We start from the raw sequence: 230,686 nt of genomic DNA, 5'->3' as shown, positions 1-230,686 counted from the left end.
TGATGCCGCGAGGGCCGAGGTCGCGGGCCAGGCCTTTGGTCAGGCCGACCAGCGCCGATTTGCTCATTGCATACACTCCGCCGCCGGCAAAGGGCATGCGGTCGGCGTTGGTGCTGCCGATGTTGATGATGCGTGCGCCTTCGCCCATGTGTTTAGCGGCTTCCTGGGAGGCGATGAATACGCTGCGAATGTTGATCGCCACGGTCTGGTCGAAGTCTTCGAGTTTGAAGTCTTCCAGTGGGGCAACGGCCAGTACACCAGCGTTGTTGACCAGAATGTCGACGCGGCCAAAAGCTTCGACGGTAGCGTTGACGGCGTGGCGGATAGCAGCGGCATCGGCGCTGTCGGCCTTGATCGCCAGGGCTTGGCCGCCGTTGGCGGTGATGCTGTTCTGCAACTCTTCAGCCTTGGCGGTGGAGCTGACGTAAGTGAAGGCTACGGCAGCGCCTTCAGCGGCCAGGCGTTTGACGATGGCAGCGCCGATACCGCGGGAACCGCCTTGGATCAGAGCGACTTTACCGCTGAGGTGTTGAGTGGTCATGTTCGATCTCCAGAGTGTTCAAGGCGGGAATGCCTTGGTATTGGTGGCGAGTATCGGCGTGGTATCGACAACTGTGTAGACCATGATTGCTATAGTCTGTGTAAACCAGAAGTTTATAGTGGCGATCATGGAAACTTTCAGCAGCATCGAATGCTTCGTGCGCAGTGCCGAAGTCGGCAGCTTTGCCGAGGCCGCGCGACGTTTGAGTCTGACCCCGGCGGCCGTCGGCAAGAGTGTGGCGAAACTTGAGGTGCGGCTCGGCGTACGGCTGTTCCAGCGTAGTACACGCAGCTTGACGCTGACCGAGGCCGGGCAGCTTTTCCTCGATCAGGTCAGTGGCAGTCTGACGACGATTCAAAATGCCGTGGCCAATCTGTCCAGTGTCGAAGGGCTGCCGGCCGGGACGCTGAAAGTCAGCATGGGCGCCGCGTTTGGTTGCCTGCACATCGTGCCGATGCTCGGTGAGTTTCTGCGGCGATACCCTGCAATCAACCCGGACTGGCATTTCGATAATCGCCAGGTCGATCTGATCGGGCAGGGCTTCGACGCGGCCATCGGTGGCGGCTTCGAACTGCCGCAAGGGGTGATTGCACGCAAGCTGAGCCCGGCGCATCGGATATTGGTGGCGTCTGCGGATTACTTGCAGGCCAACCCTCGGATCCTCGAACCGGACGACCTCAGCCATCACGACGGAATTTTGATCCGCTCGCCGCAAACCGGGCGTGTGCGTTCCTGGCAGTTGACCGGGCGCAATCCGCAGAATTGCCGGCCATTGGTGCTCAAGACGCGAATGACCATGAGCGATTCCGAAGCCGCTTGCAGGACGGCGGCGCAAGGCTTGGGGATTGCGCTGGTGAGCATGCCGTTTGCGGTGGGGTACCTGGAGGCGGGGACGTTGCAGCGGGTGTTGCCGGATTGGTTCGTCGATGATGGCAATATTTCGATTTACTACGCCGAGCATAAATTGTTGCCGGGCAAGACGCGGGCGTTTGTGGATTTTCTGATTGAGCAGTTTGCGGAGCAGGGGTCGGCGCGGCGGTTCAGTGCGATTTGAGCAAGGCATCAGACCGAGGTGTGGCCATCGCGAGCAGGCTCACTCCTACATTGGAATGCGTCCCCTTTGTAGGAGTGAGCCTGCTCGCGATCAACGATAACGCGGTCTACCGGGCAAACCGCCCCGGCCAGCCAATAATGTTCTTCGGCCGCGGCGTCGCATAAGTCCGCACCTTGGACGTCGACAAGCGCAAGCGCACCAGCGATTCGGCAATCGTCACCGCCGCCGTCACGCCATCCACCACTGGCACACCCGTGCGTCGACGAATTTGCTCATCCAGCCCGGCCATGCCGCCGCAACCCAGGCAAATCACCTCGGCTTTATCCTGCGTCACCGCCAACTCTGCCTGATGCACGATTGCTTCCAGCGCACGCTGCGGCTCGTGTTCCAATTCCAGCACCGCCAAGCCACTGGCCCGCACCGATGCGCAACGATCCCACAGGCCAGACAATTTCAACCGATCCTCAATCAGCGGCACGGTGCGATCCAGCGTGGTCACCACCGAATACGCGTGGCCCAGAAACATCGCGGTACTCGCCGCCGCATCAGTGATGTCCACCACCGGCACGTTGAGCAATTCCTGCAAGCCTTCCCGGCCATGCTCGCCATAGCCGGCCTGAATCACTGCGTCGAACGGCTGATCGTAGGACATCACCCGATCCATCACGGCGATGGCGGCCAAATAGCTTTCGAAATTACCTTCAATCGAGTCGGCGCCAAAAAACGGCGTCAAACCGACGATTTCAGTACCAGGTGAAGCGACATCCTGCGCCGAGCGGGCGATGGCTTGGGTGATGGACTCGGTGGTGTTGACGTTGACCACGAGAATACGCATGGGGAAATCCTTATAGCGGGCAGTTCTGCGGCCCGACATCCGGGCCGCGAGGGAGTTAATGGCAGACGTTGTCGACCGCAATCGATTCGCCACTGATGTCGGCGTAGTGCGGCTGACGCTTGGCGATGATCAGGTAGAGCATTCCGGCGATCCCGGCGCCGATCAGCCAGGAGAACGGCGAAACGCTGTGGAAACCGGGAACGAGCGCGAGGACGATGGCGATCAACGCCGCAGGAATAAACGCCGCGACAGCGCGGAAATTGACCCCGTGGCTGTAGTAATAAGCGCCGTTGGGATCTTCGCTGTAGAGCTGCGGGACGTTGACCCGGCCTTTGCGGATCAGCCAGTAGTCGACCATGATCACCCCGTACAACGGGCCGAGCAGGGCGCCGAGGCCGGACAGGAAATAGACGATCACCAGCGGGCTGTTGTAGAGATTCCACGGCAGGATCAGCACGGCGATGGTGGCGCTGATCAATCCGGCGCGGCGGAAGGTCAGGTACTTCGGCGCGAGGTTGCTGAGGACGAAGGCCGGGGCGACGAAGTTGGCCATGATGTTCACCGCAACGGTGACGATCAGGAATGCCAGGCAACCAAGGACCAGGAAGAAGGTGTTGGGAATCGATGCAATGATCTCGGTCGGGCTTTCGATGATCCGGCCATTGATCTGAAATTGCGCACCGCAGAGCAGCACGGTAATCGCGGCGAACACCAGAATATTCACCGGCAAACCCCAGAAGTTTCCTACCTTGATGGTCTTGCGGCATGGCGAAGAGCGGGCGAAGTCGCAGAAGTTGAGGATCAATGTGCCGTAGATCGCCAGCCACAACGCACCGCCGGCAAAGATGTTGCGCCACATCTCGCCGCCGGTCAGCGGCTCGCGGATCGACCAGGCGATGGTCGCGTTGGCCTGGAAGTACATCCATGCGGCGAGGGCGGCGACAGTCAGCAGGATCACCGGCCCGGCGAACGCCTCGTAGCGGCGCACCATTTCCATGCCGTAGGCGAGAATCGCCAGTTGCACGAACCAGATCGCCACGAACGATGCCCAGCCCAGCGTCGACAGCCCGAGAATCGAGTTGTGGTCGTATTCGGCGAAACCGGGGTGCACCGCCGTGAGCAGCACTCGCAAAACCACAGACGCCAGATACGTCTGAATGCCGAACCAGGCGATGGCGATAACCGCCCTGATCAGTGCAGGAATTTGCGCGCCGTGGATGCCGAAACTGATCCGGCTGATGACAGGAAACGGCACACCGGTTTTCTGCCCCATGTAACCGGACAGGTTCATGAAAAAGTACACCAACGCCGCGCCGATCCCCAGCGACAGCAGAATCTGCCAGCCACCCAGGCCCAAGGCGTAGAGGCCGATGGCGAAGGAGTAGTTGGCGATGTTGTGCACATCGTTGGTCCACAGGGCGAAGATGCTGTATTTGCCCCAGCGTCGACCTTCAGCCTTGGTGGGCGCCAGGTCGCTGTTGTGCAAACGGGGGCTGAGTTGTAACGGCTCGCTCAGACCGTCGTAGGGCAACGGTTGATCAAGGGCAGAGGCGGGCAGATTCAGCGCGATGTTATTCGAGAGACTTGTACGCATTCCGGCAGGCTCCTGATGTTCAGGGCCGCGATGACTGTGCATAAGCCGTCAGGCTCGACAAATCTTCGTCGCGGCAGTGAAAGCATCACTGGTTACGGGGCATCTGCAGCCTGTACGGGATAGGGCGCTTCAGGCTTGCGGATCGAAAGTGTTTATGTTTTGCAGTTTTGTATACAAAACATGTATGCACTTAAGCCAGTTTTGTGCCAGTTGGCGATCTATGCACAGCCGTGCTCATTTCGAAAAGTTATCGAAGCACGCTAAGTATCTGAAAATAAGTGGTTATAAATTGACCGATTGAACAGGTATTTATTTTTTGTGGGGGATTTTTACGGCGGGCGGAAGCGGGGGTTTTTCAGGCGGGATGTAACTTTTCAGGGCGCGGAAACAAAAAAGTGCACACATAAATGGCACCGATGGTGACAGTCGTGTGTACAAATTTTCTGATGGCTCCGCATAACATTGTAGGATTGAGCCTGCTCGCGATAGCGGTCTATCAGCCGATGAATTTTTTGGCTGATACATCGCTATCGCGAGCAGGCTCACTCCTACAGGGGGAAATCAGCGCGGCAGGGAGTTACGCCTTACTGATGATGTTACCGGCATGCAGCCCACACTCTTTCTGCGTTGCTTCTTCCCACCACCAACGGCCTTCGCGCTCGTGCTGGTTCGGCAGGACAGGGCGGGTGCACGGTTCGCAGCCGATGCTGATGAAACCGCGCTCATGCAGGCTGTTGTACGGCAGTTCGAGCATGCGGATGTAACCCCAGATCTCTTCACTGGTCATCTGCGCCAACGGATTGAACTTGTACAACGTGCGCTCCGGGGTGGAGAACGCTGTATCGATTTCCATCACTGCCACGGCACTGCGAGTGCCCGGGCTCTGGTCGCGGCGCTGGCCGGTGGCCCAGGCTTTGACGTCGGACAATTTGCGCCGCAGCGGCTCGATCTTGCGAATGCCGCAGCATTCGCCGTGACCGTCCTTGTAGAAACTGAACAGGCCTTTTTCCTTCACGAAGGGTTCCAGTTTCGTGTAGTCCGGCGACACCAGTTCGATGTCGATCTTGTAGTGCTCGCGCACCTGATCGATGAAGCGATAGGTTTCCGGGTGCAGGCGGCCGGTGTCGAGGCTGAACACCTTGACGTTCTTGTTGAGCTTCCAGGCCATGTCCACCAGCACCACATCCTCGGCGCCGCTGAAAGATATCCACAAGTCATCGCCGAACTCGGCAAAGGCGAGTTTGAGAATGTCTTGCGCGGATTTGTTGGCATAGGTCGTGGCGAGTTCCACGACGTCGAACGTTGCACTCATCAGGGCGGCTTCCTACAGGTCGGTGGCGCTGGGCGCTCTATATGAGGCCGATGGTAACAAAAAGCTGCGTGGCTCGGGGCGTGCTGTGCGTTGCGCGAGTGGATTTGAGCCGCTAGAGTTCGGCCTCGCTCGACTCAAATAATCAATACAAACGGGAGTGTCTTGTGGAAATTGCTTGCCTGGATCTTGAAGGGGTGTTGGTGCCGGAAATCTGGATCGCCTTCGCCGAAAAAACCGGAATCGACTCCCTCAAGGCCACCACCCGGGACATTCCCGATTACGACGTGCTGATGAAGCAGCGTCTGCGCATCCTTGATGAACATGGCTTGAAGCTCTCGGACATTCAGGAAGTGATCGCCACGCTGAAGCCGCTGGACGGCGCGGTGGAGTTCGTCAACTGGCTGCGCGAGCGCTTTCAGGTGGTGATTCTGTCGGATACGTTCTACGAGTTCTCGCAGCCGCTGATGCGTCAGTTGGGCTTCCCGACGTTGCTGTGCCATCGTCTGATTACTGACGACACCGGGCGGGTGACCAGCTATCAGTTGCGCCAGAAAGATCCGAAGCGCCAGTCGGTGCTGGCGTTCAAAAGCCTGTATTACCGGGTGATTGCGGCGGGGGATTCGTATAACGATACGACGATGCTGGGCGAGGCCGATGCGGGGATTCTGTTCCATGCGCCGGAGAATGTGATTCGCGAGTTTCCGCAGTTTCCGGCGGTGCACACCTTCGCCGACCTTAAGCAGGAATTCCTCAAAGCCTCCAACCGCGACCTCAGCCTGTAAGCCTGGCTAAATGATCGTTCCCACGCTCTGCGTGGGAATGCCTCAACGGACGCTCCGCGTTCGGCTTTGGATGGGACGCCGAGCGTCCCGGGATGCATTCCCACGCGGAGCGTGGGAACGATCATTACTCAGAGGTTTTGCAGGGTTTCGAGGAGGATTCTGACTTTGGTGATCGACTCCTGATACTCGGCCTGCCAGTCCGAATCCGCAACAATCCCGCCACCACCCCAGCAGCACACCTGCCCATCCTTGACCAACAGACTGCGAATCGCGATGGAGCTGTCCATCTCGCCGCGCACGTCCAGGTACAGCAACGAGCCGCAATACAATCCGCGCCGGGTCGGCTCCAGTTCATCAATAATCTGCATCGCACGAATCTTCGGGGCGCCGGTGATCGAGCCGCCGGGGAAGCTGCCGGCAATCAAATCCAGTGCATCGCGGTCGTCCGCCAATTCGCCGGTCACGCTGCTGACCAGGTGATGCACGTTCGGATAGCTCTCCAGGCTAAACAACTCCGGCACCCGCACCGAACCAATGCGGCAGGTGCGGCCGAGGTCGTTGCGCAGCAGATCAACGATCATCAGGTTTTCCGCGCGATCCTTGGGGCTGGCCAGCAGTTCGGCGGCGTTGGCAGCGTCTTCGGCCGGCGTGAGACCTCGCGGGCGAGTGCCTTTGATGGGGCGGGTTTCGACCTGACGCTGGCTGACTTTGACAAAGCGCTCCGGCGACAGGCTCAACACCGCGCCGCCGTCGGGCAAGCTCTGGAAACCGGAGAACGGGGTCGGGCAGGCTTCGCGCAATTTGCAGTAGGCCAGCCACGGATCGCCCTGGCACGACGCGCGAAAGCGCTGGGCGAAGTTGACCTGATAACAATCGCCGGCCTGAATGTAATGCTGAATGCGTTCGAAGGCCTGACGGTAATCGTCGGCCGCGAGGTCGGCGGCCATCGGGTTGTTGAGCTTGAACGGGGTTAAAGCACTAACGACTGGCTGCGTGAACAACAAAATCAGCCGCTGTTTCTCGCTGTCGATCACGGACGGGTGAAAGACCAATTGACTGGTCGCCGTCTGGTGATCGCTGATCAGCGCCCAGTCGTACAACCCGAAACGCGCGTCCGGCAATTGCAGGTCATCGCCGGCGTGACTCGGCAGGTGTTCCAGATGCCGACCGAAGTCGTAGCTCAGGTAGCCAATCAAACCGCCAGCAAACGGCAGCTCGAAACCCGCAGGCAAATCTGCCTCACCGAGGCGACTTAAGTTGTCGCGCAATCGTTGCAGGAAACGGCTGCCGCTCTCGTCCGGCAGCACCGACAGTTGTTCCAGCGGCCAGGCGCTGAGCAAGTCATAACGGCCACGGTCGGCACTTGGCCGGCCGCTGTCGAGCAGCACGGCGCCGGGGGCGTTGCGGATGGCCGCGAAGTAGTCGGCGGGATTGGCGCGGTAGGGCAGCGGGTGTACGGAACAGGTCAGCATGGGCGGGGCAGATCGGCCGTTGAGGCGGGGTGGGGATTGTAGTCCTCCGGGCGATTTGCTCCTAGAGGGGATGTCGGGGATTGGCAGATTGGCGGCAGGGTTGAATTATGTGGTGACTATGAATGAGCCATCGCGAGCAGGCTCACTCCTACATTTGGAATCCATTCCCCTGTAGGAGTGAGCCTGCTCGCGATGGCCTCGACTCGGTTTCGGATCAGCCCTCGACCGCAGGAATATGCCCAAACATTTCCTGGGTAAACGCCACGCGCTCTTCAGCCGTCTCCGTCACTCCACGCGCCTTCAACTCTTCCAGTCGCGCTTCAACCGCATGCGTACGCAACGTCAGCCCACAATCATTGGCAATCTGAATATTCAACCCAGGCCGCGCATTCAACTCGAGAATCAGCGGGCCTTTCTCCTGATCGAGCACCATGTCCACACCGATGTAACCCAGTCCGCACAGCTCATAACAGCCGGCCGCGAGTTTCATGAAACCGTCCCAGTAGGGCAGTTGCACGCCATCCACCGCGTTGGTGGTGTCGGGGTGTTTGGTGATGATGTTGTTCAGCCAGGTGCCGCGCAAGGTCAGACCGGTGGCCAGATCGACACCAACGCCGATGGCGCCCTGGTGCAGGTTGGCCTTGCCGCCGGACTGCCGGGTCGGCAGGCGCAGCATCGCCATCACCGGATAGCCCATCAAGACGATGATGCGGATGTCCGGCACGCCTTCGTAGCTGATGCTTTTGAAGATCTGATCCGGGGTCACCCGGTATTCGATCAGCGCCCGGTCGCGGTGGCCGCCCAGTGAATACAGGCCAGTGAGGATGCTCGAGATGTGATGCTCCAGCTCTTCGTGGGCAATGATCTTGCCCGACACCGTGCGATAGCGGCCTTCGAAACGGTCGGCGACGACGATAATGCCGTCACCGCCAGCACCCTGCGCAGGCTTGATCACGAAGTCGCTGCGCCCGCCGATGATCTCGCCGAGCTTGTCGATTTCCTTCTCGGTGGAGATCACGCCATACAGTTCCGGCACGTGAATGCCGGCCTCGATTGCGCGTTCCTTGGTGATGATCTTGTCATCGACGATCGGGTACAGGCTGCGCTTGTTGTACTTGAGCACGTAGTCGGCGTTTCGCCGATTGATGCCCATGATGCCGCGCGCTTCCAGCGCCTTCCAGGTCTTCCAGAAACCGAACATCAGGCGTCAGCCTTCTTCAGGAAAGCTTTGAAGCGCACCAGTTCGGTCAGGCGGTAGCCGCGATAACGACCCATCGCCAGCATGAAGCCGACCAGAATCAGCAGGATCGCCGGGAAGGTGAACACGAAGTACACCAGCTCAGGCACGGTCATGATCAGGTGCGCCAGGGACGCCGCGAACAGCGTGCCAATCGCCACTTTCATCGCATGGCTGGCGCCGCGTTCTTCCCAGGTGATCGACAGGCGTTCGATGGTCATGGTCAGAATCACCATCGGGAACAGCGCCACGGACAAGCCGCGCTCCAGACCGAGTTTATGGCTGAACAGACTGATCGCCGCGATCAACACCACGACGAAGGTCAGCACCACCGACAATCGCGGCAGCATTTGCAGCTTCAGGTGTTCCAGATACGAACGTAATGACAGCCCCAGCGCCGTGATCACCGTAAACAACAGAATGCCGAAGCCCAGTTGCGTTTCGCGGAAGGCGAGGGCGATCAGCACCGGGGTGAACGTACCAAGAGTTTGCAGGCCGATCAGGTTGCGCAGGATCAGAATCACCAGCACGCCGATCGGGATCATCACCATGATCATGAAAGTCTGCTGGGTCTGCAGCGGCAAGCCGTACAGCGAGTATTCAAGGAAGTTGGCGTCGGTGTTTTCGTCCGTGAGCTTGGCCAGACGAATCGCGTTCATCTCGCTGTTGTTCAGGCTGAAGGTCACGTTGGCTTTCTTGCCGCCGTCGACGGTGATCAGGTTTTCATCGCCAGTCCACCACAGCAGGCGATCGGTCGGCAGGCCTTGCTCGCCGGTTTCCGGGTTGAAGTACAGCCAGTCGTTGCCGTTGAAGCTGCGTAGCCACAGTTCGGGCATTTGCGGCTGGTCGGCGACGAGGCGGATGGTGTGGACTTTTTCCACCGGGACGTGGGCGATCGACAGCAGCAGTTCGACGATTTTGGCTTTGTGCGCGGTCGACGGATCGCCGGCCAGCAGCAGTTTCACGTTGTCATCGTTGAGGTTGTTGACGCGTTTGATCGCTTCGCCGATGAAAGTTTCAACGTCGGCGGAGTGTTGGCGGATCGGCGCGAGCAGGGCTTCAGCGGCGATTTTTTCCGGGCCTTCGATGGCGATGCTGTCGCGGAAGGTCGGGCCTTTGATCTTGGTTTTTTCCGCGGTATATCGCTTGGTCAGCACCAGACGGTAATAAAGGGTCTGGTTGCCCTTGGCCCGGCGCGCCGACCAGGTCACCTTGCGGTTGCCGTCGACACGGTTCACGGCGACACCGTAGTTATTGGAGATAAAACTCTCGTTGAGGCTGACGTAGTCGCGGCTCAACGGCGGCACAAACATCTGGATCTTTACCGGGTCTTTGGTGCTGGCGACGAACTCGACCTTGGCGTCGATGTTCCACAAGTCGTCGGTCGCGTCTTCGGTCACCGGGATGCCGAGCACGAAAATCTGATAGGCCGTAACCGAAACGCCCAGCAGCACCAGAATGGTGATCAGGATTTTCAGGTGGAAGGTTAGAGAACGCATGGAAATTACTCGGCGGTATGAGCGGCGATGGTGCAGGCGGGTTTGCCGGCAGCGTATTTAAGACTGGGGTCGACCAGCGCGTCGAAGCGTTTCAGCGCCTCGGAGCCAATCAAAAGCGGATATTGGAACGCACTTCGGTCGGTCAGGTTCACTTCGATGCTGCGCAGCGCCGTGCCCATGCAGATATCCAGCTCGATCACCGGACGGGCGGTGTACTTCTTGCCTTCTTCCGGGTCGTAGTCGCCGGCGCGGCGCTTGATCTTGCTGACCCGGGCCAGCGGCCGTTCGATCGGGTGCGAATGCGCAGCGTCGATGGCCAGGTAGAAGCGCACCCAGGATTCACCGTTGCGTTTGAAGCGTTTGATATCGCGGGCACTCAGCGAGGCGGTTTTCGCGCCGGTGTCGAGTTTGGCCGCGACTTCGAGATTGATGCCGTCAAGCGAAGCGTATTCGTTGAGGCCGTACACGGTTTTTTCCCCCGCGGCGGCAAGGCCGGGCAGGCAAAACAGGGCAAAGAATGTGGGGAAGGGCTTGAGTCTCATAAATCCTGGTGCGCAGCGTTCCGTTGTCGGTTCAGGTCCCTGGCAAAACTTGCGCAAGGCCCTTCGTGTGCCTATCAGCTTTTTATGACAAGCCGTACAAATGGCCAGCAAATGCGGGCGGCATTCTAGCACGGTGGTTTTATGGCGCCAGCGCTGGGGGCGGTCTATGGAAGATCAAAAGATCGCAGCCTTCGGCAGCTCCTACACTGATCCCTGTAGGAGCTGCCGCAGGCTGCGTTCTTTTAAGGTTATTAGACGATTGTCGACAATACCTATTTATCCTTTGACTGATACGGCTGAATTAGCTAGTTTTTGCCGCATTGGATTTAAAGGTGTCGACAATCATGTTGGATCAACTCGATCCCCCGGTCATCAGCGGCGACGATTCCGAGACGCTCTCGGAAAACGTCTTCCGGCGTATTCAGGCGGCCATCGTCAAAGGCGAGATCGCCCCGGGCAGCAAGATCTCCGAGCCGGAGCTGGCGCGCACCTACGGCATCAGCCGTGGGCCGTTGCGTGAGGCGATCCACCGGCTGGAAGGCCAGCGTCTGCTGGTGCGTGTACCGCACGTCGGCGCACGGGTTGTCTCACTCAGCCACGCCGAATTGCTCGAACTCTATGAAATCCGCGAATCCCTCGAAGGCATGGCCTGCCGCCTGGCGGCCGAACGCATGAGCGTCGAAGAAATCGACGAACTGCGTCGCGTACTGGAAACCCACGAACGCGACGCGGCGTTTCAGGCCGGCGTTGGCTACTACCAGCAGGAAGGCGATTTCGACTTTCACTACCGGATCATCCAGGGCAGCGGCAACCGCACGCTGACGCAGATGCTCTGCGGCGAGCTGTATCAACTGGTGCGCATGTACCGCATCCAGTTTTCTACAACGCCGAACCGTCCGCGCCAGGCCTTTGCCGAACACCACCGGATTCTCGATGCCATCGCCGACCGTGACGGCGAACTCGCGGAATTGTTGATGCGCCGTCACATCGGCGCCTCGAAACGTAACATCGCCCGTCACTACCAGGACGGCGCCCACAATAAGACAGCCACTGAACGAGGTGAGTCATGAGTTCCAAGCACAGCACTCCAGGCCAGCGTTTCCGCGATGCGGTCGCCAGCGAGCATCCATTGCAGGTGGTCGGCGCGATCAACGCCAATCACGCGTTGCTGGCCAAGCGCGCCGGTTTCAAGGCGATCTACCTGTCCGGTGGCGGGGTGGCTGCAGGCTCGCTCGGCGTGCCGGATCTGGGCATTACCGGTCTGGATGATGTGCTCACCGATGTGCGCCGCATCACCGATGTTTGCGATCTGCCACTGCTGGTCGACGTCGACACCGGGTTCGGCTCGTCGGCGTTCAACGTGGCGCGCACGGTCAAGTCGATGATCAAGTTCGGCGCGGCGGCGATTCACATTGAGGATCAGGTGGGCGCCAAGCGCTGTGGCCACCGTCCTAATAAAGAGATCGTCAGCCAGCAGGAAATGGTCGACCGCATCAAAGCCGCCGTGGATGCGCGCACCGATGACAGCTTCGTGATCATGGCGCGTACCGATGCGCTGGCGGTGGAAGGTCTGGAATCGGCACTCGATCGCGCAGCAGCGTGCATCGAGGCTGGCGCCGACATGATTTTCCCGGAAGCCATCACTGAGCTGGACATGTACAAGCTGTTCGCCAACCGTGTGAAAGCGCCGATTCTGGCCAACATCACCGAGTTCGGCTCGACGCCGCTGTACACCACCGAGCAACTGGCGGGTGCCGACGTGTCGCTGGTGCTGTATCCGCTGTCGGCGTTCCGTGCGATGAACAAGGCTGCGGAAAACGTTTACACGGCGATCCGTCGCGACGGTACGCAGCAGAATGTCATCGACACCATGCAGACTCGCATGGAGCTTTACGATCGTATCGATTACCACACGTTCGAGCAGAAGCTCGATGCGTTGTTTGCTGCGAAGAAATAAAGATCAAAAGATCGCAGCCTGCGGCAGCTCCTACAGTGCAAGGGGCTGCGATCTTTTCGCCACACTCCCTAACAAATTCAAGATTGGAGATAGAAATGGCCGAAGCAAAAGTACTCAGTGGCGCCGGGCTCCGTGGCCAGGTTGCCGGGCAAACCGCACTGTCCACCGTGGGCCAGGCCGGTGCCGGGCTGACCTATCGCGGCTACGACGTGCGCGAACTGGCAGCCGACGCGCAATTTGAAGAAGTCGCGTACCTGCTGCTTTACGGCGAACTGCCGACCAAGACGCAACTCGACGAATACCAAGGCAAGCTGAGCAAGCTGCGCGACCTGCCGCAAGCGCTGAAGGAAGTCCTCGAGCGCATCCCCGCCGACGCCCACCCGATGGACGTGATGCGCACCGGTTGCTCGTTCCTTGGCAACCTCGAACCGGAGAAAGACTTCTCCGAACAGCGCGACAAGACCGACCGTTTGCTCGCCGCATTCCCGGCGATCATGTGCTACTGGTATCGCTTCAGCCACGACGGCAAGCGCATCAACTGCGTCAGCGACGAGCCAACCATCGGCGGCCACTTCCTGCACCTGCTGCACGACAAGAAGCCGAGCGAACTGCACGTCAAAGTGATGAACGTCTCGCTGATCCTTTACGCCGAGCACGAATTCAACGCCTCGACCTTCACCGCCCGCGTTTGCGCCTCGACGCTGTCCGATCTGTATTCCTGCGTCACCGCCGCCATCGGTTCGCTGCGTGGCCCGCTGCACGGCGGCGCCAACGAAGCGGCGATGGAGATGATCGAACGCTTCTCGTCGCCGGAAGACGCGATCAAAGGCACCCTCGGCATGCTTGAGCGCAAGGACAAGATCATGGGCTTCGGCCACGCGATCTATAAGGACAGCGACCCGCGCAACGAAGTGATCAAGGGCTGGGCGAAACAGCTGGCTGACGAAGTCGGCGATAAGGTGCTGTTTCCGGTCTCGGAAGCGATCGACAAGACCATGTGGGAACAGAAAAAACTCTTTCCCAACGCCGATTTCTACCATGCCTCGGCGTATCACTTCATGGGCATTCCGACCAAGCTGTTCACGCCGATATTCGTCTGCTCGCGCCTGACCGGCTGGGCCGCGCACGTGTTCGAACAACGCGCCAACAATCGCATCATCCGCCCAAGCGCCGAATACGTCGGCGTCGAACAGCGCAAGTTCGTGCCAATCGAACGTCGCTGAATGGTGAGTGCCAACCGCTGATCGCAATCCCTGTAGGAGCTGCCGAAGGCTGCGATCTTTTGATCTTTGTTTTCAAGATCAAGATCAACAGATCGCAGCCTTCGGCAGCTCCTACAAGGGGGATCGGCGAGAAGGCATCACCCTTTGCAACCACCGTGACCCGAGTCCTGACCCGATGAACACAGCATTCCGCAAAACCCTGCCCGGCAGCCCTCTGGATTATTTCGACGCCCGCGCGGCGGTCGAGGCGATTCAGCCCGGCAGTTACGACACCCTGCCGTACACCTCCCGCGTGCTGGCGGAAAACCTCGTGCGTCGCTGCGACCCGGCCACGCTCACCGATTCGCTCAAGCAACTGATCGAGCGCAAACGCGACCTCGACTTCCCATGGTTCCCGGCGCGAGTGGTGTGCCACGACATTCTCGGCCAGACCGCTCTGGTCGACCTCGCTGGCCTGCGCGACGCGATCGCCTTGCAGGGCGGCGACCCGGCGCAAGTCAACCCGGTAGTGCCGACGCAACTGATCGTCGACCACTCGCTGGCGGTCGAGGCCGGTGGTTTCGATGCCCAGGCGTTCGAGAAAAACCGCGCCATCGAAGACCGTCGCAACGAAGACCGTTTCCACTTCATCAACTGGACCAAAAAGGCTTTCAAGAACGTTGATGTGATCCCGCCTGGCAACGGCATCATGCACCAGATCAACCTGGAGAAAATGTCTCCGGTGATTCAGGTACGTGAAGGCGTCGCGTTCCCTGACACCTGCGTCGGCACCGACAGCCACACCCCGCACGTCGATGCCTTGGGCGTGATCGCCATCGGTGTTGGCGGCCTCGAAGCCGAGAGCGTGATGCTCGGTCGCGCGTCGTGGATGCGTCTGCCAGAAAGCGTCGGCGTCGAACTGACCGGCAAGCTGCAACCGGGCATCACTGCCACCGACATGGTGCTGGCGCTGACCGAATACCTGCGCAAACAGAAGGTCGTCGGCGCCTGGCTCGAGTTCTTCGGCGAAGGCGCCGCTGCGCTGACCCTCGGCGACCGCGCGACCATCTCCAACATGGCCCCGGAATACGGCGCCACGGCGGCGATGTTCTACATCGACCAGCAGACCATCGATTACCTGAAACTCACCGGTCGTGAGGATCAGCAAGTGCAGCTCGTCGAGCAGTACGCCAAGCTCACCGGTCTGTGGGTAGACAGCCTGAAAGGCGCGCAATACGAGCGCGGTCTGACTTTCGATTTGTCTTCGGTGGTGCGCAACATGGCCGGCCCGAGCAACCCGCACGCTCGCGTCGCGACCTCGGATCTGGCGGCCAAAGGCATCTCCGGTCAGTGGGAGGAAGTCCCAGGGCAAATGCCTGACGGCGCGGTGATTATCGCCGCCATCACCAGTTGCACCAACACCAGCAACCCGCGCAATGTCATCGCCGCTGGCCTGCTCGCGCGCAACGCCAACAAGCTCGGCCTGACCCGCAAACCGTGGGTGAAATCCTCGCTGGCGCCGGGCTCGAAAACCGTCGCGCTGTACCTTGACGAAGCGGGGCTGACCACTGAGCTGGAGCAGCTCGGTTTCGGCGTCGTAGCATTTGCCTGCACCACCTGCAACGGCATGTCCGGCGCCCTCGATCCGCTGATCCAGCAAGAGATCATCGACCGCGATCTGTACGCGACTGCGGTGCTCTCGGGCAACCGCAACTTCGACGGCCGCATCCACCCGTACGCCAAACAAGCGTTCCTCGCTTCGCCGCCGCTGGTGGTCGCTTACGCCATCGCCGGGACCATCCGTTTCGATATCGAGAAGGATGTCTTGGGCGTGGTCGACGGCAAGGAAATCCGCCTGAAAGACATCTGGCCGAGCGACGAAGAAATCGATGCGGTGGTGAAATCTTCGGTCAAGCCTGAGCAGTTCCGCCAGGTCTACATTCCGATGTTCGCCATCCACGAAGACACCGGCCCGAAAGTCACGCCGCTGTACGACTGGCGCGAGATGAGCACCTACATCCGCCGTCCGCCGTACTGGGAAGGCGCTCTGGCCGGCGCACGTCCGCTCAAAGGCATGCGCCCGCTGGCGGTGCTGCCCGACAACATCACCACCGATCACCTGTCGCCGTCCAACGCGATCATGCTCGACAGCGCCGCTGGCGAATACCTGGCGAAAATGGGCTTGCCGGAAGAGGACTTCAACTCCTACGCCACCCACCGTGGCGACCACTTGACTGCACAGCGCGCCACCTTCGCCAACCCGAAACTGTTCAACGAAATGGTCGTGGAAAACGGCAAGGTCAAACAGGGTTCGCTGGCGCGTGTCGAGCCGGAAGGCAAAGTCATGCGCATGTGGGAAGCCATCGAAACTTACATGGAGCGCAAACAGCCACTGATCATCATCGCCGGCGCCGATTACGGTCAGGGTTCGTCCCGTGACTGGGCGGCGAAAGGCGTGCGTCTGGCCGGCGTTGAGGCGATTGCCGCAGAAGGTTTCGAGCGCATTCACCGCACCAACCTGGTGGGCATGGGCGTGCTGCCGCTGGAGTTCAAAGCAGGCACCGACCGTCACACCTTGGCCATCGACGGCAGCGAAACCTACGACGTGATCGGCGAGCGCAAACCGCGCGCGGACCTGACGCTGGTGATCCATCGCAAGAACGGCGAGCGCGTTGATGTGCCGGTGACTTGCCGTCTGGATACCGCTGAAGAAGTGTCGATCTACGAGGCCGGCGGCGTATTGCAACGCTTCGCTCAGGACTTCCTTGAAGAGTCGGCGGTTGCCGTTTAAATCAACTGATGTGGGCATGGGGTTTCAGGCCCCATACCTTCGGTAAGGAGCAATATGGCTCACGCACCACAGATCAAAATCCCCGCTACCTACATGCGCGGTGGCACCAGCAAAGGCGTGTTTTTCAGCCTCAAGGATCTGCCCGAAGCAGCGCAGATTCCCGGCCCGGTTCGCGACGCTCTGTTGCTGCGCGTGATCGGCAGCCCCGACCCGTACGACAAGCAAATCGACGGCATGGGCGGCGCCACGTCGAGCACTAGCAAAACCGTGATCCTGTCGAAAAGCCTCAAGGCTGATCACGACGTCGATTACCTGTTCGGTCAGGTCTCCATCGACAAGCCCTTCGTCGACTGGAGCGGCAACTGTGGCAACCTTTCGGCAGCGGTCGGTTCGTTCGCCATCAGCAACAACCTGGTCGATGCCAGCCGCATTCCGCACAACGGTGTTGCGGTGGTGCGCGTGTGGCAGGCCAACATCGGCAAGACGATCATCGCCCACGTGCCGATCACCAACGGCGAAGTGCAGGAAACCGGTGATTTCGAACTCGACGGCGTGACCTTTCCGGCCGCTGAAGTGCAAGTCGAATTCATGGACCCGGCGGCGGAAGAAGAGGGCGGCGGTGGCTCGATGTTCCCTACCGGCAACCTGATCGATGAGCTGGAAGTGCCGGGTGTCGGCACGTTCAAAGCGACCATGATCAACGCCGGCATCCCGACGATTTTCGTCAACGCCGAAGACATTGGCTACACCGGCACCGAGTTGCAAGGCGCGATCAACAGCGATCCGCAAGCATTGCAAATGTTCGAAACGATTCGTGCGTATGGCGCGCTGCGCATGGGCCTGATTGCCAATCTCGACGAAGCGGCGAAACGGCAACACACGCCGAAAGTCGCGTTCGTTGCCAAGCCTGCGGATTATGTGGCTTCCAGTGGTAAGGCGATTGGCGCTGGTGATGTCGATTTGCTGGTGCGCGCGTTGTCGATGGGCAAATTGCACCACGCGATGATGGGCACGGCGGCGGTGGCGATTGGTACGGCGGCGGCTATTTCTGGCACCTTGGTGAACCTTGCTGCAGGTGGCGTTGAACGCAATGCCGTGCGCTTCGGACATCCGTCCGGGACGTTGCGGGTTGGCGCTGAAGCCAGCCTGGAAAACGGCGAGTGGGTCGTCAAAAAAGCCATCATGAGCCGCAGTGCGCGGGTGCTGATGGAAGGTTACGTACGCGTCCCGGGCGATTCTTTCTGACCCAACACCTGACGCCACCCTGGATTGCTTCAACCTGTAGGAGCTGCCGAAGGCTGCGATCTTTTGATCTTTGTTTTTAAGGTCAAGATCAAAAGATCGTCCGATCGCGGCCCGAGCCTTCGGCAGCTCCTACAGGGTTTGCATTTCGATAATAAAAATCCAACACAGCCTGAACCGAGGTCCCATCAACGAACCACTTCAAGAGTGAATCGAACATGAGCGCCAACGTCGACCTGAACAACCGCCCCGACTACGACCGTGTCCTGCAGGACATCGCCGACTACGTCCTCACCTCTAAAGTCACCTCTGCCGAAGCCCTCGACACCGCCCGCAACTGCCTGATGGACACGCTCGGCTGCGGCCTGCTGGCCCTGCGCTTTCCCGAATGCACCAAGCATCTTGGCCCGATCGTTGAAGGGACGGTGGTTCCTCACGGCGCGCGCGTCCCCGGCACTTCTTATCGCCTCGACCCGGTCAAGGCCGCGTGGGACATCGGCTGCATCGTCCGCTGGCTCGACTACAACGACACCTGGCTCGCCGCCGAATGGGGGCATCCGTCGGACAACCTCGGCGCGATTCTCGCGGTGGCCGATCATCTCTCGCAAAAACGCGTGGCCAACGCTGAAGCGCCGCTGACGATCCGCGATGTGCTGGAAGCGATGATCATGGCTCACGAGATTCAAGGCGTGATCGCCCTGGAAAACTCCTTCAACCGTGTAGGACTCGATCACGTCATCCTGGTGAAAGTCGCCTCCACTGCCGTCACCGCAAAATTGATGGGCGCCAGTCGCGAGCAACTGTTGTCGGCGTTGTCCCATGCCTTCGCCGATGGCCAGGCGTTGCGCACTTATCGTCATGCCCCCAACGCCGGTTCGCGAAAATCCTGGGCGGCGGGGGATGCGTCGAGTCGTGGCGTGCGCCTGGCTGACATCGCCATGCGCGGCGAGATGGGCATTCCCGGGGTGCTGACGGCGAAACAGTGGGGCTTTTATGACGTGCTGTTCAGCCACAGCAACAACGATCTGGTGCTGAAACCCGAAGATAAACGCGCTTTCAGTTTCTCGCGCGCGTTCGGCAGTTATGTGATGGAAAACGTCCTGTTCAAGATCAGTTTCCCCGCTGAATTCCATGCGCAGACGGCCTGCGAAGCGGCGGTGACCTTGCACCCGCAAGTGCGCAATCGTCTGCATGAAATCGACCGCATCGTCATCACCACCCACGAATCGGCGATTCGCATCATTTCCAAAGTCGGGCCGCTGGCCAATGCCGCCGACCGTGACCACTGCATCCAGTACATGACCGCCGTGCCGCTGGCGTTCGGCAATCTGGTTGCCGAGCAATACGAAGACGATTTCCACAAGGCGCACCCGATCATCGATGTGCTGCGCGAGAAAATGGTCATCGTCGAAGAACCGCGTTTCACCCGCGAATACCTGGAGCCCGACAAGCGCTCGATTGCCAACGCCGTGCAGGTGTTTTTCAAGGACGGCAGCAGCACCGAAAACGTCGTGGTGGAATACCCGATTGGTCACCGCCGTCGCCGTGCCGAGGGCATTCCATTGCTGGAGGACAAGTTCAAAGCCAATCTGGCCACGCGTTTCACCGGCCAGCGCAGCGGCGAGATTTTCGCGTTGTGCAAAGATCAAACCCGGCTGGAGTCCACCCCGGTCAACCGCTTCGTCGACCTGTTCGTCCTCTGAAGTTACAACCACGCTCCCTGTTGGAGCTGCCGCAGGCTGCGATCTTTTGATCTTGTTTTTTACAATCCAGATCAAAAGATCGCAGCCTTCGGCAGCTCCTACAGGGAAGGTTTGCGCCATTTTTCGATGGGCAATTTGGTGATGGCAAACCCGCTCAACAGGATCGCCGAATAGATCATCAGCTCCCGGGACAAGGTTTGCCCCTCGTACCAGGCGCCGATGATCACGGCGAACACCGGGAAAATGATAAACACGAACGACAGGATGATCGGGCTCAGGCGTTTGAGCAGCAAAAAGTAAACGATAAAGCCGCCCACCGAGGCCACCAGCCCGAGGTAAAACAGCGCGCCCCACGAGCGTGCGGTGATGTCCTGGAACACCGGTGTTTCGAAGCTCAGTCCGACAATAAATAACATCGCACCGGCGATACCGATCGGCAGTGTGTTGTAGGTGATCACGCTGATCGCACTCCCGTGTTTTTTCGTCACCACGTAACACAGCGCATGCATCACTGCGGCGCAGAGAATCGCCAGCACCCCCAGCCACTCCGCCTGATCCAGGTGCAGACCCTGACTGCGAATAATCATGAACAGACTGCCAAAACCAATGGCAATGCCGAGCATTTGCGACGGGTAGATTTTCTCGCGCAGAAATAGAGCAGAAAACAGCAGGATAAACACCGGCATGCAACTGAACAGCAGTGCCGTCAGACCAGACGAGACGTGCATCTCGCCGTAGTTGAGCAGGTAATACGGCAGGCTGAAATACGACAGCGTGACGAACACAAAAAACCAGCGGCTTTGCCGAGGGAACAGCAACGGTTCTTTGCGCAACAACGCGAAACTCAAAAACAGTGGAAATGCGATAAGAAAGCGCAGCCCGGCGGCCGTCAGCGGCGGCACGCTTTCCACGGCGATCTTGATCCCAAGCCAAGTGGTGCCCCAACTCAGGCAGACGATCAGAAACAGGGTGCTGGTGATTAATCCGGCGAGCCAGGGTTTGCTGATGTTCATCGGTGTGCTGACGGCGGTCGACATATTGGGTGCTCCGAGCGTTGGAATTGACCTGATCGATGAAACGGTCTATTTCTGATTGAACCTGTTTTAAGCACGCTATTCGGGGCGAGAATGACTGTCAAAGTAAGTATTGCCATGGTGTCAATCCTCCGCGACGGCCTCAGCAATGGCATCGGCGTGAAGTACAAACGCCTTGCCGATGGCGTGGCGCAGGCCATCGAGGAGGGTGTGATAGAGGCTGGCGGCAAGTTACCGCCGCATCGACTGTTGGCCGACAGCTTGGGCGTGACCATCGGCACGATCAGCCGTGCCTACGGTGAGCTGGAACGTGTGGGATTGGTCGTCGCCCGTGTAGGCGACGGCACTTACGTGCGTAAGAGGGGGATGGAGCGGCCGCAGGACAAAGGCTTTCGCAATGTCAGCGAAGAGCCGTCCACGTGCCTGGACATGAGTCGGAATCAGCCGATGCCCGGGCAGGAAACCGAATTCATGCGGCAAAGCCTGCTGGATCTGGCCAATGAGCCGGGCGTCTTGCGGCAACTCAGCGGGTATACCGCCGAAGCCGGTATGGCGCGGCATCGCGTGGCGGGGGCCGTTTGGCTCAGCCACGGCGAATTCGTACCCCGCGCCGATCAGGTGCTGTGCGTCAACGGCGGCCAGCATGGTCTGTTGAGCGCGTTGATGGGTTTGCTCAAGGCCGGCGACACGGTTGTCACCGAGCATTTGTCCTACCCCGGATTGATCGGTGTTGCCCGTCAACTCGGGATAAAACTCATCGGCGCCGCGATGGATGACGAAGGGCTTTTACCTGCAGCGCTGGAGGAAATCTGCCGTCAACATCGCGTTTCGGCGCTGTATTGCACGCCGACGATCCAGAATCCTACGGCGGCGGTGATGTCCGTCCCACGGCGCGAGGCGATTGCCGAAGTCTGTCGCCAACACAATCTGCTGATCATCGAGGATGAAGCCCATGCGGTGCTGGATCGCCAGCGCCCGTTGCCGCTCAGTTATTTTGCGCCGGAGCGATCAATACTGATCGGCAGTTTGAGCAAGGCTGTTTCAGCGGGGTTGCGCGTCGGTTATCTGCACGCGCCGCAAGCGTTGATCGGCCGTATCAGTTCAGCCATTCGCAGCACGTGTTGGATGGCGAATCCTTTATCGATGGAAGTGGCGAGCCTGTGGATCGAAAACGGCATGGCTAAGCACTTGCTGGATGAGCAGATCATTGAGATTGGTCGGCGCAAAGCGCTGGTCGCGCCGGTGCTGGAGGGCTTGAACTACAACACTCACGCCTTTAGTCCGCACTTCTGGGTGGAAGTCCCCGAGTTGTGGCGCGCCTCGCAGATTGCGGCGGAGTTGAAGGAGAACAATTATCTGGTGGCGACCGCTGAGGCGTTTGCGGTCGGGCATGCGGCGGTGCCGCAGTTCATTCGGGTGAGTGTGTGTAATGCGGTGGGGGATGATCGGTTGTTGCTTAGCGGGTTTGAGGCTCTGGCAAATGCCCTGACACAACACAATCCCCTGTAGGAGCTGCCGCAGGCTGCGATCTTTTGATTCTGTTTTTAAAAGACAAGATCAAAAGATCGCAGCCTGCGGCAGCTCCTACAGGAGGTTTGCAGGGATTATTTGAATCGCCGCTCCACGCCTTTTTCCACCAGAATTTTCGCCGAAATCTCTTCCACGGAAAAATGCGTGGAATTGATATTGGGGATGTTCTCGCGGCGGAACAGGTTCTCCACCTCGCGCACTTCAAATTCGCACTGGGCGTAGCTCGAATAGCGGCTGTTGGGCTTGCGCTCATTGCGGATCGCGGTAAGGCGGTCCGGGTCGATGGTCAGGCCGAACAGTTTGTGCTGGTGCGCGCGCAGAGCGGCCGGCAGGGTCAGGCGCTCCATGTCGTCTTCAGTCAGCGGATAGTTGGCTGCGCGGATGCCGAACTGCATGGCCATGTACAGACACGTCGGTGTCTTACCGCAGCGCGACACGCCCACTAGTATCAGGTCGGCTTTGTCGTAATAGTGCGTGCGCGCACCGTCGTCGTTGTCGAGGGCGAAGTTCACCGCCTCGATGCGCTCCATGTAATTGGAGTTGTGCCCGATCGAATGGGACTTGCCGACGGTGTAGGACGAATGCTCGGTCAATTCCTGCTCCAGCGGGGCGAGGAAGGTCGAGAAAATGTCGATCATGAAACCATTGGACGTTGCGAGAATCTCACGGATGTCCTGATTGACGATGGTGTCAAAGATGATCGGGCGAAAGCCGTCGGTTTCGGCGGCTTTGTTGATTTGTTGTACCATGGCCCGCGCTTTTTCAACGCTGTCGATGTACGGTCGCGTGAATTTGCTGAAGGTAATGTTTTCGAACTGCGCCAGAAGGCTTTGACCCAGGGTTTCGGCTGTGATGCCGGTGCCATCGGAGATGAAGAAAGCAGATCGTTTCATTTGCACCTTGGGCCTTAAGCTAGTGACGATTCTTGGATATGATAGGCGCGATTTGTTGGCCGCCAATGGCCAGCATTCTCACTTATTTTCCAGGTCCAGGCCATACAACCGGCCGAGGCTCCCCCGGGCCGCCGGTTTCTGAGCTTTTCCAACACAGTTAGTGGAGAGATCACCTTGGTAGAGTACGTAGTTTCCCTCGATAAGCTCGGCAAACACGATGTTGAGCATGTGGGGGGCAAGAACGCATCCCTGGGCGAGATGATCAGCAACCTGGCAGGCGCCGGTGTGTCGGTCCCTGGCGGCTTTGCCACCACCGCCCAGGCCTATCGCGACTTCCTCGAACTGAGCGGCTTGAACGACCAGATCCACCAGGCCCTCGACGCGCTCGACGTCGACGACGTCAACGCCCTGGCCAAGACCGGCGCACAGATCCGTCAATGGATCATGGACGCCGAATTCCCGGAAAAACTCAATGCCGAGATCCGCACCGCGTTCGCCGCGCTGTCGGCCGGCAACCCTGATGTGGCCGTGGCTGTGCGTTCTTCCGCCACCGCCGAAGACTTGCCGGACGCCTCGTTCGCCGGTCAGCAGGAAACCTTCCTGAACATCCGTGGTGTGGAAAACGTTATCCGCGCCGCCAAAGAGGTGTTCGCGTCGCTGTTCAACGATCGTGCGATCTCCTACCGCGTGCATCAGGGCTTCGACCACAAACTGGTCGCCCTGTCGGCTGGCGTGCAGCGCATGGTGCGTTCGGAAACCGGCACTGCCGGCGTGATGTTCACCCTCGACACCGAATCCGGTTTCCGTGACGTGGTGTTCATCACCGGCGCCTACGGCCTGGGCGAAACCGTCGTACAAGGCGCGGTCAACCCGGACGAATTCTACGTACACAAGGGCACGCTGGAGGCCGGTCGTCCGGCGATCCTGCGTCGCAACCTGGGCAGCAAAGCGATCAAGATGATCTACGGCGACGAGGCCAAGGCCGGTCGTTCGGTCAAGACCATTGACGTCGACAAGGCGGATCGCGCGCGTTTCTGTCTGTCCGACGCTGAAGTCAGCGAGCTGGCCAAGCAAGCGATGATCATCGAGAAGCATTATGGCTGCCCGATGGACATCGAGTGGGCCAAGGACGGTGACGACGGCAAGCTGTACATCGTGCAGGCGCGTCCGGAAACCGTGAAAAGCCGCACCCAGGCCAACGTCATGGAACGTTACCTGCTGAAAGAAACCGGCACCGTGCTGGTTGAAGGTCGCGCGATTGGCCAGCGCATTGGCGCCGGCAAAGTGCGCATCATCAAAGACGTTTCCGAAATGGACAAAGTCCAGCCGGGCGACGTGCTGGTTTCCGACATGACCGACCCGGACTGGGAACCGGTGATGAAGCGTGCCAGCGCCATCGTCACCAACCGTGGCGGCCGTACCTGCCACGCGGCGATCATCGCGCGTGAGCTGGGCATTCCGGCAGTGGTCGGTTGCGGCAACGCCACCCAACTGCTGAAGGATGGCCAGGGTGTGACCGTTTCGTGCGCCGAGGGCGACACCGGTTACATCTTTGAAGGCGAACTGGGCTTCGACATCAAGAAGAACTCCGTCGACGCCATGCCGGAGCTGCCGTTCAAGATCATGATGAACGTCGGCAACCCGGACCGCGCCTTCGACTTCGCGCAACTGCCGAACGCCGGTGTGGGCCTGGCCCGTCTGGAATTCATCATCAACCGCATGATCGGCGTCCACCCGAAAGCGCTGTTGAACTACGACGGCCTGCCGCAGGAAATCAAGGACAGCGTCGACAAGCGTATCGCCGGTTACAACGACCCGGTCGACTTCTACGTCGACAAACTGGTGGAAGGCATCAGCACCCTCGCTGCAGCGTTCACGCCGAAAAAAGTCATCGTGCGTCTGTCGGACTTCAAGTCCAACGAATACGCCAACCTGATCGGCGGCAAGCTTTACGAGCCGGAAGAAGAAAACCCGATGCTGGGTTTCCGTGGCGCTTCGCGTTACATCAGCGAATCGTTCCGTGACTGCTTCGAACTCGAATGCCGCGCGCTGAAACGTGTGCGCAACGAGATGGGCCTGACCAACGTCGAAATCATGGTGCCGTTCGTCCGTACCCTCGGCGAAGCGAGCCAGGTGATCGATCTGCTGGCCGCAAACGGTCTGGCTCGTGGCGAGAATGGTCTGCGCATCATCATGATGTGCGAACTGCCGTCCAACGCGATCCTCGCTGAAGAATTCCTCGAATTCTTCGACGGTTTCTCGATCGGTTCCAACGACCTGACTCAGCTGACCCTGGGCCTGGACCGTGACTCCGGTATCATCGCGCACCTGTTCGATGAGCGTAATCCGGCGGTCAAGAAGCTGTTGGCCAACGCGATTGCCGCGTGCAACAAGGCCGGCAAGTACATCGGCATCTGCGGTCAGGGGCCTTCGGATCACCCGGATCTGGCCAAGTGGCTGATGGAGCAGGGCATCGAAAGCGTGTCGCTGAACCCGGATTCCGTGCTGGAAACCTGGTTCTTCCTCGCCGAAGGCCAGGCGCAGGCTTGATCCATACGTGAACGGCCCGTTCCCCTGTAGGAGCGAGCCTGCTCGCGAAGACGGCATAACATCCGCCATAAATGTCGGCTGATACACCGCAATCGCGAGCAGGCTCACTCCTACAAGGGGCGGGCTTTGAGATTGAAGTAGGGCGGGCTCCTGTGGATGCCGCCCTTTTTTGTGCAAGAGCATTATGCAAAGCAGCAGCAACCTATTTCCTGTCGCTCTGATCAGCGCCGAGCGGCGCGGCGATCTGAGCGAAGACGTTTACCGTTTGAAACCCGGCAACAGTCCCGACTGGTCGGTGGAAATCGCCGTCACCCGTTTGGGCATGGCCGACGACTCGGCGCCTCGCGGCGTGCCGGTGATTTTGCTGCACGGCAGTTTTTCCAATCGGCGTTTCTGGTTTTCACCCAAAGGCCTGGGGCTGGGCGCGTACCTGACACGTCTGGGCTTTGATGTATGGATTCCGGAGATGCGCGGCCATGGTTTGTCGCAGCGCAACGAGGAATACCGACGCAATCGTGTCGCCGACTACGCCCGTTACGACTTGCCGGCGATTGCCGCGTTCGTGCGTGAGCAGAGCGGGCAGATCCCGCACTGGATCGGCCATTCGCTGGGCGGCATCACTTTGGCGGCGGCGCTCGGTGGCGAATACCTTGGCGAGCCGGCCGTGGCCTCGGCGGCGTTTTTCGGCACGCAGGTCAGTCGCACCTACTGGCCGTTGAAAATCCCGCCGGTGGAGTGGAGCAGTCGCTTTATCCTCAAGCGTTTTGCCCAGTTGTCCGGTTCACGCCTCAAGCGCGGCCCTGAGGACGAGCCAATCGGTCTGGCCATCGAAAGCATGCGCTGGTACGGCTTGTTCGGCCGGTTTGGCGACAAGGACAAGGATTGGTGGGCGGGTCTGGCCGATGTTCAGGTGCCGGTATTGGCCGTGAGCGCGGCGGGTGATCATCAGGATCCGACTTGGGCCTGTCGCAAGTTGTTCGAACAGATTGGCGCCGAACACAAGCAGTTCATCAATCTGGGGCGTGATCAGGGCTTCAACGACAATTTCGGCCATGTTGAAATGCTGGTGAGCAAAGCGGCGCAGGTTGAAGTGTGGCCGTTGGTGGCGCGCTGGTTGAGCGATCAGCAGACACCGTTGCTGGGTGAGAAGCCGGATCTGGCCGCAGCAGTCTGAAGTCGCGCCGCTGAAAAGGGCGTTTCGTTCGGATTGGCTTGCGGCTAAGATATGACGCATTGTGCGGTTCTGGTCATTTTTGGTGGCTGTTTAGCGATTACGTTTCAGCGTTTGTTCAGGTTCGTTCAGCGACCATGGGATGGACTAAGGTAAACAGCGACCGCCGGATCTCGTCTCAACAGAATGCGTCATCCTTGATCGTCTTCCTTGTTACTGGAGTTTTTCGATGAACCATTACCTCACGCCTGACCTGTGCGACGCCTATCCGGAGCTGGTTCAGGTGCTGGAACCGATGTTCAGCAATTTCGGCGGCCGTGATTCGTTCGGCGGCGAAATCGTGACCATCAAATGTTTCGAAGACAACTCGCTGGTCAAGGAGCAGGCCGACCTCAAGGGCAACGGCAAGGTACTGGTAGTTGATGGCGGCGGTTCGCTGCGCCGGGCCTTGTTGGGCGACATGATTGCCGAGAAGGCCGCCAAAAACGGTTGGGAAGGGCTGGTGATCTACGGCTGCATCCGTGACGTCGACGTCATTGCGCAAACCGATCTGGGCGTGCAGGCACTGGCCAGCCACCCGATGAAAACTGAAAAACGCGGCCTCGGCGACCTCAACGTCCCGGTGACTTTCGCCGGTGTGACGTTCCACCCGGGCCACTACATTTATGCGGACAACAACGGCGTGATCATCTCGCCGAGCCCGCTGCAAATGCCTGAATAAGCTTTCGACAAAGGGATGCGGATGTTCGAGGAAGAAAACGCGCAATGGGGGCTGGTGCATGCCCTGGTGCTGGACGGTAGAGGCGGTGCGCGTTCGATAGCCCGGACTGAGCTCGACGATTTGCAACTGCAGGCGCATGAAAGCCTGTGGCTGCATTGGGATCGCAGCCATCCGCAAACCCAGACCTGGCTGCGCAAATCCAGCGGTCTCAACGAATTCACCTGCGACTTGCTGCTGGAAGAGAACACTCGACCGCGCCTGTTGCCGCTGCCCGATTCCGAGCTGCTGCTGTTCCTGCGCGGGGTCAATCTCAATCCCGGCGCCGAGCCGGAGGACATGGTCTCGGTGCGGATTTTTGCTTCCGCCCAGCGCGTGATTTCCCTGCGTTTGCGTCCGTTGCGCGCCACCGATGAATTGCTGGTGCAATTGGCGGACGGCAATGGCCCGAAAACCGCCTCCGAACTCATCCTTTATCTGGCGCAGTTCCTCACCAACAAGGTGCAGGATCTGGTCACTTGCCTCTCGGAAATCGCCGATGAGGAAGAAGAAAAGATGGATGCCGACGAACGGTATACCCCCGAGCATGGCGCCATTTTGCACATCCGTCGCCGGGCCGCCGGACTGAAGCGTTTTCTTGCGCCGCAGCGGGATATTTTCGGACAGCTGACGCGGATAAAACTGCCGTGGTTCGTCGACGACGATGCTGATTACTGGAACGAATTGAACAACAGCCTGACCCGCTATCTGGAAGAGCTCGAATTGACCCGAGAGCGCGTGGGGCTTGTGCTGGAGGCCGAAGACCGGCGTTTGAGCGAGCGCATGAACCGCACGATGTACCGCTTCGGGATCATCACCTGCATCTTTTTGCCGATGAGTTTCATCACCGGTCTGTTGGGTATCAACGTTGGCGGAATTCCGTTCTCCAGCAGCCCTTACGGCTTCCTGATCGCCTGCTTGACGGTGCTCGCTCTGGCCTTCGGCCAGTGGTGGTTATTCCGTCGTTTGCGCTGGGTGTGAACATGGCGCATGTGACCCGACCAAATCTGCCCGCGTCTTTCACAGACATCACGAGAGGTGCGTATGCACGATCCGTTTGAACAGTCTTTGCGCGACATGCTCAACGCTTCGCCGTCCAGCCGCGACGACGATGCGTGCCTGGGCCGCGTGCTCAAAACCGCCAACCGCCAGGTTGGCGCCGGCGATCTGTTCAGCCTGCTGGGCCGCTGGCTGCCCGCGCTGATGATCGCCTTGAATAACGGATCGGCCCATGTCTCGCCGGTTTCCCGTCTACGTAAACCTACTGCTCGCACTGCTGATAAGGCTGATTGAATATGGAACTTGATCTCTGGACTCAGAGCCTCGTCACTGCAATGACTGCGTTGTGGACCAAAGTCGCCAACTTCATCCCGAACCTGTTCGGCGCACTGGTCGTGCTGCTGTTGGGTTTCGTCGTGGCCAAGCTGCTCGATACCTTGCTGTCCAAACTGCTCGCCAAACTGGGCCTCGATCGCCTGATGGGCGGCACCGGGCTGACCAAGCTGATGTCGCGCGCAGGCCTGCAAGTACCGATCTCGACCCTCATCGGCAAGATCGTCTACTGGTTCGTTCTTCTGATTTTCCTGGTTTCTGCAGCAGAATCCCTTGGACTTGAGCGAGTTTCAGCTACGCTGGATATGTTGGCGCTCTATTTGCCGAAAGTATTCGGTGCGGCGCTGGTCTTGCTGGTGGGGGTGTTGCTCGCACAATTGGCCAACGGGCTGGTGCGCGGAGCGGCAGAAGGCGTAGGCCTGGACTACGCTTCGGGGCTGGGACGCATTGCCCAGGGGCTGGTGATCATCATCAGCATCTCGGTCGCGATCAGTCAGCTTGAAGTCAAGACCGACCTGCTGAACCATGTGATTGTCATTGTTTTGATTACCGTTGGTCTGGCCGTTGCGCTGGCCATGGGTTTGGGAAGCCGGGAAATTGCCGGTCAGATTCTTGCGGGAATCTATGTGCGTGAGTTGTATCAGGTTGGGCAACAAGTGCGTGTTGGCGAGGTCGAAGGCCAGATCGAAGAGATCGGCACGGTTAAAACCACATTGCTGACCGATGAGGGTGAGCTAGTCTCTCTTTCCAATCGGATCCTGCTGGAACAGCATGTGAGTAGCCGCTAATCCGGCAAACCCTGCTAATGTATGCCGCCGCAAAATGCCAGCTGATGCTGGTTGTGGCGGACATTGACCTGACTGTCGGCACGACTTGTTTTGAATAAAGCCCAAACGCTATCCACGCGCTACGACCCCCGCGAGCTCTCTGATGAGGAGTTGGTCGCGCGCTCGCATACCGAGCTGTTTCACGTGACGCGCGCCTATGAAGAACTGATGCGGCGTTACCAGCGAACATTATTTAACGTCTGTGCGAGATATCTTGGGAACGATCGCGACGCAGACGATGTCTGTCAGGAAGTCATGTTGAAGGTGCTGTATGGCCTGAAGAACTTCGAGGGGAAATCGAAGTTCAAGACATGGCTATACAGCATCACGTACAACGAATGTATTACGCAGTATCGGAAGGAACGGCGAAAGCGTCGCTTGATGGACGCATTGAGTCTTGACCCCCTTGAGGAAGCGTCTGAAGAAAAGACGCCCAACCCTGAGGAGAAGGGCGGACTTGATCGCTGGCTGGTGTATGTGAACCCGATCGACCGTGAAATTCTGGTGCTACGATTTGTCGCAGAGCTGGAATTTCAGGAGATCGCAGACATCATGCACATGGGTTTGAGTGCGACAAAAATGCGTTACAAACGTGCTCTAGATAAATTGCGTGAGAAATTTGCAGGCATTGCTGAAACTTAGTTCAGCGCAAATATCTCTTACGTGTAGGCAAGTTCTGATAGACTTGCCGCCGAGTTGTCCCCCGGTTTGCGGGACTGCTTCACAATCACCAGATGGGGATTTAACGGATGAAACTGAAAAACACCTTGGGCTTGGCCATTGGTTCTCTGATTGCCGCCACTTCGTTCGGCGCTCTGGCACAAGGCCAAGGCGCAGTTGAAATCGAAGGCTTCGCAAAGAAAGAACAATTCGACAGCGCTCGTAACTTCAAGAACAACGGCAACCTGTTCGGTGGTTCGGTTGGTTACTTCCTGACCGACGACGTTGAACTGCGTCTGGGCTACGACGAAGTGCACAACGTACGTGCCGACAACGGCCGTAACATCAAGGGCGCTAACACCGCTCTGGACGCTCTGTACCACTTCAACAACCCAGGCGACATGCTCCGTCCATACGTTTCGGCTGGTTTCTCCGATCAAAGCATCGGTCAGAACGAGTCGGGTCGTAACCGCTCCACCTTCGCTAACCTGGGCGCTGGTGCCAAGCTGTACTTCACCGAGAACTTCTACGCCCGTGCTGGCGTTGAAGCTCAATACAACATCGACCAGGGCGACACCGAGTGGGCTCCTAGCGTCGGTATCGGTGTGAACTTCGGTGGCGGCTCCAAGCCTGCTGCTGCTCCAGTTCCAGCACCAGCTGAAGTCTGCTCCGACAGCGACAACGATGGCGTTTGCGACAACGTTGACAAGTGCCCGGACACCCCAGCCAACGTAACTGTTGACGCTGACGGCTGCCCAGCAGTTGCTGAAGTTGTTCGTGTTGAGCTGGACGTTAAGTTCGATTTCGACAAATCTGTTGTTAAAACCAACAGCTACGGCGACATCAAGAACCTGGCTGATTTCATGAAGCAGTACCCATCCACCACCACTACTGTTGAAGGTCACACTGACTCCGTCGGTCCTGACGCTTACAACCAGAAACTGTCTGAGCGTCGTGCAAACGCCGTTAAGCAAGTTCTGACCAACCAGTACGGTGTTGAATCGTCCCGCGTTCAGTCTGTTGGCTACGGCGAATCCCGCCCAGTTGCTGACAACAAAACTGAAGCTGGCCGTGCTGTTAACCGTCGCGTAGAAGCGCAGGTTGAAGCTCAAGCTAAGTAATTAGCTGCCGCTCTGAGGAAAGCCCGGCTTAGGCCGGGCTTTTCTTTGTCTGCGATTTGGCTTTGCAGCTTTAAAAGATCGCAGCCTTCGGCAGCTCCTACATGAAATCTGCATACATCCCGCAGGCTGCGATCTTTTGCTCTTCAACAACAGCCGCCACCGCACCAATCACCAGAATCGCCGGGCTTTTCAGTCCAAACGCACACGCATCCTCTCCCATGCCCCGCAGATCACTCCGACATTCCCGCTGCTCCGGCAACGATGCATTCTCGATCATCGCCACCGGTGTATCCGCCGCCATCCCGCCCGCCAACAATTGATCGCGAATCTCGCCCAGTTTGGCCACGCCCATGTAGATCACCAGCGTCGTGCCGCCTTGCGCCAGGGCCTGCCAGTTCAGTTGACTGTCGTCCTGGGTGTGCGCCGTCACCAGCGTCACCCCGCGCGCGACACCGCGCAGCGTCAGCGGAATATCACACTGCGTCGCTCCGGCCAGCCCGGCGGTGATGCCGTTGACCAGTTCCACCGCAACCCCGCGTTCACGCAACCACTGCGCCTCTTCACCGCCACGGCCGAAAATGCACGGATCGCCGCCCTTGAGCCGCACAACGCACTTACCTTGGCGGGCATAACGCAGCATCAAGCGATGAATGAACGCCTGCGGCGTAGAGCGGCAACCACCGCGCTTACCCACGGCAATGATGCGCGCGGCAGGGCAGTGTTCCAGAACCGCATCGTTGACCAGGTCATCGATCAGCACCACATCGGCCTCACGCAGGGCGCGCACTGCTTTGAGGGTCAACAGTTCCGGATCGCCGGGGCCAGCGCCCACCAGCCAGACTTTTGCACTCATGTTGTTTTCCTCATCAGATGACGGCGACCGGCTGCAGCTCGGCAGCCAGCAAGCGCTTTATTTCCGGGACGCACGAGCCGCATTGCGTGCCGCAGCCCAGATTGTTTTTCAAACCCTGCAAATCCAGACCTTGGCGAATGCCGGCGCAGACCGCGTTGAGGCTGACGTTGTTGCAATTGCACAGGGTCTTGTCGGCAGCGACCTGGCCGCCGACGCTGCCCGGTGGCGCACTCATTGGCGCCAGCAGCCAGCGCCGCAGTTGCTCGTCCGCACGGCCCTCCAGCCAAAGGCTTTGCAGCCAATGCTGCGCGAGGGTTTCGCCGGCCAGTCGAATCGCCGTGATCCGGCCATTTTCAATACGCACGCGTTTACCGATGGCCCGACGCGGGTCGTCGTAGGCTAATACCGGGCCGTCGATCAGTGACAGGCATCGGTCGATTTCAGCCAGTAACTGTGGATCCGGTGCCTCTGCGTTAGCTGCGCGTATCAGCAATGCCGATCGTTCACGTCCGACAAGGCTGAGACTTACGTAGGAAAATGCCTCGCAGAGCGGTCGTAGCGCCTCGAAATGCCGTTGAACATCACCCTCGATCAGTGCGAACAGTTGCCAAGGCAATTTCACCGGCTCCAGACGCACGCCGCTGTGTTTGAGTTCCGGCTGTTTCGACAGCGGATCGCAGGCCGGCAGGGTCAGGCTGTTTACCCCGCCTTTGAGAAATCGATCCCCCCAGTGCATTGGTAGAAAGGCCTGGCCCGGCCGTACACCATCATCGCTGCCGACCGCGACAATTACCGCGCCGCGCCGACTTTTCAGGTTGACCAGATCGCCCGGCTGCAAGCGCTGCCGGCGCAATTCATCCGGGTGCAGGCTCAGCACCGCTTCACTGACATGCCCGAATAACTGCGCCGCCGTGCCGGTGCGGCTCATACCGTGCCACTGATCGCGCAAACGCCCGGTGATCAACGTCAACGGAAAGCGCGCATCGCGCTGCTCCTTGGCGGCGCGATACGGGTCGGTGATGAACTGCGCGCGACCGCTGGCTGTAGGAAAAATACCGTCTTCATAGAGTCGCGTGGTTCCTTGCCGGGCACCGACGGGGAAGGGCCATTGCTGCGGCCCGATCTCGTCGATCAAGGCATGGCTGATCCCGGACAAATCCAGATCCCGCCCGCGTGTCAGCCCTTTGAATTCATCGAACAACTGCGAAGGTTGATCGAACCCGAACAGGCTCGACTCGGAGGGGCGCAGACGTTTCTCCAGCCGCTGTGCGAAATCCACCGTGATTGCCCAGTCCGGGCGCGCTTCACCCGGTGGGACAATGGCTTTGCGCACGTGGGAAATGCGCCGCTCGGAGTTGGTTACAGAGCCTTCTTTCTCGCCCCAACTGGCGGCAGGCAGCAGCAGATCGGCAAACGCAGCCGTTTCGGTGGTGCGAAAGGCTTCTTGCAGAACCACAAACGGGCAAGCCTCCAGCGCTGCTCGCACCGAATGTTGATCCGGGATCGATTGCGCAGGGTTGGTGCAGGCTATCCACAGCGCCTTGATCTTGCCGCCGCGCACCTGCTCGAACAGTTCGATGGCGCTGAGGCCGGTGTTTTCCGGCAGCCGATCAACCCCCCAATAAGCCGCCACTTGCGCGCGGTGTTCTGGGTTGGCCGCGTCACGATGGCCGGGCAACAGATTCGACAAACTGCCGGTTTCTCGCCCGCCCATGGCATTCGGCTGACCGGTGAGGGAGAAAGGTCCTGCACCCGGACGGCCAATTTGCCCGGTGGCCAGGTGAAGGTTGATCAACGCACTGTTCTTCGCGCTGCCGGCGGTGGACTGGTTCAAACCCATGCACCACAGTGAGAGGAAGCTCGGCGCCGTGCCAACCCATTCAGCGCACTGCTGCAATTGCTCGACGCTGATCCCGCACAGTTGCGAAACCATTTGCGGGGTGTAGTCGCGCACCAGGTTCTTCAGTTCGGCGAGGCCTTCGGTGTGCGCCTTGATAAAGTCGCGGTCGATCCAGTCTTCCCACAGCAACAGATGCAAAATCCCATGGAACAAAGCGACATCGGTGCCGGGCAGAATCGCCAGGTGCAGATCGGCGAGGTCGCAAGTGTCGGTGCGCCGTGGATCAATGACGATGACTTTCATCTGCGGGCGGTGGGACTTTGCCTCTTCCAGTCGACGGAAAAGTACCGGGTGGGCGTAGGCCATGTTGCTGCCGACGATCATCACGCAATCGCTGAGCTCCAGATCCTCATAGCTGCACGGCGGGGCGTCGGCACCGAGACTGCGCTTGTAGCCGACCACGGCTGACGACATGCACAGGCGTGAATTGCTGTCGATGTTGTTGGTGCCGACCAGCGCCCGCGCGAGTTTGTTGAAGGCGTAGTAGTCCTCGGTCAACAGTTGCCCGGAAATGTAGAACGCCACGCTGTCCGGGCCGTGCTCGCTGATGGTCTCGGCGAACACGTTAACGGCGTGCTCCAGCGCCGTGTCCCAATCGGTGCGGCTACGTGCCAGTCCTTTGCCCAGACGCAGTTCCGGGTACAGCGCCCGGGCCGCGAGGTCGCCGGTCAGGTGCAGGGTCGAGCCTTTGCTGCACAGTTTGCCGAAGTTGGCCGGATGCGCCGGATCGCCGCTGACGCCGAGGATGCGCTCGCCGTCATGCTCGATCAGCACGCCGCAGCCGACCCCGCAATAACAGCAGGTCGAGGCGGTCGTCTGGCGGTTCATCAGATGGCGTCCCGCAGAGCCAACTGCACCCGACCGTTTTCGACCCGCGCCGGGTGATGGTGCGCGCAACCGATGTCCGGCGCCTGGGCTTCACCGGACTGCAGGTCGATCTGCCAGTTGTGCAGCGGGCAAGCGACGCGTTTGCCGTAGATCAGGCCTTGCGATAACGGCCCGCCCTTGTGCGGGCAGCGGTCGTCGAGGGCGAAAACCTCATCGTCGCTTGTACGAAAAATCGCGATGTCACCTTTCGGCCCGGCAATGATCCGCGAGCCGAGGGCGTTGATCTCTTCGAGGGCACAGATATCGAGCCAGTTCATGCCGGCACCTCCAGATTTTTCACCGAGATCACGTCAAATTCTTTCTTCAGTTGCGGCTGGGCCAGGCGTTCTTTCCACGGATCCTGTTCGAATGACAGGGAGAATTGCAGGCGCTCGTTCAGGGCCTTGCGACGCTCCGGGTCTTCCAGCACGGCTTTCTTGATGTGCTCCATGCCGACCCGTTGCAGGTAGTGCACGGTGCGTTCGAGGTAGAAGGCTTCTTCGCGATACAGCTGCAGGAAGGCGCCGTTGTATTCGCGGACTTCCTCGGCGGTTTTCAGCTTGACGAAGAATTCGGCAACTTCGGTTTTGATCCCGCCGTTGCCGCCGATGTACATCTCCCAGCCGGAATCGACGCCGATGATTCCTACGTCTTTGATGCCCGCTTCCGAGCAGTTGCGGGGGCATCCGGAGACGGCGAGTTTCACTTTGTGCGGCGACCACATGTTGAACAGGTCGTGTTCCAGCTCGATGCCCAGTTGCGTCGAGTTTTGCGTGCCGAAGCGGCAGAACTCGCTGCCGACGCAGGTTTTCACCGTGCGGATGGATTTGCCGTAAGCGTGGCCGGACGGCATGTCGAGGTCTTTCCAGACGCCGGGCAAATCCTGCTTCTTGATGCCGAGCAAATCGATACGCTGGCCGCCGGTGACCTTGACCATGGGCACGTTGTACTTGTCGGCCACGTCGGCAATCCGCCGCAGTTCCGAAGGGTTGGTCACGCCGCCCCACATCCGTGGTACCACCGAATAGGTGCCGTCCTTCTGGATATTGGCGTGGGCGCGTTCGTTGATCAGGCGCGATTGCGGGTCGTCCTTGGCTTCGCCGGGCCAGGTGGAAATCAGGTAATAGTTGAGGGCCGGGCGGCACGTTGCGCAGCCGTTCGGCGTGCGCCAATTGAGGTAACTCAGGGTGCCAGCGATGGTCAGCAGGTGTTGCTCGCGAATCGCCTGGCGGATCTGTCCGTGGTTGAGGTCGCTGCACCCGCAGATGGCTTTTTCGCTTTTCGGTTTGACGTCGGCTGCGCCACCCACGGTGTTGATCAGGATCTGCTCGACCAGCCCGGCACAGGAGCCGCAGGAGCTGGCCGCTTTGGTGTGTTTCTTCACCTCATCGACGCTGAACAGGCCGTGTTCCTGAATCGCTTTGACGATGGTGCCCTTGCACACGCCGTTGCAGCCGCAGACTTCGGCAGTGTCGGCCATGACCATGGCTTTGTCCTGGCCCTGATGTCCTACGTCGCCCAAAGCATTTTCGCCAAACATAAGGTGGTCGCGGATCTCGCCGATGGCGTGATTCTCACGAATCTGTCGGAAATACCAACCGCCATCTGCCGTATCGCCGTACAGACAGGCGCCGACCAGTACGTCATCCTTGATCACCAGTTTTTTGTACACGCCGCCAATCGGATCGGAGAGGGTGATGGTCTCGGTGCCTTCGCCGCCCATGAAGTCGCCGGCGGAAAACAGGTCGATGCCAGTGACTTTGAGTTTGGTCGACGTCACCGAACCCTGATAACGAGCGAAGCCCAGTTGTGCGAGATGGTTGGCGCAGACCTTGGCCTGTTCGAACAGTGGCGCGACCAGACCGTAGGCAATGCCGCGATGGCTGGCGCACTCGCCGATGGCGTAGATGCGCGGATCGTAGGTTTGCAGGGTGTCATTGACCAGAATTCCGCGATTGCACGGGATGCCGGCCTTTTCCGCCAGTTCGGTGTTGGGGCGAATGCCGGCGGCCATCACCACCAGATCGGCAGGGATGATGTCGCCATTTTTGAATTGCACCGAGCCGACCCGGCCATTGCCGGCGTCGTGCAGCGCCTGGGTTTGTTCGCACAGGCGGAAGTGCAGGCCCCGGGATTCGAGGGCGCTTTGCAGCAGTTGACCGCTGGTTTTATCCAGTTGCCGCTCCAGCAACCACTCGCCGATGTGCACGACGGTGACGTGCATGCCGCGCAGCATCAGACCGTTGGCGGCTTCGAGACCGAGCAGGCCGCCGCCGATGACCACCGCGTGCTTGTGGGTCTTGGCGGTGTCGATCATCGCCTGGGTGTCGGCGATGTCGCGGTAACCGATCACGCCGTGCAGGGTGTTGCCGGGGATCGGCAGAATAAACGGCGTCGAACCGGTGGCGATCAGCAGGCGATCGTATTCGGCTTCGGTACCGTCCTCGGCGATCACTCGACGTTTGACCCGGTCGATCTCCACCACTTTGCGGTTAAGCAGCAACTTGATGTGGTTTTCCAGGTACCAGTCGAGGTCGTTGAGGACGATCTCTTCGAAGGTCTGCTCGCCGGCCAGCACCGGCGAGAGCAGGATGCGGTTGTAGTTGGTGTGCGGTTCGGCGCCGAAGACGGTGATGTCGTACAGCTCGTTGCTCAGCTTGAGCAGTTCTTCGAGGGTGCGGACCCCGGCCATGCCATTGCCGATCATCACCAGTTTGAGTTTTTTCATCAGGTTCTCCGGGGAGCGACGGCTGGCCTCTTGTGGGCATTCAGGCCTTGCTCGAGAAATTTTGCGCAAACAAAAAAAGGCGTCCCGCTAGTTGCCTAGCGAGGACGCCTTTGTCCTGGTCCCGTTCTCTCGGGAAGCGCAGCCTTCGTCGTTGAAGGTTGGGCTTTATGTGTGTGTTGAGTGGGGTAATGCAGTGGTTGTGCCAACTAGCTATGTCGCTGTAATTGCTGGGCTGGTGGCTCGATTGGAGATGTCTCGCTGCACTCTCTGGAGGCGTGTTGCGCTTTTTTGGAGCGCGGGATCAAAAGATCGCAGCCTTCGGCAGCTCCTACAGGTGTACGCAATCAACTGTAGGAGCTGCCGAAGGCTGCGATCTTTTCAGCGCTGATGAAACAACAACACCAGCAGCAGCAGATTCCCGAGCAAGGCCAGCAACGCCATCGTCCGCCACACCTTCAACGGTTCACGCTCCAATAATGGTCTGGGTCGGATGCTCAAACTCCGCCGCTCACCCTGTTCCAGCACCAGCAACCATTCTTCAGCCGTTTCAAAGCGATGCTCGGGATCAGCCGCCACCCCACGCTCCAGACTCTGCGCCAGCCATTCCGGCAGATCAGGCCGATAGCGACTGGCGCTCACCGGCAGACCAAAGCGCGGCCGCTGAAACGCTTCGATCTCGCCATAGGGGAAATGCCCGGTAAGCAGGAAATACAGGGTCACACCGACCGCATACAAATCCTGCTGCGCACTCGGCGGATCACCGCGAAACGCTTCCGGGGCGATATAGCTCGGGGTTCCGGGTAGCGTCGACGGCGCGTCTTCGGACAATCCCGGGCAATACGCCAGGCCAAAATCGAGCAAACGCAGTTCACCGTCGTCGCCTACGTGCAGATTCTCCGGTTTGATGTCCCGGTGCAGAATCTGCCGCCGATGTAACAGGCCGACCGCACGCAGCAGGCGTTCGGCGATGTCTTGCCAATGCGCCAAGGGCAAAAGCTCGAGCTGTGCCAGAGTCCGTCCGGAATATTCCCGCATCACGTAGTACAAATGCTGACGCTGACTGCACGGGTGGACTTCAGGGAAATGCCGCCCGGCCACACGTTTGAGAAACCATTCCTCGGACAGCAACGCTTGCCCGGCGCAGGCATCATCGCCGGAACGCGTGGGCAGGGTTTTCAGAAGCCACGTCTGACCTTGTTCATCAAACACCCGATAGAGCAGCGATTGCTGGCTTTGGGCGACAATTCCCTGCACCTGCCAGCCTTCGAATGATTGACCGGGTTTCAGCGCTGGCGGCAGAGGCCATTGCTGCAAATGCATCAGCGCATCGCCGATGTTCGCCTCGCCGACCGCATCAACCCGCACCAGCAAAGCGCTGGCGTTGTCCTGGCTGCCGGCCAAATGTGCGGCGTTGACCAATGTTTTCGCCGCACTGTGCAGATCCGGCTGATCACGCAAAATCGCGGCAATCGCGGTATCACCCAGCATCGACCAGACGCCGTCACTGAGCAGCACAAAGCTTTCGCCATCACGCAGTTCACCGTCGAGAAAATCCAGCACCAGATGCTGATCCAGCCCCAGTGCACGCTTGAGCACATGCTGCATGCCCGGCTGATCCCAGACGTGGTCTTCGCTGATCCGTTGCAAGCGCTCGGCGTGCCAGCGATACACCCGGCAATCTCCTACGTGGGCGAGGGTAAAACGCCGACCACGCATGACCAAAGCGCTGACCGTGGTGAGCAGCGGTTGCCCACCGCCATTGGCCTGCAGCCAGCGATTTTGCGCCAGCAGCAGGCGATCCAGCGCCTGCGCCACGCTCCAGGTTTCCGGGGTGGCGTAATAGTCGAGCGCCAACGCCTGCAAGGTCGAACGCGCGGCGAGCCCGCCATCGGCGCACTGGCTGACGCCGTCGGCGATGGCGAACAGATAACCTTTGCTCGCCGCCAGCGCTGGCGCCGGTGTCACCGAACGCAGGGCGTCCTGATTCTCCGAGCGCGGACCGGTGGCGCTGGCTTCGGCAAAGCTCAGTTGCAGGGCCATCGACGCCTCAGACCCGCGCCGCTGTCACTGCCGCCGAGCCCCAGGTGGTTCTCCAGCGACGCTTGACGCCGTGCAGGCCAAACCATGCCAGCACGCCTAGGCTGGCGAACAACCACAGGGCCAGTTGATAACTGCCGGTACTCTGTTTGATTGCGCCCATGCCCGCCGCCAAGGCAAAACCGCCGATGCCGCCGGCCATGCCGATCAGTCCGGTCATCACACCGATTTCCAGACGAAAACGCTGCGGCACCAGTTGGAACACCGCGCCGTTGCCCGCGCCCAGACCGAGCATGGTGCAGACGAAAAGTGCCAGCGCGGCGTAGGAACTTGGCAGGTTGAAACCCACAGCAGCGATGCAAGTGGCGGCCACCGTGTACATCGCCAGCAAGGTGCGGATGCCGCCGAAACGATCCGCCAGCGCGCCGCCCAACGGCCGCATCAAACTGCCACCGAACACGCAGGCAGCGGTGTAGTAACCGGCGGTCACCGGGCTCAAACCGTATTGATCGTTGAAGTAGCCGGGCAGGGCGCTGGCCAGGCCGATGAAACCGCCGAAGGTCACACTGTAGAAAAACATGAACCACCAACTGTCACGGTCGCCCAAAGCTTTGAAGTAGTCGGCCATGGCTTTGGCTTTCGGCCGCTCAGGCGCGTTTTTCGCTAACCAGGCGAACAACACCAGCGTCAGGATCAACGGGATCAGAGCGAAGCCGAAGACATTGCTCCAGCCGAACGCAGCGGCCAGTACCGGTGCGAGCAGCGCGGCGAACACAGTGCCGGAGTTGCCCGCACCGGCAATGCCCATGGCTTTGCCCTGATGCTGCGGCGGATACCATTGCGAGGCCAGCGGCAGGGCCACAGCGAAAGACGCGCCGGCCATGCCGAGGAACAGACCGAGGATCAGCGCCTGTTCATAGCTGTGGATGCCGATTTTCCAGGCACCGAACAAAGCGCAAATCACGATGACCTGGCCGATCAGACCGGCGGTTTTTGGCGACAGTCGATCGGCGAGCATGCCCATGATGAAGCGCAGTACCGCACCGGCGAGGATCGGCGTAGCGACGACGAGGCCACGCTGTTGCGTGGTCAGGTGCAGGTCGGCGGCGATCTGCACCGCCAGCGGGCCGAGCAGGTACCAGACCATGAAGCTCAGGTCGAAGTAGAGGAAGGCCGCGAACAGTGTCGGGGTGTGGCCGGATTTCCAGAAGCTTGAATTCATCGCGCACCTCAGCTGAAAAGAGTCTCGAAAGGAGTCATGCAACAGCAAGTGGGGCGCCGCCACGGCCGCACCACCGGCCCCGGGCTGTGGGGCCAAAACGCAAAAACGCCGCTACCTGATGCGCCGGTTGGGCGAACGGGTGAGCGACGTCTTTGTCGTGGGTGGGGCAACCGCCGTTGGTTACCTGTGGGGTTTACATAGCGAGATTTGTGCCAAGGATCAAAAGATCGCAGCCTTCGGCAGCTCCTACAGGGATATGCGTGCCTCTGTAGGAGCTGCCGAAGGCTGCGATCCTTTGATCTTGATTCAGCCGAGCAACTCACTCATCGCAATAATCTGCTCCGCCACTTGAATCAGCTTCTGCTGCCTGCTCATCGCCTGGCGCCGCATCAGGGTGTACGCCTCTTCCTCATTGCAGTCCTTCATCTTCATCAGCAACCCCTTGGCCAGCTCGATGCGCTTGCGCTCAGCCAGTTGCTGATCCCGTGCCTGCAACTGCGCACGCAGCGCCTGATCACTCTCGAAGCGCGCCATCGCCACATCCAGAATCGGCTGCAAACGCTGGGCGTGAATGCCTTCGACGATGTAGGCACTCACCCCGGACTTGATCGCCTGACGCATCACCCCCGGATCATGTTCGTCGGTAAACATCACGATCGGCCGGGGCTGGTCGCGGCTGACCAGCACCACTTGCTCCATGACATCGCGACTCGGTGACTCGGTATCGATCAGGATGACGTCCGGGCGCACCGTTTCGACGCGCGCGGGCAGGTCGATGGTCAGGCCGGATTCGTCGATGACCTCAAAACCGGCTTCGGTCAGCGCCGCTTTCAGGCGTCCGACTTTTTTTGCCGTGTCGTTGATCAGCAGAATGCGCAACATGTTCGCGATCTCCTGTCAGCGGCGGGCGAGAAGGGCGACGTCGTCGCTCATCGCGTGCAGCTTGAAACTGCGCGCATAAGCGGCCGGGTCGCTGCCGTCCCAGATTTTGCCGTCGAGCAACTGGCTGCTGCGCATGTCCGTGCCCCACGCCGCCACGCCGACGGCGGTGGCCGCTTCGCGATAGAGCTCGAGTTGCTGAACCTGGCGGGCGACGGCGAGATAATCCGGGTCTTCGCGCAGCAAACCCCAGCGGCGGAACTGGGTCATGAACCACATGCCGTCGGACAAGTACGGCAAATTGACTTCACCTTTGCCGTGAAAGCGCAGGGCGTGCGGGTCTTGCCAGCGATTGCCGAGGCCATCGGCATAGTCGCCGAGAAAGCGCGGTTCGATGCAGGCCACCGGCGCGTCGAGGTATTCCGGTGCGCTGAGCAGGTGCGCGGTGCTGCGACGATTTTCCGGGCTCTCTTCAATAAAGCGGCTGGCTTCAAGGATCGCCATCACCAGCGCCCGTGCGGTGTTGGGGTACTGCTCGACAAATTCGCGGGTGCAGCCTAGGACTTTTTCCGGGTGATCGGGCCAGATGGTCTGGCTGGTGGCGAGGGTAAAACCCAGATCCTGCTGCACGGCGCTGGCTGCCCATGGTTCGCCGACACAAAAGCCGTCAATGCGCCCGGCTTGCAGGTGCGCGACCATTTGCGGCGGTGGCACGACCACGCTGTCGACATCCTGCAATGGATGAATGCCCTGACTCGCCAGCCAGTAATACAGCCACATCGCATGGGTGCCGGTGGGAAACGTCTGGGCGAAGGTGAGTTTTGCGCGGCTTTGGTGCACGTGGCGATCCAGCGCTTCAGGACTGCTCACGCCCAGACGTTGCAGGCCGTGTGACAGGTTGAGGCTTTGCCCGTTCTGGTTCAGGCCCATCAGCACTGCCATGTCGGTCGGGGCGACGCCGCCGATGCCCAAGTGCACCGCGTAAATCAGCCCGTAAAGGCTGTGGGCGGCGTCGAGTTCGCCGCTGACCAGTTTGTCGCGCAGATTGGCCCAGGAAGTCTGACGTTTGAGGTTCAGCGTCAGTCCGTACGGTTGGGCGAAGCCTTGCGTGGCAGCCACCACCACCGAGGCGCAATCACTCAGGGCCATGAAACCGAGGTTGATTGCGCTTTTTTCCGGGGCATCGCTGCCATTGACCCAGGCCAGCGGCCCTGCCGAAGGTTCGTTCATATAAAGCCACCTCGAAAAAAAACGCCGTCGCGGTCTTCGCAAAGGCAAAAACCGCGGACGACGCCATTGTCCTTACCCACTTGCCGCCATTGGTTTGCGAGCTGATAGCTGGGAAGGGTGCAAGGCATATGCCAGTGACAGTGATTTGCGCGTGCGCCTCGCGCCGCAGGCCGATGCCCGGCTATAATCGCCGCCTCTTTTCGCCGCCCGAGTCATCGCCGCCCATGTACACCCTGGCCCGTCAGCTGTTGTTCAAACTTTCCCCGGAAACCTCCCACGATCTGTCGCTGGATCTGATCGGCGCGGGTGGGCGTTTGGGCCTCAACGGTTTGCTGTGCAAGGCGCCGGCGAACGTGCCGGTGACGGTCATGGGCCTCGAGTTTCCGAACCCGGTGGGTCTGGCGGCGGGGCTGGACAAGAATGGCGCGGCCATCGACGGCTTCGCGCAGTTGGGGTTCGGTTTTGTCGAAATCGGCACCGTGACCCCGCGTCCGCAACCGGGCAACCCGAAACCACGGATCTTTCGTCTGCCGGAAGCCGAGGCGATCATCAACCGCATGGGTTTCAACAACCTCGGTGTCGATAACCTGCTGGCGCGGGTCGCTGCGGCGAAATACACAGGCGTGCTGGGCATCAACATCGGCAAGAACTTCGACACGCCGGTCGAGCGTGCGGTCGACGACTACCTGATCTGCCTGGACAAGGTGTATGCCCACGCCAGCTACGTGACGGTCAACGTCAGCTCGCCGAACACCCCGGGCCTGCGCAGCCTGCAGTTCGGTGATTCGCTCAAGCAATTGTTGGCCGATCTGGCCACGCGCCGCGCCGAACTGGCGTTGCGTCATGGCAAACATGTGCCGCTGGCGATCAAGATCGCCCCGGACATGACCGATGAAGAAACCGCGCAGGTCGCGCAGGCGCTGATCGAAACCGGCATGGACGCGGTGATCGCGACCAACACCACCCTGAGCCGTGTCGGCGTTGAAGGCATGGAGCATGGCGACGAGGCGGGCGGCTTGTCCGGCGCGCCGGTGCGTGAGAAGAGCACGAATACCGTGAAGGTGCTGGCGGGTGAACTGGCCGGGCGTTTGCCAATCATTGCTGCGGGTGGCATCACTGAAGGCAAGCATGCGGCCGAGAAGATTCTCGCTGGTGCGAGCCTGGTGCAGATCTACTCCGGCTTCATCTACAAAGGCCCGGCGCTGATCCGCGAATCGGTAGACGCCATCGCCGCCCTGCGCAAATAACCCGGTCAATGTAGGAGCTGCCGAAGGCTGCGATCTTTTGATCTTGATTTTGATTTTAAAAAACAGGATCAAAAGATCGCAGCCTGCGGCAGCTCCTACATGAGATGTGCATCAGTTCTCGGGCATAAAAAAGGGCTCCTCGAAGGAGCCCCTGGGCCGTAGCCCGCCGTCCGGGAAGGACGTGCATGGTAAGTCGTTACAAATTCAGATTGTCGTGTCGGAATTAATGCCCTGTGTCAGCCGACGGCGTGAAGTTCGTTGAGTCTGTGGATTCCCGCAGTGCCGGTCATACCGTCCCAGTTGTCGCCGCGTCCTTCTCGCCAGCCGTTAATCCAGGCTTGACGTACCGACGGTAGAGTAAATGGGCAAAGCTCACGGGATTTGCCACCAACGCCATATTGATATCCGCGCAAAAATGCTCTTTCCAACGGATCACGCTTAAGTCTTCTCATAGGGTGTTTCCCTCACTTGTTGACTGTTTGTGTCGCGTTGACCTCAATCGAGGTCTGGCAGAAAAAACCTGCCGTGGTGCGGCTCGCTGCCGGCGTGGCGAGCCAAGGTGTTGACGCCGTTGCGACGTCAACCTGTGGTCAGTTCTAACCAATGAGTCACAGCGATGGAATGACCGTTTTGTCATAAGCACGTAACAAAAAGGGTGCTATAGCGATAAGTAACCGCGTATTTATTCAATGTTTATTAGCCAAACCCCGGTATGATCGGCCCCGCGCTGGATGATGGGCTTAATTCTTTAGTGAGAATGACCCACGTTTGCGCTGGGGTACTATTCGACGAAGGGTCGCTTTAAGACTTTTTGTTACTCCAACTTTTTTATCTGTCCCGGCATCTAAGCTCTTTTAACCCGAGCAGCGGGGATGGAACGGCACACCTTCGTGCCACGCGGGCGTTCTTTTAGAAAAGCGCCTGATTGAAAACCGGATCGGCAATGCGTTGCCGATTCACTAGCCAAAGGCTCTGGAAATACCATGTCCGACCGTTTCGAACTCTTCCTCACTTGCCCTAAAGGCCTTGAAGGCCTGCTCATCGAGGAAGCCGTCGGGCTTGGCCTTGAAGAAGCGCGCGAGCACACTTCCGCCGTGCGTGGCATGGCGACCATGGAAACCGCTTATCGCCTGTGCCTCTGGTCGCGTCTGGCCAACCGGGTGCTGCTGGTGCTCAAGCGTTTCCCGATGAAAGACGCTGAAGACCTCTACCACGGTGTCCTCGACATCGAATGGCAGGATCACATGCTCAACGACGGCACGCTCGCCGTTGAATTCAGCGGCCATGGCTCGGGCATCGACAACACCCACTTCGGCGCCTTGAAAGTCAAAGACGCCATCGTCGACAAACTGCGCACCCCGCAGGGCGACCGTCCGTCGATCGACAAGCTCAACCCGGACCTGCGCATTCACCTGCGCCTGGATCGCGGCGAAGCGATTCTCTCCCTCGACCTCTCCGGGCACAGCCTGCACCAGCGTGGCTATCGCTTGCAGCAGGGCGCGGCGCCGCTGAAGGAAAACCTTGCGGCCGCTATCCTGATCCGTTCCGGCTGGCCGCGCATTGCTGCCGAAGGCGGCGCGCTGGCTGACCCGATGTGCGGTGTCGGTACGTTCCTCGTCGAAGCTGCGATGATCGCCGCCGATATTGCTCCGAACCTGCGTCGTGAACAGTGGGGCTTCACCGCGTGGCTGGGTCACGTGCCGGCGCTGTGGAAAAAACTCCACGAAGAAGCCGTTGAACGCGCCGCTGCCGGCCTGGCCAAGCCACCGCTGTGGATTCGCGGTTACGAAGCTGATCCACGCCTGATTCAACCGGGCCGCAACAACGTTGAGCGCGCCGGTCTGAGCGAGTGGATCAAGATCTACCAGGGCGAAGTCGCGACCTTTGAGCCGCGTCCGGACCAGAACCAGAAAGGCCTGGTCATCTGCAACCCACCGTACGGCGAGCGTCTCGGTGATGAAGCCAGCTTGCTCTATCTCTACCAGAACCTCGGCGAGCGTCTGCGTCAGGCCTGCCTGAACTGGGAAGCGGCGGTGTTCACCGGCGCGCCGGATCTGGGCAAGCGCATGGGCATCCGTAGCCACAAACAGTATTCGTTCTGGAACGGCGCGTTGCCGTGCAAACTGCTGTTGATCAAAGTGCTGCCGGATCAGTTCGTCACTGGCGAGCGCCGTACCCCGGAACAGCGTCAGGCCGAGCGCGAGCAAGCGGCTTACGACCAGACCCCGGACGAGCCGCAAGAGCGCAAATTCAACAAGAACGGCAACCCGATCAAGCCGACGCCAGCCCCGGCGCCGGTGATCGAGCAGCCGCGCTTGAGCGAAGGCGGGCAGATGTTTGCCAACCGTCTGCAAAAGAATCTCAAGGCGATGGGCAAGTGGGTCAAGCGCGAAGGCATCGATTGCTACCGCGTCTACGATGCCGACATGCCTGAGTACGCGATGGCCATCGATCTGTACCACGATTGGGTGCACGTTCAGGAATACGCCGCGCCGAAGTCGATTGACCCGGAAAAAGCCTCGGCCCGCATGTTCGACGCGCTGGCAGCCATTCCGCAGGCGCTGAATGTCGACAAGAGCCGCGTGGTGGTCAAACGCCGCGAGCGCCAGAGCGGTACCAAGCAGTACGAGCGTCAGAGCGCGCAGGGCAAGTTCAACGAAGTCAGCGAGGGCGGCGTGAAGTTGCTGGTCAACCTCACCGACTACCTCGACACGGGCCTGTTCCTCGATCACCGGCCGATGCGCATGCGCATTCAGAAAGAGGCCGAGGGCAAGCGTTTCCTCAATCTGTATTGCTACACCGCGACCGCCAGCGTGCACGCGGCCAAGGGCGGCGCGCGCAGCACCACAAGCGTCGATTTGTCGAAAACCTACCTCGACTGGGCGCGCCGCAACTTGTCGCTGAATGGCTTTTCGGACAAGAACCGTCTGGAGCAGGGCGACGTGATGGTGTGGCTGGAAGGCTGCCGTGAAGAGTACGACCTGATCTTCATCGATCCGCCGACCTTCTCCAATTCCAAGCGCATGGAAGGCATTTTCGACGTGCAGCGTGATCAGGTGCAGTTGATCGACCTGGCCATGGCCCGTCTGGCGCCGGGCGGCGTGCTGTACTTCTCCAACAACTTCCGCAAGTTCCAGTTGGAGGACAACCTCGCCGAGCGTTACGCGGTCGAGGAAATCAGTGCGCAGACCATTGATCCGGATTTTGCCCGCAATACCAAGATCCACCGCGCCTGGAAAATCACGGCTCGTTGACACTCTGCTGCACTGGATCCACAGAGCCTTGATTTTTAACGGCTCTTGGATCCGTTCAGCGCTAGCCAAATTAATGGCTAATAGCTATAACTCACTCATGGCCAATGGGACTTCCCCGGAACACTGGCGTAGTGAGTTGTCCTTATGTCGTTGCACCCCGTGCGCCCGAAGATCCTGGGTTTTATCAGCGAAGACGTCTCGGCCTGGCTGGTCGCGCTGCTGGTATTGCTCGCCGGCGGGATTCTCACGGGGCTGCTCGCCTGGGGCGCGCTCAGTCAGTATCAGCAACAATTGCGTCAGCGCTTTCAATTGCTGGCCAACGAACGTTACAGCCGCATCGAAGAACGTTTTCAGGATCAGGAGCAACGCCTCGACGGCCTGCGCCGCTTCTTCGCCAACTCCGAATCGGTGTCCCGCGCCGAATTCGACGGTTACACCCATCCTTTATTGCTGCGTACCCAGGCTTATTCGTTTGCCTTGCGGGTCAGTGCTGCCGAACGCGCGGCGTTTGAGCAGCGTGTACGGGATGAGGGCCTGAGCACCTTCACCATTCGCGAGCTCAATGCACAGGGCGAACTGCAGTTGGCTGCGACCCGCGACGAATATGTGCCGGTGTTGTACAGCCAGACTCAGAGCCGTCTCGGTTCGCCGCTGGGTTATGACTTGCTGGCGCAACCGTTGCGCCGCGACACCCTGCAACGCGCCGACAAGCTCCGCAGCCTGGCGGTGTCGCAACCGATGCACCTGGTCAGCATTGAGCCATCGTACGCGCGCGGTGTGCTGCTGGTCGCGCCGGTCAATCGCGACGCGCAGGCACAACCGTTCGGCTATGTGATGGCGGTAATCAGCATGCGCCAGTTGCTCGCTGATGGTTTGCCGGACGCGTTCCACGATTATCTGTCGGTGCGCATTCTCGATATGTCGACCAATGATCAGCACGAGGTGTTGTTCGAGTCGACCAATGAGCCCGCCGCCAGTGAGCTGGCGGCTACCCGCTTGCTGCGCATGGCCGATCACGATTATCAGGTCGATATCCTGCCGAGTGAGGCGTTCATTCAGGCCAACCATTCCTCAATCGGCAGCGTGGTGATTCTCGGCGGCTTGCTCAGCCTGCTGCTCAGCGCGTTGCTGTACGTGCTGGTCAGCCAGCGCCAGCGCGCGCTGCGCCTGGTCGAGCAGCGCACGCAGGAATTGCATGAGCGCGAACAGGAACTGCGCGGCACCCACGGTCAATTGCGCGGCGTGTTGAACGCGGCGACTCAAGTGGCAATCATCGCCACTGATTTACGCGGGGTGATCAACACGTTCAATCCCGGCGCCGAACAGATGCTCGGTTATAGCAGTGCCGATGTGGTCGGGCACATGACTCTGGAAAACCTCCATCTGCCCCGCGAGCTGAGCGCACGCGCTGCCGAACTGAGTGCGCGTTATGGCAAAAGCATCCCGACGTGCCACGCGATGCTGGTCGAGGGCGGTGAAGTGGGTGGTCACGAGGCGCGGGAATGGACGCTGGTGCGCAGCGATGGCAGCCATATTCCGGTGAACATGCTGGCCACCCCGGTGCTCGATGAGCAGGGCTTGTGGGTCGGGCATCTGGCGATCTGCATCGATATCACCGAGCGCAAGCGTGTGCACGAAGTGCTGGCCGCGCGCGACGTCTTGCTGAAAAAGCTCAGCGCCCATGTGCCCGGCGGTATCTATCAATTCAAAATGGAGTTCGATGGGCGCTTCAGTGTGATCTACGCCAGTGACGGCATCCGTGAGATCTACGAACTGGAACCGGACGTATTGCTGCTCAACGCCGAGGCGATCTTCACGCGCATTCATCCGCAGGACGTCATCCGCGTGCGCTCCTCGGTCCGTGAGTCGGCGGACAACCTCAGCCCGTGGCGCGAGGAATACCGAGTGCAACTGCCCGAGCGCGGCCTGCGCTGGGTGCGTGGCGAGGCAACGCCTGAAGAGCTGCCGGGCGGCGGGGTGCTGTGGCACGGCTACATCTCGGACATTTCCGACCTTAAACGCGTCGAGGAAGAGTTGCGTGCGCTGTCGGTGACCGACTCGCTGACGGGCATTCATAACCGCCGCTATTTCCAGGAGCGCCTGACCACGGAAATGGCCCGGGTCGAGCGCGGCGGTGGCGAGTTGTCGGTGATCATGCTCGACATCGATCACTTCAAACGCATCAACGACCAATACGGCCATGCCGTCGGCGATCGGGTGCTGCAAGCGGTGTGCGAGCGTATCGGCCATCGTTTGCGCCGCACCGATGTGTTCTGCCGCTTGGGCGGCGAGGAATTCATGGTGTTGTGCCCGGACATCGATGGCGAGCACGCATACATGCTGGCGGTCGAACTCTGGCAGGGTTTGCGCAGTTCACCGGTGGATGTGGTCGGGGTGGTCACGGCGAGTTTCGGTATCGCCAGCTGGCGACCGGGGGAAGGCGCGGATGCGCTGTTGTTGCGCGCGGACTCGGGCGTCTACGCGGCGAAGCAGGGCGGCCGCGATCGCGTCGAACAGATGAGCTGATCCCGCCGCTGAACCCTTGTAGGAGTGAGCCTGCTCGCGATTGCGGTATATCAGTCACCATGATGTATCTGGACTGACGCTATCGCGAGCGGGCTCACTCCTACAGAAGATCAAAAGATCGCAGCCTGCGGCAGCTCCTACAAGGTTATATGTACACCTGTAGGAGCTGCCGAAGGCTGCGATCTTTTGCTTTTAAAGGACCGAAGCAGTCTGCGGCAATCTCGGCTGTTTGTAGAGGTCCAGCAGCACTTGGTCCAGCACCGACGACGCGCCAAACGGTGCCTTGTCATTCAGGATCGCCACCACCGCCCAGGTGTTGCCATTCACATCACGGCTGAAGCCGGCAATCGCCCGCACAGTGTTCAGGGTGCCGGTCTTGACGTGTGCCTCACCGCGCATCGCCGTGGTTTTCAGGCGCTTGCGCATGGTGCCGTCGGTGCCGGCGATTGGCAGCGAGCTGATGTATTCAGCGGCATACGGGCTGTGCCACGCCGCTTGCAGCATGCCGGCCATTTCCCGGGCGCTGACGCGTTCGGCGCGGGACAGGCCGGAGCCGTTTTCCATCACCAGGTGCGGCGCAGTGATGCCTTTCTTCGCCAGCCATTGACGCACGACGCGCTGCGCAGCTTTGGCATCATCACCATCGGCGTCGTTGCGGAAGCGCTGGCCAAGGCTGAGGAACAACTGCTGGGCCATGGTGTTGTTACTGTATTTGTTGATGTCGCGGATGATTTCCGCCAGATCCGGCGAGTAGGCCCGTGCGAGCAGTTTGGCGTTGCTCGGGGTCGAGGCCAGACGGTCCTTGCCCTGGATGCTGCCACCCAGTTCTTTCCAGATCGCCCGTACGGCGCCGGCGGTGTAGGTCGCGTGGTCGAGCAGCGACAGGTAGGTCTGCGAGCTGCAACCTTCGCCCAACTGGCCGGCCACGGTCACGGTCACGCTGCCATCAGCCTCTGGCACCGGGTTGTAGCGCACGCCGCCGGTGCATTGCTTGGACGGCAGGGCTTTGACGGTATTTTCGATGCGCACGCTGGCGATCGGCGGCTCAACCGAGATCAGCACCCGGCCGTTGTCGTTACGGGCGACAAAGCGCAGGGCCTTGAGGTTGACCAGCAGCGAGTCGGGTTTGACCAGGAACGGCTTGTTCTCGTCGTTGCCGTCATCGTTGAATTCCGGCAGCACCGGCTGCACGAAGAAGTTGCGGTCGAGGATCAGGTCACCGGTGATCTGGGTCACGCCGTTGGCGCGCAGGTCGCGCATCAGCAGCCAGAGTTTTTCCATGTTCAGCTTCGGATCGCCGCCACCCTTGAGGTAGAGGTTACCGTTGAGGATGCCGCCGTTCAGGTCGCCATCGGTGTAGAACTCGGTCTTCCACTGATGATTGGGGCCGAGCATTTCCAGCGCCGCGTAAGTGGTCACCAGTTTCATGGTAGAAGCCGGGTTGACCGACACGTCGGCGTTGAACACGGTCGGCGTCCCCGGGCCGTCCAGCGGAACCATCACCAGCGACAGGGCGCTAGGCTGCAATTTGCTCGCCTTGAGGGCTTTTTCGACGTTCGGGGTGAGGGAAGTATTGATGGTGGCAGCAGAAACAGGCAGGGCCAGAGGCAGAAGAAGGCCGGCGAGAAACAGTGGACGCAACGATTTGATCATATGAAATAAAACCCTACAGCCGAGGGGAAAAAGACGAGGACATGGATGAAAAGGTCCTCAGTGGTCACGAAAGTGTCGGCATTATGCCCCAAGGTGTAACCGATTGTGGCTTCCTCGGGGTGGCGATTCGTTGATTTTTTTACAGGCGGTCGGCCTCTGTGTCCAGAGAGGCGGGCAATCGATTGCTTAAACTGGTAAAGTGCCCGCCGTATTTACTTAAGAGGATTGTTCCAATGGCGACTAACCGTTCCCAGCGTCTGCGCAAAAAACTGTGCGTTGATGAATTTCAAGAGCTGGGTTTCGAACTGAACCTGGACTTCAAAGAAGACTTGTCCGAAGAAGCCATTGACGCTTTCCTCGAAGCATTCATCAAAGAAGCCATGGAAGCCAACGGTCTGGGTTATGTTGGCGGCGACGACTTCGGTCTGGTTTGCCTGCAGAAGCGTGGCTCGGTCAACGAAGAGCAGCGTGCTGCCGTTGAAGCCTGGCTGAAAACCCGCTCCGAGCTGACCAAGTATGAAGTCAGCCCGTTGCTGGACGTTTGGTATCCGGAAAAGCCGATCAACGCGGCTAAGTGATACTGAAAAAAACGGCGACCTGAGGGTCGCCGTTTTTTTTCGTCGATCAAAAGATCGCAGCCTCGTTTCACTCGACAGCTCCTACAGGGGAGCGCGATCTCCTGTAGGAGCTGCCGAAGGCTGCGATCTTTTCAGGCTTTGCGCCAGTTCAGGATCACCAACGTCAACACCCCCGCAACAATCCCCCAAAACGCCGACCCAATGGAAAACAGCGTCAACCCCGACGCCGTGACCATAAAGGTAATCAGCGCCGCCTCACGTTCCTTCACCTCGGTCATGGCAATGCTCAAACCATTGATAATCGAACCGAACAGCGCCAACGCCGCGATCGACAGCACCAACTCCTTCGGCAACGCCGCAAACAACGCCGCCAGTGTCGCGCCAAACACCCCGGCAATGCCGTAGAAAATCCCGCACCAGACTGCCGCCGTGTAGCGCTTGTTGCGATCTTCATGGGCGTGCGGCCCGGTACAGATCGCCGCGCTGATGGCGGCGAGGTTGATACCGTGCGAGCCGAACGGCGCCAGCAACAGCGAGGCGATGCCGGTGGTGGTGATCAGCGGCGAGGCCGGGACGGTGTAGCCATCGGCGCGCAGCACGGCAATGCCGGGCATGTTCTGTGAGGTCATGGCCACGACAAACAGCGGAATGCCGATGCTGATGGTCGCCGCCAGCGAGAAGTGCGGCGTTGTCCAAACGGGTGTCGCCACTTCCAGATGAAAGCCGCTGAAGTCCAGCAATCCCATGAAGCCCGACAGCGCAGTGCCGATCAGCAGCGCGGCGAGCACCGCGTAGCGGGGCGACAGGCGCTTGACCACTAAATAAGTGAAGAACATCCCCAGCACCAGCCCGGTACGGTGCTGCGCGGCGACGAAGATTTCGCTGCCGATCTTGAACAGAATCCCCGCCAGCAATGCCGCCGCCAGTGACGCCGGGATCTTTTTCACCAGCCGTTCGAAGCTGCCGGTCAGGCCGCAAATCGTCACCAGCACGGCGCAAGTGATGTAGGCGCCGATGGCCTCGCCATAACTGACACCGCCCAGACTGGTGATCAACAAAGCCGCGCCGGGCGTCGACCAGGCGATGGTGATTGGCGTGCGATAGCGCAGCGACAGGCCGATCGAACACACCGCCATGCCGATCGAAATCGCCCAGATCCACGAAGATATCTGCCCGCTGGTCAGGCCCGCCGCTTGCCCGGCCTGGAACATCAGCACCAGCGAGCTGGTGTAGCCGGTCATCATTGCGATGAAACCGGCGACGATCGCCGACGGCGACGTGTCGGCCAGCGGGCGCAGTTGAGTGTGCGTGGCGTCGTTCATGACAACGGTGTTCCTTCTACAGATGATATTCCCCTGCAGGAGCTGCCGCAGGCTGCGATCTTTTGATTTTGTTTTTTTATAAGCAAAATCAAAAGATCGCAGCCTTCGGCAGCTCCTACATGAGGCGGGCGGCGGATTCTGTGATCAAGCCTAAACTCAATCGTAACGGATCGTTGCAATACAGCCGAAGTCACAAACAGCCGTACAGTCGTGTTGCCACCTTTCATTGTGTACAATCGCGCTGTTTTTTACGCGATACTTGCCAGCGACCTACTGTGCCGTATTACAGTCACGGTCTATTCGCCGCAGTTCTCCCGACTCGAGTGCCCATGAACGAACAGTTGCAACCCCTCAAGAAACAACCGCGAGCAGGCAAAGCCGGCCGCAGCGGAACCCAGGACGATATTGTCTACGCGCATATCTTCGAGGCCATCCTCGAACAGCGTCTGGCGCCCGGCACAAAATTGAGCGAAGAAGCGCTGGGGGAAATCTTTGGGGTCAGCCGCACCATCATTCGCCGCGCGCTGTCGCGTCTGGCCCATGAAGGCGTCGTGCTGTTGCGGCCGAACCGTGGCGCCGTCGTCGCCAGCCCGAGTGTTGAAGAAGCGCGTCAGGTGTTTCTCGCCCGCCGTCTGGTTGAGCGCGCGATCACTGAGCTGGCGGTGCAACACGCCACCGCCGAGCAGATCGCCGAATTGCGCCAGATGGTCAACGACGAGCGCGACAGCTTCTCGCGTGGCGATCGCGGTGCCGGTATTCGTCTGTCGGGCGAGTTCCACCTGAAATTGGCGGAAGCGGCGATGAACGCGCCGTTGATCAGCTTCCAGCGCAGTCTGGTTTCGCAGACGTCGCTGATCATTGCCCAATATGAAAGCGGCAATCGCTCGCATTGTTCGTACGACGAACACACCCAGTTGATCGACGCGATCGAGAAACGCGACGGTGAGCTGGCGGTGAATCTGATGATGCACCACATGGATCACATCGACAGCAAGCTCAACCTCGACGAGGAAGGCGCGTCGGATGACCTGCATGCAGTGTTCTCGCATTTGTTGCAGACCAAAAAACCTGGGCGCCCTGCGGCCAAGCTCTAAGCTGGCGCCGGGTCGACTCCATCGCGAGCAGGCTCACTCCTACATTGGATCTTCAGTGACCACAAAATGTGCGGGCAACACAGATCAACTGTAGGAGTGAGCCTGCTCGCGATAGCAATCTGACAGGCAATAAAAAATCCCCCGGACTGAACAGTACCGGGGGATTTTTTATGGCTCGGAAAAGCTTAGCGCTGATGCACCAAAGCCCCCGCCGCATACGTCTGCTGCACCGTGCGGTCATCACCCAGCGTCATCAACACAAACAACGACTCGGCAATGTTGTTGGCCTGCTTCAAGCGGTAGCTCAGCAGCGGCGTGGCGTTGTAATCGAGCACCAGGAAGTCAGCGTCGGAACCCGGTTGCAGGTTGCCGATCTTGTCTTCCAGACGCAGCGCCCGCGCGCCACCCAGCGTCGCCAAGTACAACGACTTGAACGGACTCAGTCGCGCGCCTTGCAGTTGCATCACTTTGTACGCTTCGTTCAGCGTTTGCAGCAGCGAGAAACTGGTGCCGCCACCCACGTCAGTGCCCAGGCCGACATTGAGTTTGTGCTTTTCGGCCATCGGCAAGTTGAACAAACCGCTGCCGAGGAAGAAGTTCGAGGTCGGGCAGAACGAGATCGCCGAGCCGGTTTCCGCCAGACGCGCGCATTCGTCGTCGCACAGGTGTACGCCGTGGGCAAACACCGAGCGCTCGCCGAGCAATTTGTAGTGGTCGTAAACGTCGAGGTAGCCTTTGCGCTCCGGGAACAGCTCCTTGACCCACTCGATTTCCTTGAGGTTTTCGCTGATGTGGGTCTGCATGTAAAGATCCGGATATTCAGTCAGCAATTGGCCGGCGAGGGTCAGTTGCTCCGGGGTGCTGGTCGGTGCGAAGCGCGGGGTCACTGCGTAGTGCAAACGGCCCTTGCCGTGCCAGCGCTCGATCAGCGCCTTGCTTTCGACGTAGCTGGATTCGGCGGTATCGGTCAGATAGTCCGGCGCGTTGCGGTCCATCATCACCTTGCCGGCGATCATCCGCAGGTCGAGCTTCTCGGCGGCTTCGAACAACGAGTTCACCGACTGCGGGTGCACGCTGCCGAACACCAGCGCGGTGGTGGTGCCGTTGCGCAGCAACTCCTTGACGAAAATGTCAGCGACTTCGTCGGCGTGAGCCTTGTCGCCGAACTGGCTTTCGCACGGGAAGGTGTAGGTGTTGAGCCAGTCGAGCAGTTGCTCGCCGTAGGCGCCGACCATGCCGGTTTGCGGAAAGTGAATGTGCGTGTCGATGAAGCCCGGGGTGATCAGCGCGTCTTTGTAGTGCTCGATTTCGATGTCTGCCGGCAGCGTCGGCAGCAAATCACTGGCGTGGCCGAGGGCGCTGATCTTGCCGCCATCGACCACCAGCAGGCCATCCTCGAAATATTCGTAGGAGGCTTCGATCCCGACTTCGGCGGGGTCGGCGATGCTGTGCAGGATGGCGGCGCGGTAGGCTTTGCGAGTCAGAGGCATGAGGGTTCTCTAATCAGTTTGAGGCTTTGAGTTTGGCGGCCTGACTGCGCCGTGAAACCGGCAGCAGTTTGGCAATCGGTTCGGCGCTGGCAGTCTGCTGTCCGAAGTTGGCGTTATAGGTGGCGATGATTTCGCCGGCGATGGAGATGGCGATTTCCACAGGCAGTTTGCCTTTGACTTCGCCGATGCCCATCGGGCAGCGCATGCGTTGCACGACGCCGCTGTCGAAACCGCGATCACGCAGACGGTGTTCGAACTTCACGCGTTTGGTCTTCGAACCGATCAGGCCGAAGTAGGCGAAGTCGTTGCGCTTGAGAATCGCGGCAGTGAGTTCAAGGTCGAGTTGATGGTTGTGGGTCATGACGATGCAATAACTGCCGGCGGGCAGGTCATCGATTTCATCCACAGGCTCTTCGGCGACGATTTTACGCACGCCGTGGGGGATGTGTTCGGGGAATTCGGCCTCGCGCGAATCGATCCAGCGCACCCGGCAGGGCAGGCTGGCAAGCAACGGCACCAAGGCGCGGCCGACGTGGCCGGCACCGAACACGGCGATTTGCGCCTGCACCTGGCCCATCGGTTCGAACAGCAACACGGTGGCGCCGCCGCAGCACTGGCCCAGGCTGGCGCCGAGGCTGAAACGCTCCAGATGGGTGTCCTGCTTACCGCTGGCGAGCATCTCGCGGGCGATCTGCATGGCTTTGTATTCCAGATGCCCGCCACCGATGGTGTCGAAGCTCTGATTGGCGCTGATGACCATTTTCGAGCCGGCGTTGCGTGGCGTCGAGCCGAGTTCTTCGATGATCGTCACCAGCACACAGGGTTCGCCCTGGTTCTGCAGGTCGGCGAGGGCGTCGATCCAGTTGTACATGTTCACCTCGACATCTTCGTTGTCTGTTCGGGCCTCATCGCGAGCAGGCTCACTCCTACATTTGGAATGCGTTCCCCTGTAGGAGTGAGCCTGCTCGCGATAGCCGCGCCTCGGTTCTAGAGCGGAGCCAACTCGGTTTCAGCCGCGACGGCTTTCACCGCCTTCAACTGACGCATCTGCTCGCAACCCCACAACACCCGCTCCGGCGTCGCCGGCGCATCAATCTGCGGCTGATGCTTGTAATCCCCGAGGCTCGCCACCGCATCCTTGATCGCACACCACGAAGCAATCCCGAGCATGAACGGCGGCTCACCGACAGCCTTGGAATGGAACACGGTGTCTTCCGGGTTCTTGCGGTTTTCCACCAGTTTCACACGCAGATCCAGCGGCATGTCCGCCACCGCCGGGATCTTGTAGCTGGCCGGGCCGTTGGTCATCAGCTTGCCTTTGTTGTTCCAGACCAGTTCTTCCATGGTCAGCCAGCCCATGCCCTGGATGAAGCCACCCTCGACCTGACCGATGTCGATGGACGGGTTCAATGAGGCGCCGACGTCGTGAAGAATGTCGGTGCGCAGCATCTTGTACTCGCCGGTCAGGGTGTCGACGATCACTTCGCAGCACGCCGCGCCGAAGGCGAAGTAGTAGAACGGACGGCCACGCGCCTGGCTGCGGTCGTAGTAGATTTTCGGGGTCTTGTAGAAGCCGGTGCTCGACAGCGACACCTGATTGAAATACGCCTGCTGGATCAGCGCTTCAAAGGTCAGGATGTGGTCGCGAACACGCACGTGGCCGTTGTGGAATTCGACGTCTTCTTCAGTGACTTTGAAGTGACGCGCAGCGAATTCCACCAGACGTTTCTTGATGATTTCAGCCGCGTTCTGCGCCGCTTTACCGTTCAGGTCAGCGCCGCTGGACGCCGCGGTCGGCGAGGTGTTCGGCACCTTGTCGGTATTGGTCGCGGTGATCTGCACGCGATCGATTTCCACCTGGAACACTTCAGCCACGACCTGCGCAACTTTGGTGTTCAGGCCCTGACCCATTTCGGTGCCGCCATGGTTCAGATGGATGCTGCCATCGGTGTAGATGTGGATCAGCGCGCCGGCCTGGTTCAAGAAGCTCGCGGTGAAGGAAATGCCGAATTTCACCGGGGTCAGCGCCAGGCCTTTTTTCAGGATCGGGCTGTTGGCGTTGTAGCGACGGATCGCTTCGCGACGTTCGTGATACTGACTGCTTTCTTCCAGTTCGGCGGTCATTTCCTCGAGCATGTTGTGCTCGACGGTCTGGTAGTAGTGGGTGACGTTGCGCTCGGTCTTGCCGTAGTAGTTGGCCTTGCGCACGGCCAGCGGATCGAGTTGCAGGTGACGGGCAATCGCGTCCATCACTTCTTCGATCGCGACCATGCCTTGCGGACCACCGAAACCACGGTAAGCGGTGTTCGACGCGGTGTTGGTCTTGCAGCGGTGACCGTTGATTGTCGCATCGCCCAAGTAGTACGAGTTGTCCGAGTGGAACATCGCGCGGTCAACGATCGAGGCGGACAAGTCCGGCGAGCAACCGCAGTTGCCGGCCAGATCCATATTGATCCCGTGCAGGCGCCCGGTGCTGTCGAAGCCGACGTCGTATTCGACGTAGAACGGGTGGCGCTTGCCGGTCATCAGCATGTCTTCAACGCGCGGCAGGCGCATCTTGGTCGGCTGACCGGTGAGGTGCGCAACCACCGCGCACAGGCATGCCGGGCTGGCGGCCTGAGTTTCCTTGCCACCGAAACCGCCGCCCATGCGGCGCATGTCGACAACGATTTTGTTCATCGACACGTCGAGCACTTCGGCGACCAGTTTCTGCACTTCGGTCGGGTTCTGCGTCGAGCAGTAAACGATCATGCCGCCGTCTTCGGTGGGCATTACCGAGGAGATTTGCGTCTCCAGGTAGAAGTGTTCCTGACCACCAATGTGCAGCGTGCCTTGAATGCGGTGTTCAGCCGTCGCCAGTGCAGAGACAGAATCGCCGCGCTGGTGGGTGTGGCTGTCGAGGACGAAGTGGCGTTTGCGCAAGGCTTCGACCACGTCGAGCACTGGCTCTAGATCTTCGTATTCGATGATCGCGGCCATCGCCGCTTTGCGCGCGGTTTCCAGGTCTTTCGCCGCGACGGCGAGCACCGGTTGACCGACGAACTGCACGTCATCGATGGCCAGCAGCGGGTCGCCTGGCATCAGCGGGCCGATGTCTTTCAGGCCCGGCACGTCTTCATGGGTGATGGCGATACGCACGCCTTCGAAGGCGTAGCACGGCGAGGTATCGATGCTGATGATTTTCGCGTGGGCGCGGTCCGACATGCGTGCATACAGGTGCAACTGGTTGGGGAATTCCAGACGGTCATCGATGTACTGCGCTTCACCGGACACGTGCTTGGCGGCACTGTCGTGCTTGACGCTGCGACCGACACCGGAGGTCAGATCCTTGGCGAACAATTCAGCCAGTTCGGCTTGGGTTTTTTCTACGCCGTGATGGTTAGACATAAGCGGTCACCCGAGTCTCGATGTGCGGTGTTTGCAGTTCGATGAAGTATTTACGCAGCAGGTTCTGCGCGCTGAGCAGGCGATATTCCTTGCTGGCGCGGAAGTCCGAGAGCGGGGTGAAATCTTCCGCCAGTGCGGCGCAGGCACGTTCGACCACGGCATTGTTGAACGGCGCACCGATCAGCGCAGCTTCACAGTTGGCTGCGCGTTTCGGGATCGCGGCCATGCCGCCGAACGCCATACGCGCATCGGTGATCACGCCGTTTTCCACGCGCAGGTTGAACGCGGCGCAGACGGCGGAGATGTCATCGTCCAGACGCTTGGAGACTTTGTAGGCGCGGAACAACTGCTCGGCGCTGGCGCGCGGCACGATGATCTTCTCGATGAACTCACTTTCCTGACGGGCCGTGACTTTGTAATCGATGAAGTAATCGTCGAGGTTCAGGGTGCGGCGGGTTTCGCCTTTGCACAGCACAACCTGCGCGCCGAGAGCGATCAACAGCGGCGGCGAGTCACCGATCGGCGAGGCGTTGCCGATGTTGCCGCCGAGGGTGCCCTGGTTGCGGATTTGCAGCGAGGCGAAACGGTGCAGCAATTCGCCGAAGTCCGGGTACTCGGCGTTCAACGCTTCGTAGCAGTCGGAGAGGGCGGTGGCGGCGCCGATTTCGATGCGGTCATCGAAGGTTTCGATGCGCTTCATTTCCGCGACGTTGCCGACGTAGATCATCACCGGCAGGGTGCGGTGGAACTGGGTGACTTCCAGCGCCAGATCGGTGCCGCCAGCGAGCAGGCGCGCTTGGGGATAAGCGTCATAAAGGTCGGCCAGATCGGCGACGGTCAGCGGCACCAGGCAGCGCTTGTCGCCGCTGTTGAGTTCGCCGATATCGGTCGGGGCGATGGCTTTGAGGCGCGCGATGGTGTCCGCTTCGCGGGCATCGAACTGATCCGGTTGCTTGCCGCAGCAGGATTGCTCAGCAGCGGCCAGAATCGGGCGGTAGCCAGTGCAGCGGCAGAGGTTGCCGGCCAGCGCTTCGTGGGCCTTGGCGTGATCCGGTGCATCGCTGTTCTTTTGCAGGGCGAACAGCGACATGACGAAACCGGGGGTGCAGAAACCGCACTGCGAACCGTGGCACTCGACCATGGCTTTCTGCACGCTGTGCAGTTCGCCTTTGTGCTTGAGGTCTTCGACGCTGATCAATTGTTTGCCGTGCAGCGACGAGACGAAAGTCAGGCACGAGTTGAGGCTGCGATAGCGAATGTGTTCGCGGCCAGCGTCATCCGTTTGCAACTCACCGACCACTACGGTGCAGGCGCCGCAGTCACCGCTGGCGCAACCTTCTTTGGTGCCCGATTTACCGACGTGTTCACGCAGGTAATTGAGCACAGTCAGATTCGGGTCCAGGGCGTGCTCGCTACGGAGTTCCTGGTTAAGTAAAAACTGGATCACGGAAGGCCTCGCAGACTCATTATTGTTGTTAACCGACGTGAACCGAATTTAGCAGGTCTGACTTTTCGGTCAATGGTTTTCTGACTTAAAGGTCAGGAAAATCCATTTCGTCGATCAACAACGTGTCTATTCAGTATTGACCTTCATTGGTCAGCCTGGTTTTTTGTTTGGTTTTCTAAATTTTTTGTTTGGTTTTCTAAAGAAAACTGCGGGATTCGTGCCAAAAACCGCCGAGTGGGCACTCCGCCATGACCGTGCATTTGCGCTACACTGCGCCGCTTGTGCAGATCGATAGAGTTTGAAGGACAACCATGACGTTCAAGGCGCCGGACAGCCTCGCCGAGCAAATTGCTCACCACCTCGCCGAACGCATCATTCGTGGCGAAATGAAGCCAGGAGAGCGCATCCAGGAACAGAAGGTCACGCTGGCACTGAATGTCAGCCGCGGTTCGGTCCGCGAGGCCTTGCTGATCCTCGAACGTCGGCACCTGATCGCGATCCTGCCGCGCCGTGGCGCGCACGTCACCGAGCTGACGCCGCACAAGGTGCAGAGCCTGTGCACGCTGATGAGCGAGCTGTACATCCTGCTTGGCAACTCGGTGGCCAATGGCTGGCAAGTGCAGTCGGACATGGCGCCGTTCGTGCAGATTCAGCAGCGCCTGACCGCCAGTTTCGAGCGTCAGGACATCCGCAGCTTCGTCGACGACAGCTTCAGCGTGATGCGCGCCGCCTATCCGTTCGCCAACAACCCCTACCTGCAAGAAACGGTCGAGAACCTGCAACCGGCGATGAGCCGCGCCTACTTCCTCGCCCTCGAACAGCGCAAGGCTTCAATGAGCGAGTTCCTCGAACTGTTCGAACGCCTGCTGGCCGCCGTGCTTGCCCGTGATTTGCCGCAGATCCGCATCGTGCTGACGGCTTACGCCCAGCGCAGCTGCGATCTGGTGGTTTCCGCGCTGACGGTTGCCTAAGCGTGCGGCTCAAGTGCATCAAGCTGGCGGGATTCAAATCCTTCGTCGACCCGACCACGGTGAACTTCCCCAGTAACATGGCGGCGGTCGTCGGGCCGAACGGTTGCGGCAAGTCGAACATCATCGACGCCGTCCGCTGGGTGATGGGCGAGAGTTCGGCGAAGAACCTGCGTGGCGAGTCGATGACCGACGTCATCTTCAACGGTTCGACCAGCCGCAAACCGGTAAGCCAGGCGAGTATCGAGCTGGTTTTCGACAACTCCGACGGCACCTTGCTCGGCGAGTATGCAGCCTACGCGGAAATCTCGATTCGCCGCAAAGTCACCCGCGACAGCCAGACCACCTATTACCTCAACGGCACCAAATGCCGTCGTCGCGACATCACCGATATTTTTCTCGGCACCGGCCTCGGCCCGCGCAGCTATTCGATCATCGAGCAGGGGATGATCTCCAAGCTGATCGAATCCAAGCCGGAAGACCTGCGCAACTTCATTGAAGAAGCCGCCGGTATCTCGAAATATAAAGAGCGCCGCCGCGAGACCGAAAACCGTATCCGCCGCACCCATGAAAACCTCGCGCGTCTGACCGACCTGCGTGATGAGCTCGAGCGTCAACTCGAACGCCTGCACCGCCAGGCCGAAGCGGCGAAGAAGTATCAGGAATTCAAAGCCGAGGAGCGTCAGCTCAAGGCGCAACTGTCGGCGCTGCGCTGGCAGGATCTCAACGATCAGGTCGGCCAGCGCGAGTCGATCATCGGCACGCAGGAAATCAGTTTCGAAGCCTTGGTCGCCGAGCAGCGCAATGCCGACGCGGCCATCGAACGCTTGCGTGACGGGCACCATGACCTGTCCGAACGCTTCAATCTGGTGCAGGGGCGCTTTTATTCGGTCGGCGGCGACATCGCCCGGGTCGAGCAGAGCATCCAGCACGGCCAGCAACGTCTGCGTCAGTTGCAGGACGATCTGAAAGAAGCCGAGCGCGCACGTCTGGAAACCGAATCGCATCTGGGCCACGACCGCACCTTGCTGCTGACCCTCGGCGAAGAGTTGGACATGCTCACCCCCGAGCAGGAAGTCACCAGCGCCGCCGCCGAAGAAGCCGCTGCCGCGCTGGAGGATTCCGAAAGCGTCATGCACGGCTGGCAGGAGCAGTGGGACGCCTTCAACCTGACCGCCGCCGAACCGCGCCGCCAGGCCGAAGTGCAGCAGTCGCGCATTCAGCAGCTGGAAACCAGCATGGAGCGTCTGGCTGATCGGCAAAAGCGTCTTGGCGAAGAGCGCGCGTTACTCTCGGCTGACCCCGAAGACGCGGCGATCATGGAACTCAACGAGCAGCTCGCCGAGTCCGAAGCGACCCTCGAAGATTTGCAGACCAGTGAAGAAGCGCAGGTCGAAAAACTTGAACAACTGCGCCAGGAATTGCAGCAAGCACTGACCTCGCAGCAGCAGGCGCAGGGTGATTTGCAGCGCCTCAACGGTCGCCTCGCGTCTCTCGAAGCGTTGCAGCAAGCCGCGCTCGATCCGGGCACCGGCACCGCCGAGTGGCTGAAGGAACACCACCTCGCCGAGCGTCCGCGCCTGGCCGAAGGTTTGAAGGTTGAGGCCGGTTGGGAATTGGCGGTGGAAACCGTGCTCGGTGCTGATCTGCAAGCGGTGCTGGTCGACGATTTCAGCGGCTTCGATTTGTCCGGTTTTACTCAGGGCGATCTGCGTCTGCTCAGCCCGGCCAGCGATGGCGTGCGGGTGGCGGGCAGCTTGCTGGATAAAGTCGACGCGCAGATCGATCTGTCGCCGTGGCTGGGTCAGGTCAAACCGGTCGACAGCCTTGAGCAAGCCTTGGCCTTGCGCGGGCAGTTGAGCGCTGGTGAGAGCCTGATCAGTCGTGACGGTTACTGGGTCGGTCGGCACTTTTTACGCGTACGACGTGCCAGCGAAGCAGAAAGCGGCATGCTTGCCCGTGGTCAGGAAATCGAAGCGCTGCACCTCGAACGCGAAGAGAAAGAAGCCACGGTCGAGGCCATGGAAACCCGTCTGCAAACCCTGCGTGCGCAACAGCGTCAGCAGGAAAACGGTCGCGAACATTTGCGCCGTTTGCTGCAAGACGAAGCGCGTCAGCAAGGTGAATTGAAAGCCCAGTTGTCGGCCGGCAAAGCCAAGGCCGAGCAACTGACTCTGCGTCGTACCCGTCTCGATGAAGAGCTGGTCGAACTCGGCGAACAGCGCGAGCTTGAGCACGAACAAGTCGGCGAAGCGCGCATGCAATTGCAGGACGCGCTGGATGCCATGGCGCTGGACACCGAGCAGCGCGAGTTGCTGCTGGCCCAGCGCGACAGCCTGCGCGAACGCCTCGACCGCGTGCGTCAGGAAGCGCGCCAGCACAAGGATCATGCGCATCAACTGGCCGTGCGTCTTGGCTCGTTGCGCGCGCAACACGACTCCACGCGCCAGGCGCTCGAGCGTCTGGAAATGCAGGCCGAGCGCCTGACTGAAAAGCGCGAACAGTTGAGTCTGAATCTGGAAGAGGGCGAGGCACCGCTGGAAGAGTTGCGCCTGAAACTCGAAGAGCTGCTCGACAAGCGCATGACTGTCGACGAAGAACTCAAGACCGCGCAGATCGCTTTGGAAGATGCCGACCGCGAACTGCGCGATGCAGAAAAACGCCGGACCCAGGCCGAGCAGCAATCACAATTGATTCGCGGCCAACTCGAACAGCAGCGCATGGAATGGCAAGCCCTGACGGTGCGGCGCAAGGCTTTGCAGGATCATTTGCTCGAAGACGGCTACGATCTGAATGGCGTGCTCGCGACATTAACCGCGCAAGCCAGTGAACGCGAAGCCGAAGAAGAACTCGAACGCATCAGCGCGCGGATTCAGCGCCTGGGTGCGATCAACCTCGCGGCCATCGATGAATACACGCAACAGTCCGAGCGTAAACGTTATCTGGACGCGCAGAATGCCGATCTGGTCGAAGCGCTGGAGACCCTTGAGAACGTCATTCGCAAGATCGACAAGGAAACCCGTAATCGCTTCAAAGATACCTTTGATCAGATCAATGGCGGTTTACAGGCACTTTTTCCAAAAGTTTTCGGTGGTGGACGGGCGTATTTGGAACTGACGGGCGAAGATCTACTCGATACAGGGGTAACGATCATGGCGCAGCCGCCAGGGAAGAAGAACAGCACCATCCATTTGCTCTCCGGCGGGGAGAAAGCCCTGACCGCGCTGGCACTGGTTTTTGCCATCTTCAAGTTGAATCCGGCGCCGTTCTGCATGCTCGATGAGGTTGACGCACCGCTGGATGACGCTAACGTTGGACGCTACGCACGCTTGGTCAAAGAGATGTCGCAGACCGTGCAGTTCATCTATATCACCCACAACAAGATCGCCATGGAAATGGCCGAGCAGTTGATGGGCGTAACGATGCATGAACCGGGTTGTTCGCGACTGGTAGCCGTGGATGTCGAGGAGGCGATGGCGATGGTGGACGCCTGAGCCAGCGTGGTGTCGGAAAGGTAATTAAGAGCTGTAGGACTTTTTTACCGCGTTCGACTTGCTGGCCAATCGACATATTCGCGCAAGCCAATGAGACAGACGGTGTAAAGTTGTCTTTGGTCGTGCTAGTTTAATGTCAATTTTTCGTATACGTGGGCAAAACGCCTGTCAGAACATAGAGTTGGCGCCACGTTTTAAAGCGGTTTGCACAATGTAAACCCCTTATTTTTCAGCATTTTTTATAGAGGCACGGGATTACATGGAAATCGGTCTGCGCGAGTGGCTGATCGTCATCGGCATCATTGTGATAGCCGGTATTCTTTTCGATGGCTGGCGCCGTATGCGCGGCGGCAAGGGAAAACTGAAATTCCGTCTTGACCGAAGTCTGTCCAACCTACCGGACGAGGACACCAGCGCTGAGCTGTTGGGCCCGGCCCGCGTGCTGGACACGCATAAAGAGCCACAACTGGACGAACACGATCTGCCATCGGTGAGCATGCCGGCCCGCGAAGCACGCGAGCCTCGCGAATCCGGCTCGAAACGTGGCAAGCGTGGCGGCAAGGGTTCGGCGCAGGGCGACTTGAACCTGGATCTGGATCTGGACGACGGCCCGAGCTTCAGCAGCCGTGACGACGATTTCGTTGAAGACACCAAGCCTGCGCCTGCCGTGGTCGACAAAGACCAGCCGCAAGCCGAAGAAGTGCTGGTGATCAGCGTGATCTGCCGTGACGCTGCCGGTTTCAAAGGCCCGGCGCTGTTGCAGAACATTCTGGAAAGCGGTCTGCGTTTTGGCGAGATGGATATTTTCCACCGTCACGAAAGCATGGCTGGCAACGGCGAAGTGCTGTTCTCCATGGCCAACGCGGTCAAACCGGGCATCTTCGATCTGGACGACATCGACCATTTCAGCACCCCGGCGGTGAGCTTCTTCCTCGGTCTGCCGGGCCCGCGTCATCCGAAGCAGGCTTTCGACGTGATGGTGGCCGCAGCCCGCAAGCTGTCGCAGGAACTGAACGGCGAGCTGAAAGATGATCAGCGCAGCGTGCTGACCGCGCAAACGATCGAGCACTACCGCCAGCGCATCGTCGAATTCGAACGCCGCGCTTTGACCCAGAAGCGCTAAGGCCAGATCAAAAGATCGCAGCCTGCGGCAGCTCCTACAGAGGATCGCGATCCTGTAGGAGCTGTCGAGTGCAACGAGGCTGCGATCTTTTTAAGGATGAAACTGGAGCAGCCTCGGCTGCTCTTTTGCTTTATGAGAGAACACCCATGACCGCCGCCAAAAACCGCATCCTAGAACTGCGCGCTGAACTCGATCAGCACAACTACCGTTACCACGTCCTCGACGAGCCGAGCATTCCGGACGCCGAGTACGATCGGTTGTTCCACGAGCTCAAGGCGCTGGAAGCGGCCAACCCGGAACTGATCACCAGCGACTCGCCAACCCAGCGCGTCGGCAGCGTGGCGCTCACCGCGTTCACCCAGGTGCGTCACGAAGTGCCGATGCTCAGCCTCGGCAACGCCTTCGAAGAAAGCGACATGCGCGAGTTTGATCGCCGCGTCACCGAAGGTCTGGATCTGCCGGTCGGCGATCTGTTCGGCGGCAGTGCGGCGGTGGAATACAGCTGCGAGCCGAAGCTCGATGGCCTGGCGGTCAGCCTGCTGTATCAGGACGGCGTATTGGTACGCGGCGCCACGCGCGGCGACGGCACCACCGGCGAAGACATCAGCGTCAACGTACGTACCGTGCGCAATATCCCGCTGAAGCTGCACGGCGAAGGCTGGCCGGCAACGCTGGAAGTGCGCGGTGAAGTGTTTATGTCCAAGGCCGGTTTCGAGCGCCTCAACGCCTCGCAACTGGAAGTCGGCGGCAAGACCTTCGCCAACCCGCGCAACGCAGCGGCCGGCAGCTTGCGTCAGCTCGATTCGAAGATTACCGCCAACCGGCCACTGGAATTCTGCTGCTACGGCATCGGTCAGGTCTCCCACGATATTTCCGACACCCACATCGGCAACCTCAAGCAGTTGCAGAAGTGGGGCATGCCGATCAGCCATGAGCTGAAACTGGCAAAAGGCATCGACGAGTGCCTGGATTACTACCGCGACATCGGCGCGCGCCGTAACGCGCTGACCTATGAAATCGACGGCGTGGTGTTCAAGGTCAACAGCATTGCCGATCAGCGCGAACTGGGCTTCCGCGCCCGCGAACCGCGTTGGGCGATCGCGCATAAATTCCCGGCGATGGAAGAACTCACCGAGCTGCTCGACGTGGAATTTCAAGTCGGTCGTACCGGTGCTGTCACGCCGGTCGCGCGTCTGAAGCCGGTCAAAGTCGCTGGCGTCACCGTGGCCAACGCCACGTTGCACAACATGGACGAAGTCGCGCGTCTGGGCCTGATGATCGGCGACACCGTGATCATTCGCCGTGCCGGTGATGTGATTCCGCAAGTGGTGCAAGTGGTCATGGATCGCCGCCCGGAAAACGCACGCGCGGTGCAGATCCCGGAGAGCTGCCCGGTGTGCGGCTCGCACGTTGAGCGCACGCAACTGATCAAGCGCAGCAAGGGCAAGGAAACCATCAGCGAAGGCGCTGTGTATCGCTGCGTCGGGCGTCTGGCCTGTGGTGCGCAGTTAAAGCAGGCGATCATTCACTTCGTCTCGCGCCGGGCGATGGACATCGAAGGCCTTGGCGACAAGAGCGTCGAGCAACTGGTCGATGAAGGTCTGGTCAGTTCGCCGGCCGATCTGTATGCGCTGAAGTTCGACGACATCGTCGATCTCGAAGGTTTTGCCGAGGTGTCCAGTAACAAGTTGCTGGCGGCCATCGAGGACAGCAAGAAGCCGAGCCTCGCGCGCTTCATCTATGCGCTGGGCATTCCTGATGTCGGCGAAGAGACCGCCAAGGTGCTGGCGCGCTCGCTGGGTTCGCTGGAGCGGGTGCAGCAGGCGTTGCCACAAGTGCTGACGTATCTGCCGGATGTCGGTCTGGAAGTGGCGCACGAGATTCACAGCTTCTTTGAAGATGCGCATAACCAGCAGGTGATTACCGAGTTGCTCGGCCATGGTTTGCAGATTCAGGATCAGGGTGAGTTGGGAGCGGAATTCGCGGCCAGTACCACGCTGGGTGGTTTCCTCGACAAGTTGCACATTCCTTCGGTCGGCCCTGGTGGCGCGCAGAAATTGGCGGGCAAATTTGGCTCGCTGGAGGCGGTGATGAACGCTGACTGGCTGGACATGCGTCAGGCGTTGCCGGAGAAACAGGCGAATTCGGTTCGCGAGTTTTTTGCCTTGCCTGAGAACCGGCAACTGGCCGAGGCCTCCGAGAAGCAGCTGCGTGATTTCGGCATGCATTGGCAGAGCGAGAAGAAAGTCGTCGAAGGCTTGCCGCTGTCCGGCGAGACTTGGGTGCTGACGGGCAAGGTCGAGTTGATGAGCCGTGATGTCGCCAAGGATCACTTGGAAAGCCTGGGCGCGAAGGTTGCCGGTTCGGTCTCGGCGAAGACTCATTGCGTGGTTGCAGGCCCTGGTGCTGGTTCCAAACTGACCAAGGCCAATGAGCTGGGCGTGAAAGTGATGGACGAAGAAACCTTCATCGCCTTCCTCAAAACCCACGGCCTTCAGGTCTGACACAAAGCCAATGGCCTTCAGGTCTGACACAAAACCCATGGCCTTAAGGTCTGACACAAAACCCATGGCCTTCAGGTCTGACACAAAGCCCATGGCCTTCAGGTCTGACACAAAACCCTGGCCTTCAGGTCTGACACAAAACCCTGTGGCGAGGGGATTTATCCCCGTTCGGCGACGCAGTCGTCGCAAAACCGTACAACGCGGTACATCTGACTAACCGCGTTGTATGGATTTGGGGTCGCTTCGCAACCCAACGGGGATAAATCCCCTCGCCACAATGGTGCAATCACCTAGTTGCACTGTTGTGGGTGGGAACGATGTTGTCATGGGAATGATCTAGTCTTGGCAAGCCCCAGGGAGAGATCGCCATGCACCGCTTTTTCGAGCAGCTCAGTTCTCGCATCATCGCGCCGTTCATGGCCGAATCCTCACGCAACAGCAAAGTCTGGCCGTGCCGCTGCGGCCAGTCGTTGTTCTTTCGCAACAGCCAGTGCCTGGCCTGCAATGCGTTGCTTGGCTACCAACCGGAAGAAAGCCGCATCACCTCGCTGTCGCCCGGCGCGGAGAACGGCACCTGGACACTGGACGCCGATCCCGACGCAGGGCTCTATCGCCGCTGCGCCAACCTCGACACCCCGGCCGCGTGTAACTGGCTGCTGCCGGCCAGCGTTGACGACGCTTTGTGCGTCGCCTGCAGCCTCAACCGCACCATCCCCGACCTGTCCGACCCGGAAAACCCCGAGCGCTGGCGCAAAGTCGAAATCGCCAAGCGTCGCCTCGTCGCGCAACTGATCACCCTCGGCCTGCCCGTCATTCCGAAAACCGTGGATGAAGACACCGGCCTGGCGTTCGATTTCATCGGTGTCGACCTCCAGGGCAACGCACCGATGACCGGCCATGCCAACGGGTTGATCACCCTCGACATCAAAGAAGCCGACGATGCCCATCGCGAGCAGGTGAGGGCGCAGATGCACGAACCCTATCGCACGCTGCTCGGGCATTTTCGTCATGAGGTCGGCCACTATTACTGGGATCGACTGATCGCCAACGGCCCATGGCTGGGATCGTTTCGTAGTCTGTTCGGCGACGAGCGAGCCAGTTACGCCGAAGCACTGGATCGTCATTACCAACAGGGCGCGCCACTCGACTGGCCGCAGCACTACGTCAGCGCCTACGCAACCATGCACCCGTGGGAAGACTGGGCAGAAACCTGGGCGCATTACCTGCACATGATGGACGCGGTGGACACCGCGCTGGGCTTCGGCATGAGCGCGCGGGAAATGGATTTCGACTACCAGCCGTTTCCGACCAGCACGCTGTACGACCCGGAACATCCCGGCGGCGAGGCGTTTCTGTCGTTCGTCAATGCATGGATCGAGCTGGCCGGGATGCTCAATGAACTGTCACGCAGCATGGGGCAGCCGGATTTCTACCCGTTCGTGCTGCCGGCGCCGGCGATTGCCAAGCTGCACTTCATTCATCTGGTGATTCAGCAGGCGGGCGGTAGGGCGGACGAGGTGTTGGCGCTATAAGGTCAAAAGATCGCAGCCTGCGGCAGCTCCTACAGGTGAACGCGCATCCATGTAGGAGCTGCCGCAGGCTCGGGCCGCGATCGGACGATCTTTATGTCCTTGACCTTGTTCATGTTTTTAATCTGCAACCAACGGTTGTAACTTCGTCTCAGATAGGTACAATGGCGCGGCTCGCCGACAGGCAAGCGTCGTTATGGTGACCCCATCGGTCCCCCCGCAACGATTACCCGTGAACCTGGTCAGAGCCGGAAGGCAGCAGCCACAGCGGGAACATTGTGTGCCGGGGTGTGGCTGGTGGGGTTACCACCTTAACGAACAATCGAACGCTTCAACCAGAACTGCATGGGTTTCGCCCACTGCGGTTTTTTTGTGTCTGCGATTTGCCGTCCCGACACAAATCCCACTGCTGATGAGGATACTGTGGGAGCTGGCTTGCCAGCGATAGCGGTGGGTCAAGTTCATCTATTTCACTGAAAATCCGCAATCGCTGGCAAGCCAGCTCCCACAAGGTTACGGGGTGTTGTCGGAGTGGCCGGTGTAGAGCCGGATAATCTCATCTATTTCCCCCGACATTTGCATCCGCAGCAACGTGCGCAATATCCGCTGCACCGGCACTTTCGGATCATTCCTCACGTAACAACCGACTTTCTGTTCCTGCAACACGGCGACACCTTGCAGTTGTTGTGCGGGCATCAAGCGCTGATTGAACCAGTCCAGCGTCCACTGATTGCTCACCGCATAGCGATAACGCCCGGCCAGCAGCTTCTCCAGCACCTGCTCCTGATTGCGCGCATCTTCACGTTGCAGGCGATCGGCATCGAACAGCGGTTGCAGAGTCGGGTAGGTGTAGCCAAGGACGGTGCCGATGGATTGGCGGGGCAGGTGAGCGGGATCGGCACTGGCCGGCTGATCCTTGCGGCTGATCAGCAGATCGCGCTGAAACAACAGCGGCAGACTCCAGATGTAATCCCCCGACTGATTCGGCAGCCACGACTGCGCGGCATAGCAGCGCACATCTATTTCACCGTGTTCCATGGCGCTCTGCACGCGGGCGCGGGGCAGGACGTGAAATTGCGCCGGTACGCCGACTTGCGTGGCCAGGCTGAGCATCAGGTCGTAGAGAATGCCTTGGGTTGGGCGGCCGCGCTCGAACTGCACCATTGGCATCGCCCAACTGTCGGGCATGGCGAAGCGCAACGGCGGTTCCGCTGCCGTCACGCTCAGGCTGATTGCCAGCAGTGCCCCCAAGGCCCAACGCATAAACGCTCCGGTAATTCCCGCTCCTGAGCCGATAAAAGCCTCTGCTGATGCAGCTTAGCCACATTAGACGAGGACACCGGATGCAATTTTGCCCTTGCTCCGCTAGCATTAGCCGCTTCTGCTTCCTTCGCTGCGACGGTTTTCGATGAGTTATCAGGTTCTTGCACGTAAATGGCGTCCGCGCTCGTTCCGCGAAATGGTCGGCCAGACCCATGTGCTCAAGGCTCTGATCAATGCCTTGGACAGCCAGCGGCTGCACCACGCGTACCTGTTTACCGGGACGCGTGGGGTGGGTAAAACCACGATTGCGCGGATCATTGCCAAATGCCTGAACTGTGAGACAGGTATCACTTCCAGCCCGTGCGGCGAGTGCTCGGTGTGCCGTGAAATCGACGAAGGCCGTTTCGTCGACCTGATCGAGATCGACGCCGCGAGCCGCACCAAGGTCGAAGACACCCGCGAGCTACTCGACAACGTGCAGTACGCGCCGAGCCGTGGGCGCTTCAAGGTCTACCTGATCGACGAAGTGCACATGCTCTCCAGCCATTCCTTCAATGCGCTGCTGAAAACCCTCGAAGAGCCGCCGCCCTACGTCAAGTTCATCCTGGCGACCACCGACCCGCAGAAACTTCCGGCAACGATTTTGTCGCGCTGCCTGCAGTTCTCCCTGAAGAACATGACGCCGGAACGCGTGGTCGAGCATTTGACCCACGTCCTGACCGCCGAAAACGTGCCGTTCGAAGACGATGCACTGTGGCTGCTCGGTCGCGCCGCTGACGGTTCGATGCGTGACGCCATGAGCCTGACCGATCAGGCCATCGCCTTCGGTGAAGGCAAGGTGCTCGCCACCGACGTGCGGGCGATGCTCGGCACGCTGGATCACGGTCAGGTCTATGACGTCCTGCATTCGTTGATCGAAGGCGACGCCAAGGCGCTGCTTGAAGCGGTGCGTCACTTGGCCGAGCAGGGCCCGGACTGGAATGGCGTGCTCTCGGAAATTCTCAACGTGTTGCACCGCGTGGCCATCGCTCAGGCGCTGCCGGAAGGCGTCGACAACGGCCATGGTGACCGTGATCGCGTGTTGGCACTGGCACAAGCCTTGCCGGCTGAAGATGTGCAGTTCTATTACCAGATGGGCCTGATCGGCCGCCGCGATTTGCCGTTGGCGCCGGATCCGCGCGGCGGGTTTGAAATGGTCCTGCTGCGGATGCTCGCCTTCCGGCCCGCTGATACGGCGGACGCCCCGAGGCAACCGCTAAAGCCAGTGGGGATCAGCCAGGCCACAGTTGATTCCGCAAATTCAGTGGCTGCCGCGCCCAAGCCTGCGCCGGTAGTTGCTGCGGCTGTTGCACCGACACCGATGCCTGCGCCAGTTCCTGAGCCAGTGGCTGCACCGGCACCCGAGCCCGCGCCTGCGCCGGTTGCTCCTGTTGCAGAGCCTGAGCCGGCGCCCGTCATCGCCGAAGCGGTCGCCGAAGCCGTCGTCGATCTGCCGTGGAACGATCCCGTAGAGGCCGAGCCAGAGGCTGAGCCGGAACAGCAGCCAGCCGTCGAGCCCATGCTGGAAACCGCCGCCGAGCAGCCCGAATTGCCGCCGATGCCGTTGCCGACCCCGGACAGCGTCGTCCCAGACGCGCCGGAGTGGGCCGCTGCGCCTATCCCTGAGCCATCAGTCGCCGACGTCGACGCCGCCACACCGGGCATGGACGGGGACGACGAGCCGCCGCTGGACGAGGATTACATCGAGCCGGACCTCGATTCGGCCTACAGCTACCTTGACGAACTGGCCAGTGAACACGCCGCCGAACCTGCCCCGGAACCTGAGCCAGAGCCTGCTGCTGCGCCGGCAACCGGTCTGGCGTTGCAATGGCTGGAGCTGTTCCCGAAACTGCCGATCTCCGGCATGACCGGGAGCATCGCCGCCAACTGCACGTTAATCGCCGTCGATGGCGATCACTGGCTGCTGCACCTGGACCCGGCGCACAGCGCACTGTTCAACGCCACTCAACAGCGTCGTCTCAACGATGCATTGAATCAGTACCACGGCCGCACGCTGACGCTGACCATGGAGCTGATCAAGCCCGAACAGGAAACCCCGGCCCAGGCGGCGTCCCGTAAACGCGTGAACCGTCAGCGTGAAGCGGAGGAGTCGATCCACGGCGATCCGTTCATCCAGCAGATGGTTCAGCAGTTTGGCGCGGTGGTGCGACACGATACTATTGAACCTGTCGATGCCTTGGTCGCCCAAGGCTAATATCTGAAGGCGCTCGGCCGCGATGGCCGGGCGCTGTTTTGATCCAAGTACTTTTGAGGTGATTCCCATGATGAAAGGTGGCATGGCCGGCCTGATGAAGCAGGCGCAGCAGATGCAGGAAAAAATGGCCAAGATGCAGGAAGAACTGGCCAACGCTGAAGTCACCGGCAAGGCCGGCGGCGACATGGTCACCGTGGTGATGACCGGTCGTCACGACGTCAAAAGCGTGAGCATCGACCCAAGCCTGGTTGAAGGCCTGAGCGAAGACGACAAAGAAATGCTCGAAGCCGTTGTGGCTGCCGCCGTCAACGACGCCGTGCGCAAGATCGAAGCCAGCAGCCAGGAAAAAATGGGCGGCATGACTGCCGGCATGAACCTGCCTGCGGGTATGAAACTGCCATTCTGATTCGCCAAGCGGCGGCAGATGAGCTACACAAAATGCCAGGCCTCGCGCCTGGCATTTTTGTTTCCGGCCCATCACCAGAGCACCCTGTAGGAGCTGTCGAGTGCAACGAGGCTGCGATCTTTTGATCCTGATCTTTAAACCAAAAAATCAAGATCAAAAGATCGCAGCGTGCCGCAGCTCCTACATGAATGTCGTGCGAAACATCGAACGCGCAAAAGCCGCAACGGTCTGCTCCCTATACCCGCTGAATTCATCATTCACAGGAGACGCTGACATGTCCGATCCTCTTACCCTCAATCAACGCTTCGTCCTCGCCTCGCGCCCGGTTGGCGCGCCGACACCGGAAAACTTCCGCCTCGAACGCGAAGCGCTGCCGGATCTGCAGGACGGCCAGGTATTGCTGAAAACCCTTTACCTGTCCCTCGACCCCTACATGCGCGGGCGCATGAGCGATGCACCGTCCTACGCCGCCCCGGTACAAATCGGCGAGGTGATGACCGGTGGCGCTGTCAGCCGTGTCGAGGATTCGCGTCATCCGAAGTTTCATAAAGGCGATCTGGTGGTCGGTGCCACAGGCTGGCAAAGCCACAGCATCAGTGACGGCCGCAACATCATCCCGATTCCGTCGGGGTTGCCGAGCCCTTCGATGGCCCTGGGTGTGTTGGGCATGCCGGGCATGACCGCGTACATGGGTTTGATGGACATCGGTCAGCCTAAAGAAGGCGAAACTCTGGTCGTGGCCGCTGCATCCGGCGCGGTCGGCTCGGTGGTCGGCCAAGTGGCGAAAATCAAAGGTTTGCGTGCGGTTGGCGTGGCCGGCGGCGCCGAGAAGTGCAAATACGTTGTCGAAGAGCTGGGATTTGACGCCTGCATCGACCACAAGGCTCCTGACTTCGCCGAACAACTGGCCAAGGCCTGCCCCGACGGTATCGACATCTATTACGAAAACGTCGGTGGCCATGTATTCGACGCGGTCGTGCCGTTGCTCAACGCGAAGGCACGCATTCCGCTGTGCGGCCTTATCGCCGGTTACAACGCCTCTGAAGCCCCTAAAGGCCCGGATCGCCTGCCGATGCTGCAACGTACGCTGTTGACCAAGCGCGTGCGCATCCAGGGCTTTATCGTGTTTGACGACTACGGTGATCGTCAGCCGGAGTTCGTCAGCCACATGGTGCCGTGGGTGCGCGACGGCAAGGTCAAATTCCGCGAGGACGTGGTCGAAGGCCTGGAGCAGGCGCCTGAAGCGTTTATCGGTCTGCTGGAAGGGCGCAACTTCGGCAAACTGGTGGTGAAGGTCGCCCAGGACTGAGTATTTGACGCTGGCCAGAGGCGCGGGTATAAACCGCGTCTCGTTGTTTTGTCGGACTTTTTACCCATGAGCTTCAGCCCTTTGATTCGCCAACTGATCGACGCCCTGCGCACTTTGCCGGGCGTCGGTCAGAAAACCGCCCAGCGCATGGCGTTGCAGATGCTCGAACGTGACCGCAGCGGCGGCTTGCGTCTGGCGCAGGCACTCAGCCAAGCCATGGAAGGCGTCGGGCACTGCCGCCAGTGCCGCACGCTGACCGAAGACGATTTGTGCCCGCAATGCGCCGACACCCGCCGCGACGACACGTTGCTGTGCGTGGTGGAAGGGCCGATGGACGTTTACGCGGTCGAGCAGACCGGTTTCCGTGGGCGTTACTTTGTGCTCAAAGGGCATTTGTCGCCGCTCGATGGCCTGGGGCCTGAGGCGATCGGCATTCCGCAATTGATGGCGCGAATCGAAGAGGCGGGTACGTTTGCTGAAGTCATTCTCGCGACCAACCCGACGGTTGAAGGCGAGGCCACGGCGCATTACATCGCGCAGTTGTTGCAGAACAAGGGTCTGATCGCTTCGCGGATTGCCCATGGTGTGCCGTTGGGCGGCGAGCTGGAGCTGGTCGATGGCGGCACGCTGGCGCATTCGTTTGCCGGGCGTAAACCGATTTCCCTCTGATAAAAATCAAAAGATCGCAGCCTGCGGCAGCTCCTGCATTGGAATGCGTTTCCCTGTAGGAGCTGCCGCAGGCTGCGATCTTTTGATCTTCTGTATCTTGTAAACCAAGCAAGCGCTCGGTTAACGTCGGCGAACCCTTCCGTGGAGCTCGCCCATGCCTGCCTTTCAGGAATACTTCGACCCCAGCCACCAAATGGTCCGCGACAGCGTCAGACGTTTCGTCGAACGCGAGATCCTGCCGGACATTGATCAGTGGGAAGAGGCCGAAAGCTTCCCCCGTGAGCTGTACCTGAAGGCGGGCGCCGCCGGAATACTCGGTATCGGTTACCCCGAGGCGCTCGGTGGCAGCCATGAAGGCGACCTGTTCGCCAAGGTCGCCGCCAGTGAAGAACTGATGCGCTGCGGCTCTGGCGGCCTGGTGGCGGGGCTGGGGTCACTGGATATCGGTCTGCCGCCGATCGTCAAATGGGCGCGCCCCGAAGTACGCGATCGCGTTGTACCGCAAGTGCTCAGCGGCGAAAAGATCAGCGCCCTGGCCGTGACCGAACCGGGTGGTGGATCGGACGTCGCCAACCTGCAGACCCGCGCCGTGCGTGAAGGTGACGTTTATCGCGTCAGCGGCAGCAAGACCTTTATCACCAGCGGCGTACGCGCCGACTTCTACACCGTTGCGGTGCGCACCGGTGCGCCGGGTTTTGCCGGCATCAGTCTGTTGCTGATCGAGAAGGGTACGCAGGGCTTCACCGTCGGCCGCCAGCTGAAGAAAATGGGCTGGTGGGCGTCAGACACCGCTGAATTGTTCTTCGACGATTGCCGTGTGCCTGTAGGAAATCTGATCGGTGCCGAGAACATGGGCTTCGCCTGCATCATGGGCAACTTTCAGAGTGAACGCCTGGCGCTGGCGCTGATGGCCAACATGACTTCCCAGCTTGCACTGGAGCAGAGCCTGAAATGGGCGCGCGAGCGCGAAGCGTTCGGCAAGCCCATTGGCAAGTTTCAGGTAATCAAGCATCGCCTCGCCGAGATGGCCACGGCGTTGGAGGTATCGCGCGAATTCACCTATCGGCAAGCGGCGAAGATGGCGGCGGGGCAGAGTGTGATCAAGGAGATTTCCATGGCGAAGAACTTTGCCACGGACACTTCGGACCGGATCACCACGGAAGCGGTGCAGATTCTCGGTGGACTCGGTTACATGCGCGAGAGTCTGGTGGAGCGGCTGTATCGGGATAACCGCATTCTGTCGATTGGCGGCGGTACGCGAGAGGTGATGAACGAGATCATCAGCAAGCAGATGGGGCTTTAAAAGCAAAAGATCGCAGCCTTCGGCAGCTCCTACAGGAAAACGCACATCCCAATGTAGGAGCTGCCGAAGGCTGCGATCTCTTGATCTTGACTATTTATCAGTCAACGCAAACTGCGTCAGGCAAAACGTTGGGATACCCATGTCTTCCAGGCGCTGCGAACCCTGCAACTCCGGCAAATCAATAATCGCCGCCGCCTCATGCACCCGCGCGCCCATCCGGCGAATCAGGTTGGCCGCCGCAATCAGCGTGCCGCCCGTGGCGATCAAGTCATCGAACATCACCACCGAGTCGCCTTCGCACAGGCTGTCGGCGTGTACTTCGAGGAACGCTTCGCCGTACTCGGTCGCGTAACCTTCAGCCAACACGTCGGCCGGCAGTTTGCCTTGCTTGCGGAACAGCACCAGCGGCTTGTTCAACTGATACGCCAGCACCGAGCCTATCAGGAAACCACGGGCATCCATCGCGCCGATGTGGGTGAAGTCGGCTTCCACATAGCGGTGGGCGAAGCTGTCCATCACCAGGCGCAGGGCCGTCGGCGACTGGAACAGCGGGGTGATGTCGCGAAAGATCACGCCCGGTTTCGGGAAGTCGATCACGGGGCGGATAAGCGATTTGATGTCGAAGGAGTCGAAGACCATCGTCGAGGTGTCCTGGCAGGGCTGCAAACGGCGCAGTATACCCGCGGCTGAAACGCTTCGCTCAACCGCGGATCGAGATCAGCCTTCGAGCGAGCCACCGGCCAGCGCGCAGAGCTGGATCGGGTCGAGGATATGAATCTCCTTGCCCTCGGCGGCGATCAGCTGGTTTTGCTGGAAGCGGGTGAACACGCGAGACACGGTTTCCACGGCCAGACCGAGGTAGTTGCCGATTTCGTTACGCGACATTGCAAGGCGGAACTGATTGGCCGAGAAGCCGCGAGCGCGGAAGCGTGCCGACAGGTTGACCAGAAACGTGGCGATGCGCTCGTCGGCGGTTTTTTTCGACAGCAGCAACATCATTTGCTGGTCGTCGCGGATTTCACGGCTCATTACGCGCATCAACTGGCGGCGCAGCTGCGGCAGTTGCAGGGCCAGTTCGTCGAGGCGTTCGAAGGGGATTTCGCAGACCGAGGTGGTTTCCAGCGCCTGGGCCGACACCGGGTGTTTCTCGGTGTCCATGCCGGACAGGCCGACCAGTTCACTCGGCAGGTGGAAACCGGTCAGTTGTTCTTCGCCGCTGTCGCTCAGGCTGAAGGTCTTCAGGGCGCCGGAGCGTACTGCATAAACGGAATCGAACGTGTCGCCCTGACGGAACAGGAACTCACCCTTTTTCAGCGGGCGGCCGCGTTTAACGATTTCGTCCAGCGCATCCATGTCTTCCAGATTCAGAGAAAGTGGCAGGCAGAGAGGGGCCAGGCTGCAATCCTTGCAATGGGCCTGGTTGTGAGCGCGCAGTTTAACTGGCTCGGACATTTCTTAAATCCTTGTGGGAAAACACACATAAGCCGTAAGGGTAACCCACAGGAGGACATTCAGGCCAGTCTGCGGCGACTTTGTCCTACGGCTATAAAGCCGCAGGACATGCCGCCGATAAACAGGTATCAGAACGCATACAAGGAACGCTTCGATGGCCGCTATCGGTACGCTAAGCCCCGCTAACAGCGGCGTTGCATCGTTGCTGGAAACCAGCCGAAACACGGTTGATCACGAGCAGGACGGTGAATCGTCGCTGCTGGCAAGCCCGACCTTGGTCGAGGGCGTCAAAGTGTCGCTGTCCGGTGCCGCCATCCACAAGTCCGCCGGCTCAGGCGGCGACAACCGCGACATCGAAGAAAGCGGCTTGCCGGAAAACATCCAGCAACTGCTGAAAATGATCCGCCAACTGCAACAACAGATTGCCGAGAAGAACGCCCGTATCAAAGCGGTCATGGCCGACAAGACCCTGTCCACCGAAGAGAAGATCGCCAAACTCGCCGCGCTCAAAGGCGCCATTGCTGCACTGAACAATGGCTTGATCACCGCCAACCTGTCCTTGTCCAAAGTCATGAATCAGTCGAACCTGACCCCGGAACAAACCATGAAAACCGCCTCGCTGCTGATGAAGAACTAAATCACCCGCGAGAAGCGCTGACGGTTCTGCTGTTCCAGATATGCGTCGAAGACCATGCACACCGAGCGCACCAGCAGGCGTCCGGCCGGCAACACCTCGATGCGTTCGCGATCGAGAGTAATCAGGCCATCGTTGGCCATGCCCTGCAATTGCGGCCATAGCGCGCCGAAATAGCCCTGGAAATCGACGTTGAACTGCTGTTCGATCTCGGCGAAGTCGAGGCTGAAGTTGCAGATCAATTGCTGGATCACCGCGCGACGCAGACGATCATCGGCGTTGCACACCAGGCCACGGCTGGTCGCCAGTTGTGCGGCGGCGAGGGTGTTCTGGTATTCGTTGAGGTCGCTGCTGTTCTGGCAGTACAGGTCGCCGATCTGGCTGATCGCGGAAACCCCCAGACCAATCAAATCGCAATGACCGTGGGTGGTGTAGCCCTGGAAGTTGCGTTGCAGGGTTTCCTCTTCCTGAGCGATGGCCAGTTCGTCGTCGGGCAGGGCGAAGTGGTCCATGCCGATGTAGCGGTAGCCGGCGGCGGTCAGTTGCTCGATGGTGCGCTGGAGCATTTCCAGCTTCTGAGCCGGGCTCGGCAGTTCGTTACCGTTGATTCGCCGCTGCGGCATGAAGCGCTCGGGCAAGTGCGCATAGTTGAACACCGAGAGCCGATCCGGTTGCAGGCTGATGACTTCCTCGACGGTACGGGCGAAGTTGTCCGGGGTCTGTTTGGGCAGGCCGTAAATCAGGTCGATGTTGATCGAGCGAAATTGCAGGGTGCGCGCGGCATCGATGACGGCACGGGTTTCTTCCAGACTTTGCAGGCGATTGACTGCGCGTTGTACGGCCGGATCGAGGTCTTGCAGTCCGATGCTGACGCGATTGAAACCGAGTTCACGCAGCAGCCCCATGGTCGACCAGTCGGCTTCACGCGGGTCGATCTCGATGCCGTAATCGCCGGAGTCGTCCTCCAGCAGGTTGAAGTGCTTGCGCAGGTGCGCCATCAACTGGCGCAGTTCATCGTGGCTGAGAAAGGTCGGGGTGCCGCCGCCAAAGTGCAGTTGCTCGACTTTTTGCGCAGGGTCGAGGTGGCAGGCGATCAGCTGGATTTCCTGTTCGAGCCGTTGCAGGTACGGCATCGCACGGCCGCGATCCTTGGTGATGACCTTGTTGCAGGCGCAGTAGTAGCAAATGTTCGCGCAGAACGGCACATGCACGTACAGCGACAACGGGCGCAGGGCTTTGCGGCTGTCGCGCAGGGCATGGAACAGGTCGAAGGTGCCGACCTGACTGTTGAATTGCACGGCCGTCGGATACGAGGTGTAGCGCGGCCCCGCCAGGTCGTAGCGGCGGATCAGATCAGTGTCCCAACGAATGGCGTCGAGCATGCGGGCATTCCCCCGGATAGGCTGGCAGTGTGGCGAGTCTATCGGGGTGCGGCGGTGGGGCTGTTGATTTGCATCAACAGCACAAGAGCAAAAGATCGCAGCCTGCGGCAGCTCCTACAGGGGGACACATTCCAATGTAGGGGCTGCCACAGGCTGCGATCTTTTGATTTTAATGCCCCATCAGCCAATGCTGGTGCGGGCCGGGCAATGTCCAGATGCCGAACAGGATGACCAGCAAACCACCGGCCATGCGCACGCTGCGCTTGCGCAATAGCGCCGTCACCCGCTCGGCCGCAAGCCCGGTGGCGAGCAACACCGGCCAGGTGCCGAGGCCAAAAGCGAGCATCAACAACGCACTGTCCAGCGCATTACCCTGACTCGCCGACCACAGCAACGTGCTGTAAACCAGCCCGCAGGGCAGCCAGCCCCACAACGCACCAAGCAGCAACGCACGTGGCAGGCTCGACACCGGCAGCAAACGGTTGGCCACCGGCTGAATGTAACGCCACAGCCCACGCCCGAGGCTTTCAATGCGCGTCAGCCCGCTCCACCAGCCGGCCAGATACAAACCCATGGCGATCAGCAGCAACCCGGCCAGCACGCGCATGAACAGCGCGGCGGGGCTGTTGGCCACCGCCCATCCGGCCAGGCCGATCAGCAGTCCGGCTGTGGCGTAGCTGAGGATTCGCCCAAGGTTATACGCCAGCAACAAGCGAAAACGCCGACTGCGCTGCTCCTTGGGAATCGCCAGGGTCAGTGCGCCCATCAAGCCGCCGCACATGCCCAGGCAATGGCCGCCACCGAGCAAACCGAGAATCAGTGCCGAGACCAGCAGTGGCGCCAGTTCAAGCATGGGGAGGGGCCTTGTCGTCCGGTTTGCCGGCATTCACTTCGTCGACGGCAGCGGTGTGTTTCGGATCCTGATCGTCGAACAGGATGCTGTGCGCCGGGCCGTCGAGGTCATCGTACTGACCGCTGTCCACCGCCCAGAAGAAGATGTACACGGCGATGGCGACGATCAGCAACGCGGCCGGAATCATCACGTAGAGAGCTGGCATCTGTACTCCAGGCCCACGCGGCTCAGGCCGGCAGCGGGCGGGTTGGCGACCGGGTGCTGGCGTGCGGCGAACCCGGCAGGCGAGTCAGGCGCAAAGCGTTGAGCACCACGGTCAACGAACTGATCGACATGCCAACCGCCGCCCACACCGGAGTGATCCAGCCGAGGGCGGCGAACGGCAACATGAGGCCATTGTACAGCGCGGCCCACAGCAGGTTCTCGATGATTACCCGGCGGGTGCGTCGCGCCAGGGTGAAGGCTTGCACCAGGGCGTCGAGGCGATTGGACAGTAGCACCGCATCGGCGCTGGTTTTCGCAAGGTCAGTGGCCGAGCCCATGGCCACGCTGATGTCGGCCGCCGCCAGCACCGGCACGTCATTCACGCCGTCGCCGAGCATCAACACCTTGCGACCTTCCTTGTGCAGCTGTTGCAGGACTTGCAGTTTGTCATCGGGGCGCAAGCCGCCTCGGGCCTCGTCGATACCCAGTTCGATGGCGACGCTGGCGACCATCGGCGAGCTGTCGCCGGACAACAGCAACGTGCGCCAGCCCCGCGCCTTGCACGCGGCAAGTAGAGCAGGGGCGTCGTCACGCAAGCGGTCATCGAGAACGAACCAGGCCAGCGCCCCGTGAGCGTCGCCCAACAGCAACCATTGTCCCGCCTCGTCCGGCATCGACGGCGCCGCAACGCCACTGAGGGCGCAGACAAAATCCGCCTGACCAATGCGCAGCCGCTGCTCGCCCACCAGCCCTTCGAGGCCGAGTCCCGGCGTGCTGTGGACTTCTTCGGCGGCCAGCGGTGCACGGCCGAACGCGCGGGCAATCGGGTGTTCCGAGCGGTTTTCCAGAGCGGCGGCGAGGCTCAGGCATTGGTCGCTGTCGAGTGCGCCGAGCGGGCGGATCGAACGCAACACCAAGCGGCCTTCGGTGAGGGTGCCGGTCTTGTCGAAAATCACTGTGTCGATCTGGTTCAGACCTTCCAGCACATGCCCGCGCGTCAGCAGCAGACCGAGTTTGTGCAGGGTGCCGGTGGCCGCCGTCAGCGCCGTCGGCGTTGCCAGCGACAGCGCGCAAGGGCAGGTCGCGACGAGCATGGCGAGGACGATCCAGAACGCTCGCGACGAGTCCAGTTCCCACCACAACAGACCGATGGCCGCCGCCGCGATCAACGACAAAAGCAGGAACCATTGCGCGGCGCGGTCGGCGATTTCCGCCAGTCGCGGTTTCTCCGCCTGGGCGCGGTCGAGTAAACGAACGATGGCGGACAATCGAGTGTCCTGCCCCAACGCCTGCACTTCAACGGTCAAGGCGCCTTCGACATTGAGGGTGCCGGCAGTGACTGCATCGCCGAGCGTGCGTGGTTGCGGCAGATATTCACCAGTCAGCAGCGATTCATCGACGCTCGACTGGCCGTCGATGATCTTGCCGTCTGCCGGCAGGATCGAACCCGGTTGCACCAGAATTCGATCACCCAGGCGTAATTCGCTGAGCAGGATGCGTTCGCTCTGACCTTCTGCATCAAGGCGCAGACACGAGGCCGGCAGCAAATTGACCAGTTGCGCCGTGGCGGCGGCGGTTCGTTCACGCGCGCGACGTTCCAGATAGCGCCCGGCGAGCAGGAATAGGGCAAACATGCCGACCGCGTCGAAATACAATTCGCCGACGCCGCTGATCGATGTCCATATCCCGGCGATGTAGGCGCTGCCGATGGCCAGCGATACCGAGACGTCCATGGTCAGATGCCGTGTGCGCAGATCGCGCATCGCCCCTTTGAAGAATGGTGCGCAGCTATAGAACACGATCGGCGTGGTCAGGAACAGCGCTACCCAACGCAGAATCGTGTGCAGCTCAGGGCTGAGGTCGATGTTGAATTCGGGCCAGGTGGCCATGGTCGCCATCATCGCCTGGAACCACAGCAGCCCGGCCACGCCGAGTTGACGCAGGGCGAGACGATTTTCACTGGCCAACTGTTCGCTGGCGCGGTCGGCCTGATACGGGTGCGCGGCGTAACCGATGTGGCGCAGTTCGGCGAGGATCTGGCTCAGCGGCAATTGCGCGTCGGCCCAGCTCACGTGCAGGCGATGGTTGGACAGGTTCAGGCGCGCCTCGGCGACGGCGGGCAGCGTGCGCAGGTGTTTCTCGATCAGCCAGCCGCAGGCGGCGCAACTGATGCCTTCCATCAGCAGGGTGGTTTCGGCCAGATCGCCTTCATGGCGAACGAACGGTTTTTGCACGTCGGCGCGGTCGTACAGCGCCAACTCATCGACCAGTTGCACCGGCAGCGCTTCAGGGTTGGCCGAGGCTTCGCTGCGGTGCTGGTAATAGTGTTCGAGGCCACCGGCCACGATGGCTTCGGCCACCGCCTGACAGCCCGGGCAGCAGAACTCGCGGGACTCCCCGAGCACGACAGCGGTGAAGCGACTGCCGGAGGGGACGGGCAAGGCGCAGTGGTAGCAGGGGAGTGGGGTGGTCATGGCACGTGTTCCGATGATCGTTCCCACGCTCCGCGTGGGAATGCCTCCCCGGACGCTCTGCGTCCGCTTCGGCTGGGACGCGGAGCGTCCCTGGCTGCGTGCCCACGCAGAGCGTGGGAACGATCAGAGTCAGGGTTACTTCTTGAGGTCTTCGGCGCCTTGCAGCGGTTCGTCGCCGAGCAGCAGGTCCTTGTCGTGGCTGACCAGCTCTTCTTCAAACATACGCCAGACGTGTTCATCCTGACTGCCAAGCAATTCGACAAAGCGACGACCTTCGACCTTGTCGCCGAGTTGGCCGATGTAGCGACCCGCTTCGGTTTCGCTGCGGGTCAGGACGATTTTGCGATCCTTCTCCGGCTGGGTCGGCGAGATCAGGTTCAGCTCCAGGGTTTTTGGTTGGCTGTTGCCGCTCAAACGCAGGTCGACTTCACCGGTGAGATCATCCAGATGCACATTGGCGCGCATCTTCAGATTCTGCGCGAGCAGTTCACGGTCCAGCGAACGGTTGATGCCTTTGCCGGCCTCGTAGTAGTTGTCGTTGACCAGGTTGTCCGGGTTGTTCACCGCGATGGTCACCATCGACAGGGTCAGGGTCACCGAACAGGCCAGAATCCCGATGATGATCCATGGCCAAAGATGCTTGTACCAGGGACTTGCGGCGTTTGCTGCGGGCATGTTCAGTTCTCTCAACGGATTTGTGGGCCGATGAATCGGCTCTTGGCTTCAACGTGGACGCTATCGTCATCGGCATCCTTGAGGATGAATTTCACCTCGTTGGTGCTCGATGGCAGTTGTTCCGGTGCGCTCGACAACTCGACCGGCATGCTGAATATGTCACCGGCCGCGACCTTGATCTCGCGTTTGCCTTGCAGGCGCAGATCCGGCAGGCCGCTGGCGTCCAGCAGGTAGGTGTGGTCGCGCTGGTCCTTATTCATGATTTTCAGGCTGTAGACGTTTTCGATCCGCCCTTCAGCGTTTTCGCGGTACAGCACGCGGTCCTTGCTGACATCGAAACCAACCAGCGAGCGCATGAAGAACGCGGTGACCAACAGGCTGATCATCGCCAGCAGCACGATGGCGTAGCCGATCAGACGTGGTCGCAGTTTATGGGTTTTCTGCCCGGACAGGTTGTGCTCGGTGGTGTAGCTGATCAGCCCGCGCGGGTAGTCCATTTTGTCCATGATGCTGTCGCAGGCATCGATGCATGCGGCGCAGCCGATGCACTCGATCTGCAGGCCGTCGCGGATGTCGATGCCGGTCGGGCAGACCTGCACGCACATCGTGCAATCGATGCAATCGCCCAGGCCCAGTGCCTTGTAGTCGACGCCTTTCTTGCGCGGGCCACGGCTTTCACCGCGCCGCGGATCGTAGGAAACGATCAGTGTGTCCTTGTCGAACATCACGCTCTGAAAACGCGCATACGGGCACATGTAAATGCACACCTGCTCGCGCAACCAGCCGGCGTTGCCATAGGTGGCGAGGGTGAAGAAACCGACCCAGAAATACGACCAGCCATCGGCCTGGCCGGTGAAGAATTCGAAAACCAGTTCGCGGATCGGCGAGAAATAGCCGACGAAGGTCATGCCGGTGACGAACCCGATCAACAGCCACATCAAGTGCTTGGCGGCTTTGCGCAGGAATTTGTTGGCGCTCATTGGCGCCTTGTCGAGTTTGATGCGCTGGTTGCGGTCGCCTTCGGTGACCTTTTCGCACCACATGAAAATCCACGTCCACACGCTTTGCGGACAGGTGTAACCGCACCAGACCCGACCGGCATACACCGTGATGAAGAACAGGCCGAAGGCGGCAATGATCAAAAGGCCGGACAGCAGAATGAAATCCTGTGGCCAGAAGGTCGCGCCGAAAATGAAGAACTTGCGTTCCGGCAGGTTCCACCACACGGCCTGATGGCCGCCCCAGTTCAGCCACACCGTGCCGAAATACAGCAGGAACAATGCGCCGCCGCCCATCATTCGCAGATTGCGGAACAGGCCGGTGAACGCGCGGGTGTAGATTTTTTCTCGAGAGGCGTAAAGGTCAACGCTGTTGTTCGCGTTTTTGCTCGGTGGTGTGACGTCGTGTACCGGAATCTGGTTGCTCATCATTGCATCCCACGGCAGTGGAAAAATGCCTCGGTCGATACGTGCCAACCGCGGTCAAAAAGGGGTGTTGCAGTGGCGCAATGATACGCCTGTCGCTCTAGCTCAAGGGTGCGACCTTTGGTCGCGTTGGGGAAAAAACCTGAATGGTGTAGCGAATGTAACAAAGCATGATGCAGGTCAATTGACTTGTGAAGTATGGACGGTTTTCTCAAAACCGGCGGAGGTGATTCGGCGTAGCACGACCTGTCGCTGTTTTTGTGCCCTCACACGAACGTGATGTCGTCGGGTAAGTGATCGGTTTTTGTGTTTTTGAGCGGACATCAAAATGATTAATAAGTTGTTTTCGCTACTCTCGGGTGGAGGCGCAAATATTGATCTTCGTTGATCTGTCGAAGTGGGTGGGTGCCGCTAAATCTTATAGGTGTTGAGGGCGGTATATTCTTTTGAAATAACATTAGTTGAATGTTCGGTATTTTTAATTTGAGGTGTCTCGGTGTTATCCGTTAGCTTTAATTGGCGCGCCGCTTTGCGCGGCGGCTAATGTTATTTAACTAATGGAAGTTTTAACGCAGTGACTATCAAGGAAGTAGTAAAAATAATGGCCAGTGTCGGTATCCTGTTATGGATGCCGCTGGCACAATCCAGTGAGGCAATGCCTCAGCACATGGTTTTTGCATCGGACCCTCAGTATCCCTGGACAGACAAGACTGACAGCGGCGAGCATGAGTCGGATGACGATTTTGATCAACGCTCGAAATGGCTGGTGGACACGCAGTTTGCAAGCATCGCCGATTTCCGGCGGCAGATGGGTGGGCAGGCGCAGGTGCCACTGATGATTAATGGCGACATCACAGCCTTCGGCCATCCGTACCAGATATCCTTTATGAAAAGTGCGTTGAATAAACATTTCGGTCGCGACTATTTATACGGTCTGGGTAACCACGACTACGAAAATAATATAGATGACTGCTTTGGTAATCGCTGCGCCGCCAACAGTGTTGTTGCGTATGAAGAGCACCACAGAGGCAAAGTCGATGAATTTGACCTGCGCGTGACTGGCGGTGGCTTCGGTAAGCAATACAACGGCAGTCTCGCGTATTCGAAAGGTGTCGGGGAAGTGCGCCTGATTCAGTTGAACAATGAGCCGACCTACGCCGTAGATATAGTCCATCCCGTGCATGATTTCAAAATCACCCAATCGCTGGATTGGCTTGAAATCAACTTGAGGCTTGCGCGGGTTCAAGGCTATGCAATCATCATTAACATGCACAAACCTTATGATTGGAATGGGAACTGGGATCAGGAAAAACGCTTCAGGAATATGATCGAACAGTATCAAGTGACGGCGATATTTGCCGGCCATCTTCACAGGAATGGCGGACGAGTGAGCCAGATCGGCACCGTTCCGATGTTTCTCAGCGGTGCGGCTTCCCAGCAGACCTATCTGATCGCAAGCTTCTCCAAGGATCGCAAGCAACTGGAAGTGAGTCTGGTTGAGCGTAATGAATGGCGTAAGCGCGAGCCAGTCGCCACGGTTCCAGTGAAATCGATCTGGGCCGAACGGCCATAAAAAAGCCCCGCCAGCGATCTGGCGGGGTTTTTTATGATCAGTTATTGGCAGCGATCCATGGGTTGATCAGGTGAACGCCGCTGGTTTGAAAGTCCGTAACGTTACGGGTGACCAACGTCAGGCCATGTACAAGGGCGGTGGCGGCAATCAAGGCGTCGCATTCATTGCTGCGATCAGGCACGTGCAGTTGTGCGCATCGGGTGGCAACGGCGCTATCGACCGAGAGTATTCTTCCGCTGAAGGCTGGTTTGACGTGCCGCTCAAGCCAGTTACGCAACATCCCTCCTTGCAGCGGGTCGCGGCGTTCGATCCGCAGAATGCCGGTTTCCAACTCCAATACCGTGATTGCCGATAAGTACAGGCTCGCCGGTGCGACGCTGCTTGCCCATGTCAGCACCTGCTTGTCGGCTTGGGGTTTTCGCAATTCGGACACTACATTTGTATCAAGTAGAAACATCAAGACAGGTCCGCGCTACGAGGGGTGATGAGGGCGCGCTCTGGTTCGAATTCGATTTCAGGCGTATTCGGCATGACCAGCAGCTCGACGATGCTGGTCTGGCTACCGGTCAGTCTCTGATACTCCTCAATGCTCAGCAGTACGTGGGCAGGCTTGCCACGATCAGTGATGATGACCGGGCCCAGATGCGTGGCCTTTTTGGCAGCGCTGGTGTCCTGGTTGAATTCGCGGCTGGAAATGGTTTTGATGGCCATAATGTTCGGCCTCCTGAAATGCTGATGTAGAAACGTTACTACTTTTACGTTGAGCCAGCAATCGGGCAGGTGGGCGCGGACGATCGGAGGGTTACTGTCATATCGGCACCGGCGAAAGCGTTTCTGCCTAAGGGCAAAAACCTACGGGGCAGCGCTGCTCAGGTCTATTGAGCAAATGTCGCAAGGCATGAATGCCAGCACAAAAAAGGCCCCGCCAATTTAAATCGGCGGGGCCTTTTTGGTGTTTCAGGCGTTGGCCTTATTCGGCGTTCGCTTCCGGTGCTTTTTCACCGTGAGACAGGCTGTAAACGTAAGCCGCCAGCAGGTGAACCTTGTCGTTGCCTTGCAGTTGTTCCTGCGCAGGCATCTGGCCCTGACGGCCGTAACGGATGGTCTGCTGCAGTTGCGCGAAGCTCGAGCCGTAGATGAACGCGCCCGGGTGGGTCAGATCCGGCGCGCCCATAGCGGGAGTGCCTTTGCCGGCCGGACCGTGGCAGGCCACGCAGTTGGCGGCGAACAGTTTGCCGCCGTTTTCCGGGTCAGCCTTGGTGTCTTCCGGCAGTTTGCGGCCATCGAGTTTGGTTACGACGAATGCCGCGACGTCGGCCACGCCTTGTTCGCCAATCACTTCAGCCCAGGCCGGCATCACCGCGTGACGACCGCCCATGATGGTGGTCTTGATGGTTTCCGGCTCGCCGCCCCAGCGCCAGTCGGCGTCGGTCAGGTTAGGGAAACCATAAGCACCCTTGGCGTCGGAACCGTGACACACCGAGCAGTTGGAGGCGAACAGACGGCCACCCATTTTCAGTGCTTGCGGATCCTTGGCGACTTCTTCGATTGGCATCGCGGCGAACTTGGCGAAGATCGGACCGAACTTGGCGTCCGAGCGGGCCATTTCCTTTTCCCACTCGTGCACGCCGGTCCAGCCGGTCTGGCCGTTGGCGAACGCGGTCTGCTTGTCGTTATCGAGGTAGTTGTAGCCCGGCAGCAGGCCTTTCCAGTTGCCCAGACCCGGGTACAGCACCAGGTAACCCAGAGCAAAAATGATCGTGCCAACGAACAGCATGAACCACCATTTCGGCAGTGGGTTGTCGTACTCCTCGATCCCGTCGAAGGAGTGCCCGACTGTCTCGTCCGTCTGTTCGCTGCGCTGGCCCTTGCGGGTCGACAGCAGCAGCCAGGTCAGGGAAAAGATCGTACCGAGACTGAGGACTGTGACGTACAGACTCCAGAATGTAGTCATTCTTTGTTACTCCTAGAAGCTTGCTCGACGTGCTTGATGGCTTCGGGATCATCCGCAAAAGGCAACAAGGTCGCGTCTTCAAACTCCGACTTGCGCTTGGGGCTGAACACCCACAACGCCAGACCGATGAAGGCCACCATCACAACAACGGTGCCCAGGCCACGAATCATCCCGATATCCATCTAATTCACCGTTTGCTTTTGATGATGGTGCCCAGGCCTTGCAGATAGGCCACCAGCGCGTCCATTTCGGTTTTGCCCTTCACGGCATCCTGTGCACCGGCGATGTCTTCGTCGGTGTAAGGGACGCCGAGTGTGCGCAAAACCTCCATTTTCTTCGCGGTTTCCTTGCCGTCGAGCTTGTTTTCCACGAGGAACGGGTAAGCCGGCATTTTCGACTCAGGCACCACGTTGCGCGGGTTGTACAAGTGCGCACGCTGCCAGTCATCGGAGTAACGACCGCCGACCCGAGCCAGGTCCGGGCCGGTACGTTTGGAACCCCACAGGAACGGGTGATCCCAGACGCTTTCACCGGCAACCGAATAGTGGCCGTAGCGTTCGGTTTCGGCGCGGAACGGACGGATCATCTGCGAGTGGCAGCCGACACAACCGTTGGCGATGTAAACGTCGCGGCCTTCCAGTTCAAGGGCGGGGCGTGGCTTCATGCCTTCGACCGGCTTGTTGGTGACGTCCTGGAAAAACAGCGGAACGATTTGGGTCAGGCCGCCAACGCTGACGGCGATGACCATGAAGAAGGCCAGCAGGCCAATATTCTTCTCGACAGCTTCATGCTTCATCAGTGAGCTCCAACGACAGCGATCTGGGCGGCGGCTTCAGCTTCAACAGCGTTCGAGGCGCGCACGGTGCGCCAGACGTTGTAAGCCATCAGGAACATGCCGCTGGCGAAGAAAGCACCGCCCAGGGCACGGACGATGTAGCCCGGGTGGCTGGCTTGCAGCGCTTCAACGAACGAGTAGGTGAGGGTGCCGTCGTCGTTGATTGCACGCCACATCAGGCCCTGAGTGATGCCGTTGACCCACATCGACGCGATGTACAGCACGGTGCCGATGGTCGCGAGCCAGAAGTGCGCGTTGATCAGGCCGACGCTGTGCATCTGCGCACGGCCGAACAGACGCGGGATCATGTGGTAGATCGCGCCGATCGAGATCATTGCCACCCAGCCAAGAGCGCCGGCGTGTACGTGGCCGATGGTCCAGTCGGTGTAGTGCGAGAGCGAGTTGACAGTCTTGATCGCCATCATCGGCCCTTCGAAGGTCGACATGCCGTAGAACGCCAGCGAGACCACGAGGAAACGCAGGATCGGGTCGGTGCGCAGCTTATGCCAGGCGCCAGAGAGGGTCATCATGCCGTTGATCATGCCGCCCCAGCTTGGCGCCAGCAGGATGATCGACATCGCCATGCCCAGCGATTGTGCCCAATCCGGCAGTGCGGTGTAGTGCAAGTGGTGCGGGCCAGCCCAGATGTACAGGGTGATCAGTGCCCAGAAGTGCACGATCGACAGGCGATAGGAGTAGATCGGACGCTCGGCCTGTTTCGGCACGAAGTAGTACATCATCCCGAGGAAACCGGTGGTCAGGAAGAAACCCACCGCGTTGTGGCCGTACCACCACTGGATCATCGCATCGGTCGCGCCCGAGTAGGCGGAGTAGGACTTGAACAGGTTCACCGGCAGGGACGCGTGGTTGACGATGTGCAGCATCGCCGTGACGACGATGAATGCGCCGTAGAACCAGTTACCGACATAGATGTGTTTGATTTTGCGTTTGGTGATGGTGCCAAAGAACACCAGACCGTAGGTGACCCAGACAATGGCCAGCAAAATGGCGATCGGCCATTCCAGTTCCGCGTATTCCTTGGTGGTGGTGTAACCCAGCGGCAAGGTAATGATTGCGCCGACAATCACCGCTTGCCAGCCCCAGAAGGTGAAGGCGGCGAGGCTGTCGGAAATCAGTCGCGTCTGGCAGGTTCGCTGCACGACATAGTAGGAAGTGGCAAATAGTGCACAACCACCGAAGGCGAAAATCACCAGGTTTGTGTGCAACGGGCGCAGGCGTCCAAAGCTCGTCCACGGCAGACCGAAGTTCAACTCCGGCCAAACCAGTTGCGAGGCGATGAAGACACCGAGCCCCATGCCAAGGATCCCCCAGACCACCGTCATGATGGCGAACTGGCGGACTACCTTATAGTTATAAGCAGTCGGACTGATTGCTGTGCTCATTCTAAGGTTCCACGGTTTGGGTGTTTTATTAGGATTAAAATCGGCCGCAAGTATGCAGAGAGCAGGGGGTCATTGCAACGCGCCATGACCTGGGTCAATGCTTTCCAACGCTGATTCTGCGGCCTTTCCATGCGCCGCGTAAGGACAAAATCGGCCTCGGACAAAATGTCGCAGCGGATGAAAAAAGCGAGGGGTTCAGGTCACTTGTAACCAGGTATGTTCGAACGGCCAGTTCGGCTGATGAATGGCAATCGGCGCGACAGCCGGTATCTACCGGCCTTTGCGGCGAGTCTGTCAGCCAATTCATCGAACATATCGCTCGGGGTCGACCTACAACCGGCATGAGCCAGTCCGCATCGAGCAAGCTTAGACCCGAATCCGGGGAACCGAAAGGTGAGGGTGTGAAGGGGTGCGACAATGCGTCGCAAAGGGGTGGGAAACTGCCGCACGGAGAAACGTGCGGCAGAGGTGTACGCAATGCTTACTTCTGGTTGTCTTCAGTAATCAGTTTTTCTGTATTCAATCCGTGGCTGAGGCTGTACACATAAGCCGCAAGCAATTGCACTTTATCGTTTCCCAGCAGCTCGTTCTGCGCCGGCATGTGACCCTGACGGCCATGGCGAATGGTCTGTTCCAGTTGAGTCAGGCTGGTGCCATAGATAAATCCGCCCGGGTGCGTCAGATTCGGCGCGCCCATGGCTTCAGTGCCGTGGCCGGTTGCCCCATGACAGGCGACGCACGTGGTGCTGAACGCTTGTTGTCCCGCTTGCAGGTCAGCCTTGTTGTCGGCTGGCAATGGCAGGCCGGCCAGTTCATGACGGACATAAGCGGCAACGTTCTTCACCCCGGCCTCGCCCAACACTTCGCCCCAGGCCGGCATCGCCGCCATCCGCCCACCCATGATGGTGGTCTTGATGGTGTCGGCGTCGCCGCCCCAGCGCCAGTCGCTGTCGGCAAGGTTAGGGAAGCCGAATGCGCCTTTGGCGTCGGAGCCGTGGCACACCGAGCAGTTGGAAGCGAACAAGCGGCCACCCATTTTCAGCGCCTGCGGGTCCTTCGCTACTTCTTCCACCGGCATGGCGGCAAACTTGGCGAAGATCGGCCCGAACTTGGCATCAGCCTTGTTCATTTCCTTTTCCCACTCGTGCACACCGGTCCAGCCATCCTCGTAACCCGGCAGAATGCCTTTCCAGTTGCCCAGACCCGGATACAGAATCAGATAGCCCACGGAAAACACCAGCGTGCCGGCGAACAGCATGAACCACCACTGCGGCAGCGGGTTGTCGTACTCCTCGATGCCGTCGAAGCTGTGGCCCATGGTCTGGTCGACGCTGCCCTTGGTTTCGCCCCGGCGGGTGCCGATCAGCAGCCACGTCAGGCCGATCAGGCTGCCGATGGTCAGTACGCAGATCCACGTACTCCAGAAGGTGGTCATGGCCGGGTACTCCTTGTCTCATTTGCTTGTGTTGTTTCGGCTTGCGGTTCGTCGGCGAACGGCAGCAGACGTGCTTCAGCGAACTCCGGGGTGCGCTTGCGGTTGAACACCCACAAGGTCAGGCCGACGAAGGCGACGAACACCACGACCGTGCCGAGGCCGCGAATCAGGCCTGCACTCATTTCAATGACCATGGCTCACCTCTTGCTCTTGATCGCAGTGCCGAGCACTTGCAGGTAGGCGACGAGCGCGTCCATTTCGGTCTTGCCCTTGAGGCTGGCCACCGCGCCGCTGATGTCGTCGTCGGTGTACGGCACGCCAAGAGTGCGCATGACTTTGAGCTTGGTTTCGGTGTGGCTGCTGTCGACCGCTTGCGTAACCAGCCACGGGTAGGCCGGCATTTTCGATTCCGGCACGACGTTGCGCGGGTTGTACAAGTGCGCGCGGTGCCAGTCATCCGAGTAGCGCGCGCCGACCCGGGCCAGATCCGGACCGGTACGTTTCGAGCCCCAGAGAAACGGATGATCCCAAACGCTTTCACCGGCTACCGAGTAGTGCCCGTAGCGCTCGGTTTCGGCGCGGAACGGGCGGATCATCTGCGAGTGGCAACCGACGCAGCCTTCGCGGATATAGATGTCGCGACCTTCCAGTTGCAGCGCGGTGTAGGGCTTCATGCCTTCGACCGGTTTGTTGGTGACGTCCTGGAAGAACAGCGGGACGATCTGGGTCAGGCCGCCGATGCTCACGGCAAACACCATGAGCAACATCAACAGGCCGACGTTCTTTTCAATCGTTTCGTGTTTCATGGTCGACTCCTCAGGCCATCTGCGCGGCAGCGACGACGTCAGCAGGCTGCGAGGCCCGCACGGTGCGCCAGGTGTTGTAAGCCATCAGGAACATGCCGCTGAGGAAGATCGCCCCACCAATCAGCCGCACGACGAAGCCTGGGTGGCTGGCCACCAGGGTTTCGACGAAGGAGTAGGTGAGCGTGCCGTCCTCGTTGACTGCGCGCCACATCAGGCCCTGAGCGATGCCGTTGACCCACATCGAAGCGATGTAGAGCACGGTGCCGATGGTTGCGAGCCAGAAGTGCGCGTTAATCAGGCCGACGCTGTGCATCTGCGCCTTGCCGAAGATTTTCGGGATCATGTGGTACAGCGCGCCGATCGAGATCATCGCCACCCAACCGAGAGCGCCGGCGTGTACGTGGCCGATGGTCCAGTCGGTGTAGTGGGAGAGGGCGTTGACCGTTTTGATCGCCATCATCGGACCTTCGAAGGTCGACATGCCGTAGAACGCCAGCGAGACCACGAGGAAGCGCAGGATCGGGTCGCTGCGCAACTTATGCCAGGCGCCCGAGAGGGTCATCATGCCGTTGATCATGCCGCCCCAGCTCGGTGCCAGCAGAATCAGCGACATCACCATGCCCAGCGACTGTGCCCAGTCAGGTAGCGCGGTGTAGTGCAAGTGGTGCGGGCCAGCCCAGATATACAGGGTGATCAACGCCCAGAAGTGCACGATCGACAGGCGATACGAATACACCGGACGCTCGGCCTGTTTCGGCACGAAGTAGTACATCATCCCGAGGAAACCGGCGGTGAGGAAAAAGCCTACGGCGTTGTGGCCGTACCACCATTGCACCATCGCGTCGGTTGCACCGGCGTATACCGAGTAGGACTTGGTGAAACTCACCGGCAACTCAAGGTTGTTGACGATGTGCAGAATCGCTACGGTGATGATGAACGCGCCGAAGAACCAGTTGCCCACATAGATGTGTTTGGTCTTGCGCTGCATGATCGTGCCGAAGAACACGACGGCGTAGGCGACCCAGACGATGGTGATCAGGATGTCGATCGGCCATTCCAGCTCGGCGTATTCCTTGGAGCTGGTGTAACCCAGTGGCAGGCTGATCGCCGCCAACAGGATCACCAATTGCCAGCCCCAGAAGCAGAACGCGGCGATTTTTGGCGCGAACAATTGGGTCTGGCAGGTGCGTTGCACCGAATAGAACGAACTGGCGAACAGCGCACAGCCGCCGAACGCGAAGATCACCGCGTTGGTGTGCAGCGGGCGCAGACGGCCGAAACTGGTCCAGGGCAAATTGAAGTTGAGTTCGGGCCAGACCAATTGGGCCGCGAGAAAAACCCCGAGCCCCATGCCGACGATGCCCCACACCACCGTCATAATGGCGAATTGGCGGACCACCTTGTAGTTGTAGGCGGTACTGATAGAAGTGTTCATGGTTCCCCATCCACGGTTCAGCCGAAGTGAGCGCGCGCAAAACACGCGGCGAATCCTTCGTCTGGAGTTATAGGCAGACTAAAAGCGAGGCAAGCATGGACAAACAGCACAAGGCCAGTATTGACGGGGATCAATGGGCGCAGTGCGTGCGTGATCATGGATGGCTTTGGGATGCCGCCTCGGGTGAGGTTTCGGCGACGTTGATCCTTGCTCATGGTGCCGGTGCGCCGATGGATAGCGAGTGGATGAACGATATGGCTCGGCGCCTTGCCGGGCTTGGGGTGAATGTGTTGCGGTTTGAGTTTCCTTATATGGCGCAGCGGCGGGTTGATGGGGTGAAGCGGCCGCCGAATCCTGCTGCGAAACTGCAGGAATGTTGGCTTGAGGTGTATGCCGAGGTGCGGCGTCATGTCGCTGGGGTTTTGGCCATTGGCGGGAAGTCGATGGGGGGGCGGATGGCCAGTCTTTTGGCTGACGAATTGGGCGTTGATGCGTTGGTGTGTTTGGGGTATCCGTTTTATGCGGTGGGCAAGCCGGAGAAGCCTCGGGTTGAACATTTGGCCGCTTTGAAGACGCGGACGTTGATTGTGCAGGGGGAGCGGGATGCGTTAGGCAATGTTGCGGCGGTTGAGGGCTATGCGTTAGCGCCGGGGATTGAGGTGTTTTGGTTGGCGGCGGGGGATCATGATTTGAAGCCGTTGAAGGTTTCGGGGTTTACCCATGAACAGCATTTGGCCAGCGCTGCGCAGAAGGTGGTTTCGTTTCTTCGGTGATTTGGGTGTATATCCGTTGCTGCGGTAACGGCTTCTTAGGGTTTCGCCCTTACGGCGACTCACTTTTTTGACAAACGCCTCAAAAAAGTAAGCAAAAAAAGGCTTGCTCCTACGTTCGGCCCGCTCGCTAAGGCTCGGGGTTTCTTCGCTCCGGGATCCATCCGGGCGCATCGCCTCCGGTTTGCTGCGCTGCACCTCCTCTCGCTGTGTTTGGCTTCGCCAAACGGTCGCTGCGCTCCCACGCCCGGATCAATCCCTCCACTCAGCCTTCCGACGTCGCCCGTGGATCAAGATCAAAAGCGGTACTCGAGCTAGCGCTCATTGTTGAGTGGTGCGGCTGCGCCGCGAGTTTCATGTAGGAGCTGCCGCAGGCTGCGATCTTTTGATCTCGCTTTTCGTAGGAGCAGAGCTTGCTCGCGAAGGCGGCCTGCCAGCCGACCAATGTCTTACAGACTGCATGCAATCCCTGTGGGAGCTGGCTTGCCAGCGATGAGACCTGCACATACAACATCAATATCGACTGCCCCACCGCCATCGCTGGCAAGCCAGCTCCCACACTTTCTTGTGCCCGAACCACCATCCCCTGTAGGAGTGAGCCTGCTCGCGATAGCGTCCGTCCCGGCAACATAATATTGACTGTCCCACCGCCATCGCGAGCAGGCTCACTCCTACAGGATTTTGCGCCCAGCACAGGTTTTAGAGTACATCGCCGAAACTGTGGGAGCTGGCTTGCCAGCGATGGCGGTCTGACGAACAACACCAAAACATCAGGGCAACTTCCCGCTTTTTCTGTCAGTAAACGCAATCCTGCGAGCGCGTTTAAATTACACAACCCGTTACGCCACAAGCCCTACAACGCCTTGCGCCGTTACCTACGCGTACGCCAGAATCCGCCGGCATACGCGACCATGGCTCGGGCTATATCGTTTCCCTGTCACTGAAAATCAGTGATCGGGTTTGGTAGCCCGTCTGTAATAGTTGTATGGCGACACCTTCTGCAGCCTCTTTTTTGCGGCTTGCTTTATATGGTGGTCATGCGGGGGGCTCTTTCGAGAGCGCCGGGTTTCCTATTGCAGCCGGTCTACCAACCCGCGTATGGCCGCCACCCTCGTTTGGTAGCGAGAAGTGACGGCTCCTGAAACTGCGATAGGAGCTTCACTCATGTTCAAAGCCACGCCAAATCCCCCGGATACCGATCCGATCCCGTACGACCCAACCCTCGAACCTCAAAAGTTAAGAGAAGCGACCGACCGCGCCATCAACTTCTATCTCAACCCCGGCTCACTGAAGCTCTCAATCCCTTCCCGCAAGACCAGCAAGATTTTCCTCGTCGACCCCGCCGTGGACGAAGAAACACTGCTCGTAGAAGCCTGCGAATCGTTAGCAGCCGCCAGCGACATGGCCCGCGATATCGGCGACGTCATCGACAACACACAACGCCGGACCATGCTGATGCTGCATCAGGTGATCATGCTGAGTGAGCTGATGGTCAATCGAGTCCTGGATAGCCGCCGCTTGCCGCACTAGCAAACCCGCCGCGGTCCCCTGTAGGAGCTGCCGCAGGCTGCGATCTTTTGATCTGTTTTTTAACAATCAAAGACAAGATCAGAAGATCGCAGCCTGCGGCAGCTCCTACAGGGTGTCATTCTTTCGCAGTGCCTCGAGGAGTTTCAGTTGATGTCCGAAACCAACAAACCGTTGGTCACAGACCCGGTATCGCCCTACGAATCATTCAATTCCAGAAAACTCCACGAAGCCGCCGAACGCGCGCTCGACCATTACCTGGCACCGGCGCAGATCATGGCCACGCCCTACAGCCCAAGCAGCATGTTTAGGGTCAACCCACAAACCGATACTGAATCGTTGCTGGCAAATGCTTGCGAATCTCTGGCCTCGGCGACGGTCATGCTCGGTGATTTCGCCGGCGCGCTGGAGGGTCCCAACCGCAATACTTTGCTAGGGATTGCGCAAGTGGTGATGTTGGGGGAGTTGGCGGTGAATCAGGCGTTGGATAACGTTATGCCTAAAGGATAGACGCCAACCGTTCTGGCCTCATCGTCGGATCGCCGCCCGGAGCAGGCTCACTCCTACATGGTGCAGCGGTGATCACAGGTTATGTGTTCGACGATTATCCCTTGTAGGAGTGAGCCTGCTCGCGATGGCGGTCTGCAGGGCACCATCTATTCCAGGCAACAAAAAAGCCCGGACAGCTTTCGCTTGTCCGGGCTTTGAGGATCAAAAGATCGCAGCCTTCGGCAGCTCCTACAGGGATCGATGTAGGAGCTGCCGCAGGCTGCGATCTTTTGCTTTTAGCGGTTAAACCGTTCCACCAACGAGTATTGCGTGTTGGCAGTCTTGGTCAGCTCTTCACTCAGCAACGCCGAGTTATGCGCCTGTTCCGAGGTCTGATCCGCCAACTCCGAAATGTTGCTGATGTTGCGGCTGATCTCCTCAGCCACCGCACTTTGCTCTTCGGTCGCAGCAGCAATCTGCGTGGTCATGTCGGTGATGTTGGCCACCGCTTCACTGATGCCGACCAACGCCTGATCCGCTTCCAGCACTCGCGCGACACCTTCTTCCGCCTGGCGATGCCCGGCTTCCATGGTCTGCACGGCACTCGAAGCCGTCTGCTGCAACTTGGCGATCAGGGCGTGAATCTGCCCGGTCGATTCGCTGGTGCGCTGCGCCAGTTGGCGAACTTCGTCTGCTACCACAGCAAAACCACGGCCCATCTCACCGGCACGTGCCGCTTCAATCGCAGCGTTCAGTGCCAGCAGGTTGGTCTGATCGGCAATGCCTTTGATCACATCGACCACGCCACCGATTTCGTCGCTGTCCTTGGCCAGTTGGGTCACGGTCAAACCGGTTTCGCCGACGACCACGGACAAGCGCTGAATGGCTTCGCGGGTTTCCCCGGCGATGTCACGACCACGACCGGTCAGGCGGTTGGCTTCCTGGGTGGCGTCGGCAGTGCGCTGCACGTGGCTTGCCACTTCCTGAGTGGTCGCGGCCATCTGATTGACGGCGGTGGCGACCTGTTCGGTTTCCACGCGCTGACGTTCCAGGCCGCTGGAGCTGTTGTGCGCCAGGGCGTCGGACTGTTTGGCCTGATCAGTCAGGTGTTCGGCGGTGTCCTGCAGACGGGTCAGGCAGGTTTTCAGACGGGCTTCCTGGCTGAGGATCGACATTTCCAGACGCGCCTGGGCGCCACGGCTGTCGGTGTACATCTGCGCGATCAGTGGGTCGGAGGTGGTCTGTTCGGCCAGACGCAGCAGGCGCTTGAGCCCGCGTTGCTGCCATTGCAGGCCCATCAGGCCCAGCGGCACCGACAGACCGGCGGCGAGGGCGAAGCCCCACTGCGAGTTCAGGGTGGCGCCGATCACGAAGCCCAGTTGGCTGACCAGAATGAACGGCAGCCAGTCCTGCAGCACCGGCAGCCATTTGTCGCTGGAAGGGATCGCCGACTTGCCCTGGTTGATGCGTTGGTAGAGCGCTTCGGCACGGCGGATCTGTTCGGCGGTGGGCTTGATCCGCACCGACTCGTAACCGACCACCTGATTGCCGTCGAACACCGGTGTTACATAGGCGTTAACCCAGTAATGGTCACCGGTCTTGCAGCGATTCTTGACAATGCCCATCCATGGCAAGCCTTGTTTCAATGTGCCCCACATGTGCGAAAACACCGCAGCCGGGACGTCAGGGTGACGGACCAGGTTGTGCGGCGCACGGATCAGTTCTTCTCGCGAAAACCCGCTGATTTCAACGAACGCATCGTTGCAGTAGGTGATCACGCCCTTGGCGTCGGTTGTGGAGATCAACCGCTGCTGAGCCGGGAAAGTCCGTTCGCGTTGTGTAATGGGCTGGTTATTACGCATGGTTTTTCAATCCGCAAGGCTTTGAAAGGTTGTCGGCGGTGACAGCTTTTTATTGAAATTTTTTTTCAATAATCGGCACAGCGTCGCAAAACGGCGCTTGCTTCAGCCAGCGAGCATCGGATAGGTGAACAGGCCGAAATGCAGCAGATTCAGCCCGAAATGCGTGGCGATGGCCGCGCCGAGCCCGCCAAAACGGTAGGCCAGACCATAGCCGCCACCCGCCAGCCCTGCCAGCAACACCCAGGTCCAGCCAGCAACACCCAGGTCCAGCCAGCGCCGGCATGCGCCAGCGCAAACACCAGTGACGCCAGCAGCAGTGCGAGGTTTTCACCGTAAGGCAGATGTTTGAAGTGGCGACTGAGACCGCCCTGTATATAGCCGCGAAACAAGGCTTCCTCGACCAGCGTTACCAGCAGCAGGTTGTTCAACAGCCACAACCACGATTGCTCTGGCCACTTCGGCGCCCAGGCGATCACGCCGAGCAACATGGCGCCGCCGAGCGCGAGGATCACGCTCAGCGTCAGGGCGAGGGCGCTGGCGTACACCGTCAGGCGCAACGAACGCCGCGCGACGATCCACGGGCAGACCAGCAACAGCCAGAAGCCAATCAGCGGTTTGTCGAGATTCATGTACATCGCGAACGGCACGGCGTCGTCGGTGAAACGCTGCGGGTCGATTGCCCGGCCATTGGAAAAACCCGGCAGCCAATGCAGCGCCAGCGCCACAGCGAGAACGACAAACAGGCCATGACCGAGAAACCGTGCGACCGGTACTTTTTGCAGATTCACGGCGAAACCGGCGAACACCAGCAGCCCAATGGAGATCAGTGCCAGCCAGCCGAGTTGGCCGTAGCTCAGCGCCAGGCTGTAGCCGAGGCTGAGAAGTGCCAGATAGAGCCATGGCAACGCCTTCATCGAAAGTCCCTGTGGAAAATTGTGGAAGGGCTTTCTACACGGGTGAAGGCGTGGGGACAAGTAAAGCTGCGGCGGCAAACCGGGACAGGTACCCATGACGCACCACCTGTAGGAGCTGCCGAAGGCTGCGATCTTTTGACGTTGGTTTTTCAAGATCAAAAGATCGCAGCCTTCGGCAGCTCCTACAGGGTTTTGTGCAGGGATGAAGATCTAGTGCAGGTTGAGTCTGGCGGCCGCACGTTCGGTGATTTCCGTGCGCAGCTTCAGCGACGGCGCAGCACGCAGGCGGGCTTCAGCGACAATCGCGCTCGGCGCAACGTCCGGGCTGCCTGCGTTAAACGGCGGCGCTGGGGCGTATTCCAGTTGCAACTGAATCAGTTGCGCCGCTTCGGCACCCACCAACTCTTCAGCCAGCACCAAGGCAAAATCAATCCCAGCCGTGATCCCGCCGCCGGTAAACAGGTTGCCGTCACGCACGACCCGATCCTTCACCGCAATCGCGCCGAGCGTTGGCAGCAAATCGTGATAAGCCCAGTGCGTCGTCGCGCGTTTACCTTGCAGCAGACCCGCCGCGCCCAGCACCAGCGAACCAGTGCACACCGACGTCACATAACGCGCCTGGGCCGCCTGGCGTTTGATGAACGCCAGCGTCTGCTCATCCTCCATCAACGGCCCGACGCCGCCTCCGCCCGGTACGCAGATCACGTCCAGATCCGGGCAATCCTCGAACGTTGTGGTCGGCTTCAGCAGCAGGCCGGTGCTGGCAGTGACCGGCATCAGATCCTTCCAGATCAAATGCACCTGCACGTCCGGTAACGACGCGAGCACGTCATAGGGCCCGGTCAGGTCGAGTTGCTGAACCTGCGGAAACAACAGAAAACCGATCTGCAGCGTCATTGTTCTTGCTCCATGAAAAGGGGTGGACGGCTTCACTGTAGGCGCGTAGGTTCTGGCGCATACGCCAATAACCCCACGAATTACGCCAAATGCCCAAAGCCATCCACGTACTCGCGTTCGCCAACATGCAGATCCTCGACGTCACCGGGCCGTTGCAGGTGTTCGCCTCGGCCAACGACCTTGCCCGTCAGCGCGGCTTGCCCATTCCTTATGCGCCGAGCGTGATTGCCAGCGGCGGCGGGGCGGTGATGTCCTCGGCAGGCTTGGCGGTGCTGGCCGAACCCTTGCCGCAGGAACCCAGCGACACATTGATCATCGCCGGTGGCTGGGGCATTTATCCCGCTGCTGAAGATGTGCCGCTGGTGGACTGGGTGCGCGAACACGCGGCGAAATGCCGGCGCGTGGCCTCGGTGTGTACTGGCGCATTTCTGCTGGCGGCGAGTGGCTGGCTCGATGGCCGGCGCGTGGTTACGCACTGGACGCGTTGCGAACAATTGGCGCAGCAGCATCCCAATCTTCAGGTCGAGGCCAATCCGATCTTCATCAACGACGGGCCGGTGTGGACGTCGGCCGGGGTCACCGCCGGTATCGATCTGGCATTGGCGATGGTCGAGGAAGATCTCGGCAGCGACATCGCGCTGGACGTTGCCCGGCATCTGGTGGTGTTCCTCAAGCGCCCGGGCGGGCAGTCGCAGTTCAGCGTGACCTTGTCGCTGCAAAACCAGGGCAACCGTTTTGATGAGCTGCACGCGTGGATCGCCGAAAACCTGACCTGCGATCTTGGCGTGCCGACCCTCGCCGAACAGGCCGGCATGAGCGAACGCAGCTTCGTCCGCCACTACCGCGCCGACACCGGCCAGACCCCGGCGCGGGCGATTGAATTGATCCGGGTCGAGACGGCGCGGCGGCTGTTAAGCGACACCGGGCTGCCGGTTAAACGCATTGCGGCCAATTGCGGATTTGGCAGTGAAGAGACGTTGCGCCGTAGCTTTCTACGGGCGATCGGGGTGACGCCGCAGGCGTATCGGGAGCGGTTTTCGGTCAGTGCTGCAACAGATCCAGTAATGCCTTGAGTGTTTCCTGCGGGGCTTCCTTCGGGTTCAGATAGACTGCGCAGCTTATTCTGCCGACCGACTTCAAGGACGATGCATGTCACGCAAATCGCTGTTTGCTCTGCTGGTACTCATCGGGATGCTGGCCGGTTGCGCTTCGCCGCCACCGTCATTGCCGGACACCCCGCAACGCCGTGAGTTGATGGAGCGCATGTTTGCCAAGTCGACGATCATGCTGTCGCTCAAGGAACTCGACGCACGCGCCGCCGCCGAGCCGGGTGAAGCAAAGCGCCAAGTCTCTGCAGATGAGGCAGTGGCCAGCCATAAGAAACAAATGAATGTCGATCTGCCCGCCGCCTACTGGGCGCAGCGCCGTGCAAACCTTGCGCAACTGATCGATGCCAGGGCCAAGGGCGAGGCCATTGGTCTGGCGGCTTATAAAGAGAAGTACTTCGAGCAATTGTCCCAGGCGCCGACGCCTATGCTCACGGCTCTGGCCGATGCGCCGAGGATGGACGCGCTGCCGGAGTTTGCGCTGGTGCTGCCCAACGATCATCAGCTCAGTTACTTCTACCTGATGACCGTCGCGGATGAGACGTTCTGGGAAATTGAGCAGTTTTACCAGCACATGGCCGATCTGGATGCCCAGTACGGCGTGTGCGCGCTGTACCCGGATTGCTACCGACCGGACTTCCGCACGGCTAAGCCTCGGCTTCCGCCACCTGATTGAAATACTTGCTCCGATCCGGGGTAAACGTCACCCGCATCTTCGTCCGCGAGCACGTCAGCGAGCGCTCTTCACGCAAATCGATATCCAGATTCTCCCCACGCAAACCTTGCCACTGGGCGAGGTATTTCAGCGAGCCGTACTTTTCATTCTTTTTCAGGCTGCGACTGACGCCACCTTTCCAGCCGAGCACCGGCAGTTCGTCGGCGAGGCAGCGTTGGGCGAGGTCGGGGAAACGGGTGGCGCGCTGGCGGCCGATTTCCCAGCATTTGATCAGGCCTTGGTCGGCGGCTTCCCAGAGTTGGCTGCGGGTGAGGCCGCTGCGCAGGGGCAAGTCGATGGCGCGCTGGACGTGGTGGGTCATTCCGGTTCCTTGAATTCGGGTTTTATTGGACAGCTCCGCTGTGCCCGTTGCGGTGGATGGTAGGGGGCGATGTAACAGCTGGCAACAGGGTATTTCAGGGTGTGAGCGCGGGGTGCGGGGGAGGGTGGACGCGGCGGATGTTGAACTCCTGTAGTCCATTGCCATGCGAATTTGTGGCGAGGGGATTTATCCCCGATGGGCTGCGCAGCGGCCCCAAAGTCAGAAAATTCGGTACTTCCGGGGGAATTGGTTGGAGGATTTTGGGGCTGCTTTGCAGCCCATCGGGGATAAATCCCCTCGCCACAGGGGGGTGGTGACACATCATTTTTTGGTGCGTAAGTCCTACAAACGCGGGTGTTTATGGGCAATTTCCTACAACCCCTGGCGAACTTTACGGCTGCCACTCACTCTTTTCCCCACTCAACTTGCGATCCAGAAAACTCGCCGCGCTGATCAACGCCAGATGCGTCAGCGCTTGCGGCGTATTGCCCAGATGCCGGCCATGGCTGTCGAACTCCTCGGCGTATAAACCCAGCGGGTTGGCGTACCTCAGCAATTGCTCGAACTCCAGGTGCGCCTTTTCCACCTGCCCGGCCCGGGCCAGGCATTCGACGTACCAGAACGAGCACGCAGCAAATGCGCCTTCGGTGCCGGACAGCCCGTCAATGTTCGCGTCATCGTTGCGATAGCGGTAAACCATGCCGTCGCGCACCAGATGCTTTTCAATCGCCGCAAGCGTCGACAACCAGCGCGGATCCTTGGCGCTGACAAAGCGCACCAGCGGCATCAGCAGCATCGAACCATCGAGCGCGGTGCCGCCCTTGTACTGGACGAAATGTCCGCGCTCTTCATCCCAGAAGTTGTCCCAGATGTCGGCATAGATCGCCTGTCGTGTCTGATCCCATTGCGCAAACGGCGCCGGCAGCGAGCGTTTTGAGGCCAGACGGATTGCCCGGTCCAGCGCCACCCAGCACATCAATCGTGAATGCAGAAAGTGATGCTGTTCGCCGCGCATTTCCCAGATGCCGACATCAGTCGTCTGCCACGTTTCACAGACTTGATCGACGACTTCGCGCACATGCTTCCAGCCCTCATGGGAAATCGCGTCGCCGTATTTGTTGACCAGATACACCGCGTCCATCAACTCGCCAAAGATGTCGAGCTGGATCTGATCGTAAGCGCCATTGCCGATGCGCACCGGTTTTGCGCCGCCGTGTCCTGACAGGTGATCCAGTTCGGTTTCCGGCAACTCCTGTTGACCGTCGATGGCGTACAAAATGTTTAGCTTCATCGGTTGCCCGTGGCAATCGCTGACCCGCCCGCGCAGCCAGCCCATGTAGGCGTTGGCTTCGCCGACAAACCCCAGGCGCATGAACGCATACACGGTAAATGAGGCGTCGCGAATCCACGTGTAGCGGTAGTCCCAGTTGCGTTCGCCGCCGGGGGTTTCCGGCAGGCCGAAGGTGGCAGCGGCGAGGATCGCGCCGTGTTTGCGCGAGGTCAGTAGCTTGAGGGCGAGGGCCGAGCGATTGACCATTTCTCGCCAGCGTCCGCGATAGATCGACTGGCCGAGCCAGTCACGCCAGAACTTCAGCGTACGGTCCATGCACAGTTGCGCGGCGCCTTCTCCGAAGCGTGGATCGTCCTCGCCACCGAGCAGAAACGCGGCGGTTTGATCCTGCTTCAACGTGAAGGAAGCGACCGCCGCCCCGGTATCAATCTGCAGCGCCTGATCCGAGGTCAGGCGCAATGACGGCTGACCCTCGGCGCTGAAAATCACTGTTTGTTCGTCCATCCGCGCGCGCGTGTCAGCTCGGGCGTAATCGTGGCGCACCGCGCAGCGCACGTGAAACGTCGCCTCGCCGCTGACCACACGCACCCGGCGCATCAGCAGTGGCAAATCATCCTCGCTGTCGCCCACCGGCAGCAGGTCGGTGACTTCAACCACCGCGCGCTCACTCAGCCAACGGGTTTGCAACACATTGGTGTCGGGCAGGTAAATCTGTTCGCGACGGGCGTCGGGCAAGTCCGGTGTGATCTGAAAAATCCCCGCGTCGGGCGTGTCCAGCAACGAACAGAAAATCGACGGACTGTCGAACTCCGGCCAACAGAAAAAATCCACGCTGCCGCGATCGTTGACCAGCGCTGCACTGCGCATGTCACCGATGATGCCGTGGGCGTCGATGGGGCTTTGTCGTTCCAGGTGATGCTCAGCCATTGCCGCGAAACTCCGGATAGAGGCTCATGCCGCCGTCGATGAACAGGGTGGTGCCGACGATGTAATCGGAAGCGTCGGAAGCCAGAAAAACCACCGCGTTGGCGACGTCTTCGGCATCGCCGATGCGGCCGTAGGGAATGAGTTTAAGCAGCTCTTGTTCAGCATCGCCGGTGGTCGCCGAGACATTGATCGGCGTGCGAATCGCCCCCGGTGCGATGCCATTGATGCGAATGCGTTGATGGCTGACTTCCTGCGCGAGGGTCTGCATCAACTGATCGACACCGCCCTTGGACGCTGCGTAATTGACGTGCCCGGCCCAGGGAATGCGCTGGTGCACCGAACTCATGTGAATGATCTTGCCCGCCGCGCGGGAAACGCCTTCACGCGCACCCTGGCGATTGAAAATCCGCAGCGCGGCGCGGGCGCAGAGGAACTGGCCGGTGAGGTTGACGCTGACGACCGCGTTCCAGTCATCCAGCGACATATCCACAGCGGCGGCGTCTTTTTGCAGGCCGGAGTTGGCGATCAGGATGTCCAGCGAGCCGAAGGCGTCGAGGGTCTCGGCGAACAGCCGTTCGACCTGATCTTCTTTCGACACATCGGCACCGATGGCCAGCGCTTGCCCACCGTCGGCGATGATCTGGCGGGCCAGTGCTTCGGCCGGTTCTGCCTGACGGTTGTAGTTGATGACCACGGCGGCGCCGGCAGCGGCGAGGGCTTTGGCGGCGGCGTGGCCGATGCCGGAACTGGCGCCGGTGACCAGTGCGACCTGGCCGGTGAGGGAGATGTGCATGCAGGGTCGCGCCTTGATTGAGGGCTTATTAAGCTGACCGGCGGCCTGCGGTGAGAGTTCAGCTCGAAGATCAAAAGATCGCAGCGTGCCGCAGCTCCTACAGGAGACCGCGTTCCATGTAGGAGCTGCGGCACGCTGCGATCTTTTGATCTACAAGCGCTTCACATTCCACCAACAATTGCGCGCTTCCACGCCTCCCGACGCTATGGCAACGTGGCGGCCCCTGATGAGGCTGCAGTCCATGGCAAACCCCTACCGCGAATTATTCACCGCACCTGGCGCGCGCAATTTTGTCTTGGCCGGGATGATCGCGCGCATGCCGATTTCGATGACCGGCATCGGCGTGATCACCATGCTCTCGCAACTCAAGGGCGGCTATGCGTTGGCCGGTGCTGTGGCGGCGACGTTTGCCCTGGCCACGGCATTCTGCGCGCCGCAGGTGTCGCGCTTGGTCGACCGCTTCGGGCAGGGAAAAATTCTTCCGGTGTCGGCGTTGATCGGCGGTGGCGCGCTGCTGCTGTTGCTGCTGTGTACGCGGTTGCAGGCGCCGACCTGGACGCTGTTTGTTTTTGCCGCGCTGGCCGGTTGCATGCCGAGCATGTCGGCGATGGTGCGCGCACGCTGGACCGAGATCTATCGCGGCCAGCCACAATTGCAGACCGCCTATGCGCTGGAATCGGTGCTCGATGAAGTCTGTTTCATCGTCGGTCCGCCGTTGTCGGTGGGGTTGTGCGTGGCGGTGTTTCCCGAGGCCGGGCCACTGGCGGCGCTGTTGGCGCTGGCGATCGGCGTGACGGCGTTCGTCGCTCAGCGCAGCACCGAGCCTCCCGTGCATCCGCATGCCAGCGAGCACCAAGGCTCGATCATTGGGTCAACGGACGTTCAGTTGCTGCTGGCGCTGATGATCGCCATGGGCATCATCGTTGGCGTGATCGATGTGGTCAGCGTTGCGTTTGCCCAGCAACAGGGGCAACCGGCGGCGGCGAGTATCGTGTTGTCGGTGTACGCGATCGGTTCATGCCTGGCCGGCATCGCCTTCGGTGCGATGCGCTCGAAACTGCCGTTGCCGCAGCTGTTTCTCTACGGCGGCGTGGCGACGGCGGTGACCACGTTACCGCTATTATTGGCGAGCAATATTGTCGGGCTGTCGGTGGCGGTGTTCATCGCCGGGCTGTTTTTTTCGCCGACGTTGATCGTGGCGATGGCATTGATTGAACGTATTGTGCCGCCGGCCAAGTTGACCGAGGGCCTGACCTGGCTGGTGACCGGTTTGAGTATCGGCGTGGCGATTGGCGCTGCCGGCTCCGGCTGGCTGGTAGATGCCTTCGGTGCTCGTAGTGGGTTCTGGCTGGCGATCGCGGCGGGCGCAGTCGTCCTCGGCTCCGCCGTACAAAGCTTCCGCCACCTCAAATAATGCTATCCCTGTAGGAGCTGTCGAGTGAAACGAGGCTGCGATCTTTGATCTTGATCGTTATAAATCAAAAGATCGCAGCCTCGTTTCACTCGACAGCTTCTACAAAGCGGAGGTGGTAGCTGTTTACCAGCCGCGTCCCGAGTTGACCCAGAAGTTTACTGACAGTGAGGTTGAGACCGATTCCACCTGATGGAACCAGCCCTCCGGCAGAAACAACAAATCTCCAGCCTCGAGGGTCACGCGCAAAAACGTCACGTTGCGTGCCGTCGGGAAACGCTGATAGTCCGGCGCATCCGGGTTGAAATCGCAGCCGTCCAGGCCACCCGTCGGTGCGGTCGACCAAGTGCCCAGGGCTTCACGGTGATGCGGCGCGGCGAGGGTGAATTTTTTCTGGCCCCAGACCTGGGCGAACAGATTGTCGGTGTCATCGCGGTGCAGCGGCGTCAACGTACCTTTCGGCCCGATCCAGATGCGCGGCGGGATGAATAACGAGGCGTCGAAGTAGACCGGGTATTTGATCTGCTGCATCAATGCCGCCGGGAGGATGTTGTTGCCCATATACGCCGGTGGCTCACCATCGACACCCTTGACCGCCGGCTGATCCAGCGAGGCTATGAAATCGGCCATTGATGTGGAGCGGAAATCACGCTCGGTGGAAAAGGTTTTCTTCACGTAATCACCGTGACGCGTGATGCCTTGCAACTCGGCAAAATGCACCAGCGATTCTTCGCGGCTGAGTTTGAACAAGGGCCAGTCGTGCAGCGCATCGCTGATCACCACCGGAACGCCGTTGGGCAAGTAACGGCTTTCAAACTCCATCAGTGACATCTCACTGCGTGATCGCCGCTCGACCACGGTTTGCATCGGCAGGCTGGCGGTAATCTTTTCGCTGAAACGCGGCGGGGTCGGATAACGCTTGTTCATGTCGACCTTTTCCACCGCGCCGCCGCCCTGGCGGGCGTGGTCGATGATTTGCGGCAGCAGCGTCGCCAGGCCCATGTTGCCGCCGATTTTCAAGCGCGCGCTGGCGAACAGTTCTTCGACGTTGGCGATGCCGGCCATGATCGCGAGGAAATCGCTCTCGGCGACTTCAATCGTCACATCCGGGCTGGCATGGCAGCCTGCTTCGGTACGAGTGCCTGCGCCGATTTGCGACCAATAGGCCTGCTGAGGGCCAAAGATGAATTGGAAAATGCCTTCGATACCGACGGCATCTGCGTTGGCGAACAATTTGCCCAGAATGCTCTGCAGGTCCACGGTGCTTCCTCTTTATTGGTTTTGTCCTGAACAGTTAACGAGGGCTTGCCGGCGGAAATTACAGCGCACGGACTAATTTACACCCGGGCGCAACCGTTCTCTTCTACAGATAACTTTCGAGGAACGCATGGTGACCAAGCTGACCCTGCTGTGCCTGCCGTACTCCGGCGCCAGTGCCATGGTCTACAGTCGTTGGCGGCCGAAAATGCCGCAATGGTTGCATTTGCAACCGGTGGAGTTGCCGGGTCGCGGAGCGCGTTTCGGCGAGCCGCTGCACACCGATATGCGCGTACTGGCGATGCAGTTGGCCAAGGAGCTGCGCCCGGCTCTCAAAGCGCCTTATGCCTTGTTCGGGCACAGCCTGGGCGCGCTGCTGGCCTGCGAGATGGCCCATGCCTTGCGCGCATTGGGTTGCCCGGAGCCTGTGGCGTTGTTCGCCTCGGGAACCGCGGCGCCGACGATGCGGGCCGACTATGATCGGGGTTTTGCCGAGCCCAAGAGCGACGCAGAGTTGATCGACCAGTTGCGCACTCTCAACGGTACCAGCGAAGAGGTGCTTGCCAATCAGGAGCTGATGAGCCTGACTCTGCCGATCCTGCGGGCTGATTTTCAGTTATGCGGCAAATTCCAGCCGGTGCAGCGACCGCTGCTCAGCTGTCCGGTGCATGTGCTCGGTGGCAAGGCTGACCGCGCCACCACCGAGCAATTGATCGGCTGGAGCAAGGAAACCCGTGGCAGTTTCTCGGTGGACATGCTCGCCGGCGGCCATTTCTTCATCCACGAGCACGAAGCCAAAGTACTCAAGGTGATCAAGGATCAGCTCGACGTGCATCACCGCCGGCACGCCATGGTCGCAACGGCCTGAACACTGCGCGGCGCCCTCGTGCAGGAGTTGCCGCAGGCTGCGATCCTTTGATCCTGGGCTTTCAAACAGGATCAAAAGATCGCAGTCTCGTTTCACTCGTCAGCTCCTGCAGGGGTTGTTTTGACGACAGATAACCCTCGTTATGCCTCCCGCCTGATAGTTGTTCTCAATCGCTAATTTTTCCGCTTTGCATTCGTTTTATAGGGACGACGTGCCTTTGTGCTTCCTGCCTACTGATCCGGATGCTAAGAAATGAATGCTGAAGACTCCTTGAAACTCGCTCGCCGGTTTATCGGGTTGCCCCTGGAAAAGCGCCAGATGTTCCTTGCGGCCTTGCACAAGGAGGGCGTGGATTTCGCCCGGTTCCCGATCCCTGAAGGGGTTGCGGCAGAGGATCGCCAAGCGCTGTCCTACGCGCAACAGCGCATGTGGTTTCTCTGGCAGTTGGACCCACAGAGCGGCGCCTACAACCTGCCGGGCGCGGTGCGCCTGACCGGTCGTCTGAGCCTGGCGGCACTCGAGGCCGCGTTCGCCAGCCTGGTAGCGCGTCATGAAACCCTGCGCACAGTGTTCCAGCGCCAGGCCGATGACAGCCTGCTGCAAGTGCCGGCGCAAGCGCCGCTGATCATCGAACACGTGGATTTCAGTGCATTGCCGAGTGCCGAGCGCGAGCTGGCAGTGGCCGAGGCCGCGCAACAACAGTCGCTGCTGCCGTTCGATCTGGCGGTCGGTCCGCTGTTGCGGGTCAAGCTGCTCAAGCTCGCCGAGCAAGAACACGTGCTGCTGCTGACCTTGCATCACATCGTTTCTGACGGCTGGTCGATGAACGTACTGATCGACGAATTCATTCGTTGCTACGACGCCCATGAAGCCGGTCAGTCGCCGCAGTTGGTGCCCTTGCCGATCCAGTACAGCGACTATGCGCTGTGGCAGCGCCGCTGGCTCGAAGCCGGTGAGCAGACGCGCCAACTGGAATACTGGCAAGCACAACTGGGCAGCGAGCATCCGGTGCTGGAACTGCCGACCGATCACCCGCGACCGGCGATGCCAAGCTACCAGGGCACCCGTTACGAATTCGCCGTCGACTCGGCACTCGCCGAGCAACTGCGCAGCGCGGCCCAACAACACAACATCACCTTGTTCATGTTGCTGCTCGGCGCCTTCAATGTGCTGTTGCATCGTTATACCGGGCAGTCCGATATACGCGTCGGCGTACCGATCGCCAACCGTAACCGTGGTGAGATCGAAGGCTTGATCGGCTTCTTCGTCAACACCCAAGTGTTGCGCAGCGAACTCGATGGCCAGACCCGCGTTGCCGATTTGCTGCGCGCGGTCAAAGAGACCGCGCTCGGCGCCCAGGCTCATCAGGACTTGCCGTTCGAACGACTGGTCGAAGCACTGAAGCTGGAGCGCAGCCTCAGCCATACGCCGCTGTTCCAGGTGATGTACAACCACCAGCCGCAAGTCGCCGACATCAGCACCGTCAGCACCGCCTCTGGCCTGGAGCTGGGGGTGATCGAGTGGCAGGGCCGCACCACTCAGTTCGACTTGACCCTGGATACCTACGAAAAGGCCGGCAAGTTGCACGCCGCGCTGACCTACGCCAACGATCTGTTCGAGCCGCAGACCATCGAGCGCATGGCGCAACACTGGCTCAATCTGCTGCGTGGCATGGTCGAGGGCAGCGCGCAGCGCATCGCTGATCTGCCGTTGCTGGAAGCTGCCGAATATCAACGTATCGTTCATGACTGGAACCGCGTTGACGTCGCCCAGGCAGACGCTGCGTGCATCCATCAATTGATCGAACAACAAGTCGCCGCTCAGCCACAGGCGCAGGCCGTGACCTTCGGCGAGCACGCGTTCAGCTACGCCGACATCGATGTGCGGGCCAATCGCCTGGCGCACAAGCTGATCGAATGCGGCGTCGGCCCGGAAGTGCGCGTCGGCGTGGCCATGCAGCGTTCCGAGCAGTTGTTGGTGGCGCTGTTGGCCGTACTCAAGGCAGGCGGTGCTTACGTGCCGCTGGATCCTGATTACCCGGCCGACCGCGTGGCCTACATGCTTGAAGACAGCCGCGCGAGGGTGCTGTTGACCGAGCAGGCCGTGGCCGCCAACCTCAGCGTCGGTGCCGGCACGCAGGTGTTGTTGCTCGACGACATCGACGCGCAACTGGTCGCTTTCGCGCACACCGCGCCGGTCACCGCCGTTACTGCGGACAACCTTGCCTACGTGATCTACACCTCCGGTTCGACCGGCAAGCCGAAAGGCGTAGCCATCGCGCACCGCAACGTACAGGCGCTCATTGAATGGTCGCGCAGCGTCTACAGCCGCGACGATATTCAAGGGGTGCTGGCCTCGACCTCGGTGTGCTTCGACCTGTCGGTGTGGGAGTTGTTTGTCACCCTGGCCAACGGGGGCTCGCTGGTGATTGCGCGCAATGCGCTTGAGTTGCCACAACTGCCGGCGCGCGATCTAGTTCGCCTGATCAACACCGTGCCATCGGCGATCAATGCCTTGCAGCGTGACAACGCCATTCCGGCCAGCGTGCGCATCATCAATCTGGCGGGTGAGCCGCTGAAACAGAGCCTCGTCGAGGCGCTGTACCAGCAGGCCAGTGTCGAACATGTCTACGACCTGTACGGCCCGTCGGAAGACACCACTTATTCCACCTGGACCCGCCGTGAAGCGGGTGGCGCAGCCAATATTGGCCGGCCATTGACCGGCACCACCAGTTACCTTCTCGACGCGGATCTGCAACCGGTGCCACAAGGCGTTGCCGCCGAGTTGTATCTGGCCGGCGCGGGCATCACTCGCGGTTATCTGGGACGTGCGGCGATGACCGCCGAGAAGTATGTGCCAAATCCGTTCGCCGGCAACGGTGAGCGTCTGTATCGCACCGGCGACCTGACTCGCTACCAGATCGATGGCGCATTGCGATACGTCGGGCGTATCGACCATCAGGTTAAAGTGCGCGGTTTCCGTATTGAACTCGGCGAAATCGAAGCACGCCTGTTGCAGCAAGATGAAGTCCGCGAGCTGGCGGTGCTGGCACAGGAAGGCGCCAGCGGTCAGCAACTGGTGGCGTACATTGTGCCGAGTGACGTCAGCGTGCTGGCGGCCGACGCCGATGCCCAGGCGAGCCTGCGCGAAACGCTGAAAGCGGCACTGCGTCAGCATCTGCCCGATTACATGGTGCCGGCGTACCTGCTGTTCCTTGAGCAGTTGCCGCTGACCCCTAACGGTAAACTCGATCGCAAGGCCTTGCCGGCGGTCGATGGCAGCCAGCAGCAGCGCGAACACGTTGCGCCGCGCAGCGCCATGGAAAAGGCCTTGGCGGCGATCTGGCAGGACGTGTTGTCGATTGATAACGTCGGCCTCGAAGACAACTTCTTCGAACTGGGCGGCGACTCCATCGTCTCGATGCAAGTGGTCAGCCGCGCACGTCAGGCCGGGATCGTGCTCAGCCCCAAAGAACTGTTCCAGTACCAGACCGTCCGTAGCCTGGCGCAAGTCGCCCGACGGGGTGAACAGAACCTCATCGATCAAGGCCCTGCCGTCGGCGCGGTGGCGTTGGCACCGGTGCAACAGTGGTTCTTCGAACAAGCCATCCCGCAGCGTCAGCACTGGAACCAGTCGTTGCTGCTGCAACCGCAGCAAGCCATCGATGCGTCGGCGCTTGATCGCGCACTGAAGCAATTGCTCAGTCATCACGACGGTCTGCGTCTGCGTTTCGAGCATCAGGCCGATGGCTGGCAGCAGGCATACGCAGCTGTTTCCGAGCAGTCGGTGCTGTGGCAGCGCGATGCGCAGTCGCTTGAACAACTCAATGCGCTGTGTGATGAAGCGCAGCGCAGTCTGGATCTGAGCAATGGGCCATTGTTGCGCGCATTGCTGGTGAGCCTGGCTGACGGCACTCAACGTGTGTTGCTGGTGGCCCATCACTTGGTCATCGACGGTGTGTCGTGGCGCGTGTTGCTGGAAGATCTGCAGCAGGCGTACACCGACACTGTGAAGGGCTCGGTGGCGACGTTGCCGGGCAAGACCAGCTCGTACCAGCACTGGGTCGCACGCTTGCAGGAACATCTGCCAGCCTTCACTGAAAGCCTTGATTACTGGCAGGCGCAACTGCGCGATACGGCGGGTGGCGAGTTGCCGTGCGAGCGTTCGGAGGGCGCCCTGGAAAACCGCTTCGAGCAAAAAATCGAGCTGAAACTCGACGCCGAACAAACCCGCAAACTACTGCAGCAGGCGCCGGCGGCGTATCGCACTCAGGTCAACGATCTGCTGCTGACCGCGCTCGCCCGCGTGGTGTGTCGCTGGAGCGGCCAGGCCAGCACCCTGATTCAACTGGAAGGGCACGGCCGTGAAGACCTGTTCGCCGACATCGACCTGACCCGCACGCTGGGCTGGTTCACCAGCCTGTTCCCGGTCAACCTGATGCCGACGGACAGCCTCGGCGCGTCGATCAAAGCCATCAAGGAACAACTGCGCGCCGTACCGCATAAAGGCTTGAGCTATGGTGCCCTGCGTTACCTTGGCGATGCAGCGACTGCCGCGACATTGGCGGGCGAGGCGAAGCCGCGTATCACCTTCAACTACCTCGGTCAGTTCGACCGTCAATTCGATGAGTCGGCATTGTTCGTGCCGTCCAGCGAAGGCAGCGGCGCGGCGCAGGACGCGTCGGCGCCACTGGCCAACTGGTTGACTGTCGAAGGGCAGGTGTACGGTGGCGAGCTGTCGATGAATTGGGGTTTCAGCAGCCAGATGTTCGACACGGCGACCGTGCAACAACTGGCCGATCAATACGCCGTCGAGCTGAATGCACTGATCGACCATTGCTGCACGCTGCAAGCGCCGCAAGCGACGCCGTCGGACTTCCCGCTGGCACAGATTACTCAGGCGCAGCTCGATGGCTTGCCAGTGCCGGCCGGCCAGCTCGACGACCTCTATCCGCTGTCGCCCATGCAGCAGGGCTTGCTGTTCCACACCCTGTACGAGCAGGCGGCAGGCGAATACATCAACCAGTTGCGTGTCGACGTGCAGGGTATCGACCCACAGCGTTTCCGTGATGCCTGGCAAGCCACTGTCGATGCCCAGGACATTCTGCGCAGCGGTTTTGTCTGGCAGGGTGAGCTGGCGCAACCACTGCAGATCGTCCACAAACACTTGCAGTTGCCGTTTACCGCACTCGACTGGCGCGAGCGTGACGATCAACCGCAAGCCCTCGCAGCGCTGGCTGAGGCCGAGCGTCAGCAGGGCTTTGATCTGACCTGTGCACCGTTGCTGCGTCTGGTGCTGGTGCAGACCGGCGCCGAGCAATGGCACCTGATTTACACCCATCACCACATCCTCATGGACGGCTGGAGCAACTCGCAGTTGCTCGGCGAAGTGTTGCAGCGCTACAGCGGCCGCATTCCAGCCAATGCCGGTGGGCGTTATCGTGATTACATTGGCTGGCTGCAACGCCAGGACGGGCAACTGAGCCACGACTTCTGGAACGCACAACTGGCCGCCCTGCAAGAGCCGACCCGACTGGCTCGCGTGGCCTCGGGCAGCGACAGCCAGAGCGGTCACGCTGATCACTTCGTGACCCTCGACGTGTCGCGCACCCAGGCGCTGGAAGCGTTTGCCCGTCAGCAGAAAGTCACCGTCAACACCTTGGTGCAAGCGGCATGGCTGCTGTTGCTGCAACGCTACACCGGCCATGAAACCGTGGCGTTCGGCGCGACTGTGGCCGGGCGTCCGGCGGACCTGCCGGGCATCGAGCATCAGGTCGGTCTGTTCATCAACACCTTGCCGGTGATCGGAGCACCGCGTCCGGATCAATCTGTCGGCCAATGGCTGCAAGCGGTGCAGGCGCAAAACCTCAGCCTGCGCGATTTCGAGCACACGCCGCTGGCGGACATTCAGCGTTGGGCCGGGCAGGGCGGTGAAGCGCTCTTCGACAACATTCTGGTGTTCGAGAACTATCCGATTGCCCAGGCCCTGCAACAAGGTGCCGAGCAAGGCGTGGTGTTTGGTGACGTCAGCAACCTTGAGCAGACGCACTATGCGTTGAGCGTCGCCGTGACCCTCGGCCAGCAACTGGCGTTGCACTACAGCTTCGACCGTGGCCACTTCGCCCACGCCGCCATCGAAGGCATCAGCGCTCACTTGCTGCAATTGCTCGAACAGTTTGCCGTCTCGGCGGAACGCCACATCGGCGAAATCGCCCTGGCCAGCGCGGATGAGCATGCGCGTCAACAAGCGCAAAACCACCCGCAACCGTACCCGACCGACATCAGCGTGCATCAGCGCATCGCTGCATTGGCAGGCGAACGTGCGCAGCGCACAGCAGTGATTTTCAACGGTCAGCACTTCAGTTACGGCGAGATCGATCAGCGCGCCAACCAACTGGCTCACGCATTGATTGCCCGTGGGGTCGGCGCGGAAACCCGCGTCGGCGTGGCGTTGCCGCGTAGCGAGGCGGTGATCGTCGCGCTGCTGGCCGTGCTCAAGGCGGGCGGTGCCTACGTGCCGCTGGACACCAGTTATCCGCGTGAGCGCCTGGCTTACCTGATTGAAGATTCCGGGCTGGCACTGCTGATCAGTGATTCTTCGGTGTCGGCGCAGTTGCCGGTCGATGAGTCGGTGCCGTTGCTGGAACTCGACCGCCTCGATCTGCGTGAATTGCCGATCAAGGCGCCGCAGGTGCACATCGACCCGCACAACCTTGCCTACGTGATCTATACCTCCGGTTCCACCGGTAACCCCAAAGGCGTCAGCGTCGCCCACGGCCCATTGGCGATGCACTGCCAGGCCATCGGTGAACGTTATGAAATGCGCGACAGCGACTGCGAGTTCCACTTCATGTCGTTCGCCTTCGACGGTGCCCACGAACGCTGGTTGACCAGCCTGACGCATGGCGCGTCGCTGCTGATTCGCGACGACAGCCTGTGGACGCCGGAGCAGACCTACAATGCCATGCGCGAGCACGGCGTGACGGTTGTGGCGTTCCCGCCGGTGTACCTGCAACAACTGGCCGAACACGCCGAGCGTGAAGGCAACCCGCCGAAAGTGCGCATCTATTGCTTCGGCGGTGATGCGGTGCCGAATGCGAGTTTCGAGCGAGTCAAACGTGCGCTCGATCCGGACTACATCATCAACGGCTATGGCCCGACCGAAACCGTGGTCACGCCGCTGATCTGGAAGGCCGGACGCGAAGTACCGTGCGGTGCCGCCTACGCGCCAATCGGCAGCCGTATCGGTGATCGCAGCGCGTACGTGCTCGACACCGACTTGAACCTGTTGCCACAAGGCATGGCCGGTGAGTTGTACCTGGGCGGCAGCGGTCTGGCGCGGGGGTATTTGAACCGTCCGGGGCTGACGGCCGAGCGTTTTGTCGCCGACCCGTTCAGCGCTGCGGGCGGCTTGCTCTATCGCACCGGCGACCTGGTGCGACAGCGCGCCGACGGTACGTTCGACTATCTGGATCGCATTGACAATCAGGTGAAAATTCGCGGCTTCCGCATCGAGTTGGGCGAAGTCGAAGCGGCCCTGCAAGCCCTTGACGGTGTGCGTGAAGCGGTGGTGGTGGCGCAGGAAGGCAGTGCCGGCAGCGGCAAGCGTCTGGTCGCCTATGTGGTAGGCGATTCGGCCCGTACCGACTTTACCGAAGACCTGCGCGAGCAGCTCAAGGCCTCGCTGCCCGCGCACATGGTGCCGGCGTATGTGCTGTGTCTGGAGCGCATGCCGCTGACGCCGAACGGCAAACTGGATCGCAAGAACCTGCCGAAACCGGATGTCAGCCAACTGCAGCAGGCCTATGTCGCCCCGCAAACGACGCTGGAGCAACAACTGGCGACGATCTGGCAAGACGTGCTCAAACTGGAGCAGGTTGGCGCGAGCGACAACTTCTTCGAGTTGGGCGGCGATTCGATCATTTCCATTCAAGTGGTCAGCCGTGCGCGGCAGGCCGGCATCCGCTTCACGCCCAAAGACCTGTTCCAGCACCAGACCATTGCGGCGCTGGCCACGGTCGCCCGGGTTGGCGAGCATGTGCAGGCAATTGATCAAGGGCCGGTGACGGGTGAACTGGCGCTGTTGCCGGTGCAGCAGGCGTTCTTCGCGCAGGCAATCCCCGAGCGTCAGCACTGGAACCAGGCGGTGATGCTCAAGCCAACGCAGCCTTTGCAAGCCGAGGCGCTGGAACAGGCCTTGGCGGCGCTCGTCGCCCATCACGATGGTTTGCGCCTGAGCTTCGTCGAGCAGGCCGATGGCTGGCACGCTGAATATCGCGGCCTTGCCAGTCACAACGATCAGTTGCTGTGGCATGTCGATGTGGCTGATGCGACTGCGCTCGAAGCGGTGGCCAACCAGGCACAACGCAGCCTCGACCTGCAGGACGGACCGCTGCTGCGTGCGGTGCTGGCGAATCTCGCCGATGGCACTCAGCGCCTGTTGCTGGCGATCCATCACCTGGTGGTGGACGGCGTGTCGTGGCGAATTCTGTTCGACGATCTGCAACTGGCTTACCGCCAGATCGCCGCTGGCGAGCCGCTGCAACTGCCGGCGAAAACCAGCGCCGCCAAGGCCTGGGCCGAGCACCTGCAACAGCGCGCCCGCAGCGCTGAAATGCGCACCGAACTGGCGTACTGGCAAGACCAGTTGCAGGGCGTCGATGTGGCTTTGCCGCTGGACAATGCCGACGGCGGCCTGCAAAACAAACAGGCGCGCACAGTACGCACCCGTCTGAACAAAACCCTGACCCGGCAGTTGCTGCAAGACGCGCCGGTGGCTTATCGCACCCAGGTCAATGACCTGCTGCTGACTGCACTGGCCCGCGTCATGGTGCGCTGGACCGGGACTGACAGCGCGCTGATTCAACTCGAAGGCCACGGTCGTGAAGAGCTGTTCGACGGCGTCGATCTGACCCGCACGGTGGGTTGGTTCACCAGCCTGTACCCGGCAAAACTGACCCCGGTAGCCGACCTCGGCGGCTCGCTGAAACAGATCAAGGAACAACTGCGCGCTATCCCCGACAAGGGCATTGGTTTTGGCGCACTGGCCTGGCTCGGTGAGGCGGCTGATCGCGCCGCCCTCGCGCAATTGCCGGTGCCGCGCCTGACCTTCAACTACCTCGGTCAATTCGACGGCAGCTTCACCGAAGCGGATGGCGCGCTGTTCGTGCCCTCCAGCGATCCTGCCGGCGATGAGCTGGACGCCGATGCGCCGCTGGCCAACCACCTGGCACTTAACGGTCAGGTGTACGGCGGCGAATTGAATCTGGGCTGGACGTTCAGCCACGAAATGTTCAACGAGGCGACCATTCAAGGGCTGGCCGACGATTACGCGCAGGAGCTGCAAGCGCTGATCGACCATTGCTGCCAGGCCGGCAACCATGGTGTGACGCCGTCGGACTTCCCGCTGGCGCGCTTGAGCCAGGCACAGCTGGATGGCCTGCCGCTGGCCGCGCAACTGATCGACGATGTCTATCCGTTGTCGCCGATGCAGCAAGGCATGCTGTTCCATGCGGTCTACGAAGAATCCACCGGCAATTACATCAACCAGATGCGTCTGGACGTCGAAGGCCTTGATCCGGAGCGCTTCCATCAGGCCTGGCAAGCGGCCGTGGAGGCTCATGACATTCTGCGCACGCGGTTTGTCTGGCAGGGCGAGCTGGATGCGCCGGTGCAAGTGGTCAGCAAGCACGCAATGATGCCTTACAGCCTGCACGACTGGCGCGCGCAACCGCAGCTCGAACAGTCCTTGCAAACCCTGGCCGACGCCGAGCGGCAGAGCCTGGACCTGAATGCGTCGAGCCTGTTGCGTCTGGTGATTGTGCGCATCGATGATCAGCGCCATCACCTGATCTACACCAACCACCACATTCTCATGGACGGCTGGAGCAACTCGCAATTGCTCGGCGAAGTACTGCAACGCTACAGCGCTCGCTTCAGCGCCACGCAGGGCGGTCGTTACCGCGACTACATCGGCTGGTTGCAACGTCAGGATGCCTCGGCCAGCGAAGCCTTCTGGCTGCCGGCCCTGCGCTCGCTCGACGAGCCAACCCGTCTGGCTCACGCCATCGCCCGGCCAAAAAATGCTCCGGCCATTGCGGGTTACGGCGACCATTATCGAGTGCTGGATGCTGTGCAGACCGCGCGTCTGGGCGAGTTTGCCCGTGCATCGAAAGTCACCGTCAACACGCTGGTGCAGGCGGCGTGGCTGCTGTTGCTGCAACGCTACACGGGCAAGGCCAGTGTTGCCTTTGGTGCCACAGTCGCCGGGCGTCCGGCGGACTTGCCGGGTGTCGAGCAACAGATCGGCCTGTTCATCAACACCTTGCCGGTGATCGCCAGCCCGCGTCCGGAACAGACCCTCGACAGCTGGTTGCAAGCGGTGCAGGCACAGAACCTCGCGCTGCGTGAGTTCGAGCACACCGCGCTGTTCGATATTCAGCGTTGGGCCGGGCAGGGTGGCGAAGCGCTGTTTGACAACATTCTTGTGTTCGAGAACTACCCGATTGCTCAGGCACTGGAGCAGGGAGCACCGCAAGGCCTGCGTTTCGGCCCGGTGGCCAACCATGAGCAGACCAACTACCCGCTGACCCTCGGTGTGAGCCTGGAAGCCACGCTGCAAGTGCACTACAGCTTTGACCGCGAGCATTTTGCCGACGCCACCGTCGAGCAACTGGCGGCGCAGTTGAGTCACCTGCTGACGCAAATGGCCGACGGTGCAGATCAGCGCTGCCTCGGCGAACTGCAACTGCTCGACCGTGCCGCACGGGATCTGGCGCTCAGCGATTGGGGGCATTGCGCCGGGCACTACCCGAGCGCGCTCAACGTGCATCAGTTGTTCGAGCAGCAGGTGCAACGCGCGCCGGGTCAGGTCGCGCTGTACTTCGCCGAACAGCGCCTGACCTACGCCGAACTCAACCAGCAGGCCAATCGCCTGGCCCACACCCTGCGTCAGCGCGGGGTCGGCCCGGATGTGCTGGTGGGGATCGCCGTCGAGCGTTCGCTGGACATGATCGTCAGCTTGCTCGCGGTGCTCAAGGCCGGTGGCGCGTATGTGCCGCTGGACCCGCAATACCCGACGGATCGCCTGACCTGCATGATCGAAGACAGCGGCCTGCTGCTGTTGCTCAGCCAGAGCCATCTGCTGGAGCGCTTGCCGCAGGTCGACGGCGTTGAAGTGTTGTGTGTGGATCGTCAACCGGCCCAGGCGCTCAGCGCTGATCTGCCGAACCTGACCCTCGCCGATAACCTCGCGTATGTAATGTTCACCTCCGGCTCTACCGGACGTCCGAAGGGCGTCGGGATCAATCAGGCGTCGCTGACCAAGCACGCTTACGTGACCCTCGACCTGATGGCTTTGAGCGCCGAGGATTGCGTCCTGCAATTCTCCACGTTCAACTTCGACGGTTTCGTCGAGCAGCTTTACCCGGCGCTGATCTGCGGCGCCTCGGTGGTACTGCGCGGCACGGAAATCTGGGACAGCGAAACCCTCTACCGCGAGATGCTCGACAAGCGCATCAGCGTGATCGACCTGACCACCGCCTACTGGGGCATGCTGGCCAAGGACTTCGCTGAAGTCGGCCCGCGTGATTACGGCGTGCTGCGTCAGGTGCATGCCGGTGGTGAAGCGATGCCACCGGAAGGCATGGCGGCCTGGAACAAGGCCGGTCTGGCCCACGTGCGTCTGCTCAATACCTACGGCCCGACCGAAGCCACGGTGACCGCGACCTCGCTTGACTGTGGTGACTACGTGACCGGCGCCGAGCCTACGCCGGCGACCTTGCCGATCGGTTCGGCGCTGCCGGGGCGTTCGATCTACCTGCTGGACATCGCCGGGCAACCGGTGCCGGTCGGCGCGGTGGGTGAACTGATGATCGGTGGTGAGTTGCTGGCGCGGGGTTACTTCAACCGTCCGGACCTGAGTGCCGAGCGCTTCATGCCCGATCCGTTCTCGGCGCAACCGGGTGCGCGCCTGTACCGTACCGGTGACCTCGCACGTTTCCGGGCCGACGGGGTGATCGAGTACATCGGTCGGGTCGACCATCAAGTGAAAATTCGCGGTTTCCGTATCGAACTGGGTGAAATCGAGGCGCGTCTGCTCGACGCCGACCGCGTGCGCGAAACCCTGGTGATGGCGGTGGCCGGACCGAGCGGTCAGCAACTGGTGGCCTACGTGGTGCCGAGCGCAGCCGAAGAGGTCATGGCCGACAACGACCTGCAAGGCGAATTGCGCCGCGAGTTGCGCGAGCAATTGCAGCGGACCCTGCCGGATTACATGGTGCCGACGCACTTGTTATTCCTGGCGAAGATGCCGTTGTCGCCCAACGGTAAACTGGACCGTCACGCGTTGCCGAAACCCGATGCGGCGCTGGCGCAACAGGATTACCTCGCCGCCGGCAATGCCACTGAACAGAAACTGGTCGATATCTGGCAAGCGGTGCTGGGGCTGGCGCAAGTCGGTGTCACCGACAACTTCTTTGAATTGGGCGGTGACTCCATCGTTTCGATTCAAGTGGTCAGCCGCGCCCGTCAGGCCGGCATTCATTTCAGCCCGAAAGACCTGTTCCAGCACCAGACCGTGCAAGGTCTGGCCGCGGTAGCGCGGATGGGTGAAGGCGGCTTTGTCATCGACCAGAAACCGGTCGTTGGTGCGTCACCACTGCTGCCGGCGCAGTTACAGTTCTTTGAAGAGGAGGTCGCCGAGCCCCATCACTGGAACCAGTCGGTATTGCTCAAGACCTCTCGTACGCTGGATGCAGCGCACCTGAAGGCGGCGCTTAACGCGCTGATCGAGCATCACGACGCACTGCGTCTGTCGTTCGCCCATGTGGACGGTCAGTGGCTGGCCGAGCATCAAGCCGTGGGCGCGCCAGCGCAGGATTTGCTGTGGCAGAGCAACGTGGCCGATGCCGCCGAACTCGAAGCGCTGGGGCTCGAAGCGCAACGCAGTCTGGCCCTTGGTGGACCGTTGCTGCGCGCAGTATTGGCAACCCTGGCCGACGGCACTCAGCGTGTGTTGCTGGTGATCCATCACTTGGTGATCGACGGTGTGTCGTGGCGCATCCTGCTGGAAGACCTGCAAGGGCTCTACCAGCAAATCAGCAGCGGCCAGATCGCCAAGCTGCCGGCCAAGACCAGTGCATTCAAGGCCTGGGCCGAGCACCTGCACGCTTATGCCGCCAGCGAAACCCTGTTGGCCGAACAACCGTACTGGCTCGCTCAACTGCACGACGTGTCCAGCCAGTTGCCGGTGGATCACGCCGATGGCAACTTGCAGAGCCGTTATGAATTCACGGTACAAACCCGTCTCGACGCCGAGCTGACCCGTCAATTGCTGCAAGACGCTCCAGCGGCCTACCGCACCCAGGTCAACGATCTGTTGCTGACGGCACTGGCCCGCGTCATCAGCCGTTGGACTGGCCAGGCTTCGACGCTGATTCAACTCGAAGGCCACGGCCGCGAAGACCTCTTCGCCGACATCGATTTGAGCCGCAGCGTCGGCTGGTTCACCAGCCTGTTCCCGGTCAAGCTGACCGCCAGTGCCGAGCTGGATGCATCACTCAAGGCCATCAAGGAGCAACTGCGGGCGATTCCGCACAAGGGCATCGGCTTCGGCGTGTTGCGTTACTTGGGCAATGACGCGGTGCGCGGTGCGCTGCAAGCGCTGGCGCAGCCGGCGATCACCTTCAACTACCTCGGTCAGTTCGACAGCAGCTTCGACGAAGGTCAGGCGACATTGTTCTCGCCCTCCAGCGAAGCCCGTGGCGCCGAACAAAGCCTCGACGCCTTGCTCAGTAGCGCGTTGACCCTCAACGGTGGCATTTACGGGGGCGAGTTCAGCCTCGGCTGGACCTTCAGCGAGCGCATGTTCAAACGCAGCACCGTGCAGGCCCTGGCTGATGATTACGCGCAGGAACTGGCGGCGCTGATCGAACATTGCTGCCGCACCGACGTGCACGGCGTGACGCCGTCAGACTTCCCGCTGGCGCCGCTGAGCCAGGCGCAACTCGATGCCCTGACACTGCCAGCGGCTTTGATCGAAGACATCTACCCGCTGTCGCCAATGCAGCAGGGCATGCTGTTCCACACCCTTTACGAAGAAGAGGCGGGCGACTACATAAACCAGACCCGTGCCGATGTCGCGGGGCTGGATGTCGAGCGTTTCCGCGCGGCGTGGCAAGCAGCCTTGCAGGCCCACGACGTACTGCGCAGTGGTTTCCTCTGGCAGGGCGAGCGCCCGGTACAAGTGGTGCACAAACAGGTTGAACTGCCATTCAGCGTGCAGGACTGGCGTGGTCGTCGTGATTATCAGGCCGATCTCGACGCACTGGCTGCGCAAGAGCGCAAACAGGGCTTCGAACTGACCGCCGCACCGTTGCTGCGCCTGACGCTGGTGCGTGTCGAGGACGATCGCTATCACCTGATCTACACCAACCATCACATTCTGATGGACGGCTGGGGCAACTCGCAGCTGATGGGTGAAGTGCTGCACCGCTACAGCGGCCAGCCGCTGGCGCCATCGGTGGGTCGTTATCGCGATTACATCGCCTGGCTGCAACGCCAGGACGCGGTGGTCAGTGAAACCTTCTGGAAAGCCCAACTGGCCGATCTGCAAGAGCCGACCCGCCTGACCCAGGCCATCGCGCGTCGCGACGACCTGATCGAGCTGTTCGGTTACGCCGACCATCAACGGGTGATGAATGCGGCCGCCACCCAACAGTTGGCCGAGTTTGCCCGCGAGCAGAAAGTCACTCTCAACACCTTGGTGCAAGCCGCGTGGCTGTTGCTGTTGCAACGCTACAGCGGTCAGCACACCGTGGCGTTCGGTGCCACCGTGGCGGGGCGTCCGGCGGATCTGCAAGGCATCGAGCAACAGATCGGTCTGTTCATCAACACGCTGCCGGTGATCGGCAGCCCACGCGATGAGCAGAGCGTCGGCCAGTGGCTGCACACCGTGCAGACGCAGAACCTCAGCCTGCGCGAGCACGAACACACGCCGCTGTTCGAGATTCAGCGCTGGGCCGGCAAGGGCGGCGATGCCTTGTTCGACAGCATTCTGGTGTTCGAGAACTACCCGGTATCGGAGGCCATGCAGCAAGGTGCGCCGGCCGGATTGCGCTTCACCGACGTGACTAACCATGAACAGACCAACTACCCGTTGACCTTGGCCGTGAGCATGGGCGAGACCCTGTCGCTGCACTTCAGTTATGGCCGTGCGCACTTTGCCGAGGCCGACATCGCCCGCCTCGGCGAGCACTTGCATAACCTGCTGACACAGATGATGCACAACGCCGGCCTGGCCTTGGGGCAACTGCAATTGCTCGGCCACGAGGAGCAACAGCAGCAGGTCGCAGACTGGAACGCCACGGCTACCGAATATCCGCTGGAGCGCAGCGTGCATGCGCTGATCGAAGATCAGGTACGCGCCACCCCGGATGCCTGCGCTCTGGTGTTTGGCGAGCAACGCCTGAGCTACGCCCAGCTCAACGCTCGCGCCAACCAGTTGGCCGCAGTGCTGATCGAGCACGGTGTCGGCCCGGAAGTGCTGGTCGGTATCTCGGTCGAGCGCTCGCTGGAAATGGTCGTTGGCCTGTTGGCGATCCTCAAGGCTGGCGGTGCCTACTTGCCGCTGGACCCGGAATACCCGCAGGATCGTCTGGCCTACATGTTCGACGACAGCGGCATCGCTTTGCTGCTGACGCAGAGCCATTTACTGGCGCAACTGCCGGTGCCGAATGGCCTGCGCAGTCTGGTCCTGGATCAGGACGGCGACTGGCTGCAAGGGCGCAGCGAAGCCAATCCTGAGCTGCACATCGATCCGGAAAACCTGGCCTACGTGATCTACACCTCCGGTTCCACCGGCAAACCGAAAGGCGCGGGCAACCGCCACTCGGCGCTGGTCAACCGCTTGTGCTGGATGCAGCAGGCTTACCAACTGACGGCTGACGACAAGGTTCTGCAAAAGACCCCGTTCAGCTTCGACGTGTCGGTGTGGGAGTTCTTCTGGCCGCTGATGACCGGCTCGACACTGGTGGTAGCCGCGCCGGGCGCGCACCGCGATCCGGCGCAACTGATTCAGGTGATCGCTGAAGAGAACATCACCACGCTGCACTTCGTGCCGTCGATGTTGCAGGCCTTCCTGCAAGACCCGGCGGTGGCCGATTGCACCAGCCTGACGCGCATCGTTTGCAGCGGCGAGGCCTTGCAGGTCGATGCTCAGCAGCAGGTGTTCGCCAAGTTGCCGAACGCCGGGCTGTTCAACCTCTATGGCCCGACCGAAGCGGCCATCGACGTGACCCACTGGACCTGCCGCGACGAAGGCCGTGACAGCGTGCCGATCGGTCAACCGATCGCCAACCTCAGCACCTACATCCTCGACAACAGCCTGGCGCCGTTGCCGGTCGGTGTCATCGGTGAGTTGTATCTGGGTGGCGAAGGCCTCGCGCGGGGTTATCACCGTCGTCCGGCACTGACGGCCGAGCGTTTCGTCACCAGCCCGTTCGGTGATGGTCAGCGCCTGTACCGCACTGGCGACCTGGCGCGGTACCGCGCTGACGGTGTGATCGAGTACGCCGGGCGTATGGACCATCAGGTGAAAATCCGTGGTCTGCGTATCGAACTGGGCGAAATCGAAGCACGTCTGGCCGAGCACGACGCGGTGCTGGAAACCGTGGTCATTGCTCAGGACGGTTCGCTGTTGGTGGCTTATGTGGTTCCAAACGACGCCAGTCTGTTGGAAGCCGACGATGCGCGGCGCAATGAATTGTTCCAGCGTTGTAAAGAACACCTCGCCCAGAACGTTCCTGATTACATGGTGCCGTTGCACTGGGTATTGCTGGCGAAGATGCCGGTCAGCCCGAACGGCAAACTCGAACGCAAGGCGTTGCCGAAATTCGATGCCAGTCAGGCGCAGCAAGCCTTTGTCGCACCGGCCTCCGAACTGGAGCAGCAAGTGGCGGCGATCTGGCAAGAGGTACTGCAACTGGAGCGCATCGGCCTCAACGACAACTTTTTTGAACTGGGTGGCCACTCCTTGCTGGCCGTCACCGTGGTTTCGCGCCTGCAACTGGAACTGGGCCTGAAACTGACACCTCAATTGATCTTCCAGCACCCTGTGCTTGGCGATTTCGTCAGCCAGCTGGATGCCGCTGACGAGCAAGTCGATATGTTGAAACTGAGTAAGCTGGAATCCCTGCTTGATGAAATGGAGGAGGCTTGATGGATAAGAATGTCGCTCTGAAAATTGCCAAGCGGTTTATCTGTCTGCCGCTGGAAAAGCGCACGCTCTATCTTGAAAAGATGCTCCAGGAAGGGGTTTCCCCGGCTAACCTGCCGATCCCGCAGACCCGGGATGAATTCGCCGACGCCTTGCCATTGTCGTTCGCTCAGGATCGTCAGTGGTTCGTCTGGCAGATGGACCCGCACAGCGCCGCCTACAACATTCCCACCGCGCTGCACCTGCGCGGCACGCTGGATGTACCGGCGCTGGAGCGTGCGTTCAATGCCGTGATTGCCCGTCATGACAGCCTGCGCACCACCTTCGGTCAGGACGACGAAGGCGCTGTGCAAGTGATCCATGCGCAGTTGCCGATGACCATTGCCATCGACGCGCTGGACGTGGCGGCCGAGCCGCTGCTGCGCGAGCAACAGATTCAGGCCTACATCAACGAACAACTGCATTTGCCGTTCGACTTGCAGACTGGCCCGTTGTTGCACGCCAGCCTGCTGCGTCTGGCCGATGACGACCACGTTCTTGCTGTCACTGTGCACCACATCGCCGCCGACGGCTGGTCGATGCGGGTCATGGTTGAAGAGCTGGTGCAGTTGTACTCGGGTTTTGCGCAAGGGCGCGAGGTCAGCCTCGACGAGCTGCCGATCCAGTACGCCGACTACGCCATCTGGCAACGGCACTGGATGGAGGCGGGTGAGCGCGAGCGTCAGTTGGCCTACTGGAAAGAGCAATTGGGCAGCGATCATTCGGTGCTGCAATTGCCGACGGATTTCCCCCGGCCCTCGGTGCAGAGCTTCCGTGGCCAGCGTCTCGATGTAACCCTCGATAACACGCTGGCCGCGGGCCTGAAAAGCCTTGCCCAGCGCGAAGGTCTGACCGTGTTCATGGTGTTGCTGGCGTCGTTCCAGGCGCTGTTGCACCGTTACAGCGGCCAGGCTGAAATCAGCGTCGGTGTGCCCAACGCCAACCGCAACCGCGTCGAGACCGAGCGGCTGATCGGCTTTTTCGTCAACACCCAGGTGCTCAAGGCGCGCATTGACCCGCAGGCGAGTTTTCGCAGCCTGTTGCAACAGGTCAAGCAATCGGCAGTGGGTGCTCAGGCGCATCAGGAGTTGCCGTTCGAGCAATTGGTTGAAGCGCTGCAACCGGAACGCAGCCTGAGTCACAGTCCGTTGTTTCAGGTGATGTTCAACCACCAGAATCTGGCCACCGGCGAATCGCAGCAAGGCACGCGTTTGCCGGGCTTGCAGATCAATCCGCTGACCATGGCCAGCCAGACCGCGCAATTCGACCTGAGCCTGGACACCTTCGAAACGCCGCAAGGCCTCGGTGCGCAATTGACCTTTGCCAGCGATCTGTTCACTGCCGCAACCATCGAGCGTATGGCGGTGCATTGGCAAAACCTGCTGCAGGCTGTGCTGGTTGACGCGGCACAGCCGTTGGCTGAATTGCGCCTGCTCGACGCAGACGAACGCGAGGTGATCGTCTCGCAATGGAATGCTACAGCTACCGAATATCCGCTGGAGCGCAGCGTGCATGCGCTGATCGAAGATCAGGTACGCGCTACCCCGGATGCCTGCGCCTTGGTGTTCGGCGAGCAGCGCCTGAGCTACGCCCAGCTCAACGCTCGCGCCAACCAGTTGGCCGCAGTGCTGATCGAGCACGGTGTCGGCCCGGAAGTGCTGGTCGGTATCTCGGTCGAGCGTTCGCTGGAAATGGTCGTTGGCCTGTTGGCGATCCTCAAGGCTGGCGGTGCCTACTTGCCGCTGGACCCGGAATACCCGCAGGATCGTCTGGCCTACATGTTCGACGACAGCGGCATCGCTTTGCTGCTGACGCAGAGCCATTTACTGGCGCAACTGCCGGTGCCGAATGGCCTGCGCAGTCTGGTCCTGGATCAGGACGGCGACTGGCTGCAAGGGCGCAGCGAAGCCAATCCTGAGCTGCACATCGATCCGGAAAACCTGGCCTACGTGATCTACACCTCCGGTTCCACCGGCAAACCGAAAGGCGCGGGCAACCGCCACTCGGCGCTGGTCAACCGCTTGTGCTGGATGCAGCAGGCTTACCAACTGACGGCTGACGACAAGGTCCTGCAAAAGACCCCGTTCAGCTTCGACGTGTCGGTGTGGGAGTTCTTCTGGCCGCTGATGACCGGCTCGACACTGGTGGTAGCCGCGCCGGGCGCGCACCGCGATCCGGCGCAACTGATTCAGGTGATCGCTGAAGAGAACATCACCACGCTGCACTTCGTGCCGTCGATGTTGCAGGCCTTCCTGCAAGACCCGGCGGTGGCCGATTGCACCAGCCTGACGCGCATCGTTTGCAGCGGTGAAGCCTTGCAGGTCGATGCTCAGCAGCAGGTGTTCGCCAAGTTGCCGAACGCCGGGCTGTTCAACCTCTATGGCCCGACCGAAGCGGCCATCGACGTGACCCACTGGACCTGCCGCGACGAAGGCCGTGACAGCGTGCCGATCGGTCAACCGATCGCCAACCTCAGCACCTACATCCTCGACAACAGCCTGGCGCCGTTGCCGGTCGGTGTCATCGGTGAGTTGTACCTGGGTGGCGAAGGCCTGGCGCGGGGTTATCACCGTCGTCCGGCACTGACGGCCGAGCGTTTCGTCACCAGCCCGTTCGGTGATGGTCAGCGCCTGTATCGCACTGGCGACTTGGCGCGTTACCGCGCTGACGGTGTGATCGAGTACGCCGGGCGTATGGACCATCAGGTGAAAATCCGTGGTCTGCGTATCGAACTGGGCGAAATCGAAGCGCGTCTGGCCGAGCACGACGCGGTGCTGGAAACCGTGGTCATTGCTCAGGATGGTTCGCTGTTGGTCGCCTATGTGGTGCCCACCGATGAGGCGCTGTTGAACGCCGATGAGGCGACGCGCACTGCGGCGAATCTGCAACTCAAGGCGCATCTGGGCCAGAGTCTGCCGGAGTTCATGGTGCCGCAACATTGGGTGTGGCTGGCGAAAATGCCGGTCAGCCCGAACGGCAAACTGGAGCGCAAGGCGCTGCCGAAATTCGACGCCAGCGCGCTGCAACAGACGTTCGTTGCGCCGCAGAGTGAGCGTCAACAGCACGTCGCCGCCATCTGGCAGGACGTGCTCAAGCTTGAACGGGTCGGCCTGACCGACAACTTCTTTGAACTGGGTGGCCACTCGTTGCTGGTCACCCAGGTGGTTTCGCGCATTCGCCGCACGCTGGACATTCAGGTACCGCTGCGCACGCTGTTCGAGCACAGCAGCCTTGAGGCGTTTGTCCACGCCTTGGACGCGGATCAGCACACCCCGCAAATGTCGATTCCTCAGGTGGGTCGCGAGCAACCGCTGGCGCTGTCTTATGCCCAGGAACGTCAGTGGTTTCTCTGGCAGATGGACCCTGACAGTGCGGCCTACAACATTCCAACGGCGCTGCGCTTGCGTGGCGCACTGGACCGCACGGCGTTGCAGCAAAGCTTCCAGGCGCTGATCCAACGCCACGAAAGCCTGCGCACCGCGTTCGTCGATCACGACGGGCGGGTGCAGCAAATCATTCAGCCGACGGCTCAAGTGGCCCTGCAAGAGCAGGCGCTGGCCAATGCTTCGGATGAACAGATTCAGGCGTTCGTCGAGCAACAGACGTCGCAGCCGTTCGACCTGCTGAGCGGTGCGCTGCTGCGGGTGGCGTTGCTGCGCATCAGTGACGATGACCATGTGCTGGTACTGACGCTGCATCACATCGTTTCTGACGGCTGGTCGATGCAAGTGATGATCGAAGACCTGATCGCCTTCTACGCAGCGTTCAGCCAAGGCACCACGGCGCCACTGTCGGCCTTGCCCGTGCAGTACGCCGACTACGCGGTGTGGCAGCGCGAGTGGATGGACAGCGGCGAGCGCGAGCGCCAGCTGAGCTACTGGAAAACCCGTTTGGGCAGCGAGCAACCGTTGCTGGAAATGCCCACCGATCATCCGCGTCCGGCGTTGCAAAGTTTCCGTGGCGCACGTTTGAACGTGAGCATTGAACCGGCGCTTGGTGAGGCATTGAAAACCCTCGCCCGGCGCGAAGGTGTGACCGTGTTCATGCTGTTGCTGGCCTCGTTCCAGGCCTTGTTGAACCGCTACAGCGGCCAGGCGGATATCCGCGTCGGCGTGCCGATTGCCAACCGCAACCGCCTGGAAATCGAGCGATTGATTGGCTTCTTCGTCAACACCCAAGTGCTGCGTGCCGAGTTCGATCCGGCAATGGGTTTCGCGCAATTGCTGCAACAGGTCAAACAGACGGCGATTGCCGCGCAGATGCATCAGGACCTGCCGTTCGAGCAATTGGTCGATGCCTTGCAGCCTGAGCGTAACTTAAGCCACAGCCCGCTGTTCCAGGCGATGTTCAACCACCGCAGTGAAGCCGAATCCGACCTCGTCGCACAATTGCCGGGGCTGCAACTGCAAAGCCTGAGCTGGGAACACCGCACCGCGCAGTTTGATCTGGCGCTTGACACCGGTGACAGCCCGGAAGGCCTGGAAGCCTCCTTCACTTACGCCACGGATCTGTTCGAGGCGAGCAGCATCGAGCGCCTGGCAGGGCACTGGTTGAACCTGCTCAAGGCCGTGGTGGCCGATGCCGCGCGACCGCTGGCCGAACTGGTGCTGCTCGACGCAGACGAACGCGAGGTGATCGTCTCGCAATGGAATGCTACAGCTACCGAATATCCGCTGGAGCGCAGCGTGCATGCGCTGATCGAAGATCAGGTACGCGCCACCCCGGATGCCTGCGCTCTGGTGTTTGGCGAGCAACGCCTGAGCTACGCCCAGCTCAACGCTCGCGCCAACCAGTTGGCCGCAGTGCTGATCGAGCACGGTGTCGGCCCGGAAGTGCTGGTCGGTATCTCGGTCGAGCGCTCGCTGGAAATGGTCGTTGGCCTGTTGGCGATCCTCAAGGCTGGCGGTGCCTATCTGCCGCTGGACCCGGAATACCCGCAGGATCGTCTGGCCTACATGTTCGACGACAGCGGCATCGCTTTGCTGCTGACGCAGAGCCATTTACTGGCGCAACTGCCGGTGCCGAATGGCCTGCGCAGTCTGGTGCTGGATCAGGACGGCGACTGGCTGCAAGGGCGCAGCGAAGCCAATCCTGAGCTGCACATCGATCCGGAAAACCTGGCCTACGTGATCTACACCTCCGGTTCCACCGGCAAACCGAAAGGCGCGGGCAACCGCCACTCGGCGCTGGTCAACCGCTTGTGCTGGATGCAACAGGCTTATCAACTGACGGCTGACGACAACGTCCTGCAAAAGACCCCGTTCAGCTTCGACGTGTCGGTGTGGGAGTTCTTCTGGCCGCTGATGACCGGCTCGACACTGGTGGTAGCCGCGCCGGGCGCGCACCGCGATCCGGCGCAACTGATTCAGGTGATCACCGCAGAGAACATCACCACGCTGCACTTCGTGCCGTCGATGTTGCAGGCCTTCCTGCAAGACCCGGCGGTGGCCGATTGCACCAGCCTGACGCGCATCGTTTGCAGCGGTGAAGCCTTGCAGGTCGATGCTCAGCAGCAGGTGTTCGCCAAGTTGCCGAACGCCGGGCTGTTCAACCTCTATGGCCCGACCGAAGCGGCCATCGACGTGACCCACTGGACCTGCCGCGACGAAGGCCGTGACAGCGTGCCGATCGGTCAACCGATCGCCAACCTCAGCACCTACATCCTCGACAACAGCCTGGCGCCGTTGCCGGTCGGTGTCATCGGTGAGTTGTATCTGGGTGGCGAAGGCCTCGCGCGGGGTTATCACCGTCGTCCGGCACTGACGGCCGAGCGTTTCGTCACCAGCCCGTTCGGTGACGGTCAGCGTCTGTATCGCACTGGCGACTTGGCGCGTTACCGCGCTGACGGTGTGATCGAGTACGCCGGGCGTATGGACCATCAGGTGAAAATCCGTGGTCTGCGTATCGAACTGGGCGAAATCGAAGCACGTCTGGCCGAGCACGATGACGTGCGTGAGACGGTGGTCATCGCTCAAGACGGCTCGTTGCTGGTGGCTTATGTGGTGCCAACGGATGAAGCGCTGGTCGATGCCGATGAGCAAGCTCATCAGGCACTGCAGCGCCGCCTCAAGGTACACCTGAGCCAGCACTTGCCGGAATACATGATTCCGCAGCACTGGTTGCTGCTGGCGAAGATGCCGGTCAGCCCGAACGGCAAGCTCGAACGCAAGGCTCTGCCGAAGGCCGACCTGAGTGTCAGCCACAAGGTTTACAGCGCCCCGACCAGCGCCACCGAACAAGCGCTGGTGGCGATCTGGCAGAGCGTGCTCGGCCTGGAGCAGGTCGGCATTGACGACAACTTCTTTGAACTGGGCGGCGACTCGATCATCTCGATCCAGGTGGTCAGCCGTGCGCGTCAGGCCGGGATTCACTTCAGCCCGAAAGACTTGTTCCTGCACCAGAACGTGCAGAGCCTCGCGGCGGTGGCCAAGGTCGGCGTGGCCGGCCCGAGCATCGATCAGGGGCCGGTAAGCGGTGACAGTCCGCTGTTGCCGTTCCAGCAGTTGTTCTTCGACAGCGCCATGATCGATGCCCATCACTGGAACCAGTCGGTGTTGCTCAAACCGCGCGTTGTACTTGAAGCGGCGCACGTCGAGCAGGCCTTGCAGGCGCTGCTGGTGCAGCACGATGCCTTGCGTCTGTCGTTCCGCGAGCGCGACGGCGTGTGGGCCGCCACTCACCGAGCGCCACAGGCTGAAGCGGTGCTTTGGCAGTACGACGTGGCTGACGCCCAGGCACTGCAAGAACTCGGCGAACAGGCCCAGCGCAGTCTCGACCTGGCCCATGGCCCGTTGCTGCGTGCAGTGCTGGCGACCCTGGCCGACGGCAGTCAGCGTCTGTTGTTGGTAATCCATCACCTGGCGGTCGATGGCGTGTCGTGGCGAATTCTGCTCGAAGACCTGCAACAGGCGTATCAACAGTTGCAAGCCGGGCAGGCGATCAAGCTGCCGGCGAAAACCACGGCGGCGAAAAACTGGGCGCAGCGCCTGCAAAACTACGCCGCGAGCCCGGCGCTGCAAGCCGAGCTGGGCTTCTGGCAGGCGCAACTCGAGGGCGCGAACGTGGGGTTGCCGCAAGACCATGCCGACGGCGCCTTGCAAAACCGTTACGCCGCCAGCGTCGAAACCCGTCTGGACAAAGAGCGGACCCGTCGTCTGCTGCAACAGGCCCCGGCGGCCTATCGCACACAGGTCAACGATCTGTTGCTGACGGCGCTGGCGCGAGTCATTGCGCGCTGGACCGGTCACCCGTCGACGCTGATCCAGCTCGAAGGTCATGGCCGCGAAGACCTGTTCGACGACCTTGACCTGAGCCGCAGCGTCGGCTGGTTCACCAGCCTGTTCCCGATCAAGCTGACCGCAACGGCTGACGTGGCGGAGTCGATCAAAGCGATCAAGGAACAACTGCGGGCGATTCCGGCCAAGGGCATCGGTTTCGGCGCTCTGCGTTATCTGGGCGATGCCGCCGCGCGCCAGACCCTGCAAGCGCTGCCGATGCCGCGCATCACCTTCAACTATCTGGGCCAGTTCGACGCCGGCTTCGCCGAAGACGGCGCTGCGCTATTCAGCCCGTCGGGTGAACCGTCCGGCGCCGAGCAAAGTCCGCTGGCGGCCCTGGGCAACTGGCTGACTCTCAACGGTCAGGTGTACGGCGGCGAATTGAGTGTCGGCTGGACCTTCAGTTCGCAGATGTTCGACACCGCGACCATTCAGACGCTGGCCGATGCCTACGCCACCGAGCTGAGCGCATTGCTGGAACATTGCTGCCAGCACGACAGCCACGGCGTGACGCCGTCGGACTTCCCGTTGGCGCAGCTGACGCAGTTACAACTCGATTCGCTGGCGCTGGCACCGCAGCAGATCGAAGACATTTACCCGCTGTCGCCGATGCAGCAGGGCATGCTGTTCCACACCCTGTACGAGCAACAGGCCGGCGACTACATCAACCAGATGTGCGTCGACGTTCAGGGGCTGGACATCGAGCGCTTCCGCGATGCCTGGCAAGCGACACTGGACACGCATGATGTGTTGCGCAGCAGTTTTGTCTGGGACGGTGAATTCCAGCGTCCGGTGCAGGTGATCCACAAGCATTTGCCGGTGCCCTTCACTGTGCTCGACTGGTCGGGTCGCGATGACGTGACGCACGCTATCGCCGCGCTGGCCGAGGCTGAGCAGCAACAAGGCTTTGAGCTGGGCGCCGCACCGCTGTTGCGTCTGGTGGTGGTGAAAACCGCCGCCAATGCCTGCCGTTTGATCTACACCAGCCATCACATTCTGATGGACGGCTGGAGCAACTCGCAGTTGCTCGGCGAAGTCTTGCAACGCTATAGCGGTCACGCGCCGGCTGCGACTGGCGGACGTTATCGCGATTACATTCAGTGGCTGAACCGCCAGGATGTGACGCTGAGCGAGACCTTCTGGACTGCACAATTGGCGGGCCTGCAAGAGCCGACCCGACTGGCCCGGGCATTTGCTGCCGTGGCACCGCGCAGTGGCCATGACGAGCGTTTTCACGTGCTGAATACCGAGCGCACGCGCCGGCTCAATGAGTTTGCCCGTGGTCACAAAATTACCCTCAACACCCTGGTGCAAAGTGCCTGGCTGTTGCTGCTGCAACGTTACACCGGGCTCGACACGGTCAGCTTCGGCGCAACGGTGTCCGGGCGTCCGGCACAACTGGCGGGTGTCGAGCAACAGATCGGGCTGTTCATCAACACCTTGCCGGTGATCGCCACCCCGCGTGCCGAGCAACCGTTGAGTGAGTGGTTACAACAGGTGCAGGGGCAGAATCTGGCCCTGCGCGAGCAGGAACATACACCGCTGTTCGAAATCCAGCGCTGGGCCGGGCAGGGCGGTGAAGCGCTGTTCGACAACATCCTGGTGTTCGAGAACTACCCGGTGTCCGAAGCCCTGCAACAAGGCGCGCCGCAGGATCTGCGTTTTGGCGAAGTGGCCAATCGCGAGCAGACCAACTACCCGTTGACCCTGGCGGTCAGCCTCGACGCGCAGTTGTCGATGCACCTGAGCTTCGACCAGGCGCAGTTCGACGCTCGCTCGGTCGAGCAACTGGCAGCGCAACTCGATCATTTGCTGCAACAGATGGTGCAGGCACCGGCATCGACTTGCCTCGGTGAGCTTTCACTGGCCGTCGGGCCAATGCTGGAGGTTGTCGATGCGCCGGCCAGCGAACAATGCGTGCATCAGTGGTTCGAGCAGCAAGTGGCACAAACCCCTGACGCCATCGCACTGATGTTCGAAGACCGTCAGCTCAGCTACGCTCAGCTCAACGCCGCCGCCAACCGCGTTGCGCATGGTTTGCTGCAGCACGACGTGGGGCCGGACGTGCTGGTGGGGATTGCGGCGGATCGCTCGCTGGACATGATCATCAGCCTGTTGGCGGTGCTCAAGGCCGGGGGGGCTTATGTGCCGCTCGATCCGGAGTATCCTGCCGACCGTCTGCTGGCGATGATCGAAGACAGTGGTCTGCGTCTGATGCTCAGCCAGCAACATTTGCTGCAACGTCTGCCTTCGGTGAGCGGCGTCGTCACGCTGGCGGTGGACGACGCGAGCTGGCCACAGACCGAGAGCAATCCGTCAGTGACTGTCCACGGCCAGAGCCTGGCCTACGTGATGTTTACCTCCGGTTCGACCGGGCGACCAAAAGGCGTTGGCATCAGCCACGTCACACTGGCCCGGCATACTCGGGTGTCTGAAGCCTACAAGGGGTTGTCGGCCAGCGACCGGGTGCTGCAATTCGCTACGTTCAACTTCGACAGTTTTGTCGAGCAGGTGTACCCGGCGCTGATCTGCGGCGCGGCGGTGGTGTTGCGTGGCAACGAAATCTGGGACAGCGAAACGCTGTATCAGCAGATCCTCGACAAGGACATCAGCGTCGCTGACCTGACCACCGCCTACTGGAACGTCGTGGTGCAAGACTTTGCCGATCACGGCCCGCGCGATTATGGGCGTCTGCGTCAGATGGTGGTGGGCGGTGAAGCGATGCCGCCGCAAGGCATTGCGGCGTATCAGCGTGCCGGTCTGCACCAGGTGCAATTGATTAACGCCTATGGCCCGACCGAAGCGACGGTAACCACTACCGTGCTTGATTGCGGCGATTATGTGCAGGGTGAAAAGCCGCTACCGGCGGCACTGCCCATCGGGCGCGCTTTGGCCGGTCGCTCGATTTATATCCTCGACAGTACCGGCCAGCCGGTGCCCGAGGGCGTGGTGGGTGAATTGCTGGTGGGCGGCGAACTGCTGGCGCGCGGGTATTTAAAGCGTCCGGATCTGACTGCCGAACGTTTCATTCCTGATCCGTTCAATGCGGCGGGCGGCCGCTTGTACCGCACCGGTGATCTGGCGCGGGTCAATGCCGAAGGCCTGATCGAATACATCGGTCGTATCGACCATCAGGTGAAAGTACGCGGCTTCCGCATCGAACTGGGCGAGATCGAAGCCTGCCTGCTGCGCCAGCCTGCAATCCGTCAGGCATTGGTGCTGGCGCAACCGGCTGCGGGCGGTCAGCACCTGGTGGCTTACGTTGTACCGCACGACAGTGCGGCGGCCGATGAGGCGCATCCGCAACAGGCCGAGCTTCTGCGCGCACTGCGCGATGGCCTGAAAACCAGCCTGCCGGATTACATGCAGCCGAGCCACGTGTTGCTGCTGGCGCAATTGCCGATCGGGCCGAGCGGCAAGGTCGATCGCAAAGCGCTGCCACTGCCGGGCAGCCTGCTCTCGGACGCCACTTTCGTGGCCCCGCAGGGTCTGCTCGAAGAGCAGATCGCCGCCATCTGGCGGGAAGTGCTGGAGCGTGAGCAGGTCGGGCGTAACGCGCACTTCTTCGAGGCGGGTGGCCATTCGTTGCTGGCAACGCAAGCTGTGTCGCGACTGCGCAAGGTCACCGGGCTGACCGTGAGCCTGCGTGATCTGTTCGGTGCCCCGGTGCTCAAGGATCTGGCTGCCGTCATGCAAGCCAATGTCGGTTCGGCGCTGGCGGCATTTGATTCACGTCAGGTGGAGCTGACCGCGCACGGGGCGAAAACCACTGCACCGTTGTCGCTGGTGCAACGCCGTTTGTGGATTGCCGAGCAATTGTCCGGCGGTAGCTCCGCTTACGGCATGCCGATGGCGCTGCGCCTGCGTGGCGAGTTGTCGGTCGAGCGTTTGCTTGCCAGTTTCGCTGAGGTGGTGCGCCGTCATGAGGTGCTGCGCACTGCGTATGTGCAAGACGATGAAGGTGATCCGATTGCACTGATCGTCGCCGAGGTCGAGCTGGACTTCCCGTTGATCGACCTGTCGGCGCTGTCGCGCAGTGATCAGGAAGAGCAGGTGGCGCAAGCGGTGCTCGACAACGCCAACACCCCGATCGACATGGAGCAGGCGCCGCTGTTGCGCGGACGCATTCTGCATCTGGGGCCGACCGAGCACGTGCTGCTGTATTCGATGCACCACATCATTTCCGATGGTTGGTCGATGGGCGTGTTGATCAATGAACTTGTGCAGATCTACGACCGCGTCAGCCAGGACCAGGCGCTGAATCTGCCGGCGCTGGCCGTGCAGTATTCGGACTTCGCCTTGTGGCAACAGGCGCTGGAACAACAGGGTGTGCTGGGCCAACAGGCCACCTTCTGGAAGGCGCAGTTGAAGGGCTATAACGGCCAACTCAGCCTGCCGATGGACAACCCGCGCGGGACGGTTGCGTCCTACGCCGGTGATGCGGTGCAGTTCGCCCTGGGCCGCGAATTGAGTCGTGGCGTGAAGGCATTGGCTGCGCGTTCGGGTGTCACGCTCTACAGCACGTTGCTGGCGTCGTTTCAGGTGCTGTTGCACCGGGTCGGCGCGGGTTCGGATGTGCTGGTCGGTGCCGACGTCGCCGGGCGCGAGCGGGCGGAGTTGGAACGCTTGATCGGCTTCTTCGTCAACGTGTTGCCATTGCGTTCGCAATTTGCCGCCGATGCCTCGTTCGGCGGTTTCCTCGCGCAGACCCAGGCGACGTTGCTGCAAGCGCTGGAGCACCAGGACCTGCCGTTCGACATGATCGTCGACGCGTCCGGTGTGCCGCGTCACAAAGGCATGAACCCGCTGGTGCAGGTGCTGTTTGTGATGAATAACCTGCCGGGCCGCACCCAGGCCATGGGCGGTTTGCAGGTGGAAGCGCTGCCGTTGCTGCAGACCCATTCTAAATTCGACATGGCATTGTTCGTTGACGAAGAAGAAGGGCAATTGCTGGGTAATTGGCAATTCGCCACAACCTTGTTCGGACACGAGCGCATTCAGTACCTGGTGAAGGCCTGGATAGCCCTGTTGGAACAGATCGTCGCTGATCAGGACATTCAATTGGGAGCTATCAGCATGCCAGTGGACAATTTAGCAGTGGCCGCCAAACCCGCTGCCCCCGGACCCAAGGCCGACAAACTGGGCAAGTTCCTCAAGCGCGGTGCCGCACCGGTGGCCAAGGTTCGCCCGACGCCGATTCGCGAATCGCTGATCGCCGCGCCACAGCCGTTCCCGTTGCTGATGGAGCCGAACGAGCCGCAATTGGACTTGATCGAGTGGATCAAGCGCAACCGACCGCTGATCGAAGAAAAACTCGCGACGCACGCCGGCATTCTCTTCCGCGGTTTCGAACTCGACGGCATTCAGGGCTTTGAAGCCTTCGCCGAAGCGATCCAGCCGGGCCTGTACGGCCAGTACGGCGATCTGCCGAAGAAAGAGGGCGGCAAGAACACGTACCGCTCCACGCCGTACCCGGAACGCAAGATGATCCTGTTCCACAACGAGAGCTCGCACCAGGATCGCTGGCCGCGCAAGCAGATGTTCTATTGCGAACAAGCGGCGCCGGTTGGCGGTGCAACGCCGGTGGTGGACTGCCGTCTGATGTACGAAAAACTGCCGGCAGATTTGCGTGACAAGTTCGAGTCCAAGGGCTTGCTGTATGTGCGCACTTTCACCGACAAGCTCGATGTGTCGTGGCAGCACTTCTTCAAGACCGAAGACCGCGCCGAGGTGGAAGCACGTTGCCGCGCCGGGGGGATCGAATGGCGCTGGCTCGACAATAACGAACTGCAAACCCGCACACCGGGGCCGGCGATCATTCGTCACCCGATCACCGGCGCCAAGTCGTTCTTCAACCAGGTGCAACTGCACCACATCTACTGGCTGGAGCCGGATGTGCGTGAAGACCTGTTGTCGATGTTCGGCCCCGAGCGCATGCCGCGCCACGTGTATTACGGCGACGGCACACCGATCGAAGATGAGGTGATGCAACGCATTGGCGATCTGTATGAAGAGTGCGCCGTGCGCTTCGACTGGCAAAAGGGTGACGCCATTCTGCTCGACAACATGCTGGTGGCGCATGCCCGTGACCCTTTCGAGGGGCCGCGCAAGATTGTCGTGGCGATGGGTGACATGTACGACCACGGCGATCTGCAAAACAGCCGTGGCGAGGCGGTTCGCCAACACGTGGTGAACACCGAGGAGAGCGGGGCATGAACGAAATGATGGATCAAGAGGACGTGGGACAAGCGTTGACCCCCGAGCAACAGATGGTCTGCGATCAATTGCCCAAAGCGGCGTGCTGGGCCGATGCCGCACGCTTTCTGCGCATCGACATCGGTGGCGTGTTGGCGCCACAGCGTCTGCAGGCAGCGTTTGACAGCCTGCTGGTGCGTCAGCCGATGATGCTGGCGCGACTGGCCAAGGCCCCGGGTTTTCACGGTTTGCGGCAATTCACCGGCGTCGGCGAACGTTTTCCGCTCACCGTACAGACATCACCCGCCAGCGAGGCCGACATTCAAGCGCAAGTGACCGAGTGGGCTCAGCGCGCATTTGTGCCCGGTGAGTCGGCAGCCCTGCAAGCGGTGCTGTATGCGCTGCCGGAACAGCGTTGGACGCTGGTGCTGGGCGCGGCGCGTTGCAGTCTCGATGACCGCGCGCTGGGCTTGATCTATGAGCAATTACTGCTGGCCTATGAACACGGCGAGCTGCCGGAAGACGAGGAGGCGGGTGAGTTCTCGCAGTATCTGGAATGGCGCAGCGAGGTGATTCTCGATGAGGACGCCGCCACCGCTCGCACCTATTGGCAGGAACACCTCAAGGGAGTCAATGCAACGTTGTCGACACCTTGGCTGGCCGCGCGTCGAGCCGATGCTGTGGCCAGTGAAGCGGCAACGTTGCACACGTCGCTGGATGCCGCGCTGGTGACCGGTCTGCAAAACCTTGCGCAATCCCTAGAACAACCGTTGGCGCTGCTGATGCAGAGCGCCTGGGCGCTGTTGCTGGCGCGTTTGAGCGGTCGCGACGAAGTATTGCTGGGCTGGCGTCACGATGGTCGTGAAGATTACCCATATTTCGCTAGCGCGGTCGGCGTCTTTGAAAAAACCTTGCCGCTGAATCTGTCGGTCAACACTGAACAATCGTTCGCTCAGTGGCTGCCGAGTCTGGCAGCACATCTGGAAGAACATCGGACCTGGCAGGAATACTGGGCGCCGGAACTGCAACCGGCGGCGGCACGTCCGGCCTATGGATTTGCCGTACAGCATCTGTCACCAGCGCAGTCGGTAGCGGCGCTGCAATGGTCGGCTCAAGGCGTGGAGACCGGACGCGGTGACGTATTCGAGTTGCTGATGCAACTGCAGCAGACAGCTGAGGGCGATGTTCGAGGTCTGGCGCTGGAGTACGCCGTGCAGCGTTACAGCGCGGCTTCGATGCAGGTTTTGCTCGAACAATACCGCACGCTGCTGGGCAATCTTCTGGGCGATGCCGACGTGCCGCTGGGGCAGGTCAGCCTGCTGAGCGAGGCTGAGCGTCAGCGTGCCCTGGCGTTCAATCCAGCCGCTCAGGCATGCGCCGATACACGTTTGTTGCCGCAGCGTATTGCCGCGTGGGCGCATTCCACTCCCGAGGCGCTGGCACTGACCGATGAAGCCGCCAGCCTGACGTATGCGCAGTTGCAGGCACAGGTCGAGCGACTGGCGGCGGCCCTGCATGCCGAGGGCGTGAGCAGTGGTTCGGTGGTCGCACTGGCGTTGCCGCGTTCGGCAGCGCTGGTGGTGGCGATGCTCGCGATCTGGCGTGTCGGCGCAGCGTATTTGCCGCTGGATCGGCAATGGCCGCTGGTGCGTCAGCAGTTGATGCTGGAACAGGCCGGCGCTGAATGGCTGTTGGCCGAGCCGGCACAATTGAGCGAATGGCCTGCCAGTGCAATCAACGTGCGCACGCTCGAGCAGCTGCTGGAAAACGCCGCCGCAGCGGCACCTGAACGTGAAACTCAAGGTGCTGATCTGGCTTATGTGCTGTTCACTTCCGGTTCGACCGGCGTGCCGAAAGGCGTGTTGATCGAGCATCGGCAATTGTTCAATTACACCGCCAGCGTCAGCACGGCGCTGGGTCTGAATGCGCTGCGCCACTTCGGTTTCAGTTCGACCGTGGCGGCGGATCTGGGCAACACCGCGCTGTTCGGCGCCTTGTTCAACGGCGCCGCGTTGCATGTGGCGAGCGACGAGCAGATGCAGGACGCGCGATTGTTCGCCGAGTACCTGCAACGTCATGCCATCGATTGCCTGAAGATCGTCCCGTCGCACCTCGCCGCGTTGCTCGACAGCGACACCGCGTGCCTGCCGCAAACGCTGGTGCTGGGTGGCGAAGCGATTGCCGCGCCGCTGCTGCAACGCATCGCTCAGGTGCGCGGTGATTGTCAGGTGTTCAACCACTATGGCCCGACCGAAACCACGGTCGGCGTGCTGGTGCACAAAATTGTGCCCGGGCAGGATGCCGGGCGGCTCGGCCAGGTGCTGGACAACAATAACGTCTACGTGCTCGACACTCACCACCAATTGGCACCGGTAGGCGCGCTGGGCGAGCTGTACGTGGGCGGTGCGCAGTTGTTTCGCGGGTACGTCAACGTCGAGCCCGAAGACGGTCTGCTGATCGACAATCCGTTCATCGAGGATCAGCGCTTGTACCGCACAGGTGATCTGGCGCGCTATCTCGCCGAGGGTGGAATCGTCCTGCACGGTCGCCGCGATCATCAGATCAAGGTACGGGGTTTCCGCATCGAGCTCAGTGAAGTCGAAGCGCAGCTGCTGCGTGATCCGGCAGTGGCCGAAGCGCTGGTCATCGCTGGCGACAGCGCCGAACAGGGTTTGCAGGCATTTGTGGTCGCACGTCACGGACTGTCGGCCGATGGCCTGCGCGAGCAACTGGCGCAGCAATTGCCGGCGGTGATGGTGCCACAGCAGATTCGTTTGCTCGAACGGCTGCCACGTCTGGCCAACGGCAAAATCGACCGCAAGGCCCTGCAGCAACTGGCCAGCCAAGGCATCGAGGAAGATTACCTGGCACCGCGCGATGCGCTGGAACAATTGTTGGCCGGGCGCATGGCGCAGTTGCTCGGGCAGGAGCGGCTGGGCGTCGAACGCGACTTTTTCGCCGCCGGTGGGCATTCGTTGCTGGTGATCAAACTGGTGGCAGGCATCCGCAAGCTGCTGCAGTGCGAGATCCATCCGGGCGTGGTCTTCGACCATCCGACCGTAGCGGGTCTGGCACATGCACTGCGTAGCCAGGAAGCAACGCCTGGGCAATTGGACAAACTGGCCCAGGCGCGGGTGCGGCTGGAATCGATGAGCCCGGAAGAGAAAGCGTTGCTGACCGAAAAGGCTCGTCAGTTACAAGCCGCCAAGGTGGCCCAGGACGTCTGATAGCTCATCGATAAACAAACCGCCGCCTGACCGCGGCGGTTTTTTTTAATTTATTTCACAAATGATAAACAAACGCATTCCGGTTTTATCGGTCTGTACCGTCTTACTAACGTAAGCGCGTGAAGCAACTCGCAAAAAGGGCTTTGCCGTTGGCTGGGACCACGCGGCGACACACGGATTTTTCATGCATTCCCATCACCGGCCCGCGCCTGGCGCGTGCGACTGCTGCCCGGGGAGGGGCCAGTCGATCGATTCACATGAGTGAACGATTGCGCGGCGGGTGTGCATTTTCAAGGGCGCCTGGCGGCCCGCTGGCTTTTCCACTTCGACCAATAATAGAGAGCACAATGTCCGCAATTCACGAATTGAAACCCCTGTTCAAGGCCTTGGTGATGTCCCGAACGTTGCGCTCGCGCTCCGTGATGGCGGGATTGAGCATGGCGTGCCTGTTGCCGCTCAGCGCTCAGGTGCACGCCGAGGACAAGTCTTTCAACATCGCGGCTCAATCGCTGCCCCAGGCTCTGCAAGCGTTCGGCGAGCAGAGCAACATGCAGGTCATCTACAACGCCGATGACATGGCTGGCCTGAAAAGCTTTGCGGTCAAAGGCTCCATGACGCCTCAGGCGGCGATCGGCGAATTGCTGCGTGGCACCGATGTGCGTTTCACCGTGGAAGGCAACACCCTCATGCTGGTGCGCAGTGGCACCACCAAAGGCATGGAGCTGGGTGCCACCACCATCAACGCCGCCGCAATGGGCGCCACCACCGAAGGCACCAACTCCTACACCACCGGCGCGGTGACGATTGGCAAGGGCCAGCAGAAACTCAAGGATATCCCGCAGTCGGTCAGCGTCCTGACCCGCAAGCGCATGGATGACCAGAACGTCACCAACCTGACACAAGCCGTTGAAGCCACCACCGGTCTGACGGCGCTGAAATCGCCTGGCCCGGGTATTTTCATCTACTCCCGTGGTTTCGACATCGAAGCGATCCAGTACGACGGCGTGCCGATCCCGCGTAACGTTTATGCGCTAGGTAGCTACATCACCGAAAACATGGCGATCTACGACCGCATGGAAGTGATCCGTGGCGCGGCCGGCCTGTTGCAGGGTGCCAACAGTCCCGGCGGTGCGATCAACATGGTGCGCAAGCGCGGTCAGGCGACGCCGACTGTCACCCTGACCGGCAAGGCGGGTAGCTGGGATCGCTATGCCTCGCAGGCTGACGTTGGCGGCCCGTTGAACGATGCCGGTACCATTCGCGGCCGTGCGGTAGTCAACTACGAAAAAGATCACTCGTTCACCGACTACGCCTGGAACTGGGAACAGACCGTCTACGGCGCTCTGGACTTCGATCTGGACGAAGACACTGTGCTGGGTATCGGCTTCAGCAACAAGAAGAGCCACGGTCGTCCGTACCTGCTGGGTCTGCCGCGCTACGCTGACGCCAGCAACATCAATCTGCCGCGTTCGACTTACACCGGTGCCACCTGGAACCGTTCGATGAACGACCAGACTGCCGTTTACGCTGACCTTGAACACCACTTCAACGACAGTTGGAAAATAAAGGCATCGGCCATCGCCATGAACGAATCGAACGAGGCGACCTACCAGTTTATCGCTGGCGTGGTTCCGGTCGGTGGAAGCACCGGCCCGCGTTTTTCCGACTACGCGACGGACTTCGCCAACAAAAACCGTGCGTTCGACGTGTACGTCGATGGCCAGTTTGAGGGCTTCGGTTTCAAACAGGGTCTGACCGTGGGTGCCAACTACTCCAAGTTCACCAGCGATGACAAATACGCACGCCAGTTCACCCCGGGCGTGGACGTCTTCGACATTGATCACAACCGTCCGCAAAAATCATTCGACATGATCGCTGACGCGGCCAACCTGGCCGTGAGCACCTACGATGTTCGTCAGAAAGGCATATACGGCAGCTGGAAGGTCAACCTGACCGAGCCGTTGACCCTGATCCTGGGCGCGCGCACCAGTTGGTATGACTTCTCCTTTGACCAGGACAACTACTTCGCCCGCGAACTGCAGGAAGGTGGCGAGAAGAACTCGATCACCAGCACCGGTCGTGTGACCCCTTACGTCGGCATGGTGTATGCGCTGAACGAGCAATGGTCTGCTTACGGCAGCGTTGCCGAGGTGTTCATTCCGCAAACCCAGTTGACCAAGGAAAAGACTGCGCTCAAGCCTGTCGAAGGCACCAACTATGAGCTGGGTATCAAGGGCGAACTGATGGATGGCCGCTTCAATACCTCCCTGGCATTGTTCCGTTACATCCAGAAAAACCGCGCGGTCTCCGATCTTTCCACCGATATCGAAAGTCCGGAAGCCTGTGGCGGCTGGTACTGCTCGTTGGCGTCGGGCAAGGTCCGCAGTCAGGGTCTGGAAGCGGAAATTGCCGGTGAACTGTTCGATGGCATGCAGATCTCCAGCGGCTACACCTATAACACCACCAAGTTCCTCGAAGATGCCGAGCTGAAAGGCAAGCGCTTTGCCACCGGCACACCCATGCACATGTTCCGCCTGTGGGGTGATTACACTCTGCCGGGTGACTTCAACAAAGTCAGCGTTGGTGCCGGTGTAAACGCCCAGAGCAGCACGCTCAGCTTCGACCGCAGCTTCGATCTGCCGGGCTTCGCCATCTGGGGTTCGCGCGTTGCCTACCAGGCCACCGACGAGGTCAACCTGGCGGTCAACCTGAACAACATGTTCGACAAGCGTTACATCGTTCCGGCCTTCGCCCAGATCAACAGCAACAGCTACTACGGCGACCCGCGCAACGTGATGTTCAGCGTGACGTACAAACCGCAGTTCTGATTCTCCGGCAATGAAAAACCCGGCTTGCATTGGCAGGCCGGGTTTTTTATTGCCCAGAATTTGTTGCTCCCAGGGTTCGGACTAAAGTCGTTGTTCCACTTTGTAACCGTCGAACTCAAGTTCAATGATTGCTTTTTTACCTTGTTTGGTAATGCAGGCGATTCTTAGCGGTTCTTTGATAGTTAGGGGGCTGAATAAATATTGTTCGTCGTAAAGATGGAGGTCGGCAATGATCGTGACGGTGTCGCCAACCTCAAAATTAACGGGATCGATTTTTGTGAAGATTTCAGTGTGGTTGAGAATCTTCGAGCTGGCGGATCCACCGTAAGTGCATTCAAATTCGAAGGTTGCCAATGCGGGAGTGGCTTGCCTCACAGCGAGACCGTGATATCTGGATTCTTTCTGCGTTCCTGTATCCAGATGTCTTTTTATTAGAATGGGAGCCCCGTTCTCTATATCCGTATTTGAGGACTGTTGTATTTTTGCAACGACGTTGCTGTACTTTTCTTCATGAGTACTTTTTATTTTTCTCATGGCGGCAACGTCGTAGATGCTCGTGTCATTAGTGACGACATGATGCTCGTAACACATCAGAAGCAAGTTCTGAAACGTCCGTCGCTGTGCGTTTGATCCATTTACGTTGAAACGCTGACCGCCTTCCTCTGCGGCTTCTATATGGCAAAGTTGACCGATGAAATCCCCGTTGGCGGCCATTATTCTCTTCTCGCACTCAGGGAAGGCACATTCGTTTCCGGATTTCAAATACAGTTCGCGCAGAACGCTACCCAAAGGTTGTAATCGTTTAACTTTCTCGGTCATAAAATAGTCTTGAGGTTGGATCGCCGTCACACGTAGTGCGTACGTCAGAGGAGAGGTATTTTTCTAGCGTAGCAAGGGCCTGAGGAGCTGCAAACCCTATCTTTGAGGTATTGGCTTTTAAAAAAGGAAACCCCGCCAATCCAGGATTGCCGGGGTTTTCGGTTTGCACAGAGGCTCAGCGAGCCTGGCTACTGTTCAGGAATGTTTTGATCAGGGAATCGAGCAATTCATCCTGGAAGATCATGCTGCGGTGTTCCAGTGGCACCAGGTGCGAGCAGTTCAGCTCGCCGGACTGGCTGTAGCGCTGGATCAAAGCCTGGCTGAACGCCAGTTCTTCTGCGGTTTTTTCCGGCACGGCCCACCAGCAGCTCGGTTTGACCCGCAGCGGTTTGTAGGTGAAGGTCTCGAACGCTTCTACCAGTCGGTCATGCACCGAGAACGCCTGGGCGTTCATGACTTCACTCTTGATGCTCTGCACGATGGCCAACACATCGCCCTGACCCGGCTCGATCTGACCGGCGGCCCAGTCGTAAAAATCTTTGACCGTGCCCTGCGGTGATGCTTGCAGGTAGGCGGCGGTTCGTAGCGCCAGGGTCGGGAACAGCAGGTTGAAGTAATGCACGGCGTCGAGCACTTCCTCAGTTGTGCCGCTGAGTGCTTCCTCATCGACCCGCTGGAAGCGCGGCATGTCGGCCGGAAAGGCCACCGCTGGAATGGTACCGTCGACCAGCCCCAGAAACGCCACTTCATGGCCCTGACTTTCCAGCGTGGCGGCGATGTCCATTGCCAGTGCACCGCCCAACGACCAGCCCATCAGATGGTAAGGCCCTTGTGGCTGAGTGCTGACGATTTCTCGGCTGTACGCGGCGATCATTTGCGCCCAGGTCTGTTCGTCGTTGTGCTGCTCCGAAAAGCCACGATGCATCACGCCGTAGACTTTGTTGCCTGCGTTCAGACGTTTGGCCAGCGGCTGATAACAGAACACGAAGCCACCGCTTGGGTGCAGGCAGAACAGGGCCGGCGCATCGGCAGGTGCGCTGTTGAGTTCGACCACGCATTGCGCGCTTTCGAAGTGCTGGCGGGCGATGAACGCCGACAGCTCGGCAATGGTCGGATTGGCCAGGAGCGCTTGCAGGCGCACCTCGATGTTCAGCTGAGCCTTGAGCTGGCCGATCAGCTGGATCGCCAGGATCGAATGCCCGCCGAGTTCGAAGAAGTTGTCGGTAACCCCCACGCGTTCAATGTTCAGCGACTGTTGCCAGAGTGCGACGAGGGCCTGCTCCAGCGGATTGGCCGGCGCCACGTAGGTGCGTTGCCAGAGGCTGGCGTCCGGCTCGGGCAGGGCTTTGCGGTCGAGTTTGCCATTGGCGTTGAGCGGGAAACGTTCGAGGAACAGTAAGTGGCTGGGCACCATGTAGTCGGGCAGTTGCGCGCGCAATGCAGAGATCAACCGGTCACGCAGATCCGCCGAGTCATCGGCGATGACATAGGCCACCAGTTGCAAGCCGCCAGGGCCTTCGTGGGTCAGCACGGCGCAATCCTGAACTTCAGGCTGATCGAGCAGACGGGCCTCGATTTCGCCGAGTTCAATGCGGAAACCGCGAATTTTTACCTGATGATCAATGCGTCCGACGTACTCGATGCTGCCGTCGTTGCAGTACTTCGCCAGATCACCGGTGCGGTACAGACGCCCGCCAGGAACGCTGTCGAACGGGTCGGGAATGAACCGCGTGGAGGTCAGGTCGGTGCGGTTGAGGTAACCGCGAGCGAGTCCGGCACGACCGATGTACAGCTCGCCGGTGCAACCTTTGGCGACCGGTTCGAGTGCTTCATCGAGCAAGTACCAGGACAGATCGGTGATCGGCACGCCGATCGGGCTGGCCGATTCGGTATTGAGGTCGGCCATCGACAATGGACGATAGGTCACGTGTACGGTGGTTTCGGTAATGCCGTACATGTTGACCAGTTGCGGTGCATGATCGCCAAAGCGTTCGAACCACGGGCGCAGGCTTTTCACTTCGATCGCTTCGCCGCCGAAAATCACGTAACGCAGCTGTTGCGTCAGCGTCTGGTCGGCGGAGCAGGCGACTTTCATCAACTGTTTGAACGCCGACGGCGTCTGGTTCAGCACGCTGACTTTTTCTTCGCAGAGCAGGGTGTACACGTCTTGTGGCGAACGGCTGACCGCGTGCGGCACGATCACCAGACGTCCTCCATACAGCAACGCACCGAAGATCTCCCACACCGAGAAATCGAATGCGTAGGAATGGAACAGGCTCCAGACATCGTGCTGATCGAAGCCGAACCAGCCTTCGGTGGCTTTGAACAAACGCACCACGTTGTGATGCGGCAGCAGCGCGCCCTTGGGTTTGCCGGTCGAGCCGGAGGTGTAGATCACGTACGCCAGGTTGTCCGGCTGCATGGCAACGTTTGGATTGTGTTCGGGGTGATCGGCCAGGGCCGCTTCATCATCGAGCAGCACGCAGCGCACGTGGGGCGGCAGTGGCAATTGTTCGCGCAGGTGTGCCTGAGTCAGGACCCAGTCGATGCGGCTGTCTTCGATCATGTAGGCAAGACGGTCGGCCGGGTAGGCCGGGTCCAGCGGCACGTAGGCACCGCCCGCCTTGAGAATCGCCAACAGGCCGATAAGCATCTGTGGTGAACGTTCGGCAGCGATACCCACCAGCACATCCGCGCCGACGCCGTGGGCGATCAACTGATGTGCCAGCCGGTTAGCCTGGCGATTGAGTTCGGCGTAACTGACCTGCTGCTCGCCGAAGGTCAGCGCGATGGCATCACCGGCCCGTGCCACTTGTGCTTCGATCAACTGGTGCAGGCACAACGACGGATTGATTCGGGTCTGTTGCGGGTTCCATTCGGCGAGAGTCTGCTGCTGTTCCTGCGCGTCAAGCAGTTGCAGCTCGTTCAGTTGCAGGCCAGGGGCCTGGAGCAATTGTTGCAGCAGGTTTTGCCAGTGACGACCCATGCGCTCGACGGTCGCCGGGGTGTACAGGTCGCGGCTGTATTCGAAGGTCGCGACAAGGCTTTGCGGGCTGAAATCAACGTCCAGCGACAAATCGAATTTCGCCTGGCTTTCACCGGCATCGAGAAATTGCAGGTGCAACCCGCCCCATTCCACTGCGGCCGGTTCGGCACCGCCGGTGCGCCAGTTGAGCAGCACTTGAAACAGCGGATTGAGCGATGCGGCGCTGCCGCGTTGCAACTGATCGAAGAGCAACTCCAGCGGGTAATCGGCATGCTCCAGCGTCGCCAGCGAGTGGGCGCGCAAGCTTTGCAGAAAGTCGCGCACCGGTTGTTGGCCATCAAGGTTTGCCTTGTACACCTGGCTACTGACGAAGAAACCTACCAGTTCCTGACTGTCGCTGCGATTGCGGCTGGCGTTGGGCACGCCCACGGTGAACTCGCGTTGCTGGCTGTAGCGGCTCAACAGCAGTTGCCAGGCGCCCATGACCACCACAAACGGGGTCAGCCCCTCGCGCTGGCAGAAGCTGTTCAGGGCTTGCACATCCCTCGACGCAAGGCTGAAGGAATGCCGGCCGGCGAGATGTTGCTGTCCTTCGCTGCGTGCGTGATCGGTTGGCAACTCCAGCACTGGCAGATCGCGACCCAGATACTGGCGCCAGTAATGATCGGCGCGTTTGCAGGCCACGCTGTCGAGATATTCGCCGCGTTGCCATTGTGCGTAGTCACTGTATTGGATCGGCAACTCGCTCAGCGTCGGGCTGATGCCGGCGCTGGCTTGCGCATAGGCGCGGGCCAGGTCCTGCATGAGGATAGCGTTCGACCAGGCATCGGAAACGATGTGGTGCATGTTCAGCAGCAACACATGTGTGCGTTCACCGGTCTTGATCAGAGTGGTGCGAATCAGCGGTGCGCGGCTCAGGTCGAACGGCTGCAAGGCCTGGGTCTGAACGCGTTGTTGCAGGTGCATCTCGCGCGTTTCTGCGTCGAGGCTGACGAGGTCCTGGCGCTTGAGATTCAGGCGCGTCGAGCGCTCGACCACTTGCACCGGGACGCCGTCGATTTCACGAAACGCACTGCGCAGAATGTCGTGGCGGTCGATCACCGCATTGAGCGCGTTTTCCAGCGCCTGCGGATCCAGGTCGCCGTCCAGGCGCAAGGCACGGGGCAGGTTATAGGCGGCATTCGCCGGCGCTTGTTGCTGCACCAGCCACAGACGTTGCTGGGCATACGACAACGGTGCCTGATCCAGACGGCTGCGCAGCGCAGTGGGCTGATCCGCATCCGTCGCGTCGGCATCGGCCAGCAGCAAGGCCAGCAGGTCATCATCAAGAAGTTCGTTCATGGTTTTCTCTAAACATTCGACAAGGGCAGGTGCGGCTCAGCAAGCCGCTGCCGGGACTTTTTCGCTGATGACCTGGCCGCCTTGCATGCGCACCAGTTGGTCGGCGACGTCGAAATAACGGTCGTCGTGGGAAATCACGATGATGGTCTTGCCCAGGTATTTGAGTTCCGGTAACAGCTCGGTGTAGAAAATTCGCCGGAACACCGGGTCCTGGTCGGCCGCCCATTCGTCGAACACCAGCACCGGACGCTCTTCCAGCCAAGCGTTCAGCAGCGCCAAACGCTTGCGTTGACCGGTGGACAAGTCAGTGGTGCTGAACGCGCCGTCACGGATGCTGACCTTGTGCGAGATTTCCAGGCGCTCGAGGTAACGGTTGGCGTCTTCAGGCACTTGTTGGTCGCCCTGCACCAGCTCGTCGAACAGGTAGTAGTCGGCAAAAATCGTCGTGAACAACTGACGATAGTCGTCACGATTTTCGGCGACGACCGGAGCACCGTTGAGGATGATTTCCCCGCCCTTGGGCGCATACAACCCCAGCAGCAATTTGATCAGCGTGGTCTTGCCGCCGCCGTTTTCGCCAACGATGAAAACGATTTCGCCCTGGCTGATCGACAGGTTGACCGGGCCCAGGGTGAACGGTTTGTTGTTGTCGACTGCCGGGAACGCGTAATGCACGTCGCGCAATTCCAGGTGCTCGACCACAGGCTTGGCCATCGCGGTGTCGCTGAGCAGCAGATGCGGCTCGGGCGAAGAAAATTGTTCAGCCAGGTCAGCGATACGCTTGAAGGCGATATTGGCGCGGCTGACCACCGGCAGGGTGGTGACCAGATATTCCAGCGGACCCTTCATGTACAGCAGCACCAGGACGAAACCACTGAGCACGGCTTTATCGGTGCCCAGCCAGAAAGATTGCAGGGCGAGGGCCAGGCCGATTACCACAAAGAACAGCATCGAACCGAAGGTCTTGGCCACCACGAACGTGTTGATCGAACGGATGTGCGTGTTGCAGATGTAATCCGCCGTGCCTTCGATGCGCTGGCTGAACATGCGCTGGCGACGCGGGCGATGGATGCGCAGTTCCTTGGCGCCGGCCGCGATGGCGCTGTAGTGCTTTTGCAATTCGTCTTCGGCTTCACGAGCGGCTTCAAAGCCCTTGATGCCCTTGGCCCTGGCGACATACTGCACGACGGTGCCGATAATGATCGCGACCAGCAACAGGGCGAACATCGGCACCGACAGGTAAGCCAGATAGCCCAGGCAGCCAAGGGTCACGGTGAAGGCAATCGCCAGTGGCGCGAAAGAAAACGCAAAATCGCTGACGGTGTCGACGTCGTGGGTCAACACCGGAATCAAGCGATGGCTACGGAAGCGTTCGATCTGTTCAATGGGCGCCAGCAGGACCTTTTCGCCGAGGGATTTGCGCAGGCCGGCGATGATGTGTTGGCCGACATGGTTAGTGCCGATGTCGGACAGAATCGAGCTCAGCAACGCCAGCGCGCAGAGGCCGGCAAAACTGGCGAGCACACTGAGCGAAGGGCTGCCATTGGCATTCAGGGCATCGTTGATCGTGGCCAGCAACGCCGTGACGCTGAGGCCGCCGACCATGCCGAGCATGATCGACAACATCACCACCAGCCGATAGGGCTTGAGCAGACTGAGAACTTCGCTGATGGCGCCACGGGATTTAGTGGTCATGGGGTATTCCGCTGTTGGAGGCCGCTTGCGGCGATGATTCGAAAGAGACGCAAGGCGCCGGCGGGCAGGCCGGCGCCAGGTGGATCAGAGGTCGCGGGCTACGCGAAAGCCCAGCCAGTCGCCGCGCACCTTGGGATACACCGCGTTGCGATTGCCGGAACGTGAGAACACCGGCGCTTCGCCCCAGTCGTTGCCGCGAATGCGCTGGATCTTGCAGTCGCCGGCTTGCCAGGCGCTGCCATCGCCGGGTGCGCCGACGTAGTTTTCGTTGTAGCAATCGGCCGTCCACTCATACACGTTGCCGTGCATGTCGTAGACGCCAAAGGCGTTGGCCGGAAAGCTGCCGGCCGGCGCGGTAAAGTTGTAGCCGTCAGCGGCACCATAGGTGTTGGCGTGTTTGGCGATGCTGTATTCCTTGCCCTCATCGAACGGGAAAGGGAAGGGCCCGCTGCTGCCGGCGCGCGCGGCGTATTCGCGCAGCGACTCACTGACCAGGCGGTATTGTTTGCCGGTCTTCTTCGACAGCCAGGCGACATACGCATTGACCTCGGCGAAGTCCATGCACACGGCTGGATGTTTATCGGTGTACTGCTTGCGTGGATCGCTGCCCTGGTAATCGGGAATGCCGGCCTTGCACGTGCGGCCCGGGCGATCGTCGCCATCGGGCATTTGATAGCCGGTGTCCTTCAGGTAGGCGTCCCATTGGCCCCTCAACACCTGGAAGCGGCTGATTGCCAGCGGTTTGGCAAAGGTCACCGGGTGCATCGGACCTTCATCCGGCTCGCGGCCAACTTCGTCATCCGGGGTGCCCATGGTGAAGGTACCAGTGGGCAGCACGACCATTTCCGGGCAGTCCTTGCAATCCTTGAATACTTTGCCCGGCTTGAGCGGTTCAACCGCTTGCGCAGTGCCCGGTAACACGCTGGCGAGCAAGGCCGCCAGGCCCAGCGCAGGAAGTGATTTCAGGGAAAAATTACGCAGCTCACTGTTCATCATTTCTCTCGATAACAGGTGGAAAGAGGTTCGCGGTGCTTACAACTGGGTAACGAGCACGGCCATGAAACGGTCGATTTCCTGTTCGTTGTTGAGCAGGCCCGGGGCGCTACGGATCACCGGCCCGACGTCGCGTTCGACGGCATCGGCGATCACCCGGTTTTGCATGAGGTAGGCGGCGATCTTGTCGCAGTCCCTGCCCTTGACCCGGAAGAAGGTAAAACCGGCGGACAGTTCCGGGCTCAGTGGCGTGACCAGTTCGATCTGCGGGTGTTCCTGAAGGCGTTTTTTCAGGTAGCTGTTCAAGCCGTGGATGCGCGCCTGAACGTCGGCCTTGCCCAGTTGCAGGTGCAATTTGAACGCTTCAGTCAGGGCCCAGCGGTACTCGAAAGAGTGGTAGCCGCCGGGCGTCATGGTGGTGGAAAACGCCGTTGCTTCAGAGAAGGTCGGCGTGATCGGCGTGACGTATTTGACCTCGCTGCTACGGCTGCAAACGATGCCGGTGCCACGTGGGCCGAACATCCATTTGTGTGTGCCGGCAATAAAGAAGTCGCAGTTCATCGCCGGGAAGCTCAGGTCGTCGACACCAAACCCATGCACGCCATCGACCACATAAATGATGCGGTTGTCGTCGCTGCGACCGCGGTTGTGCTTGTCGACCAGCGCGCCGATGTCGGCAATCGGCAGTTTCATGCCGCTGCCCGAATGCACCCAGCACATGCCCAGTACGCGGGTTTCAGGGCGGATGTTGCTGTCGATGGCGGCGAGGATTTCAGCTTTGGTCGCGGTCTGTGGGTCCTTGAATAAGCGAATTTTGCGCACCTTGGTCCCCTCGCGCTGGGTGCGCAGGGCAAGAATGTTGTGGGTCGCGTAATGCTCGTGATACGTGGTGAGGACTTCCTGATTCGCGCGCACATGGGCGCCGCCGTAAATCATCGTCAGGCCTTCGGTGGTGCTGCCGGTAAGGGCGATCTGTTTGGCATCGGCCTGCAGATAGCGACCGGCCCAGACGCGCACTTCTTCCTCACGTTGTTCAATGACGCCCAAGTCCCAATCCATCGCCAGCCCCGGATTCTTGTCGAGGGCCGCGCGGTGCCTCTCGATGGCCTCGCGCACCGGCTTCGGGTGCGAAGTGATCAGGAAGTTGGAGAAGTGCAGGCAGTCCGGATCCTGATCGAACAATTGGCGCAGTTGCGTCCATTTGTCGCCAGAGGCCGTTGGCGCTGCCGCGGTGGCTGGGGTGGCGGCGTAGGTCAGCCCGGAGGTCAGCGGCAGGCCGGCGGCGAGAATTCCGGCCTGTTTGAGAAACGTACGACGATCACTCATGGCTTGCTCTTGTCCTGCTGTGAAATCAGTGCGGGGCGGGCGGCTTTCTGCACCTGATCCCAGACGCGCAGGAAGTTGCCGCCCCAGAGTTTGGCGATGTCGGCTTCGGAGTAGCCGCGCGAGATCAGTTCGGCGGTGACGTTGCGAATGTCGCCGACGTTTTCCCAGCCTTTAACGCCGCCGCCTTCGTTGAAGTCGGAGCTGATACCGACATGGTCGATGCCGATCTTGCGCACGGTGTAGTCGATGGCGTCGCCGTAATCCTTGAGCGTGGCCTTGGGCTCTTCGTCGAGGATCGCGTAGAGGCGGCTGGCGTACTGGCCGAACTTGGCCTCGGGCCAGGCGGCGATGATCGGGTCGCCTGGCATCAGCGCCACGGCAAGATTGGGCAGTGGAGGCAGGTCGAAGCCCTTGCGCAACTCATTGAGCTTGTCCTGTGTGGTCTGGGTCAACGGTCGCAGGTATTGCGAGAAGCCGACAACCTGAACCACACCACCACTGTTCTTGATCAGTTGCAGCTCTTTGTCACTGAGGTTGCGCGGGATATCGACCATCGCACGGGGGGCGGAATGGGACGCTACCATCGGCGTGCGGCTCAATTGCGCGACTTGCTCCAGAGCCTTGGTCGACATTTGTGAAACGTCGATGATCACCCCCAGATCATTGAGGCGCTTTACCGCTTGTTTGCCGAGTTCTGAAAGACCGTCGAGCGCGTCCGGCGAATCATTGAAGAACGGCAATGGGCGCGACGAATCGGCCCAGTCGTTGTTGCCGATGTAGCTGAAGCCAAACATGCGCATGCCGCGCGCTGTCCACAGGTCCAGCAGGTTCAGGTCATGGCCCAGTGGATAGGCGTTGAGCATGCTGATGAAAATGGCGAACTTGCCTTCACCGTGCAGACGGCGGAAGTCGTCCGGGGTGTAGGCGATGCCCACTTGATTGGGGAAGTCGCGGACCATGCCGGAGATGATTTTGTAGCGGATTTCCTGCTGATTACGCGCCTCGTCAACGAAACCGGCGGTGGGCTTGTGCGGCGCGTTGGCGCCGTTCCACAGTTCTGGCCAGCCGAAAATCGTCAGTGCAGCGCCGGACAGTTGGCCGCGATTGGCCTTGATCAGGTCGAATTGCCCGGCACCGTCCTTGTCGGCTTCATTGCCCTGGGTACCGAAATCCTGCAGCACGGTGATGTGGCTGTCGAAAGAGAGCATCCGCTCATGCAGCTCGCGCGCCTGTTCCATGACTTTGACCGGATAACCGGGGTTGTCCCTGAACCAGTAATCCCAGGCTGCGAAGCCTGCGCCGGCGCTGATCGCCAAGGCCAGCGGCAGGCCAATCAAAAGAGCCTTTTTCGAACGTGGTTTTGTCATTGCCATCTCAGTCAGGTTCGCCGTCGAGGTGCTGGCGCAGAGGCCATTGCTATCTGGAAAGAACGAGTGATTGGCCGTGGAATTTAGGTTGCCGGGCTAAAAGATCGCCGCCTTCGACGGCACATGCCGGGGCATCTATTGCATGCAGGAGTCGGCGAAGGCGGCGATCTTTGCAAAGCCACATAAATTTACCCACCCAGCAAACGTTCTAGCTTGGATAAAGCCTGCTTCATGGCTGACACAGGTAGGGCAATGAAGATTTCTCGACGATGGTTCATGGCAGGCCTGGCGCTGACTGGCGCTGCTGTGCCTGCGGCTTATTTTGGGCATCGTGAATGGACGAAGCCGGACCCGACGATCACCCCCGGCGAAGCGTCGTTTGACGTCGCCGACGTCGCCGGACAACGTCTGGCAAACAAATTGCGCGGTGTCTGGGATATCCGTTTTGAAGGTCGTGACGCCGGTCTGGATGGACTGCCGGCGAGCGGTCTGCAGGTGTTTCTCGACATCGGCCAGAAGGGCCGTGGGGTCTGTGGTTTTCTCGATACGCCGCAACGATTGCGCTCCGGTGAAACACCGCGTTACCGAATTGTCGGCGACCTCGCCGCAGCCAATGCGGCGAAACTGAGCTGGCGCCTGATCGGTGCCAAGGGGCAGATCGACTATGAGCTGGAAATGGTCCTCGATGAGGTCTGGGCCGATTTTGGCAATGCCGGCAGCGGCACGCTGAGCGGACGCGCTTTGCGTCTCGACCGGCCCTTGGCGCTGTTGGCTCAGGACAACCGGTTTATCGCGGTCAAACGGATGTTTCCGGAAGCGCGACAGACCACGCCGCTGCACCCGACGTTGCTGGCCTGGCTGATTGCGCCCGAGCATCGGCTGTTTCACCAGGTCTGGCATGCTACCCGTGACAAGTGGCACACCCTTGATGAAGACAAGCGCAATGCCTTGCGCGGCATCGGCTGGCAACCCGGCCCACGCGACAAGGAGCGTGATGCCCGGGGTGACCGCAAGGACCGCAACGGTTCCGGTGTCGACTTCTTCTTCATGCACCGCCACATGCTCGGTACGGCGCGCTCGATGCAGGACCTGCCGTCGTGGCAATACTTTCCGCTGCCGCAGCCGGAATTGATCCGCGATCGTGTCGGTTTCGCCAATTACTTCGACAACCACGACGGAACGGCGCTGCCGCCAACCTGGCTGGCCGATGGTGATGGCGAGTACAGCCAGTGGGTCAGCGACATCAAGACCGCAGAAACCTACGAAAGCAACTTCCAGGTGTGGGAGTCGCAGTACCGCGATCCAGCCTATCTGGCCAAACTGACTCTGGGCCAGTTCGGTTCTGAAGTGGAGCTGGGCCTGCACGACTGGTTGCACATGCGCTGGGCCTCGGTGCCGCGTGATCCGTCCAACGGCCAGCCGGTGCCGTTTGCCCGCGACCCGGCGGATTTCGCTGCGCGTTGGTACGCGGCGGAAAACGACTTTCTCGGTGATCCGTTTTCATCCCACGTCAATCCGGTGTTCTGGCATTTTCACGGCTGGATCGATGACCGCATCGAAGACTGGTTTCGCGCGCACGAGCGTTTCCATCCGGGCGAAGTCACCCGCCAGGTGGTCAATGGCGTGCAATGGTTTGCACCAGGGCGCTGGAACGAGGTCGATGACCCCTGGCTGGGGCCGACTACTCACGGCTGCAGCACCACGCCGGGGTTGCAGGTGGGAAAGTCGGTGGAAATGGACCCGGAAACCATGAAGCTGGCGCTGCGCATCACCTTCATCAACGACGAGAAGAAACTCGCCGGGCTGTTTCGCCGCGTGCCGCAACGGCCATGGTATGCGCGCCATTTGAAAGCCAAAAAAACCCAGGCCTGAGTGGCGCATCAGCGTCTTTCGCGAGCACAGTTTGACCGCGTTCCTGCAGTTGAAATGCGGTTCCTGCAGGAGCGAGTCTGCTCGGGATGGCGGTGGGTCAGACGCTGAGATTTTGCATGTGCCGGCCTTATCGCGAGCAGGCTCACTCCTACAATTTGACCGTGGAATGCGATGCCCTGTGGGAGCTGGCTTGCCAGCGATGGTGCCGGCACATTCCGCATTGATGTCGCCTGACACCCGGCTATCGCTGGCAAGCCAGATCCAACAGTTTGACCGCGTTCCTGCAGTTGAAATGCGCGTCCCTGTAGGAGCGAGCCTGCTCGCGATGGCGTTGGGTCAGGCGCTGAGACTTTGCATGTGCCGGCCTCATCGCGAGCGGGCTCACTCCTACATTTTGACCGTGGAATGCGATGCCCTGTGGGAGCTGGCTTGCCAGCGATGGTGCCGGCACATTCCGCATTGATGTCGCCTGACACCCGGCTATCGCTGGCAAGCCAGCCCCCACAGTTTGACCACGTTCCTGCAGTTGAAATGCGCGTCCCTGTAGGAGCGAGCCTGCTCGCGATGACGGTGGGTCAGGCGCTGAGACTTTGCATGTGCCGGCCTCATCGCGAGCAGGCTCACTCCTACATTTTGACCGTGGAATGCGATGCCCTGTGGGAGCTGGCTTGCCAGCGATGGTGCCGGCACATTCCGCATTGATGTCGCCTGACACCCGGCTATCGCTGGCAAGCCAGCTCCCACAGTTTGACCACTTCCTGCAGTTCCCTGCAGGAGCGAGCCTGCTCGCGATGGCGGTTGGCGGGGCGGTTGTTTACAGAGTCTGCCACCCGCCACCCAAGGCTTTGTACAGGGCAATGCTTGCCTGCATCCGCGCCAGCCGCAGTTGAACATTCAGGTCCTGTGCGGCATACAGGGTGCGCTGTGTTTCCAGGACGGTCAGCAGGTCTTCGGCGCCGGCCTGGTAGCGGCTCTGGGAAATGTTGAAAGCGGTTTGTGCCTGGTTCAGTTCTTCGCTTTGCCACTGGCGTTGTTCGTCGAGGCCGCGAATGCTGTTCAGGGCTTTCTCGACATCGGCGAAGCCGTTGATGATCGCCCCGCGATAGGTTTCCAGCAGTTCTTCCTGGCGCGCCGTGGCCTTGTCGCGTTCGGCAGCCAGGCGGCCGTTGTTGAAGACTGGCGCCAGTAGCCCGGCAGTCAGGTTGTAGAATGGACTGCGCAGTAAATCATCGAACTGATTAGAGCCTGAGCCGAGTTGGGCGCTCAGGGTGACCTTGGGCAGCATCGCAGCACGCGCCACGGCCACATCGGCCTGAGCAGCAGCCAGTTGCGCTTCGGCGCGGGCGATGTCCGGGCGGCGGGTCAGCAGGTCGCTGGGTACGCCGGCAGCGATCTGCGGCCACTGCAACTGATCGAAGGTTTCCAGGCTGGCAGGCAGATCCTGAATCGACCGGCCAAGTAACGCGGCCAAAGCGATACGTGCGTCCTGCGCCTGTTGCTGCACGGTTGGCAGTTGGCGCTGTTGTGCGGCCACCAGGCTTTTCTGCTGGGCCAGTTCCAGTGCCGTGGCGGACCCGGCATTGAAGCGCGTCTGCACCAGTTGCAGGACATTCTCGGCATTGGCCAGATTGAGCCCGGCAATACGATTTTGTTCCTGCAGCGAAAGCGCCTGGGTGTAGCGATTGGCAACATCGCTGAGCAAGGTCAGCTCAACGGTGGCCTGATCGAATTGACTGGCGCGCAGGCTTTGCCGGGCGCTTTCGCGGGTTGCCGACTGGCCGCCCCAAAAGTCGATTTCGTAACTGGCGCTAAGGTTGGCATCAAAATAATCCACAGCCTTGTTGCTGCTGTCGGCATCCAATTGGCTATAGCCGCTGCCCCGCAGCAGTTTCTGGCGATTGGCATTGAGGCCGGCCGTGATCTCCGGCAATTGTGAACCGCCGGCAACCACCGTCGCGGCTCTGGCCTGACGTACACGGGCGATGGCGGCGGCGAGGTCATGGCTGCCGACTTGCGCCTGTTCAATCAGCCCGGCCAGTTGGGGGCTGGCGAAGTGGGTCCACCATTGCTGATTGTCCCGCGTCGCGTTTTGCACACTCGGCGACTGCCAGCTCGGCGGGGCGACAATGGCGCTGTCCGGGCGCGGGGCGGAGGTGCCACAGGCGCTCAACAGCAGGCAAAGGGTCAACAGGCTCAGTTGCGGTTTCATAGATCGATCATTCACTGGTAAGGGCCGTGACCGGGTCGAGCCGGGCAGCTTTACGGGCCGGCATGAAGCCGAAAACCACCCCGGTGACGAGGGCGCAGGCGAAGGCGCCAACGACAGCCATGAGTGAGAACGCCACCGCGACTTCGCTGAGTATCAGCACGCCGCCGACGAGCAAAGCGAGGGCAATCCCGGCGATCCCGCCGACCACCGAGAGCATCACTGCTTCGGTGAGAAACTGCCGCAGGATGTCACGTTGACGGGCGCCGGTAGCCATGCGGATGCCGATTTCACGGGTGCGTTCGCGCACTGTCATGAGCATGATGTTCATCACTCCGATACCGCCGACCAGCAGCGAGATGGCGGCAATCGAACCGAGCATCAGCGACAGGGTGTTCTGTGTGCGTGCCTCGGCCTGGATCATGGCGGCGTTGTTGGTCAGCTCGAAATCACGCTTGCCGTTGTGCAGTTGCAGCATCAACTGTTCGATGGCTTTTTCGGTTTCGTGCACCTTGCGCGCATCGGCGGCGGCGATCACCACGTATTCGGGGTTGTGCGTTCCGAACAGGCGAACGCTGGCGGCGGAGTAGGGGATGGCGATGCGATTGTCGCTGTCCTGGTCGCCGGAGCTCGCGCCTTTGCCTTCCAGAACGCCAACCACTTGAAACGGCACGTTCTCGATCAGGATGTACTGGCCGATGGGGTTGGCGACGTCCTTGAACAACTTGTCACGAACCTTCTTGCCGATCACGGCTACCGCTGCGCCGTTGGCTTCGTCGGCCTGGGTGAAATAGCTGCCTTCGACCACCGGCCAGTTGAAAATGGCCGGGAAGTTGGTGTCATTGCCACCGATGTAGCTCATGTGGTCGAGATTGCCGAAGCGCACTCCGGCTTCGGCACCATTGACCGGCATGATGCGGTTGATCTGTGGCAGGCTCGCGAGCGCCGCGACTTCGTCCAGTGTGACAATGCCCGGTGGCGTTCGCGGGTTGGGCGCAGCGCCGCTGAGGTAAATGATGTTCGAGCCGAAGGCGCCCATTTGTGCCATGACCTGACGCTTGCTGCCTTCGCCAACCGCCAGCATGACCACCACCGACGCCACGCCGATGATGATGCCCAGCAGCGTCAGCGCGGTGCGGAAACGGTTGATCCACATGACGCGCCAGGCGGCATGCACGGCATCGACCAGCTCACCTTTCCAGGCGCCGGTGGCCTCGGCGCCTTCACTCAGGCGTTTGCGCAGATCAACCGCTTGCAGGGCACCGGCAGTGGCGCTGTTTTGTGCGCTCGGGTTCTCGTGGGCATTGTCGCTGATGATCAGGCCGTCGCTGATTTCGATGATGCGCTTGGCGCGTGCGGCCACTTCGCGGTCGTGGGTGATGAGAATAACCACGTGGCCCTGGCTTGCCAGCTCATCGAGCAGCGCCATGACTTCCTTGCCGCTGTGGCTGTCGAGGGCGCCGGTCGGTTCATCGGCGAGAATGATATGGCCGCCATTCATCAAGGCACGGGCAATCGACACCCGCTGTTGCTGGCCGCCGGAGAGTTGATGCGGACGGTTGCCGGTGCGTTCGGCGAGGCCTAGACGGTCGAGCAGGGCGGCGGCGCGGGCATGACGCTCGGCGGCTGGAGTGCCTGCATAGATCGCCGGCATTTCGACGTTTTCCTGAGCGGAGCCGGAAGGGATCAGGTGATAGCCCTGGAACACAAAACCAAAGGCTTCGCGGCGTAACCAGGCCAGTTCATCGCTGTCGAGGCCGGCGACGTTTTCTCCGGCGAAGCGGTATTCGCCGGATGTCGGGCGGTCGAGACAACCGAGAATATTCATCAGCGTCGATTTACCGGAGCCCGAAGCGCCGACAATCGCTACGAACTCGCCGGCGTGGATCGACAAGTCGATGCCACGCAGCACATGGACTTCAGGGGCATCGTCACCGCCATAGGATTTGCGGATGTCCTGCAGGTCGATCAGAGGCGTTTGCATTTAGCCTCCACTGCCATCGGCCGGGCCGATCAACAGATGATCGCCTTCGCTGAGGCCGTCGAGAATCTGGACTTTCATACGGTCGCTGATGCCGGTGCGCACATCGCGCTGCTGAATATCACCGTTCTGCGCCACGACCCGGACGATGCGGTGGCCTGGCTGGGTGTTGCTCTGCAAAGCGGCAATCGGTGCGGTGAGGACGTCTTTGGCCTGGTTGGCGACGAAAAATACCTGGGTGGTCATTTCCGCCATCAGTGCGTTGTCGGCGTTGTCGACGTCCAGCAGCACGGTATAGAGCACGACCCGGCCGGCGCCGCTTTTAGTGCTGCTGGTGGGGCTGCCGCCACCTTGACTGGTCTGGTCCAGCGGCTTGGGCGGCACGGGCAGAATCTGCCGCACGCTGCTGCTCCAGCGGCGCTGGCCGCCGCTGAGGGTGGTGAAGTAGGCGGTCATGCCGGGTTTGACGTGGCCGATATCAGCCTCGGAGACTTCGGCCCAGACCGTCATTGGTGACAGTTTGGCAATGCGCAGAATCAGTGGCGTCTGTTGCTGGGCATTGAGGGTCTGGCCTTCGCGGGCATCGAGCGCGACCACGGTGCCTTCCATCGGCGCATAAATGCGCGTGTAGCCGAGTTCGGCCTGATCGCTGCGCAGGCTCGCTTCAGCCTGACGAATCTGCGCGCGGAACATGTCGATGCGGGCCTGGGTTGCCTTGAGTTCGGCGCGCGCAGTCTGCACGTCTTCTTCGCGAGTGGCGCCGCCGGCCGCGAGGTTCTGCTGACGTTGGTACTTCTGTCGCGCCAATTCGTGCTGCGCCTGTTGTTCCTGCAACTGCGCCTTGAGGTTTTCGATCGAGAACTGACTGGCGTCGAGTTTGGCCTTTTGCGTTGATGGATCGATTTCGACCAGCAATTGTCCCTGTTTGACCACGTCGCCGACTTCCACGTGGATTTTGCGGATCTGACCGGAAGCCTGCGCACCGACATCCACGTAGCGCCTTGGCTGCAAGGTGCCCAGCGCGGTGACGCTGCTTTCAATGTCGCCGCGACTGACTTGCACGGTGGCGAACTTGTCCCGGCCGGGCGGCAGGATCTGCCACGCGGCTACAGCGACAACGGGAATCAGACAAAGGGCTACGAGCAGGGCGCGTCGGGCGGGGCGGGGACGTTTCATGCAGGGTTCCGGCCAGTGGAAATCGACCCGTCATCCAGTCGGCACCGCACAGGGGCCACGACCGAACGCTGGCGCAGGAGGCGACAGATACGGGGAACTGTCCTTTAAACGAGAGACGTGACGGGTAATTTAAGCGCTGAAAAACGCGGTAACAGGTATAGGCGCTAACAATTTGTCGGGCAAATCGAAACAGCGCTTTAAATCTATATGAGAATTACTATAAATTACGCATCTGAAATTGCCAGCATCGTGCCACTGTCGTTTTGACGGTGGCGGGTGTGGCTCAAGGATCGAAACCGCACTGCTGCGGCCGGGAGTCATGTTGGAAAACTACTATCGCGAGCTGGTGTGTTTCCTGAACGCCAAGCTGGGCAACCGTCAGGTTGCCGAGGATGTGGTGCATGACGCCTATTTGCGCGTACTCGAGCGCTCCAGCGAGACGCCGATCGAGCAGCCCCGGGCATTTCTTTATCGCACGGCATTGAATCTGGTCATCGACGACCATCGTCGCAATGCGTCGCGCCAGGTCGAATCGCTGGAAGTGCTCGACAACGAAGAGCGCTATTTCACCCCGTCGCCCCATGGCACCCTCGATCACGGTCAACGCCTGGAGATGCTCCAGCGCGCGCTGGCCGAATTATCGCCGCTGTGCCGCGAAAGCTTTCTGCTGCGCAAGATCGAAGGCCTGTCCCACAATGAGATCGCCGCAAGCCTGGGCATTTCCAAAGCGCTGGTGGAAAAGCACATCGTCAATGCCATGAAACATTGCCGGGTACGCATCAAGCAATGGGACACCCATTGATCCCTCCTCAGTAAATTTTTTTTCACCGTCCTCGTTCCTACTCAACAGACGATCTGCTGTCCTGCTCCGGGCCGGTCAGGTCACCCAGGCTTTATCCCCACGGTTGAGGGGTTCATCCAGAGGACACTGGAAATGACACAGGCAATTGCATCGCCCATCGTTCACGACCTGATCGGCGTCGGTTTCGGCCCTTCGAACCTGGCGCTGGCCATCGCTCTGCAAGAGCGCGGGCCGACCCAGGGTGAGCTGGATGTGCTGTTCCTCGACAAGCAGGCTGACTACAGCTGGCACGGCAACACCCTGTCGACGCAGAGCGAGTTGCAGATTTCCTTCCTCAAGGATCTGGTGACCCTGCGCAATCCGACCAGCCCGTACTCGTTCGTCAACTATCTGAAGTACCACGGCCGTCTGGTCGACTTCATCAACCTCGGCACCTTCTATCCGTGCCGCATGGAGTACAACGACTACCTGCGCTGGGTCGCCGGGCAGTTCACCGCGCAGAGCCGCTACGGCGAAGAAGTGCTGACCATCGAGCCGGTGCTGCACAATCAGCAGGTTGAAGCACTGCGCGTCATTTCCCGCGACAGTCACGGCCTGCAGCATGTACGCACCACTCGTTCGGTGGTGGTCAGCGCCGGCGGCACGCCACGTATTCCCGAGGCGTTCAAGGCGCTGAAGGGCGACACCCGTGTGTTCCACCACTCGCAGTATTTGTCGCAAATGGCCAAGCAGCCGTGCGTGAACAATCAGCCGATGAGCATTGCGATCATCGGTGGCGGGCAGAGCGCGGCGGAAGCGTTCATCGACCTGAACGATTCGTTCCCGTCGGTGCAGGTCGACATGATCCTGCGCGGTTCGGCACTCAAACCTGCGGACGACAGCCCGTTCGTCAACGAAGTGTTCTCGCCGGAGTTCACCGATCTGGTGTTCCAGCAGAACAGCGCGGAGCGTGAGCGGCTGGTCAACGAGTACCACAACACCAACTACTCGGTGGTCGACATCGATCTGATCGAACGCATCTACGGCATCTTCTACCGTCAGAAAGTTTCCGGGATTGCCCGTCACGCGTTCCGCACATTGACCACTGTCGAGAGTGCTACCGCGACCGAAAACGGTATCGAACTGGCCGTGCGCAACAATGCCACCGGCGAAGTCACCGTGCGCAACTACGATGCGGTGGTACTGGCCACCGGTTACGAGCGGCAGATGCACCGCAAACTGCTGGCGCCGCTGGAAGAGTACCTGGGCGATTTCGAGGTTGATCGCAACTACAAAGTGATCACCGACGAACGCTGCAAGGCCGGCATCTACATGCAGGGCTTCTGCCAGGCCAGCCATGGTTTGAGCGATACGTTGCTGTCGGTGTTGCCAATTCGCGCGGACGAGATTGCCGGCTCGCTGTATGAGCATGGCAAGAATCGCGGGCATCGTTCGATGGCAGATCTGTTGTTGGCAACCGCCAGCTAAGATCAGCGGCGCCTGATACACCGCTATCGCGAGCAGGCTCACTCCTACAATGTTCTGTGTACGCAGGACCAATGTAGGAGTGAGCCTGCTCGCGATGGGGCTTTCGAAAACACCAGAGTTTCACAATCCTGAACCCTTCCTGAACACCCGCCACATTCCCCGACACACCTCCTTTTGCGGGTTTACTCTCCAGACATCGGGGCGTAAGCTTCGCGCGTTTTCATCAATAGCGGAGACCCACAGTGGGTACTTGTTCGAGTGACAGTTGTCGGCCGGTCTCGGTAACCGGCAGATTCTCGGCAAGATAACGCAGACTTTCTCTGTCGTTGTCTCGCCGTAAAAGCGAGCAGCGGCATCCCGTGCATGTCCCGTCCTGGGTCATGTCTGGACGTTCCTTCTCATCGACGCTGAACAGAGCGTGATGTCGACTTTATCGTCGTCATCGCAGCCCTATCGACACGCCTGTCTTTCCTGACCGGCGCGCCAGGCCTTGCCGTGCCGGTTTTTCCGGCGGACGAGGCGCGGCCGTACCTGCTTGACGGTTTCCCGGCTGACCATAGGGGCAACAGCCATGAAACTTACGCTCAAGGAATTTTTCGCAGGTTTTCTGCGGACCCGCCACATCGCCCGGCACTTCCGTCGCCTGGCGCTGCTGGAATCGATCAACGACACCACGGTCAGCCGTGAAGTCCCACCCACTCTGGCCAACACCCTGGTCGATGCCGCGCATTGCGACAACGGTGTGTTGCTGTCGTCATTGGGCACGCACTCCGATGGCCTGACCGACTTCGAAGTCGATGCACTGCGTGCGCAGTACGGCCTCAACGAGGTCGAGCACGAGCAGCCGCTGCCATGGTGGACTCACCTGTGGCACTGCTACAAAAACCCGTTCAACTTGCTGCTGACGTTGTTGGCGGTGATCTCGTGGCTGACCGAAGACCTCAAGGCTGCCGTGGTGATTTTCTCCATGGTGGTACTGTCGACGCTGCTGCGCTTCTGGCAGGAAAGCAAATCCAACCAGGCCGCCGACGCACTGAAAGCCATGGTCAGCAACACCGCCACAGTGATGCGCCGAGACGCACCGCGCAGCGAACTGCCGATCAAACAATTGGTACCGGGCGATCTGATCGTGCTCTCGGCCGGTGACATGATTCCGGCCGATTGCCGCGTGCTCAGCGCCAAGGATCTGTTCGTCAGTCAGGCAGCGATGACTGGCGAATCGATGCCGGTGGAAAAATTCCCGCGTCAGGCTGATCGCGACACGCGCAATCCGCTGGAGCTGGAAAACATCCTGTTCATGGGCACCAACGTGGTGTCGGGAACAGCGGTGGCGGTGATCCTGACCACCGGCAATAGCACCTATTTCGGCGCGCTGGCCCAGCGTGTCGGCGCAACCGATCGCGCAGTGACTTCGTTCCAGCAAGGCGTCAACAAAGTCAGCTGGCTGTTGATCCGTTTCATGTTCGTCATGGCGCCGCTGGTGCTGTTCATCAACGGCTTCACCAAGGGCGACTGGACTGAAGCGCTGCTTTTCGCGCTGTCAATTGCCGTCGGCCTGACCCCGGAAATGCTGCCGATGATCGTCACCTCGACGCTGGCTAAAGGCGCGGTGTTTCTGTCGCGTAAAAAGGTCATCGTCAAACGTCTTGATGCGATCCAGAACTTCGGCGCCATGGACGTGCTGTGCACCGACAAGACCGGCACCCTGACTCAGGACAAGATCTTCCTTGCGCGCAATGTCGACGTGTGGGGCGCCGATTCCGATGACGTGCTGGAGATGGCTTACCTCAACAGCTACTACCAGACCGGCCTGAAAAACCTGCTCGATGTCGCGGTGCTGGAGCACGTGGAAATCCACCGTGAACTGAAAGTCGGCACGGCGTTTCGCAAGGTCGATGAGATCCCGTTCGACTTCAATCGTCGGCGCATGTCGGTGGTGGTCGAAGGCCGTGGCCAGCCGCATCAATTGATCTGCAAAGGTGCGGTGGAAGAAGTGTTGGCGGTGTGCAGCCGCGTGCGTCACGGCGAGGTCGATGAAGCCTTGAGCGATGAATTGCTGAGCCGGATTCGTCAGGTCACCGCAGCATTCAACGCTGAAGGCTTGCGCGTGGTGGCCGTGGCCGCTCGCTCGATGCCCGAAGGTCGTGAGATTTACAGCCTGGCGGATGAACAGGAACTGACGCTGATTGGTTATGTGGCGTTCCTCGATCCACCGAAAGAAAGCACTGCGCCAGCGCTCAAAGCCTTGGCCGAACACGGCGTGGCGGTGAAAGTGCTGACCGGCGACAACGAGCTGGTGACGGCGAAGATCTGCCGTGAAGTCGGCCTCGCGCAACAAGGCTTGCTGCTGGGCAACGACGTCGAGCGCATGAGCGATGCCGAACTGGCGGTGGCCGTAGAGACCACCAACGTCTTCGCCAAACTGACGCCGTCGCACAAGGAGCGCATCGTGCGCATCCTCAAAGGCAATGGCCACGTCGTCGGGTTCATGGGCGACGGCATCAACGACGCGCCAGCGCTGCGCACCGCCGACATTGGTATTTCCGTGGACAGCGCGGTAGACATCGCCAAGGAAGCGGCGGACATCATCCTTCTGGAAAAGAGCCTGATGGTGCTGGAGGAGGGCGTACTCGAAGGGCGGCGCACCTTCGCCAACATGCTCAAGTACATCAAGATGACCGCCAGCTCCAACTTCGGCAACGTGTTCTCGGTGCTGGTGGCGAGCGCGTTCATTCCGTTCCTGCCAATGCTGCCGATGCATCTGTTGGTGCAGAACCTGCTCTACGACATTTCGCAGATCGCCATTCCATTCGATAACGTCGACGAGGAAATGCTGAAAAAACCACAACGCTGGCAACCGGGCGACGTCGGGCGCTTCATGCTGTTTTTCGGCCCGATCAGTTCGATCTTCGACATCACCACGTTCGCCTTGATGTGGTACGTCTTCGATGCCAACACCCCGGATCACCAGACCCTGTTCCAGTCCGGCTGGTTCGTGGTCGGGTTGCTGACCCAGACGCTGATCGTGCACATGATCCGCACGCCGAAGATTCCGTTCCTGCAAAGCCGCGCAGCCATGCCGCTGCTGGTGATGACCGGGATCATCATGGCGGTCGGCATTTTCCTGCCGATGGGGCCGCTGGCGCACTACTTCAAATTGCAGGCGCTGCCGTCGCTGTACTTCGTGTTCCTGCCGGTGATCCTGCTGGCGTACATGGCGCTGACCCAGGCGGTGAAAGGCTTCTACATCCGCCGCTTCGGCTGGCAATAATGCTGCCCCTGTAGGAGCTGCCGCAGGCTGCGATCTTTTGATCTTGTTTTTAAAAGGCAACAGCAAAAGATCGCAGCCTTCGGCAGCTCCTACAGGGCTCGTTTCAAGCAGGCCCCACAAGGGGGTTTGTGTTTTTTCAGGGAGATGACGATGCAAGCCATCAACAACCTCAACCTCGATTCGCTGCTCGACACCCTCGTCAGCCTCAGCGCCGCTTTCATCCTCGGCGGCCTGATCGGTTTCGAGCGCCAATACCGGCAACGCACCGCCGGTCTGCGCACCAACGTGCTGGTGGCGGTCGGTGCGGCGATCTTCGTCGACATGGCCAACCGTCTCGCCGGTGCAGAAGGCGCGGTGCGCGTGGTTGCCTACGTGGTCTCCGGCATCGGCTTTCTCGGCGCCGGGGTGATCATGCGCGAAGAGGGCAATGTGCGCGGCCTCAACACCGCCGCGACCCTGTGGACGTCTGCTGCGGTCGGCGCCTGTGCCGGCGCCGACCTGCTCGCCGAAGCGATACTCGGCACGCTGTTCATCCTCGCCGCCAATACCTTGCTGCGGCCGATCGTCAACAACATCAACCGCCAGCCATTGGACGTGGTCTCGGCGGAGGTCACCAACATCGTCTACGTCATCGCTCGACGCTCGCAGCAGAAAGCGGTGTTCGCTCTGCTGGAAGCCGAACTGGAACGCAGCAACTACCCGGCCAGCGATGTCGATGTGCATGCGTTTGGCGCGGATGAAATCGAGATTGAAGCGACACTGGCCACCACCTCGGTTGACGGTGATGAACTGGATGCATTGGTCGCGCGAATCTCCACTTCGGCGTTGGTGGTGCAGGCGTTCTGGAGTCCGAGTACCACGGAATAAGCCTGCGCAAAACAGAGCAAACGTTCGGCGAGACCTTGGGTTAACGCCGTTGTGAGTCCATCAAAAAGCCACGTCGGGTTGTCCGGCGTGGCTTTTTTTCTTTTGGGGTTTCGAGACCTTTCTGTCTCTTTATCAGAATCGTCCTACATGCCCCGCGCTTGCTTTTGCTTAGTGTGATGAACCGTAACTTTTCCCATAGCCGTGAAAGAAAATGTCCTACAAGTGTTGGCGAATCCTGATTGCCGAAGAGCAACCGTCTCTGCAAGACAGAATCGGTAAATCGCTGAACGAACTCGGTTATCGAGCGCTCACGGCAGTGTGTTCCTTCCGGGAACTGCTCAGCGTGACCCAGTACTCGTACGAGCCGTTCGATCAGTTTGATTTGCTGATCATCAATGGTGAGTTGCTGGCCGCCGTGGGGGTTGATCCGATACGTTTTTTCCAGAGCAACGCGCAGATTCGTCATGGTGTGATCCACGATGCGCGGCGCGGTCAGCCGCACGCTGAGACGATCTATGCGAGTCAACGACGCCAGTTGAATCTGATCCGGACGGCGGATCGCTCATCGCTGGGTTCCCTTCTGGAGCAGTTGGATGTCTAGGCGTTTTCCTTCGGGTTGCAGTTCCGCAGTCAGCCAGTCAACGACAATGCCTGTCCCGCCGTTGCGTGTTCTGGCCCCGGATGAATGACCGGTTTCTTCAGAAACGTCCTACATAAAGATCCGCGAGCGTTGCGTAGTCTTGCCGCACCCAGAAACTGCTACTACCGGGAGATCGACCATGATCAATAAAACCCTGCGCATCCTGATTGCCGACTCGCAGCATTTTCACCGGATGAAAATCGAACGCGTGTTCAATGGCCTCGACTACTACCGGGTTGCACCGGTACAGAATCTTCTCGAGTTATTGACCCTGGTCGAGTACGGCTGCGAACCGTTTGACGTGGTGGTCATCAACGCCGAGCTGGCCGCCGGTTCGCTGGATCTGTTGGCCTTCTTCCTTGATAACCCGCACGTTCGCCACGCCCTGATCTACAACGAACCTTCGGCGCCATTGCAGGCCAATCCGGGGTTTGCCCAGGAAAACCTGCAAATCACTCACGCCGCATTGCCTGGCCTGCAGACAATCAAAGCGCTGATGGCAGCGGTCGACGCTCACACCGCGACAGCGCAGCGGGCCTGGGCAGCGGAATCAGTGCCGTCGCGGCGCGCTCAAGCATAGATTCACGCAAGCCACAACTGTCAGACCTGACAGGTAGATTCGCTTTGATGCCCGTGCAACAGTCTCTGCGTAACCCCACTATCCGACACCAACGGATCAGATCGTCATCGTCATGCTTTTCACAGGGAGTGTTCATGAAGTCAGCGCTGATCGTCGACGATCATCCGGTGGTGCGCGCCGCGGTCAGAATCGTGCTGCAAGCGGAAGGTTTCAAAGTCATTCATGAGGCATCCAGCGGCAACGAAGTGGTGCAACTGCTGCGCGAGCATCAGCCAATACTGGTCGTGCTGGATCTGAATCTGCCGATGCTTGACGGACTCGATGTCATGGAGCGCATCAGAGCCAATGACCTGACCTGCCTGATTCTGATCTTCACTTCGTACGAAGCCACGTTCTACCAGGAACGTTGCCTGCGCGCCGGCGCCATGGCTTTCGTGCCCAAGACCAATCATTTGCAGCAATTGCACAAAGCCATTCAGGCGCTGATGTCCGGTTACACCTACTTCACCGCACTGTCCGACAACGCGAATGCCTCGAACACACTGCAGGGCTCAGAAACGCAACTGATCGACCAGCTATCCAACCGTGAGCTGAATATTTTTGTGCAACTGGCCTCCGGCAAGCCGAACAAAACCATTGCCGAAGACATGCACCTCAGTCACAAGACCGTCAGTACCTATAAATCGCGCCTGATGGCCAAACTGGGGGTCAATTCGGCGGTTCATCTGCGTGATTTCGCCAGACGCAATCACTTGATCTGAGAGGTCGGCATGGGCTGGTGGCGCTGGTGTCTCATGCTGTTGTCGGCGAGCGTGCTGACGGCCTGGGCTGATGCTGTACCAAAATCGCTGGAGATTCTCACCCGCACCCGTCTGGAAAATGTCCAACTGCGGCTGGACGGCACCGATCGCTACTGGTTGCGCAAACATCCGGTGCTGTACATGGGAGTCTCCGGGCCGGATTACCCGCCTTTTGAACTGACACGTAACCAGCATCAACTGGAAGGCCTCAGCGCCGATTACGCTGATCTGCTCGCGCAACTGCTGAATGTCAGGATCGAGGTGCGGCGTTACGCCGACCGAACGGCGGCGATTGCTGCGCTCAAACGTGGCGAGATTGACGTACTCGGCACCTCGAACAACTTTGAACTCGCCGACCCTGAACTGATGCTGTCCCGCGCCTACGCCGAAGACCAGCCGGTGTTGGTGGCCCGCATCGGTGAGCAGGCGCTGTCCGATCTGGCCGGCAAGCGCCTGGCGATGGCCGAAGATTATTTGCCTCTGTCGGTGGTGCAGGCCTTCTATCCCGAAAGCAATATTCAACGCTACCACTCGGCCATGGATGCACTCGGGGCCGTGGCGTTCGGGGTGGATGATGTCTACCTGGGCGACTTCATCAGCGCCAATTACCTGATCAACACCAACTACCGTAATGATGTGCAACTGCTCGGCCCTTCAGGGCTTGATGCCAATCCGTTCGGGTTTGCCTTGCGCCGCACCGATGGGCGCTTGAAACGGATCATCGACAAAGCCTTGGCCAGCATCCCGATGGACCAACGCCAGCTCATCGAGCAGCGCTGGAGTGCCGGCCGGGCCGAGATGGCCGAGCACGCGCGGGTGCCACTGAGCGCTGGCGAACAACGCTGGCTGGACCAACATCCACGGGTGCGCGTAGGCGCTATTGAAGATTTTGCACCGTTGTCGTTTTTTGATGCCGATGGCCGACTCAGCGGACTTGCGGCGCAATTGCTCAGCCTGATCAGTCAGCGCAGCGGTTTGACCTTCGAGATCGTTCGCGGCAGCTCGCTGAGTCGGCAGATAGAGCAACTCACAGCAGGCGAGCTTGATGTGTTGCCGGTCATCACCCCCAGCCGTGAACGCGAAGACGAGTTGCATTTCACCCGAGCCTATTTGAACAACCCGTTTGTGCTGGTCACTGCGATGACTGACGGCAGCCCGCGCAACCTCGACGATCTGGCCGGCCAGCGTCTGGCGATCTATCGCGCGCATCCGCTACGCGCTTACCTCGTCGAGCATGCGCCAGAGGTCACGCTGATCGAGGTGAAAAGTCCGGCGATCGGCATGGAGATGGTCAGCAAGGGGCAAGTGGAGGCGACCTTGAGTTCGTTGGTAGGCGCGCGTTATCTGATTGCCCGCCAGTACCGCGAGCGTTTGCGGATCGCCACCACCGTGGGTGATCAGCCGGCGAGAATCGTCATGGCCACCTCACCGCAAGCGCCCGAACTGCATTCGATTCTGAACAAGGCGCTGCTGAGCATTGCTCCGCAGGAAATGGACGAACTGGTTGGACGCTGGACCCATGATCTGGCGGTCGACGCCAGCTATTGGCAGCGTCATCGCACAGAGATTCTGCTGGGCTTTGTCGCAGCTGCCGTCTTGCTATTGCTGGCGCTGGGCTTGATCGGCTTTCAGCGTCGGCAGATCAGCCAGCGCCAGCAGTGGTTGCGTCAGTTGCAGGACGCGAAGGACGCCGCCGACGATGCCAATCGGGCAAAGACCACTTTTCTGGCCACCATGAGCCATGAAATCCGTACGCCGATGAATGCCTTGATCGGCATGCTCGAACTGGCGCTGAAGCGAGCGGAGGAGGGGGTGACCGATCGGCTGGCGATTCAAGTCGCCTCCAGCGCGGGCCAGCAGTTGCTGGCGTTGATCGGCGACATTCTCGACATTGCGCGCATCGAGTCCGGGCATTTATCGCTCGCCCCGGAACGGGCCAATCTGCGCGATCAGGTGGCGTCGGTGTGCCGGGTCTTTGAAGGTCTGGCGCGGCAGAAACGTTTGCTCTGGCGCGTCGAACTGGATGCGCGCAGTGACGTCGACGTGCTGGTTGATTCAACGCGCTTCAAGCAGGTGTTGTCCAACCTGTTGAGTAACGCGATCAAATTTACCGAGGCCGGCGAAGTGAGTCTGCAACTGCAGGTGAACCGCATAACCACCGAGCAACTGGCCGTCAGCCTGATTATCGAAGACAGTGGCATTGGCATCAGTGCCGAAGACCTGCAGCGGTTGTTCAGCCCATTTGTCCAGGCGAGTAACCATTCACACGCCGCGCGCAGTGGCTCCGGGCTGGGCCTGGTGATCAGCCGCAGCCTGTGCGAAATGATGGGCGGCGAATTGCAACTGCACAGCCAGCCCGGCCTTGGTACACAGGTCACCGTGCGGCTCGAATTGCCATTGCTGGAAGTGCTCGCACCCGGGGATGCCGTGGTTCAACTGACACCCGTCGCAACACAGGCGCTGAATATTCTGGTGGTGGACGATCATCCGGTGAACCGCTTGTTGCTGTGCTGGCAACTGAGTGAGCTGGGCCATCGCACGGTCGACAGTCAGGACGGTGAACAGGGCCTGGCATTGTGGCGCGAGCAGTCATTCGATGTGCTGATCACCGATTGCAATATGCCGCGACTCAATGGCTATGAACTGGCCCGCGAGATTCGTCAGGCCGAGGCGCTGGCAGGTGCACAACGTAGCCTGATCCTGGGTTTTACCGCCAATGCGCAGGTCGAGGAAAAGGTCCGTTGCCTGGAGGCCGGCATGGACGATTGCCTGTTCAAGCCGATTCGTCTGCACGACTTGAGTCAGGCGTTAAGCGCTGCGCGTGATGAGGAACAAGACGTCCCGCGCCTGGAAAAACCGTCGCTGGCAGAATTGGATCTGAGTGTGCTGGAGCATTTGGCCGGCGATGACCCGGCGATCATCGAGCACTTGCGCAAGGAGGTGCTGAGCAGTTTGCACGGCGATCTGCGGCGGCTCGATGACCTCGGGCAAGCCCTTGATCGCGCCAGGTTGCGCGATCTGGCCCACCACATCAAGGGCGGCGCACAGGTGGTCGGCGCGGCGCGGCTGGTGTCGGCATGTACCGACCTGGAGCGCGCCTGCACGGATGCCGGGAGTGTGGCGCTGGACACCAGCGTCAGCGCGTTACGCGAGGCAATGAGTGTCCTCGCGCAACGTCTTCAGGCCTGAGCAATCAATCCCAATGCGGCGCGATGCCTTTCGGGCTGGTCAGGCGATGGCCGCGTTCCAGCTGGGCAATCTGCGCCATGTCGGCATCGCTCAAGGTCAGCGCGGTGGCCCCCAGGTTACTTTGCAGGTTGGCGCGTTTGGTCGACGACGGAATCACCGCGTAACCCAGTTGCATGGCCCAGGCCAGCGTGACTTGCGCCGGGGTAGCGTGCAGGCGTTCGGCGATCTGCTGGATCAGCGGGTCTTTCAACACTTCACCGTAGGCAAGGGTCATGTACGAGGTGATTTGAATGCCTTGGCTTTGGGCGAACTCGGCCACAGCGCGGTTTTGCAAGTAAGGGTGCAGTTCGATCTGGTTGGTAGCGATGTTGTCGGCGCCCACGGCGGCGATCGCCTGTTTCATCAGGTCGATGGTGAAGTTGGACACACCGATCTGCCGGGTCAGGCCCATGCGTTTGGCTTCCAGCAGGGCGCCCATGAATTCTTCGACGGGCACTTGTTCTTCCGGCGATGGCCAGTGAATCAGTGTCAGGTCGAGGTAGTCGGTCTGCAGCTTTTGCAGGCTCTCTTTGAGGCTGTCGATCAGACGGTCTTTGGCGAAATTGGCGATCCAGATCTTGCTGGTGATGAACAGTTCTTCGCGGGGGATGCCGCTGGCGGCGATGGCCTCGCCGACCTCGGCTTCGTTCTCGTAGATTTGCGCGGTGTCGATGACCCGGTAGCCGAGTTCAAGGGCGGTGCTGACCGAGTCGATGACCACTTGGCCTTGCAGGCGAAAGGTACCGAGGCCGAAAGCGGGAACAGGCATGAAAGACTCCAGGGATTGCAGTGGGAATGGGCTCGAGTATCCGCGTGTGCATCCGTGAGAAAAACCGCTGCCGGGGCAAAGCAGTATTGAGCAGAAGTCATGAATCAATCCTGGATTCTGTGTTGTCTGGACTGGTCTCATCGCTGGCAAGCCAGCTCCCACAGGGATATATGTTGGTAATGAATGATGTGTTCACCCCCAAATCCTGTGGGAGCTGGCTTGCCAGCGATGGGCGCGCCACCGATTCAGGCAATGTCACTGTGCGCAAATTCCTCGCCGAGAAAATCAATCAACGTGCGCACCGACGGCAACAATCCGCGCCGCGACGGAAAGATCGCATGCACCACGCCACATTTCGGCGCCCACCCCGGAATCAACTCCACCACACGCCCCGCCGCAATGTCCTCACGCACCACCACACTCGGCAAATGCGCCACGCCAACGCCAGCAATCACCGCCTGACGCAACGCGATCAAATCATCGGTGACCATGCGCGGCGTGTGCCGGATCAGCGCGGTGTTGTCATTTGGCCCCAGCAACTCCCACTGATACTCGCGCTGCGCCGCACCCCAATGTAGGCTCGGCAAACCATTGAGGTCAGCGGGCGAGGGCGGTGACGACAGGCGTTCGACAAACTGCGGACTGCCGACCACCGATTGCATACTGTTGCCGAGCACCTTCATGACCATGTCGGTGTTTTCCAGCGGCGGAAAGCGCACGCGCAAGGCGATATCAAAACCCTCGTGAATCAGGTCGACGCGACGATTGGTGCTCTCGATGAACAGTTCCACCAGCGGATACTTGAGCATATAGCGGGTGAGCATCGGCCCGACCCACGAGTTGAGCAGCGCCGTCGGGCAACTCAGGCGCACCAGCCCCTGCGGCTCGGAGCGGTTGCGTTCGATCAGTTCGGCGGCGCTTTCGGCTTCGATGCGCATGGCCAAACAACGCTGGTAATAGGCCTGACCGATTTCAGTCAGCGAGCAGTGGCGGCTGGTGCGGTGCAGCAGGCGTACGCCGAGGCGTTCTTCCAGCTCGGCAATTCGTCGGCTGAGCTTCGATTTGGGCATGTCCAGCGCACGGCCAGCAGCGGCGAATCCGTGGTGTTCGACCACTTGAGTGAAGTAATAAAGGGTGTTGAGGTCTTCCACCATCGTTCTCCAGATAGAACGCTAAGGCTGATTTTTGCAGTCTAGTGCATTAATGGTCATGGATTTAAGCTTAATCCATCGCATCACTCACCCCATTGGAGACAACCATGAAAAACATCATCGGTATCTACACCAGCCCGCGCGGCCATTGGGTCGGCGATGGTTTCCCGGTTCGCACACTGTTTTCTTACGACAACCTGGGCAAACACATCAGCCCGTTCCTGCTGCTCGATCACGCCGGCCCTGCCGATTTCACGCCGACCACCGATCGTCGTGGCGTTGGTCAGCATCCGCACCGTGGTTTCGAAACTGTGACTATCGTTTATGACGGCGAAGTGCAACACCGCGATTCGACCGGCAGTGGCGGCGTCATCGGCCCGGGCGATGTGCAATGGATGACGGCGGCGTCCGGGATCCTCCACGAGGAGTTTCACTCGGATGACTTCGCCAAAACCGGCGGCAAACTGGAAATGGTGCAGCTGTGGGTCAACCTGCCGGCCAAGGACAAAATGGCCGCGCCGGGCTACCAGACCATTCTCGACAGCGACATCCCGAGCATTGCGCTCAAGGACAACGCCGGCAGCCTGCGCCTGATCGCCGGTGAGTTCGATGGCCACACCGGCCCGTCGCGCACCTTCACGCCGATCGACGTGTGGGATCTGCGCCTGAACGCCGGCAAGTTGCTGACGCTGGATCTGCACGAAGGCCGCAACACCGCGCTGGTGGTGTTGAAAGGCTCGGTGCAGGTCAACGGTGTGGAATCGGTGCGCGAAGGGCAGTTGGCGTTATTCGAACGTGATGGCAAGCAACTGACCCTCGAAGCCAGTCAGGACGCAGTGGTGTTGCTGCTCAGCGGCGAGCCAATCGATGAGCCAATCGTCGGCCACGGCCCGTTCGTGATGAACACCGAGCAGGAAATTCACCAGGCCTTCGCCGACTTCCAGTCCGGCCGCTTCGGCCAGATGCACGCTTAACGCACAACCACTCCGCTCTACACAGGACGCGTAGGCCGGTTCGAAGGCCAGGGATGGCTGTTGCCTAAAGAAAAGAGGACACGCACATGAACACAGTCAATGCAGCGAACTTCGACGGCCAGAAACCGACCATCGATGCCAGTGACGCAGCCATGCTGCTGATCGACCACCAGAGCGGTCTGTTCCAGATCGTCAAAGACATGGACGTGCCGCAACTGCGCGCCAATGCCGTAGCGCTGGCGAAAGCGGCGACCCTGCTGAAGATGCCGGTGATCACCACGGCCTCCGTGCCGCAAGGGCCGAACGGGCCGTTGATTCCGGAAATACACGAAGCTGCGCCGCATGCGCAATACGTGGCGCGCAAGGGCGAAATCAACGCGTGGGATAACCCGGAGTTTCACGCGGCAGTCAAAGCCACCGGCAAGAAAACCCTGGTGATCGCCGGCACCCTGACCAGCGTCTGCCTGGCGTTTCCGTCGATCGCCGCTGTGCATGAAGGCTACAAAGTGTTCGCCGTGGTCGATGCCTCCGGCAATCATTCCAAACTCGCCACTGATCTGACAGTTGCCCGTTTGGCCCAGGCCGGGGTGGTGCCGATCGACATCATGGCTACGCTTTCCGAGCTGCAAGGCTCGTGGAACCGTCCCGATGCCGAGCAGTGGGCGGCTGTCTACGCCCAGGCCATGCCGCATTATCAATTGCTGATCGAGAGCTACCTCAAGGCTCAGCAAGTCGCGAACGAACACGAAGTGCTGGATTCCCAGCGCTGATCGAGTCTCCTGAGGCCGACCCCGTCGGCCTCTACACCCCGCGAGGATTACTGCAATGACCACTCAATACAAACGTCTGGACAAGAACAATGCTGCGGTGCTGCTGGTCGACCACCAGGCAGGTCTGCTGTCGCTGGTGCGCGACATCGATCCGGACAAGTTCAAGAACAACGTGCTGGCGCTGGCCGATCTGGCCAAGTACTTCAAACTGCCGACGATCCTCACCACCAGTTTTGAAACCGGCCCCAACGGCCCGCTGGTGCCCGAGCTGAAAGCGCTGTTTCCGGATGCGCCGTACATCGCCCGTCCGGGGCAGATCAATGCCTGGGACAACGAAGATTTCGTCAAGGCGATCAAGGCCACTGGCAAGAAGCAACTGATCATTGCTGGCGTGGTGACCGAGGTCTGCGTGGCATTCCCGGCACTGTCGGCGATAGAGGAAGGCTTTGATGTGTTCGTGGTCACCGATGCGTCGGGCACGTTCAACGAATTGACCCGCGAATCGGCGTGGAATCGGATGTCCAGCGCTGGCGCGCAATTGATGACCTGGTTCGGTTTGGCCTGCGAGCTGCACCGCGACTGGCGCAACGACATTGAAGGGCTGGGCACGCTGTTCTCCAACCACATCCCGGACTACCGCAACCTGTTCACCAGCTACAACAGCCTGACCAACGACAAATAACAATTCCCTGTAGGAGCTGCCGCAGGCTGCGATCTTTTGATCTTGATCCTTAAAAAACCAGATCAAAAGATCGCAGCCTGCGGCAGCTCCTACAGGGGGGAGTGAGATCGTGTTCATCGGCTGAAATCAATTGCTCCTACACTCTCCCAATCTGTGCGATCTTCTCGCGATTGGCCTTCGTCGGAGTTGTTTGATGCGGTCTCTGCTGACTGAACACCCGTTGTTTTGCGCGTTGGTCCTGATCCTTCTCGATCTCGGTCTGTGGCCCTTGTAGGAGCTGCCGCAGGCTGCGATCTTTTGATCTTGATCCTTAAAAAACCAGATCAAAAGATCGCAGCCTGCGGCAGCTCCTACAGGGGGGTAGTGAGATCGCGTTCATCGGCTGAAATCAATTGCTCCTACACTCTCCCAATCTGTGCGATCTTCTCGCGATTGGCCTTCGTCGGAGTTGTTTGATGCTGTCTCTGCTGACCGAACACCCGTTGTTTTGCGCCTTGGTCCTGATCCTCCTTGATCTCGGCCTGTCGCCCTTGTAGGAGCTGCCGCAGGGGGGTAGTGAGATCGCGTTCATCGGCTGAAATCAATTGCTCCTACACTCTCCCAATCTGTGCGATCTTCTCGCGATTGGCCTTCGTCGGAGTTGTTTGATGCTGTCTCTGCTGACCGAACACCCGTTGTTTTGCGCGTTGGTCCTGATCCTCCTTGATCTCGGTCTGTGGCGCCTGATCAGTTCCCGTGGCAGCGAGTGGAAATTGCTGGTGCGCGTGCTGATTTTCACCCTGTTCAGCATCTTGCTGTTCAACGAAGGCCTCAACCCGATGGAGCCCGCGCCGTGGGCCGACAACGTGCCGCTGCACCTGGCGGCGACGGGGTTGCAGATCGGTTGGTGGCTGTTCGGCGCCCGCACCCTGACAGTATTGATCGGCGCCGTGATGATGCAGCGGGTCGGCCACACCGGGCGGCTGTTGCAGGACTTGCTGGGGGCGGTGATTTTCCTCATCGCGATCATTGCGGCGCTGGCCTACGTGCTCGATCTGCCGGTCAAAGGCGTGCTGGCGACCTCCGGGGCGTTGGCGATCATCGTCGGTCTGGCCTTGCAGAGCACGCTCAGCGACGTGTTTTCCGGGATCGTCCTCAACACCACCAAGCCTTATCAACTCGATGACTGGATCTCCATCGACGGCACCGAAGGCCGGGTCACCGACATCGACTGGCGCGCCACGCGCCTGCAAACCAGCCAGGGCAGCATGGCGGTGATTCCCAATTCGCTGGCGGCCAAGGCCAAGATCATCAACTTCAGCCGGCCGAGCAACATGTTCGGCGTCGCGGTCAGCGTCCAGGTCAGTCCGCATGCACGGCCCAACTCGGTGATCGATGCACTGGAGCGGGCGATGCAGGGCTGTCGACAGTTGCTCGATAACCCGGCGCCGAGCGTGGCGCTGAAAAGCTCCGGCAGCAGCGGCGCGGAATACGAGATCAGCGGTTTCGTCGCGTCGATGGGCGAGAAGCGTGTGGTGCGCAATCAGCTGTTTGATCTGGCGTACCGGCACTTGCAGGCGTCCGGGGTCAATCTGCTGTCGAGCGATGAAAGTAGTGTGCCGAGCAATCTGTCGCGGCCACGGGCGTTACTCGACAGTTCGCCGATCTTCTCGACGCTGCGTCAGGAAGAGAAAGAAACCTTTAGCCAGAACATGACCCTGCAAAATTTCCGCACTGGCGAGACGATCCTGGAGGCGGGGGAGGTCAGCGATCACTTGTTCATCATCGAGTCGGGCGTGGTCACAGTGACGCTGACCCGCCACGGCACGCCGTTCGAGTCGGGGCGCATGGGCCCGGGCGAAGTCATCGGCGAGGCCGGCATTCTTTCCGATACCTCGGTGCCGGCCAAGTTTGCCGCGAAAACCTTCTGCGCCCTGTACCGCATCGAGAAGACGTACCTGAAACCCTGTCTCGACGCCCGCCACGACATCAACGACGCCATGAAAGCCTTGCTCGATTACCGCCTGCACAAGGCGCAATCGCTGACCGAGGAAGCGCCGGTGGTGGTGCCGAAAAAGGGCTTCCTGCAGTGGCTGCGCAGTCGCGCCTGAATGTTTTACGCGTAGGCGGCCAGTTTCTGCTCCAGGTGCAGACGCACATGCGGCCACTCGTCGTCGATGATGCTGAAACGCACCGAGTTGCGCTTGCGCCCGTCCGGCATGATCCGTTCATGACGGACGATACCTTCCTGCTGCGCGCCGAGCCGCAGGATCGCCTGGCGTGACTTCTGGTTGTTCTCGTCGGTGGTGAACTGCACGCGCACGCAATCAAGCACTTCGAAGGCATGGCGCAGCATCAGGTATTTGGCTTCGGTGTTGACGAAGGACTTCTGCCAGCTCGCCGAGATCCAGCTGCTGCCGATTTCCAGCTTGCGATTGAGCGGATCGATTTTCCAGAAGCGCGTGGAGCCGATCACTTCGTTGGTGTCTTTCAGCACGATGACAAATGGCATCACCGTGCCGGCGTCACGGCCATCGAGCGCTCTTTTCAAGTAACTGTCGACGGTGCTGGCCGAGGGCACAACGGTGACGGTGAGGTTCCACAACTCGCCGTCGGCAGCCGCATGGAGCAGGGCGGCGGCGTCGGAATACTCAAGCGGGCGCAGAAGGATGCGCTGACCTTGCAGCGTGGTTGGCATGGGATTCAGGTCTCGGCAGAGCAGGCGAAGGGCGAGCGCCTATTACGCCGCAGCGGACGGATCCGATGCAACCGCTGCGATGATCACGCGGTCACAATTTTCACAGCCCACGGGCAGGAGCCTCAGCCGATGAAAAACCTGCGGATCGCCACCTACAACGTCAACGGCTTACGCGCACGTTTGCCGAACCTGCTGGATTGGCTCAAGCGCGAGCAACCAGACATCGCCTGCCTGCAAGAACTCAAATCGGTCGACACGGCATTCCCCGCCGCCGAACTTGAAGCCGCCGGTTACGGCGCGATCTGGCAAGGCCAGGCCTCGTGGAACGGCGTGGCGATTCTCGCCCGTGACGCGCAGCCGCTGGAGAGCCGACGCGGTTTGCCCGGCGATCCTGACGATAAGCACAGCCGCTATCTGGAAGCGGCGGTGCACGGCGTGCTGGTCGGTTGCCTGTACCTGCCCAACGGCAACCCACAGCCGGGGCCGAAATTCGATTACAAACTGGCGTGGTTCGAGCGGCTGATCAGCTACGCCAAAGACCTGCAAAGCAGCGATCACCCGGTGGTGCTGGCCGGTGACTACAACGTTGTGCCCACCGACATGGACATCTACAACACCCGCTCCTGGCTCAAGGACGCGTTGCTGCAACCCGAGAGTCGCGAGTGTTATCAGCGCTTGCTCGATCAGGGCTGGACCGATTCGCTGCGGCATTTGTATCCCGAGGATCGGCTCTATACTTTCTGGGATTACTTCCGCCAACACTGGCAAACCAACTCCGGTTTACGCATCGATCATCTGCTGCTCAACCCGGCGCTGAGTCCGTATCTGCACGAGGCCGGGGTAGACGCCTGGGTGCGCAATGAGCCGCATGCCAGCGACCATGCGCCGACGTGGATTCGTATCGGTTCACGCAAGAAGCGCTAGCAGGCGATTGGCGAAATCAATTGTCGAACACACTGCCCGATCCCGTATACATGGCGACCATCAACGCAGTGAACTGCGGCCCCATGCATAAGGACCGAGCAATGAGCGAGCTACGCCTGACGAATCTGAAGCTGTACCTGCAACGCCTGGGGTTTGCTGCGCCGCCGGCACCGACCCTGGAAACGCTGCGCCAATTGCAGTGGCGCCACACCGGCGCATTCCCGTTTGAAAATCTGGCGACGATCACCGGGACGCCGGTACTGATCGATCTGCCGTCCATTGAAGAGAAAGTCCTGCTCGGTGGTCGCGGCGGCTACTGCTATGAACTGAACCAGCTGTTTTTTGCCTTGTTGCTTGAGCTGGGCTTCGACGCACGCGCCATCAGCGGGCGCGTAGTGATGAATCAGCCGGAAGGCAGCTGGACGGCGCGCACGCACCGCCTGACGCTGGTGACCCTCGACGATGTGCGTTACATCACTGACGTCGGTTTCGGCGGCATGGTACCCACCGCGCCGCTGCTTCTCGATACCGAGGCAGAACAAACCACCCCGCACGAACCCTATCGCATCGAAAAACAAGCGGATGGCTACATGCTGCGCGCCAACGTCGCGGGCGAATGGCGGCCGATGTACCTGTTCGACCTGCAGCGTCAGGAGGACATCGATTTCACCATCGGCAACTGGTACGTCTCGGCCCATCCCGACTCACCGTTTACCCAACGCCTGATGGCGGCGCGTACCGGTGATGGCTGGCGCAAAACCCTCAACAACGGCAGTTTCGCCCTCCATCGCATGGGCGCGGGCAGCGAGCGGCGCGAAATCACCGAGGTGGCGGCATTGATCGAATTGCTGGAACAGGAATTCGACATTCACCTGCCGGACTTGCCGCAGGCACGGCATTCCCTCGAGCGAATGATCGTACCGGTTAAAGCCTAAGGCTTCGCGTCCGACTCCAGCACCCGGCGAATTTCCACGGCCGCTGCCGACAATCTTTTCTCAAGACTCTTCAGGTCGGCGGCGGTAATGCCTTTGCTGAATTGCAGCGGATCGTCCTGATCGTGCTTTTCAGCATCGAGCAAGGCATGGCGCAGCGTGTTGTTGATCACCGTCTGATAACCAAACCCTTCGTTCTCCGCCACCGTGCGCGCGGCGTCTATAACAGCATCGTCGAGCATGATGGTGATGCGGGTTTTGCCCTTGGTGGACGCCACAGCGCCGCGTTTGCCCTGGGAGAAGTCATATTCGTCTTTCATCGGTCAAGCCTCCAGAAAATAGACGCAACGTTCGCTCGGTGTGGCGACACGTGCAGAAATGATTCGAACGACATTCGGCTCGCGATAGCTGTATGCAACGACCAGCAAGCGTCCCTTGGCGTCGAGACCGAGGGTGATCCAGCGTTGTTCGTCGTGGCCGTTGTCTTCAACGGTTATTGCTCGTTCGTCGTAAAAGACCGCTTCGGTCTCGGCGAGGCTGATGCCCCTGTGCTTGAGTTTGTTGGCTGCGTTCTTGCTTTTGTCGAACTGAATATCGATTAACTGCATTATGCATACTTTATATGTATAAAAAAGAGCGAGCCCGCACCGTCGGTCGCCATGAATCGTTCAGCGTAGTGGGGGCGGGCGAAGAAGCCGGAGGGGATGTGTTGCCGGATTTGTGGGCGATGGGAGCAGCAGGCTAGAAGCTTGGGTGGCTAACTATCCATTTTGTGACTGGCAAGTTGTATACAACTCTATGGACATTTGTCCTGAGTATTGAATACAGTGTGCGCATAACAAAAACCAGGGAACCCCCCACCATGAAAACGCCCCATGTTTCACACCAACGGCCCGAGGACGAAAATCTCGGGGTCGGCGCGAATATGGCTTACGGCCTGCAACATGTTCTGACCATGTACGGCGGTATCGTTGCGGTGCCACTGATCATCGGCCAGGCGGCCGGCCTGTCGCCGGCGGACATCGGTTTGCTGATTGCTGCTTCATTGTTTGCGGGGGGGCTGGCGACGCTGCTGCAAACCCTCGGTCTACCGTTTTTTGGCTGTCAGTTGCCGCTGGTACAGGGTGTGTCGTTTTCCGGTGTGGCGACCATGGTCGCCATCGTCAGCAGTGGCGGGGAGGGCGGCTTCCAGTCGGTGCTCGGCGCCGTGATTGCGGCGTCGCTGATCGGCTTGCTGATCACGCCAGTGTTCTCGCGCATCACCAAGTTCTTCCCGCCATTGGTTACGGGCATCGTGATCACCACCATCGGCCTGACGCTGATGCCGGTGGCCGCACGCTGGGCGATGGGCGGCAACAGCCACGCGCCGGACTTCGGCAGCATGCAAAACATCGGTCTGGCGGCAGTCACGCTGGTGCTGGTGTTGCTGCTGAGCAAGGTCGGCAGCTCGACCATCTCGCGTCTGTCGATCCTGTTGGCCATGGTGATCGGTACGATACTGGCGGTATTCCTCGGTATGGCGGACTTCTCCAACGTCACCACCGGGCCGATGTTCGGCTTCCCGACGCCGTTCCACTTCGGCATGCCGACGTTCCACTTTGCCGCGATTTTGTCGATGTGCATCGTGGTTATGGTGACACTGGTGGAAACCTCGGCGGACATCCTCGCCGTCGGTGAAATCATCGGCACCAAAGTCGATTCCAAACGCCTGGGCAATGGCCTGCGGGCAGACATGCTGTCGAGCATGTTTGCGCCAATCTTCGGTTCGTTCACCCAGAGTGCCTTCGCCCAGAACGTCGGCCTGGTGGCGGTGACCGGGATCAAGAGCCGTTACGTGGTGGCCACTGGCGGTGTGTTCCTGGTGATCCTCGGCCTGCTGCCGTTCATGGGCCGGGTTATTGCAGCGGTGCCGACTTCGGTACTTGGCGGCGCCGGTATCGTGCTGTTTGGTACCGTGGCGGCGAGTGGCATTCGCACGCTGTCGAAGGTTGATTATCGCAACAACGTCAACCTGATCATCGTGGCTACCTCGATCGGTTTCGGCATGATCCCGATTGCTGCGCCGAACTTCTACGATCACTTCCCAAGCTGGTTCGCGACCATTTTCCATTCGGGCATCAGCTCGTCGGCGATTATGGCGATCCTGCTCAACCTGGCGTTCAACCACTTCACGACCGGTAACTCGGATCAGCAGTCGGTGTTTGCGGCGGCGGAAGAGCGGACTCTGCGTTATCGCGATCTGGATGCGCTGCGCGAAGGCGATTACTTCAGCGACGGCAAGCTGCATGACTGCGACGGCAATGAAGTGCCGGTGATCGAGCCGGATGACCATGATCATGGGCATGGCGCGCCGAAAGTGCAGGTGAAAAGCAGCGAGCATGTCTGACGGCTGCAACTGAATAGGAAAGGGCCGATCTGTTTTGTACAGGTCGGCCCTTTTTCATTTCGAGATCAAAAGATCGCAGCCTGCGGCAGCTCCTACATGAGAACACCAATCCCTGTAGGAGCTGCCGCAGGCTGCGATCTTTTGATCTTTCCGAGCGCCCACAAAAAAGCCCCTGAATCTTGCGATTCAGGGGCTTTGCTATTTGGCTCCACAACCTGGACTCGAACCAGGGACCCAATGATTAACAGTCATTTGCTCTACCAACTGAGCTATTGCGGAATTGGTGCGTATGTTACTGATTCAAAAAGAGAAGTCAAGCGTGAGATGTAAAAAACTGCGATTCATCAGGATGGACGGTGGTTTGTCAGCGATTGGCGGTTACCAGAATCGCAACAGAGGTCTACCATGGCCGCCCGGAAGTGGTCACACGCGCTACCGGCCATCCGCCGAAAAAGGTATGCGCCATGAACTACACAGCCCGTAAAAAACAGGTGCTCGCATGAGCATCACGCAAATCAGCCTGCCCAAAGGCGTCGGCCCCCATGCCGAAAAACTCTTCGACGCAATTACTCAGGCCAGCACCGCTGAAGAACTGAACCGCGCCGGCGGCAAGGCAGAAGGTTTTGTCCTCGGTCTGGAAAGCGCCAAAGCGATCAAGAGCCAGATCGCCGAATCGATGTATGTCGCCTATGACGATGCCGCCACCCAGCGCGCCAGCGAACTGGCCTAACTGCCGAAGGTGATGGTGCCGAGCAGCAGTTTGGCGTAGGCCGCCGTCACCGCCAGTTGTACCAGCCACAATGCCAGGCCACCGAGAAACACCCCGGCCGCGACTTGCAGTACCAGGCTTTTTTCGCGCTTGGCCGGGGTGCGAGGGATGAAATCATCCAGATCGTCACGGTCGGCGCGCAGGTTGTCGTTTTTCATTGGGCTTCTCACAAGGTTCTCGGGTGTACACAAAAACCTGTAGGAGTGAGCCTGCTCGCGATAGCAGTGTGTCAGACAGTGATGCTTCGGCTGACAGGGCGCTATCGCGAGCAGGCTCACTCCTACAGTTTTGGATTTGTGTGCAGTTTAGAGGGAATGTTGCATTCCTTCGGACAAATAAAAAACGGGAAGCCCCAAGGCTTCCCGTTTTTCGTCACGCGGCGTTATCAGATGACCTGAACGATCGCGTCCGTCACAGCCTTGATGTTGCTCTGGTTCAGCGCTGCCACACAGATACGACCGGTATCCAGTGCGTAGATGCCGAACTCGTTACGCAGGCGATGCACTTGTTCAGTGGTCAGGCCCGAGTAGGAGAACATGCCGCGCTGACGACCGACGAAGCTGAAATCGCGGCCCGGTGCTTTCTCGGCCAACAGGGCAACCATCTGCTCACGCATGCCGCGAATGCGCAGACGCATTTCGGCCAGCTCGGCTTCCCACTGCGCACGCAGTTCCGGGCTGTTCAACACGGCGGCGACGATGCTTGCGCCGTGAGTCGGCGGGTTGGAGTAGTTGGTGCGGATTACGCGTTTGACTTGCGACAGCACGCGCGCGCTTTCTTCTTTCGATTCGCTGATGATCGACAGGGCGCCAACGCGCTCGCCGTACAGCGAGAACGACTTGGAGAACGAGCTCGAGACGAAGAAAGTCAGGCCGGATTCAGCGAACAGGCGCACAGCAGCGGCGTCTTCGTCGATGCCGTCGCCGAAACCCTGGTAAGCCATGTCGAGGAAAGGCACGTGACCTTTGGCCTTGACCACTTCCAGCACGTTGTTCCAGTCCGCCGGGGTCAGGTCGACGCCGGTCGGGTTGTGGCAGCAAGCGTGGAGGATGATGATCGAGCCGTTCGGCAGAGCGTTGAGGTCTTCGAGCATGCCGGCACGGTTAACGTCGTGGGTGGCAGCGTCGTAGTAACGGTAGTTCTGCACCGGGAAACCGGCGGTTTCGAACAGTGCGCGGTGGTTTTCCCAGCTCGGGTCGCTGATCGCCACAACGGCGTTCGGCAGCAATTGCTTGAGGAAGTCGGCACCGATTTTCAGGGCGCCAGTACCGCCGACGGCCTGAGTGGTGATGACGCGACCGGCGCTGATCAGCGGCGAGTCGTTGCCGAACAGCAGCTTTTGCACGGCCTGGTCGTAGGCAGCGATGCCATCGATCGGCAGGTAACCGCGCGAAGCGTGTTGAGCAGCGCGAACGGTTTCGGCTTCGATCACGGCGCGCAGAAGTGGAATTCGCCCCTCTTCGTTGCAGTACACGCCAACGCCCAGGTTGACCTTGGTGGTCCGGGTATCGGCGTTGAATGCTTCGTTGAGGCCCAGGATTGGATCGCGGGGTGCCATTTCGACAGCGGAGAACAGGCTCATTATTACGGCGGCTCTGAATGGAGTGTGGAGGGACGTGTCGCGCTCCAGCCGAATGCACTAGAGCGGTGCACAAACGGGGAGCTAGTATAGAGGCCATTACTGAGCGATGGCGACAGGCGAATCGGCTTTTACAGCAAGTTTTTCCGATTATTTCTTGACCGTTAGTCGATTGGCCATGTCAGAGTCTTTACCGGATGTAGGACGTTTGCCTTGAAAGGTGAGGCAATCGCCACCACATTGAGCACAATCCAGGTTTTTTCTTGCGCGACACCGGTCGTTTGCGGTCGTCCCCGTGGTGCTCCGCTTTGCTCGGAATGCCGCGATCCCAGAGGTGTATATGTCCGAATTCCAGCTCGTCACTCGCTTCGAGCCCGCCGGCGACCAGCCGGAAGCCATTCGCCAATTGGTCGAGGGCATCGAAGCCGGCCTGGCGCACCAGACGCTGCTCGGTGTGACCGGCTCGGGCAAGACCTTCAGCATCGCCAATGTCATCTCGCAGATTCAGCGTCCGACGCTGGTGCTGGCGCCGAACAAAACCCTGGCTGCGCAGTTGTATGGCGAGTTCAAGGCGTTCTTCCCGAACAACGCTGTCGAATACTTCGTTTCCTACTACGACTACTACCAGCCTGAAGCCTATGTGCCGTCGTCCGACACCTTCATCGAGAAGGACGCGTCGATCAACGACCACATCGAGCAAATGCGACTGTCCGCGACCAAAGCCTTGCTGGAGCGAAAAGACGCGATCATCGTCACCACGGTGTCGTGCATTTACGGTCTCGGTAGCCCGGAAACTTATCTGAAGATGGTGTTGCACGTCGATCGCGGCGACAAACTCGATCAGCGTGCGCTGCTGCGCCGTCTGGCCGACTTGCAATACACCCGCAACGACATGGATTTCGCCCGCGCGACCTTCCGTGTGCGCGGCGACGTGATCGACATTTACCCGGCGGAATCCGATCTGGAAGCGATTCGCATCGAGCTGTTCGATGACGAAGTCGAAAGCATTTCCGCGTTCGACCCGCTGACCGGCGAAGTCATCCGCAAGATGCCGCGCTTCACCTTCTACCCGAAGAGCCACTATGTGACGCCCCGGGAAACCCTGCTCGACGCCATCGAACACATCAAGGTCGAATTGCAGGAGCGCCTCGAATACCTGCGCAGCAACAACAAACTGGTCGAAGCCCAGCGTCTGGAGCAGCGCACCCGTTTTGACCTGGAGATGATCCTCGAGCTGGGTTACTGCAACGGCATCGAAAACTACTCGCGTTACCTGTCCGGGCGTCCGGCCGGTGCCGCGCCGCCCACCCTTTACGATTACTTGCCGGCGGATGCCTTGCTGGTGATCGACGAATCCCACGTCAGCGTGCCGCAGGTTGGCGCGATGTATAAGGGCGACCGTTCGCGGAAGGAAACCCTCGTCGAATACGGTTTCCGTCTGCCTTCGGCACTGGATAACCGGCCGATGCGTTTCGATGAATGGGAAGGGGTGAGCCCGCAGACCATTTTTGTTTCGGCGACGCCCGGCAACTACGAAGCCGAGCACGCCGGGCGTGTGGTCGAGCAACTGGTGCGCCCGACCGGGCTGGTCGATCCGCAGATTGAAGTGCGTCCGGCGCTGACGCAGGTCGACGATCTGCTATCGGAAATCTCCAAGCGCGTGGCCATCGAAGAGCGGGTGCTGGTCACCACCCTGACCAAGCGCATGGCCGAAGACCTTACCGATTACCTCGCCGATCACGGTGTGCGCGTGCGGTATCTGCACTCGGACATCGACACCGTTGAGCGCGTCGAGATCATCCGCGACCTGCGCCTCGGCACGTTCGATGTGCTGGTCGGCATCAACCTTCTGCGAGAAGGTCTGGACATGCCGGAAGTGTCGCTGGTGGCGATTCTTGATGCGGACAAGGAAGGTTTCCTGCGCTCCGAGCGTTCGTTGATCCAGACCATTGGCCGCGCGGCGCGTAACCTCAATGGCCGCGCGATTCTCTACGCCGACCGCATGACCGGTTCGATGGAGCGGGCGATCGGTGAAACCGAACGTCGTCGCGACAAGCAGATCGCGTTCAACCTGGAAAACGGCATCACCCCGAAAGGCGTATTCAAGGACGTCGCCGACATCATGGAAGGCGCCACCGTACCCGGCTCGCGCAGCAAGAAGCGCAAAGGCATGGCCAAGGCTGCCGAAGAAAACGCCAAGTACGAAGCCGAATTGCGCTCGCCGAGCGAGATCACCAAACGCATTCGCGCGCTGGAAGAGAAAATGTATCAGCTGGCACGGGATCTGGAGTTTGAAGCAGCGGCGCAGATGCGCGATGAGATTGCCAAACTGCGTGAACGCCTTTTGGCTGTTTGATTTGTGCTGTCTGGTCGGGCCTCATCGCTGGCAAGCCAGCTCCCACAAGGATTGATGGCGTGCACGAAATTTGTGAACACCAAAGAAACCTGTGGGAGCTGGCTTGCCAGCGATGGGGCCAGACCAGGCACAGCAAATATCAGTGGGATTCCCCAGCCTTCAATCCTTGTGGCAATTTCTTGGTCAATAAGATCGCCAGCATGCTGATCCCCAGCGCAATCCCGACAAAGTGAAACGCATCGTTGTAAGCCATGATCGCCGCCTGCTGATGGACGATCTCACTCAGCTTGCCCAGCGCCGCCGTGTCACTGCCAAACCGGTCCGTCATCGATGCCAGGCGCTCGGCCACCTGCGGATTGGTCGGCACCACCGCCTCGCGTAAATAATCGAAGTAAGTCTTGGTGCGCGCGTCCAGCAGCGTCGCCAGCAGAGCAATGCCGATCGCACCGCCAAGGTTGCGCAGAATGTTGAACAGACTCGACGCCGACCCCGCGTCTTGCGGCAGGATGTACGCCGTGGCAATCAGGGAAATGGTCACCATGATCAATGGCTGCCCCAGCGCGCGAATGATCTGGATCTGATTGAACTGCGGCCCGGCGAAATCCGGGTTGAGCACCCCCGACGAAAAACTTGCCAGACCAAACAAGCCAAACCCGAGCGTGCACAGCCATTTTGGCGAAATGAACTTCATCAGTTTCGGCACCAGCGGAATCAAAAACAGCTGCGGCACGCCCATCCACATGATCACTTCGCCGATCTGCAGGGCGTTGTAGTTCTGGATCTGCGCCAGGTACAGCGGCAACAAATAGATCGAGCCGTACAACCCGACACCCATGCCCAAACTGGAAATACTCGATAAACCAAAATTGCGATTGCGCAGAATGCCAAGGTTGATCAGCGGATTGGGTTTGGAAATCTGCACGATGACAAAAGTGATCAGACTCACCAGCGCAATACTGCCCAGCGTCACGATCAGGCTTGATTCGAGCCAGTCCTTGCGATGGCCTTCTTCCAGAAAAACCTGCAAGCAACCAAGACCAATGCCAAGCGTGAGAATGCCGGTGTAATCGGTGCTTTTCAGCAATTCCCAGTGCGCTTCTTTCTTTTCCAGCCCGTACATCAACCCGGCGATCATGATCAGGCCCGGCGGGATGTTGATATAGAAGATGTATTCCCAGCCCCAGTTTTCCGTGAGCCAGCCGCCCAGCGTCGGGCCGATTGACGGCGCAAACGTCGCGGTCATGGCGAACATCGCCATGCCTTTGGCGCGGTGGTGTTCGGGGAGTTTGATCAGGGTGAGGGTGAATGCCAGCGGGATCAGCGCGCCGCCAGTGAAGCCTTGCATGGCGCGAAAGACGATCATGCTCTCCAGGCTCCAGGCCATCGAGCACAGCAGCGAAGACACCAGAAAACCCAGTGACACCCAAACCGCTAATCGCCGCGCCGAGAGCAATTGCACCAGCCACGCGGTCAGCGGGATCATGATGATTTCCGCGACCAGATACGAAGTGGAAATCCACGAGCCTTCTTCCAGCGTCGCCGACAACGCGCCTTGAATGTCCTTCAGCGAAGAGTTGGTGATCTGGATGTCGAGCACGGCCATAAAGGCACCGAGCATTACGCTCATCACCGCAATCCAATCGCGCCGGGTCGGTTCGCCGACCGGGCGGATCAGCGAATCACCGGCCATTGTCCGGGGCGTCTTTGATGTTCACGGTGGCGGTGGCGGACATGCCCGGGCGGATCTTGCCGTGCAGCGGGTTATCGGCTTTGAAGGTCAGTTTCACCGGAATCCGTTGCACGACTTTGGTGAAGTTGCCAGTGGCGTTGTCCGGTGGCAGCAGGCTGAACTGCGCGCCGGACGCGGCGAACAGACTGTCGACCCGCGCTTCGATCGGCGTGTCGCCGTAGGCATCGAAGGTCAGCTCGGCTTTCTGACCGGGTTGCATGTGGCCGATCTGGGTTTCCTTGAAGTTGGCCTGTACCCAGATGTCTTCGTCCGGAACGATCGACAGCAAATAGGCGCCGGCCTGCACCACTTGACCATTGCGCGCGGCGCGTTGGCCGACCAGGCCGCTGATCGGTGCGTGGATTTCGCTGCGGGTCAGGTTGAGTTCGGCTTGCGCGAGATCGGCGCGGGCGTTGGCGATCTGCGCGTCGAGGCGTTTGATTTCAGCGTTCAGGGCGTTGACCTGCTGACGCTGGCCCTGTGCATCCGCCTGCGCCTTGGCCACTTGCGAGCGAGCAATGTGGGCGTCGGCGGAGAGGGTGGTCACGCGTTCTTCGGAAACGTAACCGGGTTTGCGCAGGGTTTCGGCACGCGACAAATCCATCTGTGAACGACCGAGGGTCGCTTGTGTGGTCGCCACTTGCGCATCGCTGGCGGCGATCAGGCTCGATTGCTGGGTCAGTTTGCTTTGCGCTTGCAGGCGTTCGGCTTCGCGGGTGGCGAGGGCGGCGTTCGCGCGGTCTACCGCCAGACGGAAATCATTCGGTTCGAGGCGCACCAGCAACTGGCCTTTTTCCACGTGCTGATTGTCTTGCACCAGCACTTCATCAATGCGCGCGCCCAATTGGCTCGACACACGGGTGATCTCACCCTGGACATAGGCGTTGTCGGTGCTTTCATAAAAGCGTCCCTTGAAAAACCAGTGGGCGAAGAAACCCCCGGCAATCAGCAGGACGAGCAGCAGGAAAATCAACAGGCGACGCTTGAGTTGGGCAGGCATGGGCAAACTGTAGTCGAGGAATTGTAAGGAAAGTTATCAGCCGCTGAATCTCGCACACCGGCGATAAACGGTAAATGCCCCCGCTTGATAATCGGCCATTCGCCACGGCTTACGGGCATTACAGACGCAAACTTGGCTTAAATGCCCTGCCTGCTGGAGCGGGGCGGGTGTCGCCTGTTACCATTCGCCGCTTGATTGTTTTGCTTTTCATTCTTTTCGAGACATGCCATGACCACCGTCCGCACTCGCATCGCGCCATCGCCTACCGGGGATCCCCACGTAGGTACCGCTTACATCGCATTGTTCAACTACTGCTTTGCCAAGCAGCATGGTGGTGAGTTCATCCTGCGGATCGAAGACACCGACCAGTTGCGTTCGACCCGCGAGTCCGAACAGCAGATCTTCGACGCGCTGCGCTGGTTGGGCATCGACTGGAGCGAAGGCCCGGACGTTGGCGGCCCGCACGGCCCGTATCGCCAGAGCGAGCGCGGCGACATTTACCAGAAGTACTGCCAGCAATTGGTCGACATGGGTCATGCGTTCCCATGCTTCTGCACTGCTGAAGAACTCGATCAGATGCGCGCCGAGCAAATGGCTCGCGGCGAAACGCCACGTTACGACGGTCGCGCGCTGCTGCTGTCGAAAGAAGAAGTCGCGGCCCGTCTGGCCGCCGGCGAACCCCACGTGATCCGCATGAAAGTGCCGAGCGAAGGCGTTTGCGTGGTGCCGGACATGCTCCGTGGCGACGTCGAGATCCCGTGGGATCGCATGGACATGCAAGTGCTGATGAAGACCGACGGCCTGCCGACGTACTTCCTCGCCAACGTCGTTGACGATCACCTGATGGGCATCACCCACGTATTGCGCGGCGAAGAATGGCTGCCATCGGCACCGAAACTGATCTTGCTCTACGAATACTTCGGCTGGGAGCAACCAGAGCTGTGCTACATGCCGCTGCTGCGTAACCCGGACAAGAGCAAGCTGTCCAAGCGCAAGAACCCGACCTCGGTGACGTTCTACGAGCGCATGGGCTTCATGCCCGAAGCGATGCTCAACTATCTTGGCCGCATGGGCTGGTCGATGCCGGACGAGCGCGAGAAGTTCTCGCTGCAGGAAATGGTCGATAACTTCGACCTCAAGCGCGTCTCGCTGGGCGGGCCGATCTTCGACATCGAGAAGCTGTCGTGGCTCAATGGCCAGTGGCTGCGTGATCTGCCGGTGGAAGAATTCGCCAGCCGCTTGCAGACCTGGGCATTGAACCCGGAATACATGATGAAGATCGCGCCGCTGGTGCAGGGTCGCGTTGAAACCTTCAGCCAGGTTGCACCGCTGGGCGGGTTCTTCTTCGCCGGTGGCGTCAACCCGGATGCCAAGTTGTTCGAATCGAAGAAGCTCTCCGGCGATCAGGTGCGGCAGTTGATGCAGTTGATCCTGTGGAAGCTGGAAAGCCTGCGTCAGTGGGAGAAGGACAACATCACCGCGACGATTCAGGCAGTGGTCGAATCGCTGGAGCTGAAACTGCGTGACGCGATGCCGCTGATGTTTGCTGCGATCACCGGTCAGGCGAGTTCGGTGTCGGTGCTCGATGCGATGGAAATCCTCGGCCCGGACCTGACCCGTTTCCGTCTGCGCCAGGCGATCGACCTGCTGGGCGGCGTGTCGAAGAAAGAAAACAAAGAGTGGGAAAAGCTCCTGGCCGCCATCGCCTGATAGCTTAACCCCCCTGTAGGAGCTGCCGAAGGCTGCGATCTTTTGATTTTGGCTTTTAAAAACCAGATCAAAAGATCGCAGCCTGCGGCAGCTCCTACAGGGGCATGCTTTATCCCAAGTCCCGGATTTTCGGGAGGAGGGCGGTAAGTGATTGTTATGCCGACGAAAAATTTTGAAATTTTTCAAAAATAAGTTTGACAGGCTTTCGATACGCCCTTAAGATTCGCCCCGTCCTCAGCGATGACATCAACGATGAGGGGCTATAGCTCAGCTGGGAGAGCGCCTGCATGGCATGCAGGAGGTCAACGGTTCGATCCCGTTTAGCTCCACCAATTTTACACTTCAAGGCCTGGCCACACCGGCCTTGAAGCGATCAACACTCAGCGTTGATCAGTTGTATAGAAGGGTTTGCGTCCCCTTCGTCTAGTGGCCTAGGACACCGCCCTTTCACGGCGGTAACAGGGGTTCGAGTCCCCTAGGGGACGCCAGTTTTACAGAAGTGATGTTGCAAGATGTCACTCCGCCGCGAGGCGAAAAATCCGGGGCTTTAGCTCAGCTGGGAGAGCGCCTGCATGGCATGCAGGAGGTCAGCGGTTCGATCCCGCTAAGCTCCACCAATTTTACAGTTCAAGGTCTGGCCACACCGGCCTTGAATCGATCAGCACTCAGCACTGATCAGTTGTATAGAAGGTTTGTGTCCCCTTCGTCTAGTGGCCTAGGACACCGCCCTTTCACGGCGGTAACAGGGGTTCGAGTCCCCTAGGGGACGCCACGATTACCCGCTCTGCGGGATTTTATAAGGGTCATTCAATTATTGAATGGCCCTTTTGTTTGTCTGGCGTTTGGCCAATTCTCCTTTTCCTAAACTGTGCTTCAGACCAGCGGTCATATTCTTGACTTGCAGATTATTATTATGCGAATAATATTCTAGTCGTAATATTCGGAGGCAACGATGAACGATAAAAAAGCTCAAACCCGCGAACGCATCCTCAAGGCCGCCAGCTCCGCGCTGATCCAGCGTGGCCCGGCCGACCCAAGCGTGGGCGAAGTGATGGGCGCAGCCGGCCTCACGGTCGGTGGCTTCTATGCGCACTTTGAAAGCAAGGACGCGATGATGCTCGAAGCGTTCAAGCAATTGCTCGGTCGTCGCCGCGACCTGATTGCCGACATGGACAGCGAACTGACCGGCGAAGAGCGTCGCGCGCTGGTCGCAGCGTTCTATCTGTCGCGCAAGCACCGTGATTCCAGTGAGGCGGCGTGCCCGATTCCTGCGTCGATCGGCGAGTTGGGGCGTTTGCCGGATTCGTTCCGCCTCGCGCTGAACGAACACTTGGAATTGATGGTTGCGCAGTTGGCGTCCAGCCCTGAGGACACCGACAAAGCCCTGGCCGACATGGCCCTGATGGTGGGTGGTCTGGCGCTCGCACGAGCACTGGGCCCGGGTGATTTATCTGATCGATTGCTGCGCGCGGCCAAGTCGGCGGTGCGTTGACCTGAAGGCAGCAGGCCTGAGGAGAGAGCGATGAACACGTTGAAGTGGGTTCGTGGCGTTAATGGCACCTTGGGCTGGATTGCACCGCAACGAGTGGCGAGCAAAATGCGCCTGGCGTTCATGACGCCGCGCGCGCTGCCACTGCGCGATTGGGAGTTGCCGATGCTGGCCAGTGCCGAGCGCATCACGCTGCGCTTCGGGCTTTCGGCATTGCGCTGGGGCCAAGGCCCTGCCGTGCTGCTGATGCACGGTTGGGAAGGGCGCCCCACCCAGTTCGCCGCGCTGATCACTGCGCTCGTCGATGCCGGTTATACCGTTGTTGCACTCGACGGCCCGGCCCACGGTCGCTCACCGGGACGTGAAGCCAACGTCGTCCTTTTTGCGCGCGCCATGCTTGAAGCCGCCGCCGAACTACCGCCGCTGCAAGCCGTCATCGGCCACTCGATGGGCGGCGCCAGCGCCATGCTCGCCGTGCAATTGGGCCTGCGTACCGAAACCCTCGTCAGCATCGCTGCGCCGGCGCGAATTCTCGGTGTACTGCGCGGCTTCGCCCGCTACGTCGGTATGCCGCCCAGAGCGCGCTCCGCGTTTATCCGCCAGGTCGAGCAAGACGTTGGCATGCGCGCCGCCACGCTGGATGTCGCCCACTATCAACTGGATATGCCGGGCCTGATTGTGCATGCCGAGGACGACAATTTTGTCTCGGTCAAAGAGTCGCAACTGATCCATGAATCCTGGTTCGACAGTCGTTTGCTGCGTCTGGAAGGTGGCGGTCATCAGCGCGTACTCGCCGACCCGCGCGTGATTGATGGCGTGTTATCACTGCTGGCCGGTCGCAGCCTTCAGGCGCGCCAATCGGCGTGAGCTCCGTTACACTGCCCCGGTTGAATAACTGACCGGGAGTGGGGCATGGGCTGGGATCGGGCAACGCCGTTTACCATTGATCTGCAAGTAGGCGCCGAGGACATCGACGGGCTGGGCCACGCCAATAACGCGGTGTACGTGACCTGGCTCGAACGCTGCGCCTGGCGCCATTCGCAGCGTCTGGGGCTGGATCTGGTCGAGTACCGGCGTCTGGATCGGGCGATGGCCGTGGTCCGTCACGAAATCGATTATCTGGCCGCCGCCTATGAGGGCGATGAACTGCAGTTGGCAACCTGGATCGTCGATTGGGATCAGCGCCTGAAAATGACCCGGCATTTCCAGCTCAAGCGCCCGAGCGACAACACCACGCTGCTGCGCGCGCAAACCACCTTCGTCTGCATCGAGCTGTCCACCGGCAAGCCCAAGCGCATGCCTGCCGAATTCATCGAAGGCTACGGCCCGGCGATCCAGCTCACCGCCTGACCCGCCCTTTGCCTCGAACTCTGCTCTAACTCATGTAGGAGCTGCCGCAGGCTGCGATCTTTTGATGTTGTTTTTTTAAGATCAAGATCAAAAGATCGCAGCCTTCGGCAGCTCCTACAGGTGGTCGTGGGTTTAAGCCGCTCAATCCAGTAAACTGCGGCACGTTTTTCTCTAAGTAGTGTTTTCCCCATGCAAATTGCTCTGGCGCCCATGGAGGGGTTGGTCGACGACATCCTCCGCGACGTGCTGACCCGCGTTGGCGGCATCGATTGGTGCGTGACCGAATTCATTCGGGTCAACGATCAGTTGCTTACCCCGGCTTACTTCCACAAGTTCGGCCCCGAGCTGCTCAACGGTGCCCGCACGGCGTCCGGCGTGCCACTGCGTGTGCAATTGCTCGGTTCCGACCCGGTGTGCCTGGCGGAAAACGCTGCACTGGCCTGCGAACTCGGTTCCGAAGTGATCGACCTCAACTTCGGCTGCCCGGCCAAGACCGTGAACAAATCCCGTGGCGGCGCGGTACTGCTGAAAGAGCCGGAGCTGCTCAACCAGATCGTCGAGCACGTGCGCCGCGCGGTGCCTGCGCACATTCCAGTCACCGCGAAAATGCGCCTGGGCTTCGACAGCCCGGACGGCTCGCTGGTCTGCGCCACGGCGTTGGCCGAAGGCGGCGCCGAACACATCGTGGTGCACGCACGAACCAAAATGGACGGCTACAAACCGCCGGCGCACTGGGAGTGGATCCCGCGCGTGCAGGACGTGGTCAAGGTGCCGGTGTTCGCCAACGGCGATATCTGGAGCGTTGAAGACTGGCGTCGTTGCCGCGAAATCAGTGGCGTGGAAGACATCATGCTCGGCCGCGGTCTGGTGTCGCGCCCTGATCTGGCCAGGCAGATCGCCGCCGCGCGTGCCGGTGAAGAAGTGGTCGAGATGACCTGGGCCGAGTTGATGCCGCTGATCCAGGATTTCTGGCTGCAAGCCAAGGCGCAGATGACCGCGCGTCAATCGCCGGGCCGTTTGAAGCAATGGCTGGCGATGCTGACCCGCAATTACCCGCAAGCCACCGAACTGTTCACTGTGCTGCGTCGCGAGACCGAGCCTGATCATGTCTCGCGCTTGCTCGGTTTGCCCGTCGCCGAAGCCGCCTGACTCCGCTCGAAAAAATGCCCCGATACGTCGGGGTTTTTTTATGGGTGCTGCACACCGGCTTTGCCGCACGGCAGCGCTTTCTCTACAATCCGCCGCAGTTTTGCCGACCTCCCATTTCTCACTCGGTCGGCGTGGAGCATTTTTCATGGATGAGATTCAGCAGCGCTGGCTGTGGGCCCTGTCGGCGCCGATGGCGGCGCTCAATCCTGGCGCCGGGTATGACGACCCTGCTTTCTGCGACGACGCGTACATCAATCTGGAGCACAGCTGGGGCATTGATACCCGCCAGGAGCTGTTCGGCATGCTCAGGGGGATGACCGACGACGGCCACGCCAAACACCTCAGTGACGGTTATCTAGCCTGGCAGCGTTGCCTGCCGAGTGAATGGCCGGCGCTGCTCGAGCGTCTCGCCCCGCGTGAACGCATCCTGCATGAGTTTGCCAGCCGCACCTTCGACAGCTGCGGGGCCGGTGGGATTCTGTCTTGGGATTACGGGCGCATGGGCTTTCTCTTGCGCTGCGGTGTGCGCAACAAGTGGATCGATCTGGTCGAGAGTCAATGGCTGCATTCGCGCCTGGCCGTCAGGGCGCAGTTTCACTACGACAGCTGGATGGCGTACTACCACGGCTTCCTTATCGGCCGGGCGTTCTGGTGCTGCCAGAACAAAAGTGATGATGCGCTGGCGTTCGAGCTGGATCGACAAGGGCAGACTGCGCATAACCTGCTGATCACCCGGGGTCTTGAGCAGAGCATCCCGCAGTTTCTGCCTGACTTGCCTTGGCATATGGACATCGACCCGCCGCCGCGTCCGGCATCGCTCAAGGAGTTCGACTGGTCATGAGTTGCTGGATCCAACTGGGCATCGAGCCCACTGCCGAAGAAACCCTGATCCGTGATGCCTACCGCGCACGCTTGCCGGCGCATCACCCGGAGACCGACCCCGAAGGCTTTCAGGCGTTACGCATGGCGTACGAAAAAGCCCTGCGTCTGGCTCGTGAAGACGACCTGGAAGAGGACGACGAGGAAGAGGATTACGCCGAGTTCGAGGCGCCAGACGCGCCGGTCGCCGAGACTCCCCAAGCCTTCGTGGATTTCTGTGAACTGCTCGACGATCCTGCACGGCGCTTCAATATTGCCGCCTGGCAGGCGTTTATCCGCACGCTGGATCAATTGCCCCTCGATGACCTCGACGATCTCAGTTGGGGTTTCTACCACCGCATGACCGATGCCGGTTTGCTGTCGCATCAATGCGCGAACCTGCTGGCCGAGCGCATGGCCTGGGATCAACAGTTGCTTGATCTTGGCTACGATCAGGCGGAGCGGGTCGATGCGTTTCTGCGGCGGATAAAAACCCCGGACCCGTTCGATGTGGCGTTGATGAGCCATTGGCCGGAGCCCGCGCAGGTTGAAGCGTTGTGGTACGCCCGCAGCCTGGTGGTCACCTTCACCCAGCGTCCGCTAAACGAATTCCGCCATTTCGCCCTTCGACACACCTGCTTGCCGTTGCCGAACGATGAGGCATACATCAAACGTCTGCTCGCGCAGTTCACTCAGGCGGGCATCGGCGGGGAAGGGCTGCTGCAGTCCTGCATCGAACAACAGCGTCAGCACCCTGACGACATTGATTGGCTGTACATGCTGGCCAGCCAGTACAGTTTGCAGGGGCTGGATGATCAGGCGTGGCCGTGCTGGATCCGCTTGTGGCAGGAGCACCGTCATCCGAAAGCCGAAGGCCATTTGTTGGCGCTATGTGGCGAGCGTTCGCCGGACCTGCTGCCGTTGCTGATTCAAGCCTTCGATTGTGCCCGGCCTTTCAGTGCCTGGCCGCTTGATCTGGACGACGCCAGTCAGGCGTATGGCAGCCCGACTCAGCAACCACAGACCTTGTTGCGCTGGCTGGACGTCGGTCCTCTGCAACTACAGGGGCTGGCCGGGGCTTTTGTCGATTGGCGCCTGCACGATGACGAATTGCCGCTGGTGGCGCTGTTGCTCGGCGAGCATGCCGACCAGCGCCTGCAACGACTTTACCGGCATGCCTGGGCGTTGCATCGCGGTGACGTGCTGTTGTTGCAGCAGATGCTCGACGAGGCGTTGCCGCCGGACGCGCTTGAAGCGCTGGTGCTGAGCGGTTTCCAGTATCAGGCTGAGCAACATCTGCGCTGGCTGAAAAATTCGCCGATCGCGCGGGCGATGACCGCCTACACCGATGAGGACGCAGAATCGCCACAACTTCCTGTGGCGCAGACCAGCGATCAGTCGCACAGCCTGTGCCGCGGCTGGTTGCGCCGGTTGCGTCCCTACAGTCATGCCGCGCTCGCGCGCATTGAACAAGACTTCAAGCTCAACGGCTCATACGCCGGCACTGATCTGTCGGAACTGACGCAGTTGCTGCAACTGGCTCAACTCGATGTGCTGTTGCCCGCACCGGAGGCGGGCGAAGGGCTGTGGCAATGGCACGCGCAAACGCTGTTTTTGCTGATGTTGCTGGGGCAGACGGAGCGTTGGTTGCCATTGATCGACGCGCGGATGCTGGAGTCGCTGGCATTCAACCCGTCCCATCCGCTCAGCCGCTTGCAGCCGTTGTTGCAGCGATTGCTGCGTGAACAGGGAAATTGCAGCGGCTTGCTCGGCCTGCTGCAAACCGAAGATCCAGTGCAGGCGCTGCTGGCCCAGCAGATGTGCGGGGTTCAGGAGGCGCTGGACAGCCTGCGCTTGCTCAGCAACGACCGGTTGTTCCTGTGCATGCGCCGTGATCTGCGTGCTTTTGACGACGACCTGCTCGGGCGGATGCTGCTGACGGGCGTGCTGTATCACACGTCATTGTTTGATGCCAAACAGCGGCGCTTTTTACTCGACAGGATTACCGAAGTCGTCAACCCACAGGAGTGGTTCGACGGTTTCCGGCACAGCTTGATCAAGGGCGAACCAGTGCGTCCGCCGCGTCAGGCGCTCGAAGATGAGGGCATCAACGACTGCGACGATTTTTACCTGGCGCTTGATGTGCTCAAGGATCTGGTCAGGTACGGCGACGCGGGCGTGCCACGGCAGAAGCACCTGATACGCCTGCAGCGGGCCAAGGACAATCAGCAGAACGGCCTCGGTGTGCGGTTTGCTTGCAGTGCGCTGCTGTCGTGGTCGGAGCGATTGATGATGGCCAAGGCCGAGGCGCGGCCGACATCGGCCATGGCGTTCTGGCGCCTGGGTTCGCGGCTGAGTCGCGAGGCCTTTGTCGGGCAAGTGCTTGGCCTGGTGCTGCTGACCCCGCTGGTCGCCGTGCTCAGTGGATCGACGCCGCCCGCCCTGGTGGTGCTGGTGCTCGGGGTGTTGATCCTGCTCGGCGCCATGCTGCGGCGCCTGCATGACATGGGCCGGGGTGTCGCGACCTTTCTGGTGTTGGCCGGGTTGACGCCAGCCTTGCCGTTTCTGCCGCTGGTGCTGTTCGGTTTTCCCGGGGAAAAACTGCCCAACCGCTACGGCATGCCCCCGGAAAGCTTTCGTGAAGACCCGTTGGCCGCCGGCTTGCAGGCGGCGCTGCGGCGACTCATCGGCTAGAAGCGCAGTTCATCCAGGGCGCTGTTGAGTTGTGAACGCTGGCTGGCAATCTCCGCCGGTTGTTGGCCGCCGAGCACGGCCGTGAAGCTGTGCAGCCATTCGGCAATGCGCTCGCGCTCGGTGCCCAGGCTCTGCATCCAGGCGCGTTCCAAGCGTGCCAGCAGCGTGCGGTTGGGCAAGGTATCACGCGGGTGAACCTTGAGTGCGGCGAGCCGGTCATGGCTGTTTTGCCGAGCCTCGTCATCCAGCCCGGTCGGGCTGCGGTCGATGCTGTGGCTGTGGCGCTTGCCGGTCTCCAGCAGCGTGACGTCGACCTCAAGCAGGCCATTGATGTCGTAACTGAAGCGCACGTCGAGTTCCTGGCGGTGTTCGGTGGGCGTCAGCGTGACATCGAAACCGTCGATGAAAATGTTGTCGCGCACCCATGGGCGCTCACCCTGATACACCGAGATACGGATCTGTTCCTGCTTGGGATAGGTGGTGCAATAGCGCTCCACCCGTGACGTCGGGATGATTGTGTTGCGCTCGATAATGGGCGAGAACGCGCCTTCGACGCCTCTGCCGCGCATCGTCTCGATACCCAGCGTGTAAGGGCAGACATCGGTGAGGATCAACTCTTCTACCGCACCGTCGCGGGCCTTGCAGGCCGCTTGCGTCGCGGCGCCAAGGGCGACAATCGTGTCCGGGTCGAGGTGACGATACGGCAGGCGCCCGAACAGCGTGGCAACCATTTGTTGCACCGCGAGCATGCGCGTGGCGCCGCCGACCAGCACCAGGCTGTCGAGGTCGCGGGGTTTCAGTCGGGCATCGCGCAGGGCCTGTTCGATCGGTGCGCGCAAGCGTGACAGCAGCGGCTCCCAGATTTTCAGCGCAGCCGCTTCGTCCAGCGACCACTCGTAGACATTGTCGGCGTGGCGCCAGCTCAAATGCTGGACGCCTTCACCGAGATTGCACTTGAGTTGCTCCAGCGCATCGCCGAGGCTGGCCAGGCTGTGCGCGTCGATCATTGACGGCGTCAGTTGCCAGGTCTTGAGGCAGTCTTCGAGCAGCGCGGCGGTAAAGTCTTCGCCGCCGAGAAAGTTGTCGCCAGTCGATGCATGCACTTCGATCAGCGGCAACGCGTATTCCAGCACCGTGACGTCGAAGGTGCCGCCGCCCAGGTCGAAAATCAGCGTGCGCTCGAATTTCTGCTCATGCAGCCCGTAAGCCATGGCCGCTGCTGTCGGTTCATTGATCAACCGTGTGACCGCCAGCCCCGCCAGTTCGGCGGCGAACAGGGTGCGCTTGCGTTGTTCGTCGCTGAAATAGGCCGGCACTGAAATCACCGCCTCAGTGACCGGATGGCCAAGAAACGCTTCGGCGTCCTGCTTCAGTGAGCCCAACACCAGCGCCGACAATTCTTCCGGGCTGAACGCGCGAGCGCCGAGTTCGACCCGTTTGTCGCTGCCCATGAAACGCTTGAACGCGGCAGCGGTGCGATCCGGGTGGGTGGTCAGGCGGGCGCGGGCGGCTTTGCCGACCAGAATCGTGTCGTCTTCATCGAGGCTGACCACCGAGGGGGTCAACACGTCGCCGAGGGCGTTGCGGATCAATTCGGCGCGACCGTCGCGCCAGACGGCGATCAGGCTGTTGGTGGTGCCAAGGTCGATGCCCAGCAGGGCTGGGCGGGGGAGGGTTGCATCCTGCATGAAAGATCCCGAAACGGCGCAAAAAAGCGACCCTACAGGTTGGCGCAAACCGTGGCAATTGCCGCTCTGTTGCAAGCTGCGCAGTGGAGAGTGTCAGGGCAGCAGCTTTTTCAAACCCTCCAGTGGCAGTGGCCGGCTGTGCAGGTAACCTTGGTACAAGTGGCAGCCTAAACCTTGCAGGAACGCCAATTGTTCGGGGGTTTCCACGCCTTCGGCGATCACCTCCAGTTCCAGGCTGCGGGCCATGGCGACAATGGCGCGGATGATTTCGGCGTCATTCGGGTCGGTGGTGGCGTCGCGGATAAACGACTGATCGATTTTCAATGTGTCGACCGGCAGGCGCTTGAGGTAAGTCAGCGACGAATAACCGGTGCCGAAATCGTCCATGGCGAAGCTCACGCCGAGCTTTTTCAGGCGGCGCATTTTGCTGATGGTGTCCTCCAGGTTCTGAATGACGATGCCTTCGGTGATTTCCAGTTTCAGCAGCGAGCAGGGCAGGCCGTGGCTGCTCATGCTGTGTTCGATGCGTTCGACAAAATCGTTCTGGCGGAACTGCCGTGGGCTGATGTTCACGCACAGGCTGAAGTTGAGCGGGTCGACCAGTTTCAGCGCGATCAGCTGTTTGAACGCGTCGCAGGCCTCGTCGAGGATCCACGTGCCGACTTCGAGAATCAGCCCGCTGTCCTCCAGCACCTTGATGAATTCGGTGGGCGATTGCGCGCCGAGCTCCGGGTGATTCCAGCGCACCAGCGCTTCGGCGCCGATGATGCGGTTGTCGCGGGCGTCGATCTGCGGCTGGAAGTGCACATTGAATTCGCCGCGTGACAGCGCCAGGCGCAGGTCGGTCTCCATGCGCAGCCGCTCGCTGGCCGCTTTCTGCATGGTGTTGTGGTACATCTGCGTGGTGTTGCGCCCGGAATCCTTGGCCCGGTACAGAGCGATGTCGGCGCGCTTGAGCAGGTCGGTCGGGGTCGAACCGTGATCGGGAATCAGCGCCACGCCGATGCTCGGCGTCACTTGCAGGCGCTGACCGTCGAGGAACATCGGCTCGGAGAGCAACTCACGCAGGGTGTCGGCGAGGTTGCGCACTTGCGCGCTGACTTCATTGCGCGAGCCTTCGAGGCCGCTGAGCAGCACGACAAACTCGTCGCCACCGAGGCGTGCGACGGTATCTTCCATGCGCACGCTGGCTTCGAGGCGCGCGGTGATGATCTTCAGCACCGTGTCGCCCACCGGATGGCCGAGCGAATCGTTGATGTGCTTGAAGTGGTCGAGGTCGAGAAACAGCAAGGCGCCGCGCAGGTTATGCCGTTTGAGCAGGGCGATCTGTTGGCTCAGGCGATCCATCAGCAAGGCGCGATTCGGCAGGTTGGTCAGCGGGTCGTGGTACGCCAGATGACGAATCTGCGCTTCGGCGTTTTTCAGCAGGCTGACGTCCCGCGCGGTCAGCAGCAGGCACGCGGTTTCATTGAGGGTGATCGGCTCGACTGAGACTTCCACGGTCAGCAATTCGCCGCGCTTGTTGCGCCCGAGCATTTCCTGATGGTGCACGCGGCCCTTGATCTGCAACTCGGCCAGCAGCGCCGAGCGTTGCTTCTCTTCGGCCCAGATGCCGACCTGATACACGGTTTTGCCCACCACTTCGTCGGCGCGATAACCGGTGAGTCGGCAGAAACCGTCGTTGACCTCCAGATAACGGCCGGTATCGCGCTCGGTGATGGTGATCGCGTCGGGGCTGGAGTGGAACGCCTTGGCGAATTTCTCTTCACTGGCCTTCAGCGCCGCCTCCGAGCGTTGTTGCTGGGTAATGTCGCGCAGGGTGGTGACGATGCACGGCTGGTCGCCGACGCTGATCTGCCGGCTGGAAATCACGCAGGTCAGCGACTGGCCGTCCTTGTGCTGGACGATGATCGCAACATTGCTCAGGCCTTGTTCGCGGATCACTCGCTCGATGCGTTGCAGGCTTTTCGCCGAGGCGTCCCACAGGCCGATTTCTTCGGCGGTGTGGCCGATCACGTCGGCGGCGCTCCAGCCAAAGGTCTGGCTGAAGCTGGAGTTGATCTCGATGAACTCGCCGCTGTCCTGACGGGTCACGCAAATCGGGTCGGGACTGACCTGAAACAGCGTGGCGAATTTCTCCTCCGACGCGACCAGCCGTTGTTCGCGTTCGACCTGATCGGTGATGTCCAGCAGGGTGCCGGCCATGCGCAGCGGCGCACCATTGTCATCGCGATAGAGGCGGGCGCGACTTTCCAGATAACGCGAGCTGCCGTCCGGCAGTTGCACGCGGTAGGTCAGTTGATAATTGCCCGCCGGGCCTTCGCGCAGGCTGCGATAGGCATCGCGCATGCTGTCGCGTTCCTCGCCCGGCACACCTTCGAAAAACTCGTCGAACGACTCATGAAAGGGTTTCGGCTCCAGCCCGTGCAGTTGCGCCGCCCGTGCCGAGCCGTAAAGCATGCCGCTGGGAATGTGCCAGTCCCACGTGCCGAGCTGCGCCGAATCCAGCGCCAGGTCGAGGCGTTCCTGGCTGTCCTTCAAAGCGTGTTCGGCGGCTTTGCGTTCGGTGGTGTCGAGGAACGTGCTGAGCAGATACGGCTGGCCTTCGAGTTCGACCTTCTGCGCACTGAGGATACCGTCGTGAATCTGCCCGTTGCTGGCGCGAAACTGCACCTCCATGCTGATCAGTTCGCCCTTGGTGTTGGTCTTTTTGACCAGTTCGGCGCGCTGCTCGGGGTGTACCCACAAGCCCAGTTCCAGCGTGGTGCGGCCAATGGCGCTCTGCACCGGCCAGCCGAACAGGCTTTCGAAATACTGATTGGCCTCGCTGATCAGGCCGTCTTCCTGACGCGTCAGCAAGACCATGTTCGGACACAGGTGAAACAGGGTGGCGAAACGTTTCTCCGAGCTGCTCAGCGCCTGTTCGCGTTGACGCTGGTGGGTGATTTCGCGAATCACCCCGATCATTCGGGGGCGGCCGTGTTTATCCGGCAGCAGGCTGCCGCTGATTTCCAGCCAGTGCAGGCTGCCGTCGGGCCAGCGGATGCGGTGGTGCATCGCTTGTTCCAGCGGTGCGCCGGCGATCACCGCATGGAAGGCGCGAACGGTCTTGGCGCGATCTTCCGGGGGCAGTAGATCGAGGTATTCAAGGTCCGCCGGCAGCGGTTGCCGTGGATCGAAGCCGAACAATGCCTGGGTGCCCCGTGACCAACTGATCTGCCCGCGCTCGATGTCCCAATACCACGCGCCGAGCCGCGCGCCGTTGAGCGCGGCGAGCAATTGCGGCGCGCTCTCCCAGCTCTGCTCGGAATGACGCGGGTCAATCGCCTGGATACGCGGCATCGGCGGAATGCGGTCAACAGATTTCGGCATTGTGGACAGGCCTTGAGCTGATGGTGGCGTTAGGCACAGGGACAGCGGCTCTATAGGAGTAGCACAAGTTGGCCTTATGTCCCTGGCAGATCGATTTGTGCATCCAGCAAGGCCATAAAGGCTCTTGCCGCATTCGATAGCGTCCGTTCGGTGTGCAAGATATAGCCTAGCTGGCGACTGAGCTGTATGCCCGGCAAAGCGATGCTTGCCACCTGTTCATCGAGCATGGTCCGTGGCAGAACGCTCCAGGCCAGACCGATCGAGACCATCATCTTGATGGTTTCCAGATAGTTGGTGCTCATGGCGATGTTCGGCGTCAGGCCCTGAGCCTCGAATAAACGCTGCACGATATGGTGTGTAAAAGTGTTGCCGCCGGGGAAAACCGCCGGATGACCGGCGATGTCGGCCAGATTGACCGCGCCGTTATTGATCAGCGAATGCTCCGGGGCGACCACGAAATCCAGCGGGTCGTCCCACACTGGCGTGGCTTTGACCAGTGTGTGGGGCTCCGGGGCGAGGGTGATGACCGCCAATTCGGCGCGACCATGGAGAATTTCCTCGTAGGCCACTTCCGAATCGAGGAACTGAATATCCAGCGCAACTTGTGGGTAACGGCGGGTGAATTCCCGTAAAAGCGGCGGCAAACGGTGCAAGCCTATGTGGTGACTGGTGGCCAGGGTCAGGCGCCCGCTGACTTCGCCGGTCAAATTTGTCAGCGCGCGGCGGGTGTCATCCAGCACATTAAGAATCTGATAAGCCCGAGGCAGCAGGGCGCGGCCAGCCTCGGTCAGGCCGACTTCACGGCCCAGCCGATCAAACAGGCGCACCTTCAATTGCTGCTCCAGCCCGGCGATGCGTTTGCTGATCGCCGGCTGCGTCAGGTGTAGGCGTTCGCCGGCGCCGGAGAAGCTGCCGGTCTCGGCAATCGCGATAAAAGCGTTGAGGTTGGCCAGATCCATGTTCGTATTCCAGTTGGTTATCCAAAGCATAAAAAATATGAATTTGAGTTATTTAATCTAACCCCATAGGATCGGCCTCACAAGCCAAAGGGTTATTGATAAGCCCAGGGCATAGAAACAAGCTGATGAGGAACCGTCTGATGGCCGGCAAAACGCTCTACGACAAGCTCTGGGATTCGCATTTGGTCAAGCAGCGCGACGATGGCTCTGCGCTGATCTATATCGATCGTCACATCATTCACGAAGTGACCTCGCCGCAAGCCTTTGAAGGCCTGCGTCTGGCCGGGCGCAAGCCTTGGCGCATCGATGCCAACATCGCGACCCCGGATCACAACGTACCGACCACCCCGGAACGCAAGGGCGGCATCGAAGCCATTGCCGACCAGGTCTCGCGTTTGCAGGTTCAGACCCTCGACGACAACTGCGATGAGTACGGCATTGTCGAATTCAAGATGAACGACGTGCGCCAAGGCATCGTCCACGTGATCAGCCCGGAGCAGGGTGCAACCTTGCCGGGCATGACCGTGGTCTGCGGCGACTCGCACACCTCGACCCACGGCGCGTTCGGCGCGTTGGCTCACGGTATCGGCACCTCCGAGGTCGAGCATGTGCTCGCCACGCAGTGCCTGGTTGCGAAGAAAATGAAGAACATGCTGGTGCGCGTTGAAGGGCAGTTGCCGTTCGGCGTGACCGCCAAGGACATCGTCCTTGCGGTGATCGGCAAGATCGGCACCGCTGGCGGTAACGGTCATGCCATCGAATTCGCTGGCAGCGCGATCCGCGACTTGTCCGTTGAAGGCCGCATGACCATCTGCAACATGTCCATCGAAGCCGGCGCCCGCGTGGGCTTGGTAGCCGCAGATCAGAAGACTGTTGACTACGTGAAGGGCCGTCCATTTGCTCCGAAAGGCGCGGAATGGGACATGGCCGTCGAGTCCTGGAAAGACCTCGTCTCCGACGCCGACGCCAAGTTCGACACCGTGGTTGAGCTCGACGCTACGCAGATCAAGCCGCAAGTCAGCTGGGGCACTTCCCCGGAAATGGTCTTGGCCGTGGATCAAAACGTGCCGGATCCAGCGAAAGAGATGGATCTGGTCAAGCGCGACTCGATCGTCCGTGCCTTGAAATACATGGGTTTGACCGCCAATCAGGCGATCACCGACATTCAACTGGATCGCGTGTTTATCGGCTCCTGCACCAACTCGCGGATCGAAGACTTGCGCGCTGCGGCAGTCATTGCCAAGGGCCGTAAAGTCGCTTCGACCATCAAGCAAGCGATCGTCGTGCCGGGCTCGGGTCTGGTCAAGGCGCAGGCTGAGGCCGAAGGTCTCGACAAGATTTTCCTCGAAGCCGGTTTTGAATGGCGTGAGCCGGGTTGCTCGATGTGCCTGGCGATGAACCCGGACCGTTTGGAGTCCGGCGAGCATTGCGCCTCGACTTCCAACCGTAACTTCGAAGGCCGTCAGGGCGCCGGTGGCCGTACCCACCTCGTCAGCCCGGCCATGGCGGCGGCGGCAGCGGTGAACGGTCGTTTCATCGACGTTCGCGAATTGATTTAAGGAGCGCAGCATGAAAGCTTTTACTCAGCACACTGGTCTTGTCGCGCCTTTGGATCGTGCCAACGTCGACACTGACCAAATCATTCCGAAACAATTTTTGAAGTCGATCAAGCGCACCGGTTTCGGTCCGAACCTGTTCGACGAGTGGCGTTACCTCGATGTCGGTCAACCGTATCAGGACAACTCCAGGCGTCCGCTGAACAAGGACTTCGTCCTCAACGCCGAGCGTTATCAAGGCGCCAGCGTGTTGCTGGCCCGCGAGAACTTCGGTTGCGGCTCCAGCCGTGAACACGCGCCGTGGGCGCTGGAAGAATACGGTTTCCGCAGCATCATCGCGCCGAGCTACGCCGACATCTTCTTCAACAACAGCTTCAAGAACGGCTTGCTGCCGATCATCTTGAGCGACGCTGAAGTCGATGAGTTGTTCAAGCAGGTCGAGGCTGAGCCGGGCTATCAATTGCAGGTTGATCTGCAGGCGCAGACCGTGACCCGTCCGGATGGCAAGGTGTACAGCTTTGAGATCGATGCGTTTCGCAAGCATTGCTTGTTGAACGGTTTGGACGATATCGGTTTGACCTTGCAGGACGGTGATGCGATTGCGACGTTTGAGGCCAAGCACCGTGTGAGCCAGCCTTGGTTGTTCCGCGACGCATAATTTGCGTATGGCGAATGGCGCCATCGCGAGCAGGCTCACTCCTACAGGGGAGCGCATTCCAAATGTAGGAGTGAGCCTGCTCGCGATGAGGCCCTCAAAAGCACCACAAGACTCACCCTAAAAAGGAAGTCCCCATGACCAGCACCGCCCAACACACTCAGGTCGTACAAAAGCAATTCGGTGAACAGGCCGCCGCCTACCTGAGCAGCGCCGTTCACGCTCAAGGCACCGAATTCGCACTGCTACAAGCTGAGCTGGCGGGGCAGGGCGAGGCGCGGGTTTTGGACTTGGGCTGCGGCGCCGGTCATGTCAGTTTCCATGTCGCACCGCTGGTCAGGGAAGTGGTCGCCTACGACCTGTCGCAGCAGATGCTCGACGTGGTCGCCGCCGCTGCCGTTGATCGCGGGTTCACCAACATTGCCACGGTCAACGGTGCCGCCGAGCGTCTGCCGTTTGCCGATGGCGAGTTCGACTTCGTGTTCAGCCGTTATTCGGCGCATCACTGGAGCGATCTCGGCGTGGCCCTGCGCGAAGTGCGGCGGGTGCTGAAGCCGGGCGGTGTGGTGGCATTCGTGGATGTGTTGTCACCGGGCAGCCCGTTGTTCGACACTTACCTGCAAAGCGTCGAAGTGCTGCGCGACACCAGTCATGTGCGCGATTATTCAGGCGCTGAATGGTTGCGTCAGGTCAGCGAAGCCGGTTTGCATGTGCGCAGTACCACGCGTCAGCGCCTGCGTCTGGAGTACACCACCTGGGTTGAGCGCATGCGCACACCCGAAGTGATGCGCGCCGCGATCCGCCAGTTGCAGCAGTCGATGGGCAACGAAGTGCGCGAATATTTTGAGATTGATGCCGACGGCTCGTTCAGTACAGATGTAATCGTATTGATGGCTGAGCGCTAAGAATTTTTCCAGGCGCGCCTCAGATGGCGCACCGACTGAAGACACGAGGAAAGCATGAGCAAGCAGATTCTGATTCTCCCAGGTGACGGTATTGGTCCGGAAATCATGGCCGAGGCGGTCAAGGTTCTGGAACTGGCCAACGACAAGTACAGCCTGGGCTTCGAGCTGAGCCATGACCTGATCGGTGGCGCCGCCATCGACAAGCACGGCGTGCCGCTGGCCGACGAAACCCTCGAGCGTGCCCGCGCTGCCGACGCCGTGTTGCTGGGCGCCGTCGGTGGCCCGAAATGGGACACCATCGAGCGTGATATCCGCCCTGAGCGCGGTCTGCTGAAAATCCGTGCGCAACTGGGCCTGTTCGGCAACCTGCGTCCGGCGATTCTGTATCCGCAACTGGCCGAGGCTTCGAGCCTGAAGCCGGAAATCGTTGCCGGCCTGGACATCCTGATCGTTCGTGAGCTGACCGGTGGCATCTACTTCGGCGCGCCACGCGGCACCCGTACTCTGGAAAACGGCGAGCGTCAGTCCTACGACACGCTGCCGTACAGCGAAAGCGAAATCCGCCGCATCGCCCGCGTCGGTTTCGACATGGCCATGGTCCGTGGCAAGAAACTCTGCTCGGTGGACAAGGCTAACGTGCTGGCGTCCAGCCAACTGTGGCGTGAAATCGTCGAAGAAGTGGCCAAGGATTATCCAGAAGTCGAACTGAGCCACATGTACGTCGACAACGCCGCGATGCAACTGGTGCGCGCGCCGAAGCAGTTCGACGTGATCGTCACCGACAACATGTTCGGCGACATCTTGTCCGACCAGGCGTCGATGCTTACCGGTTCCATCGGCATGCTGCCGTCGGCCTCGCTGGACACCAACAACAAGGGCATGTACGAGCCTTGCCACGGTTCCGCTCCGGACATCGCCGGTAAAGGCATCGCCAACCCGTTGGCGACCATTCTGTCGGTCTCGATGATGCTGCGTTACAGCTTCAATCTGCAGGATGCCGCCGATGCCATCGAAAAAGCCGTCAGCGTCGTGCTCGACCAAGGTCTGCGCACGGGCGACATCTATTCGGCCGGTTGCAGCAAAGTCGGTACGCAGGAAATGGGCGACGCAGTAGTCGCCGCGCTGCGGAATCTGTAATCTCTCGGGCCCGCTGCGAAATTCAATACAAAGCAGCGGCCCACTTTTCAAGAAGGTGTAGTTGCGATGAAACGTGTAGGTCTGATCGGTTGGCGCGGGATGGTCGGTTCCGTGCTCATGCAGCGGATGCTGGAAGAGCAGGATTTCGATCTAATCGAGCCGGTGTTTTTCACCACTTCCAACGTTGGTGGCCAAGGCCCGTCCGTGGGCAAGGACATTGCTCCGCTCAAGGACGCTTACAGCATTGACGAGCTGAAGACCCTCGACGTGATTCTGACCTGCCAGGGCGGCGACTACACCAGCGAAGTGTTCCCGAAACTGCGCGAAGCCGGCTGGCAGGGTTACTGGATCGACGCAGCCTCGAGCCTGCGCATGAACGATGACGCAGTGATCATTCTTGATCCGGTCAACCGCAAGGTCATCGACCAGCAGCTCGACGCGGGCACCAAGAACTACATCGGCGGCAACTGCACCGTCAGCCTGATGCTGATGGGCCTGGGCGGTCTGTTCGAAGCCGGTCTGGTCGAGTGGATGAGCGCCATGACCTATCAGGCGGCCTCCGGTGCCGGCGCGCAGAACATGCGTGAACTGATCAAGCAAATGGGCGCGACCCACGCCGCTGTCGCCGATCAACTGGCCGATCCTGCCAGTGCGATCCTCGACATCGACCGTCGCGTGGCCGACGCCATGCGCAGCGACGCGTACCCGACCGAGAACTTCGGCGTACCGCTGGCCGGCAGCCTGATCCCGTGGATCGACAAGGAACTGCCGAACGGCCAGAGCCGTGAAGAGTGGAAGGCTCAGGCCGAGACCAACAAGATCCTCGGTCGCTTCAAGAGCCCGATCCCGGTCGACGGCATCTGCGTGCGCATCGGCGCCATGCGCTGCCATAGCCAGGCGCTGACCATCAAGCTGAACAAAGACGTACCGATCGCCGATATCGAAGGGCTGATCAGCCAGCACAACCCTTGGGTCAAACTGGTGCCGAACAACCGCGATATCAGCATGCAGGAGCTGAGCCCGACCAAGGTCACCGGCACCCTGAATGTCCCGGTTGGCCGTCTGCGCAAGCTGAACATGGGCTCGCAGTTCCTCGGCGCGTTCACCGTGGGCGACCAACTGCTGTGGGGCGCGGCCGAACCGCTGCGTCGCATGCTGCGGATTTTGCTCGAGCGTTGATCGTTTGCAGCAATGAAGAAGCCCGTGCCTTGTGAGAGGTGCGGGTTTTTTTATGCCTGACGGTTTTCGGGAGACTGTGCCGGCCTTATCGCGAGCAGGCTCACTCCTACAAGATTGAGGGTGCACACAAAATTCAGGTTCACACCGACCACTGTAGGAGTGAGCCTGCTCGCGATGAGGTCAGTCCAAGCGCCACAAGTTCCGGCAGAAATTGCCTGTGCGCCAGTCACCCGGTAAAGTGCCGCTCCCCCCGTTTCGCCAGAGGCTCGCACTATGACCCAGACCCTAGATATTGCCGTGATCGGCGCCACCGGTACTGTCGGCGAAACCCTCGTACAGATTCTCGAAGAACGCGACTTCCCGATCGGCACCCTGCACCTGTTGGCGAGCAGCGAATCCGCTGGCAGCTCGCTGCTGTTCCGCAACAAGAACGTGCGTGTTCGCGAAGTCGACGAGTTCGATTTCAGCAAGGTCAAACTGGTGTTTTTCGCTGCCGGCCCGGCCATCACCCTGAGCTACGCCGCGCGCGCGCATGCCGCCGGTTGCTCGCTGATCGACCTGTCCGGCGCGCTGCCGGCCGATCAGGCGCCACAAATCGTCCCTGAGGCCAATGCCAGCAAGGTCGACGGTTTGAAGGCGCCGTTCCAGGTCAGTAGCCCAAGCCCGTCGGCCACTTCGCTGGCCGTGGTGCTGGCGCCGCTGCTCGAGCTGATCGACCTGCAATCGGTGCATGTCACCGCCAACCTGGCGGTTTCCGCCCAAGGTCGTGAAGCCGTCACCGAGCTGGCGCGGCAGACCGCCGAGCTGCTGAACATGCGCCCACTGGAGCCGACCTTCTTCGATCGGCAGATGGCGTTCAACGTGCTGGCCCAGGTCGGCACGCCTGACGCGCAGGGCCACACGCTGCTGGAAAAACGCCTGGTGCGCGAGCTGCGTCAGGTGCTGGCGCTGCCTTTATTAAAGATTTCCGCAACTTGCGTTCAAGCCCCGGTGTTTTTTGGCGATAGCTTTAGCGTGACCTTGCAGTCAACGCAGCCTGTCGACCTGGTAAAGGTCAACGCGGCGCTTGAAGACGCAGCCGGTATCGAACTGGTCGAGGCGGGTGATTATCCGACTGCGGTCGGTGACGCGGTAGGGCAGGATGTTGTCTATGTCGGTCGAGTGCGCAGCGGTATCGACGACCCGGCGGAACTTAATCTGTGGCTGACGTCAGATAACGTACGCAAAGGCGCGGCCCTAAACGCTGTGCAGGTGGCTGAATTGTTGATAAAAGACCTGCTGTAAAAGATACTTGGCAACAATTTGTCGACTGATTCTAGGTGAGCGCTATGCTTGCCCAGATTGCTTGATAACGTGTCACCCTCCGGGACTTTCCGGGGCATCAAAGAAATGATCGCGCGCGGCATGTGTCGTCGTCGCGCGCAATGCCTTACGGCAGCGGTGTTCAATATCTTCTCGCTGGCCGAGGAACGTTCAAACAAAGGATGAGGCTATGGTTCAAGTTCGCAAACTGGTGTTAGCAATAGCGGCCGCCTCGGCGCTGTCCTCCGGTATGGCGCATGCCCTCGGGCTCGGGGAGCTGACCCTGAAGTCGACCCTGAACCAGCCGCTGGTGGCTGAAATCGAGCTGCTCGACGTCAAGGATCTCACCGCTGCCGAAGTGGTGCCGAGCCTGGCTTCACCCGAAGATTTTGCCAAGGCCGGCGTTGATCGCCAGGCCTTCCTCAACGACCTGACCTTCACCCCGGTGCTCAACGCCAGCGGCAAAAGCGTGCTGCGCGTCACGTCGAGCAAGCCGCTGTCGGAGCCGATGGTGAAATTCCTCGTGCAGGTGATGTGGCCGAACGGTCGTCTGCTGCGCGACTACAGCGTGCTGCTCGATCCGTCGAAGTTCTCGCCGCAGACCGCTGACGCTGCCGCACAACCGGCGCCGTCGCAGACCATCACAGCGCCAACCACTGGCGCCACGCACCCGACGCAATACACCACCACGCCACGCGATACCCTGTGGGAAATCGCCGCGAAGGCGCGCACCGGCGGTTCGGTGCAGCAGACCATGCTGGCGATTCAGGCGCTGAACCCGGATGCGTTCATCGGTGGCAACATCAACCGCTTGAAAACCGGTCAGGTACTGCGTCTGCCGGATTCGGTTCAAAGCACCGCGCTGCCGCAGTCCAAAGCAATTGCTGAAGTCGCCGCGCAGAACGAAGCCTGGCGCACGGGCCGTCGTTATGTGGCCAAGCCAGGCACTGGTCAACAGCAGCTTGATGCGACCAACCGCGGTCGTGCAAACACCGGCGCTGCCCAGAACGCTCAGGACAATCTGAGCCTGGTCTCTGCCGAAAGCGCTAAAGGTCGCGGCAAAGGCCCGGCCGGTGATGCCAAGGCGCTGAGCAACAAATTGGCGGTCACTCAGGAAAACCTCGACACGACCCGTCGTGACAACGAGGAACTGAAAAGCCGCATGTCCGATCTGCAAAGTCAGCTGGACAAGCTGCAGAAGCTGATCGAGCTGAAGAACAATCAACTTGCGAAACTGCAGGCAGAAGGGGCGGGTACAGCGCCGGCCGCAAACCCTGCCGCTCCGGCAGTGCCTGCAATCACCGCTGAACTGGCCGCCACACCGCCGGCCACTCCGGCGGACGCGGCGCCGACACCGGAATCGGCGATTGCGCCACCGGTCGAAACGCCCGCTGAAACACCGGTTACGCCAGTGGTCGAGCCGAAACCGGCAGTCGATGACGAGAAAACCTTCAATGAGCTGCTGACCAATCCGATCCTGCTGGGCCTGGTCGGTGGCGGCGCTGTTGTGCTGCTGCTCTTGCTGTTGCTGCTGGCACGTCGCCGCAAAGCCCAGCAGGAAGCCGAAAAGCACCTGCGCATGGCCCGTGCCTTGTCTGAAGAGCAAGAGTTCTCCGCCGAACAGGATTTGCCGGAAAGCAGCTTCGAAGGTCTGGAAACTCCGGCGGCGAGCGTCAAGCTCAACACCCCGGCGCCAGCCCCTGCTGCTGCGGTAGTCGCGCCGATCGTGATGGCTGAGCCGATTGCCGCGCCGCTGGTGGCGCCGGCCGCCGAGCGCTCCGATGACGTACTCGACAAGGCGCAGTCGCACATCAATGCCGGTCGCCTGAACCAGGCGGCCGCGCTGCTGGAGGAGGGCGTCAGCCTCGAGCCGCAGCGCAGTGATCTGCGTCTTAAGCTGATGGAAGTCTACGGTCAGCAGGGCGACCGCGATGCGTTCGTCGGTCAGGAGCGTCAACTCGTGGCCAATGGCGACAACTTCGCCAAGGTCGAAGAGCTGAAGAGCCGCTTCCCGGCGATGGCTGTTGCCGTTGCTGCTGCCGGTGGCCTGGCCGCTGCCGCCGTGGCTGCCGAGCTGGACGCGCAATACGTCAAGGATCTGCTGCTGGATGAGCCTGAAGCACCTGCGCCGGCACCGGTTGAAGATGACTTGGACAGCGCGTTTGACCTGAGCCTGGACGATCTCGACAACATCACGCCGGTAGAGCCTGCGCCGGTCGTCGAGCCAGAAGCGCCGATTGAACTGGATGCCCCGGTCGAGCTGGACGAGTTCCCGGCGGACGACGATCTGAGCTTTGAATCGGTGCTGCAACAGCAGACCGAAATCAAAGAGAATCTGGACGACTTGTCGGACTTTGACCTGGATCTGGACCTCGGCGCCGAACCTGCTCCGGCCCCTGCCGTGGACCTGGCGGACGATGACTTCCTGCTGGATCTGGACGAGGGCGTGAAAGATCTGTCGCCGGTCGAACCGCCGGTCGTGGCTGACGTGCCGCAGGATGATCTCGAGTTGCCGGCCGATTTCGACCTGTCGCTGGCCGATGAAATGGACAGCAACCCAGCAGCCGAACCGGATGCCTTCTCGGCTGAGCTGGACGACGTCAACGCCGAACTGGATCGCCTGTCGCAAAGCATCGCCGAACCGACCTTTACCGAAGCCGATGCGGCGGTGGGTGGTGATCTGGGCGAAGATGATTTCGACTTCCTTGCCGGCACCGACGAAGCGGCGACCAAGCTCGATCTGGCCCAGGCCTATATCGACATGGGCGATAACGACGGTGCGCGTGACATCCTCAACGAAGTGTTGACCGAGGGTGACGAGAAGCAGCGTGGCGAGGCCAAGGACATGCTCTCGAGCTTGTAATCAGTCCAGCGGTAAACAAAAACGGCAGCCCATTGAGGCTGCCGTTTTTGTTTGTGTCGGATTCTTTGGCGTTTGGGCCATTGTCATCGCTGGCAAGCCAGCTCCCACAGTTTCTGAGGCGCACACAAAACCTGTGGGAGCTGGCTTGCCAGCGATGAGGCCCGACCAGGCGACAGAGAACTCTCTGGCATCCCTGAACCACAGCCTTATAATGCCCGCCTTTGCAAAAACAGCAGGCTGTCCCACCTTGGCAAACATAGATAACCCGGTCGCCGAAATGGCCCCCGAGGGCTTTTACCGCGTAGCGCTGGGCGTTGAGTACAAAGGCTCGCGCTACAGCGGCTGGCAGCGTCAGCTGACCGGTGTGAAAACGGTGCAGGAAGAGCTCGAAAAAGCCCTGTCGAAAGTCGCCAATTCGCCGGTCTCCTTGCAGTGCGCCGGGCGCACCGACGCCGGCGTGCATGCCTGCGGACAAGTGGTGCATTTCGATACCACGGTCGATCGTTCGCTGAAAGCGTGGGTCATGGGCGCCAACATCAATCTGCCCCATGACATCAGCGTCAGTTGGGCGCGGGTGATGCCGGCGCATTTTCATGCGCGCTTCAAAGCTATCGCGCGGCGTTATCGCTATGTGATCTACAACGATCAGATCCGTCCGGCGCATCTCAACGAAGAAATCACCTGGAACCACCGTCCGCTGGACGTCGAGCGCATGGCCGAGGCTGCGCAATACCTGATCGGCACCCACGATTTCAGTGCGTTCCGCGCCGGCCAGTGCCAGGCCAAATCGCCGATCAAGAAGATGCATCATCTGCGCGTGACCCGTCACGGCAAGATGATCGTGCTCGACATCCGCGCCAATGCTTTCCTGCATCACATGGTGCGCAACATCGCCGGCGTGCTGATGACCATCGGTGCTGGCGAGCGCCCGGTGGAATGGATGAAAGAAGTCCTGGAAAGTCGTGAGCGCCGTTCCGGTGGGGTGACCGCGCATCCATACGGTTTGTATCTGGTGCAGGTCGAGTACCACGACGAGTTCCCGTTACCCGAGCGCTTTATCGGCCCGCATTTCCTCACGGGCTTCTCGGAACTTGACGGCTGACGTCCACGAACGCTTTTGTTACCATCCGGGACTTTCCCGGATTTTAGCTTGGAGTTTTTCTCGACATGTCTGCCGTTCGCAGCAAGATCTGCGGGATTACCCGCATAGAAGATGCGCTGGCCGCCGTCGAGGCCGGGGCGGATGCGATCGGATTCGTGTTCTACGCCAAGAGTCCGCGTGCGGTCAGCGTGCAGCAGGCACGAGCGATCATCCAGGCGTTGCCGCCGTTTGTGACCACCGTGGGCCTGTTCGTCAACGCCAGCCGCTGCGAGTTGGGGGAAATCCTCGATGCCGTGCCGCTGGATTTGCTGCAGTTCCATGGTGATGAAGTCGCTGAAGATTGCGAAGGCTGGCATCGTCCGTACATCAAGGCGCTGCGGGTCAAGGCCGGTGATGACATTGCGGCCGCCGTTGATGCCTACCCGAGCGCCAGTGGCGTGCTGCTCGACACTTATGTCGAAGGCGTGCCCGGCGGAACCGGTGAGGCGTTCGACTGGTCATTGATTCCGCAAGCTTTGAGCAAACCGTTGATTCTGGCCGGGGGCCTGACCCCGGAAAACATTGCGGACGCCGTGGCCCGGGTAAAACCCTATGCCGTAGACGTCAGTGGCGGGGTGGAAGCGAGCAAAGGCATCAAGGATCACGCAAAGATCCGCGCATTTATCAAAGCAGTAAAAGACAAATAGGAACCTGCAGGAACCTGCAGGAGCCTGTAGGAGCTGACGAGTGCAACGAGGCTGCGATCTTTTGATCGTAAAAAACAAGATCAAAGGATCGCAGCCTCGTTGCACTCGTCAGCTCCTACAGAGCGGCGGTGCCGATATTGATGTGACGGCTGGCAGTCTGCCGCCGTCCATCAATGCACTTGCACAAAGCAGGCGCGGCTGAGGGTTTGTGAAGGGCACGCAGGTCATGTTTCGCGCTGACCGTGGCCACTCATCCACCATCGCCACACACATGAATTTAGCTGAAGGGCATACGCGGGGCTGCGAACCAGAGCGTTCGGGCCGCCGGTACTGGAGAAAGAAAGCATGAGCAACTGGTTAGTAGACAAACTGATCCCTTCGATCATGCGTTCCGAGGTCAAGAAGAGCTCGGTCCCTGAAGGTCTGTGGCACAAATGCCCGTCTTGCGAGGCGGTGTTGTATCGTCCAGAGCTGGAAAAGACCCTGGACGTTTGCCCCAAGTGCAACCACCACATGCGCATCGGCGCACGTGCGCGCATCGACATCTTCCTCGATGCCGAAGGTCGCAACGAACTGGGCGCCGATCTGGAGCCGGTTGACCGTCTGAAATTCCGCGACGGCAAAAAGTACAAGGATCGTTTGGTCGCTGCGCAAAAGCAGACCGGCGAAAAAGACGCACTGATCTCCGTCAGTGGCACCCTGCTGGGCATGCCGGTGGTGGTTTCGGCCTTCGAATTCAGCTTCATGGGTGGCTCGATGGGCGCCATCGTTGGTGAGCGCTTTGTACGTGCCGCCAACTACGCGTTGGAAAACCGCTGCCCGATGATCTGCTTCGCCGCTTCCGGCGGTGCGCGCATGCAGGAAGCGCTGATCTCGCTGATGCAGATGGCCAAGACCTCGGCGGTACTGGCGCGTCTGCGTGAAGAAGGCATTCCGTTCATCTCCGTGCTGACCGACCCGGTCTACGGCGGTGTTTCCGCCAGTCTGGCAATGCTTGGCGACGTGATCGTCGGTGAGCCAAAGGCCCTGATCGGCTTCGCCGGTCCGCGCGTTATCGAGCAAACCGTGCGTGAAAAGCTGCCGGAAGGCTTCCAGCGCAGCGAATTCCTGCTGGAACACGGCGCGATCGACATGATCATCCACCGTCAGGAACTGCGCCCGCGTCTGGGTAACCTGCTGGCACAAATGACTGGCAAGCCGACGCCGAAATTCGTTGCTGCGCCAATCGAGCCGATCGTGGTTCCACCGGTCCCTGCTGGCCTATGACCGAGCGCACCCTTGGCGAATGGCTCGCCTACCTTGAGCAGTTGCATCCGTCGGCCATCGACATGGGCCTGGAGCGTTCGCAACAGGTAGCGTCCCGTATGGGGCTGGGCCAGCCGGCGCCTCGGGTGATTACGGTCACCGGCACCAACGGCAAGGGTTCGACCTGCGCTTTCGTGGCTTCCTTGCTGCGGGCGCAGGGCCTGAGCGTTGGTGTCTACAATTCTCCGCACCTGCTGCGTTACAACGAGCGGGTGCAGCTCAATGGCGTCGAAGCCACTGACGCGCAGTTGTGCGAAGCCTTTGCTGCGGTCGAGGCCGGGCGTGGCGACACTTCCCTGACTTACTTCGAAATGGGCACCCTGGCGGCGTTCTGGCTGTTTCAACAGGCAAAACTTGACGCTGTGGTGCTCGAAGTCGGTCTGGGCGGGCGTCTGGATACCGTTAACGTGGTCGATGCCGATATCGCGCTGGTCACCAGTATTGGTGTCGATCACGCCGATTATCTGGGCGACACCCGTGAATCCGTGGCGTTCGAGAAGGCCGGGATCTTCCGTCAGGGCAAGCCTGCCCTGTGTGGCGATCTGAATCCGCCGCAACCGTTGCTCGACAAGGCGCGTGAGCTGGTCTGTCCATTTTTCCTGCGGGGTCGTGATTTCGATCTCGGCATCACTGATCAGCACTGGCAATGGCGCGGTACCGATGCGCAAGGACAGGCAGTTGAGCTGTTTGACCTGCCGCTGCTGGATCTGCCGATGGAAAACGCCGCGCTGGCGTTGCAGGCTTACTTGTTGCTTGGTTTGCCGTGGAATGCGCAGCAGATCGTCGCTGCTTTGCAGGCGACTCGCGTGGTCGGTCGTCTCGATCGCCGCTCGTTCGAGTGGAACGGCAAGCGCCTGAATTTGTTGCTGGATGTTGGTCACAATCCGCATGCTGCCGGGTATCTGGCCCGTCGTCTGGCCTCGCGGCCGCCGGTGGGCAAACGCCTGGCGGTGTTTGGTCTGCTGGCCGACAAGGATCTGGATGGTGTTGTCGGCGAATTGAATGCTAGTGTCGAGCACTGGGCGGTGGCGCCGCTGGATTCGCCGCGTGCGCGCCCGGTGGCTGAATTGCAGGCGGCATTGCAGAACCTTGGCGCGTCGGTCACGTCTTACGACAGTGTCGCGGCTGCGCTGGAAGGGCAGTGCGCCGTAGCGACCAGCGACGACGAGATTCTGTTGTTCGGATCATTTTATTGTGTCGCCGAGGCCCTTCAATGGCTGGCCCGGCGCTCCACGGAGGAAGCGGCAAATGGCTTTGCTGGATAAAGCGTACAAGCAGCGCATGGTTGGCGCGTTGGTGCTGGTGGCGCTGGCGGTGATTTTCCTGCCGATGTTGTTTACCCGTGAGGATGAGCAGCGTCAGGTGACTGTCGATGCGCCGGCCGCTCCGCAAGCGCCCGTGGTGCCACAGGTGCAAATGGAGACCGTGGCCGTGCCTGAGCCGCAAACCCTGCCGCAAGAGCCGGTGCCGACGGATGAAGAAGTCGCGCAAGACACGGCGCCTGCTGCACCTGTTGCGCCGACGCCAGCACCGACTGCGCCTATTTTGATCGCCAAGCCCGCTGCGCCGCCTGCGGTGGCCAAACCGATTCCGGCGCCTGCTCAGCCAATCACAGCTTCCTCGTCCAAGCCTGACACCACGCAAAGTCGCGTCGATGCCAACGGCCTGTCGGTAAGCTGGTCGGTGCAGTTGGCCAGCCTGTCGAGCCGCGCCAGTGCCGAAAGCCTGCAGAAAACCCTGCGCAGCCAGGGTTACAACGCCTATATCCGTTCCGCCGATGGCAAGAATCGGGTATTTGTCGGGCCGCTGATCGAGCGCGCCGAAGCCGATCGTCTGCGTGATCTGTTGGGTCGTCAGCAGAACCTCAAAGGGTTTGTCGTGCGTTTCCAGCCTGAGCGCGGCTAAAAACTATCGCTTCGATTGAAATGCACTGACAATCGCAGCTTACCGAGAGGCATGCGCTCTGCTAAAATGCGCCGCCTTATCCGTCTGTAGGCTGCACTGTGCCATTTACCTGGGTTGACTGGGCGATCGTTGCAATCATCGCCATCTCCGCTTTGATCAGTTTGAGCCGCGGCTTCGTCAAGGAAGCATTATCGCTGGTGACCTGGATCATCGCAGGAGCCGTCGCCTGGATGTTCGGTGGCTCATTGTCCGAGTACCTCGCCGGATACATCGAAACCCCATCGGCTCGCGTGATCGCGGGCTGTGCCATCATGTTTGTCGCCACACTGATCGTGGGCGCAATGATCAATTATCTTATCGGCGAGTTGGTTCGCGTCACCGGATTGTCCGGGACCGATCGATTCCTCGGCATGGCCTTCGGCGCAGCGCGTGGCGTGTTGCTGGTGGTCGTGGCGGTCGGGCTGTTGAGTCTGGGGCCGGTACAGCAGGACGGGTGGTGGAAAGAATCCCAGCTCGTTCCCAAGTTTCTATTGGTCGCCGACTGGTCCAAAAACCTGATCCTCGGGTGGAGCAGTCAGTGGCTTGCCAGCGGAATCAGCGTACCCGCTGATCTTCCGTTCAAGGAGCAACTCTTGCCGTCGGCGAAAACGCCTCAGTGAGTGTTGTTCAGTTCAGATCCATTAAGTAGGGGTTGCGTCGCATGTGTGGCATCGTCGGTATCGTCGGTAAGTCGAACGTCAATCAGGCGCTGTATGACGCGCTAACCGTGCTCCAGCACCGCGGCCAGGACGCTGCCGGTATCGTCACCAGCCATGATGGCCGGTTGTTCCTGCGCAAGGACAATGGTCTGGTGCGTGACGTGTTTCAACAGCGTCACATGCAGCGCCTGGTTGGCCACATGGGCATCGGCCACGTCCGTTACCCGACCGCGGGCAGCTCGACTTCGGCCGAAGCCCAACCGTTTTACGTCAACTCGCCTTACGGCATCACCTTGGCGCACAACGGTAACCTGACCAACGTTGAGCAGTTGGCCAAAGAGATCTACGAATCCGACCTGCGTCACGTCAACACCAGTTCCGACTCGGAAGTGCTGCTGAACGTGTTCGCTCACGAGCTGGCCCAGCGCGGCAAGCTGCAACCGACTGAAGAAGACGTGTTTGCCGCGGTGACCGACGTGCACAACCGTTGCGTCGGCGGTTACGCGGTAGTCGCCATGGTGACCGGTTACGGCATCGTCGGTTTCCGTGACCCGCACGGCATCCGTCCAATCGTGTTCGGTCAGCGTCACACTGACGAAGGCGTCGAGTACATGATCGCCTCGGAAAGCGTTTCCCTGGACGTGCTCGGTTTCACCCTGATTCGCGACCTGGCCCCGGGCGAAGCGGTCTACATCACTGAAGACGGCAAGCTGCACACCCGTCAGTGCGCGACCAACCCGTCTTTGACCCCGTGCATTTTCGAACACGTCTACCTGGCGCGTCCGGATTCGATCATCGACGGCGTGTCGGTCTACAAGGCTCGTCTGCGCATGGGTGAGAAGCTCGCCGAGAAGATCCTGCGCGAGCGTCCAGAGCACGACATCGATGTGGTTATCCCGATTCCGGACACCAGCCGTACCGCGGCACTGGAACTGGCCAACCACCTGGGCGTGAAATTCCGCGAAGGTTTCGTCAAGAACCGTTACATCGGCCGTACCTTCATCATGCCGGGCCAGGCGGCTCGCAAGAAATCGGTGCGCCAGAAGCTCAATGCTATCGAGCTGGAATTCCGCGGCAAGAACGTGATGCTGGTCGACGACTCGATCGTGCGTGGCACCACTTGCAAGCAGATCATCCAGATGGCCCGCGAGGCCGGCGCGAAAAACGTCTACTTCTGCTCGGCTGCTCCGGCAGTACGCTTCCCGAACGTCTACGGCATCGACATGCCAAGCGCCCACGAACTGATCGCGCACAACCGTTCGACTCAGGACGTGGCGGATCTGATCGGCGCTGACTGGCTGATCTATCAGGACCTGCCTGACTTGATCGAAGCGGTCGGTGGCGGCAAGATCAAGATCGAGAACTTCGATTGCGCAGTGTTCGACGGCAAGTACGTCACCGGCGACGTCGACGAGGCGTACCTGAACAAGATCGAACAGGCGCGTAACGACTCCTCGAAGATCAAGACCCAGGCGGTCAGTGCGATCATCGATCTGTACAACAACTGAGTTTCTACCGGCCCTGAGGGGCCGGTTTTGTATCTGACTTTCTATTTTCGAGAACAGCGCAAGGAGTGACAGCATGAGTCAGGAATGGGATGCCGGTCGGCTGGACAGCGACCTTGAAGGCGTAGCGTTCGATACCCTGGCCGTACGTGCCGGTCAGCACCGTACGCCGGAAGGTGAGCACGGTGATCCGATGTTCTTCACTTCCAGCTACGTATTCCGCACCGCTGCCGACGCCGCTGCGCGGTTTGCCGGCGAAGTGCCGGGCAACGTTTACTCGCGCTACACCAACCCGACTGTACGCGCGTTCGAAGAGCGCATTGCTGCGCTGGAAAGCGCCGAGCAGGCCGTTGCGACCGCAACCGGCATGGCGGCGATCATGGCAGTGGTGATGAGCCTGTGCAGTGCCGGCGATCACGTGCTGGTCTCGCGCAGCGTGTTCGGCTCGACCATCAGTCTGTTCGAGAAGTACTTCAAACGTTTCGGTGTGGAAGTCGATTATGTCCCGCTGGCCGACCTGTCGGCTTGGGATGCGGCGATCAAGCCGAACACCAAATTGCTCTTTGTTGAATCGCCGTCTAACCCTCTGGCTGAACTGGTCGACATCGCCGCGCTGGCGGAAATCGCTCACGCCAAAGGCGCGATGCTGGTGGTCGACAACTGCTTCTGCACACCTGCCTTGCAGCAGCCGCTGAAAATGGGTGCGGACATCGTCGTGCACTCGGCAACCAAGTTCATCGACGGCCAGGGCCGTTGCATGGGTGGCGTGGTCGCCGGTCGCAGCGAGCAGATGAAAGAAATCGTCGGCTTCCTGCGCACTGCCGGCCCGACGCTGAGCCCGTTCAATGCGTGGATCTTCCTCAAGGGTCTGGAAACCCTCAATCTGCGGATGAAGGCGCACTGCGCCAACGCCCAGCAACTGGCCGAATGGCTGGAGCAGCAGGACGGTATCGAGAAAGTCCATTACGCCGGGCTCAAGAGCCATCCGCAACATGAGCTGGCCCAGCGTCAGCAGAAAGGCTTCGGTGCGGTTGTAAGCTTTGAGGTCAAGGGCGGTAAAGAGGGCGCCTGGCGCTTTATCGATGCCACTCGCCTGATTTCGATCACGGCTAATCTGGGCGATAGCAAGACCACGATCACCCATCCGAGCACCACCTCCCACGGCCGTCTCGCGCCGCAGGAACGTGAGGCGGCGGGTATTCGCGACAGCCTGATCCGTATCGCGGTCGGTCTGGAAGATGTGGCGGATCTGCAAGCCGATCTGGCGCGCGGTCTGGCAGCGCTGTGATCGAGTTGTCGACGCCAACAGCAGGTACCCATGGCCGCGTTGCACTGGTCACGGGTGCCGCGCGCGGTATCGGTCTGGGGATTGCGGCGTGGCTGATCAGCGAAGGCTGGCAGGTGGTGCTGACCGATCTGGATCGCGCGCGTGGTTCGAAAGTGGCGAAGGTGCTGGGCGAAAACGCCTGGTTCATCGCCATGGACGTTGCCGATGAGGGTCAGGTAGCGCTGGGCGTTGCCGAGGTGTTGGGGCAGTTTGGTCGTCTCGATGCGCTGGTGTGCAACGCGGCGGTGGCGGATCCGCACAACATCACCCTGGAAAGCCTCGATCTGGCGTACTGGAATCGCGTGCTGGCGGTGAACCTCAGTGGGCCGATGTTGCTGGCCAAGCACTGTGCGCCGTATCTGCGCGCGCACAACGGTTCGATCGTCAATCTGGCCTCGACCCGTGCGCGGCAGTCGGAGGCCGACTCCGAAGCGTATGCGGCGAGCAAGGGCGGACTGCTGGCGCTGACGCATGCGCTGGCGATCAGCTTGGGGCCGGAGATTCGCGTCAACGCCGTCAGTCCGGGCTGGATCGA

157 protein-coding genes, 5 tRNA genes, 1 other RNA gene and 1 pseudogene (2 of these 164 cut by a window edge) are annotated in these 230,686 nt (G+C 60.3%); 91 read left to right on the top strand and 73 right to left on the bottom strand.

Going from position 1 to position 230,686, the window contains the following annotated elements; translation table 11 throughout:
• Positions 1–541, bottom strand: partial view of a 3-oxoacyl-ACP reductase family protein gene (locus tag ACZZ0B_RS16930; RefSeq protein ID WP_158830580.1) — the 5' portion only. It extends 206 nt beyond the left edge of the window; only the first 541 of its 747 coding nucleotides appear in the window; the start codon lies at positions 539–541; the stop codon falls past the left edge of the window.
• Between the two features lie 127 nt (positions 542–668).
• Here ACZZ0B_RS16930 and ACZZ0B_RS16925 point away from each other — a divergent pair, with 127 nt between their 5' ends.
• Positions 669–1,595 carry a LysR family transcriptional regulator gene (locus tag ACZZ0B_RS16925; protein ID WP_463545829.1) on the top strand — a complete coding sequence of 309 codons (927 nt, stop codon included), beginning with the start codon at positions 669–671 and terminating at the stop codon, positions 1,593–1,595.
• A 106-nt stretch (positions 1,596–1,701) separates the two neighbouring features.
• Here ACZZ0B_RS16925 and ACZZ0B_RS16920 read toward each other — a convergent pair whose 3' ends face one another.
• From ACZZ0B_RS16920 to ACZZ0B_RS16910, 3 genes are all read right to left on the bottom strand, one after another.
• Entirely contained in the window at positions 1,702–2,430 is a 729-nt protein-coding gene (locus tag ACZZ0B_RS16920) for an aspartate/glutamate racemase family protein (protein WP_463545828.1), read from the bottom strand.
• Between the two features lie 55 nt (positions 2,431–2,485).
• On the bottom strand, positions 2,486–4,024 hold the full coding sequence (locus tag ACZZ0B_RS16915) for an NCS1 family nucleobase:cation symporter-1 (RefSeq protein WP_463545827.1): 1,539 nt from the start codon (positions 4,022–4,024) through the stop codon (positions 2,486–2,488).
• 577 nt (positions 4,025–4,601) lie between these two features.
• Positions 4,602–5,336, bottom strand: coding sequence for a phosphoadenylyl-sulfate reductase (locus ACZZ0B_RS16910; RefSeq protein ID WP_034152888.1), 735 nt, complete (start codon positions 5,334–5,336; stop codon positions 4,602–4,604).
• A gap of 164 nt (positions 5,337–5,500) precedes the next feature.
• Between ACZZ0B_RS16910 and thrH the strand changes: the two genes are divergently transcribed.
• A complete protein-coding gene (gene thrH, locus ACZZ0B_RS16905; RefSeq protein ID WP_463545826.1) occupies positions 5,501–6,118 on the top strand; it encodes a bifunctional phosphoserine phosphatase/homoserine phosphotransferase ThrH in 618 nt (205 codons plus the stop codon).
• A 128-nt stretch (positions 6,119–6,246) separates the two neighbouring features.
• Here thrH and pabB read toward each other — a convergent pair whose 3' ends face one another.
• The 4 genes from pabB to rloA all read right to left on the bottom strand — a co-directional run bounded on the left by pabB (position 6,247) and on the right by rloA (position 10,868).
• Positions 6,247–7,590 (bottom strand): aminodeoxychorismate synthase component I, encoded by a 1,344-nt coding sequence (pabB, locus tag ACZZ0B_RS16900; RefSeq protein ID WP_463545825.1) that lies wholly within the window; start codon positions 7,588–7,590, stop codon positions 6,247–6,249.
• 214 nt (positions 7,591–7,804) lie between these two features.
• Positions 7,805–8,791 (bottom strand): alpha-L-glutamate ligase-like protein, encoded by a 987-nt coding sequence (locus ACZZ0B_RS16895; protein WP_440095657.1) that lies wholly within the window; start codon positions 8,789–8,791, stop codon positions 7,805–7,807.
• The gene (rloB, locus tag ACZZ0B_RS16890) at positions 8,791–10,326 is read right to left on the bottom strand and encodes an osmotic stress tolerance membrane protein RloB (RefSeq protein WP_008080999.1); all 1,536 of its coding nucleotides are present in this window, start codon (positions 10,324–10,326) and stop codon (positions 8,791–8,793) included. Before rloB ends, ACZZ0B_RS16895 begins: the two co-directional genes overlap by 1 nt.
• Positions 10,327–10,331: 5 nt before the next feature.
• The gene (gene rloA, locus ACZZ0B_RS16885) at positions 10,332–10,868 is read right to left on the bottom strand and encodes a retropepsin-like aspartic peptidase RloA (protein WP_008081000.1); all 537 of its coding nucleotides are present in this window, start codon (positions 10,866–10,868) and stop codon (positions 10,332–10,334) included.
• A gap of 347 nt (positions 10,869–11,215) precedes the next feature.
• Here rloA and ACZZ0B_RS16880 point away from each other — a divergent pair, with 347 nt between their 5' ends.
• The 6 genes from ACZZ0B_RS16880 to prpD all read left to right on the top strand — a co-directional run bounded on the left by ACZZ0B_RS16880 (position 11,216) and on the right by prpD (position 19,763).
• Positions 11,216–11,938 (top strand): GntR family transcriptional regulator, encoded by a 723-nt coding sequence (locus ACZZ0B_RS16880; protein ID WP_172828118.1) that lies wholly within the window; start codon positions 11,216–11,218, stop codon positions 11,936–11,938.
• A complete protein-coding gene (gene prpB, locus ACZZ0B_RS16875; RefSeq protein ID WP_463545824.1) occupies positions 11,935–12,825 on the top strand; it encodes a methylisocitrate lyase in 891 nt (296 codons plus the stop codon). The genes ACZZ0B_RS16880 and prpB overlap by 4 nt, the downstream gene beginning before the upstream one ends.
• A 95-nt stretch (positions 12,826–12,920) precedes the next feature.
• Positions 12,921–14,048 (top strand): bifunctional 2-methylcitrate synthase/citrate synthase, encoded by a 1,128-nt coding sequence (prpC, locus tag ACZZ0B_RS16870; protein WP_463545823.1) that lies wholly within the window; start codon positions 12,921–12,923, stop codon positions 14,046–14,048.
• Positions 14,049–14,223: 175 nt separating this feature from the next.
• A complete protein-coding gene (acnD, locus tag ACZZ0B_RS16865; protein ID WP_463545822.1) occupies positions 14,224–16,818 on the top strand; it encodes a Fe/S-dependent 2-methylisocitrate dehydratase AcnD in 2,595 nt (864 codons plus the stop codon).
• Positions 16,819–16,872: 54 nt separating this feature from the next.
• Positions 16,873–18,063: a 2-methylaconitate cis-trans isomerase PrpF gene (gene prpF, locus ACZZ0B_RS16860; protein ID WP_463545821.1), complete on the top strand. Its 1,191-nt coding sequence runs from the start codon at positions 16,873–16,875 to the stop codon at positions 18,061–18,063.
• A 215-nt stretch (positions 18,064–18,278) separates the two neighbouring features.
• Entirely contained in the window at positions 18,279–19,763 is a 1,485-nt protein-coding gene (gene prpD, locus ACZZ0B_RS16855; protein WP_463545820.1) for a 2-methylcitrate dehydratase, read from the top strand.
• A gap of 98 nt (positions 19,764–19,861) precedes the next feature.
• Here prpD and ACZZ0B_RS16850 read toward each other — a convergent pair whose 3' ends face one another.
• Positions 19,862–20,776 carry a DMT family transporter gene (locus tag ACZZ0B_RS16850; protein WP_440095796.1) on the bottom strand — a complete coding sequence of 305 codons (915 nt, stop codon included), beginning with the start codon at positions 20,774–20,776 and terminating at the stop codon, positions 19,862–19,864.
• A gap of 114 nt (positions 20,777–20,890) precedes the next feature.
• Here ACZZ0B_RS16850 and ACZZ0B_RS16845 point away from each other — a divergent pair, with 114 nt between their 5' ends.
• The gene (locus tag ACZZ0B_RS16845) at positions 20,891–22,306 is read left to right on the top strand and encodes an aminotransferase-like domain-containing protein (RefSeq protein WP_463545819.1); all 1,416 of its coding nucleotides are present in this window, start codon (positions 20,891–20,893) and stop codon (positions 22,304–22,306) included.
• Between the two features lie 95 nt (positions 22,307–22,401).
• Here the strand turns inward: ACZZ0B_RS16845 and ppsR are convergent, their stop codons facing one another.
• On the bottom strand, positions 22,402–23,220 hold the full coding sequence (gene ppsR, locus ACZZ0B_RS16840; RefSeq protein ID WP_008076822.1) for a posphoenolpyruvate synthetase regulatory kinase/phosphorylase PpsR: 819 nt from the start codon (positions 23,218–23,220) through the stop codon (positions 22,402–22,404).
• A gap of 174 nt (positions 23,221–23,394) precedes the next feature.
• On the opposite strand from ppsR, the gene ppsA reads away from it, so the two are divergent.
• The 8 genes from ppsA (at position 23,395) to ACZZ0B_RS16800 (ending at position 31,638) form a co-directional block, all read left to right on the top strand.
• On the top strand, positions 23,395–25,770 hold the full coding sequence (gene ppsA / locus ACZZ0B_RS16835; RefSeq protein ID WP_008076823.1) for a phosphoenolpyruvate synthase: 2,376 nt from the start codon (positions 23,395–23,397) through the stop codon (positions 25,768–25,770).
• A 184-nt stretch (positions 25,771–25,954) separates the two neighbouring features.
• Positions 25,955–26,944 (top strand): alpha/beta fold hydrolase, encoded by a 990-nt coding sequence (locus tag ACZZ0B_RS16830; RefSeq protein ID WP_008076824.1) that lies wholly within the window; start codon positions 25,955–25,957, stop codon positions 26,942–26,944.
• 226 nt (positions 26,945–27,170) lie between these two features.
• Positions 27,171–27,662 (top strand): ribonuclease E activity regulator RraA, encoded by a 492-nt coding sequence (rraA, locus tag ACZZ0B_RS16825; protein ID WP_463545818.1) that lies wholly within the window; start codon positions 27,171–27,173, stop codon positions 27,660–27,662.
• A gap of 21 nt (positions 27,663–27,683) precedes the next feature.
• On the top strand, positions 27,684–28,679 hold the full coding sequence (locus ACZZ0B_RS16820; protein ID WP_158831651.1) for a zinc transporter ZntB: 996 nt from the start codon (positions 27,684–27,686) through the stop codon (positions 28,677–28,679).
• A gap of 63 nt (positions 28,680–28,742) precedes the next feature.
• Positions 28,743–28,991 carry a hypothetical protein gene (locus tag ACZZ0B_RS16815; protein ID WP_008076827.1) on the top strand — a complete coding sequence of 83 codons (249 nt, stop codon included), beginning with the start codon at positions 28,743–28,745 and terminating at the stop codon, positions 28,989–28,991.
• Between the two features lie 2 nt (positions 28,992–28,993).
• The gene (locus tag ACZZ0B_RS16810; RefSeq protein ID WP_007916401.1) at positions 28,994–29,818 is read left to right on the top strand and encodes a mechanosensitive ion channel family protein; all 825 of its coding nucleotides are present in this window, start codon (positions 28,994–28,996) and stop codon (positions 29,816–29,818) included.
• Between the two features lie 90 nt (positions 29,819–29,908).
• Positions 29,909–30,499: an RNA polymerase sigma factor SigX gene (sigX, locus tag ACZZ0B_RS16805; RefSeq protein ID WP_045122877.1), complete on the top strand. Its 591-nt coding sequence runs from the start codon at positions 29,909–29,911 to the stop codon at positions 30,497–30,499.
• 107 nt (positions 30,500–30,606) lie between these two features.
• Complete coding sequence (locus ACZZ0B_RS16800) at positions 30,607–31,638, top strand: OmpA family protein (protein WP_158831653.1); 1,032 nt, start codon at positions 30,607–30,609, stop codon at positions 31,636–31,638.
• Positions 31,639–31,735: 97 nt separating this feature from the next.
• Here ACZZ0B_RS16800 and cobA read toward each other — a convergent pair whose 3' ends face one another.
• The 8 genes from cobA to ACZZ0B_RS16760 form a co-directional block, all read right to left on the bottom strand.
• Complete coding sequence (gene cobA / locus ACZZ0B_RS16795) at positions 31,736–32,491, bottom strand: uroporphyrinogen-III C-methyltransferase (protein ID WP_463545817.1); 756 nt, start codon at positions 32,489–32,491, stop codon at positions 31,736–31,738.
• A gap of 13 nt (positions 32,492–32,504) precedes the next feature.
• Positions 32,505–35,219, bottom strand: a complete 2,715-nt coding sequence (locus ACZZ0B_RS16790; protein ID WP_463545816.1) for a nitrate reductase — start codon at positions 35,217–35,219, stop codon at positions 32,505–32,507.
• Positions 35,219–35,536, bottom strand: a complete 318-nt coding sequence (nirD, locus tag ACZZ0B_RS16785; protein WP_008076837.1) for a nitrite reductase small subunit NirD — start codon at positions 35,534–35,536, stop codon at positions 35,219–35,221. Before nirD ends, ACZZ0B_RS16790 begins: the two co-directional genes overlap by 1 nt.
• Positions 35,533–37,986, bottom strand: a complete 2,454-nt coding sequence (gene nirB, locus ACZZ0B_RS16780; protein WP_463545815.1) for a nitrite reductase large subunit NirB — start codon at positions 37,984–37,986, stop codon at positions 35,533–35,535. Before nirB ends, nirD begins: the two co-directional genes overlap by 4 nt.
• A 378-nt stretch (positions 37,987–38,364) precedes the next feature.
• Positions 38,365–40,026, bottom strand: a complete 1,662-nt coding sequence (locus ACZZ0B_RS16775) for a protein kinase domain-containing protein (protein WP_463545814.1) — start codon at positions 40,024–40,026, stop codon at positions 38,365–38,367.
• Between the two features lie 7 nt (positions 40,027–40,033).
• The gene (locus ACZZ0B_RS16770) at positions 40,034–41,245 is read right to left on the bottom strand and encodes a nitrate/nitrite transporter (RefSeq protein WP_463545813.1); all 1,212 of its coding nucleotides are present in this window, start codon (positions 41,243–41,245) and stop codon (positions 40,034–40,036) included.
• A 306-nt stretch (positions 41,246–41,551) separates the two neighbouring features.
• Positions 41,552–42,127 (bottom strand): ANTAR domain-containing response regulator, encoded by a 576-nt coding sequence (locus ACZZ0B_RS16765; RefSeq protein ID WP_007916390.1) that lies wholly within the window; start codon positions 42,125–42,127, stop codon positions 41,552–41,554.
• A gap of 15 nt (positions 42,128–42,142) precedes the next feature.
• Positions 42,143–43,354, bottom strand: coding sequence for a CmpA/NrtA family ABC transporter substrate-binding protein (locus ACZZ0B_RS16760; protein ID WP_008076845.1), 1,212 nt, complete (start codon positions 43,352–43,354; stop codon positions 42,143–42,145).
• 224 nt (positions 43,355–43,578) lie between these two features.
• On the opposite strand from ACZZ0B_RS16760, the gene ACZZ0B_RS16755 reads away from it, so the two are divergent.
• Complete coding sequence (locus tag ACZZ0B_RS16755; RefSeq protein WP_463545812.1) at positions 43,579–44,601, top strand: quinone-dependent dihydroorotate dehydrogenase; 1,023 nt, start codon at positions 43,579–43,581, stop codon at positions 44,599–44,601.
• Between the two features lie 236 nt (positions 44,602–44,837).
• Here ACZZ0B_RS16755 and rmf read toward each other — a convergent pair whose 3' ends face one another.
• Positions 44,838–45,053, bottom strand: a complete 216-nt coding sequence (gene rmf, locus ACZZ0B_RS16750) for a ribosome modulation factor (protein WP_003223300.1) — start codon at positions 45,051–45,053, stop codon at positions 44,838–44,840.
• Between the two features lie 531 nt (positions 45,054–45,584).
• Between rmf and rlmKL the strand changes: the two genes are divergently transcribed.
• Both rlmKL and ACZZ0B_RS16740 read left to right on the top strand, forming a co-directional pair.
• Positions 45,585–47,855 carry a bifunctional 23S rRNA (guanine(2069)-N(7))-methyltransferase RlmK/23S rRNA (guanine(2445)-N(2))-methyltransferase RlmL gene (gene rlmKL, locus ACZZ0B_RS16745; protein WP_463545811.1) on the top strand — a complete coding sequence of 757 codons (2,271 nt, stop codon included), beginning with the start codon at positions 45,585–45,587 and terminating at the stop codon, positions 47,853–47,855.
• Positions 47,856–47,999: 144 nt separating this feature from the next.
• Positions 48,000–50,381 (top strand): sensor domain-containing diguanylate cyclase, encoded by a 2,382-nt coding sequence (locus tag ACZZ0B_RS16740; protein WP_463545810.1) that lies wholly within the window; start codon positions 48,000–48,002, stop codon positions 50,379–50,381.
• 192 nt (positions 50,382–50,573) lie between these two features.
• Here the strand turns inward: ACZZ0B_RS16740 and dacB are convergent, their stop codons facing one another.
• Positions 50,574–52,034: a D-alanyl-D-alanine carboxypeptidase/D-alanyl-D-alanine endopeptidase gene (gene dacB, locus ACZZ0B_RS16735; RefSeq protein ID WP_008076853.1), complete on the bottom strand. Its 1,461-nt coding sequence runs from the start codon at positions 52,032–52,034 to the stop codon at positions 50,574–50,576.
• A gap of 233 nt (positions 52,035–52,267) precedes the next feature.
• Here dacB and ACZZ0B_RS16730 point away from each other — a divergent pair, with 233 nt between their 5' ends.
• The gene (locus ACZZ0B_RS16730) at positions 52,268–52,612 is read left to right on the top strand and encodes a YggL family protein (protein WP_007916365.1); all 345 of its coding nucleotides are present in this window, start codon (positions 52,268–52,270) and stop codon (positions 52,610–52,612) included.
• 131 nt (positions 52,613–52,743) lie between these two features.
• Here ACZZ0B_RS16730 and ACZZ0B_RS16725 read toward each other — a convergent pair whose 3' ends face one another.
• Entirely contained in the window at positions 52,744–53,934 is a 1,191-nt protein-coding gene (locus ACZZ0B_RS16725; protein WP_008082304.1) for a benzoate/H(+) symporter BenE family transporter, read from the bottom strand.
• Positions 53,935–54,263: 329 nt separating this feature from the next.
• Between ACZZ0B_RS16725 and ACZZ0B_RS16720 the strand changes: the two genes are divergently transcribed.
• On the top strand, positions 54,264–55,028 hold the full coding sequence (locus tag ACZZ0B_RS16720) for a GntR family transcriptional regulator (protein WP_007918375.1): 765 nt from the start codon (positions 54,264–54,266) through the stop codon (positions 55,026–55,028).
• A gap of 185 nt (positions 55,029–55,213) precedes the next feature.
• Here ACZZ0B_RS16720 and guaD read toward each other — a convergent pair whose 3' ends face one another.
• From guaD to xdhA, 4 genes are all read right to left on the bottom strand, one after another.
• Positions 55,214–56,518, bottom strand: coding sequence for a guanine deaminase (gene guaD / locus ACZZ0B_RS16715; RefSeq protein WP_158834553.1), 1,305 nt, complete (start codon positions 56,516–56,518; stop codon positions 55,214–55,216).
• Between the two features lie 13 nt (positions 56,519–56,531).
• Positions 56,532–57,389 carry a xanthine dehydrogenase accessory protein XdhC gene (gene xdhC, locus ACZZ0B_RS16710; RefSeq protein WP_008082300.1) on the bottom strand — a complete coding sequence of 286 codons (858 nt, stop codon included), beginning with the start codon at positions 57,387–57,389 and terminating at the stop codon, positions 56,532–56,534.
• Between the two features lie 116 nt (positions 57,390–57,505).
• A complete protein-coding gene (gene xdhB / locus ACZZ0B_RS16705) occupies positions 57,506–59,905 on the bottom strand; it encodes a xanthine dehydrogenase molybdopterin binding subunit (RefSeq protein WP_463545809.1) in 2,400 nt (799 codons plus the stop codon).
• Positions 59,898–61,352: a xanthine dehydrogenase small subunit gene (xdhA, locus tag ACZZ0B_RS16700; protein WP_463545808.1), complete on the bottom strand. Its 1,455-nt coding sequence runs from the start codon at positions 61,350–61,352 to the stop codon at positions 59,898–59,900. The genes xdhB and xdhA overlap by 8 nt, the downstream gene beginning before the upstream one ends.
• 311 nt (positions 61,353–61,663) lie before the next feature.
• Between xdhA and ACZZ0B_RS16695 the strand changes: the two genes are divergently transcribed.
• The 6 genes from ACZZ0B_RS16695 (at position 61,664) to ffs (ending at position 71,273) form a co-directional block, all read left to right on the top strand.
• Positions 61,664–62,323 carry a GntR family transcriptional regulator gene (locus tag ACZZ0B_RS16695; protein ID WP_008082296.1) on the top strand — a complete coding sequence of 220 codons (660 nt, stop codon included), beginning with the start codon at positions 61,664–61,666 and terminating at the stop codon, positions 62,321–62,323.
• A gap of 2 nt (positions 62,324–62,325) precedes the next feature.
• Positions 62,326–65,814, top strand: coding sequence for a chromosome segregation protein SMC (gene smc / locus ACZZ0B_RS16690; protein WP_463545807.1), 3,489 nt, complete (start codon positions 62,326–62,328; stop codon positions 65,812–65,814).
• A 259-nt stretch (positions 65,815–66,073) separates the two neighbouring features.
• Positions 66,074–66,937, top strand: a complete 864-nt coding sequence (zipA, locus tag ACZZ0B_RS16685) for a cell division protein ZipA (protein ID WP_440095630.1) — start codon at positions 66,074–66,076, stop codon at positions 66,935–66,937.
• Between the two features lie 146 nt (positions 66,938–67,083).
• Positions 67,084–69,441 (top strand): NAD-dependent DNA ligase LigA, encoded by a 2,358-nt coding sequence (ligA, locus tag ACZZ0B_RS16680; RefSeq protein WP_463545806.1) that lies wholly within the window; start codon positions 67,084–67,086, stop codon positions 69,439–69,441.
• Between the two features lie 368 nt (positions 69,442–69,809).
• The gene (locus ACZZ0B_RS16675) at positions 69,810–70,973 is read left to right on the top strand and encodes a zinc-binding metallopeptidase family protein (RefSeq protein WP_463545805.1); all 1,164 of its coding nucleotides are present in this window, start codon (positions 69,810–69,812) and stop codon (positions 70,971–70,973) included.
• Between the two features lie 203 nt (positions 70,974–71,176).
• Positions 71,177–71,273: signal recognition particle sRNA small type (ffs, locus tag ACZZ0B_RS16670), an RNA gene on the top strand.
• Between the two features lie 210 nt (positions 71,274–71,483).
• Here the strand turns inward: ffs and ACZZ0B_RS16665 are convergent.
• Positions 71,484–72,233, bottom strand: a complete 750-nt coding sequence (locus ACZZ0B_RS16665) for a substrate-binding periplasmic protein (protein WP_463545804.1) — start codon at positions 72,231–72,233, stop codon at positions 71,484–71,486.
• Positions 72,234–72,378: 145 nt separating this feature from the next.
• Here ACZZ0B_RS16665 and dnaX point away from each other — a divergent pair, with 145 nt between their 5' ends.
• The 5 genes from dnaX to ACZZ0B_RS16640 all read left to right on the top strand — a co-directional run bounded on the left by dnaX (position 72,379) and on the right by ACZZ0B_RS16640 (position 78,174).
• Complete coding sequence (gene dnaX / locus ACZZ0B_RS16660; protein ID WP_463545803.1) at positions 72,379–74,487, top strand: DNA polymerase III subunit gamma/tau; 2,109 nt, start codon at positions 72,379–72,381, stop codon at positions 74,485–74,487.
• Positions 74,488–74,554: 67 nt separating this feature from the next.
• On the top strand, positions 74,555–74,893 hold the full coding sequence (locus ACZZ0B_RS16655) for a YbaB/EbfC family nucleoid-associated protein (RefSeq protein WP_008088817.1): 339 nt from the start codon (positions 74,555–74,557) through the stop codon (positions 74,891–74,893).
• 274 nt (positions 74,894–75,167) lie between these two features.
• Entirely contained in the window at positions 75,168–76,202 is a 1,035-nt protein-coding gene (locus ACZZ0B_RS16650; RefSeq protein WP_008088816.1) for an NADP-dependent oxidoreductase, read from the top strand.
• Between the two features lie 66 nt (positions 76,203–76,268).
• Positions 76,269–76,871: a recombination mediator RecR gene (gene recR / locus ACZZ0B_RS16645; protein ID WP_008088815.1), complete on the top strand. Its 603-nt coding sequence runs from the start codon at positions 76,269–76,271 to the stop codon at positions 76,869–76,871.
• Positions 76,872–77,025: 154 nt separating this feature from the next.
• Positions 77,026–78,174: an acyl-CoA dehydrogenase family protein gene (locus tag ACZZ0B_RS16640; RefSeq protein WP_463545802.1), complete on the top strand. Its 1,149-nt coding sequence runs from the start codon at positions 77,026–77,028 to the stop codon at positions 78,172–78,174.
• A gap of 90 nt (positions 78,175–78,264) precedes the next feature.
• Here the strand turns inward: ACZZ0B_RS16640 and ACZZ0B_RS16635 are convergent, their stop codons facing one another.
• Both ACZZ0B_RS16635 and fnr read right to left on the bottom strand, forming a co-directional pair.
• Positions 78,265–78,813 carry an adenine phosphoribosyltransferase gene (locus ACZZ0B_RS16635; RefSeq protein ID WP_007918333.1) on the bottom strand — a complete coding sequence of 183 codons (549 nt, stop codon included), beginning with the start codon at positions 78,811–78,813 and terminating at the stop codon, positions 78,265–78,267.
• 78 nt (positions 78,814–78,891) lie between these two features.
• Positions 78,892–79,626, bottom strand: a complete 735-nt coding sequence (gene fnr / locus ACZZ0B_RS16630; protein ID WP_008088813.1) for a fumarate/nitrate reduction transcriptional regulator Fnr — start codon at positions 79,624–79,626, stop codon at positions 78,892–78,894.
• 154 nt (positions 79,627–79,780) lie between these two features.
• Here fnr and ACZZ0B_RS16625 point away from each other — a divergent pair, with 154 nt between their 5' ends.
• Entirely contained in the window at positions 79,781–80,263 is a 483-nt protein-coding gene (locus ACZZ0B_RS16625) for a hypothetical protein (RefSeq protein ID WP_463545801.1), read from the top strand.
• On the opposite strand, the gene hemN is transcribed toward ACZZ0B_RS16625, so the two are convergent.
• From hemN to ccoG, 6 genes are all read right to left on the bottom strand, one after another.
• On the bottom strand, positions 80,260–81,642 hold the full coding sequence (hemN, locus tag ACZZ0B_RS16620) for an oxygen-independent coproporphyrinogen III oxidase (RefSeq protein WP_158834586.1): 1,383 nt from the start codon (positions 81,640–81,642) through the stop codon (positions 80,260–80,262). The genes ACZZ0B_RS16625 and hemN overlap by 4 nt on opposite strands.
• Before the next feature lie 169 nt (positions 81,643–81,811).
• Positions 81,812–82,495: a sulfite exporter TauE/SafE family protein gene (locus tag ACZZ0B_RS16615; RefSeq protein WP_039770036.1), complete on the bottom strand. Its 684-nt coding sequence runs from the start codon at positions 82,493–82,495 to the stop codon at positions 81,812–81,814.
• Positions 82,488–82,700, bottom strand: a complete 213-nt coding sequence (gene ccoS / locus ACZZ0B_RS16610; protein WP_158834589.1) for a cbb3-type cytochrome oxidase assembly protein CcoS — start codon at positions 82,698–82,700, stop codon at positions 82,488–82,490. Before ccoS ends, ACZZ0B_RS16615 begins: the two co-directional genes overlap by 8 nt.
• Before the next feature lie 22 nt (positions 82,701–82,722).
• Complete coding sequence (locus ACZZ0B_RS16605) at positions 82,723–85,173, bottom strand: heavy metal translocating P-type ATPase (protein ID WP_463545800.1); 2,451 nt, start codon at positions 85,171–85,173, stop codon at positions 82,723–82,725.
• Positions 85,174–85,308: 135 nt separating this feature from the next.
• Positions 85,309–85,848 carry a FixH family protein gene (locus tag ACZZ0B_RS16600; protein ID WP_463545799.1) on the bottom strand — a complete coding sequence of 180 codons (540 nt, stop codon included), beginning with the start codon at positions 85,846–85,848 and terminating at the stop codon, positions 85,309–85,311.
• Positions 85,849–85,859: 11 nt separating this feature from the next.
• Positions 85,860–87,275, bottom strand: coding sequence for a cytochrome c oxidase accessory protein CcoG (gene ccoG, locus ACZZ0B_RS16595; protein WP_463545798.1), 1,416 nt, complete (start codon positions 87,273–87,275; stop codon positions 85,860–85,862).
• Positions 87,276–87,846: 571 nt separating this feature from the next.
• On the opposite strand from ccoG, the gene ACZZ0B_RS16590 reads away from it, so the two are divergent.
• A complete protein-coding gene (locus tag ACZZ0B_RS16590; RefSeq protein ID WP_463545797.1) occupies positions 87,847–88,845 on the top strand; it encodes a metallophosphoesterase family protein in 999 nt (332 codons plus the stop codon).
• Between the two features lie 37 nt (positions 88,846–88,882).
• On the opposite strand, the gene ACZZ0B_RS16585 is transcribed toward ACZZ0B_RS16590, so the two are convergent.
• The 10 genes from ACZZ0B_RS16585 to ccoN (ACZZ0B_RS16540) all read right to left on the bottom strand — a co-directional run bounded on the left by ACZZ0B_RS16585 (position 88,883) and on the right by ccoN (ACZZ0B_RS16540) (position 96,713).
• Positions 88,883–89,302, bottom strand: coding sequence for a type II toxin-antitoxin system VapC family toxin (locus ACZZ0B_RS16585; protein ID WP_008088803.1), 420 nt, complete (start codon positions 89,300–89,302; stop codon positions 88,883–88,885).
• Positions 89,302–89,556 (bottom strand): type II toxin-antitoxin system Phd/YefM family antitoxin, encoded by a 255-nt coding sequence (locus ACZZ0B_RS16580; protein ID WP_463545796.1) that lies wholly within the window; start codon positions 89,554–89,556, stop codon positions 89,302–89,304. Before ACZZ0B_RS16580 ends, ACZZ0B_RS16585 begins: the two co-directional genes overlap by 1 nt.
• Positions 89,557–89,815: 259 nt before the next feature.
• A complete protein-coding gene (gene ccoP, locus ACZZ0B_RS16575; RefSeq protein ID WP_463545795.1) occupies positions 89,816–90,799 on the bottom strand; it encodes a cytochrome-c oxidase, cbb3-type subunit III in 984 nt (327 codons plus the stop codon).
• Positions 90,796–90,981 (bottom strand): CcoQ/FixQ family Cbb3-type cytochrome c oxidase assembly chaperone, encoded by a 186-nt coding sequence (locus ACZZ0B_RS16570; protein WP_003175465.1) that lies wholly within the window; start codon positions 90,979–90,981, stop codon positions 90,796–90,798. The genes ccoP (ACZZ0B_RS16575) and ACZZ0B_RS16570 overlap by 4 nt, the downstream gene beginning before the upstream one ends.
• Before the next feature lie 5 nt (positions 90,982–90,986).
• Positions 90,987–91,595, bottom strand: a complete 609-nt coding sequence (gene ccoO, locus ACZZ0B_RS16565; protein WP_401233503.1) for a cytochrome-c oxidase, cbb3-type subunit II — start codon at positions 91,593–91,595, stop codon at positions 90,987–90,989.
• Positions 91,595–93,037 carry a cytochrome-c oxidase, cbb3-type subunit I gene (ccoN, locus tag ACZZ0B_RS16560; RefSeq protein ID WP_463545794.1) on the bottom strand — a complete coding sequence of 481 codons (1,443 nt, stop codon included), beginning with the start codon at positions 93,035–93,037 and terminating at the stop codon, positions 91,595–91,597. The genes ccoO (ACZZ0B_RS16565) and ccoN (ACZZ0B_RS16560) overlap by 1 nt, the downstream gene beginning before the upstream one ends.
• A gap of 481 nt (positions 93,038–93,518) precedes the next feature.
• Positions 93,519–94,472 (bottom strand): cytochrome-c oxidase, cbb3-type subunit III, encoded by a 954-nt coding sequence (ccoP, locus tag ACZZ0B_RS16555; RefSeq protein ID WP_440095615.1) that lies wholly within the window; start codon positions 94,470–94,472, stop codon positions 93,519–93,521.
• Positions 94,469–94,666 carry a cbb3-type cytochrome oxidase subunit 3 gene (locus tag ACZZ0B_RS16550; RefSeq protein ID WP_008082033.1) on the bottom strand — a complete coding sequence of 66 codons (198 nt, stop codon included), beginning with the start codon at positions 94,664–94,666 and terminating at the stop codon, positions 94,469–94,471. The genes ccoP (ACZZ0B_RS16555) and ACZZ0B_RS16550 overlap by 4 nt, the downstream gene beginning before the upstream one ends.
• A gap of 3 nt (positions 94,667–94,669) precedes the next feature.
• Positions 94,670–95,278 (bottom strand): cytochrome-c oxidase, cbb3-type subunit II, encoded by a 609-nt coding sequence (gene ccoO / locus ACZZ0B_RS16545; RefSeq protein WP_064116876.1) that lies wholly within the window; start codon positions 95,276–95,278, stop codon positions 94,670–94,672.
• 10 nt (positions 95,279–95,288) lie between these two features.
• Positions 95,289–96,713, bottom strand: a complete 1,425-nt coding sequence (ccoN, locus tag ACZZ0B_RS16540; RefSeq protein WP_034152830.1) for a cytochrome-c oxidase, cbb3-type subunit I — start codon at positions 96,711–96,713, stop codon at positions 95,289–95,291.
• Positions 96,714–96,808: 95 nt separating this feature from the next.
• Here ccoN (ACZZ0B_RS16540) and ACZZ0B_RS16535 point away from each other — a divergent pair, with 95 nt between their 5' ends.
• From ACZZ0B_RS16535 to ACZZ0B_RS16525, 3 genes are all read left to right on the top strand, one after another.
• Positions 96,809–97,486 (top strand): alpha/beta family hydrolase, encoded by a 678-nt coding sequence (locus ACZZ0B_RS16535; RefSeq protein ID WP_463545793.1) that lies wholly within the window; start codon positions 96,809–96,811, stop codon positions 97,484–97,486.
• Positions 97,487–98,647: 1,161 nt separating this feature from the next.
• The gene (locus ACZZ0B_RS16530; protein ID WP_440095610.1) at positions 98,648–99,013 is read left to right on the top strand and encodes a DUF6124 family protein; all 366 of its coding nucleotides are present in this window, start codon (positions 98,648–98,650) and stop codon (positions 99,011–99,013) included.
• Between the two features lie 150 nt (positions 99,014–99,163).
• Positions 99,164–99,520: a DUF6124 family protein gene (locus tag ACZZ0B_RS16525; protein WP_463545792.1), complete on the top strand. Its 357-nt coding sequence runs from the start codon at positions 99,164–99,166 to the stop codon at positions 99,518–99,520.
• Between the two features lie 275 nt (positions 99,521–99,795).
• Here ACZZ0B_RS16525 and ACZZ0B_RS16520 read toward each other — a convergent pair whose 3' ends face one another.
• From ACZZ0B_RS16520 to inhA, 3 genes and pseudogenes are all read right to left on the bottom strand, one after another.
• Positions 99,796–101,361, bottom strand: a complete 1,566-nt coding sequence (locus tag ACZZ0B_RS16520) for a methyl-accepting chemotaxis protein (RefSeq protein ID WP_158834619.1) — start codon at positions 101,359–101,361, stop codon at positions 99,796–99,798.
• A 102-nt stretch (positions 101,362–101,463) separates the two neighbouring features.
• Positions 101,464–102,275, bottom strand: a pseudogene (locus ACZZ0B_RS16515) (CPBP family glutamic-type intramembrane protease).
• Between the two features lie 210 nt (positions 102,276–102,485).
• Positions 102,486–103,172 carry an isonitrile hydratase gene (gene inhA / locus ACZZ0B_RS16510; RefSeq protein ID WP_463545791.1) on the bottom strand — a complete coding sequence of 229 codons (687 nt, stop codon included), beginning with the start codon at positions 103,170–103,172 and terminating at the stop codon, positions 102,486–102,488.
• 89 nt (positions 103,173–103,261) lie between these two features.
• Between inhA and ACZZ0B_RS16505 the strand changes: the two genes are divergently transcribed.
• Positions 103,262–104,245 (top strand): GlxA family transcriptional regulator, encoded by a 984-nt coding sequence (locus ACZZ0B_RS16505; RefSeq protein WP_158834628.1) that lies wholly within the window; start codon positions 103,262–103,264, stop codon positions 104,243–104,245.
• A 76-nt stretch (positions 104,246–104,321) separates the two neighbouring features.
• Positions 104,322–104,954 carry a hypothetical protein gene (locus ACZZ0B_RS16500; protein ID WP_463545790.1) on the top strand — a complete coding sequence of 211 codons (633 nt, stop codon included), beginning with the start codon at positions 104,322–104,324 and terminating at the stop codon, positions 104,952–104,954.
• Here the strand turns inward: ACZZ0B_RS16500 and ACZZ0B_RS16495 are convergent.
• The 3 genes from ACZZ0B_RS16495 to ACZZ0B_RS16485 all read right to left on the bottom strand — a co-directional run bounded on the left by ACZZ0B_RS16495 (position 104,926) and on the right by ACZZ0B_RS16485 (position 108,326).
• Positions 104,926–105,315: a hypothetical protein gene (locus ACZZ0B_RS16495; protein ID WP_008081752.1), complete on the bottom strand. Its 390-nt coding sequence runs from the start codon at positions 105,313–105,315 to the stop codon at positions 104,926–104,928. The genes ACZZ0B_RS16500 and ACZZ0B_RS16495 overlap by 29 nt on opposite strands.
• A 391-nt stretch (positions 105,316–105,706) precedes the next feature.
• Positions 105,707–107,533 carry a glycoside hydrolase family 15 protein gene (locus tag ACZZ0B_RS16490; RefSeq protein ID WP_463545789.1) on the bottom strand — a complete coding sequence of 609 codons (1,827 nt, stop codon included), beginning with the start codon at positions 107,531–107,533 and terminating at the stop codon, positions 105,707–105,709.
• Positions 107,526–108,326, bottom strand: coding sequence for a glucose 1-dehydrogenase (locus ACZZ0B_RS16485; RefSeq protein ID WP_463545788.1), 801 nt, complete (start codon positions 108,324–108,326; stop codon positions 107,526–107,528). The genes ACZZ0B_RS16490 and ACZZ0B_RS16485 overlap by 8 nt, the downstream gene beginning before the upstream one ends.
• 241 nt (positions 108,327–108,567) lie before the next feature.
• Here ACZZ0B_RS16485 and ACZZ0B_RS16480 point away from each other — a divergent pair, with 241 nt between their 5' ends.
• Complete coding sequence (locus ACZZ0B_RS16480) at positions 108,568–109,740, top strand: MFS transporter (protein ID WP_008081747.1); 1,173 nt, start codon at positions 108,568–108,570, stop codon at positions 109,738–109,740.
• A gap of 123 nt (positions 109,741–109,863) precedes the next feature.
• Here ACZZ0B_RS16480 and ACZZ0B_RS16475 read toward each other — a convergent pair whose 3' ends face one another.
• Positions 109,864–110,997, bottom strand: a complete 1,134-nt coding sequence (locus ACZZ0B_RS16475) for a cupin-like domain-containing protein (RefSeq protein WP_463545787.1) — start codon at positions 110,995–110,997, stop codon at positions 109,864–109,866.
• A 127-nt stretch (positions 110,998–111,124) separates the two neighbouring features.
• Here ACZZ0B_RS16475 and ACZZ0B_RS16470 point away from each other — a divergent pair, with 127 nt between their 5' ends.
• The 5 genes from ACZZ0B_RS16470 to ACZZ0B_RS16450 all read left to right on the top strand — a co-directional run bounded on the left by ACZZ0B_RS16470 (position 111,125) and on the right by ACZZ0B_RS16450 (position 148,642).
• On the top strand, positions 111,125–111,862 hold the full coding sequence (locus ACZZ0B_RS16470) for a thioesterase II family protein (RefSeq protein WP_008081743.1): 738 nt from the start codon (positions 111,125–111,127) through the stop codon (positions 111,860–111,862).
• 252 nt (positions 111,863–112,114) lie between these two features.
• Complete coding sequence (locus ACZZ0B_RS16465; protein WP_463545786.1) at positions 112,115–129,079, top strand: non-ribosomal peptide synthase/polyketide synthase; 16,965 nt, start codon at positions 112,115–112,117, stop codon at positions 129,077–129,079.
• Positions 129,079–142,608, top strand: a complete 13,530-nt coding sequence (locus ACZZ0B_RS16460; protein WP_463545785.1) for a non-ribosomal peptide synthase/polyketide synthase — start codon at positions 129,079–129,081, stop codon at positions 142,606–142,608. The genes ACZZ0B_RS16465 and ACZZ0B_RS16460 overlap by 1 nt, the downstream gene beginning before the upstream one ends.
• Positions 142,605–145,814: a non-ribosomal peptide synthetase gene (locus tag ACZZ0B_RS16455; protein WP_463545784.1), complete on the top strand. Its 3,210-nt coding sequence runs from the start codon at positions 142,605–142,607 to the stop codon at positions 145,812–145,814. The genes ACZZ0B_RS16460 and ACZZ0B_RS16455 overlap by 4 nt, the downstream gene beginning before the upstream one ends.
• Positions 145,815–146,161: 347 nt before the next feature.
• Positions 146,162–148,642 (top strand): TonB-dependent siderophore receptor, encoded by a 2,481-nt coding sequence (locus ACZZ0B_RS16450; RefSeq protein ID WP_008088613.1) that lies wholly within the window; start codon positions 146,162–146,164, stop codon positions 148,640–148,642.
• An 81-nt stretch (positions 148,643–148,723) separates the two neighbouring features.
• Here ACZZ0B_RS16450 and ACZZ0B_RS16445 read toward each other — a convergent pair whose 3' ends face one another.
• From ACZZ0B_RS16445 to pvdM, 6 genes are all read right to left on the bottom strand, one after another.
• Positions 148,724–149,461: a hypothetical protein gene (locus tag ACZZ0B_RS16445; protein WP_052635329.1), complete on the bottom strand. Its 738-nt coding sequence runs from the start codon at positions 149,459–149,461 to the stop codon at positions 148,724–148,726.
• A gap of 175 nt (positions 149,462–149,636) precedes the next feature.
• Complete coding sequence (locus ACZZ0B_RS16440; RefSeq protein WP_463545783.1) at positions 149,637–153,788, bottom strand: amino acid adenylation domain-containing protein; 4,152 nt, start codon at positions 153,786–153,788, stop codon at positions 149,637–149,639.
• Between the two features lie 36 nt (positions 153,789–153,824).
• Entirely contained in the window at positions 153,825–155,483 is a 1,659-nt protein-coding gene (locus ACZZ0B_RS16435; RefSeq protein ID WP_008088617.1) for a cyclic peptide export ABC transporter, read from the bottom strand.
• Between the two features lie 84 nt (positions 155,484–155,567).
• A complete protein-coding gene (pvdO, locus tag ACZZ0B_RS16430) occupies positions 155,568–156,476 on the bottom strand; it encodes a dihydropyoverdine dehydrogenase (RefSeq protein WP_008088619.1) in 909 nt (302 codons plus the stop codon).
• A 39-nt stretch (positions 156,477–156,515) separates the two neighbouring features.
• Positions 156,516–157,802 (bottom strand): pyoverdine-tailoring periplasmic protein PvdN, encoded by a 1,287-nt coding sequence (pvdN, locus tag ACZZ0B_RS16425; protein ID WP_463545782.1) that lies wholly within the window; start codon positions 157,800–157,802, stop codon positions 156,516–156,518.
• Positions 157,799–159,169 (bottom strand): pyoverdine-tailoring dipeptidase-like protein PvdM, encoded by a 1,371-nt coding sequence (gene pvdM, locus ACZZ0B_RS16420; RefSeq protein ID WP_008088623.1) that lies wholly within the window; start codon positions 159,167–159,169, stop codon positions 157,799–157,801. The genes pvdN and pvdM overlap by 4 nt, the downstream gene beginning before the upstream one ends.
• Before the next feature lie 252 nt (positions 159,170–159,421).
• On the opposite strand from pvdM, the gene pvdP reads away from it, so the two are divergent.
• Positions 159,422–161,041, top strand: a complete 1,620-nt coding sequence (gene pvdP, locus ACZZ0B_RS16415; RefSeq protein WP_008088625.1) for a pyoverdine maturation tyrosinase PvdP — start codon at positions 159,422–159,424, stop codon at positions 161,039–161,041.
• Positions 161,042–161,855: 814 nt separating this feature from the next.
• Here pvdP and ACZZ0B_RS16410 read toward each other — a convergent pair.
• From ACZZ0B_RS16410 to ACZZ0B_RS16400, 3 genes are read right to left on the bottom strand one after another with little or no spacing between them, the layout of a single operon-like run.
• Positions 161,856–163,250: an efflux transporter outer membrane subunit gene (locus ACZZ0B_RS16410; RefSeq protein WP_463545781.1), complete on the bottom strand. Its 1,395-nt coding sequence runs from the start codon at positions 163,248–163,250 to the stop codon at positions 161,856–161,858.
• Positions 163,251–163,257: 7 nt separating this feature from the next.
• Entirely contained in the window at positions 163,258–165,231 is a 1,974-nt protein-coding gene (locus tag ACZZ0B_RS16405) for a MacB family efflux pump subunit (protein ID WP_463545780.1), read from the bottom strand.
• Positions 165,232–166,404: an efflux RND transporter periplasmic adaptor subunit gene (locus ACZZ0B_RS16400; protein ID WP_463545779.1), complete on the bottom strand. Its 1,173-nt coding sequence runs from the start codon at positions 166,402–166,404 to the stop codon at positions 165,232–165,234.
• Between the two features lie 319 nt (positions 166,405–166,723).
• Between ACZZ0B_RS16400 and ACZZ0B_RS16395 the strand changes: the two genes are divergently transcribed.
• The 8 genes from ACZZ0B_RS16395 to ACZZ0B_RS16360 all read left to right on the top strand — a co-directional run bounded on the left by ACZZ0B_RS16395 (position 166,724) and on the right by ACZZ0B_RS16360 (position 178,020).
• Complete coding sequence (locus ACZZ0B_RS16395; RefSeq protein ID WP_045123359.1) at positions 166,724–167,206, top strand: sigma-70 family RNA polymerase sigma factor; 483 nt, start codon at positions 166,724–166,726, stop codon at positions 167,204–167,206.
• Between the two features lie 132 nt (positions 167,207–167,338).
• Positions 167,339–168,673, top strand: coding sequence for a lysine N(6)-hydroxylase/L-ornithine N(5)-oxygenase family protein (locus ACZZ0B_RS16390; protein ID WP_463545778.1), 1,335 nt, complete (start codon positions 167,339–167,341; stop codon positions 168,671–168,673).
• Positions 168,674–169,244: 571 nt separating this feature from the next.
• The gene (gene mgtA, locus ACZZ0B_RS16385; RefSeq protein WP_463545777.1) at positions 169,245–171,944 is read left to right on the top strand and encodes a magnesium-translocating P-type ATPase; all 2,700 of its coding nucleotides are present in this window, start codon (positions 169,245–169,247) and stop codon (positions 171,942–171,944) included.
• A 150-nt stretch (positions 171,945–172,094) separates the two neighbouring features.
• Entirely contained in the window at positions 172,095–172,811 is a 717-nt protein-coding gene (locus tag ACZZ0B_RS16380) for an MgtC/SapB family protein (protein ID WP_463545776.1), read from the top strand.
• A gap of 211 nt (positions 172,812–173,022) precedes the next feature.
• Positions 173,023–173,412: a hypothetical protein gene (locus tag ACZZ0B_RS16375; protein WP_008084041.1), complete on the top strand. Its 390-nt coding sequence runs from the start codon at positions 173,023–173,025 to the stop codon at positions 173,410–173,412.
• Positions 173,413–173,590: 178 nt separating this feature from the next.
• Positions 173,591–174,031: a chemotaxis protein CheY gene (locus ACZZ0B_RS16370; protein ID WP_463545775.1), complete on the top strand. Its 441-nt coding sequence runs from the start codon at positions 173,591–173,593 to the stop codon at positions 174,029–174,031.
• A 134-nt stretch (positions 174,032–174,165) separates the two neighbouring features.
• Positions 174,166–174,792, top strand: a complete 627-nt coding sequence (locus ACZZ0B_RS16365) for a response regulator (protein ID WP_463545774.1) — start codon at positions 174,166–174,168, stop codon at positions 174,790–174,792.
• Positions 174,793–174,801: 9 nt separating this feature from the next.
• Positions 174,802–178,020, top strand: coding sequence for a transporter substrate-binding domain-containing protein (locus ACZZ0B_RS16360; RefSeq protein WP_463545773.1), 3,219 nt, complete (start codon positions 174,802–174,804; stop codon positions 178,018–178,020).
• 4 nt (positions 178,021–178,024) lie between these two features.
• Here the strand turns inward: ACZZ0B_RS16360 and dkgB are convergent, their stop codons facing one another.
• Positions 178,025–178,828 (bottom strand): 2,5-didehydrogluconate reductase DkgB, encoded by an 804-nt coding sequence (gene dkgB / locus ACZZ0B_RS16355; protein WP_440097029.1) that lies wholly within the window; start codon positions 178,826–178,828, stop codon positions 178,025–178,027.
• A 245-nt stretch (positions 178,829–179,073) separates the two neighbouring features.
• Entirely contained in the window at positions 179,074–179,982 is a 909-nt protein-coding gene (locus ACZZ0B_RS16350; protein ID WP_008084032.1) for a LysR substrate-binding domain-containing protein, read from the bottom strand.
• A gap of 104 nt (positions 179,983–180,086) precedes the next feature.
• Between ACZZ0B_RS16350 and ACZZ0B_RS16345 the strand changes: the two genes are divergently transcribed.
• The 4 genes from ACZZ0B_RS16345 to ACZZ0B_RS16330 all read left to right on the top strand — a co-directional run bounded on the left by ACZZ0B_RS16345 (position 180,087) and on the right by ACZZ0B_RS16330 (position 184,495).
• The gene (locus ACZZ0B_RS16345) at positions 180,087–180,953 is read left to right on the top strand and encodes a pirin family protein (RefSeq protein ID WP_158834735.1); all 867 of its coding nucleotides are present in this window, start codon (positions 180,087–180,089) and stop codon (positions 180,951–180,953) included.
• Between the two features lie 86 nt (positions 180,954–181,039).
• Entirely contained in the window at positions 181,040–181,723 is a 684-nt protein-coding gene (locus ACZZ0B_RS16340; RefSeq protein ID WP_008084027.1) for an isochorismatase family protein, read from the top strand.
• A 55-nt stretch (positions 181,724–181,778) separates the two neighbouring features.
• Entirely contained in the window at positions 181,779–182,405 is a 627-nt protein-coding gene (gene ycaC / locus ACZZ0B_RS16335; RefSeq protein WP_463545772.1) for an isochorismate family cysteine hydrolase YcaC, read from the top strand.
• Positions 182,406–183,052: 647 nt separating this feature from the next.
• Positions 183,053–184,495: a mechanosensitive ion channel domain-containing protein gene (locus ACZZ0B_RS16330; protein ID WP_463545771.1), complete on the top strand. Its 1,443-nt coding sequence runs from the start codon at positions 183,053–183,055 to the stop codon at positions 184,493–184,495.
• A gap of 5 nt (positions 184,496–184,500) precedes the next feature.
• On the opposite strand, the gene ACZZ0B_RS16325 is transcribed toward ACZZ0B_RS16330, so the two are convergent.
• The gene (locus tag ACZZ0B_RS16325; protein WP_463545770.1) at positions 184,501–185,082 is read right to left on the bottom strand and encodes a GNAT family N-acetyltransferase; all 582 of its coding nucleotides are present in this window, start codon (positions 185,080–185,082) and stop codon (positions 184,501–184,503) included.
• A 129-nt stretch (positions 185,083–185,211) separates the two neighbouring features.
• Between ACZZ0B_RS16325 and xth the strand changes: the two genes are divergently transcribed.
• On the top strand, positions 185,212–186,006 hold the full coding sequence (gene xth, locus ACZZ0B_RS16320; RefSeq protein ID WP_095047670.1) for an exodeoxyribonuclease III: 795 nt from the start codon (positions 185,212–185,214) through the stop codon (positions 186,004–186,006).
• A 101-nt stretch (positions 186,007–186,107) separates the two neighbouring features.
• Positions 186,108–186,941, top strand: a complete 834-nt coding sequence (locus tag ACZZ0B_RS16315; protein WP_463545769.1) for an arylamine N-acetyltransferase family protein — start codon at positions 186,108–186,110, stop codon at positions 186,939–186,941.
• Here the strand turns inward: ACZZ0B_RS16315 and ACZZ0B_RS16310 are convergent.
• Positions 186,938–187,258 (bottom strand): BrnA antitoxin family protein, encoded by a 321-nt coding sequence (locus ACZZ0B_RS16310; protein ID WP_463545768.1) that lies wholly within the window; start codon positions 187,256–187,258, stop codon positions 186,938–186,940. The genes ACZZ0B_RS16315 and ACZZ0B_RS16310 overlap by 4 nt on opposite strands.
• Positions 187,259–187,261: 3 nt before the next feature.
• Positions 187,262–187,546, bottom strand: coding sequence for a BrnT family toxin (locus ACZZ0B_RS16305; RefSeq protein WP_463545767.1), 285 nt, complete (start codon positions 187,544–187,546; stop codon positions 187,262–187,264).
• A 254-nt stretch (positions 187,547–187,800) separates the two neighbouring features.
• Here ACZZ0B_RS16305 and ACZZ0B_RS16300 point away from each other — a divergent pair, with 254 nt between their 5' ends.
• Positions 187,801–189,324 (top strand): nucleobase:cation symporter-2 family protein, encoded by a 1,524-nt coding sequence (locus ACZZ0B_RS16300; RefSeq protein WP_158834750.1) that lies wholly within the window; start codon positions 187,801–187,803, stop codon positions 189,322–189,324.
• Between the two features lie 203 nt (positions 189,325–189,527).
• On the opposite strand, the gene ACZZ0B_RS16295 is transcribed toward ACZZ0B_RS16300, so the two are convergent.
• Positions 189,528–189,603 (bottom strand) — tRNA-Asn (locus ACZZ0B_RS16295).
• A 220-nt stretch (positions 189,604–189,823) separates the two neighbouring features.
• Here ACZZ0B_RS16295 and ACZZ0B_RS16290 point away from each other — a divergent pair.
• Positions 189,824–190,054: a hypothetical protein gene (locus ACZZ0B_RS16290; protein WP_008083020.1), complete on the top strand. Its 231-nt coding sequence runs from the start codon at positions 189,824–189,826 to the stop codon at positions 190,052–190,054.
• Here the strand turns inward: ACZZ0B_RS16290 and ACZZ0B_RS16285 are convergent.
• Together ACZZ0B_RS16285 and ACZZ0B_RS16280 are read right to left on the bottom strand one after the other, a co-directional pair.
• A complete protein-coding gene (locus ACZZ0B_RS16285) occupies positions 190,051–190,251 on the bottom strand; it encodes a hypothetical protein (RefSeq protein ID WP_008083017.1) in 201 nt (66 codons plus the stop codon). The genes ACZZ0B_RS16290 and ACZZ0B_RS16285 overlap by 4 nt on opposite strands.
• 227 nt (positions 190,252–190,478) lie before the next feature.
• The gene (locus tag ACZZ0B_RS16280) at positions 190,479–191,675 is read right to left on the bottom strand and encodes an amino acid aminotransferase (protein WP_008083015.1); all 1,197 of its coding nucleotides are present in this window, start codon (positions 191,673–191,675) and stop codon (positions 190,479–190,481) included.
• A gap of 337 nt (positions 191,676–192,012) precedes the next feature.
• On the opposite strand from ACZZ0B_RS16280, the gene uvrB reads away from it, so the two are divergent.
• Positions 192,013–194,028, top strand: a complete 2,016-nt coding sequence (gene uvrB, locus ACZZ0B_RS16275) for an excinuclease ABC subunit UvrB (protein ID WP_008083013.1) — start codon at positions 192,013–192,015, stop codon at positions 194,026–194,028.
• A gap of 139 nt (positions 194,029–194,167) precedes the next feature.
• On the opposite strand, the gene ACZZ0B_RS16270 is transcribed toward uvrB, so the two are convergent.
• Positions 194,168–195,718 (bottom strand): MDR family MFS transporter, encoded by a 1,551-nt coding sequence (locus ACZZ0B_RS16270; protein WP_008083011.1) that lies wholly within the window; start codon positions 195,716–195,718, stop codon positions 194,168–194,170.
• On the bottom strand, positions 195,708–196,757 hold the full coding sequence (locus ACZZ0B_RS16265; protein WP_440097041.1) for an HlyD family secretion protein: 1,050 nt from the start codon (positions 196,755–196,757) through the stop codon (positions 195,708–195,710). The genes ACZZ0B_RS16270 and ACZZ0B_RS16265 overlap by 11 nt, the downstream gene beginning before the upstream one ends.
• A 228-nt stretch (positions 196,758–196,985) precedes the next feature.
• On the opposite strand from ACZZ0B_RS16265, the gene gltX reads away from it, so the two are divergent.
• The 11 genes from gltX (at position 196,986) to ACZZ0B_RS16210 (ending at position 206,007) form a co-directional block, all read left to right on the top strand.
• Positions 196,986–198,467, top strand: a complete 1,482-nt coding sequence (gene gltX, locus ACZZ0B_RS16260) for a glutamate--tRNA ligase (RefSeq protein ID WP_008083009.1) — start codon at positions 196,986–196,988, stop codon at positions 198,465–198,467.
• Positions 198,468–198,723: 256 nt separating this feature from the next.
• Positions 198,724–198,799 (top strand) — tRNA-Ala (locus ACZZ0B_RS16255).
• Positions 198,800–198,879: 80 nt separating this feature from the next.
• Positions 198,880–198,955: transfer RNA gene (locus tag ACZZ0B_RS16250), tRNA-Glu, on the top strand.
• Between the two features lie 53 nt (positions 198,956–199,008).
• A tRNA-Ala gene (locus ACZZ0B_RS16245) sits at positions 199,009–199,084 on the top strand.
• 79 nt (positions 199,085–199,163) lie between these two features.
• Positions 199,164–199,239, top strand: a tRNA-Glu gene (locus tag ACZZ0B_RS16240).
• 180 nt (positions 199,240–199,419) lie between these two features.
• Positions 199,420–199,959 carry a TetR/AcrR family transcriptional regulator gene (locus ACZZ0B_RS16235; protein WP_008083008.1) on the top strand — a complete coding sequence of 180 codons (540 nt, stop codon included), beginning with the start codon at positions 199,420–199,422 and terminating at the stop codon, positions 199,957–199,959.
• A gap of 30 nt (positions 199,960–199,989) precedes the next feature.
• Positions 199,990–200,823: an alpha/beta fold hydrolase gene (locus ACZZ0B_RS16230; protein WP_008083003.1), complete on the top strand. Its 834-nt coding sequence runs from the start codon at positions 199,990–199,992 to the stop codon at positions 200,821–200,823.
• 45 nt (positions 200,824–200,868) lie between these two features.
• On the top strand, positions 200,869–201,306 hold the full coding sequence (locus ACZZ0B_RS16225) for an acyl-CoA thioesterase (protein ID WP_158834764.1): 438 nt from the start codon (positions 200,869–200,871) through the stop codon (positions 201,304–201,306).
• A 189-nt stretch (positions 201,307–201,495) separates the two neighbouring features.
• Positions 201,496–202,455 (top strand): tRNA dihydrouridine synthase, encoded by a 960-nt coding sequence (locus ACZZ0B_RS16220; RefSeq protein WP_008083198.1) that lies wholly within the window; start codon positions 201,496–201,498, stop codon positions 202,453–202,455.
• A 145-nt stretch (positions 202,456–202,600) separates the two neighbouring features.
• The gene (locus tag ACZZ0B_RS16215) at positions 202,601–203,296 is read left to right on the top strand and encodes a DUF1266 domain-containing protein (RefSeq protein WP_463545766.1); all 696 of its coding nucleotides are present in this window, start codon (positions 202,601–202,603) and stop codon (positions 203,294–203,296) included.
• Positions 203,293–206,007 carry a DUF805 domain-containing protein gene (locus ACZZ0B_RS16210; protein ID WP_463545765.1) on the top strand — a complete coding sequence of 905 codons (2,715 nt, stop codon included), beginning with the start codon at positions 203,293–203,295 and terminating at the stop codon, positions 206,005–206,007. The genes ACZZ0B_RS16215 and ACZZ0B_RS16210 overlap by 4 nt, the downstream gene beginning before the upstream one ends.
• Here ACZZ0B_RS16210 and ACZZ0B_RS16205 read toward each other — a convergent pair.
• From ACZZ0B_RS16205 to ACZZ0B_RS16195, 3 genes are all read right to left on the bottom strand, one after another.
• Complete coding sequence (locus ACZZ0B_RS16205) at positions 206,004–207,695, bottom strand: Hsp70 family protein (RefSeq protein ID WP_463545764.1); 1,692 nt, start codon at positions 207,693–207,695, stop codon at positions 206,004–206,006. The genes ACZZ0B_RS16210 and ACZZ0B_RS16205 overlap by 4 nt on opposite strands.
• Before the next feature lie 93 nt (positions 207,696–207,788).
• Positions 207,789–211,067, bottom strand: a complete 3,279-nt coding sequence (locus tag ACZZ0B_RS16200; RefSeq protein WP_440097047.1) for a sensor domain-containing protein — start codon at positions 211,065–211,067, stop codon at positions 207,789–207,791.
• A gap of 74 nt (positions 211,068–211,141) precedes the next feature.
• Entirely contained in the window at positions 211,142–212,026 is an 885-nt protein-coding gene (locus ACZZ0B_RS16195) for a LysR family transcriptional regulator (RefSeq protein WP_463545763.1), read from the bottom strand.
• Positions 212,027–212,166: 140 nt separating this feature from the next.
• Here ACZZ0B_RS16195 and leuC point away from each other — a divergent pair, with 140 nt between their 5' ends.
• The 16 genes from leuC to ACZZ0B_RS16115 all read left to right on the top strand — a co-directional run.
• Positions 212,167–213,585 (top strand): 3-isopropylmalate dehydratase large subunit, encoded by a 1,419-nt coding sequence (gene leuC / locus ACZZ0B_RS16190; protein WP_158834785.1) that lies wholly within the window; start codon positions 212,167–212,169, stop codon positions 213,583–213,585.
• A 10-nt stretch (positions 213,586–213,595) separates the two neighbouring features.
• Entirely contained in the window at positions 213,596–214,240 is a 645-nt protein-coding gene (gene leuD, locus ACZZ0B_RS16185; RefSeq protein WP_440097048.1) for a 3-isopropylmalate dehydratase small subunit, read from the top strand.
• A 134-nt stretch (positions 214,241–214,374) separates the two neighbouring features.
• Positions 214,375–215,142, top strand: coding sequence for a class I SAM-dependent methyltransferase (locus ACZZ0B_RS16180; RefSeq protein ID WP_463545762.1), 768 nt, complete (start codon positions 214,375–214,377; stop codon positions 215,140–215,142).
• 54 nt (positions 215,143–215,196) lie between these two features.
• Entirely contained in the window at positions 215,197–216,279 is a 1,083-nt protein-coding gene (gene leuB, locus ACZZ0B_RS16175) for a 3-isopropylmalate dehydrogenase (RefSeq protein WP_158834791.1), read from the top strand.
• A gap of 66 nt (positions 216,280–216,345) precedes the next feature.
• Positions 216,346–217,458, top strand: coding sequence for an aspartate-semialdehyde dehydrogenase (asd, locus tag ACZZ0B_RS16170; protein ID WP_463545761.1), 1,113 nt, complete (start codon positions 216,346–216,348; stop codon positions 217,456–217,458).
• A gap of 273 nt (positions 217,459–217,731) precedes the next feature.
• Positions 217,732–218,742: an aspartate-semialdehyde dehydrogenase gene (locus tag ACZZ0B_RS16165; RefSeq protein WP_463545760.1), complete on the top strand. Its 1,011-nt coding sequence runs from the start codon at positions 217,732–217,734 to the stop codon at positions 218,740–218,742.
• A 208-nt stretch (positions 218,743–218,950) separates the two neighbouring features.
• On the top strand, positions 218,951–221,623 hold the full coding sequence (locus ACZZ0B_RS16160) for a FimV/HubP family polar landmark protein (protein ID WP_463545759.1): 2,673 nt from the start codon (positions 218,951–218,953) through the stop codon (positions 221,621–221,623).
• A gap of 277 nt (positions 221,624–221,900) precedes the next feature.
• A complete protein-coding gene (gene truA / locus ACZZ0B_RS16155; RefSeq protein WP_045123178.1) occupies positions 221,901–222,725 on the top strand; it encodes a tRNA pseudouridine(38-40) synthase TruA in 825 nt (274 codons plus the stop codon).
• 65 nt (positions 222,726–222,790) lie between these two features.
• A complete protein-coding gene (locus ACZZ0B_RS16150) occupies positions 222,791–223,411 on the top strand; it encodes a phosphoribosylanthranilate isomerase (protein ID WP_463545758.1) in 621 nt (206 codons plus the stop codon).
• A 345-nt stretch (positions 223,412–223,756) separates the two neighbouring features.
• On the top strand, positions 223,757–224,677 hold the full coding sequence (gene accD, locus ACZZ0B_RS16145; protein ID WP_008083214.1) for an acetyl-CoA carboxylase, carboxyltransferase subunit beta: 921 nt from the start codon (positions 223,757–223,759) through the stop codon (positions 224,675–224,677).
• Positions 224,674–225,981: a bifunctional tetrahydrofolate synthase/dihydrofolate synthase gene (folC, locus tag ACZZ0B_RS16140; RefSeq protein ID WP_463545757.1), complete on the top strand. Its 1,308-nt coding sequence runs from the start codon at positions 224,674–224,676 to the stop codon at positions 225,979–225,981. Before accD ends, folC begins: the two co-directional genes overlap by 4 nt.
• Positions 225,965–226,621, top strand: a complete 657-nt coding sequence (locus ACZZ0B_RS16135; protein ID WP_463545756.1) for an SPOR domain-containing protein — start codon at positions 225,965–225,967, stop codon at positions 226,619–226,621. Before folC ends, ACZZ0B_RS16135 begins: the two co-directional genes overlap by 17 nt.
• Positions 226,622–226,719: 98 nt before the next feature.
• Entirely contained in the window at positions 226,720–227,280 is a 561-nt protein-coding gene (locus tag ACZZ0B_RS16130) for a CvpA family protein (RefSeq protein WP_008083218.1), read from the top strand.
• A 41-nt stretch (positions 227,281–227,321) separates the two neighbouring features.
• Positions 227,322–228,827 carry an amidophosphoribosyltransferase gene (gene purF, locus ACZZ0B_RS16125; protein WP_007913462.1) on the top strand — a complete coding sequence of 502 codons (1,506 nt, stop codon included), beginning with the start codon at positions 227,322–227,324 and terminating at the stop codon, positions 228,825–228,827.
• 73 nt (positions 228,828–228,900) lie between these two features.
• Entirely contained in the window at positions 228,901–230,112 is a 1,212-nt protein-coding gene (locus ACZZ0B_RS16120; RefSeq protein ID WP_158829488.1) for an O-succinylhomoserine sulfhydrylase, read from the top strand.
• Positions 230,109–230,686: the 5' portion of an SDR family oxidoreductase gene (locus tag ACZZ0B_RS16115; protein WP_008083223.1), read on the top strand. The gene runs 199 nt beyond the window's last position; the window shows 578 of its 777 coding nt (coding positions 1–578); the start codon lies at positions 230,109–230,111; its stop codon lies off the right edge, out of view. The genes ACZZ0B_RS16120 and ACZZ0B_RS16115 overlap by 4 nt, the downstream gene beginning before the upstream one ends.

It is taken from the genome of Pseudomonas sp. AC247 (assembly GCF_979258015.1).
The sequence above is the reverse complement of the archived record's forward strand: the minus strand, read 5'-3'. Positions and strand labels throughout refer to the sequence as shown.

What these genes read in the sequence shown, in the direction of transcription:
- rraA (WP_463545818.1), top strand. Translation starts at nt 27,171, where the DNA reads ATGAACCATTACCTCACGCCTGACCTGTGCGACGCCTATCCGGAGCTG.
- ACZZ0B_RS16350 (WP_008084032.1), bottom strand. Translation starts at nt 179,982, where the DNA reads ATGGTGGAAGACCTCAACACCCTTTATTACTTCACTCAAGTGGTCGAA.
- accD (WP_008083214.1), top strand. Translation starts at nt 223,757, where the DNA reads ATGAGCAACTGGTTAGTAGACAAACTGATCCCTTCGATCATGCGTTCC.
- ACZZ0B_RS16605 (WP_463545800.1), bottom strand. Translation starts at nt 85,173, where the DNA reads ATGACCACCCCACTCCCCTGCTACCACTGCGCCTTGCCCGTCCCCTCC.
- ACZZ0B_RS16135 (WP_463545756.1), top strand. Translation starts at nt 225,965, where the DNA reads ATGGCTTTGCTGGATAAAGCGTACAAGCAGCGCATGGTTGGCGCGTTG.
- ACZZ0B_RS16465 (WP_463545786.1), top strand. Translation starts at nt 112,115, where the DNA reads ATGAATGCTGAAGACTCCTTGAAACTCGCTCGCCGGTTTATCGGGTTG.
- ACZZ0B_RS16665 (WP_463545804.1), bottom strand. Translation starts at nt 72,233, where the DNA reads ATGCGTTGGGCCTTGGGGGCACTGCTGGCAATCAGCCTGAGCGTGACG.
- ACZZ0B_RS16215 (WP_463545766.1), top strand. Translation starts at nt 202,601, where the DNA reads ATGGATGAGATTCAGCAGCGCTGGCTGTGGGCCCTGTCGGCGCCGATG.
- ACZZ0B_RS16720 (WP_007918375.1), top strand. Translation starts at nt 54,264, where the DNA reads ATGAACGAACAGTTGCAACCCCTCAAGAAACAACCGCGAGCAGGCAAA.
- ccoG (WP_463545798.1), bottom strand. Translation starts at nt 87,275, where the DNA reads ATGAGCAACCAGATTCCGGTACACGACGTCACACCACCGAGCAAAAAC.
- ACZZ0B_RS16375 (WP_008084041.1), top strand. Translation starts at nt 173,023, where the DNA reads ATGTCCTACAAGTGTTGGCGAATCCTGATTGCCGAAGAGCAACCGTCT.
- ccoO (WP_401233503.1), bottom strand. Translation starts at nt 91,595, where the DNA reads ATGAAGCATGAAGCTGTCGAGAAGAATATTGGCCTGCTGGCCTTCTTC.
- ACZZ0B_RS16580 (WP_463545796.1), bottom strand. Translation starts at nt 89,556, where the DNA reads ATGGCCATCAAAACCATTTCCAGCCGCGAATTCAACCAGGACACCAGC.
- ACZZ0B_RS16625 (WP_463545801.1), top strand. Translation starts at nt 79,781, where the DNA reads ATGGCCGCTATCGGTACGCTAAGCCCCGCTAACAGCGGCGTTGCATCG.
- ccoO (WP_064116876.1), bottom strand. Translation starts at nt 95,278, where the DNA reads ATGAAACACGAAACGATTGAAAAGAACGTCGGCCTGTTGATGTTGCTC.
- ACZZ0B_RS16765 (WP_007916390.1), bottom strand. Translation starts at nt 42,127, where the DNA reads ATGTTGCGCATTCTGCTGATCAACGACACGGCAAAAAAAGTCGGACGC.
- ACZZ0B_RS16725 (WP_008082304.1), bottom strand. Translation starts at nt 53,934, where the DNA reads ATGAACGACGCCACGCACACTCAACTGCGCCCGCTGGCCGACACGTCG.
- ACZZ0B_RS16505 (WP_158834628.1), top strand. Translation starts at nt 103,262, where the DNA reads ATGCCCAAAGCCATCCACGTACTCGCGTTCGCCAACATGCAGATCCTC.
- ACZZ0B_RS16400 (WP_463545779.1), bottom strand. Translation starts at nt 166,404, where the DNA reads ATGAAACGTCCCCGCCCCGCCCGACGCGCCCTGCTCGTAGCCCTTTGT.
- ACZZ0B_RS16845 (WP_463545819.1), top strand. Translation starts at nt 20,891, where the DNA reads ATGACTGTCAAAGTAAGTATTGCCATGGTGTCAATCCTCCGCGACGGC.
- ACZZ0B_RS16895 (WP_440095657.1), bottom strand. Translation starts at nt 8,791, where the DNA reads ATGTTCGGTTTCTGGAAGACCTGGAAGGCGCTGGAAGCGCGCGGCATC.
- ACZZ0B_RS16305 (WP_463545767.1), bottom strand. Translation starts at nt 187,546, where the DNA reads ATGCAGTTAATCGATATTCAGTTCGACAAAAGCAAGAACGCAGCCAAC.
- leuD (WP_440097048.1), top strand. Translation starts at nt 213,596, where the DNA reads ATGAAAGCTTTTACTCAGCACACTGGTCTTGTCGCGCCTTTGGATCGT.
- prpC (WP_463545823.1), top strand. Translation starts at nt 12,921, where the DNA reads ATGGCCGAAGCAAAAGTACTCAGTGGCGCCGGGCTCCGTGGCCAGGTT.
- rlmKL (WP_463545811.1), top strand. Translation starts at nt 45,585, where the DNA reads ATGTCCGACCGTTTCGAACTCTTCCTCACTTGCCCTAAAGGCCTTGAA.
- ACZZ0B_RS16600 (WP_463545799.1), bottom strand. Translation starts at nt 85,848, where the DNA reads ATGCCCGCAGCAAACGCCGCAAGTCCCTGGTACAAGCATCTTTGGCCA.
- ACZZ0B_RS16570 (WP_003175465.1), bottom strand. Translation starts at nt 90,981, where the DNA reads ATGGATATCGGGATGATTCGTGGCCTGGGCACCGTTGTTGTGATGGTG.
- ACZZ0B_RS16365 (WP_463545774.1), top strand. Translation starts at nt 174,166, where the DNA reads ATGAAGTCAGCGCTGATCGTCGACGATCATCCGGTGGTGCGCGCCGCG.
- ACZZ0B_RS16165 (WP_463545760.1), top strand. Translation starts at nt 217,732, where the DNA reads ATGACCCAGACCCTAGATATTGCCGTGATCGGCGCCACCGGTACTGTC.
- ACZZ0B_RS16205 (WP_463545764.1), bottom strand. Translation starts at nt 207,695, where the DNA reads ATGCAGGATGCAACCCTCCCCCGCCCAGCCCTGCTGGGCATCGACCTT.
- ACZZ0B_RS16315 (WP_463545769.1), top strand. Translation starts at nt 186,108, where the DNA reads ATGAGCGAGCTACGCCTGACGAATCTGAAGCTGTACCTGCAACGCCTG.
- purF (WP_007913462.1), top strand. Translation starts at nt 227,322, where the DNA reads ATGTGTGGCATCGTCGGTATCGTCGGTAAGTCGAACGTCAATCAGGCG.
- ACZZ0B_RS16120 (WP_158829488.1), top strand. Translation starts at nt 228,901, where the DNA reads ATGAGTCAGGAATGGGATGCCGGTCGGCTGGACAGCGACCTTGAAGGC.
- dkgB (WP_440097029.1), bottom strand. Translation starts at nt 178,828, where the DNA reads ATGCCTGTTCCCGCTTTCGGCCTCGGTACCTTTCGCCTGCAAGGCCAA.
- ACZZ0B_RS16230 (WP_008083003.1), top strand. Translation starts at nt 199,990, where the DNA reads ATGAACACGTTGAAGTGGGTTCGTGGCGTTAATGGCACCTTGGGCTGG.
- ACZZ0B_RS16550 (WP_008082033.1), bottom strand. Translation starts at nt 94,666, where the DNA reads ATGGTCATTGAAATGAGTGCAGGCCTGATTCGCGGCCTCGGCACGGTC.
- truA (WP_045123178.1), top strand. Translation starts at nt 221,901, where the DNA reads ATGGCCCCCGAGGGCTTTTACCGCGTAGCGCTGGGCGTTGAGTACAAA.
- ACZZ0B_RS16500 (WP_463545790.1), top strand. Translation starts at nt 104,322, where the DNA reads ATGTCACGCAAATCGCTGTTTGCTCTGCTGGTACTCATCGGGATGCTG.
- acnD (WP_463545822.1), top strand. Translation starts at nt 14,224, where the DNA reads ATGAACACAGCATTCCGCAAAACCCTGCCCGGCAGCCCTCTGGATTAT.
- ACZZ0B_RS16525 (WP_463545792.1), top strand. Translation starts at nt 99,164, where the DNA reads ATGTCCGAAACCAACAAACCGTTGGTCACAGACCCGGTATCGCCCTAC.
- ACZZ0B_RS16635 (WP_007918333.1), bottom strand. Translation starts at nt 78,813, where the DNA reads ATGGTCTTCGACTCCTTCGACATCAAATCGCTTATCCGCCCCGTGATC.
- ACZZ0B_RS16380 (WP_463545776.1), top strand. Translation starts at nt 172,095, where the DNA reads ATGCAAGCCATCAACAACCTCAACCTCGATTCGCTGCTCGACACCCTC.
- ACZZ0B_RS16450 (WP_008088613.1), top strand. Translation starts at nt 146,162, where the DNA reads ATGTCCGCAATTCACGAATTGAAACCCCTGTTCAAGGCCTTGGTGATG.
- ACZZ0B_RS16360 (WP_463545773.1), top strand. Translation starts at nt 174,802, where the DNA reads ATGGGCTGGTGGCGCTGGTGTCTCATGCTGTTGTCGGCGAGCGTGCTG.
- ACZZ0B_RS16675 (WP_463545805.1), top strand. Translation starts at nt 69,810, where the DNA reads ATGCACCGCTTTTTCGAGCAGCTCAGTTCTCGCATCATCGCGCCGTTC.
- ACZZ0B_RS16850 (WP_440095796.1), bottom strand. Translation starts at nt 20,776, where the DNA reads ATGAACATCAGCAAACCCTGGCTCGCCGGATTAATCACCAGCACCCTG.
- asd (WP_463545761.1), top strand. Translation starts at nt 216,346, where the DNA reads ATGAAACGTGTAGGTCTGATCGGTTGGCGCGGGATGGTCGGTTCCGTG.
- ACZZ0B_RS16285 (WP_008083017.1), bottom strand. Translation starts at nt 190,251, where the DNA reads ATGAAAAACGACAACCTGCGCGCCGACCGTGACGATCTGGATGATTTC.
- ACZZ0B_RS16325 (WP_463545770.1), bottom strand. Translation starts at nt 185,082, where the DNA reads ATGCCAACCACGCTGCAAGGTCAGCGCATCCTTCTGCGCCCGCTTGAG.
- rmf (WP_003223300.1), bottom strand. Translation starts at nt 45,053, where the DNA reads ATGAGAAGACTTAAGCGTGATCCGTTGGAAAGAGCATTTTTGCGCGGA.
- ACZZ0B_RS16770 (WP_463545813.1), bottom strand. Translation starts at nt 41,245, where the DNA reads ATGAATTCAAGCTTCTGGAAATCCGGCCACACCCCGACACTGTTCGCG.
- ACZZ0B_RS16395 (WP_045123359.1), top strand. Translation starts at nt 166,724, where the DNA reads ATGTTGGAAAACTACTATCGCGAGCTGGTGTGTTTCCTGAACGCCAAG.
- pvdP (WP_008088625.1), top strand. Translation starts at nt 159,422, where the DNA reads ATGAAGATTTCTCGACGATGGTTCATGGCAGGCCTGGCGCTGACTGGC.
- gltX (WP_008083009.1), top strand. Translation starts at nt 196,986, where the DNA reads ATGACCACCGTCCGCACTCGCATCGCGCCATCGCCTACCGGGGATCCC.
- ccoP (WP_463545795.1), bottom strand. Translation starts at nt 90,799, where the DNA reads ATGACTACATTCTGGAGTCTGTACGTCACAGTCCTCAGTCTCGGTACG.
- folC (WP_463545757.1), top strand. Translation starts at nt 224,674, where the DNA reads ATGACCGAGCGCACCCTTGGCGAATGGCTCGCCTACCTTGAGCAGTTG.
- ACZZ0B_RS16730 (WP_007916365.1), top strand. Translation starts at nt 52,268, where the DNA reads ATGGCGACTAACCGTTCCCAGCGTCTGCGCAAAAAACTGTGCGTTGAT.
- ACZZ0B_RS16210 (WP_463545765.1), top strand. Translation starts at nt 203,293, where the DNA reads ATGAGTTGCTGGATCCAACTGGGCATCGAGCCCACTGCCGAAGAAACC.
- ACZZ0B_RS16790 (WP_463545816.1), bottom strand. Translation starts at nt 35,219, where the DNA reads ATGAACCGCCAGACGACCGCCTCGACCTGCTGTTATTGCGGGGTCGGC.
- ACZZ0B_RS16755 (WP_463545812.1), top strand. Translation starts at nt 43,579, where the DNA reads ATGTACACCCTGGCCCGTCAGCTGTTGTTCAAACTTTCCCCGGAAACC.
- ACZZ0B_RS16410 (WP_463545781.1), bottom strand. Translation starts at nt 163,250, where the DNA reads ATGAAACCGCAACTGAGCCTGTTGACCCTTTGCCTGCTGTTGAGCGCC.
- prpF (WP_463545821.1), top strand. Translation starts at nt 16,873, where the DNA reads ATGGCTCACGCACCACAGATCAAAATCCCCGCTACCTACATGCGCGGT.
- ACZZ0B_RS16225 (WP_158834764.1), top strand. Translation starts at nt 200,869, where the DNA reads ATGGGCTGGGATCGGGCAACGCCGTTTACCATTGATCTGCAAGTAGGC.
- zipA (WP_440095630.1), top strand. Translation starts at nt 66,074, where the DNA reads ATGGAAATCGGTCTGCGCGAGTGGCTGATCGTCATCGGCATCATTGTG.
- rloB (WP_008080999.1), bottom strand. Translation starts at nt 10,326, where the DNA reads ATGCGTTCTCTAACCTTCCACCTGAAAATCCTGATCACCATTCTGGTG.
- ACZZ0B_RS16650 (WP_008088816.1), top strand. Translation starts at nt 75,168, where the DNA reads ATGTCCGATCCTCTTACCCTCAATCAACGCTTCGTCCTCGCCTCGCGC.
- ACZZ0B_RS16925 (WP_463545829.1), top strand. Translation starts at nt 669, where the DNA reads ATGGAAACTTTCAGCAGCATCGAATGCTTCGTGCGCAGTGCCGAAGTC.
- ccoN (WP_034152830.1), bottom strand. Translation starts at nt 96,713, where the DNA reads ATGAACACTTCTATCAGTACCGCCTACAACTACAAGGTGGTCCGCCAA.
- ACZZ0B_RS16695 (WP_008082296.1), top strand. Translation starts at nt 61,664, where the DNA reads ATGACGTTCAAGGCGCCGGACAGCCTCGCCGAGCAAATTGCTCACCAC.
- ACZZ0B_RS16405 (WP_463545780.1), bottom strand. Translation starts at nt 165,231, where the DNA reads ATGCAAACGCCTCTGATCGACCTGCAGGACATCCGCAAATCCTATGGC.
- ACZZ0B_RS16265 (WP_440097041.1), bottom strand. Translation starts at nt 196,757, where the DNA reads ATGCCTGCCCAACTCAAGCGTCGCCTGTTGATTTTCCTGCTGCTCGTC.
- dnaX (WP_463545803.1), top strand. Translation starts at nt 72,379, where the DNA reads ATGAGTTATCAGGTTCTTGCACGTAAATGGCGTCCGCGCTCGTTCCGC.
- ACZZ0B_RS16655 (WP_008088817.1), top strand. Translation starts at nt 74,555, where the DNA reads ATGATGAAAGGTGGCATGGCCGGCCTGATGAAGCAGGCGCAGCAGATG.
- ACZZ0B_RS16445 (WP_052635329.1), bottom strand. Translation starts at nt 149,461, where the DNA reads ATGACCGAGAAAGTTAAACGATTACAACCTTTGGGTAGCGTTCTGCGC.
- ACZZ0B_RS16280 (WP_008083015.1), bottom strand. Translation starts at nt 191,675, where the DNA reads ATGAGCCTGTTCTCCGCTGTCGAAATGGCACCCCGCGATCCAATCCTG.
- dacB (WP_008076853.1), bottom strand. Translation starts at nt 52,034, where the DNA reads ATGATCAAATCGTTGCGTCCACTGTTTCTCGCCGGCCTTCTTCTGCCT.
- ACZZ0B_RS16440 (WP_463545783.1), bottom strand. Translation starts at nt 153,788, where the DNA reads ATGAACGAACTTCTTGATGATGACCTGCTGGCCTTGCTGCTGGCCGAT.
- ACZZ0B_RS16455 (WP_463545784.1), top strand. Translation starts at nt 142,605, where the DNA reads ATGAACGAAATGATGGATCAAGAGGACGTGGGACAAGCGTTGACCCCC.
- ACZZ0B_RS16195 (WP_463545763.1), bottom strand. Translation starts at nt 212,026, where the DNA reads ATGGATCTGGCCAACCTCAACGCTTTTATCGCGATTGCCGAGACCGGC.
- pvdO (WP_008088619.1), bottom strand. Translation starts at nt 156,476, where the DNA reads ATGAACAGTGAGCTGCGTAATTTTTCCCTGAAATCACTTCCTGCGCTG.
- mgtA (WP_463545777.1), top strand. Translation starts at nt 169,245, where the DNA reads ATGAAACTTACGCTCAAGGAATTTTTCGCAGGTTTTCTGCGGACCCGC.
- leuB (WP_158834791.1), top strand. Translation starts at nt 215,197, where the DNA reads ATGAGCAAGCAGATTCTGATTCTCCCAGGTGACGGTATTGGTCCGGAA.
- ACZZ0B_RS16300 (WP_158834750.1), top strand. Translation starts at nt 187,801, where the DNA reads ATGAAAACGCCCCATGTTTCACACCAACGGCCCGAGGACGAAAATCTC.
- ACZZ0B_RS16640 (WP_463545802.1), top strand. Translation starts at nt 77,026, where the DNA reads ATGCCTGCCTTTCAGGAATACTTCGACCCCAGCCACCAAATGGTCCGC.
- ACZZ0B_RS16290 (WP_008083020.1), top strand. Translation starts at nt 189,824, where the DNA reads ATGAGCATCACGCAAATCAGCCTGCCCAAAGGCGTCGGCCCCCATGCC.
- ACZZ0B_RS16800 (WP_158831653.1), top strand. Translation starts at nt 30,607, where the DNA reads ATGAAACTGAAAAACACCTTGGGCTTGGCCATTGGTTCTCTGATTGCC.
- ACZZ0B_RS16775 (WP_463545814.1), bottom strand. Translation starts at nt 40,026, where the DNA reads ATGGCCCTGCAACTGAGCTTTGCCGAAGCCAGCGCCACCGGTCCGCGC.
- ACZZ0B_RS16310 (WP_463545768.1), bottom strand. Translation starts at nt 187,258, where the DNA reads ATGAAAGACGAATATGACTTCTCCCAGGGCAAACGCGGCGCTGTGGCG.
- ACZZ0B_RS16390 (WP_463545778.1), top strand. Translation starts at nt 167,339, where the DNA reads ATGACACAGGCAATTGCATCGCCCATCGTTCACGACCTGATCGGCGTC.
- ACZZ0B_RS16815 (WP_008076827.1), top strand. Translation starts at nt 28,743, where the DNA reads ATGCACGATCCGTTTGAACAGTCTTTGCGCGACATGCTCAACGCTTCG.
- ACZZ0B_RS16345 (WP_158834735.1), top strand. Translation starts at nt 180,087, where the DNA reads ATGAAAAACATCATCGGTATCTACACCAGCCCGCGCGGCCATTGGGTC.
- inhA (WP_463545791.1), bottom strand. Translation starts at nt 103,172, where the DNA reads ATGACGCTGCAGATCGGTTTTCTGTTGTTTCCGCAGGTTCAGCAACTC.
- ACZZ0B_RS16480 (WP_008081747.1), top strand. Translation starts at nt 108,568, where the DNA reads ATGGCAAACCCCTACCGCGAATTATTCACCGCACCTGGCGCGCGCAAT.
- ACZZ0B_RS16485 (WP_463545788.1), bottom strand. Translation starts at nt 108,326, where the DNA reads ATGCACATCTCCCTCACCGGCCAGGTCGCACTGGTCACCGGCGCCAGT.
- ACZZ0B_RS16830 (WP_008076824.1), top strand. Translation starts at nt 25,955, where the DNA reads ATGCAAAGCAGCAGCAACCTATTTCCTGTCGCTCTGATCAGCGCCGAG.
- ACZZ0B_RS16180 (WP_463545762.1), top strand. Translation starts at nt 214,375, where the DNA reads ATGACCAGCACCGCCCAACACACTCAGGTCGTACAAAAGCAATTCGGT.
- ACZZ0B_RS16585 (WP_008088803.1), bottom strand. Translation starts at nt 89,302, where the DNA reads ATGTTTCTACTTGATACAAATGTAGTGTCCGAATTGCGAAAACCCCAA.
- fnr (WP_008088813.1), bottom strand. Translation starts at nt 79,626, where the DNA reads ATGTCCGAGCCAGTTAAACTGCGCGCTCACAACCAGGCCCATTGCAAG.
- ACZZ0B_RS16740 (WP_463545810.1), top strand. Translation starts at nt 48,000, where the DNA reads ATGTCGTTGCACCCCGTGCGCCCGAAGATCCTGGGTTTTATCAGCGAA.
- xdhB (WP_463545809.1), bottom strand. Translation starts at nt 59,905, where the DNA reads ATGTCTAACCATCACGGCGTAGAAAAAACCCAAGCCGAACTGGCTGAA.
- ACZZ0B_RS16150 (WP_463545758.1), top strand. Translation starts at nt 222,791, where the DNA reads ATGTCTGCCGTTCGCAGCAAGATCTGCGGGATTACCCGCATAGAAGAT.
- ACZZ0B_RS16200 (WP_440097047.1), bottom strand. Translation starts at nt 211,067, where the DNA reads ATGCCGAAATCTGTTGACCGCATTCCGCCGATGCCGCGTATCCAGGCG.
- ACZZ0B_RS16460 (WP_463545785.1), top strand. Translation starts at nt 129,079, where the DNA reads ATGGATAAGAATGTCGCTCTGAAAATTGCCAAGCGGTTTATCTGTCTG.
- ACZZ0B_RS16920 (WP_463545828.1), bottom strand. Translation starts at nt 2,430, where the DNA reads ATGCGTATTCTCGTGGTCAACGTCAACACCACCGAGTCCATCACCCAA.
- xth (WP_095047670.1), top strand. Translation starts at nt 185,212, where the DNA reads ATGAAAAACCTGCGGATCGCCACCTACAACGTCAACGGCTTACGCGCA.
- ppsR (WP_008076822.1), bottom strand. Translation starts at nt 23,220, where the DNA reads ATGAAACGATCTGCTTTCTTCATCTCCGATGGCACCGGCATCACAGCC.
- ACZZ0B_RS16760 (WP_008076845.1), bottom strand. Translation starts at nt 43,354, where the DNA reads ATGAACGAACCTTCGGCAGGGCCGCTGGCCTGGGTCAATGGCAGCGAT.
- nirD (WP_008076837.1), bottom strand. Translation starts at nt 35,536, where the DNA reads ATGAACTGGCTCGATATCTGTGCCCTCGAAGAGATCAACGCCCTCGGC.
- ACZZ0B_RS16490 (WP_463545789.1), bottom strand. Translation starts at nt 107,533, where the DNA reads ATGGCTGAGCATCACCTGGAACGACAAAGCCCCATCGACGCCCACGGC.
- guaD (WP_158834553.1), bottom strand. Translation starts at nt 56,518, where the DNA reads ATGCCTCTGACTCGCAAAGCCTACCGCGCCGCCATCCTGCACAGCATC.
- prpD (WP_463545820.1), top strand. Translation starts at nt 18,279, where the DNA reads ATGAGCGCCAACGTCGACCTGAACAACCGCCCCGACTACGACCGTGTC.
- ccoP (WP_440095615.1), bottom strand. Translation starts at nt 94,472, where the DNA reads ATGACCACCTTCTGGAGTACGTGGATCTGCGTACTGACCATCGGCAGC.
- pvdM (WP_008088623.1), bottom strand. Translation starts at nt 159,169, where the DNA reads ATGACAAAACCACGTTCGAAAAAGGCTCTTTTGATTGGCCTGCCGCTG.
- hemN (WP_158834586.1), bottom strand. Translation starts at nt 81,642, where the DNA reads ATGCTCGACGCCATTCGTTGGGACACTGATCTGATCCGCCGCTACGAC.
- leuC (WP_158834785.1), top strand. Translation starts at nt 212,167, where the DNA reads ATGGCCGGCAAAACGCTCTACGACAAGCTCTGGGATTCGCATTTGGTC.
- uvrB (WP_008083013.1), top strand. Translation starts at nt 192,013, where the DNA reads ATGTCCGAATTCCAGCTCGTCACTCGCTTCGAGCCCGCCGGCGACCAG.
- ACZZ0B_RS16915 (WP_463545827.1), bottom strand. Translation starts at nt 4,024, where the DNA reads ATGCGTACAAGTCTCTCGAATAACATCGCGCTGAATCTGCCCGCCTCT.
- ACZZ0B_RS16520 (WP_158834619.1), bottom strand. Translation starts at nt 101,361, where the DNA reads ATGCGTAATAACCAGCCCATTACACAACGCGAACGGACTTTCCCGGCT.
- ACZZ0B_RS16370 (WP_463545775.1), top strand. Translation starts at nt 173,591, where the DNA reads ATGATCAATAAAACCCTGCGCATCCTGATTGCCGACTCGCAGCATTTT.
- ACZZ0B_RS16810 (WP_007916401.1), top strand. Translation starts at nt 28,994, where the DNA reads ATGGAACTTGATCTCTGGACTCAGAGCCTCGTCACTGCAATGACTGCG.
- ccoN (WP_463545794.1), bottom strand. Translation starts at nt 93,037, where the DNA reads ATGAGCACAGCAATCAGTCCGACTGCTTATAACTATAAGGTAGTCCGC.
- ACZZ0B_RS16470 (WP_008081743.1), top strand. Translation starts at nt 111,125, where the DNA reads ATGGTGACCAAGCTGACCCTGCTGTGCCTGCCGTACTCCGGCGCCAGT.
- rloA (WP_008081000.1), bottom strand. Translation starts at nt 10,868, where the DNA reads ATGAGACTCAAGCCCTTCCCCACATTCTTTGCCCTGTTTTGCCTGCCC.
- ACZZ0B_RS16160 (WP_463545759.1), top strand. Translation starts at nt 218,951, where the DNA reads ATGGTTCAAGTTCGCAAACTGGTGTTAGCAATAGCGGCCGCCTCGGCG.
- ACZZ0B_RS16330 (WP_463545771.1), top strand. Translation starts at nt 183,053, where the DNA reads ATGCTGTCTCTGCTGACCGAACACCCGTTGTTTTGCGCGTTGGTCCTG.
- ACZZ0B_RS16340 (WP_008084027.1), top strand. Translation starts at nt 181,040, where the DNA reads ATGAACACAGTCAATGCAGCGAACTTCGACGGCCAGAAACCGACCATC.
- pabB (WP_463545825.1), bottom strand. Translation starts at nt 7,590, where the DNA reads ATGCTGACCTGTTCCGTACACCCGCTGCCCTACCGCGCCAATCCCGCC.
- ycaC (WP_463545772.1), top strand. Translation starts at nt 181,779, where the DNA reads ATGACCACTCAATACAAACGTCTGGACAAGAACAATGCTGCGGTGCTG.
- recR (WP_008088815.1), top strand. Translation starts at nt 76,269, where the DNA reads ATGAGCTTCAGCCCTTTGATTCGCCAACTGATCGACGCCCTGCGCACT.
- ACZZ0B_RS16235 (WP_008083008.1), top strand. Translation starts at nt 199,420, where the DNA reads ATGAACGATAAAAAAGCTCAAACCCGCGAACGCATCCTCAAGGCCGCC.
- ACZZ0B_RS16820 (WP_158831651.1), top strand. Translation starts at nt 27,684, where the DNA reads ATGTTCGAGGAAGAAAACGCGCAATGGGGGCTGGTGCATGCCCTGGTG.
- ACZZ0B_RS16270 (WP_008083011.1), bottom strand. Translation starts at nt 195,718, where the DNA reads ATGGCCGGTGATTCGCTGATCCGCCCGGTCGGCGAACCGACCCGGCGC.
- ACZZ0B_RS16535 (WP_463545793.1), top strand. Translation starts at nt 96,809, where the DNA reads ATGGACAAACAGCACAAGGCCAGTATTGACGGGGATCAATGGGCGCAG.
- ligA (WP_463545806.1), top strand. Translation starts at nt 67,084, where the DNA reads ATGACCGCCGCCAAAAACCGCATCCTAGAACTGCGCGCTGAACTCGAT.
- ACZZ0B_RS16220 (WP_008083198.1), top strand. Translation starts at nt 201,496, where the DNA reads ATGCAAATTGCTCTGGCGCCCATGGAGGGGTTGGTCGACGACATCCTC.
- prpB (WP_463545824.1), top strand. Translation starts at nt 11,935, where the DNA reads ATGAGTTCCAAGCACAGCACTCCAGGCCAGCGTTTCCGCGATGCGGTC.
- ACZZ0B_RS16435 (WP_008088617.1), bottom strand. Translation starts at nt 155,483, where the DNA reads ATGACCACTAAATCCCGTGGCGCCATCAGCGAAGTTCTCAGTCTGCTC.
- pvdN (WP_463545782.1), bottom strand. Translation starts at nt 157,802, where the DNA reads ATGAGTGATCGTCGTACGTTTCTCAAACAGGCCGGAATTCTCGCCGCC.
- ccoS (WP_158834589.1), bottom strand. Translation starts at nt 82,700, where the DNA reads ATGCCAGCTCTCTACGTGATGATTCCGGCCGCGTTGCTGATCGTCGCC.
- nirB (WP_463545815.1), bottom strand. Translation starts at nt 37,986, where the DNA reads ATGAAAAAACTCAAACTGGTGATGATCGGCAATGGCATGGCCGGGGTC.
- ACZZ0B_RS16615 (WP_039770036.1), bottom strand. Translation starts at nt 82,495, where the DNA reads ATGCTTGAACTGGCGCCACTGCTGGTCTCGGCACTGATTCTCGGTTTG.
- ACZZ0B_RS16495 (WP_008081752.1), bottom strand. Translation starts at nt 105,315, where the DNA reads ATGACCCACCACGTCCAGCGCGCCATCGACTTGCCCCTGCGCAGCGGC.
- ACZZ0B_RS16530 (WP_440095610.1), top strand. Translation starts at nt 98,648, where the DNA reads ATGTTCAAAGCCACGCCAAATCCCCCGGATACCGATCCGATCCCGTAC.
- ACZZ0B_RS16910 (WP_034152888.1), bottom strand. Translation starts at nt 5,336, where the DNA reads ATGAGTGCAACGTTCGACGTCGTGGAACTCGCCACGACCTATGCCAAC.
- cobA (WP_463545817.1), bottom strand. Translation starts at nt 32,491, where the DNA reads ATGAGTGCAAAAGTCTGGCTGGTGGGCGCTGGCCCCGGCGATCCGGAA.
- xdhC (WP_008082300.1), bottom strand. Translation starts at nt 57,389, where the DNA reads ATGTACAACTGGATCGACGCCCTCGCCGACCTGCAGAACCAGGGCGAA.